This window comes from Microbispora hainanensis (genome assembly GCF_006874475.1).
In the GTDB taxonomy this organism is placed as follows: Bacteria; Actinomycetota; Actinomycetes; order Streptosporangiales; family Streptosporangiaceae; genus Microbispora; species Microbispora hainanensis.
In genome coordinates this window covers 1-227,413 of sequence record NZ_VIRM01000005.1, presented here as the reverse complement: position 1 = coordinate 227,413, position 227,413 = coordinate 1, and the positions used below count along the sequence as shown (strand labels likewise).

210 protein-coding genes, 1 tRNA gene and 1 pseudogene (1 of these 212 cut by a window edge) are annotated in these 227,413 nt (G+C 72.1%); 85 read left to right on the top strand and 127 right to left on the bottom strand.

The genetic code is table 11. The features are described from left to right. Together FLX08_RS06615 and FLX08_RS06610 are read left to right on the top strand one after the other, a co-directional pair. Positions 1 to 1,550, top strand: partial view of an ABC transporter ATP-binding protein gene (locus FLX08_RS06615; RefSeq protein ID WP_142617298.1) — the 3' portion only. Its footprint begins 184 nt before the window's first position; 1,550 of the gene's 1,734 nt are visible here — the last part of the coding sequence; the start codon falls outside the window, past its left edge; it ends in the stop codon at positions 1,548 to 1,550. Next, entirely contained in the window at positions 1,547 to 3,532 is a 1,986-nt protein-coding gene (locus tag FLX08_RS06610) for an ABC transporter ATP-binding protein (protein WP_142617297.1), read from the top strand. Before FLX08_RS06615 ends, FLX08_RS06610 begins: the two co-directional genes overlap by 4 nt. A gap of 91 nt (positions 3,533 to 3,623) precedes the next feature. On the opposite strand, the gene FLX08_RS06605 is transcribed toward FLX08_RS06610, so the two are convergent. The 3 genes from FLX08_RS06605 to FLX08_RS06595 all read right to left on the bottom strand — a co-directional run bounded on the left by FLX08_RS06605 (position 3,624) and on the right by FLX08_RS06595 (position 6,254). After that, a complete protein-coding gene (locus FLX08_RS06605) occupies positions 3,624 to 4,922 on the bottom strand; it encodes an NAD(P)/FAD-dependent oxidoreductase (RefSeq protein WP_142617296.1) in 1,299 nt (432 codons plus the stop codon). Between the two features lie 15 nt (positions 4,923 to 4,937). Further along, a complete protein-coding gene (locus tag FLX08_RS06600; RefSeq protein WP_167530293.1) occupies positions 4,938 to 5,354 on the bottom strand; it encodes an ATP-binding protein in 417 nt (138 codons plus the stop codon). 120 nt (positions 5,355 to 5,474) lie between these two features. Then, positions 5,475 to 6,254 (bottom strand): SigB/SigF/SigG family RNA polymerase sigma factor, encoded by a 780-nt coding sequence (locus FLX08_RS06595; protein ID WP_142617294.1) that lies wholly within the window; start codon positions 6,252 to 6,254, stop codon positions 5,475 to 5,477. Between the two features lie 185 nt (positions 6,255 to 6,439). Between FLX08_RS06595 and FLX08_RS06590 the strand changes: the two genes are divergently transcribed. Beyond that, positions 6,440 to 6,796 carry an STAS domain-containing protein gene (locus tag FLX08_RS06590; RefSeq protein WP_244312455.1) on the top strand — a complete coding sequence of 119 codons (357 nt, stop codon included), beginning with the start codon at positions 6,440 to 6,442 and terminating at the stop codon, positions 6,794 to 6,796. Between the two features lie 51 nt (positions 6,797 to 6,847). On the opposite strand, the gene FLX08_RS06585 is transcribed toward FLX08_RS06590, so the two are convergent. Continuing rightward, positions 6,848 to 7,558: a GAF and ANTAR domain-containing protein gene (locus tag FLX08_RS06585; protein WP_142617292.1), complete on the bottom strand. Its 711-nt coding sequence runs from the start codon at positions 7,556 to 7,558 to the stop codon at positions 6,848 to 6,850. A gap of 96 nt (positions 7,559 to 7,654) precedes the next feature. Between FLX08_RS06585 and FLX08_RS06580 the strand changes: the two genes are divergently transcribed. The 5 genes from FLX08_RS06580 to FLX08_RS06560 all read left to right on the top strand — a co-directional run bounded on the left by FLX08_RS06580 (position 7,655) and on the right by FLX08_RS06560 (position 13,867). Continuing rightward, positions 7,655 to 9,460 (top strand): SpoIIE family protein phosphatase, encoded by a 1,806-nt coding sequence (locus tag FLX08_RS06580; protein ID WP_244312454.1) that lies wholly within the window; start codon positions 7,655 to 7,657, stop codon positions 9,458 to 9,460. A 291-nt stretch (positions 9,461 to 9,751) separates the two neighbouring features. Then, positions 9,752 to 10,804: a glycosyltransferase gene (locus tag FLX08_RS06575; protein WP_142617291.1), complete on the top strand. Its 1,053-nt coding sequence runs from the start codon at positions 9,752 to 9,754 to the stop codon at positions 10,802 to 10,804. Between the two features lie 92 nt (positions 10,805 to 10,896). Further along, positions 10,897 to 12,234, top strand: coding sequence for a glycoside hydrolase family 16 protein (locus FLX08_RS06570; protein WP_142617290.1), 1,338 nt, complete (start codon positions 10,897 to 10,899; stop codon positions 12,232 to 12,234). A gap of 43 nt (positions 12,235 to 12,277) precedes the next feature. Further along, positions 12,278 to 13,336: an RNA polymerase subunit sigma-70 gene (locus tag FLX08_RS06565; RefSeq protein WP_142617289.1), complete on the top strand. Its 1,059-nt coding sequence runs from the start codon at positions 12,278 to 12,280 to the stop codon at positions 13,334 to 13,336. Between the two features lie 90 nt (positions 13,337 to 13,426). Further along, positions 13,427 to 13,867 carry a hypothetical protein gene (locus tag FLX08_RS06560; protein ID WP_142617288.1) on the top strand — a complete coding sequence of 147 codons (441 nt, stop codon included), beginning with the start codon at positions 13,427 to 13,429 and terminating at the stop codon, positions 13,865 to 13,867. A gap of 4 nt (positions 13,868 to 13,871) precedes the next feature. Here FLX08_RS06560 and FLX08_RS06555 read toward each other — a convergent pair whose 3' ends face one another. Then, positions 13,872 to 14,921 carry a PucR family transcriptional regulator gene (locus FLX08_RS06555; protein ID WP_244312453.1) on the bottom strand — a complete coding sequence of 350 codons (1,050 nt, stop codon included), beginning with the start codon at positions 14,919 to 14,921 and terminating at the stop codon, positions 13,872 to 13,874. A gap of 83 nt (positions 14,922 to 15,004) precedes the next feature. Here FLX08_RS06555 and FLX08_RS06550 point away from each other — a divergent pair, with 83 nt between their 5' ends. Beyond that, positions 15,005 to 15,916 (top strand): proline dehydrogenase family protein, encoded by a 912-nt coding sequence (locus tag FLX08_RS06550; RefSeq protein ID WP_142617286.1) that lies wholly within the window; start codon positions 15,005 to 15,007, stop codon positions 15,914 to 15,916. Continuing rightward, a complete protein-coding gene (gene pruA / locus FLX08_RS06545; protein ID WP_142617347.1) occupies positions 15,916 to 17,589 on the top strand; it encodes an L-glutamate gamma-semialdehyde dehydrogenase in 1,674 nt (557 codons plus the stop codon). The genes FLX08_RS06550 and pruA overlap by 1 nt, the downstream gene beginning before the upstream one ends. A gap of 154 nt (positions 17,590 to 17,743) precedes the next feature. On the opposite strand, the gene FLX08_RS06540 is transcribed toward pruA, so the two are convergent. After that, on the bottom strand, positions 17,744 to 18,076 hold the full coding sequence (locus FLX08_RS06540; protein ID WP_142617285.1) for a putative quinol monooxygenase: 333 nt from the start codon (positions 18,074 to 18,076) through the stop codon (positions 17,744 to 17,746). Further along, positions 18,073 to 19,071 (bottom strand): serine hydrolase domain-containing protein, encoded by a 999-nt coding sequence (locus FLX08_RS06535; RefSeq protein ID WP_142617284.1) that lies wholly within the window; start codon positions 19,069 to 19,071, stop codon positions 18,073 to 18,075. The genes FLX08_RS06540 and FLX08_RS06535 overlap by 4 nt, the downstream gene beginning before the upstream one ends. Positions 19,072 to 19,196: 125 nt before the next feature. On the opposite strand from FLX08_RS06535, the gene FLX08_RS06530 reads away from it, so the two are divergent. Continuing rightward, positions 19,197 to 19,781, top strand: a complete 585-nt coding sequence (locus FLX08_RS06530) for a copper chaperone PCu(A)C (RefSeq protein WP_142617283.1) — start codon at positions 19,197 to 19,199, stop codon at positions 19,779 to 19,781. 115 nt (positions 19,782 to 19,896) lie between these two features. On the opposite strand, the gene FLX08_RS06525 is transcribed toward FLX08_RS06530, so the two are convergent. The 3 genes from FLX08_RS06525 to FLX08_RS06515 all read right to left on the bottom strand — a co-directional run bounded on the left by FLX08_RS06525 (position 19,897) and on the right by FLX08_RS06515 (position 22,647). Beyond that, on the bottom strand, positions 19,897 to 20,562 hold the full coding sequence (locus FLX08_RS06525) for an esterase/lipase family protein (protein ID WP_142617282.1): 666 nt from the start codon (positions 20,560 to 20,562) through the stop codon (positions 19,897 to 19,899). Positions 20,563 to 20,724: 162 nt separating this feature from the next. Beyond that, the gene (locus tag FLX08_RS06520; protein ID WP_142617281.1) at positions 20,725 to 21,855 is read right to left on the bottom strand and encodes a PP2C family protein-serine/threonine phosphatase; all 1,131 of its coding nucleotides are present in this window, start codon (positions 21,853 to 21,855) and stop codon (positions 20,725 to 20,727) included. Further along, a complete protein-coding gene (locus FLX08_RS06515) occupies positions 21,856 to 22,647 on the bottom strand; it encodes an alpha/beta fold hydrolase (protein WP_142617280.1) in 792 nt (263 codons plus the stop codon). It lies immediately after the preceding gene. 381 nt (positions 22,648 to 23,028) lie between these two features. Here FLX08_RS06515 and FLX08_RS06505 point away from each other — a divergent pair, with 381 nt between their 5' ends. Both FLX08_RS06505 and FLX08_RS06500 read left to right on the top strand, forming a co-directional pair. Next, on the top strand, positions 23,029 to 23,439 hold the full coding sequence (locus FLX08_RS06505) for a hypothetical protein (protein WP_142617278.1): 411 nt from the start codon (positions 23,029 to 23,031) through the stop codon (positions 23,437 to 23,439). Between the two features lie 20 nt (positions 23,440 to 23,459). Beyond that, positions 23,460 to 23,915, top strand: coding sequence for a DUF6789 family protein (locus FLX08_RS06500; RefSeq protein WP_142617277.1), 456 nt, complete (start codon positions 23,460 to 23,462; stop codon positions 23,913 to 23,915). A 189-nt stretch (positions 23,916 to 24,104) separates the two neighbouring features. On the opposite strand, the gene FLX08_RS06495 is transcribed toward FLX08_RS06500, so the two are convergent. Beyond that, the gene (locus FLX08_RS06495; protein WP_142617276.1) at positions 24,105 to 24,530 is read right to left on the bottom strand and encodes a PPOX class F420-dependent oxidoreductase; all 426 of its coding nucleotides are present in this window, start codon (positions 24,528 to 24,530) and stop codon (positions 24,105 to 24,107) included. A 315-nt stretch (positions 24,531 to 24,845) separates the two neighbouring features. Here FLX08_RS06495 and FLX08_RS06490 point away from each other — a divergent pair, with 315 nt between their 5' ends. Continuing rightward, positions 24,846 to 27,074 (top strand): M4 family metallopeptidase, encoded by a 2,229-nt coding sequence (locus tag FLX08_RS06490; protein WP_142617275.1) that lies wholly within the window; start codon positions 24,846 to 24,848, stop codon positions 27,072 to 27,074. 94 nt (positions 27,075 to 27,168) lie between these two features. Here FLX08_RS06490 and FLX08_RS06485 read toward each other — a convergent pair whose 3' ends face one another. The 8 genes from FLX08_RS06485 to FLX08_RS06450 form a co-directional block, all read right to left on the bottom strand. Further along, the gene (locus FLX08_RS06485) at positions 27,169 to 30,168 is read right to left on the bottom strand and encodes a helix-turn-helix transcriptional regulator (protein WP_142617274.1); all 3,000 of its coding nucleotides are present in this window, start codon (positions 30,166 to 30,168) and stop codon (positions 27,169 to 27,171) included. A gap of 130 nt (positions 30,169 to 30,298) precedes the next feature. After that, positions 30,299 to 31,036: a lysophospholipid acyltransferase family protein gene (locus FLX08_RS06480; protein ID WP_142617273.1), complete on the bottom strand. Its 738-nt coding sequence runs from the start codon at positions 31,034 to 31,036 to the stop codon at positions 30,299 to 30,301. 176 nt (positions 31,037 to 31,212) lie between these two features. Next, complete coding sequence (locus FLX08_RS06475) at positions 31,213 to 32,967, bottom strand: thiamine pyrophosphate-binding protein (protein ID WP_142617272.1); 1,755 nt, start codon at positions 32,965 to 32,967, stop codon at positions 31,213 to 31,215. Beyond that, a complete protein-coding gene (locus FLX08_RS06470) occupies positions 32,964 to 33,737 on the bottom strand; it encodes a cyclase family protein (RefSeq protein WP_142617271.1) in 774 nt (257 codons plus the stop codon). The genes FLX08_RS06475 and FLX08_RS06470 overlap by 4 nt, the downstream gene beginning before the upstream one ends. A gap of 298 nt (positions 33,738 to 34,035) precedes the next feature. Further along, on the bottom strand, positions 34,036 to 34,575 hold the full coding sequence (locus FLX08_RS06465) for a DUF1062 domain-containing protein (protein ID WP_244312452.1): 540 nt from the start codon (positions 34,573 to 34,575) through the stop codon (positions 34,036 to 34,038). 435 nt (positions 34,576 to 35,010) lie between these two features. Next, a complete protein-coding gene (locus FLX08_RS06460; RefSeq protein ID WP_142617269.1) occupies positions 35,011 to 35,394 on the bottom strand; it encodes a DoxX family protein in 384 nt (127 codons plus the stop codon). A 347-nt stretch (positions 35,395 to 35,741) separates the two neighbouring features. Further along, positions 35,742 to 36,668: an RNA polymerase sigma-70 factor gene (locus tag FLX08_RS06455; protein WP_142617268.1), complete on the bottom strand. Its 927-nt coding sequence runs from the start codon at positions 36,666 to 36,668 to the stop codon at positions 35,742 to 35,744. A gap of 6 nt (positions 36,669 to 36,674) precedes the next feature. Continuing rightward, complete coding sequence (locus tag FLX08_RS06450; protein ID WP_142617267.1) at positions 36,675 to 37,619, bottom strand: NAD-dependent epimerase/dehydratase family protein; 945 nt, start codon at positions 37,617 to 37,619, stop codon at positions 36,675 to 36,677. A 217-nt stretch (positions 37,620 to 37,836) separates the two neighbouring features. On the opposite strand from FLX08_RS06450, the gene FLX08_RS06445 reads away from it, so the two are divergent. Genes FLX08_RS06445 through dhaL form a run of 3 tightly spaced genes read left to right on the top strand, consistent with a single transcriptional unit; the run spans position 37,837 to position 40,251 of the window. Beyond that, on the top strand, positions 37,837 to 38,607 hold the full coding sequence (locus FLX08_RS06445; protein ID WP_142617266.1) for an MIP/aquaporin family protein: 771 nt from the start codon (positions 37,837 to 37,839) through the stop codon (positions 38,605 to 38,607). Next, a complete protein-coding gene (dhaK, locus tag FLX08_RS06440; RefSeq protein WP_142617265.1) occupies positions 38,604 to 39,596 on the top strand; it encodes a dihydroxyacetone kinase subunit DhaK in 993 nt (330 codons plus the stop codon). Before FLX08_RS06445 ends, dhaK begins: the two co-directional genes overlap by 4 nt. A 28-nt stretch (positions 39,597 to 39,624) precedes the next feature. Beyond that, entirely contained in the window at positions 39,625 to 40,251 is a 627-nt protein-coding gene (gene dhaL / locus FLX08_RS06435) for a dihydroxyacetone kinase subunit DhaL (RefSeq protein ID WP_142617264.1), read from the top strand. 194 nt (positions 40,252 to 40,445) lie between these two features. Here dhaL and FLX08_RS06430 read toward each other — a convergent pair whose 3' ends face one another. Then, on the bottom strand, positions 40,446 to 41,219 hold the full coding sequence (locus FLX08_RS06430) for an IclR family transcriptional regulator (protein WP_142617263.1): 774 nt from the start codon (positions 41,217 to 41,219) through the stop codon (positions 40,446 to 40,448). Between the two features lie 36 nt (positions 41,220 to 41,255). Between FLX08_RS06430 and dhaM the strand changes: the two genes are divergently transcribed. From dhaM to FLX08_RS06410, 4 genes are all read left to right on the top strand, one after another. Next, on the top strand, positions 41,256 to 41,630 hold the full coding sequence (gene dhaM, locus FLX08_RS06425; RefSeq protein ID WP_142617262.1) for a dihydroxyacetone kinase phosphoryl donor subunit DhaM: 375 nt from the start codon (positions 41,256 to 41,258) through the stop codon (positions 41,628 to 41,630). A gap of 130 nt (positions 41,631 to 41,760) precedes the next feature. Beyond that, positions 41,761 to 42,024 (top strand): HPr family phosphocarrier protein, encoded by a 264-nt coding sequence (locus FLX08_RS40435; protein WP_167530291.1) that lies wholly within the window; start codon positions 41,761 to 41,763, stop codon positions 42,022 to 42,024. A 278-nt stretch (positions 42,025 to 42,302) separates the two neighbouring features. Continuing rightward, positions 42,303 to 42,782 (top strand): cupin domain-containing protein, encoded by a 480-nt coding sequence (locus tag FLX08_RS06415; protein ID WP_142617260.1) that lies wholly within the window; start codon positions 42,303 to 42,305, stop codon positions 42,780 to 42,782. 373 nt (positions 42,783 to 43,155) lie between these two features. After that, a complete protein-coding gene (locus FLX08_RS06410) occupies positions 43,156 to 43,464 on the top strand; it encodes a hypothetical protein (protein ID WP_142617259.1) in 309 nt (102 codons plus the stop codon). 1,254 nt (positions 43,465 to 44,718) lie between these two features. On the opposite strand, the gene FLX08_RS06405 is transcribed toward FLX08_RS06410, so the two are convergent. From FLX08_RS06405 to FLX08_RS06395, 3 genes are all read right to left on the bottom strand, one after another. Continuing rightward, positions 44,719 to 45,111 (bottom strand): hypothetical protein, encoded by a 393-nt coding sequence (locus FLX08_RS06405; protein WP_142617258.1) that lies wholly within the window; start codon positions 45,109 to 45,111, stop codon positions 44,719 to 44,721. Between the two features lie 153 nt (positions 45,112 to 45,264). Next, entirely contained in the window at positions 45,265 to 46,488 is a 1,224-nt protein-coding gene (locus tag FLX08_RS06400; protein WP_142617257.1) for an RNA polymerase sigma factor, read from the bottom strand. Then, positions 46,488 to 46,886 (bottom strand): YciI family protein, encoded by a 399-nt coding sequence (locus tag FLX08_RS06395; RefSeq protein WP_142617256.1) that lies wholly within the window; start codon positions 46,884 to 46,886, stop codon positions 46,488 to 46,490. Before FLX08_RS06395 ends, FLX08_RS06400 begins: the two co-directional genes overlap by 1 nt. Positions 46,887 to 47,298: 412 nt before the next feature. On the opposite strand from FLX08_RS06395, the gene FLX08_RS06390 reads away from it, so the two are divergent. Further along, positions 47,299 to 47,784 carry a nuclear transport factor 2 family protein gene (locus FLX08_RS06390; RefSeq protein ID WP_142617255.1) on the top strand — a complete coding sequence of 162 codons (486 nt, stop codon included), beginning with the start codon at positions 47,299 to 47,301 and terminating at the stop codon, positions 47,782 to 47,784. Positions 47,785 to 47,904: 120 nt separating this feature from the next. Beyond that, complete coding sequence (locus FLX08_RS43335; RefSeq protein ID WP_425280615.1) at positions 47,905 to 48,225, top strand: tyrosine-type recombinase/integrase; 321 nt, start codon at positions 47,905 to 47,907, stop codon at positions 48,223 to 48,225. Positions 48,226 to 48,256: 31 nt separating this feature from the next. Here FLX08_RS43335 and FLX08_RS06380 read toward each other — a convergent pair whose 3' ends face one another. Next, entirely contained in the window at positions 48,257 to 48,511 is a 255-nt protein-coding gene (locus FLX08_RS06380; protein WP_030509549.1) for a Smr/MutS family protein, read from the bottom strand. 138 nt (positions 48,512 to 48,649) lie between these two features. After that, positions 48,650 to 49,078, bottom strand: a complete 429-nt coding sequence (locus tag FLX08_RS06375) for a CBS domain-containing protein (protein ID WP_142617254.1) — start codon at positions 49,076 to 49,078, stop codon at positions 48,650 to 48,652. A 165-nt stretch (positions 49,079 to 49,243) separates the two neighbouring features. On the opposite strand from FLX08_RS06375, the gene FLX08_RS06370 reads away from it, so the two are divergent. Further along, positions 49,244 to 50,638, top strand: a complete 1,395-nt coding sequence (locus tag FLX08_RS06370; protein ID WP_142617253.1) for an aminopeptidase P family protein — start codon at positions 49,244 to 49,246, stop codon at positions 50,636 to 50,638. 79 nt (positions 50,639 to 50,717) lie between these two features. Here FLX08_RS06370 and FLX08_RS06365 read toward each other — a convergent pair whose 3' ends face one another. Next, the gene (locus tag FLX08_RS06365) at positions 50,718 to 53,807 is read right to left on the bottom strand and encodes a M48 family metalloprotease (RefSeq protein WP_142617252.1); all 3,090 of its coding nucleotides are present in this window, start codon (positions 53,805 to 53,807) and stop codon (positions 50,718 to 50,720) included. Continuing rightward, positions 53,804 to 54,316: a hypothetical protein gene (locus tag FLX08_RS06360; RefSeq protein ID WP_208761287.1), complete on the bottom strand. Its 513-nt coding sequence runs from the start codon at positions 54,314 to 54,316 to the stop codon at positions 53,804 to 53,806. Before FLX08_RS06360 ends, FLX08_RS06365 begins: the two co-directional genes overlap by 4 nt. Positions 54,317 to 54,620: 304 nt before the next feature. Here FLX08_RS06360 and FLX08_RS06355 point away from each other — a divergent pair, with 304 nt between their 5' ends. Next, positions 54,621 to 55,268, top strand: a complete 648-nt coding sequence (locus FLX08_RS06355; RefSeq protein WP_142617251.1) for a 4'-phosphopantetheinyl transferase family protein — start codon at positions 54,621 to 54,623, stop codon at positions 55,266 to 55,268. Here FLX08_RS06355 and FLX08_RS06350 read toward each other — a convergent pair. Further along, positions 55,248 to 56,189, bottom strand: a complete 942-nt coding sequence (locus FLX08_RS06350; RefSeq protein WP_142617250.1) for a cation diffusion facilitator family transporter — start codon at positions 56,187 to 56,189, stop codon at positions 55,248 to 55,250. The genes FLX08_RS06355 and FLX08_RS06350 overlap by 21 nt on opposite strands. Before the next feature lie 38 nt (positions 56,190 to 56,227). Between FLX08_RS06350 and FLX08_RS06345 the strand changes: the two genes are divergently transcribed. The 3 genes from FLX08_RS06345 to FLX08_RS06335 all read left to right on the top strand — a co-directional run bounded on the left by FLX08_RS06345 (position 56,228) and on the right by FLX08_RS06335 (position 59,036). Continuing rightward, positions 56,228 to 56,695 (top strand): MarR family winged helix-turn-helix transcriptional regulator, encoded by a 468-nt coding sequence (locus FLX08_RS06345; RefSeq protein ID WP_142617249.1) that lies wholly within the window; start codon positions 56,228 to 56,230, stop codon positions 56,693 to 56,695. A gap of 116 nt (positions 56,696 to 56,811) precedes the next feature. Beyond that, on the top strand, positions 56,812 to 57,459 hold the full coding sequence (locus tag FLX08_RS06340; RefSeq protein WP_142617248.1) for an LppX_LprAFG lipoprotein: 648 nt from the start codon (positions 56,812 to 56,814) through the stop codon (positions 57,457 to 57,459). Next, positions 57,456 to 59,036 carry an MFS transporter gene (locus tag FLX08_RS06335; protein WP_142617247.1) on the top strand — a complete coding sequence of 527 codons (1,581 nt, stop codon included), beginning with the start codon at positions 57,456 to 57,458 and terminating at the stop codon, positions 59,034 to 59,036. Before FLX08_RS06340 ends, FLX08_RS06335 begins: the two co-directional genes overlap by 4 nt. Positions 59,037 to 59,114: 78 nt before the next feature. On the opposite strand, the gene FLX08_RS06330 is transcribed toward FLX08_RS06335, so the two are convergent. Then, positions 59,115 to 59,582 carry a MarR family winged helix-turn-helix transcriptional regulator gene (locus tag FLX08_RS06330; protein ID WP_208761285.1) on the bottom strand — a complete coding sequence of 156 codons (468 nt, stop codon included), beginning with the start codon at positions 59,580 to 59,582 and terminating at the stop codon, positions 59,115 to 59,117. Between the two features lie 61 nt (positions 59,583 to 59,643). On the opposite strand from FLX08_RS06330, the gene FLX08_RS06325 reads away from it, so the two are divergent. Together FLX08_RS06325 and FLX08_RS06320 are read left to right on the top strand one after the other, a co-directional pair. Next, a complete protein-coding gene (locus FLX08_RS06325) occupies positions 59,644 to 60,021 on the top strand; it encodes a cupin domain-containing protein (RefSeq protein ID WP_142617245.1) in 378 nt (125 codons plus the stop codon). Between the two features lie 127 nt (positions 60,022 to 60,148). Then, positions 60,149 to 60,565: a cupin domain-containing protein gene (locus FLX08_RS06320; protein ID WP_142617244.1), complete on the top strand. Its 417-nt coding sequence runs from the start codon at positions 60,149 to 60,151 to the stop codon at positions 60,563 to 60,565. A gap of 121 nt (positions 60,566 to 60,686) precedes the next feature. Here the strand turns inward: FLX08_RS06320 and FLX08_RS06315 are convergent, their stop codons facing one another. The 4 genes from FLX08_RS06315 to FLX08_RS06300 all read right to left on the bottom strand — a co-directional run bounded on the left by FLX08_RS06315 (position 60,687) and on the right by FLX08_RS06300 (position 64,631). Beyond that, on the bottom strand, positions 60,687 to 61,334 hold the full coding sequence (locus tag FLX08_RS06315) for a response regulator (RefSeq protein ID WP_142617243.1): 648 nt from the start codon (positions 61,332 to 61,334) through the stop codon (positions 60,687 to 60,689). Next, complete coding sequence (locus FLX08_RS06310) at positions 61,325 to 62,572, bottom strand: sensor histidine kinase (RefSeq protein ID WP_142617242.1); 1,248 nt, start codon at positions 62,570 to 62,572, stop codon at positions 61,325 to 61,327. Before FLX08_RS06310 ends, FLX08_RS06315 begins: the two co-directional genes overlap by 10 nt. A gap of 71 nt (positions 62,573 to 62,643) precedes the next feature. Next, the gene (locus tag FLX08_RS06305; protein ID WP_142617241.1) at positions 62,644 to 63,321 is read right to left on the bottom strand and encodes an alpha/beta fold hydrolase; all 678 of its coding nucleotides are present in this window, start codon (positions 63,319 to 63,321) and stop codon (positions 62,644 to 62,646) included. 8 nt (positions 63,322 to 63,329) lie between these two features. Beyond that, positions 63,330 to 64,631 carry a YbfB/YjiJ family MFS transporter gene (locus FLX08_RS06300; RefSeq protein ID WP_244312451.1) on the bottom strand — a complete coding sequence of 434 codons (1,302 nt, stop codon included), beginning with the start codon at positions 64,629 to 64,631 and terminating at the stop codon, positions 63,330 to 63,332. Between the two features lie 79 nt (positions 64,632 to 64,710). Between FLX08_RS06300 and FLX08_RS06295 the strand changes: the two genes are divergently transcribed. Continuing rightward, positions 64,711 to 65,436 (top strand): TetR/AcrR family transcriptional regulator, encoded by a 726-nt coding sequence (locus tag FLX08_RS06295; protein WP_142617240.1) that lies wholly within the window; start codon positions 64,711 to 64,713, stop codon positions 65,434 to 65,436. A gap of 101 nt (positions 65,437 to 65,537) precedes the next feature. On the opposite strand, the gene der is transcribed toward FLX08_RS06295, so the two are convergent. Continuing rightward, the gene (der, locus tag FLX08_RS06290; RefSeq protein WP_142617343.1) at positions 65,538 to 66,956 is read right to left on the bottom strand and encodes a ribosome biogenesis GTPase Der; all 1,419 of its coding nucleotides are present in this window, start codon (positions 66,954 to 66,956) and stop codon (positions 65,538 to 65,540) included. 160 nt (positions 66,957 to 67,116) lie between these two features. Further along, positions 67,117 to 67,764, bottom strand: a complete 648-nt coding sequence (gene cmk, locus FLX08_RS06285; RefSeq protein ID WP_142617342.1) for a (d)CMP kinase — start codon at positions 67,762 to 67,764, stop codon at positions 67,117 to 67,119. Between the two features lie 221 nt (positions 67,765 to 67,985). On the opposite strand from cmk, the gene FLX08_RS06280 reads away from it, so the two are divergent. Then, positions 67,986 to 69,125, top strand: a complete 1,140-nt coding sequence (locus tag FLX08_RS06280) for a MerR family transcriptional regulator (protein WP_208761284.1) — start codon at positions 67,986 to 67,988, stop codon at positions 69,123 to 69,125. After that, on the top strand, positions 69,122 to 70,702 hold the full coding sequence (locus FLX08_RS06275; protein ID WP_142617238.1) for an MFS transporter: 1,581 nt from the start codon (positions 69,122 to 69,124) through the stop codon (positions 70,700 to 70,702). Before FLX08_RS06280 ends, FLX08_RS06275 begins: the two co-directional genes overlap by 4 nt. Here FLX08_RS06275 and FLX08_RS06270 read toward each other — a convergent pair. From FLX08_RS06270 to FLX08_RS06230, 9 genes are all read right to left on the bottom strand, one after another. After that, positions 70,659 to 71,753, bottom strand: a complete 1,095-nt coding sequence (locus tag FLX08_RS06270) for a prephenate dehydrogenase (RefSeq protein ID WP_142617237.1) — start codon at positions 71,751 to 71,753, stop codon at positions 70,659 to 70,661. The two genes, FLX08_RS06275 and FLX08_RS06270, sit on opposite strands and share 44 nt — an antisense overlap. Before the next feature lie 160 nt (positions 71,754 to 71,913). Beyond that, positions 71,914 to 72,273, bottom strand: a complete 360-nt coding sequence (gene aroH / locus FLX08_RS06265) for a chorismate mutase (protein ID WP_142617236.1) — start codon at positions 72,271 to 72,273, stop codon at positions 71,914 to 71,916. A 113-nt stretch (positions 72,274 to 72,386) separates the two neighbouring features. Beyond that, entirely contained in the window at positions 72,387 to 74,279 is a 1,893-nt protein-coding gene (locus FLX08_RS06260) for a pseudouridine synthase (RefSeq protein ID WP_142617235.1), read from the bottom strand. Continuing rightward, positions 74,279 to 74,974 carry an SMC-Scp complex subunit ScpB gene (gene scpB / locus FLX08_RS06255; protein WP_142617234.1) on the bottom strand — a complete coding sequence of 232 codons (696 nt, stop codon included), beginning with the start codon at positions 74,972 to 74,974 and terminating at the stop codon, positions 74,279 to 74,281. The genes FLX08_RS06260 and scpB overlap by 1 nt, the downstream gene beginning before the upstream one ends. A gap of 140 nt (positions 74,975 to 75,114) precedes the next feature. Continuing rightward, positions 75,115 to 75,990 (bottom strand): segregation and condensation protein A, encoded by an 876-nt coding sequence (locus FLX08_RS06250; RefSeq protein WP_142617233.1) that lies wholly within the window; start codon positions 75,988 to 75,990, stop codon positions 75,115 to 75,117. 46 nt (positions 75,991 to 76,036) lie between these two features. Further along, a complete protein-coding gene (locus FLX08_RS06245) occupies positions 76,037 to 76,924 on the bottom strand; it encodes a ParA family protein (protein WP_142617232.1) in 888 nt (295 codons plus the stop codon). 98 nt (positions 76,925 to 77,022) lie between these two features. After that, positions 77,023 to 77,961: a site-specific tyrosine recombinase XerD gene (locus FLX08_RS06240; RefSeq protein ID WP_244312448.1), complete on the bottom strand. Its 939-nt coding sequence runs from the start codon at positions 77,959 to 77,961 to the stop codon at positions 77,023 to 77,025. Between the two features lie 34 nt (positions 77,962 to 77,995). Next, complete coding sequence (locus FLX08_RS06235; protein WP_244312447.1) at positions 77,996 to 78,607, bottom strand: NUDIX domain-containing protein; 612 nt, start codon at positions 78,605 to 78,607, stop codon at positions 77,996 to 77,998. Between the two features lie 14 nt (positions 78,608 to 78,621). Beyond that, positions 78,622 to 80,292 carry a CTP synthase gene (locus tag FLX08_RS06230; RefSeq protein ID WP_142617229.1) on the bottom strand — a complete coding sequence of 557 codons (1,671 nt, stop codon included), beginning with the start codon at positions 80,290 to 80,292 and terminating at the stop codon, positions 78,622 to 78,624. 156 nt (positions 80,293 to 80,448) lie between these two features. Between FLX08_RS06230 and FLX08_RS06225 the strand changes: the two genes are divergently transcribed. Then, positions 80,449 to 81,144, top strand: coding sequence for an acyltransferase (locus FLX08_RS06225; RefSeq protein WP_142617228.1), 696 nt, complete (start codon positions 80,449 to 80,451; stop codon positions 81,142 to 81,144). 106 nt (positions 81,145 to 81,250) lie between these two features. Next, positions 81,251 to 81,829 (top strand): Uma2 family endonuclease, encoded by a 579-nt coding sequence (locus FLX08_RS06220; protein ID WP_142617227.1) that lies wholly within the window; start codon positions 81,251 to 81,253, stop codon positions 81,827 to 81,829. Positions 81,830 to 81,876: 47 nt separating this feature from the next. On the opposite strand, the gene FLX08_RS06215 is transcribed toward FLX08_RS06220, so the two are convergent. The 6 genes from FLX08_RS06215 to uvrB form a co-directional block, all read right to left on the bottom strand. Beyond that, positions 81,877 to 82,482, bottom strand: a complete 606-nt coding sequence (locus FLX08_RS06215; RefSeq protein WP_142617226.1) for a DUF4126 domain-containing protein — start codon at positions 82,480 to 82,482, stop codon at positions 81,877 to 81,879. Positions 82,483 to 82,653: 171 nt separating this feature from the next. Beyond that, positions 82,654 to 83,109: a hypothetical protein gene (locus tag FLX08_RS06210; protein ID WP_142617225.1), complete on the bottom strand. Its 456-nt coding sequence runs from the start codon at positions 83,107 to 83,109 to the stop codon at positions 82,654 to 82,656. 57 nt (positions 83,110 to 83,166) lie between these two features. Continuing rightward, entirely contained in the window at positions 83,167 to 84,462 is a 1,296-nt protein-coding gene (locus FLX08_RS06205) for a sensor histidine kinase (RefSeq protein WP_142617224.1), read from the bottom strand. A 51-nt stretch (positions 84,463 to 84,513) separates the two neighbouring features. Next, on the bottom strand, positions 84,514 to 84,996 hold the full coding sequence (locus FLX08_RS06200) for an RrF2 family transcriptional regulator (protein WP_142617223.1): 483 nt from the start codon (positions 84,994 to 84,996) through the stop codon (positions 84,514 to 84,516). Between the two features lie 199 nt (positions 84,997 to 85,195). After that, complete coding sequence (locus FLX08_RS06195; RefSeq protein WP_142617222.1) at positions 85,196 to 85,735, bottom strand: hypothetical protein; 540 nt, start codon at positions 85,733 to 85,735, stop codon at positions 85,196 to 85,198. A 507-nt stretch (positions 85,736 to 86,242) separates the two neighbouring features. Beyond that, on the bottom strand, positions 86,243 to 88,354 hold the full coding sequence (uvrB, locus tag FLX08_RS06190) for an excinuclease ABC subunit UvrB (RefSeq protein WP_142617221.1): 2,112 nt from the start codon (positions 88,352 to 88,354) through the stop codon (positions 86,243 to 86,245). A gap of 239 nt (positions 88,355 to 88,593) precedes the next feature. Between uvrB and FLX08_RS06185 the strand changes: the two genes are divergently transcribed. The 3 genes from FLX08_RS06185 to FLX08_RS06175 are packed head-to-tail and all read left to right on the top strand — an operon-like array spanning position 88,594 to position 91,105. After that, the gene (locus tag FLX08_RS06185; RefSeq protein ID WP_142617220.1) at positions 88,594 to 89,631 is read left to right on the top strand and encodes a hypothetical protein; all 1,038 of its coding nucleotides are present in this window, start codon (positions 88,594 to 88,596) and stop codon (positions 89,629 to 89,631) included. Further along, positions 89,628 to 90,290 (top strand): hypothetical protein, encoded by a 663-nt coding sequence (locus FLX08_RS06180; RefSeq protein ID WP_142617219.1) that lies wholly within the window; start codon positions 89,628 to 89,630, stop codon positions 90,288 to 90,290. Before FLX08_RS06185 ends, FLX08_RS06180 begins: the two co-directional genes overlap by 4 nt. Continuing rightward, on the top strand, positions 90,263 to 91,105 hold the full coding sequence (locus tag FLX08_RS06175; RefSeq protein ID WP_142617218.1) for an inositol monophosphatase family protein: 843 nt from the start codon (positions 90,263 to 90,265) through the stop codon (positions 91,103 to 91,105). Before FLX08_RS06180 ends, FLX08_RS06175 begins: the two co-directional genes overlap by 28 nt. Positions 91,106 to 91,196: 91 nt before the next feature. On the opposite strand, the gene FLX08_RS06170 is transcribed toward FLX08_RS06175, so the two are convergent. From FLX08_RS06170 to FLX08_RS06145, 6 genes are all read right to left on the bottom strand, one after another. After that, positions 91,197 to 91,802: an energy-coupling factor transporter transmembrane component T family protein gene (locus FLX08_RS06170; protein WP_142617217.1), complete on the bottom strand. Its 606-nt coding sequence runs from the start codon at positions 91,800 to 91,802 to the stop codon at positions 91,197 to 91,199. Beyond that, on the bottom strand, positions 91,799 to 92,473 hold the full coding sequence (locus FLX08_RS06165; protein ID WP_142617216.1) for an energy-coupling factor ABC transporter ATP-binding protein: 675 nt from the start codon (positions 92,471 to 92,473) through the stop codon (positions 91,799 to 91,801). The genes FLX08_RS06170 and FLX08_RS06165 overlap by 4 nt, the downstream gene beginning before the upstream one ends. Then, entirely contained in the window at positions 92,474 to 93,619 is a 1,146-nt protein-coding gene (locus tag FLX08_RS06160) for a thiolase family protein (RefSeq protein WP_142617215.1), read from the bottom strand. A gap of 14 nt (positions 93,620 to 93,633) precedes the next feature. Next, positions 93,634 to 95,010 (bottom strand): AMP-binding protein, encoded by a 1,377-nt coding sequence (locus FLX08_RS06155; protein ID WP_142617214.1) that lies wholly within the window; start codon positions 95,008 to 95,010, stop codon positions 93,634 to 93,636. 7 nt (positions 95,011 to 95,017) lie between these two features. Then, a complete protein-coding gene (locus FLX08_RS06150; protein ID WP_244312446.1) occupies positions 95,018 to 95,605 on the bottom strand; it encodes a biotin transporter BioY in 588 nt (195 codons plus the stop codon). A 155-nt stretch (positions 95,606 to 95,760) separates the two neighbouring features. Beyond that, positions 95,761 to 96,606: an NAD(P)H-binding protein gene (locus tag FLX08_RS06145; RefSeq protein ID WP_142617212.1), complete on the bottom strand. Its 846-nt coding sequence runs from the start codon at positions 96,604 to 96,606 to the stop codon at positions 95,761 to 95,763. Between the two features lie 109 nt (positions 96,607 to 96,715). Between FLX08_RS06145 and FLX08_RS06140 the strand changes: the two genes are divergently transcribed. Then, positions 96,716 to 97,120, top strand: a complete 405-nt coding sequence (locus FLX08_RS06140; RefSeq protein ID WP_142617211.1) for a winged helix-turn-helix transcriptional regulator — start codon at positions 96,716 to 96,718, stop codon at positions 97,118 to 97,120. Positions 97,121 to 97,159: 39 nt separating this feature from the next. Here the strand turns inward: FLX08_RS06140 and FLX08_RS06135 are convergent, their stop codons facing one another. After that, positions 97,160 to 98,350, bottom strand: coding sequence for an ArsB/NhaD family transporter (locus FLX08_RS06135; protein ID WP_142617210.1), 1,191 nt, complete (start codon positions 98,348 to 98,350; stop codon positions 97,160 to 97,162). Positions 98,351 to 98,426: 76 nt separating this feature from the next. Here FLX08_RS06135 and FLX08_RS06130 point away from each other — a divergent pair, with 76 nt between their 5' ends. Beyond that, positions 98,427 to 104,225: a WD40 domain-containing protein gene (locus tag FLX08_RS06130; RefSeq protein WP_142617209.1), complete on the top strand. Its 5,799-nt coding sequence runs from the start codon at positions 98,427 to 98,429 to the stop codon at positions 104,223 to 104,225. A gap of 66 nt (positions 104,226 to 104,291) precedes the next feature. On the opposite strand, the gene FLX08_RS06125 is transcribed toward FLX08_RS06130, so the two are convergent. Both FLX08_RS06125 and FLX08_RS06120 read right to left on the bottom strand, forming a co-directional pair. Continuing rightward, on the bottom strand, positions 104,292 to 104,852 hold the full coding sequence (locus FLX08_RS06125; protein WP_142617208.1) for a TetR/AcrR family transcriptional regulator: 561 nt from the start codon (positions 104,850 to 104,852) through the stop codon (positions 104,292 to 104,294). Continuing rightward, a complete protein-coding gene (locus FLX08_RS06120) occupies positions 104,845 to 105,681 on the bottom strand; it encodes an alpha/beta fold hydrolase (protein WP_142617207.1) in 837 nt (278 codons plus the stop codon). The genes FLX08_RS06125 and FLX08_RS06120 overlap by 8 nt, the downstream gene beginning before the upstream one ends. Before the next feature lie 124 nt (positions 105,682 to 105,805). On the opposite strand from FLX08_RS06120, the gene FLX08_RS06115 reads away from it, so the two are divergent. Together FLX08_RS06115 and FLX08_RS06110 are read left to right on the top strand one after the other, a co-directional pair. Next, positions 105,806 to 106,423 carry a TetR/AcrR family transcriptional regulator gene (locus tag FLX08_RS06115; RefSeq protein WP_244312445.1) on the top strand — a complete coding sequence of 206 codons (618 nt, stop codon included), beginning with the start codon at positions 105,806 to 105,808 and terminating at the stop codon, positions 106,421 to 106,423. 54 nt (positions 106,424 to 106,477) lie between these two features. Next, a complete protein-coding gene (locus tag FLX08_RS06110; RefSeq protein ID WP_208761283.1) occupies positions 106,478 to 107,656 on the top strand; it encodes an aromatic ring-hydroxylating oxygenase subunit alpha in 1,179 nt (392 codons plus the stop codon). Between the two features lie 141 nt (positions 107,657 to 107,797). Here the strand turns inward: FLX08_RS06110 and coaE are convergent, their stop codons facing one another. From coaE to FLX08_RS06090, 4 genes are all read right to left on the bottom strand, one after another. Continuing rightward, entirely contained in the window at positions 107,798 to 108,403 is a 606-nt protein-coding gene (gene coaE / locus FLX08_RS06105) for a dephospho-CoA kinase (protein ID WP_142617206.1), read from the bottom strand. Between the two features lie 10 nt (positions 108,404 to 108,413). Continuing rightward, complete coding sequence (locus FLX08_RS06100; RefSeq protein ID WP_142617205.1) at positions 108,414 to 108,887, bottom strand: GNAT family N-acetyltransferase; 474 nt, start codon at positions 108,885 to 108,887, stop codon at positions 108,414 to 108,416. Positions 108,888 to 109,038: 151 nt separating this feature from the next. Then, complete coding sequence (gene rpsA / locus FLX08_RS06095; protein WP_142617204.1) at positions 109,039 to 110,502, bottom strand: 30S ribosomal protein S1; 1,464 nt, start codon at positions 110,500 to 110,502, stop codon at positions 109,039 to 109,041. A gap of 209 nt (positions 110,503 to 110,711) precedes the next feature. Continuing rightward, positions 110,712 to 111,761: a polysaccharide deacetylase family protein gene (locus FLX08_RS06090; protein WP_244312444.1), complete on the bottom strand. Its 1,050-nt coding sequence runs from the start codon at positions 111,759 to 111,761 to the stop codon at positions 110,712 to 110,714. Positions 111,762 to 111,835: 74 nt separating this feature from the next. Here FLX08_RS06090 and FLX08_RS06085 point away from each other — a divergent pair, with 74 nt between their 5' ends. Continuing rightward, positions 111,836 to 112,633 (top strand): DUF2127 domain-containing protein, encoded by a 798-nt coding sequence (locus FLX08_RS06085; RefSeq protein ID WP_142617202.1) that lies wholly within the window; start codon positions 111,836 to 111,838, stop codon positions 112,631 to 112,633. A 115-nt stretch (positions 112,634 to 112,748) separates the two neighbouring features. On the opposite strand, the gene polA is transcribed toward FLX08_RS06085, so the two are convergent. After that, positions 112,749 to 115,430, bottom strand: coding sequence for a DNA polymerase I (gene polA / locus FLX08_RS06080; protein WP_142617201.1), 2,682 nt, complete (start codon positions 115,428 to 115,430; stop codon positions 112,749 to 112,751). A gap of 98 nt (positions 115,431 to 115,528) precedes the next feature. Between polA and FLX08_RS06075 the strand changes: the two genes are divergently transcribed. After that, on the top strand, positions 115,529 to 115,909 hold the full coding sequence (locus FLX08_RS06075) for a PaaI family thioesterase (RefSeq protein ID WP_142617339.1): 381 nt from the start codon (positions 115,529 to 115,531) through the stop codon (positions 115,907 to 115,909). Positions 115,910 to 116,168: 259 nt separating this feature from the next. Here FLX08_RS06075 and FLX08_RS06070 read toward each other — a convergent pair whose 3' ends face one another. From FLX08_RS06070 to FLX08_RS06055, 4 genes are all read right to left on the bottom strand, one after another. After that, positions 116,169 to 116,687 (bottom strand): MauE/DoxX family redox-associated membrane protein, encoded by a 519-nt coding sequence (locus tag FLX08_RS06070; RefSeq protein ID WP_142617200.1) that lies wholly within the window; start codon positions 116,685 to 116,687, stop codon positions 116,169 to 116,171. A 108-nt stretch (positions 116,688 to 116,795) separates the two neighbouring features. Next, positions 116,796 to 116,933, bottom strand: a complete 138-nt coding sequence (locus FLX08_RS43330) for a S26 family signal peptidase (protein WP_425280614.1) — start codon at positions 116,931 to 116,933, stop codon at positions 116,796 to 116,798. Beyond that, complete coding sequence (locus tag FLX08_RS43325) at positions 116,891 to 117,169, bottom strand: S26 family signal peptidase (protein ID WP_142617199.1); 279 nt, start codon at positions 117,167 to 117,169, stop codon at positions 116,891 to 116,893. The genes FLX08_RS43330 and FLX08_RS43325 overlap by 43 nt, the downstream gene beginning before the upstream one ends. Before the next feature lie 50 nt (positions 117,170 to 117,219). Continuing rightward, positions 117,220 to 117,696, bottom strand: a complete 477-nt coding sequence (locus FLX08_RS06055) for a hypothetical protein (RefSeq protein WP_142617198.1) — start codon at positions 117,694 to 117,696, stop codon at positions 117,220 to 117,222. Positions 117,697 to 118,626: 930 nt separating this feature from the next. Here FLX08_RS06055 and FLX08_RS06050 point away from each other — a divergent pair. From FLX08_RS06050 to FLX08_RS06040, 3 genes are all read left to right on the top strand, one after another. Continuing rightward, entirely contained in the window at positions 118,627 to 119,145 is a 519-nt protein-coding gene (locus tag FLX08_RS06050) for a S26 family signal peptidase (protein WP_208761282.1), read from the top strand. Then, a complete protein-coding gene (locus tag FLX08_RS06045) occupies positions 119,145 to 119,684 on the top strand; it encodes a TlpA disulfide reductase family protein (protein ID WP_142617197.1) in 540 nt (179 codons plus the stop codon). The genes FLX08_RS06050 and FLX08_RS06045 overlap by 1 nt, the downstream gene beginning before the upstream one ends. 423 nt (positions 119,685 to 120,107) lie before the next feature. After that, positions 120,108 to 121,919 (top strand): ABC transporter ATP-binding protein, encoded by a 1,812-nt coding sequence (locus tag FLX08_RS06040; RefSeq protein ID WP_244312443.1) that lies wholly within the window; start codon positions 120,108 to 120,110, stop codon positions 121,917 to 121,919. Positions 121,920 to 121,940: 21 nt separating this feature from the next. On the opposite strand, the gene FLX08_RS06035 is transcribed toward FLX08_RS06040, so the two are convergent. From FLX08_RS06035 to FLX08_RS06015, 5 genes are read right to left on the bottom strand one after another with little or no spacing between them, the layout of a single operon-like run. After that, positions 121,941 to 122,795, bottom strand: coding sequence for a hypothetical protein (locus FLX08_RS06035; RefSeq protein ID WP_142617195.1), 855 nt, complete (start codon positions 122,793 to 122,795; stop codon positions 121,941 to 121,943). A 21-nt stretch (positions 122,796 to 122,816) separates the two neighbouring features. Then, positions 122,817 to 123,656: an ABC transporter ATP-binding protein gene (locus FLX08_RS06030; RefSeq protein WP_142617194.1), complete on the bottom strand. Its 840-nt coding sequence runs from the start codon at positions 123,654 to 123,656 to the stop codon at positions 122,817 to 122,819. Further along, on the bottom strand, positions 123,653 to 124,582 hold the full coding sequence (locus FLX08_RS06025) for an ABC transporter ATP-binding protein (protein ID WP_142617193.1): 930 nt from the start codon (positions 124,580 to 124,582) through the stop codon (positions 123,653 to 123,655). The genes FLX08_RS06030 and FLX08_RS06025 overlap by 4 nt, the downstream gene beginning before the upstream one ends. Then, a complete protein-coding gene (locus FLX08_RS06020) occupies positions 124,572 to 125,558 on the bottom strand; it encodes a branched-chain amino acid ABC transporter permease (protein WP_142617192.1) in 987 nt (328 codons plus the stop codon). Before FLX08_RS06020 ends, FLX08_RS06025 begins: the two co-directional genes overlap by 11 nt. A gap of 12 nt (positions 125,559 to 125,570) precedes the next feature. Beyond that, positions 125,571 to 126,875, bottom strand: coding sequence for an ABC transporter permease subunit (locus FLX08_RS06015; RefSeq protein ID WP_244312442.1), 1,305 nt, complete (start codon positions 126,873 to 126,875; stop codon positions 125,571 to 125,573). Positions 126,876 to 127,151: 276 nt separating this feature from the next. On the opposite strand from FLX08_RS06015, the gene FLX08_RS06010 reads away from it, so the two are divergent. Next, a complete protein-coding gene (locus FLX08_RS06010) occupies positions 127,152 to 127,592 on the top strand; it encodes a hypothetical protein (RefSeq protein WP_142617191.1) in 441 nt (146 codons plus the stop codon). Positions 127,593 to 127,692: 100 nt separating this feature from the next. Here FLX08_RS06010 and FLX08_RS06005 read toward each other — a convergent pair whose 3' ends face one another. Together FLX08_RS06005 and FLX08_RS06000 are read right to left on the bottom strand one after the other, a co-directional pair. Continuing rightward, the gene (locus tag FLX08_RS06005) at positions 127,693 to 128,973 is read right to left on the bottom strand and encodes an ABC transporter substrate-binding protein (RefSeq protein WP_142617190.1); all 1,281 of its coding nucleotides are present in this window, start codon (positions 128,971 to 128,973) and stop codon (positions 127,693 to 127,695) included. Positions 128,974 to 129,181: 208 nt separating this feature from the next. Next, positions 129,182 to 129,778: an ANTAR domain-containing response regulator gene (locus tag FLX08_RS06000; RefSeq protein ID WP_244312441.1), complete on the bottom strand. Its 597-nt coding sequence runs from the start codon at positions 129,776 to 129,778 to the stop codon at positions 129,182 to 129,184. 121 nt (positions 129,779 to 129,899) lie between these two features. Here FLX08_RS06000 and FLX08_RS05995 point away from each other — a divergent pair. Beyond that, a tRNA-Leu gene (locus FLX08_RS05995) sits at positions 129,900 to 129,973 on the top strand. A gap of 192 nt (positions 129,974 to 130,165) precedes the next feature. On the opposite strand, the gene FLX08_RS05990 is transcribed toward FLX08_RS05995, so the two are convergent. Both FLX08_RS05990 and FLX08_RS05985 read right to left on the bottom strand, forming a co-directional pair. After that, complete coding sequence (locus FLX08_RS05990; RefSeq protein ID WP_341874312.1) at positions 130,166 to 130,723, bottom strand: DUF3800 domain-containing protein; 558 nt, start codon at positions 130,721 to 130,723, stop codon at positions 130,166 to 130,168. A gap of 52 nt (positions 130,724 to 130,775) precedes the next feature. Beyond that, a complete protein-coding gene (locus FLX08_RS05985; protein WP_142617188.1) occupies positions 130,776 to 131,954 on the bottom strand; it encodes a PucR family transcriptional regulator in 1,179 nt (392 codons plus the stop codon). A 187-nt stretch (positions 131,955 to 132,141) separates the two neighbouring features. On the opposite strand from FLX08_RS05985, the gene FLX08_RS05980 reads away from it, so the two are divergent. The 7 genes from FLX08_RS05980 to FLX08_RS05950 all read left to right on the top strand — a co-directional run bounded on the left by FLX08_RS05980 (position 132,142) and on the right by FLX08_RS05950 (position 139,007). Then, a complete protein-coding gene (locus tag FLX08_RS05980; protein WP_142617187.1) occupies positions 132,142 to 133,062 on the top strand; it encodes an ABC transporter ATP-binding protein in 921 nt (306 codons plus the stop codon). Beyond that, positions 133,050 to 133,946: an ABC transporter ATP-binding protein gene (locus FLX08_RS05975; RefSeq protein WP_244312440.1), complete on the top strand. Its 897-nt coding sequence runs from the start codon at positions 133,050 to 133,052 to the stop codon at positions 133,944 to 133,946. The genes FLX08_RS05980 and FLX08_RS05975 overlap by 13 nt, the downstream gene beginning before the upstream one ends. Further along, a complete protein-coding gene (locus FLX08_RS05970; RefSeq protein ID WP_142617186.1) occupies positions 133,946 to 134,836 on the top strand; it encodes a branched-chain amino acid ABC transporter permease in 891 nt (296 codons plus the stop codon). Before FLX08_RS05975 ends, FLX08_RS05970 begins: the two co-directional genes overlap by 1 nt. A 172-nt stretch (positions 134,837 to 135,008) precedes the next feature. Further along, positions 135,009 to 136,058 carry a branched-chain amino acid ABC transporter permease gene (locus tag FLX08_RS05965; protein WP_244312439.1) on the top strand — a complete coding sequence of 350 codons (1,050 nt, stop codon included), beginning with the start codon at positions 135,009 to 135,011 and terminating at the stop codon, positions 136,056 to 136,058. Continuing rightward, positions 136,019 to 137,305 (top strand): ABC transporter substrate-binding protein, encoded by a 1,287-nt coding sequence (locus FLX08_RS05960; RefSeq protein WP_142617185.1) that lies wholly within the window; start codon positions 136,019 to 136,021, stop codon positions 137,303 to 137,305. The genes FLX08_RS05965 and FLX08_RS05960 overlap by 40 nt, the downstream gene beginning before the upstream one ends. Positions 137,306 to 137,430: 125 nt before the next feature. After that, positions 137,431 to 138,576: an acyl-CoA dehydrogenase family protein gene (locus tag FLX08_RS05955; RefSeq protein ID WP_142617184.1), complete on the top strand. Its 1,146-nt coding sequence runs from the start codon at positions 137,431 to 137,433 to the stop codon at positions 138,574 to 138,576. After that, the gene (locus FLX08_RS05950) at positions 138,573 to 139,007 is read left to right on the top strand and encodes an acyl-CoA thioesterase (RefSeq protein WP_167530290.1); all 435 of its coding nucleotides are present in this window, start codon (positions 138,573 to 138,575) and stop codon (positions 139,005 to 139,007) included. The genes FLX08_RS05955 and FLX08_RS05950 overlap by 4 nt, the downstream gene beginning before the upstream one ends. A gap of 15 nt (positions 139,008 to 139,022) precedes the next feature. Here the strand turns inward: FLX08_RS05950 and FLX08_RS05945 are convergent, their stop codons facing one another. The 6 genes from FLX08_RS05945 to pyk all read right to left on the bottom strand — a co-directional run bounded on the left by FLX08_RS05945 (position 139,023) and on the right by pyk (position 145,920). Continuing rightward, the gene (locus tag FLX08_RS05945; RefSeq protein WP_142617183.1) at positions 139,023 to 139,631 is read right to left on the bottom strand and encodes an NAD(P)-dependent oxidoreductase; all 609 of its coding nucleotides are present in this window, start codon (positions 139,629 to 139,631) and stop codon (positions 139,023 to 139,025) included. Then, positions 139,628 to 140,005 (bottom strand): nuclear transport factor 2 family protein, encoded by a 378-nt coding sequence (locus FLX08_RS05940; protein ID WP_142617182.1) that lies wholly within the window; start codon positions 140,003 to 140,005, stop codon positions 139,628 to 139,630. Before FLX08_RS05940 ends, FLX08_RS05945 begins: the two co-directional genes overlap by 4 nt. Before the next feature lie 80 nt (positions 140,006 to 140,085). After that, positions 140,086 to 140,559: an anthrone oxygenase family protein gene (locus FLX08_RS05935; protein ID WP_142617181.1), complete on the bottom strand. Its 474-nt coding sequence runs from the start codon at positions 140,557 to 140,559 to the stop codon at positions 140,086 to 140,088. Positions 140,560 to 140,686: 127 nt separating this feature from the next. Next, entirely contained in the window at positions 140,687 to 142,531 is a 1,845-nt protein-coding gene (locus FLX08_RS05930) for an ABC transporter ATP-binding protein (RefSeq protein WP_142617180.1), read from the bottom strand. Continuing rightward, entirely contained in the window at positions 142,528 to 144,321 is a 1,794-nt protein-coding gene (locus FLX08_RS05925; RefSeq protein WP_142617179.1) for an ABC transporter ATP-binding protein, read from the bottom strand. Before FLX08_RS05925 ends, FLX08_RS05930 begins: the two co-directional genes overlap by 4 nt. A gap of 165 nt (positions 144,322 to 144,486) precedes the next feature. Then, positions 144,487 to 145,920: a pyruvate kinase gene (pyk, locus tag FLX08_RS05920; RefSeq protein WP_142617178.1), complete on the bottom strand. Its 1,434-nt coding sequence runs from the start codon at positions 145,918 to 145,920 to the stop codon at positions 144,487 to 144,489. Positions 145,921 to 146,129: 209 nt separating this feature from the next. Between pyk and FLX08_RS05915 the strand changes: the two genes are divergently transcribed. Continuing rightward, positions 146,130 to 146,882, top strand: coding sequence for a hypothetical protein (locus FLX08_RS05915; protein WP_142617177.1), 753 nt, complete (start codon positions 146,130 to 146,132; stop codon positions 146,880 to 146,882). Here FLX08_RS05915 and FLX08_RS05910 read toward each other — a convergent pair. The 4 genes from FLX08_RS05910 to gltB form a co-directional block, all read right to left on the bottom strand. Further along, positions 146,803 to 147,219 carry a DUF2784 domain-containing protein gene (locus FLX08_RS05910; RefSeq protein WP_142617176.1) on the bottom strand — a complete coding sequence of 139 codons (417 nt, stop codon included), beginning with the start codon at positions 147,217 to 147,219 and terminating at the stop codon, positions 146,803 to 146,805. The two genes, FLX08_RS05915 and FLX08_RS05910, sit on opposite strands and share 80 nt — an antisense overlap. 108 nt (positions 147,220 to 147,327) lie before the next feature. Then, the gene (locus FLX08_RS05905; RefSeq protein WP_244312438.1) at positions 147,328 to 148,980 is read right to left on the bottom strand and encodes a S8 family peptidase; all 1,653 of its coding nucleotides are present in this window, start codon (positions 148,978 to 148,980) and stop codon (positions 147,328 to 147,330) included. A gap of 179 nt (positions 148,981 to 149,159) precedes the next feature. Beyond that, positions 149,160 to 150,644 (bottom strand): glutamate synthase subunit beta, encoded by a 1,485-nt coding sequence (locus tag FLX08_RS05900; RefSeq protein WP_142617175.1) that lies wholly within the window; start codon positions 150,642 to 150,644, stop codon positions 149,160 to 149,162. 68 nt (positions 150,645 to 150,712) lie between these two features. After that, positions 150,713 to 155,239: a glutamate synthase large subunit gene (gene gltB, locus FLX08_RS05895; protein ID WP_142617174.1), complete on the bottom strand. Its 4,527-nt coding sequence runs from the start codon at positions 155,237 to 155,239 to the stop codon at positions 150,713 to 150,715. A 158-nt stretch (positions 155,240 to 155,397) separates the two neighbouring features. Between gltB and FLX08_RS05890 the strand changes: the two genes are divergently transcribed. Beyond that, a complete protein-coding gene (locus FLX08_RS05890; protein ID WP_142617173.1) occupies positions 155,398 to 156,954 on the top strand; it encodes a bis-aminopropyl spermidine synthase family protein in 1,557 nt (518 codons plus the stop codon). Positions 156,955 to 157,082: 128 nt separating this feature from the next. Here FLX08_RS05890 and FLX08_RS05885 read toward each other — a convergent pair whose 3' ends face one another. The 15 genes from FLX08_RS05885 to FLX08_RS05815 all read right to left on the bottom strand — a co-directional run bounded on the left by FLX08_RS05885 (position 157,083) and on the right by FLX08_RS05815 (position 169,873). Then, positions 157,083 to 158,006, bottom strand: coding sequence for a hypothetical protein (locus tag FLX08_RS05885; protein WP_142617172.1), 924 nt, complete (start codon positions 158,004 to 158,006; stop codon positions 157,083 to 157,085). Then, positions 158,003 to 158,722 carry a VIT1/CCC1 transporter family protein gene (locus FLX08_RS05880; protein ID WP_142617171.1) on the bottom strand — a complete coding sequence of 240 codons (720 nt, stop codon included), beginning with the start codon at positions 158,720 to 158,722 and terminating at the stop codon, positions 158,003 to 158,005. Before FLX08_RS05880 ends, FLX08_RS05885 begins: the two co-directional genes overlap by 4 nt. Further along, entirely contained in the window at positions 158,719 to 159,768 is a 1,050-nt protein-coding gene (lgt, locus tag FLX08_RS05875) for a prolipoprotein diacylglyceryl transferase (protein WP_142617170.1), read from the bottom strand. The genes FLX08_RS05880 and lgt overlap by 4 nt, the downstream gene beginning before the upstream one ends. A 92-nt stretch (positions 159,769 to 159,860) precedes the next feature. Next, positions 159,861 to 160,817, bottom strand: coding sequence for an ADP-ribosylglycohydrolase family protein (locus tag FLX08_RS05870; RefSeq protein ID WP_142617169.1), 957 nt, complete (start codon positions 160,815 to 160,817; stop codon positions 159,861 to 159,863). A 301-nt stretch (positions 160,818 to 161,118) separates the two neighbouring features. Continuing rightward, positions 161,119 to 161,865, bottom strand: coding sequence for a DsbA family protein (locus tag FLX08_RS05865; protein ID WP_142617168.1), 747 nt, complete (start codon positions 161,863 to 161,865; stop codon positions 161,119 to 161,121). A gap of 51 nt (positions 161,866 to 161,916) precedes the next feature. Next, positions 161,917 to 162,483 (bottom strand): DoxX family protein, encoded by a 567-nt coding sequence (locus FLX08_RS05860; RefSeq protein WP_142617167.1) that lies wholly within the window; start codon positions 162,481 to 162,483, stop codon positions 161,917 to 161,919. Between the two features lie 137 nt (positions 162,484 to 162,620). After that, the gene (gene trpA, locus FLX08_RS05855) at positions 162,621 to 163,415 is read right to left on the bottom strand and encodes a tryptophan synthase subunit alpha (RefSeq protein WP_142617166.1); all 795 of its coding nucleotides are present in this window, start codon (positions 163,413 to 163,415) and stop codon (positions 162,621 to 162,623) included. Positions 163,416 to 163,437: 22 nt separating this feature from the next. Next, positions 163,438 to 164,643 (bottom strand): tryptophan synthase subunit beta, encoded by a 1,206-nt coding sequence (gene trpB, locus FLX08_RS05850; protein WP_244312458.1) that lies wholly within the window; start codon positions 164,641 to 164,643, stop codon positions 163,438 to 163,440. Positions 164,644 to 164,708: 65 nt separating this feature from the next. Next, a complete protein-coding gene (trpC, locus tag FLX08_RS05845) occupies positions 164,709 to 165,533 on the bottom strand; it encodes an indole-3-glycerol phosphate synthase TrpC (protein ID WP_142617164.1) in 825 nt (274 codons plus the stop codon). 144 nt (positions 165,534 to 165,677) lie between these two features. Beyond that, complete coding sequence (locus tag FLX08_RS05840; protein WP_142617163.1) at positions 165,678 to 166,103, bottom strand: DUF2752 domain-containing protein; 426 nt, start codon at positions 166,101 to 166,103, stop codon at positions 165,678 to 165,680. A 10-nt stretch (positions 166,104 to 166,113) separates the two neighbouring features. Continuing rightward, the gene (locus tag FLX08_RS05835) at positions 166,114 to 166,833 is read right to left on the bottom strand and encodes an RDD family protein (protein WP_142617162.1); all 720 of its coding nucleotides are present in this window, start codon (positions 166,831 to 166,833) and stop codon (positions 166,114 to 166,116) included. 439 nt (positions 166,834 to 167,272) lie between these two features. Next, positions 167,273 to 167,911 (bottom strand): Trp biosynthesis-associated membrane protein, encoded by a 639-nt coding sequence (locus tag FLX08_RS05830; protein ID WP_167530289.1) that lies wholly within the window; start codon positions 167,909 to 167,911, stop codon positions 167,273 to 167,275. After that, complete coding sequence (hisI, locus tag FLX08_RS05825) at positions 167,908 to 168,258, bottom strand: phosphoribosyl-AMP cyclohydrolase (RefSeq protein WP_030509961.1); 351 nt, start codon at positions 168,256 to 168,258, stop codon at positions 167,908 to 167,910. The genes FLX08_RS05830 and hisI overlap by 4 nt, the downstream gene beginning before the upstream one ends. Positions 168,259 to 168,320: 62 nt before the next feature. After that, positions 168,321 to 169,124, bottom strand: a complete 804-nt coding sequence (locus FLX08_RS05820; protein WP_208761281.1) for a cache domain-containing protein — start codon at positions 169,122 to 169,124, stop codon at positions 168,321 to 168,323. Between the two features lie 5 nt (positions 169,125 to 169,129). After that, positions 169,130 to 169,873 carry a FadR/GntR family transcriptional regulator gene (locus tag FLX08_RS05815; RefSeq protein WP_142617329.1) on the bottom strand — a complete coding sequence of 248 codons (744 nt, stop codon included), beginning with the start codon at positions 169,871 to 169,873 and terminating at the stop codon, positions 169,130 to 169,132. 133 nt (positions 169,874 to 170,006) lie between these two features. Here FLX08_RS05815 and FLX08_RS05810 point away from each other — a divergent pair, with 133 nt between their 5' ends. The 4 genes from FLX08_RS05810 (at position 170,007) to FLX08_RS05795 (ending at position 174,178) form a co-directional block, all read left to right on the top strand. Then, positions 170,007 to 171,059, top strand: coding sequence for an ABC transporter ATP-binding protein (locus tag FLX08_RS05810; RefSeq protein ID WP_142617160.1), 1,053 nt, complete (start codon positions 170,007 to 170,009; stop codon positions 171,057 to 171,059). Between the two features lie 80 nt (positions 171,060 to 171,139). Beyond that, entirely contained in the window at positions 171,140 to 172,372 is a 1,233-nt protein-coding gene (locus FLX08_RS05805) for an ABC transporter substrate-binding protein (RefSeq protein ID WP_142617159.1), read from the top strand. Between the two features lie 71 nt (positions 172,373 to 172,443). Further along, positions 172,444 to 173,313: an ABC transporter permease gene (locus FLX08_RS05800; protein ID WP_142617158.1), complete on the top strand. Its 870-nt coding sequence runs from the start codon at positions 172,444 to 172,446 to the stop codon at positions 173,311 to 173,313. A gap of 64 nt (positions 173,314 to 173,377) precedes the next feature. After that, positions 173,378 to 174,178: an ABC transporter permease gene (locus FLX08_RS05795; RefSeq protein ID WP_142617157.1), complete on the top strand. Its 801-nt coding sequence runs from the start codon at positions 173,378 to 173,380 to the stop codon at positions 174,176 to 174,178. Between the two features lie 12 nt (positions 174,179 to 174,190). Here the strand turns inward: FLX08_RS05795 and FLX08_RS40430 are convergent, their stop codons facing one another. The 3 genes from FLX08_RS40430 to FLX08_RS05785 form a co-directional block, all read right to left on the bottom strand. Beyond that, complete coding sequence (locus tag FLX08_RS40430) at positions 174,191 to 174,349, bottom strand: hypothetical protein (protein WP_167530288.1); 159 nt, start codon at positions 174,347 to 174,349, stop codon at positions 174,191 to 174,193. A 567-nt stretch (positions 174,350 to 174,916) separates the two neighbouring features. Then, entirely contained in the window at positions 174,917 to 176,791 is a 1,875-nt protein-coding gene (locus tag FLX08_RS05790; RefSeq protein WP_142617156.1) for an ABC transporter ATP-binding protein, read from the bottom strand. After that, positions 176,772 to 178,553, bottom strand: a complete 1,782-nt coding sequence (locus FLX08_RS05785; RefSeq protein WP_142617328.1) for an ABC transporter ATP-binding protein — start codon at positions 178,551 to 178,553, stop codon at positions 176,772 to 176,774. The genes FLX08_RS05790 and FLX08_RS05785 overlap by 20 nt, the downstream gene beginning before the upstream one ends. A 264-nt stretch (positions 178,554 to 178,817) precedes the next feature. On the opposite strand from FLX08_RS05785, the gene FLX08_RS05780 reads away from it, so the two are divergent. The 3 genes from FLX08_RS05780 (at position 178,818) to FLX08_RS40420 (ending at position 180,321) form a co-directional block, all read left to right on the top strand. Continuing rightward, a complete protein-coding gene (locus tag FLX08_RS05780) occupies positions 178,818 to 179,453 on the top strand; it encodes a TIGR03085 family metal-binding protein (protein WP_142617155.1) in 636 nt (211 codons plus the stop codon). A gap of 103 nt (positions 179,454 to 179,556) precedes the next feature. Then, complete coding sequence (locus FLX08_RS40425; protein ID WP_167530287.1) at positions 179,557 to 179,721, top strand: hypothetical protein; 165 nt, start codon at positions 179,557 to 179,559, stop codon at positions 179,719 to 179,721. 438 nt (positions 179,722 to 180,159) lie between these two features. Continuing rightward, complete coding sequence (locus FLX08_RS40420) at positions 180,160 to 180,321, top strand: hypothetical protein (protein WP_167530286.1); 162 nt, start codon at positions 180,160 to 180,162, stop codon at positions 180,319 to 180,321. Between the two features lie 198 nt (positions 180,322 to 180,519). Here the strand turns inward: FLX08_RS40420 and FLX08_RS05775 are convergent, their stop codons facing one another. Continuing rightward, complete coding sequence (locus tag FLX08_RS05775; RefSeq protein WP_142617154.1) at positions 180,520 to 180,807, bottom strand: chorismate mutase; 288 nt, start codon at positions 180,805 to 180,807, stop codon at positions 180,520 to 180,522. Between the two features lie 276 nt (positions 180,808 to 181,083). Here FLX08_RS05775 and FLX08_RS05770 point away from each other — a divergent pair, with 276 nt between their 5' ends. Further along, the gene (locus tag FLX08_RS05770; protein ID WP_142617153.1) at positions 181,084 to 181,323 is read left to right on the top strand and encodes a hypothetical protein; all 240 of its coding nucleotides are present in this window, start codon (positions 181,084 to 181,086) and stop codon (positions 181,321 to 181,323) included. Positions 181,324 to 181,366: 43 nt separating this feature from the next. Here FLX08_RS05770 and hisF read toward each other — a convergent pair whose 3' ends face one another. From hisF to hisD, 9 genes are all read right to left on the bottom strand, one after another. Beyond that, positions 181,367 to 182,137 (bottom strand): imidazole glycerol phosphate synthase subunit HisF, encoded by a 771-nt coding sequence (gene hisF, locus FLX08_RS05765; RefSeq protein WP_142617152.1) that lies wholly within the window; start codon positions 182,135 to 182,137, stop codon positions 181,367 to 181,369. A gap of 3 nt (positions 182,138 to 182,140) precedes the next feature. Further along, positions 182,141 to 182,560 (bottom strand): RidA family protein, encoded by a 420-nt coding sequence (locus tag FLX08_RS05760; RefSeq protein WP_142617151.1) that lies wholly within the window; start codon positions 182,558 to 182,560, stop codon positions 182,141 to 182,143. Between the two features lie 52 nt (positions 182,561 to 182,612). Then, a complete protein-coding gene (gene priA, locus FLX08_RS05755; protein ID WP_142617150.1) occupies positions 182,613 to 183,338 on the bottom strand; it encodes a bifunctional 1-(5-phosphoribosyl)-5-((5-phosphoribosylamino)methylideneamino)imidazole-4-carboxamide isomerase/phosphoribosylanthranilate isomerase PriA in 726 nt (241 codons plus the stop codon). 4 nt (positions 183,339 to 183,342) lie between these two features. Next, positions 183,343 to 183,714 carry a hypothetical protein gene (locus FLX08_RS05750; protein ID WP_142617149.1) on the bottom strand — a complete coding sequence of 124 codons (372 nt, stop codon included), beginning with the start codon at positions 183,712 to 183,714 and terminating at the stop codon, positions 183,343 to 183,345. Positions 183,715 to 183,828: 114 nt separating this feature from the next. Continuing rightward, complete coding sequence (gene hisH / locus FLX08_RS05745; protein ID WP_167530298.1) at positions 183,829 to 184,461, bottom strand: imidazole glycerol phosphate synthase subunit HisH; 633 nt, start codon at positions 184,459 to 184,461, stop codon at positions 183,829 to 183,831. After that, entirely contained in the window at positions 184,458 to 184,610 is a 153-nt protein-coding gene (locus FLX08_RS40415) for a hypothetical protein (RefSeq protein WP_167530285.1), read from the bottom strand. The genes hisH and FLX08_RS40415 overlap by 4 nt, the downstream gene beginning before the upstream one ends. Next, complete coding sequence (gene hisB, locus FLX08_RS05740) at positions 184,610 to 185,215, bottom strand: imidazoleglycerol-phosphate dehydratase HisB (RefSeq protein WP_142617147.1); 606 nt, start codon at positions 185,213 to 185,215, stop codon at positions 184,610 to 184,612. Before hisB ends, FLX08_RS40415 begins: the two co-directional genes overlap by 1 nt. Next, positions 185,212 to 186,288, bottom strand: coding sequence for a histidinol-phosphate transaminase (locus FLX08_RS05735; RefSeq protein ID WP_142617146.1), 1,077 nt, complete (start codon positions 186,286 to 186,288; stop codon positions 185,212 to 185,214). Before FLX08_RS05735 ends, hisB begins: the two co-directional genes overlap by 4 nt. Further along, on the bottom strand, positions 186,285 to 187,592 hold the full coding sequence (hisD, locus tag FLX08_RS05730; protein WP_142617145.1) for a histidinol dehydrogenase: 1,308 nt from the start codon (positions 187,590 to 187,592) through the stop codon (positions 186,285 to 186,287). The genes FLX08_RS05735 and hisD overlap by 4 nt, the downstream gene beginning before the upstream one ends. 199 nt (positions 187,593 to 187,791) lie before the next feature. Between hisD and FLX08_RS05725 the strand changes: the two genes are divergently transcribed. From FLX08_RS05725 to FLX08_RS05705, 5 genes are all read left to right on the top strand, one after another. Then, on the top strand, positions 187,792 to 188,556 hold the full coding sequence (locus FLX08_RS05725; RefSeq protein ID WP_142617144.1) for a DeoR/GlpR family DNA-binding transcription regulator: 765 nt from the start codon (positions 187,792 to 187,794) through the stop codon (positions 188,554 to 188,556). A gap of 75 nt (positions 188,557 to 188,631) precedes the next feature. Beyond that, positions 188,632 to 190,140 carry an amino acid permease gene (locus tag FLX08_RS05720; RefSeq protein ID WP_142617143.1) on the top strand — a complete coding sequence of 503 codons (1,509 nt, stop codon included), beginning with the start codon at positions 188,632 to 188,634 and terminating at the stop codon, positions 190,138 to 190,140. Next, the gene (locus FLX08_RS05715; RefSeq protein WP_142617142.1) at positions 190,137 to 191,576 is read left to right on the top strand and encodes an FGGY family carbohydrate kinase; all 1,440 of its coding nucleotides are present in this window, start codon (positions 190,137 to 190,139) and stop codon (positions 191,574 to 191,576) included. Before FLX08_RS05720 ends, FLX08_RS05715 begins: the two co-directional genes overlap by 4 nt. After that, the gene (locus FLX08_RS05710; protein WP_142617141.1) at positions 191,573 to 193,018 is read left to right on the top strand and encodes an NAD(P)/FAD-dependent oxidoreductase; all 1,446 of its coding nucleotides are present in this window, start codon (positions 191,573 to 191,575) and stop codon (positions 193,016 to 193,018) included. The genes FLX08_RS05715 and FLX08_RS05710 overlap by 4 nt, the downstream gene beginning before the upstream one ends. Then, positions 193,015 to 194,250 carry an NAD(P)/FAD-dependent oxidoreductase gene (locus tag FLX08_RS05705; RefSeq protein WP_142617140.1) on the top strand — a complete coding sequence of 412 codons (1,236 nt, stop codon included), beginning with the start codon at positions 193,015 to 193,017 and terminating at the stop codon, positions 194,248 to 194,250. Before FLX08_RS05710 ends, FLX08_RS05705 begins: the two co-directional genes overlap by 4 nt. On the opposite strand, the gene FLX08_RS05700 is transcribed toward FLX08_RS05705, so the two are convergent. Then, entirely contained in the window at positions 194,239 to 194,877 is a 639-nt protein-coding gene (locus tag FLX08_RS05700) for a hypothetical protein (RefSeq protein WP_142617139.1), read from the bottom strand. The genes FLX08_RS05705 and FLX08_RS05700 overlap by 12 nt on opposite strands. Before the next feature lie 131 nt (positions 194,878 to 195,008). Here FLX08_RS05700 and FLX08_RS05695 point away from each other — a divergent pair, with 131 nt between their 5' ends. From FLX08_RS05695 to FLX08_RS05685, 3 genes are all read left to right on the top strand, one after another. Continuing rightward, complete coding sequence (locus FLX08_RS05695) at positions 195,009 to 195,365, top strand: arsenate reductase family protein (protein ID WP_142617138.1); 357 nt, start codon at positions 195,009 to 195,011, stop codon at positions 195,363 to 195,365. Between the two features lie 93 nt (positions 195,366 to 195,458). Beyond that, positions 195,459 to 195,956 carry a Cys-tRNA(Pro) deacylase gene (gene ybaK / locus FLX08_RS05690; RefSeq protein ID WP_030509932.1) on the top strand — a complete coding sequence of 166 codons (498 nt, stop codon included), beginning with the start codon at positions 195,459 to 195,461 and terminating at the stop codon, positions 195,954 to 195,956. Positions 195,957 to 196,033: 77 nt separating this feature from the next. Then, positions 196,034 to 197,434, top strand: a complete 1,401-nt coding sequence (locus FLX08_RS05685; RefSeq protein ID WP_142617137.1) for an amidase — start codon at positions 196,034 to 196,036, stop codon at positions 197,432 to 197,434. Here the strand turns inward: FLX08_RS05685 and FLX08_RS05680 are convergent. After that, positions 197,424 to 197,942 carry a hypothetical protein gene (locus tag FLX08_RS05680; RefSeq protein WP_142617136.1) on the bottom strand — a complete coding sequence of 173 codons (519 nt, stop codon included), beginning with the start codon at positions 197,940 to 197,942 and terminating at the stop codon, positions 197,424 to 197,426. The two genes, FLX08_RS05685 and FLX08_RS05680, sit on opposite strands and share 11 nt — an antisense overlap. A 101-nt stretch (positions 197,943 to 198,043) precedes the next feature. On the opposite strand from FLX08_RS05680, the gene murA reads away from it, so the two are divergent. The 5 genes from murA to FLX08_RS05655 all read left to right on the top strand — a co-directional run bounded on the left by murA (position 198,044) and on the right by FLX08_RS05655 (position 204,218). Beyond that, the gene (murA, locus tag FLX08_RS05675; RefSeq protein WP_142617135.1) at positions 198,044 to 199,348 is read left to right on the top strand and encodes a UDP-N-acetylglucosamine 1-carboxyvinyltransferase; all 1,305 of its coding nucleotides are present in this window, start codon (positions 198,044 to 198,046) and stop codon (positions 199,346 to 199,348) included. A gap of 52 nt (positions 199,349 to 199,400) precedes the next feature. After that, positions 199,401 to 202,256: a transglycosylase domain-containing protein gene (locus FLX08_RS05670; RefSeq protein WP_244312437.1), complete on the top strand. Its 2,856-nt coding sequence runs from the start codon at positions 199,401 to 199,403 to the stop codon at positions 202,254 to 202,256. 217 nt (positions 202,257 to 202,473) lie between these two features. Continuing rightward, a complete protein-coding gene (locus tag FLX08_RS05665) occupies positions 202,474 to 203,151 on the top strand; it encodes a response regulator transcription factor (RefSeq protein ID WP_142617134.1) in 678 nt (225 codons plus the stop codon). Further along, positions 203,132 to 203,806 (top strand): response regulator transcription factor, encoded by a 675-nt coding sequence (locus tag FLX08_RS05660; RefSeq protein ID WP_208761292.1) that lies wholly within the window; start codon positions 203,132 to 203,134, stop codon positions 203,804 to 203,806. The genes FLX08_RS05665 and FLX08_RS05660 overlap by 20 nt, the downstream gene beginning before the upstream one ends. A gap of 52 nt (positions 203,807 to 203,858) precedes the next feature. Next, a complete protein-coding gene (locus FLX08_RS05655) occupies positions 203,859 to 204,218 on the top strand; it encodes a response regulator (protein WP_208761279.1) in 360 nt (119 codons plus the stop codon). On the opposite strand, the gene FLX08_RS05650 is transcribed toward FLX08_RS05655, so the two are convergent. The 6 genes from FLX08_RS05650 to FLX08_RS05625 are packed head-to-tail and all read right to left on the bottom strand — an operon-like array spanning position 204,184 to position 214,360. Further along, positions 204,184 to 205,626, bottom strand: a complete 1,443-nt coding sequence (locus FLX08_RS05650) for a phytoene desaturase family protein (RefSeq protein WP_142617132.1) — start codon at positions 205,624 to 205,626, stop codon at positions 204,184 to 204,186. The two genes, FLX08_RS05655 and FLX08_RS05650, sit on opposite strands and share 35 nt — an antisense overlap. Continuing rightward, positions 205,619 to 207,514, bottom strand: coding sequence for a sensor histidine kinase (locus tag FLX08_RS05645; protein WP_142617131.1), 1,896 nt, complete (start codon positions 207,512 to 207,514; stop codon positions 205,619 to 205,621). The genes FLX08_RS05650 and FLX08_RS05645 overlap by 8 nt, the downstream gene beginning before the upstream one ends. Positions 207,515 to 207,517: 3 nt before the next feature. Further along, positions 207,518 to 209,935: an ABC transporter permease gene (locus FLX08_RS05640; protein ID WP_142617130.1), complete on the bottom strand. Its 2,418-nt coding sequence runs from the start codon at positions 209,933 to 209,935 to the stop codon at positions 207,518 to 207,520. A gap of 6 nt (positions 209,936 to 209,941) precedes the next feature. Then, positions 209,942 to 212,341, bottom strand: a complete 2,400-nt coding sequence (locus FLX08_RS05635; RefSeq protein ID WP_142617129.1) for an ABC transporter permease — start codon at positions 212,339 to 212,341, stop codon at positions 209,942 to 209,944. Beyond that, positions 212,338 to 213,057 carry an ABC transporter ATP-binding protein gene (locus FLX08_RS05630; protein WP_142617128.1) on the bottom strand — a complete coding sequence of 240 codons (720 nt, stop codon included), beginning with the start codon at positions 213,055 to 213,057 and terminating at the stop codon, positions 212,338 to 212,340. The genes FLX08_RS05635 and FLX08_RS05630 overlap by 4 nt, the downstream gene beginning before the upstream one ends. 1 nt (position 213,058) lies before the next feature. Beyond that, on the bottom strand, positions 213,059 to 214,360 hold the full coding sequence (locus FLX08_RS05625; RefSeq protein WP_208761278.1) for an adenylate/guanylate cyclase domain-containing protein: 1,302 nt from the start codon (positions 214,358 to 214,360) through the stop codon (positions 213,059 to 213,061). Positions 214,361 to 214,491: 131 nt separating this feature from the next. Between FLX08_RS05625 and FLX08_RS05620 the strand changes: the two genes are divergently transcribed. Further along, the gene (locus FLX08_RS05620) at positions 214,492 to 215,490 is read left to right on the top strand and encodes a cyclic nucleotide-binding domain-containing protein (protein ID WP_142617127.1); all 999 of its coding nucleotides are present in this window, start codon (positions 214,492 to 214,494) and stop codon (positions 215,488 to 215,490) included. Beyond that, positions 215,487 to 216,260 carry an MBL fold metallo-hydrolase gene (locus FLX08_RS05615; protein WP_142617126.1) on the top strand — a complete coding sequence of 258 codons (774 nt, stop codon included), beginning with the start codon at positions 215,487 to 215,489 and terminating at the stop codon, positions 216,258 to 216,260. The genes FLX08_RS05620 and FLX08_RS05615 overlap by 4 nt, the downstream gene beginning before the upstream one ends. A 46-nt stretch (positions 216,261 to 216,306) precedes the next feature. On the opposite strand, the gene dnaE is transcribed toward FLX08_RS05615, so the two are convergent. Continuing rightward, positions 216,307 to 219,828, bottom strand: coding sequence for a DNA polymerase III subunit alpha (gene dnaE / locus FLX08_RS05610; protein WP_142617125.1), 3,522 nt, complete (start codon positions 219,826 to 219,828; stop codon positions 216,307 to 216,309). Between the two features lie 79 nt (positions 219,829 to 219,907). Then, positions 219,908 to 220,969, bottom strand: a complete 1,062-nt coding sequence (locus FLX08_RS43215) for a chorismate mutase (RefSeq protein ID WP_142617124.1) — start codon at positions 220,967 to 220,969, stop codon at positions 219,908 to 219,910. Between the two features lie 340 nt (positions 220,970 to 221,309). On the opposite strand from FLX08_RS43215, the gene FLX08_RS05600 reads away from it, so the two are divergent. Beyond that, positions 221,310 to 223,946: a serine/threonine-protein kinase gene (locus FLX08_RS05600; protein ID WP_142617123.1), complete on the top strand. Its 2,637-nt coding sequence runs from the start codon at positions 221,310 to 221,312 to the stop codon at positions 223,944 to 223,946. A 477-nt stretch (positions 223,947 to 224,423) separates the two neighbouring features. Here FLX08_RS05600 and FLX08_RS05595 read toward each other — a convergent pair whose 3' ends face one another. Next, entirely contained in the window at positions 224,424 to 225,197 is a 774-nt protein-coding gene (locus FLX08_RS05595; RefSeq protein WP_142617122.1) for a MerR family transcriptional regulator, read from the bottom strand. Positions 225,198 to 225,383: 186 nt separating this feature from the next. On the opposite strand from FLX08_RS05595, the gene FLX08_RS05590 reads away from it, so the two are divergent. Next, on the top strand, positions 225,384 to 226,109 hold the full coding sequence (locus tag FLX08_RS05590) for a GNAT family N-acetyltransferase (protein WP_142617121.1): 726 nt from the start codon (positions 225,384 to 225,386) through the stop codon (positions 226,107 to 226,109). Positions 226,110 to 226,137: 28 nt separating this feature from the next. Here FLX08_RS05590 and rpsD read toward each other — a convergent pair. Then, a pseudogene (gene rpsD / locus FLX08_RS05585) lies at positions 226,138 to 226,596 on the bottom strand (30S ribosomal protein S4); the annotation flags it as partial. A 2-nt stretch (positions 226,597 to 226,598) separates the two neighbouring features. Between rpsD and FLX08_RS05580 the strand changes: the two are divergent. After that, positions 226,599 to 226,883, top strand: coding sequence for a hypothetical protein (locus tag FLX08_RS05580; protein ID WP_142617119.1), 285 nt, complete (start codon positions 226,599 to 226,601; stop codon positions 226,881 to 226,883). Further along, positions 226,847 to 227,338 (top strand): DUF2470 domain-containing protein, encoded by a 492-nt coding sequence (locus FLX08_RS05575; protein ID WP_142617118.1) that lies wholly within the window; start codon positions 226,847 to 226,849, stop codon positions 227,336 to 227,338. The genes FLX08_RS05580 and FLX08_RS05575 overlap by 37 nt, the downstream gene beginning before the upstream one ends. Positions 227,339 to 227,413 lie beyond the last annotated feature (75 nt).

The window sequence follows — 227,413 nt, the reverse complement described above, 5'->3', positions numbered from 1 at the left end:
TGACCGTGTCCCTCGTGCAGATCGCCTGCTCGATCGCGGCGGTCTATTACGGCGCGCGGGTCGCGGCGGGGTTCGGCCGGGATGTCCGGTCGGCGGTCTTCCACCGCGTGAGCGGCTTCTCCCAGCGGGAGGTCACCCAGTTCGGGGCTCCCTCGCTGATCACCCGCAACACCAACGACGTGCAGCAGATCCAGATGCTCGTGGTGATGACCTGCACGATGCTGGTCGCCGCGCCCATCATGGGGGTCGGCGGCATCATCATGGCCCTGCGTCAGGACGTCGGGCTGTCGTGGCTCATGCTGGTCTGCGTCCCTGTGCTGCTGGTCTCGATCGGGCTGATCGTCTTCCGCATGGTCCCGCAGTTCCGCGCCATGCAGAGCCGAATCGACGTGGTGAACCAGGTGCTCCGCGAGCAGCTTTCCGGCATCCGCGTGGTGCGGGCGTTCGTGCGGGAGCGTGAGGAGGCCCGCCGGTTCGCCACGGCCAACGACGAGCTGACCGGCACGGCGCTGCGCGTCGGGCGGCTGACCGCGCTCATCTTCCCCACCGTGATGCTGATCCTGAACGCCTCCAGCGTCGCCGTGCTGTGGTTCGGCGCCGCCCGGGTGGACAGCGGCGAGATGCAGGTGGGCGCCCTCACCGCGTTCCTCATGTATCTGATGCAGATCCTCATGTCGATGATGATGGCCACCTTCATCTCGATCATGATCCCGCGCGCCGCGGTCTGCGCGGAGCGCATCACCGAGGTGCTGGACACCGAGTCGTCGGTGCGCCCGTCCGACGATCCCGTACGCCACGTGGACCGCCGGGGCGAGCTGGAGCTGCGCGACGTCGGTTTCCGCTATCCGGGCGCGGAGGCGCCGGTGTTGTCCGGCATCTCCTTCCGGGTGGCCGCGGGGCAGACCACGGCCGTCATCGGCAGCACCGGGTCGGGGAAGACGACGCTGGTCTCGCTGGTGCCCCGGCTGTTCGACGCGACGTCCGGCGCCGTGCTGATCGACGGCGTCGACGTGCGCGACCTCGATCCCCAGATGCTCTGGACGCGCATCGGCCTGGTGCCGCAGAAGCCCTACCTGTTCTCCGGCACCGTCGCGAGCAACCTGCGCTATGGCAATCCGGACGCCACGGACGAGGAGCTGTGGGAGGCGCTGGAGGTGGCCCAGGCCCGCGACTTCGTCGAGGCGATGCCCGAGGGCCTGCAGGCCCCGATCTCCCAGGGCGGCACGAACGTGTCCGGAGGGCAGCGCCAGCGCCTGTCGATCGCCCGCGCGCTGGTCGCCAAGCCGGAGATCTACCTGTTCGACGACTCGTTCTCGGCGCTCGACCTGGCCACCGACGCCAGGCTGCGCGCCGCGCTGCGCCCGCACACGGCCGGCGCCGCCGTGGTGATCGTCGCCCAGCGGGTCTCCACCATCGCCGACGCCGACCAGATCGTCGTGCTGGACGACGGCGTCATCGCCGGCATCGGCACCCATGACGAACTGCTCGGCACCTGCCCGACGTACGTCGAGATCGTCGAGTCCCAACTGACCGCGGGGAGTGCGGTATGACCAACCGGCCCACGGCACCCGTACGACCCCGGCCCGGGGGTGGCGGCTTCGGGCCCTTCGGCGGCGGGCAGATGCCGGCGGAGAAGTCGATGAACTTCGGCCCCTCCGTCCGGCGGCTACTGCGCCGGCTGAGCCCGGAACGGCCGAGGCTCGTGGCCGTGATCGCCCTCGCCGTGATCAGCGTGGTGTTCTCCGTCATCGGGCCGAAGCTGCTCGGCCGGGCGACCGACGTGATCTTCAGTGGTGTGATCGGCGGACGGCTGCCCGCCGGGACGACCAAGGAGCAGGCCGTGGAGGGCCTGCGCGCCTCGGGTCACGGCGACTTCGCCGACATGCTCGCGGGGATGGACGTCGTCCCCGGTCAGGGCGTCGACTTCGGCGCGCTGGGCACCGTCCTGGCCTGGGTGCTGGTGCTGTACGTCGCGGCGTCGCTGTTCATGTGGCTGCAGGGCCGGCTGCTCAACGACGTGACGCAGCGCACGGTGTTCCGCCTCAGGGCCGACGTCGAGGACAAACTGCACCGGCTGCCGCTGAAGTTCTTCGACGGCCAGCCGCGCGGCGAGCTGCTCAGCCGGGTCACCAACGACATCGACAACGTGTCGCAGACCCTGCAGCAGACGCTCAGCCAGCTGCTGAGCTCGCTGCTCACCGTGATCGGCGTGGTGGTCATGATGTTCGTGATCTCGCCGCTGCTCGCGGTGATCGCGCTGGTGACGATCCCGGTCACGATGATCGTCACCGGGCAGATCGCCAAGCGTTCACAGAAGCAGTTCGTCGCCCAGTGGGCCCACACGGGCACGCTGAACGCCCACATCGAGGAGGCGTTCACCGGTCACGAGCTGGTGAAGGTCTTCGGGCGGGGCCCGGAGGTCGAGCAGGTGTTCCGGGAGCGCAACGAGGCCCTTTACAAGGCGAGCTTCGGCGCCCAGTTCATCTCCGGGATCATCATGCCGGCGATGATGTTCATCGGAAACCTCAACTACGTCGCCATCGCGGTCGTCGGCGCCGTACGGGTGGCCAACGGGTCGATGAGCCTGGGCGACGTGCAGGCGTTCATCCAGTACTCCCGGCAGTTCACCCAGCCGCTGACCCAGGTCGCCTCGATGGCCAACCTGCTGCAGTCGGGGGTGGCCTCCGCCGAGCGGGTCTTCGAGTTGCTGGACGCCGAGGAGCAGGAGCCCGACCCGGCCGGCCCGGTGCTGCCCGCGACCCGGCGGGGGCGCGTCGAATTCGAGCACGTGTCCTTCAGGTACGACCCCGAGCAGCCCCTCATCGAGGACCTATCGCTGGTGGCCGAGCCCGGGCACACGATCGCGATCGTCGGCCCGACCGGCGCGGGAAAGACCACGCTGGTCAATCTGATCATGCGCTTCTACGAGCTGGACGCGGGCCGCATCACCCTCGACGGCGTCGACATCACGGCGATGCGCCGCGAGGACCTGCGCTCCCAGATCGGCATGGTGCTCCAGGACACCTGGCTGTTCGGCGGCACGATCCGCGACAACATCGCCTACGGCAACCCCCGGGCGACCGACGAGGAGATCATGGCGGCGGCACGGGCGACGTACGTCGACCGGTTCGTCCGCACCCTCCCCGAGGGGTACGACACGGTGATCGACGAGGAGGGCGGCAACATCAGCGCCGGCGAGAAGCAGCTGCTGACCATCGCCCGCGCGTTCCTCGCCAACCCGTCGCTGCTCATCCTGGACGAGGCGACCAGCTCGGTCGACACCCGCACCGAGGTCCTGGTGCAGCACGCGATGGCCGCGCTGCGCAGCGACAGGACCAGCTTCGTCATCGCCCACCGGCTGTCCACCATCCGCGACGCCGACCTCATCCTCGTGATGGAGGCCGGGAGCATCGTCGAGCACGGCACCCACGACGAGCTGCTCGCCGCCCGGGGGGCCTATCACCGGCTCTATTCGGCGCAGTTCGCCGGCGCCCTGACCGGTGAGGACGCCCCCGCCGCCGAAGTGGGGTGATCGACGCGATTCCCGCCGGGCCGCCGGTCCGGCCCGGCGGGCCGCCGTGACGCCGCCTTCCCGGAAGGGCAGCCGCCGAAGTGTTCGGCGCTCACGAGCGGGCGGACAGCGTGAACTCCTTGCGCGGCTCCTCGATGGCCCCGAGCGAGACGATCTCGCGGGGGAAGAACAGCCCGAGCGTCCAGTCCATGAGGATCCGGGTCTTCTTGTTGAACGTCGGCATCCGCGTCAGGTGATAGGCGCGGTGCATCAACCAGGCGGGGAAGCCGCGAAGCTCCTGCCCGTAGATCTGCGCGACCCCCTTGTAGAGTCCCAGGCTCGCCACCGACCCCGCGTACTTGTGCCGGTAGGGCCGCTGCACCTCCGCCCGCAGCGCCGCGAGGAGGTTGTCGGCCAGCCTCCTGGCCTGCCGTACGGCGTGCTGGGCGTTGGGCGGGCAGAACTCGCCCGGCCGGGTCAGGTCGGGGACGGCGGCGGAGTCGCCCGCGGCGAAGGCGAAGTCGGTGCCGTGCACGCGCAGGCAGGCATCGACTCTGATCCTGCCCTTCTTTTCCAGGGGCAGGTCGCCCGCGGCGACCAGCGGATTGGGCTTGACGCCGGCCGTCCAGACCAGGGTGTCGGCGTCGAACTCGTCGCCGTCGCTCAGCACGATGTGGCAGTTCTCCGCGGACTTCAGCAGCGTGTTCATGCGGATCTCGATGCCCCGCTCGCGGAGCTGGAGGGCCGTCCACTTGCCCATGTCCGGGCCCACCTCGGGCAGGATGCGGTCGGTGGCCTCCACCAGCACCCAGCGCATGTCCTCGCGGCGCAGCCCGGCGAAGTATTCGATCGCGCCCGACGCCATGTCCTCCAGCTCGGCCAGCGCCTCCACGCCGGCGTAGCCGCCGCCGACGAAGACGAAGGTGAGGGCCCTGCGGCGGACCTCCGGGTCCGGCGTGGACGCGGCGATGTCGAGGCGGCCGAGCACGTGGTTGCGCAGGGCGATGGCCTCTTCGATGGTCTTGAAGCCGATGCCGTGCTCGGCCAGGCCGGGCACCGGCAGAAGCCGGGAGATCGAGCCCGGCGCGATGACGACGTAGTCGTAGTCGATGGTGAGGCCGGGCCCCTCGTGCGGGGTGAACTCCGCCTTGCGGTCGCCCAGCCGCACCTGGGTGATCCGGCCGCTGAGGATCTGGCACCGCTTCAGCACCCGCCTGAGCGGGACGACGACGTGCCGCGCCTCGATGTTCCCCGCGGCCGCCTCCGGCAGGAAGGGCTGGTAGGTCATGTAGGAGTCGAGGTCCGCGACGGTCACGAGCGCCTCGCCACGGCGGAGCCTGCGCTGCAGGCGGAGTGCTGTGTACATGCCGACGTATCCGCCGCCGACGATCAGAATCCGTGGGACAGCCATGGCTGTCCCCTACCCCTAGGCGACGAGGAAACGCATCGTCACCGTGGTTCCGCTGGGACCGGTGGTGACGTGAAGGTCGCTGCTCAGCATGCGCGCGACCCACAGCCCCATGCCGCTGGTCGCGTCCTCCGGAGGCGGGTCGTGGCCCGGCTCGCCCTCCGGACGCCAGTCGCGGCCGTCGTCGTGCACGGCGACCACCACGGCCCTCCCGTCGCTCCGGATGCCCAGCCGGGCCTTCGTCGACCCGTGGGTGACCGCGTTGGTGGCGACCTCGTTGAGCGCGACCAGGAAGTCGCCGATCGCGTCCTCGGGCAGGCCGCGACGCAGCGCCTCGGCGGCGGCGAACTCCCGCAGGTCGGGCAGATCGGCTAAGGAGAAGGCACGCTCTCTTGCCGCTCGGGTGACGTGCGCGGGAACGCCGTCATCTTTCACCCGGTACACGCCTCCCGCCGGAAATCTGGCCGTCTCAGGGTCTTTGGGCTATGGGCAGGACGAAGATACCCCGGGACACCGCCGTGGCACAGACGGTGTCCCGGGCATCGCCGCATCCTCTCATCCCGCGACGAGCTCCGCCCGGAGCTGGTCGAGGGTCTTGCGGAGGATCCGTGAGACGTGCATCTGCGATATGCCGAACTCCGCCGCGATCTCGGCCTGCGTCATGTTGCCGTAGAAGCGCAGCAGGAGGATGTTCTTCTCCCGCTCGGGGAGAAGGTCGATGAGCGGCTTCAGCGCCTCGCTGTCCACCAGGGTGTCGAGCGCGTCGTCCTCTTCGGGGATCACGTCGCCGAGCGCGGCGGCGTCGTCGTCGGCGCCGATCGGCGCGTCGAGGGAGAGCGTGCTGTACGCCGCGGAGGCGTCCATGGTGAGGAGCATGTCCTCCTCGGACAGCCCCATCTTCTTGGCGAGCTCCGCGACGGTGGGAAACCGGCCCAGCTCCTGGGTCATGTCGGCGACGTGCCGGTTGAGCTCGGCCCGGCGCTCCTGGTAGAGGCGGGGCACCCGCACGGCCCAGGTGCGGTCGCGGAAGTGCCGCTTGACCTCGCCCGTCATGGTGACCATGGCGTAGCCGCGGAAGCTGTGCCCGAGGGTGGGGTCGAAGCCGTTGATGGCCTTCATGAGGCCGACGTACGCGGCCTGGAGGAGGTCCTCCATCGGCTCGCCGCGGTTGAGGTACCGCCGGGCGATGTCCCTCGCCATCGGGCGGTGCATTTCGACGATCTTCTCGCGGAGGCGTTCCCGCCGCTCCTCGGACAGTCCGTCCTCGACCAGTTCGGCCAGGAGCTCTTCGGCGGTCGGATTGCTGGCGGTCTCTGCACGGACCTCGGCAGCCATCTGCGCAGTCCCCTCGTATTTTCTCGCGAGGGCGCCTACGCCTGGGGTGACCACGCAGAAGGCACGCCTCGCTACAGTATCGAGACGAGGCCCTCTGCTGGACCTCTGCATCAGTATATTGCCGCAAAATCGGGAGTATCACCACCCCCTCGGCACCAGTAATGTTGCCGCAGAGGAGGCGCGAGGTGTCTGACAACGGACTGCTGTCCCTGACGTCCAGCATGGCGGGGGACATCGTGGTGATCCATGTGAACGGCGTCCTCGACGCCACGACTCGTGAGCAGTTCTCGGACTACCTGGACGCGGCGGCCGACGACCACGGCCCCGACATGGTGCTCGACCTGGGCGGCGTGACGTTCATGGACTCCCGCGCGCTGGGCCTGATCGTGCACCACTGGCAGCGCTCGACCGCGGCCGGCGGCAACTTCGCGCTGATTTCGGTGCAGTATCCGAACTCCAAGGTGATGTGGGTGACCGGACTGTCGGAGCGGCTGCCCCTGTTCGACACCCTCGACGAGGCCCTCACCGCGTTCGCCGCCTGAGCCCGCCCCGCCCTCTGGCCGGCGCAGCCCCGCCGGCGCGTACGGCTCCGCTCAGGCCGGGGCGGCTCCGCCGTGCTTCTGCTGGTGCTCGGTCACCAGGAGCCTGGCCAGGTCGGCCACCTTGACCTGGTGGTGCTGCGACACCCGCCTGAGCTCATCGAACGCCTCCTCGGCCGAGCAGCCGCTCTTCGACATGATGATGCCCTTGGCCTGGTCGATCACCGACCGGCCCGCCAGCGCCTCCTGCATCTGCGCCGCGCCGGTCAGGACGTCGTCGAACTCCCAGATGTTGGCCAGCGCCACGGTGACCTGCTCGCGCAGCAGGGCCATGAGCGGGCCGCCGGAGCTGAACACGCCGGGGCGCACGCCGTACAGACCGATGATCACGACGGCGCCCTCCACGGCGATCGGCACGACGAGCACCGAGCGCACCCCGTGCCGTACGGCGGTGGCGGCGTAGCGGGACCAGCGGGTCTCGCGCATCACGTCGGGGATCGCCATCGGGCGCCCGGTGGACAGCGCCTCCCTCGACGGGCCCTCGCGCAGGTCGCGTTCGCGGTCGATGAGCAGGGTGAGCTCGCTGTGGGAGGCGGCCAGCAGCACCCGCTCCTCCATCCACAGCTCGGCGGTGCCGCCGGCGCAGCCGGGGACGCCGCGCGCGACCGCCTCGGTGATGCCCCGCAGAACGCTCTCCGCCGACGTGCCCTCCGTCACACGGCCCAAAGCCGCGAGGTCACGGGCGAGAATGGATGTCGTCTCCATGGTAGAAAGACCATTCCCATAGTTTTCGGGTTAATCCAGCTGGATCGATTAGACCCGGGGTTTGGCGTAGCGTCTACGTCGAGAGAGGGGGGCAGCTTGCCCGACACCGCCGAGCTCGAGCGCGCGTTGAGTGGGCTCGCCGACCGCATCGCCACCCTACGGGAAGATCCTGATCCGGGTGCGATGCTACGGGAGCTGGACTCCGCCGAAGAACTCGTCCGCAAGGCCCTGAGCGAGCTGGCGCGCAGCCGCAGGCGCAGGGACGGCGGCAGTCAGCGCGAGCAGAAGCTGCTGCGCCAGGTGTTCCGGGCGCTGCCCATCCCCGTGGTCATCATGGACACGGGCGGCACGGTGCGCCGCATCAACAACGAGACCACGCGCCTGCTCGGCAGCCCCGCCGGCTATCTCATCGGCCGCGCCTTCCCCCTGCTCGTCGACGTGACCGCCCGCGCGGCGTTCCGGCAGCGCTTCGCCGCCGTCCTCCACGGAGAGGACAGCGCCTCGTTCCTGACCCGGCTGGCCCACCAGGGCCGCGCCCACACCGTACGGCTGGTGCTGAGCCGCCTGCACATGCCGGGCGAGCCGCAGGAGATGATCGCCGGGGTCGTGCTGCCCACCGAGGTCCAGCTGCCCGAGCCCGCCGTACAGGGGGGCGTGCCCGACGACGCGGCGGTCCTTGCGGCGGCCAGGCGGCACGAGCTGCTGTCGCGGCTGACCGCGCTGCTGCTGGACGAGGAGAGCCTGCGCGAGCCCGTCGCCCTGCTGCGGGCGGCCCGCCTGCTGGCCGCCGAGACGGCCGACTGGGTGATCGCGGACGTCGCCAGGGACGGCGGCCTGGTGCGCACGGTCGTCATCGGGCCGAGCGACCAGCCGGTCGGGCGGCTGCAGCGGGCGGTCGAGGAGGCCCCGCCTGCGCTCGCGCCGGTCGTGGAGCAGGTGATGACCACACAGAGCGGCGTCGTCCACGAGATGCTGACCGACGACTCCCTGCTCGGCGGCGACGTGCTCCAGGCGATGCGCGCGGGCTCGCTGCTCAGCGTGCCGATCCGCGCCGACGGCGAGGCGCGCGGCGTGCTCACGCTGGTGCGGCTGCGCGACCGCCCGCCGTTCGGCCTGGCCGACCTGGGCCTGCTGGAGGAGATCGGCCTGCACCTCGGCCTGGCGATGCGGGCCCAGCAGGGGTTCCAGCGCCGGGCCCACGCCGCCGACACCCTGCAGACCGGCGTGCTCCCCCGGACGCTCCCCGAGATCCCCGGCTTCGAGATCGCCGCCGCCTATCACCCCGGCTCCGGCATGCGCGCCATCGGCGGCGAGTTCTACGACGTGTTTCCCGTCAAGAACGGGTGGGGCTTCGTGATCGGCAGCGCGGCCGGGCGCGGCGAGGAGGCGGCCGCCGTCACCGCCATGGTCCGCAACGGCCTGCGCGTGCTGAGCGTGTGGGAGGACGACCCGGGGCAGGCCCTGCGCAAGGTCAGCGACGCCCTCGTCGTGCAGAACACGGGGATGTTCGTGATGGCCGCCGCGGGCTTCGTACGGGGCCGCAAGGTGCGGCTCGCCTCGGCGGGGCACCATCCCGCGGCGCTGATCCAGCCGGGCGGCGGCGTCCGGTTCTCCGAGGGAGGCGGCGTCCCGCTGGGCTTCGAGGAGGGCTCGGTGCCCGCGACGGAGGAGCTCACGCTGTCGGCCGGGGAGACGCTCGTCCTCTACAGCGACGGCGTGGTGGGCTCCCAGAGCCCGGCCGGGGACAACTACGGCGAGCAGCGGCTCACGGAGGCGCTCGCCCGCTGCTCCGGGCAGCCCCCCGGCGCGGTCGTCAAGGCCATCGAGGAGGACCACCAGGCCTTCTGCGGCAGCCACGCGGTCGACGAGATCACCGTCCTCACGCTGCGCCGATCCCGCTGACGGGATGTTCCCCCGCCCGCCTCGCCGGGATGGGCGGGCCGAGGCGGATGCGATGCATGGCGGCGAGCGGCCCGGGGTGGTTTGTAGGGTCGGATCGGCGGCTACCTGGGCATATGTCAGGAAGAGGGCGGCTGCCGTCAGGGGGCCGGCCGCCGCGCCGGGCCTGCGGACGTGCGCATGATTTTTCCCGATTAGGCGTTTAGCGCGAATCAGAGTAAGGTAAACATCATCTACATCGTGCCTAGGACGCAGGCACACCCTTTCAGACGCCTTCCTGTCTTGAGGTGTGCCATGGATATCGCCATCGTCTCCGCGCACGAACTGACTCCCGACACTCCCGCCATCGCCCGTGAGCTGGGCCGGGGCCACCGCGTCACCGTCTACACCCGCTCGAAGGTGCAGGGGGACGGCGTCGAGCACGTGCCCGCCGGGCCCGACATGGAGCTGTCGGAAAACGACCTCCTCCCCTACATCCCGGACTTCAGCGACGGCCTGCGGCGCCGGTGGCGGGAGCACCGCCCCGACATCATCCACGCCTACTCGTGGTCCAGCGGCCTGGCCGCCATCGCCGGTTCCGAGGGCCTGGGCGTGCCGGTCACCCAGACCTTCCACAGCCACTACGACGACAGCCTGAGCGCCGCGCCGGTGCGGCGGCTGGAGTGCGCGATCGGCCGCCGGGCCAGGGCGGTTATCGCCGCCTGCGCCGACGAGGAGTCCGAGCTGATCCGGATGGGCGTGCCGCGCCGCAACATCTCGGTCGTCCCGCACGGCGTGGACATCGAACGCTTCCGCCGCCAGGGCCCCGCCTTCCCGAGGGGTGAGCGGCCCCGCCTCCTCCACGTGGGACACGTGGGCGCCGGCTGGGCCGTGCAGGCCCTGCGTGCCGTGCCGGAGGCCGAGCTCGTGATCGCCGGGGGCGACGACCTGAGCGTCGAGCGGCTGCGCGCCCTCGCCGGGGAGCACGGCGTGACCGACCGCGTGGAGATGCTCGGCATGGTGCCGCACACCGCGATGCCCAAGCTCATGCGCAGCGCCGACCTGGTGCTGTCGCTGCCGCCGACCGTCCCCACGGGCACGGCCGCACTGGAGGCCATGGCCTGCGGCATCCCGGTCATCGCCTCGGCCGCCGGGGCGCACCTCGACTCCGTGGTGGACGGCGTGACCGGCTTCCTGACCCGGCCCGACCGGCCGCTGGAGATCGCCCACCGGATCCGCCGCCTGCTCGGCGACGCCACCCTGCGTACGGCCATCGGCTACGCGGCCGCCGACCGCGCCCGTTCCCGCTATTCGGTCGAGCGAATCAGCATGGAACTGCTCCGCGTTTACGAGAAGACGTGCGCGTAAAAAGGCAAGAGATATTACCGGATTAAGGCAGTTATCTGAGTGAAATGATGTGATTAACTCGGCTCATGTCACGTCATGGGCCTGGTTTAGCGGTGGCGGCGGCGATGCTCATCGCCGCCGCCACCGCCTGTTCGAACGCGGACTCGGTGAAGGTGTTCACCGCCGGAGACGAGTCCGCCGCACAGGGATCGGCGTCCTCCCCCGACTCGTCCGGCGCGCGGCCGGGCAACGCGAACGCGGCGGGGCTGAGCGCGACGCAGACCGCCACCGCGGCCGCCGCACCCGCCGGCGAGGACGCCGGGCAGGAGGCCGAGAAGGCCGCGGACACGACCGGCGACACCACGATCGCGGAGAAGATCGGCGACATCCCCGCGGCCTCGCGTCCCTCCCCCAGCCTGTCCCCCCTTCCGTCTCCCGGCCTTTCGCCCGGACCGCGGGCGACGGCCGGAACCGAGACCGAGCCGCCGATGCGGCTCGCGGAGCCCGTTCGTCCCGCGGACGGGCCGGTCGTGGTGAACGCCGTCGAACCTGAGGACGTGCCCCGGGCCGCCGCCCAGGCGACCCCCGGGGCCGCGCGGGCGTCCTCCCCGCCGCCGAGCAAAGCGCCGAGTAAAGCGCCGAGCGCGCCGGCGAGCACGCCGTCCCGTACGCCGGCGCCCCACTCCTCCGGCGCCGCCGCGACCGGCTGGGGCGCGCCGGCCCTGGCCGAGGACTTCGGCGGGCAGGCGCTGCGCATCACCGGGAACGGCGGCGCGGACCTGTCCGGGACGTCGCTCCAGCGGTACGGCCGATGGGAGGTCCGCCTGCGGGCCGACGCGGGGGCGCTTCCCGCCGTGCTGCTGCAGTCCCCCCGGTCGGGCACCGCCGAGTATGGCAACGCGCGGCGGGGCGGCTCCCGATTCGGCCGGTCCCCCTCTGAGGAATCCCGATACGACGAGCCCGCGTACGACTCCCCCTACGACATGCAGTACGGCTCGCAGTACGACGACTCGTACGGTTCCCAGTCCGGGGAGCAGTACGGGGAGCAGTACGGCGGCTCGTGGCGCGGCGGCCCGCGGGACGACGTTCCGGGATCCGCGCGGTTCCCGGGGACGGACGACACAGGGACGGACGGCACGGGGACGGACGGAACGGGGAGCGAGGACGCGGCGATCGGCGTGGCGGCGACCGCGGGCGGGCGCGCGGAGCTCTCCGTCCGGCAGGGCCGCGAACTGGCCCGGGCCGAGCTGGCGGCCGGCTTCACCCAGGGGCATACGGTGACCGTCGACTGGCTGCCCGGCCGGGTGACCTTCTGGCTGGACGGCAGGCAGGTGTGGAACTACACCGGCCCGTACGTCCCCCGGTCTCCACTGGGCCTGGTGCTGCGCAACGACGCCTCCGGCGGCACGGTGTACGTCGAGTGGGTGCGGGTCTACCGGGCCCCGCAGTAGGCTCCGGCTGATCACGTACGTGTGACGGAGACGCGGGGCGGGCGTGGGCGAAGAGCACGGCACGGCCGGGGACTTCCCGGCAGATGCCACGGCGGAGGCCGTCCGGTCGGGCGACCAGGCCGTCTTCGGCGAGCTCGCCGCGCGTCACCGGCACGAGCTGCGGGTGCACTGCTACCGGATGCTCGGGTCGTTCACCGACGCCGAGGACATGGTGCAGGAGACGCTGCTGCGGGCCTGGCGGGCGCGGGAGAGCTTCGAGGGACGCTCGACGTTCCGGGCGTGGCTCTACCGGATCGCCACAAACGCCTGCCTCGACGCGCTGTCCGGCCAGGCCCGCGCCCGCGAGGTGGTCGCGGACGTCGCGGAGCGCCCGGGGCGTCCGGCCGCGGCCGACGTGGCCTGGCTCCAGCCCTATCCGGACGACCTGCTCGACCTGGCCGCGCCGGACGAGGGCGCGCCCGACGCGGCGGCCATCGCCAGGGAGACCGTCGAGCTGGCGTTCCTGGCGGCGATCCAGCACCTCCCGCCGCGGCAGCGGGCCGTTTTGATCCTGCGCGACGTCGGCGGCTGGCCGGTGACCGAGACCGCCGAGGCGCTGGAGATGAGCGTCGCCTCGGTCAAGAGCGCGTTGCAGCGCGCCCGCGCGACGCTGCGCGAGCGGCTGCCCAGGCGGCGGGCGGAGTGGGCCGCGGCCACCCGGCCCAGCCGCGACGAGCTCGACCTGCTGGAGCGTTACGTCACCGCCTCCAGGAACGCCGATCTGCCGGCGCTGGCGGCGCTGCTGCGCGAGGACGTCCTGCAGGCCATGCCGCCCGCCGCCCTGGTGTACGTGGGGCGGGCGGCCGTGCTCGACATGTGGCGTCCGGTGCTGGAGGGCGAGGAGCGCTGGGGCGAGTGGCACTGCGTCCCGCTCGCGGTCAACCGGCAGCCCGCGGTGGCGAACTACGTGCGGCGGCCCGGTGAGACCTCCTACACCGCCGTCAACATCGACGTGCTGTGCGCCGAGGACGGCCTCATCACGGAGATCACCACGTTCGGCCCCGAGCTGCTGCCGCTGTTCGGCCTGCCACTCTCGATCCGGCCCGCCGTTATCGAATCGTGATCCAAGTCGCCCGTCCGGACCGATTCCCTTTCCCCGCCCGCGCCGTCGTACGAGCGTCATCACGGATCACCGGCGGAGAAGGGGAACACCATGGCGGACATCGTCGAGACGACGCAGCCGGACGAGCAGCTCAGGGCGCTCGACCGGCTGGCCGGCATCTGGCGCGTGACCGGCGGCTCGGAGGGCACGGTCACCTACCGCTGGATGGAGGGGGGCTTCTTCCTCATCCAGGACATCCGGCTGGAGCAGGACGGACAGCCGATCACCGGCCTGGAGGTCATCGGCCGGGAGCGGTCCTACGGGGCCGACGGGCCGGGCGAGGACATCAGGTCCCGCTATTACGGCAGCTCAGGCGACACCCTCGACTACGTCTACGAGCTCGACGGCGACACACTCACCATCTGGTTCGGCGCGAAGGGATCTCCGGCCTACTTCCGGGGCACCTTCACCCCGGACGGCGACGCCATGACCGGCCGATGGAACTACCCGGGCGGCGGGGGCTACGAGTCGAACATGACCAGGATCGGATAGCCCGTCACGAGTGGAGCAGGGCCGCCGCCTTCAGCGACAGGTGGAGCAGCAGGCGGTCCTCCCCGTCGGCGAGGTCGAGCCCGGTGAGCCGCCCGGCCTTGCCCAGGCGGTAGTACAGCGTCTGCCGGTGCACGCCCAGCACCGCCGCCGTCTCCTGGACCTGCCCGGCGTGGTCGAGGTAGGTCTCCACGCTCGCCGCGATCCCGGGCGTGAGGGCGGCCGACTCGGCGGCGAGATCGGCCAGGTCGCGCGGGGACAGCCGGGCCAGCAGCCGATAGACGCCGAGCGTGCTCCAGTCGGCCACCGGGGCGTGCCGCTCGACGTGCTCGGCCACCCGCAGCGCCAGCAGCGCCTCCCGCCAGCTCTGCCACGCCTCGCCCGGGTCGTCGCGCGGGCCCCCGACCCCGGCGGCCATGCCGTACAGCTTGCCCAGGAGGCGCGCGACGTGCGCGGCCTGCCCGGCGGGCGCCAGCACCGCGAGCAGCGGCGCGTCCACGGCCGTGTCGATCACGTCCGGGTCGGCCAGCACGCCGCGCGGCAGCGTGCGCGGCGGCCCGGACACCGCCGTGGGCGTCCGCACGGCCACCGCCGTCACCGGTCCCTCGACGTCCACCCGGGCGGTGGCGCGCACCGCGGGGTCGGCCGAGAAGAACTGGCGCAGCGGGGCGTGCCGGCCGCGGGCCTGCCTGGCCAGGAGCGCGGCCGCCTGGGCGACCAGCGGCGCGACGGCGTCCAGCCGCTCGTCGGTGAGCTCCCCGGATTCGAGCGCCCACAGGTAGCCGTAGGTCACCCTGTCGTGCCGCAGCGGCACGCACACACGGCCGAGCAGGCCGAGCAGCCCGGGGATGCGCACCGGGCCCGTCGCGGTGGCGATGCCGTACGCCTCGAAGTGGGCCCTCACCTCGTCGGACGCGTGCCGGCGCAGGATCGACTCCTGCCGCACGCGGTCGATGTCCCCGCTCTGCGCGCCGTACGCGAGCAGGTTGAAGGAGCGGTCCTCCAGTGTCACGGAGGCGTCCAGCAGGCGGGAGATCTCATCGACGATGTCTTGCATGCTGACATTCTCGTACATTTGTCGAAAAATGCTGTGGCGGATGTCCGTGGAACTTCCGTGACGTGCGGATTTAGCCTGAGGTCATGCTCGGTTCCCTGCTTCTCGCGGGCTCACGCAGCCCGCTCGCCCGCCGGGCCGTGTCGGGGCTCCCGCTCACGCGCAAGGTCGTCGACCGCTTCGTGGCCGGAGAGTCCACCGCGGACGCCGTCGCCGCGACGCGCCGCCTGACCGGCTCGGGGCTGTCCGTCACCATCGACCATCTGGGCGAGGAGGTCCGGGACCCCGGCGCCGCCGTCGCCACCGCCAAGGCGTACGTCTCCCTGCTCGAGGAGCTGCGGCCGCTCGGCCTCGGCGACCGGGCCGAGGTGTCGGTCAAGCTGTCGGCCGTCGGCCAGGCCCTCGACCCGGGCATGGCGCTGGAGAACGCACGGCAGATCTGCGCGGCGGCGCGGGAGTGCGGCTCCACCGTCACCCTGGACATGGAGGACCACACCACCGTCGACGCGACCCTCGGCGTGCTGCGCGCGCTGCGCGAGGACTTCCCGGAGACGGGCGTGGCGATCCAGGCCTACCTGTTCCGCAGCGAGGCCGACTGCCGCGACCTCGCGGGGTCGCGGGTGCGGCTGGTCAAGGGCGCCTACGCCGAGCCCGTCTCGGTGGCCTGGCAGAGCAAGGCCGAGGTCGACCGCGCGTACGTGCGGTGCCTGCGGACGCTCATGTCGGGCACGGGCTATCCCATGGTGGCCACGCACGACGACCGGCTGATCGCGATCGCCGAGTCGCTCGCGGTGAGCGCCGGGCGCGGCCCGGACGACTACGAGTTCCAGATGCTCTACGGCATCCGGGCCGACAGGCAGGCGGCGCTGGCCGCGGCCGGGTCCCGGGTGCGGGTCTACGTCCCCTACGGCGACGACTGGTACGGCTACTTCATGCGCCGCCTCGCCGAGCGCCCGGCCAACGTCGCCTTCTTCCTTCGCGCTTTGAGGGGTAAATGATGGATGCGATCACCGAGGTCCCGGTGCCGGCGAACGAGCCGGTGCACGCGTACGGGCCGGGCAGCGCCGAGCGCGCGGCCCTGGAGACCCGGATCAAGGAGCTGTCGGGGACGTCCCTCGACCTGACGATGACGATCGGCGGCGAGCGGCGCATGGCCGGCGGCACCCCGATCGACGTCGTGCAGCCGCACAACCACGCCGCCGTGCTCGGCCGTACGGCCGACGCCACCGCGGCCGACGTGCGGGCGGCGGTCGACGCGGCGCTCGAGGCCGCGCCGCGCTGGCGGGCCCTGCCGTTCGAGGAGCGCGCCGCGGTGTTCCTGCGCGCCGCCGAGCTGCTCAGCGGCCCGTGGCGGAACACGCTCAACGCGGCCACCATGCTCGGCCAGTCGAAGTCGGCGCAGCAGGCCGAGATCGACGCCGCGTGCGAGCTGATCGACTTCTTCCGGTTCAACGTCGCCTACGCGCGGCGGCTGCTCGCCGAGCAGCCGGTGTCGTCGCCGGGCGTGTGGAACCGCATGGAGTATCGCCCGCTGGAGGGCTTCGTCCTGGCGATCACGCCGTTCAACTTCACCTCCATCGCGGCCAACCTGCCGGCCGCGGCGGCGCTGATGGGCAACGTCGTGGTGTGGAAGCCGTCGCCGACCCAGCAGTTCGCGGCGCACTTCACCATGCGGCTGCTGGAGGCGGCCGGGCTGCCGCCCGGTGTGATCAACATGGTCACCGGCAACGGCGCCGCCGTCTCCGAGGTCGCCCTGCCCCACCCCGAGCTGGCCGGGATCCACTTCACCGGCTCGACGGCCACGTTCCAGCACCTGTGGCGCGCCGTCGGGGAGAACATCTCCGGCTACCGGGGCTACCCGCGGCTCGTCGGCGAGACCGGCGGCAAGGACTTCATCCTGGCGCATCCGTCCGCGGAGGCCGGGGCGCTGTCCACCGCGCTGCTGCGGGGCGCGTTCGAATACCAGGGCCAGAAGTGCTCGGCGGCCTCCCGGGCGTACGTGCCGCGCTCGCTGTGGACCCGGATACGTGACGACTTCGTGTCGGCGGCCGAGTCACTCACCGTGGGCGACGTGTCGGCCGACCTGTCCACGTTCATGGGCGCGGTGATCGACGCGCGGGCCTTCGCCAAGCACAAGGAGGCGATCGACCGGGCGCGGTCGGTCGACTCGATCTCGGTGCTCACGGGCTCCTACGACGACTCGACCGGCTACTTCGTGCGGCCGACGGTGCTGGAGTGCGCCGACCCCGCGGACGAGGTCTTCGTGAAGGAGTACTTCGGCCCGATCCTCGCCGTCCACGTCTACGACGACGCCGCGTACGACAGCGTGCTCGACCAGATGGAGAGCATCGCGCCGTACGCGCTGACCGGGTCGATCATCGCGCAGGACCGGTATGTGATCGACGACGCCACCGAGCGGCTGCGCTTCGCGGCGGGCAACTTCTACGTCAACGACAAGCCGACCGGCGCGGTCGTCGGGCAGCAGCCGTTCGGCGGGGCCCGCGCCTCGGGCACCAACGACAAGGCCGGCTCGATCTTCAACCTGATCCGCTGGGTCAACGCCCGCACGATCAAGGAGACCTTCGTGCCCCCGGTCGTGAGCGGGCCGTACAGGGGCGACGTGCCGCAGGGCGGCTGGCAGCAGCCCGACCTCGGCGACCTCGGCTACTGACACACCCCGATGCCCTCGGACCCCCCTTGGCGGGGCTCCGAGGGCATCGTCGTCTCACATGGGACCCCACCGATGGAGTCCGCGATCGCCTCCGGCACGGGCAGCAGCGTCGGACGAGCCCGCTGCCGCAGGACGCGCCGCTCTCCTGGGCGCGTCAGTCCTTGGCGGGGACGGCCATCTCGCCGAGGAGGGACCAGTCGTCCTGCGAGACCTTGACGTTGACGATTCTCGGGGTCTCGGCGAGGTGGGGCGGCAGCGTCCGCTGGGCCGTACGGAAGTGCTCCGACCCGACGTGCGCCGCTCCGGCCTCGTCGTCGCGGAACGCCTCGACGAGGACGTACTCGGCCGGGTCGTCGAGGCTGCGCGACCAGTCGAACCACAGGCAGCCCGGCTCGGCGCGGGTCGCCTCGGTGAACTCCCGGGTGATCTCCGGCCACTGGTCGGCGTACTGCGGCAGCACCCGGAACTTCGCGGTGATGAAAATCATCTGGCGTCTCCTCTGATCGCGGCCAGCACCACGTCCTCCAGGACCGCTCTCGGCGCCGTGTCCTGTCCGGCCTCATCGTAGGCGCCTGCCGTGACGACGACCACGAGATCGAGATCGGGCAGCAGGAACAGCCGCTGGCCGCCGTTGCCCATGGCCGTCGCCCGCCCGTCCCGGCCCACATACCACAGGTATCCGTAGGAGACGCCCTCCCAGGCCGGCACGCGCGGGCGCAGCATCTCCCCGATCCAGCCGGGGGCGATCTCCCGGTTCAGGATGGCCTGCCCGATCCGGGCGAGGCCGCGCGGCGTCAGCCGCAGGCCCGAGGCCGCCAGCGCGCTGCCGTCGGACCCGGCCGACCACTCGAAGGGCCCGGCGCCGAGCGGCTCGAAGAGCGCGGTGCGGGCGAACTCCTGAAGGCGCAGGCCCGTGCCCTTCTCCACGATCGCGCCGGCGAGGGCCGCGGCGCCGCCGCTGTAGCGCCACTGCTCGCCCGGCTCCTCCACGAACGGGCGCTCCAGCACGTAGCGGCAGCGGTCCGGCGCCAGCTCCATGGCGATCTCGCTGTTCTCCGGGCTGGTGTAGGGCGCGCTCTCGTCCCACTCCAGGCCCATCGTCATCGTCAGCGCGTGCCCGATCGTCAGCCCGGCCCGGCGAGGATCGGCCGCCAGGCCGGCGTACTCGGGGAAGAGCGACAGGAGCGGCTCACCGGGCTCCGGCACCAGGCCGGACTCCAGCGCCAGGCCGTACAGCAGCGCCACCAGGCTCTTGGTGACCGAGCGCAGGTCGTGCAGCGTGTCCGGCCCGAAGTGCACGTGGCCGAGCGGGGTGTTCAGCATGTGGTCCTCGCCGCCGCCGTACCACTCGAGGACGATGCGGCCGCGCCGGGCCACCACGACGCCGTGCAGGGCCGGGGCGCCGCCCCGCCGTACGAGGGCGTCCAGCCGGTGGGGCAGGTCCGCCGGGAGCCCTGCCTTCTCCGGGGCGATCAGCCGCATGCGTTTCCTCCGCTTTCTCGGGGATTCCTCCTCGTCCCGACGCTTGCATAATTTCCCGGCGGTAAACAACCGGATTAGGGGGGTACCCAGCCTCGAAAGACGCCTACGAGCGAGCCGAGGTCGACATGCGCGCAATCCTGGCGGCTCTCTGCGTCGCGGCCGCGGCCGTCACCGCCGCCTGCGGCGACATGAAGCAGGACTTCTACACCCAGACGATCCCCCAGAACGACGGGGCGAACGCGGACCTGCCCGGCATGCTGATCCGCAACGCCTTCATCATCGGCCCGCTGCAGCCCGCCCCGCCGGGGACCGACATGCCGATGTACATGGTGCTGCTCAACCAGAGCGGCCGCACCGACCGCCTGGTGTCGGTGGACACCGGGGGCGTGTTCCGGGAGGCCCGCCTGCCCACCCCGGGCGGCCTGGAGATCCCCGCCGGGAAGTACGTCGGCGGGACGCCCTTTCCTCAGGTGCTGCTCGCCGGCCTCACCCGCCCGCTGCGCAGCGGCGGCACGATCCCCGTGACGTTCCGGTTCCAGAACGCGGGGACGGTCCGGGTGCAGGTCCCGGTCCTGCCGCCGGGAACATGGCGAAGCACCTACTCCCCCTGGCCGGGCATGTCGCCGTTCGCCTCACCCAGTCCGTCGCCTGCCCTTTCACCCGGCTCGTCGCCCGCTGTCTCGCCGAGCCCGTCACCCGCCGGGAGCTGACCCGTCCCGGATCCCCGGATTCGCGGCGATGACCTCCTCGGCGACGTCGGCGGAGAAGGGGAACGGCGTCGCGCGGCCGGACGGCCGTGGGCCGCCCGGCCGGGAACGGAGGCGATCAGCTGTTGAGCAGATCGCGGACGCCGGACATCGCCTGGATGTTGCCGAGGATCGACAGGTGGTCGACGCAGGCGAGGGTGTGGTTGTCCGCCCCGGACAGCCGGGTGCTGGTGTAGGGGATGATGATGCCGTCACAGGGCGACACCCAGGTGCCGTACTTCGCCGACCCGGGCGTCTCGTCGCCGCTCAGCGAGGTGATGTACGCCGAGCCGGGCAGCATCTCGATGCACGAGACATAGATGGTGCAGGCGGCGGCGTACGTCGTGCCGTGGTTGGCGCCGGCCAGGGAGGCGACGTGGCCGACGTTGCCGGCGCCGCCGAGCTTCTGCAGGTAATACCGCGTCACGAGGCCGCCCATGGAGTGGTTGACGATGTCGACCTGGGAAGCGCCCGTGGCGGCCTTGATCTGGTTGACGAGGGCGGCCAGGCCCTGGGCGCTGACCACGTTCGAGCCTGCCCAGTTGTAGTTGTAGCCGTACAGCCGGCCGGCGGACCAGCCGTTGGCCACCAGGTACGCCTGCAGGGTGGCGAAGTTGGTGCTGTTTCCGGTGTAGCCGTGGACGAAGACGACGGGGTTGTGCGTGGCCGCCTGCGCGGGGGCAGTGGGGGCGAGGAAGCCGAGCAGGGCCAGGATGCCGAGGAGAGGGCCGACGATCCTACGCATGAGATCTCCTTGCCGTGGGGGATGACAGGAGTCTCGTGATCGGAACCGGTCACGGCATCGGGGAAATCACCAGTCGCCGTCCCCCGTTTCCGCGCGGACGGCGCGGGCGGGCAGACGGCATGGACGGGCGGCGCGGGCAGACGGCGCGGGCGGGCGGCGCGATCAGGCGGGGATCTTGAGCACGACGACGGCGATGTCGTCGCGGGGCAGCCCGGACTGGAAGGCGACCGCCTCGTCCACGACCGCCTCGGCGATTCCCGCCGCGTCCATGGCGCGGGAGGCGCCGAGCAGGCGCCGCAGCCGGTCCTCGCCGTACAGGTCCTCGCCCCTGCGTGCCTCGACGACGCCGTCGGTGTAGAAGAGGACCACGTCGCCGGGGGCGAGGTCGACGTCGACGTCGGTCAGCCTGACCGTGGGCAGCAGGCCGAGGACGTTGCCCGGGCGCCCGATCTCGCCGACCGCGTCACCCGCGGCCCGCAGCGGGTGCGGGTGACCGGCCAGGGAGACCGTGAGCCGGAAGTGCCGGCCGGCGGGCACGAGCCGGCCGTACACGGCCGTCACGAACCGGCCCGCCCGCTCGCGCAGCAGGGTCCGGTTGAGCTCGGACAGCACCGCCGACGGGCTGGGCTCCCGGATCGGCGCGGCCCGCAGGGTGTAGCGGGCCAGGCTGGTGACGACGGCGGCGTCCACGCCCTTGCCGCACACGTCGCCGAGGGCGAGCGCCCAGCCGCCCGCGGTCTCATGCATGTCGTAGAAGTCGCCGCCCACCACGTCGCCGCGCCCGGCCGGCCGGAACGCCCCGGCGACCTGGAGTCCCGGGATTTCCGGCAGGGTCGGGGGGATGAAGCTGCGCTGCAGGGTGCGGGCCAGCTCGCGCGCCTCCGCCTCCGACCGTTCGGCGCGCTGGCGGGCGCGCAGCAGCTCGCGCTCGTACTCCCGCCGGTCCGTCGCCGCGAAGAGGCAGAAGCGGATCACCCTCGGGTCGTCGCGCATGACCGCGTTGAGCAGCACCGGCAGCCGGGTGCCGTCCGCGCGGCGCACGTCGACCGCGATCTCGCGAACGACCGACTGCATCGCGAGCAGCGGGGCGAAGTGGGTCTCGTAGAAGATGCGGTCGCCGACGGCCAGCAGGTTCTGGATCCGCATGCCGCCGGTCAGCTCGCCGGGGCCGTAGCCGGTGAGCTCCAGCAGAGTCCGGTTGACCCGGATGATCGTCCCGTCGGGCAGCGTGGACAGAAATCCGCAGGGCGCGTGTTCGTAGAGCTCCTCGAAGTCGTCCTCGATGCCGTCCACCTACAGGAACGCCTTGATCGCGGCGACGGTCTCCTCCGGCGCGCTCAGGTTGGGGCAGTGCCCCGTCGCCCGCATCAGCACCAGCTCGCTGCGGGGGATGTTCTCGTGCACGTACTTGCCGACCTCGACCGGGGCGATCACGTCCGCGGAGCACTGCAGGATCAGGCAGGGCACCGGCACCCGCGCCAGGTCGGCCCGGTTGTCCGACATGAACGTCACCGTCGCGAACCGCTTGGCGATGTCCGGGTCGGTGCGGCAGAAGCTGTTGGTGAGCTCGGCCCCCAGCTCGGGGCGCTCCGGGTTGCCCATGATCACCGGCGCCATGGCGCTGGACCAGCCGAGGTAGTTGCTGTCGAGCGACTCCAGCAGTTCCTCGATGTCGGCCGCGCTGAAGCCGCCGGCGTAGCCCTCGTCGTCGATGTAGCGGGGCGAGGGCCCGACCATCACCAGTGCCCCGAAGCGCTCCGGCTCCCTGATGGCCGCCAGCGCGCCGATCATCGCGCTCACCGAATGGCCCACGAAGACGGCGTCGGTCAGGTCGAGCTCGGCGCAGACGTCCAGGACGTCCTGCGCGTACCCCTGGAGGGAGGAGTATCGCTCGGGCGAGTAGGCCGACAGGTCGGAGTGGCCGGAGCCCACGTAGTCGAACAGCACGACCCGGTGGTCGTCCTCGAAGGCGGGGGCGACCAGCCGCCACATGTTCTGGTCGCAGCCGAACCCGTGGGCGAAGACCATGGGACGGCCGTCCGCCCGGCCGGTGACTCGCACGTTGTTGCGCACCTTCACGCTCATGACGCGCAAGCGTACAAAGCAAACGGCTGCCCGTGTACGCCCAGTCGGCGAGGGTAGGCGGCGTAGACCCTGGCCCCTCGCGCGGCCGGGGCTTCGCGGCGCGAAGGCCCTGTTTGATCTGGACCGAGGGGGTATGGCGGCATGTGCGCGCTCCGTCCTGGCGGGACCCGCCCGGACACAGAGCCGGACACAGAGCCGGACACGAAGCCGCCGGGCACTGAGCCGGACACGGAGCCGCCGGGCACAGAGCCGGACACGGATCCGCCGGGCACTGAGCCGCCGGGCACGGAGCCTGCCGCGACCGGGAGCGAGGCGCGCAACCCGCGCGCCGAGGCCCGCCGGCCGTACCGATCGACGACCGAGGCGCCGGAAGGGGTAGCGATGACCGACGACACCACGGCGGGCACGCGGGAACGCTTCGCGTTCGACTTCGACTCCCGGTTCGCCGCCCTGCTGTCCGTGCTGGGCATCCGCGAGGACACCGCCGGGGTCCTGGTCGGCCCCGGCACGCTGCGGGTCCGCTTCGGGCCGTGGGTGATCGAGACCCCGCTGGCCAACGTCTCCGGCGTCGAGACGAGCGGCCCCTACTCCCCCTGGCGGGCGATCGGGGTGCACGTCTCGCTCGCCGACCGCGGACTGACGTTCGCCACCAACGCCCGCAAGGGGCTGTGCCTACGGTTCCACGAGGCCATCCGGGGCGGCGAGCCGCTCGGGCTGCTGCGCCATCCCGGCCTGACCATGACGGTCGCCGACCCCGCCGGACTCGCCGACAAGCTGTCCCGGCGTCTGTAGAAGCTCCTGGAGGAAGAACCTTGATCCGCCGACTCGTAAGCGGCGCCGCCGCCGGAGCACTGTCCACCCTCGCGATGAGCGCGGTGATGCTCGCCGGACAGAAGATCGGCCTGATGCCGAGCCAGCCGCCCAAGCACATCGTGAGGGCCGCCCTGCCGGGCCACCCGCACCGGCCCAAACCCGGCGAACGCGCCCTCGGCGCCGCCGCGCACCTGGGATTCGGCGCCGCCTGCGGCGCGGCGTTCGCGCTGCTCACCCGCGGGCGCGGGGCCGGGGTTCCCCTCGGGGTGGGCTACGCCCTGATGATCTGGCTCGGCGCCTACGAGGGCTGGGTGCCCGCGCTGAACATCCTGCCGCCCGCCTCGCGCGACCCCGCGCGCGGGCGCCCGGTCGTCATGGCCGCGGCCCACGTGGCGTACGGCGCCACGCTGGCGCTCGCGGTGCGCGCCATGGCGGACGGGCGACACGCCGGATAGGCACACCTCTCCCGTCCTGTTCGCGCGCCACGGCGCGAGAGGGCTCAGGAGGTGACGGCCTTCGCGGAGTTCCACAGGACCCCGCGGTTGATCCGCGGCACGCGGCCACCGGGCGGTCAGTGATCCACATGTCGGCCGTCGCTGTCGCGCATGGGCCGTGGCCGCGATCCCGAGTGCCGAGCGGCGTCCTCAGCCGGCGACGTCCTTGAACGCGACGACCTTGCCGACGCGAAGCCGCACGAGGAGCTCCCCCGGCACGCCGTTGCGCCTGCCGTACTCCTCGGCCCGCTCCTCCCCCATATAACGGCCGCCGAGCACCGTCGCCCAGTGGCGCACCTCGGCGAGGTCGTCCGACAGGGTCGTCTCCCCCTCGATCAGCACGTACGAGTACGGCGGGGCCTGGTCGTCGACGCACAGGGCCGCCCGGGGATCGCGGCGCAGCGCGTTGGCCTTCACTCCGCTCTCGTGGGTGGTGAACACCACGTCGTCCCCGTCGAGGGCGAACCAGATCGGCGTCACGTGGGGCCGCCCGTCCGCCCTGGTGACGGCGACTTTCCCGGTCTTGGTGCCGATCATCACGAACTCGCGCCACTCCGCCTCGGTCATCCTCTCCATGGCGTCGAAGCTATCGCGCGGCACCTTTCGGCCTTGCCGCCTCTTCCCCACGTGGCGGCCGTTTTCTTACGCCCTACGCACAAAGCCCGTCGCATTTCCGTAGATGTACGGATATCGCTACGGATGTTCGTATCCGGACCGGGGTTCTAACGTCGCGCACGGGCCGGTTTCCCCGGCCGCAAGCACCATCCATTTCTCTCATCACCCCCCGACTCCCACCGTGTCCGCCGCCCGGGCTCGTCTCCCGGAGGCACGGCCGCCGGTGCCCGCCCACAAGGCGCACGCCCCGTGGGAGGCAGAGAAAGGAAGACGCCCATGAGGCGCACAGCACTGCTCGCGGCCGCCGCCGCGCTGGCCGTGACCGGTGTGGTGGCACCCGCCACCGCCGCTGCCGCCAAGCCCCCGCCCGGCAGCGAGGCCGCGGTCAGGTCCCTCGCCGACGATCCCGCTCAGCGGGCCGCGGCCGCCGCGGACCAGGCCGTCGCGAGCGGCCTCGACGACCTGCGCGTGTCCCCCGGCGAGACCTACCGGCGCACCGCCGTCACGCCGGGCGGCGGCATGTACTACGTCACCTATGAGCGCGCGTACAAGGGCCTGCCCATCGTGGGAGGCGACGCGGTCGTCGTCACCGACGCGGGCGGGCGGGTGCGCGACACCGAGGCGGCGTCCGGCGCACTCCTCCTGGGCGTGCCGACCTCGCCGGCGGTCAGCGCCGAGACCGCCACCGAGACGGCGAAGACCGTGCTGTCCCGCGTCGACGACACCGCGGCCCCGCGCCTGGTGGTCCTCGCCTGGGGCGCCAAGCCGCGCCTGGCCTGGGAGGCGTTGGTCTCGGGCGTCGCGGACGGCAGGCCGAGCATCCAGCACGTGTTCGTGGACGCGGCCACCGGCGAGATCGCCGACTCCTACGACCAGGTGAAGGCGGGCACCGGCAACGGCTACTACTACGGCACGGTCACCATCAACACGAGCGGCTCCGGCTCCTCGTACTCGATGACCGACTCCACCCGCAGCGGGCTCAGGTGCGGCGGGCAGAACGGCTCGGCCTACACCGGCTCGGACGACTCCTGGGGCAACGGCGGCGGGACCAACCTGGAGACCGCCTGCGTCGACGCGCTCTACAGCGTCCAGCGCGAGTGGGACATGCTGCGCGACTGGCTGGGCCGCAACGGCATCAACGGCAGCGGCGGCGGCTTCCCCACCCGCGTGGGCCTGGCCGACGTCAACGCGTACTGGAACGGCAGCTACACCAACTTCGGCCACTCGCAGGACAACGCCCGCCAGGCCACGCCGATCGACGTCGTGGCGCACGAGTTCGGTCACGCCATCTTCCAGACCACCCCCGGCGCCGCCGGCTCCGGCAACGAGAACGGCGGCATCAACGAGGGCACCGGCGACATCTTCGGCGCGCTCACCGAGGCGTACGCCAACAACCCGAACGACCCGCCGGACTACCAGGTGGGCGAGGAGGTCGACCTCGTCGGTGACGGGCCCATCCGCTACATGTACAACCCGTCCCTCGCGGGCGACCCGAACTGCTATTCCTCCTCGATCCCGAGCACCGAGGTCCACTCCGCGGCCGGTCCGCTGAACCACTGGTTCTACCTGCTCGCCGAGGGCTCCTCGCCGGGCGGCGGCAAGCCGAGCAGCCCGATCTGCTCGGGCGGCCCCTCCTCCGTCAGCGGCATCGGCATCCAGAAGGCCGGCAAGATCTACCTGGGCGCGCTGCAGCGCAAGACCTCGACCTGGAAGTACGTCAACGTCAGGACCGCGTCGCTGGCGGCGGCGGTCGAGCTGTACGGCGCGAGCAGCCCCGAGTGCGCGGCCACCAAGGCGGCGTGGAGCGCGGCCGGAGTGCCGGCGCAGTCGAACGAAGCGAGCTGCTCCTCCTCGGGCAACGACTTCTCGCTGTCGCTCAGCCCCACGTCGGGCACGGTGACACCCGGCCAGTCGGTGACCTCCACGGTCGCGACGTCGACCAGCTCGGGTAGCGCGCAGACGGTGAGCCTCAGCGCCTCCGGGCTTCCCTCCGGCGCCACCGCGAGCTTCAGCCCGTCGTCGGTGAGCTCCGGCGGCTCCTCCACCCTGACGATCGCCACCAGCGCGTCCACCCCCTCCGGGACGTACACGGTCACCGTCACCGGAAGCGGATCGTCCGGCTCGCACACCGCCTCCTACACGCTGACGGTGTCGGGCACCTCCGGCGGGCGTACGTTCACCAACGGCACCAACTACACGATCAACGACCTGACCACGATCAACAGCCCGATCACCTCGACCGCCACGGGAACGGCGGTCTCCCCGGTGCAGCTGAGCATCACGATCTCGCACACCTGCGCCGAGGACCTGCGGATCAGGCTCCGGGGCCCGAGCGGCACCTACTACACGGTCAAGTCCAGCGGCGGATCGAGCTGCACCTCCTTCGGCACCAGGACCTACTCCGTCCCGGTCACCCAGACGGCGGCGGGCACCTGGACGCTTGAGGTCCGCGACCAGTACTACCTCGACACCGGCTACCTCGACTCGTGGAGCATCACGCTCTGAGTGACGCGGCACGGCCCCCGGGATCGCATGGTCCCGGGGGTTTCCGCCTGTCAGGCGTTTCCGCACGTCCGCATTGCCGCGTGTGCGAGGCCGGTCAGGCGGGCGGCGCGATCTGGGTCCGCGACCGCACGCCGAGCTTGCGCAGCACGGTCGCGACATGGGTCTCGACCGTGCGCGTGGACAGGAAGAGCACGTCCGCGATCTCGCGGTTGGTCCGGCCGAGCGCGACGAGCCGGGCCACCTCCCGCTCCCGCTGCGACAGCGCGCCGGCGCCCCGCCGCCCGCCGCGCGGGAGCGGGACGTCCACCCCGATGTCGCGCAGCACCCGCCTGCACCTCGCGGCGTCGTGGGTGGCGCCGAGCCTGCCGTACGACTCCGCGGCCTCCCGGAAGCCCGTCGCCGCGGCGTCGTCCCCGATCGCGAGCCGGGCTCTCGCCTCCCCCTCGGCCGCCCGCGCCGCCGCGTACGGCTGGGGCAGGGCGGCGTACGCCTCCCGGGCCCGGGCGAAGAACGCGGCAGCGTCGGCGTGCCGCAGTTGCGCGGCGGCGAGCGCGCCACTGGCGGCGTCGAGCGCGGCGTGCGCGGCGGGTGCCACCCGGCCCGCGATCCCGGCGGCGTACTCGTCCACGAGTTCCGCCGCCGTCTCCATGCGCCCCACCCGGGCGAGCGCGGCGACGGCCGGCGGGACGAGGCCCGCGCCCCACACCCACACGCCCTTGCGGCGCAGCCGGGCGACCGCCGCCTCGGCCTCCGCGGCCGCCTCGTTCAACGCCCCCCGGGCGAGGTGCAGATCGACGAGCCCACCGGCGGCGGCCGTCACGACGGGGACGTTGCGGGCCTCCGGCGCGTCCAGCCCCGCGCGGTGAAACTGCCTGACCGCCTCCTCCCATTCGCCCGTCGCGAGGGCGAGCAGTCCGAGCACCAGCCACAGGTCCACCGCGACCAGCGGCGTCTCCGTGGCCGACTCCCCCAGGGACGCCGCCCGGTCGCGCAGCCCGTCCCATCGCCCGGTGAACCACTCCCGGCGGATCACGGAGGCGTCGAGGAGGAAGGCGGGATACTGCGCGCCGGTCTCCAGGGCGAGCCGCCGCCCCTCCCTGCCGAACCGCTCGGCCGCCGCGTAGAGGCCCACGGTCGTCGCCGAGTCGTGGAGGTTGCAGTAGGCGCGGGCGACCTCCCGCCGGACCCCCGTACGCGGATCGTCCGCCGGCAGCCGGGCGGCGACGTCGAACGCGCCGGGAGAGCCGGTCGTCATCTCGAACGAGGCCCGGTTGGCCAGGACCGCGGCCGACAGCTCCGGGTTGTCGGCGGTGGCGACGAGCGCCTCGGCCCGGGCCATCCACTCCGCGTGCTCCGCCAGCGACTCGGCGCCCCACTCGGGCATCGCCATGCTGGCCCAGCCGCGGGCGGCGAGCGTCGGCCGGTCGGTCAGCTCGGCGAGGGCGGCCATGATCTCCGGCCGTCCCGCGGCGGCGTCGCCCGCCTGGTTGGACAGGACCACGCCGAGGTTGAGCCGCACCTCGCCGCGCACGTCGCGGGACAGGAAGTCGCCCCGCAGCACCTGACGCAGCAGCCGCACCACCCGTTGATGCGACAGGCCCGTCGCGGCGAAGCGGCTGAGCATCAGCACCAGCGGGCCCCGGTCGCGCACCGGCAGGCCGGGGTCGTCGAGCATGCCCTCGACCACTTCGACGGCGAGGGCGGTGTCGCCCAGCGCGGCGGCCTGCTGGGCGGCGGCGGTCCCGTGGCGCACCCAGGCGTCGGTGTCCCCGGCCTGCCGGGCGTGGAAGGCCAGCTGCACCAGCGGCGGCGCGTCCGTCGCGGCGAGCGCGGCCATCGCCCGGACGTGCGCCGACCGGCGTTCCGGGCCGGGGATGGCGTCATACACGGCCTGCTGGGCCAGCGCGTGGCGGAAGCCGTACCGGCCGCCGGGGTGCTCGTGCAGGACCCCGGCGCGCAGCGCCTCGGCCAGTCCGGCCGAGCCCGATCCCACAGGGACCGATCCCACAGCGCCCGATCGCACAGGGCCCGATCCCACAGGGCCCGATCCCACAGGGCCCGATCCCACAGGGCCCGATGCGGTGGAGTCCGGCCCGGCGGGGCCCTGCCCGGCAGGGTTCGATGCGACCGGGCTCGGCGCGGCGGGGTCGGCGCCGACCGCGGTGATGAGCCGCTCATCCGCGGGAAGCCGCAGCACCGCCGCCGCCCGGACCGCTCCGGCCGCCGCCGGGGACAGACCGGCCATCCGTTCGGCCATCGCCTCGCGCAGCAGCAGCGGGACGCCGGCCCGGTCGACGGCACGGTCGAGCGCGTCCGGGCCGTCCGTGCCGGGCAGTGAGACGGGCAGGGACCGGACCAGCTCCTCCACCACGAACGGGATGCCCGCCGTGCGCTCGTGCAGCCGCGTGACGAACCCGGGTGACAGGTCGGACCGCTCCAGCAGCGCACCGGCCAGGCCGGCCACGCCGGACGCGTCCAGGGGCGTGAGCCGTACGACCACGCTGGTCGTGTCGGGCTGGTGCCGGTAGGCCCGGCCGAGCGGCGGGCCGGTGACGCCGTCCCTGCGGCACGTCGCGACCACCGCCAGTGCCTGCGGCGGCTGCCCGGCCAGGAAACGCAGCAGGTCGAGCGTGCCGTCGTCGGCCCAGTGCAGGTCCTCCACGACGAGCACGGCCGGTCCCACGGACGCCAGCAGGGCGCGTATCGCGCGGAACACCCGGTGGCGTTCGGCCCGCGGGTCGTCCAGGGGCTGCGGCGACGGCGGCAGCGCACCGTCCAGTTCGGGGAGGTGGTCGCGGAGCGCGCCGGTGACCGGGTTGAGCCGGTGCGCCGCCGGGAGCCGTCCCCTGATGTCCCGCAGCGCCTCGAAGACCGGCCCGTACGGGAAGGGCTCGCGGATCTGGTGGCAGTAGCCGAGGAGGACGGCCCGGTCGCCGGACGGCAGGCGGTCGAGCGCGGCGCGGACGAGCCGGGTCTTGCCGATGCCCGCCTCGCCCTCCACGAGCACGACCGCCGGGGGGCGGGTCACCGCGTCGATGAGAGTCCGCAGCTCAGTGGCGCGTCCGACCAGCTGGGGCGGGGGCACGATGCTCATCCACGGCTCCAAGGTCAGGGTTGCGAGTCCCCCCAGGCTCGGCTACGGCTCAGTTATCCCCGCCTCTTGACCACCGGTCAACCCTCCGGCGTAACGGCCGTGTTGCGAAACCGGACAGATCTCCGGAGCCCTACGCGCGGCGGGGCCGGGTGGCGGCGTCGAGTGCGGCGGCCTCCTCCGGCGTGGGCGCCGTGCCGCCGAGGTGAGCCGGCTGCCACCACACGCCTTGCCGCTGGTCGGGGTAGGTCCGCTGGGCCACGTCGAGCAGGTCCGCCATCCGCCGCCGCAGGTCGCCGGTGAGCGCGGCGATGTCGTCGCCGGCGCCGGGAAGCATGGGCTCGCCGACCAGGATCGTGATGGGAACATGCCGCTGCAGCAGCCTTCGGGGGCGGCCCTTGGTCCACAGCCGCTGGCCGCCCCACAGGGCGACCGGGATCACGGGCACCCCGGCCTCGGTCGCCATCCGGATCGGGCCGCTCTTGATCTCCTTGATGGTGAACGACCGGCTGATCGTCGCCTCGGCGAAGTTGCCGACGATCTCGCCGTCCTTGAGTGCCCGTACGGCGGCGTCGTAGGCGCCGGCTCCGGCCGACCGGTCCACCGGGATGTGGTGCATGCCGCGCATCAGCGGGCCCGACACGGGGTGGTCGAAGACCTCCTTCTTCGCCATGAACCGGACCAGCCGCCCGGCCGGGTGGGCGGCGAAGCCGGCGAAGATGAAGTCGAGATAGCTGACGTGGTTGCTCACCAGGACCGCGCCGCCGCTCCGCGGAATCCGCTCCGTGCCCTCCATCCGGAACCTCAGGTCGAGCAGCTTGAAGGCGGTCAGCGCGGTGCGCAGGACCGGCGGGTACACGATCTCAGCCATGCCTGAAACCGTAACCTACTCACCCGTAACTTTTTGCGGGCCGAAAGTCCTCTTTCTCGCGGCTCCGCGCCGGTTCCGTCTGAGCCCCGCTTTCGGCCCCGCTCCGCCTCCGTTCCGGCCCCGCTGCGGTGTGCGGCTTCGACCCCGCTTCGGCCCCGCTACGGCGCCGTGCCCGGTCAGTGACCGCGGAAGGCCTCCTCCAGCCACCACGACGGGCGGTCGGCGGTGACCTTCGCGTGGACGAGCAGGGGTTTGTCGCGCGGCCCCTTCAGCCACGCGGCGACCCCCGAGAGGTCCTCCTCCCGCCGTACGGTCACCGCCTCGAAGCCGAAGCCCCGCGCGATCGCCGCGATGTCGGCGGGCGGGAACGTGACCGCGCCGAGCGGGAACCCGTGCGGGCCGAAATGGTGGACCTCCGCGCCGTATCCCTCGTCGTCGTAGACCACGACCACCATCGGCAGGCCGAGCCGCACGACCGTCTCCAGCTCGGCGACGCCCATCAGCGCCCCGCCGTCCCCGAGGGCGGCGACCGCGAGCCGGTCGGGCCGCGCGACGGCCGCGCCGACGGCGGTCGCCAGGCCGAGGCCGATGGACTGGTACGCCTGGGTGAAGCAGAACGCGCTGCCGTCCGGGACCGTGAGGAACATCGACGGATATCCCATGAAGTTCCCCGAGTCGACGGCCACCAGCCGTTCCTGCGGGAGCAGGTCGTCGAGCCCGATGGTCAGCGTGCGGGGGTCGATGCGCCCCCCGGTGCTCAGGTCCTCGTAGGGCACGTCGCGCCAGCGGCCCTCCCGGGCGATGCGCTCGGCGATCTCCGGGGAGCGGTAGCCGCGCGTCCCCGTCCCGCCCTCCGCCGCGGGCTCGGCCTCGCCGAGCAGGGCGGTGACCGCCCGTGCGGTCTCGCGTACGTCGCCGACCACGCCGAGGTCGATCTCGCGGTGCACGCCGAGCGCGTCGGGGTCGAGGTCAACCTGGACGATCTTCGTGTCCGGCCCGATCAGCGCGCCGTGCCGGGTGGTCCACATGGTGAACGAGCAGCCCCAGCCGACGACGAGGTCGGCGCCGCGGATCAGCTCGGCCGCGAGCGGGGTGGCGAAACCGCCGCTCACGTCGAGGTCCCACGGGCTGCCGTGGAAGTGGCCCTTGGCGACCGCCGAGGTGGAGAACAGCGCCCCCACCCGCTCGCCGAGCGCCTCCAGCTCCCGCCGCGAGCCGCGGGCTCCCCGGCCGGCCACGAAGACCGGCCGCTCTGCCTCCGCCAGCATCCGCGCGAGCCGCGTCAGCGCGTCGGACGGCTCCGCGGGGAGGCCCTGCGTCTCCTCGTCGTCCCCGGCCTCGATGGGGAACGTCAGCCCCCACGCCGGCGGCACGCGGCTCGCCACGTCGCGGTGCGCGCCGCCCCGGCCGGACAGCAGTTCGCGTACGGCCTCGGCGGCCTCGTCGGGCAGCTCCTCGGCCTGCACGTCGAGGGGCAGGTTGAGCACCACGGTCCGGCGTCCGAGCAGGGCGGCGAGGAAGGCCATCACGGTGTCGTCCACGACCGTGGCCGCCGAGCCGACCCTGGCGCAGTGCGCGCCCACGGCCTCGGCGAGCGCGGTCTGGTCGATGCGGAAGTTGGAGGTGGGCGAGGTCACCTCCGGGGCGAGCACGAGCAGCGGGGTGCGGCTCTTGGCCGCCTCGGTGACGCCGGTCAGCGCGTTGGTCAGGCCGGGCCCCTGGTGGACGGTGAGCACGGCGACCGTGCCGCTCATCCGGGCGTAGGCGTCGGCCATCGTGGCGGCCCCGCCCTCGTGCCGCGCCGCGACGTAGCGCACGCCGTGCTCGACAAGAGCGTTGGTGACGTGGAAGTTGCCGCTGCCGACGACGCCGAAGGCCGCCCGTACGCCGAGGGCGGCGAGGGCCGCGCCGACGGCCTCCGCGACGTTCACCGCTCCACCAGGGCGAGCACGCGGACCGGGCTGCCCGAGCCGCCGACGATCGGCAGCGGGCCCGCGACCACCACCGCGCCGGTGGGCGGCAACCGGTCGAGATTGCGCAACTGCGTCAGGCCGTACTTCCCGGCGCCGAGCAGGAACGAGTGGCAGGGGAAGGCGGGGTCGAAGGAGTGGGCGGCGCCCGCGTCGGTGCCGACGGTCTCCACGCCGATCCCCGTGATCGGGGTCTCCTCCGCGAGGTAGCGGGCGCAGTCGACGGACATGCCCGGCGTGTGCGGCCCCGTCTCGTTGGCGTTCAGGAACTCCGCCTGGTCGTGGGCGCGGGCGTCCCAGCCGGTGCGGTAGAGCAGCCAGCCGCCGTCGGGCAGCGGCCCGTGCTCGGCCTCCCACGCCTTGACGTGGTCGACCTCCAGCAGGAAGTCGGGGTCGGCGGCCGACTGCGCGCTGAAGTCGAGCACCACGGCGGGCGCGATCAGCTTGGCGGGGGCCACCTGCGACACGTCCTCGCCGTCGCGCCCGGTCACCCAGTGGACCGGCGCGTCGAAGTGCGTGCCGGTGTGCTCGCCGGTGGTGAAGTTGTTCCAGTACCAGGCCGGGCCGCGGTCGTCGTAGCGGCTGATCTCCTGCATCGAGAACGGCACCGTCTGCCCGAAGGGCTCCGGCAGCAACAGGATCGGCGTCTCGTCGCTCAGCGGCGCGGTGAGGTCGAGCACCTCGATCCCCCCGCTCCGGATGCCGTCCACCAAATCCCGCAACACCGACATCAACGCCTCCCCATGATTCAGGCCCCTGCGATACTCCTACACCCGCCCCCCGGAACGCCATATCAGACGCGGGTGAACGTACGGGACGATGATCGTCCAAACCATGCGGGCGGCGCCAGACGCGGCGAGCACTCCGCGCCCTGGAACCGCTGCCCTGGAACCGCTGCCCTGGAACCGCCGCGCGGCTCGGGCGCCCCGGGGACCCGGCCCGCTGCGGACGTGTCCAGGGGCGGCTCCGAGCCTCCGGAGCCGCCCCTGGCCGACGCGTGAGGGAATCACGCGCCGCGGCTACATCCCGTCAGTCCCCGGCCAGCACGGTGAAGGTGAACCCCGTGCTCGTCGTACGGCGCAGCGGGATGTCGCACTTGACCCGGCGCAGCACCTCGCTCCTGCTGAGGCCGAGCCCCTGCGCGATGAGCCGCTCCGGGCGCACCGGCACCGGATCGTCGAAGACGACCTCCACCCGGACGGGCCACCCCGCGTCGAGCCATGCCGACGGGGTGTCCAGCCGCCAGGCCCCCTGCCAGTCGAGAGCCACGCGGTTGCGCCGGGCGAACAGCGGATCGAGCAGCGTGGACGCCACCAGCTCCGCATCGTTGGCGTGGTAGCGCTCCAGTTCGGCCGGGTCGAACGAGGCGACCGGCGCTCGCTCGTGCACGTTGAGCTTGCTCGTGCGGTCGCAGGACACGCAGCGGACCAGCAGCCACACGTCCAGCAGCTTGCCGTTGGCGTTGACGCGGAACCTGCCCTCACCGGTGGTGGCCGACTCCGACCGGCAGTCCACGCACCGCGACGACAGCAGAGGCAGCCTGGTCCGGCGGACGACCCAGGGCAGCACGATATGAGGTTGTGAAGACATGATCTCTCTAGACCTGACACGAGGCCGATTGCGCGCGGCCTCAAACGCTGCATGACCGGGCGCACGCGGGCAGCCCGGCAGAGCCGACGGAACGGTCGGCGTGAAGGTGAGCGGAAGAAGGTGTCAGGTCTAAAGAGCAGGCGGGGTCACGCGTTTGTGTCCTCTGTCCTCACAGCGATGGGCCGCAGGCACCCTACGAGAACGCATACGGCAGGCTCAAACGGTTTTTCCGCCGGCGACGGCGCAACCGCGGCGCGGCGGCGGGACCGGACGCCGCGCGGGGCACACGCCCAGGAATCGCGGGGGCCCGCGGTCCGGCCGCCGTTCGACCGCCGTTCGGCCGCCGTTCGGCCGCGTCGCGCCGGGGGCCGAGCCCGCGGCCCGGCCCCCGGCACCGCCCTGGGAAGCAGGCGGTCAGCCGGTGAAGGCGCCGGGACCGAAGCGGCCCCAGGCGACGAACACGGCGAGCGCGAGGTAGGCCAGGTTCAGCGCCGCGAACCGGAGTTCGCCGCGACGGCCGTGCGTGATCATCGCTCCGGCCATCAGCGCGGTCCAGCAGAGGGCGGTCACCGGCACCAGCACCGGTGCGATGCCGGTCGCGGCGGGCAGTGTGAAGCCGGCCGCGGCGAGGATCTCCAGGACGCCGAGGGTCTTGACTCCCCCGGCGCTGACGCTTCGCGTCCATGCTCCGCCTGGGGTCGCGGCGAGCTTCTCCTTCGGTGTGAATGCCTTGATGGCACCGCCGGTCAGGGCTACCACGGCCAGCAGTCCGGCAACGAGCCACAGTGCGAGGTTCATCGAGTCGTCCAATCGTGATCAGGCGTACGAACGTCGTGGGCGCGCCCAGGGGCGCGGATGGAGTGGAGGCCGCCGGGCGTCCGGCCCGCCGGTGGTCGAGCCGGTGGTTGTTCCGGCGGTTGTTCCGGCGGTTGTTCCGGCGGCTGCCGGACGATGCCGGGCCCGGGGACGGCACCGCTCGCTCGCATCAGCGATGCAGGCACCTGGCTCGGCCAGTCCGGGGACGGCACCGGTCGATCGCATCAGCGATGCGAAGCGCATGCTCGGCCGGCTCCGAGGGCGGGCCGCTCGTCGCGGGGGATCGGCCGGGATCGCCGAGGGTGTCGTGACCCGTCTGCCCGGCGGGTTCAGCCCTTTCCGGTGTCCCCGTGGTCCGTGCGGACCAGGGCGCCGAGGTCGCCGACCCGGTCGAAATGCTGGAGCTTGTCGGGGTTGACGATGGAGTGGATGGTCTGGATCCGGCCGTCGGCGATGTCCAGTCCCATCACGCCGACCAGCAGGTCGCGGGCGTCGTAGACCAGGGCCCCCGGCTGGCCGTTGACCTGCGTGAGGTGGAAGCGCACGCCGCCGGCACGGGCCAGCAGGGGCGCCATCGCCGCCAGGACGCGCGCCACCCGCCGGCGTCCGTTGAGCGGCCGTCCCAGCGCCGGCACCTTGCCGCCGCCGTCGCCGTGCATCGCCACGTCCTGCGCCAGCAGCTCTTCCAGCGCGCGCAGGTCGCCGTGCTCGACGGCGGCGAAGAAGGTCCCGGCGAGCTGCTGCCGCTGCTGCCAGGAGGCGTGGTAGCGCGGGCGGCGCTGCCGGAGGTGGCCGCGGGCGCGGGCGACCAGGTGCCTTGTCGTGTCCACGTCGGTGCCGACGATCTCGGCGACCTCCGCGTACGGATAGTCGAACACCTCGCGGAGCAGGAACGCGGCCCGCTGCTGCGGCGTCAGGCTTTCCAGCAGCACCAGGACGGCCAGCGACAGCGAGTCGGCGGTCTCGGCGTGCTCGCCGGGCGAGGGCTCGGTGGCGAGCGGTTCCGGGAGCCATTCGCCGATGTAGCGCTCCCGCCGTACGCGTGCCGAGCGCAACTGGTCGATGGCCAGCCGGGTGACCAGGGTGGCGATGTAGGCCCGTGGTGAGGCGATCGTCTCGCCTCCGCTCTGGGTCTGGTGCAGCCGCAGGAACGCTTCCTGCACCACGTCTTCGGCTTCGCCGACGCTGCCGAGCATCTGGTAGGCGATGGCGAAGGCGCGCGGCCGCAGCTCACCGTACAGATCCGAGGTGGACATGCCTGGTCAGCTCAATCCGTCGACGAATCCGGTGCGCCAGCTCGGGTGCTGCGGCGTCCACCCCAGGTCGCGCTTGGTCTTCTCGCTTGAGATCCCGCGGGCCCGCGTCATCATGTCGACCACGCCCTCGCCGGCCAGCGGACGGGCGAGCCAGGCCGGCACCCGGCGCGGCGGTCCGGCGCCGAGCGTACGCGCGAGGTAGGGCAGCCAGACGCGCACCGGAGCCGGGTCGTCGTCGGCGACGTGGTAGATCCCGGTCTCGCCTTGCTCGACCGCCGCGACGGTGGCCGCTGCGGCATCGGCGATGTGCACCAGCGACCACACGCCGTCGCCGCTGCCGATGATGGGAAACCTCCGCTTGCGGATCTGCTCGGTCATGACCGCGTCCGGCGCGGCGCTGATGCCCGTCCCGGGGCCGTAGAAGGAACCGTAACGGAGCACGATGCCATCGGCCCAGGTGATGCCGGTCACAGCGTCCTCCACGTGGCGCAGCGCGGCCACGGCCTCCGCGGCGTCGCCGGGCGGGTTCGGCTCGATCCGGCCGTTCTCGTCGGCGACCGGCCCGCCGGTGCGTTCCATCCACAAGGCGTTGCCCTGCGCCACGAACCTGCCGGCGCCGACCGCGCGCGCCGCCGCCAGCAGGTGGTCGGTGCCCTCCGTCCGCAGCCGGTTGGTGGCGGCCGCCATCCGCTTGACCTGCCGCATGCCGGACGGCCCGCCCAGCGCGGTGAGCTGGTGGACGATCACCTCGGGCGCGGCCTTGGCCACCGCGTCGGCCACCGAGTCGGGATCGAGCGCGTCGACGACGACCGGTTCGGCGCCCAGCGCCCGCAGCGGCCCGGTCTTGGCCTGCGAGCGGGTCGTGCCGACCACCTGGTGGCCGCGGGCCACCAACCGGGTGACGAGGTGGGCGCCGATCGCCCCGGACGCCCCGGCGATGAAGATTCTCATGTCGTCTCCGTTCGTTGCGCTGATGAAGTCGCGCTCGGCACTAGAGACGAGGCACCCCGTCCGCCCATGAACGGCAGTGACGCACCTCACACAGATGCCCGAGGCGGCTCCCGCGCGGGAAGCGCCGGCGACCCCTTGACGTGGGCGGCTCCCAGATTTAACTTCTATGAAATCGCGTTCGGCATTATCGAACGACGTTCACACTCTGGACGGTCTCATGAACGACTCACCCCCCTCCACGTTCCAGAAGCTCCTGTCAGAACTGCTCGGCACCGCCTTCCTCGTGTACGTCGGCGCCGGCTCGGCCGCGGCGACCGGGGTCATCGCGGCCGGATCCCATGCGCCCTTCTCCATGGCCCAGCTCGGCATGATCGGCTTCGCGTTCATGCTGGTCATCGTGGGCACGGTCTATGCCGTCGGGCACATCTCCGGCGCCCACATCAATCCGGCGGTCACGGTCGCCCTCGCCGCCACCGGCCGCTTCCCCTGGCGCGAGGTGCCCGGCTACGTCGCGGCACAGGCCGCCGGGGCGGTCGCGGGCGCGCTCGGGATCTTCGCGACGCTCGGCGCGGACGCCGCCAGGGCCGCCGGCGGAGGCGTGACCGCGTACGCCCCCGAGGTCGGCTTCGCCCGCGGCACGCTGGTCGAGGCGATCGGCACGTTCATCCTGGTCTTCGTCGTCTTCGGGGTGCTCGACCGGCGGGCCGCGCCCGGATGGGCGCCGATGGCGATCGGCTCGATCGTCTTCGCGATCATCGTCATCGTCGGCCCGGTGACCGGGGCCGCGATCAACCCGGCCCGCTACCTGGGCCCGTTCCTCGTGGACGCCGCCTGGGGCGGCGCGGTGGGCTGGGCCCAGGTGCCGGCGTACTTCATCGGGGAGTTCGCGGGCGGCCTGATCGGGGCACTCGCCTACACGGCGCTTGCGGCCTCGCGAGGAAGGACGAAGCTGGAGAGCACGACCACGGCAGTAGGGACCGCATCATGAAGAAGCTCATCAACAGCGTCGACTCCGTCGTCACCGACGCGCTGCGCGGCATCGCCGCGGCGCACCCGTCGCTCCGCGTCGACATCGAGAACAAGGTGGTCTTCCGCGCCGACGCCCCCCGGCCGGGCAAGGTGGGTCTGGTCTCCGGCGGCGGTTCCGGTCACGAGCCGCTGCACGGCGGGTTCGTCGGCTACGGCATGCTCGACGCGGCCTGTCCCGGCGAGATCTTCACCTCCCCCGTCCCCGACCAGCTCATCGAGGCGACCAAGGGCGTGGACGGCGGCGCGGGCGTGCTGCACATCGTGAAGAACTACACGGGCGACGTGCTGAACTTCGAGATGGCCGCCGAGCTCAGCGGCGACGAGGGCGTCGAGGTGGCGACGGTGCTCGTAAACGACGACGTGGCGGTGCAGGACTCCCTCTACACGGCGGGCCGCCGGGGCACCGGGGCCACGCTGTTCGTGGAGAAGATCGCCGGGGCGCTGGCCGAGACCGGCGCGCCCCTGGCCGAGGTGGCACGGGTCGCCCGGGAGGTCAACGAGCGCAGCCGCTCGTTCGGGGTGGCGCTGACGCCCTGCACGGTCCCGGCCGCGGGCAAGCCCACGTTCGAGCTGGGCGACACGGAGATCGAGCTCGGCATCGGCATCCACGGGGAGCCCGGCCGCACCCGGGCCCCGATGCGCGAGGCCCGGGAGATCGTCCGTACGGCGATGGACGCGATCGACGCCGACCTGCCGCTGTCCGGCGAGACGCTCGTCATGGTCAACGGCATGGGCGGGACCCCGCTCATCGAGCTGTACATCGTCTTCGCCGAGGTGGAGGCCTACCTGCGGGAGAAGGGCGCCACGGCCGTACGCAGCCTGGTCGGCAACTACGTGACCAGCCTCGACATGCAAGGCTTCTCGGTGACGACGTGCTCGCTGACCGGCGAGCTCACCCGGCTCTGGGACGCGCCGGTGGAGACACCGGCATTGCGCTGGGGCCGCTGACCGCCATCCGAACCTCTGGAGTCCGCTCGTGAACACGCAGTTCTTCGCCGCCTGGATCGAGGAGATCGCCGCCGCCGTACGGGCACAGCGCGACCACCTCACCCAACTGGACGCCGCGATCGGCGACGCCGACCACGGCGCCAACCTCGACCGCGGGTTCACCGCCGCGCAGGAGGCGCTGGCCGGCGCCTCCCCGCAGACCCCGGGCGCGCTCCTCGTCCTCGTCGGCTCCACGCTCATCCGCAAGGTGGGCGGGGCCTCGGGCCCTCTGTACGGCACCGCCTTCCGGGAGATGGGCAAGGCGTTCGGCGAGGCCGCGGAGATCTCGCCGGCCGAGCTGAGCACGGGCCTGAACGCGGCCCTGTCCGGCGTGCAGCGCCTCGGCGCGGCGGCCGAGGGCGACAAGACCATGGTCGACGCCCTCGCCCCGGCCGCCAAGGCGCTGGCCCAGGCCGTACGGGACGGACTGAAGCCGGAGGAGGCGCTGGAGGCGGCCGCCGCCGCGGCCGAGCAGGGCGCCCGGGCGACGGTCCCGTTGCAGGCGCGCAAGGGACGGGCCAGCTACCTGGGACCGCGCAGCGTCGGGCACGAGGATCCCGGCGCCGCCTCGACGGCTCTGCTGTTCGGTGCGCTGAAGGCGGCCGCCTCCCGATGATCGCGAGCCGCGGCCGGGCCGCGACGAGCCGGGTCCCGGCGCCGGCCGGCCCGTCCGGCGCCCGGAACCGGGCGCACGTGGACCGAGTGCACGTGGACCGGGCGCACGTGGACCCGGTGGACGCGGACCAGTCGGCCTGCCGGGTCGTGAGGCGCCCAGGCCGGGTGGACGCAGGCCGGGTGGACGCGGACCACTCAGACGAGCGGGCCGCCGGGCACGGCGGAGCGGGGCGCGCCGAGGTCGCGCGAGAGCGCCCGTGCGGTCTCGCGCACGGCCAGCGCGATCTCCTCCCGCCGCGCCGGGTCCAGCACCCGCTCGACCGGCCCGACAACGGCGACGGCGCCGGCCACCGAGCCGTCCCGGGAGAAGACGGGCGCGGCGACGCCCGCGTCTCCCAGCGCCGCCTCCTGGTCCTCGACCGCGTACCCCCGGCGGCGCACCTCCGCGAGCACCCGCTCAAGGTCGTCGCGGACGGTCCTGGTGAGCCCGGTCAGCGGGGCGAGGTCGCCCGACAGCAGCTCGTCCCGGCGCGGGTCGTGGGCGGCGATGGCGTGGCCGAGCGCGCACGCGTGCCAGGGAATCGCCGCGCCGACCTCCAGGATCTGCACGACGTCGTCGGGCCGGAACACGTGGTGGAGCACGATCACCCGGCTCCCCGACAGTGTGCCGACCCAGACCGCCTCGTTGACGCGCTGGGCCAGGGAGTCGGCCCACAGCAGGCTCCTGGCCCGCAGTTCCGACCCCTCCAGATAAGCGTTGCCGAGTTGCAGCACGGCGGGCCCGAGCGCGTACTTGCCGGTGTCGGGGTCCTGCACGACCAGCTCGCAGGCGGCGAGCGTGCGCAGCAGCCCGTGCACGGTCGGCTTGGCCAGGCCCACCCGCTCGGCGATCTCGGTGACCCCGAGCCGGGGGGTGCCTGACCCGAGGACCTTCAGGATGAGCGCGGCGCGCTCCACCGACTGGATCACTTTTCGATTATGCCGAACGATCTTCAGGAATAACGAATGGTTGGCATCGTACTTATTTCACACAGCAACGGCCTGGCCACGGAAGTGGCCGCGCTGGCAAGGCAGATCGGCGGCGCGCACGTGCCGCTGGCGGCGGCGGGAGGCACCGAGGACGGCGGCCTCGGCACCAGCCCCGATCTCGTGACCGCCGCAATAAAGGAGGTGGACCGGGGGGACGGGGTCGTGCTCATCCCCGACCTCGGCAGCTCGGTGCTCACCGCCAAGTTGCTGCAGACCCCGGATGACGTCGTGATCGCCGACGTGCCGTTCGTGGAGGGCGCCATCTCCGCGGTCGTCGCGGCGGGCGGCGGCGCCTCGCTGGACGGTGTGCTGGCGGCGGCCGAGGAGGCGTGGCATGTCCGTAAGCTCTGACCCCACGGCAAACCCCGCGGGAGCGGCCCCCGCTGAGGCGAGCCCTCCGCTCGCGACGCCCCCTGCTGTGGCGAAACCCGCCGGAGCGACTGCTGTTGGGGCGCCCCCTGCTGGGGCGGCTCCTGCGGCCGTGCCTTCCGAGGTGGGCGCGGACGAGCGCACGATCGTCCTGAGCGAGGACCTGCACGCCCGCCCCGCGAGCGCGCTCGCCCAGACCGCCGCCGCCTTCACCTCGGCCCTCACCCTCTCGTACGGCTCCCGCACGGTCGACGTGCGCAGCGTGCTGTCGCTGATGGGCCTGGGCGCCACGAGCGGGCAGAGCGTGACCCTGCGCGCCACCGGCGACGACGCCGCCGAGGCGCTGACTGCTCTCGCCTCGGTGCTCGGCGCCTGACGAAAGGCGCGGCGAGTGCGTCAACGGCCCCGCGTACGGCGGGCGCGGGCACAGCGGCGGCGAGTTGGTCGCTCCGGATCTCATCCAGCTCCTGCGGCAATGCGGGCATCACCTACACCTCGGCGGGCGGTGGGCGTACTGTCGGCTTCGACCGGCGAGTGCTGCTGTGCGCTCCCGGCGACTCCGGGTAGGAACCTGCGAGCGACGACGATCGGCCTTCGGCGGCGCACTCCGCAATCCGGAGGCCGAACGGCTCGCACCCGAGGAAAGGACGACCAGTGACCTATCCCCCACCGGCCTACCACGGTGACACGGGCGAGCCGACGGCGACGTACCGGCGCCCGGACGCCACGCCCGAGCTCGACTACCCGAGCGGAACGACGGTGCACTATCTGGCGACCGGTGCGACGACCAATGGACAGTTCGGGCTCTACCGCTGGGATATGGGACCGAAGCCCAGCGGCCCGGCGGCGCATTTCCACCGGTCGATCTCCGAGTCGTTCTACATCCTCACCGGCACGGTGCGGATCTACGACGGCCGGCGCTGGATCGACACCGGCCCTGGCGACTTCGTACACGTTCCGGAGGGCGGCACCCACGCGTTCCGGAACGAGTCGGGCGAGCCGGCGTCGATGCTGCTGCACTTCGCACCCGGCGCACCCCGGGAGGGCTACTTCGAGGGGCTGCTCACGCTCGCGGACATGAGCGAAGAGGAGAAGGCGGAGTTCTACCTCCGCCACGACACCTTCTGGCTCTGAAACCCGGGGACCTGGCTCACGTCTCCCGGCCCTCATGTAGCGACGTATTCATGCCGACGAGCCTGCAAATGACGCATTGCTCACCATGCAACGAGGCACCTGTGGCAGTCTTGCTCACACAAAGCTGTGCCCCGGCTGCGTACGTAGCAGAGGCAACACCGGGGCTTATGCACGTGTCGGGTATTCGTACCGCTGTACTCCCGGCGCTACTTTCGTAGCACGCACTGTGATGCGGAGTGGAGGGAAGCCACCCGGCGGATTTTCCCACGTCAGGCCAGCCGTAGTGAAGGCGGGGTCATCATCCCTATCTTCTGGGTGCCCGTGCCGGACGTCGAAATTCCACAGACTCACCACTCGATTCCCGCCCACGACCTTGGCCGTCTACGCGGCCGGCATCCTCTACGCTGGCCTGCACTCCCGGATCACATGGATCGCCCGACAGGCCGCCGAACCGGGCATATTCTGCCTGCGCTGGTTCCTCCGGTCTCAATTCCGCAGCCGTATGCTGATCACCGCTCTCCTTCTGTGGGCAGGACTGGATACCGCTGCAGACACCGGCTTGGGCGCAGCGATCGTTGTAGTGCTCACCGGCGTCGCTGGTCTCGAGCTCCTGGCAAAGGTGCTGCGCGTCCGTTTCGGTATTCGTCTCCCTAATGAGTCCGACCGCGATTCACCCGAGTAGCACTCTCACCGGAGACCGACCCTCACCCCTCGGAGTTCCCAACCAACCGTGCAGAAACGTCGTTGAAGTCGCACAAACGGCATTCCTCACCGACCAGAGACAGCTCGACCGGAGTGCCAAGCCGCTCTCCCGTTTTGATCAGGTACTTGTCGCGGCCCGAATGCCCGACTCACCGTTGCCAGGAATCCGGTGCCAACCAGGAGGTGACCAGCTCCGTCTCAGGACCCGTGAGCAGAGCGACTTCGACGGGGCGGCGACCCTTGCGAGCTCGTGTGACAGCAGCCCGGCCAGCCCCGTGACGGCCGCGCGGTCGGTGAAACCTCGGGCTTCGGGCCTGTCCGCCTCTGCCGTCAGCGTGTCCAGGTCCGACAGCAGGTGCATGACCGTCATCGACGCCCTGCTCATGGCTCGGTTCAGCCGCGTCAGCGCGTCGGCGTACTCAACCAAACCGGGCGCACCCCGCAGTGCCCGCCACCGCTCGCCCATCACCCCCAGCCAGGAGCGGCGAGGCGCCAGGCCGTGCGCGCTCAGTGCGGCGCAGGCGAACGAACACGCCCATGTGGACAGCATCGCCGCAGTGAGCGACTTGTCACCGGCCGCGCCAGCCGATTTCCGACAAGACCGCCAGGGGCCAACGAGCCCGGGTTCAGGACTGGAGGTCGACGGCCAGTGCGATGTTCCGTGCCGGAGTGCCTGCAGGCGGGTTCTCTGAACGGTCCGCCGTTCGCCGGTCGTGCGGGTAGGCCGGTCGCTGCTCCGGGTCGCGGGGCCGCCACCGGCCAGGATGTGACCCAGAGTGTGAGCCGGCGTACGGAGGCCGGTGATTCGCGCGGGGAACCGAGGACGCGGGCACGCAGTCGTACTGCGGGCACGGCGTGGTGAAGCACTGCTTGGGAGAGGGCACGCAGACGCGGCCCGGACCACAGTTGACCGCCGCACACGGCGATCCGGGGCTGCACGCACCGGCCGCCTGCCCTTCCGACGGAGTGGCGATGACCGTCCGGGCTGGTGGAACCGCAGGCCCCTGGCCTGCCCAGGCGTCGGCCGCCGGCGACACCGCTACGGCCACGCCCACCATCACGATCAGTTTTCGAAGCATGCTTCCCCCGAGCCGCGTTGATCGCTTCTGCCTTCCGCGATGCTCGCACCGGCCACCCCCGCTGACGGCAAAACGGCTCTCAGCCAATCGCACGGCTTGCCGAAAGCCGGGCCACGCAGGGGGTGACCGGATCGTGTGTCCACTGCGCGTTCCGGTCAGTCCCCGTAGCAGTGCAACAGCAGATCGGGCTCTGCCTGCCAGCACGTCAGCAGCTTCCGTATGGCCGCCACCAGCTCGCGTTGCGCGTCGGTGCCGACGGCAGCCTCCAGACGGTCGACGTCCGCCTCAAGCTGCGGAAGGTCGCGTCGATCGAGAACCGTGTCCGACCACGGGTCGAGCCCTCCCAGAACGAGCAGGCCGCTGCTTCCGGCGCTGTCCACCAGCGACAGGAGCTCGTCTACCTCCACGTCCAGCACCCAGCCCCGCCGTTCTGCCGTCATCCACTCTTCGGCCTCCGCACGGCGACGCTCACGCCGCTGTGCCCGGGTGGCGCGACGCAGGCTCTTCGGACGCGGCTGCGGAGGACGCAATGCCAACAGCAGTCCCATGCCGCCGACCGTAGCGATCGCCACGGCCTGCCGGTAGCGCGCCCAGCCGGCGGAACGGGCATCCGGGCCGCGTTCGGATCCCGGCCGGTCGGGCCGGAGAAGTCGGCCCGGCGCAGAAGTCAGCCCAGCCCAGAAATCAGCTCAGCCCAGAAATCAGCCCAGCGCGGCCGCCTTGCGCAGCAGCACCGAGCGTTCGCGCTGGTTGGCGCACAGCCGGGCCGCCAGCTCCAGCTCGGTGCGCGCCTCCGGTCGCCGGCCGAGGCGGGCCAGCAGTTCCCCGCGTACGGTCGGAACCAGATGCGACCCGGAGAGCCGGCCTGAGGCGACCAGCTCGTCCACGATGGCCAGGGCCTGCGCCGGGCCCGAGGCCATGGCGACGGCGACGGCCCGGTTGAGCTCGACCACCGGCGAGGGCGCGACCCGGCCGAGCGCCTCGTAGAGCACCACGATCCGGTCCCAGTCGGTCTCCTCGGTGGAGAGCGCCGACGCGTGGGTGGCGGCGATCGCGGCTTGCAGGCCGTAGGGGCCGAGGCCCCGGGCCGACGCCTTGGCCAGCGCGGCCAGCCCCCGGTGGATCGCCGAATAGTCCCACCGCCGCCGGTCCTGGTCCTCCAGCAGGATCGGCGAACCGTCCGGACCGGTCCGGGCCGGGAAGCGCGCCGCCGTCAGCTCGCACAGCGCCAGCAGGCCGTGCACCTCCGGCTCGTCCGGCTGCAGCGCGGCCAGGGTGCGGGCCAGCCGGATCGCCTCGTACGCGAGGTCGGGCCGCATCAGCCGGTCGCCGGACGTGGCCGTCGACCCCTCCGTGAAGATCACGTAGAGGACGCTGAGCACGCCGCCCAGCCGCTCCCGGCGCTCGTCGGCCGGCGGCAGCTCGAACGGCACTCCGGCCGCCGCGATCGTCTTCTTGCCCCGGGTGATGCGGGCCTGCACGGTGGGGACAGGCACGAGGAACGCGCGGGCGATCTCCTCGCTGGACAGGCCGGCGACCACGCGCAGGGTCAGCGCCACCCGGGCCTCGGGCGAGAGCACCGGATGGCAGCTGACGAACATCAGCGCCAAGATGTCGTCGTCGATCCTGTCGGGGTCGGCCTCTTCGCCGACCGCCGGATCGGCCGGGTCGGCCGCCAGCAGGGCATACCGGTCCTGGAGGGCGGTCCGGCGGCGGATCGCGTCGATAGCCCGCCGCCGCGCCGTGGCCATGAGCCAGCCGGCCGGATTGACCGGAGGGTCGAGCGGCCACGACACCAGCGCCTCGGCCACCGCCTCCTGGGCCGCGTCCTCGGCCAGCCCGAAATCGCCGGTGAACCGGGTCAGCGCGGCGACGATCCGCGCCGACTCGATCCGCCAGACGGCCTCGACGTCGGCCGCACCCATCAGATCCGGGCCCGTCCCTCGGCGGCCCCCGCGGTGTCCTGCGGCATCTCGTCTTCGCCGGCCACCCGCCGGACCTCGATCTTGGAACCGGTGACCGCCGGTACCCGCTTGGCCCACTCGACCGCCTCCTGCTTCGAGGCGACGTCGAGCAGGAAGTAGCCCCCGAACAGTTCCTTCGTCTCTCCGTACGGCCCGTCCGTGACCACCGGGACCTCGCCGCTGAAGTCGACCACGACACCCTGGCGCGGATCGTCGAGCCCTTCCGCCGCGAGGAGAACGCCGGCCTTGACCATCTCCTCGATGAACTGACGGGTCCTGGCCATCATCTCCTCGATGTCGGCCATCATGGCCGCGTTCGACTCGTCGGTGCCCCGCATGATCAGCATGTAGCTCGGCATCCTGTTCTCCTTCTCCGGCGGGGCCGCGTCTCGTCCCTCGCACCCCTACGTCGAACGAGCGGCCCCCGGATCGACACGGCCCGGGAAAATCTTCCGCCGAGCCCCGGCCGGCCCCTCCGGCCCGCGTTCTGAGGGACGCCGTCTGCTGCGGGTGCGTCCCCGGCCGGATCGCCAGGTGGTTCACATGACGTAAGACACCTCTACTTCGGGTGACAGTGATTGAGCGCCGCTCTGACCTGCGGCAACCCTAAGAACCATTTTGATGACCTGCAACGGTCGTCCCGGTGGTTCTCGTCGTTTCGCCGCTGATCATGATGCCGTGTGCCCTCATTGTGCTTGCCCCAGTCCAGCAGCGGCGGGCGGCGTGCCGGTGTGGGTAGCTGTCAAGGTGGAAATCGATAAGGTGAGGCCCATGGATTCCCGAGTTGATCCAGACGGCGGCGATGGCCGCAGTAGCCCGCGTGACGTGTTTCTCCGCCTGGTGAATGGGGTCTGCGAAGGGCCGTACGAAAATCTGGCCGACCTCTATGCCGAACAGACCCATGTCACCCACCCGTTTCACCCGCTCAACGCGCCGCCGCTGCTGAGCCGCAGCGAACTGCACGAGCACTTCACCGCGCCGCCGCCGTTTGCCCGGACACTGAATCGTAAGCCGGTCAACATCATCATCCACGACACCGCTGATCCGGAGGTGATCGTCGCCGAATTCGCTTACCAGGGGCACGTGGAGGAGACAGGAGAGGCGTTCACCGTGCCCTGTGTCTTCGTTCTCCGTATTCGCGACGGGCTCATCGTCGAGTCCCGCGATTACATCGATCACATTGCCAGCGCGCGGGCATGGGGCCAGCTCGAAAGCCTCCTGACCGCGCTGCGCCCATCGAGCGAGGTCGACCACTGAAATGCGGTTGCCGGTGATCGCGGGATCGCGCGCCTGATCTCCGGTCGAACCAGACGCCGGCCGAGGTCGTGCCTCGGCGCAGCCGTTCATCGCGACCTTGGTAGGCGTTCACGCCGCACCTTGCCCGTCCATCCCGTCTGCCATCGACCCGATCGCGAAGCGGCAGCGGGCCGGCAAAAGGGAGAGCGCCGAAAGTCTCACCGCGACCACGTGTGCCATGTGTTGCGGCGCACTGCGGCGTCGGCGTGGCTCGGTGCCGGGGTCGACATTCGCACGGTCGCTGAGTACCTCGGTCACTCTGACCCTGGGTTCACGCTCCGGACGTACACCTGCCTGACGCCGAACGCAGCCGACCGGGCGCGCAAGGCTATGGACGCGTTCTTCACGCAAGAGCAGACCGGGCCGAGTGCCCTGGTTGTGCCCTCGGGAAGATCGAGATGACGTTCACCCTGCTAGACGACGCCCGGTGCCGCTACTTCCACTGGAAGTAGACGAACAGGCGGCCGTGGTTCTTGGAATCCTTGTCGATCCGGTGGTAGAGCGCCTTGATCTCCTTCTGCTCCAGGAAGCGCAGCACCTTCTTCTTGAGCTGGCCGGACCCCTTGCCCGGGATGATCTCCACCTGGGTCGCCTTCTTGCGTACGGCCTCCTGGATGATGCCGTGCAGCGCCTTGTCGATCTCGCTGCCCTTGTTGTAGATGTCGTGGAGGTCAAGCTTCAGCTTCACGCAAGCGAGTCTAAGTCGCCGCCCGCCGCGGAATGCGGGTGCGGGACGCGGAAAGCGGACGCCGAATGGGGAACGCGGGGCGCGCGACAGGGACGCGGGGCGAGGCGGGTCACCGCGCCCCACACCGGCGGGGGCGGGTCAGCCGTTGATGTAGCCGACCAGGGCCTCCTTCTCGCTCTCCAGCTCCTGGATCGAGGTCTTGACGACGTCGCCGATGCTGACGATGCCGGCCAGACGGCCGTCGCGGACGACGGGCACGTGCCTGATCCGGTGGTTGGTCATGGTGCGGCGCAGCTCGTCGACGTTGGTGTCCGGGCCGCAGGTGCGCACCTCCGCCGTCATGATCGACGAGACGGGCATGGTGAGCAGCGCGGCGCCGTGCTCGTTTAGCCGCCGTACGACGTCGCGCTCCGACACGATGCCCGCGATGGTCAGACCGTCCTCGGAAACCACGACCGCGCCGATGTTGAGCTCGGCCAGCCGGGCGAGAAGCTCCGACACCGTGGCGTGCGGCGGAACGGTCGCCACACCTGTTCCCTTGCTCTGCAAGATCGTCCCGATGAGCATCGACACCACCTCTCAGGGGCACCTGGGGGACTGTCCCCGCTTCCGCTCCCGCCGGCCGGCCGGAGCGGCGAAATCCTGTTTCCCCAGGCAACAGCGGTCGTCGTACCTCGTCAAGGGCCTCCACCCCTACGATGGCGAAATATCACCGCACCCTGGGGGCAGAGGATGGCCGAGAAACTCAACACCGGGAGCCATGATCTCCCGATCTCAGAAGCGCTCGCGGAGTTCATGCGCGACGGCTGGGCCGACACGCACGAGGACGTGGCGCCGCTGCCGGGCGCCGCGTACGCGGCCAAGCGGCGGGCACGGCTCACCGAACGGCTGCCGGGCGAGCGGCTCGTCATCCCCTCGGGCACGCTGCGGGCCCGCAGCAACGACGACGACCACCGGTTCCGCACGCACAGCGCGTTCGCCTACCTGACCGGCGGCCAGCAGCCGGACGACGTCCTGGTGATCGAGCCCTCCGGTGAGGCGCGGCTGTTCCTGCATCCCCGCCCGTCCCGTGCCGAGTCGCAGGAGTTCTACCGCGACCGGCGGTACGGCGAGTTCTGGGTGGGCCGCCGATTCGACCTCGCGGAGGCCGAGGCGGCGTACCAGATCGAGTGCGCGCACATCGGCACGCTGCCGGCCGCGCTGAATGGACCCGCGCGCGTGCTGCGCGGGGTGGACGCCTCCGTAGACGCGCTCGTCTCCCCCTCCGGCGACGACCGCGACGCCGAGCTGGCCGCGGTCCTGTCGGAGCTGCGGCTGGTCAAGGACGAATGGGAGATCGCGGAGCTGCAGCAGGCGGTGGACGCGACCGCGCGCGGGTTCGAGGACGTCGTGCGCGCGCTGCCCGCGGCCCTCGCGCACCCGCGCGGCGAGCGGTACGTCGAGGGCGTCTTCGGCCTGCGCTCGCGGCTGGAGGGCAACGCGGTGGGCTACCAGTCGATCGTGGCCTCCGGAGCGCACGCCTGCGTGCTGCACTGGATCCGCAACGACGGGCGGCTCGACCCCGCCGAGATGCTGCTGCTGGACGCCGGCGTCGAGGGCGACAACCTCTACACGGCCGACGTCACCCGCACGCTGCCGCTGTCGGGCCGGTTCAGCCCTGTGCAGCGGCAGGTCTACGACCTGGTCTACGAGGCGCAGACGGCCGCCATCGCGGTGCTGCGGCCGGGGGCGCGCTTCCGCGAGTTCCATGAGACCGCCATGCGGGTGATCTCCGACGGGCTGCGCGAGTGGGGCCTGCTGACGAAATCGCAGGCCGACGCGGGCCTGCACCGGCGCTACACCCTGTGCAGCAGCGGCCACATGCTGGGCCTCGACGTGCACGACTGCGCCCGGGCGCGGGCGGAGACCTACCTGGACGGCGTGCTGGAGGAGGGTCAGGTGCTGACCGTGGAGCCGGGGCTCTACCTCCAGCCCGACGACCTGACGCTGCCGCCGGAGCTGCGCGGGATCGGCGTCCGCATCGAGGACGACCTCGTGATCACGGCCGACGGCGCCCGCCTGATGTCGGCCGCGCTGCCCCGCCGCGCCGACGAGATCGAGGCGTGGATGGCCGCCCTGGCCGGGTGAGCGACCCCGATCCGGGCTTCCGGTCCGGGCCCGCCGCCCGGACCGGAAGCCGGTCGGAGGCGTGTCGCCGATCCGTACCTCATAGACGCGGCTGAGGCGGCTCCGCCGGCTCGCCCTTGTAAACGGGGTCGGCGGAATCGCCGATGATCAAATCGATCATGGCCGAGGTGGACATCGCACTGATGGACCCGGCCATGAGGCCGATCACGGACACCCGGAACGCGTCGACGTCCGCGCGGTCGACGGCCCGGACGCACGCGGGCCCCGCCTTCCTGATGTCCTCCCCGAACCGGTGCCAGGACTTCTGTGCCATCGGGTCGGGGACCTGGAAGTAGACCGGTTCCCGCGACGCCAGGTTGATCATGGCCTGGCACAGCGGTCGCATTCTGACCATGACATCGGCCGTGTCCTCCGGGAGATCGTCACGCTCGGCCGAGTCGAGCACTGCCGTCACGGACTTGCCGATGCGGAGGGCGTGATCGAGGAGATATCGGCCGCCGAGCCGATACCAGGCGATGACCTGCCGCCTGCGCATGTCCTGCGAGGCCGGCAGGACCGGCAGGCCCGCCGTCCGTTGAAAGGTGGCCTGCGCACCGACCGTGGTGAGCTGCGCCTGCGTCGAGAACTGCGCCTCGGCGTCGCCCGCCATCAGAACGGCGGCGGTCGCGAGAGCCGCACACGGCAGACCGGCCGCCGGCAGCGCTGTGGCGTAGCGTCTTCCCGGCCTGGCGCGGGCGGTGGCCGCGACCGGCTGGGACGCCGGGACGCGGGCGTTCGGGATCGCCGACCAGGCGAGGCGGCACAGGGCCGCCAGTGCCGTGGCCGCCACCGCGACGACCGGCGCCAGCAGTAGCGCACTGTGCGCGACGAGGCCGAAGGTGTTACCGGCCTCCAGCTGCCGCCAGGCGGGACGCCAGGCGCAGCTGTTGTTGAGGACGCTCAGCGGCTGGACGCATCCGTCGACGGAGATGAGCGCGGTCGCGGCGGCCAGGCCCAGGATCGCGGCGGCCCCCGCGGCGACGAGCGCGGCCGGCAGCCGGAAACGGGCCGAGGCCGCCGCGATCAGGGCGGCGACCAGTGTGCCGGCGGCGATCGCCCACAGTGACCAGATCGCATAGCTGAAGGCGTACATGCCGCCGCGTTGTCCCGGTGCGGCGTGCAGGGTGTGCAGCCATGCCTGGATTCCGGCGACACCGGCGGCCGCGATCACCGCTCCCACCAGTGCGGGCGCGACGGCCTGTCGCAGCGCGGGCACCGGCCGTGTCACGGGAGCGACGGTGTCCGTCGCCTCGCGGCTTCCGAGGGCGGCGTACGGCGAGCGGAGCCGGCCGGGTCCGTGTCGGACGGTGCCCGCGGCCCACAGGGCGAAAGGCGTGACCCAGGCCACGACCGCGGCGGCAGGGGTCAGCGGCCGGTACGCCGCGTATCGCAGCACCGCGATCATCGGAGCCATGACGGCGGTCGTGTCCGGGCGCGCGGTGCCCGCGCCGGGAAACCAGTTCGCGGTGCTCCATCGCAGGCCCTCCGGGTCGTACCAGAATCCGCCGGCGTACATCGCGCCGTAGAAGTTCCACCAGCAGAACCACGCCGAGAGGATCAGCCAGCCTGAGATCAGGCACAGCGCCAGCGGCCATCGCAGCGACCGGCCCGGCCAGGATGTGGCCGCGAGGCGCGCGCACTGGGAGGTCCAGCACGTCACGGCGACCGCGGCGGCCACGACCAGCGTCAGCACCCACACCCTGCCGGGCAGCCACGTCCCTCCGGTGGTCTGGCCGTTGACCAGCGATCCGCAGATCAGCCCCAGGCCCAGCCACAGCCCGGCCCGCACTCCGCTGGGAGCCGGCCGGCCCAGCACGGCGGCACGGACCACCGCCCGCCACAGCACCGCCGTGACGGCCGCCGCGACCACGGCCGCCGGAACGGTGGCGAGGCCCTGCCCGAGCCAGTCACTCAGGTCGGCGACGCGCGGCTCGACGTGCCCCAGCAGGTGGAAGTTCATCAGTGTGGCGCCGGCGCCGATCAGGAACATCAACGGTGAACTCACCGTGAAGAGCGGTGCCGGATCGTCGAGGGCGGCGCGGCGGATCTCCCGCCTCGGGTGGGTCCGCACCTGGTCCAGCAGGACGCTCGCCAGCCGGTGCAGACGCCCGCGCTCAGCCGGCGCGGGAGGCACGTGCGGCGCACCTGGCTCGACCGGCGCGGCCGATGTGAGCGGCGTGAGCGGCGTGGGCGGCGCGGGCGACGCACTTGGCCCAACCGGCGCGGCCGGCGCGGCCCAGACGTGCTCAAGCGGCGCACCCCAGCGGCCGGCCGTCAGGTCGGCGTACAGCTCCCTGCTGCGCAGCACGTCCGCACGGACGAAGTGGACCACGACGGCGATGATCACGGGAACGGCCAGATAATGCGTGACCGAGGCGGCGACCGTCGATCCGACGCCGGTCGCGATGCCGATCGCCCACAGTCCCGACCACCACAGCAGGTAGGGGATGACGATCAGCACGATGAACGTCCGCCACAGGGCGACGGTGGCGTAGGTGATCGTGAGATCCCGGTTGGCCACGTGGGCGAGCTCGTGCAGGACGACGGCGTCGAACGTCCGCGGGTCGGCGGTGCGGCAGGCGACCAGTCCGCCGTTCAGGAGCAGCCGGGGGCGGCCGTCGGTGCCGAACACCGAGGCGCTCCTGCTGGTCGTTGCCGGCGCCATGAACAGTTCCGGCACCCGCGCGACGCGGCCCGCGGCCAGTTCCTCGACCCGCGCGGCGATCTCGGTGCCGCCGGGAACACGATCCAGACGGATGCAGCGGCCGCGACGCTGCTTCCACAGCGGCAGCAGGAGTGTGGCCGCCGCCGTGGTGGCGACGACCACCGCGGGCCCGGCCAGGATCTGCCACACCGGTGGGGGTGGTGCATGCCGGGCCGCGCAGGGGAAAAACGCCAGTGCCTGCCCCGTCAGGCGGGTCGCCGCCGTCAGCGTGTACGCGGAGTAGTCGATGCCGGCCGCCAGCACGCAGTCCGCGTAGCCGCCGAGGCGGAGCGCGGACAGCACCGACATCGGCATGTAACCGCCGGCGGTGACGATCAGCAGCAGCAGAAGCGCGAAGCGGGAGTTCGTGCCGGCGCCGAGTATCCGTTCGTCGAGCCTGGCCCGGCCAGGCTCGACGGCGGTCACCGCGTCTCCCTCACATCGGCATCACCGTGGAACTCCCCGGGCTCGGCCAGCGCCAGGCCGGCGACGACGCCGTCGGCGATCCGCTTGGCCCGGCTTTCCGACAGCCCGGCCTCTGCGGCCGCGTCGAGGACCATCCGCTTCACCAGCGCCTGCTGCTCGCGGGTGAGCGGAGGGATGGTCGCGGGCTCCGCCTTCCGGCGCCGGATGCGCCGCCACAGTGACACCGACCCGCGCGCCGCCTGGTCCACGGCCGCGTCGGTCAGCTTCTGCCGGGCGCTTTCCAGCGTCAGCCACAGCAGTGGCGTCACCAGCGGAACGACGTCGTCGAGTCCGAAGCCGAGCGGGTCACGCCCGTGCCTGCGCCGGCGCAGCCGGGCCGGCACCTCGGCGTCGCTGTAGCGCAGCAGCCCCTCGACCACGACCGTTTCCTCCGGCGCGCAGTCGGCCACGACCTTCCGTACGACATCGCGGAGCAGAACCTCGGTGGAGCAATCGGACTGTGTGTTCAACGTCACGTCCCCGGGTGGAAGTGGTGGAAGTTTCGATGACTTCGGAGTCGGCCCCTGAGCGTGATGCTACAAGCACTGATCGTCACGCATGCCGCTATCCGGACACGGGGCGGCGCCCAGGAGATCGGGCGGCAGCGGACACCGCGTCCCTGCGCCGGGTCCTCCGGATGGGCGGGTCACTCCCGCACGAGCCGCTAGCAGAGCCGCGCGCGTCCGGCCGCGGCCCGTCCCGGCCAGGTCGGCGCACCCGGGATGGTGGGGCCCAGTTCACGTGATCGTCACATCGCTCCCCTACAGTGGCCTCGTGCGCCCCCCACTGGCCGTGGCCGGCCACACCGCCGACGTGCTGGACATGGTCGCCGGCACTCTCACCGAGGCCGAGCGCGAGCGCGCCGAGCGCTTCACCCGCAAGCGGGACCGCCTCGACTTCGTCGCCGCCCACCTGCTCGTACGGCACTGCGCCGCGGAGCTGCTCGGCACCCGCGCCTGCATGCTGACCGTGGCGCAGCGCTGCGAGACCTGCGGGCAGGCCCACGGACGGCCCTGGCTGGCCGAGGCCCCCGAGGTGTCGATCAGCCTGGCGCACACGTCGGGCTATGTCTGCGCGGTCGCCGGGCTCGGGCGGGTGGGCGTGGACGCCGAGCACGCCACGTACGGCCCGGCCGACGAGAGGCTGGTGGAGCTCGCGCTGACCCCCGCGGAGGCGAAGCTGGTCGGCGACGACAACCGCGGGCTGATCCGGCAGTGGGTGCGCAAGGAGGCGCTGGTCAAGCGGGGAGAGCTCACGCTCGACCGGCTGCGCGAGGCTGACCTGTCGGCCCTGCCGCTCGATGACGGGCTGACGGGCCCGCTGGAATGGCAGGGCCGTCACTTCATCGAGTGGACGGCCGGCACGGTGATCGCCTCGGCGGTCACCGACGAGCCCGCCAAGCTACGCCTCCTTGGCGGCTGACCGTCCCGGGGTGGGGTCGAGGAAGACCTGCCGGATCTCCGGGAACCGCTCGGTGAGCCGGCGCTCCACCTGGTCGGAGGCGAGCTCCAGCCGCTGCCCGGACGTCTCGTCGCGGAAGTCGACCTTCGCCGCGACCATGACCTGGCCGGGCCCCATCATGACGGTGACCAGCTCGACGACGGCCTCGACCTCCGGCTGGGCGGCCAGCTCGCCGCGGATCTCCTCCTGCAGCCCGCGCGGCGCGGCCTGGCCGATGAGCAGCGAGGCGTTGGTCCTGATCAGGGTCAGCGCCACGCCGAGCAGCAGCAACCCGATGACGATCGACGCGGCGCCGTCCCACACGGCCGATCCGGTGAGCTGCGACAGCAGCAGGCCGACGCCGGCCGTGGCGATGCCGATCAGCGCGGCGGAGTCCTCCAGCACGACGGCCTTGAGCACGGTGTCGGAGGTGCGCCGCAACAGCCGCCCGGGGCTCACCCGCCAGCGGCGCGCCTCGCCGCGAAGCTGCCGCAGCGCCTTCCAGAGGGAGACCGACTCGATCGCGAAGGACGCCCCGAGCACGACGTACGACACGCCGACGTCGCCCAGGCTCTCCCCGGCGGTGATGGTGTGCCAGCCGTGCGTGAGCGAGAACCCGGCCCCCACGACCAGCGTGAAGCAGGCCGCCACGATCGCCCACAGGTAGGCGGCCCGGCCGTGGCCGAACGGATGGCGGGAGTCGGCGGGGCGCTCGCCGTGCCGGATCGCGGCGAACAGCACCACCTCGGTGGCCGTGTCTGCCGCGGAGTGCGCCGCCTCCGACAGCATCGCCGAGGAGGAGCTCATCAGGCCGGCGACCAGCTTGGCCAGCGCGATGGCGAGGTTGGCCGCGCCCGCGACCACGACTGTGCCGAGGCTCTCACCGTTCTCGCTGTCGGCCATTCCGCTCCATTCGTGCAAGTGATCTTATGCTGGTCGTCATGGAAGCCCCTCATTGGCTCACCCCGCAGGAGCAGCGCGCCTGGCGGGCCCATCTGGCCGCCCACCGCCTGCTCTTCCACCAGCTCGACCGGGAGCTGCAGGGCACCGGGCTGTCGCTGAACGACTACGAGATCCTCGTGAACCTCTCGGAGAGTCCCGGCCGCCGCATGCGCATGAGCGAGCTGGCCGACGCGACGATCCAGTCCCGCAGCAGGCTGTCCCACCAGATCTCGCGGATGGAGGCCGCCGGCCTGGTGGTCCGGCAGAACTGCGAGGACGACCGGCGCGGCACGTTCGCCGTGCTGACCGACCACGGCTGGGAGACGATCCAGCGGGTGGCTCCGGACCACGTGGCGAGCGTCCGGCGGCACTTCATCGATCGGATGACCCCCGAGCAGGTGTCCACGCTCGACCAGATCTACACACCGATCGTCGACCATCTCCAGGCGGTCCGCGGCACCCGGTGAGGAGACCGTGGGACGGCACGGGGTTTAGCACCGGCCCCGACTTCCCCCGACAGGCCGGGCCAAACGGTTTCCCGCGGGAGCGCGTGCCGGCCCCGGCTGGTCGCTACGATCCGGCTGTGCGAACAATCCTCGGGCTCGTCGTGGCCGGCCTGCTGCTCGTGACCGCCTGCAGCGCGAAGAGCGAGACTGCCCTGCCTGACGGTCCCGCGCTGCTGAAGCGCTCGGCCGACTCCATGCGCACGGTCAAGACGGTCGCCTTCATGATCGAGACCAAGGACAAGCCCGCCATACCGGTCCGGCATGCCGAGGGCAGCCTCACCCGGGAGGGCGACGCCAAGGGCACCCTGCAGATCGAGATCGCCGGACTGCAGGAGATCGAGTTCGTGCTCGTCGGCGACAAGGTCTACTTCAAGGGCCCGACCGGCGGCTTCCAGACGATGACGCGGCAGCAGCTCGTCGCGCTGTACGACCCCTCCGCCGTGCTGACGGGCGTACCCGACCTGCTGTCCACCGCGCAGGACGTCCGGACGCAGGCGGAGGAGAAGATCGGCGACGCCGCCGCCTATCGCGTGACGGCCGCGCTGTCGCAGCAGGTGCTGGCCAAGCTGGTCCCCGGCGTGCAGCAGGGGGTCAACGGCACACTCTGGCTCGACAAGGCCACCAGCCGCCTGCTCAAGCTCGACCTGCCGCTCACCGGCGGCTCGGTGGCCGTGACCATGGGGGACTACGACGCCCCCGTGACCATCGCCCCGCCCGCATCGTGACCGGCGCCACCGACGCCACCGGCACCGGCAGCACCGGCAGCGCGACCGGGGCGGCCGGGGCTGCCGGGCCCGTCGCGCGGCGACGTCGGCTCGCGCTGGGCGTCGGCGGGGCCGCCGTGCTGCTCGCCGCGCTCGACGCGTACGTCGTCGTCACCGTGCTCGTGGACGTCGCCGCCGACGTCGGCGTGCCGCTGAACCACCTGGAGCGGGCGACTCCGGTCGTGACCGGGTTCCTGCTCGGCTACGTCGCGGCGATGCCGCTGCTCGGCCGCCTGTCCGACCGGTTTGGCAGGCGCGTGCTGATCCACGCCTGCCTGGCCGGGTTCGCCGCCGGTTCCCTGGTCACCGCTCTGGCGGCGGGCGTCCCGGCGCTGGTCGCGGGCCGTACGCTGCAGGGCGTCGCGGGCGGCGCGCTGCTGCCGATCACCATGGCCCTCATCGGCGACCTGTGGGACGAGCGCACCCGGGCGGTGGCGCTCGGCGCGGTCGGCGCGGCGCAGGAGCTCGGGAGCGTGCTCGGCCCGCTGTACGGCGCGGGTCTGGCCGCGCTCGCCGGATGGCGCGGCATCTTCTGGGTCAACATCCCGCTCGCGCTGCTGGCCGCCGTTGCCGTTCAGGTGGCCGTCCCCGGCGGGCGCGAGCCGTACGGCCCGTCCTCCGGCAAGGCAGGCGCGGGAACGGGCGAGACGGGCTCGGGGAAGGTGGACGCGGGCGGCGGTGTCCTGCTCGCGCTGGCTCTCGGCCTGCTGGTCGCAGGGCTCTACAACCCCTCCCCCGACACGGCCGTGCTGCCGCCGTGGGGACTGCCGTGCGTGGCCGCCGGAGCGGTCGCGGCCGTGCTGTTCGTGCTGTGGGAGATCCGCTCGCCGGTCCGCCTGCTCGACCTGACGGGCGTCCCCAGGAGGCCGCTGCTCGCCACGCTGGCGGCGAGCCTGCTGGCCGGGGCGGCGCTGCTGGTCACGCTGGTCGACGTGCAACTCGCCGCGCAGACGCTGCTCGGCAGGGACGCGGTGGGCGGCGCACTGGTGCTCACCCGGTTCCTCGCCGCGCTGGCGGTCGCGGCGTTCCTCGGCGGGATCCTGGTGCGGCGGTTCGGCGAGCGCCCGGTGGCCGTGGCGGGGATGGCGGTGGCCGCCGTGGGCTACTGGATGATCTCCCGGTGGCCGCTCGACCTGGCCTCGGCCGGCGCGCGGATGGACGTCGACCTCGTGGTGGCCGGCCTCGGCCTCGGCGTGGTGATCGCCCCGGTCTCGTCGGCGGTGCTGCGCCTGGTGCCCGCGGCGCAGCACGGGGTGGCGTCGGCGGCGGTCGTGGTGGCCAGGATGATGGGCATGCTGCTGGGCGTGGCCGCGCTGTCGGCCTGGGGCTTCCACCGGTTCCAGTCGCTCACCGCCCACCTGGACACGCCGCTGCCGTTCGGGGTGGAGGCGGCCGAGTACGCCCGCAGGCTCGCGGACTACACGGCGAAGGTCCAGGCGGCGCTGCACGCGGAGTACACCGAGATCTTCCTGATCACATGCGGGTTGTGCGTGCTCGGCGCGGCCGTCTCCCTGGCCCTGCCACGCCGCCGCACCTGACCCCCAACCTCATCCCGAGCCTGTTCCCGGGCCTCGTCTCGCGCCTGATCCCACACCTCTTCCGGCGCGGGGACCGGGTCAGGGGCCGAACCAGCCGGGGACGTCGAGACGGAAGACGTCGTGCGGCGTCACCTTGCGCAGGTCGGCCTCCAGCTCCCTCAGCCGTTCCTCGCCGATGACGGCGGCCCAGCGCGCCCGCAGCTCGTCGAAGATGCGGGCCGAGCGCACCAGCACGTCCACCCCGGACTCCGTCAGCCGTACGATCTTGCGGCGCGTGTCGCGGGGGTCGCGGGCACGCTCCACGTAGCCGATGCGCTCCAGCGTCTCGATCGTCTTGCCCGCCGCCTGTTTGCTGACGCCCAGCGTGCGGCCCAGCTCCACCGCAGTCGTGCCCTCCGGGCCGATCGCCTGCATGACGAAGCCGTGCATGGGCCGGGCGTGCGGATGCCCCTGCCGGGCCAGCTCGGCGTGCAGCTCGTCGATGAGAACGCGAAACCCCAGGAAGAGCCGCAGGGGCAGCTCGAAGCCGGGCGGGTCGATTGACACAGATAGACAACCTGGTTCACTATTACCGACAACGACATTGTCTATCTTAGGAGACGCCCGGATGTCTGTCATCCGCCATGCCCAAAGCCGCAGATCCGAGACCCCGGCCGGGGTCATGACCACCTTCGCCTCGCCCACCCTGGGCGGCGCCACCAGGGCCTTGTGGCGCGTCGAGGCCACCCCCGCGACCAGCGGGCCCCTGCACGACTTCGACGCCGAGCAGGTGTGGACGTTCCTCGGCGGCACCGCAACCATCGAACTCGGCGGCGAGACGTTCACGGTCGCGCCCGGCGACACCGTGGTCATGCCGCCCTCGACCCCGCGGCGCGTCACAGCGGGCGCCGGCGAGGGCTTCACCGCCGTCGTCACCGCCCCCGCCGGGGCCCGGGCCATCCTCCCTGACGGCACCGTGCACGGCGTGCCGCCCTGGGTCGCCTGACCTCCGGCCATCCCCCTGTCTCGCCCCTCTCCCCCGCGGACCGCCCGGCGATCCGTCCGGCACCCCGCCCGCTCTCACCAACCGGCCCGCTCTCACCAACCCGCCCGCTCTCACCAAGGAGTCACGCATGCCCCTCATCCGTTCCGCCGACAGCCGCAGGAGCACCACTCCCAACGGCGTCATGACCACCCTCGCCTCGCCCACCCAGGGAGGCGCCACCCAGGCCGTCTGGCGGGTGGACATGCCGGCCGGAAACACCGGTCCCCACCACGCCAGTGACGGCGAGCAGGTGTGGACCTTCCTCACCGGCGGCGCGACCGTCGAGATCGACGGCCAGACCATCGCCGTGGAGGCCGGAGACACTGTCGTCATGCCCGCCGACGTGAGCCGCCGGGTGCACGCGGACGCGGAGTCAGGCTTCAGCGCGATCGTGGCCGCACCGGCCGGCTTCGAGGTATACAACCCCGGCGGGACGACCGCCGCGGACGCCTGCGACCTCGCGCCCAAGGGGACCGACCGGATGGTGCCGCCCTGGGTCCTCTGACCGGCCCGTACGCTGCGGGCACGCCGGGTCGTACGGCGAACCCACGGGCCGCCTCCGGGCGGAAACCCGGACGGCTCCGTGGGACGAGATCGGCGGCGGCCGGCGGGCCCGGCGCGCGTGGTCAGGAGCGGAGGTAGGCCAGCACCGCGAGGACGCGGCGGTGCTGGTCGCCGTCCTCGGCGTGCAGGCCGAGCTTGGTGAAGATGCCGCGGATGTGCTTTTCCACCGCGCCCTCGGTGACGACGAGGCGGCGGGCGATCGCGGGGTTCGACCTGCCCTCGGCCATCAGCGACAGGACCTCGCGCTCGCGCGGTGTCAGCGAGGCCAGCGGGTCGTCGCGGCGCCGCCGCACCATCAGCTGGGCGACGACCTGGGGATCGAAGACCGTCCCCCCGGCGGCGACCCGGCGCAGGCCGTCCATGAACTCCTCGACGTCGACCACGCGGTCCTTCAGCAGGTAGCCGACCGCACCCCGGGCGTCGGCCAGCAGGTCGTCGGCGTACGACACCTCGACGTACTGCGACAGGATCAGCACGGGCGCGCCGGGCACCTTCTCCCGCACCTCGACGGCGGCGCGCAGGCCCTCGTCGGTGAACGTCGGCGGCATCCGCACGTCGACCACCGACACGTCGGGCCGATGGGCCACGACGGCCTCGACCAGGGCGTCTCCCGTGCCCACGGTCGCGACGACCGCGCAGCCGAACTCCTCCAGCAGGCGGACGAGCCCCTCCCGGATGAGGACGGCGTCGTCGGCCACCACTACGCGCACGGAACCTCCGCCGTGATCAGTGTCGGCCCGCCCACCGGCGACCGCACCGACAGCTCGCCGTCGACGGCCCGCAGCCGGTCGGCCAGGCCGGACAGGCCGTGCCCCTTGGCGACATGTGCGCCGCCGACCCCATCATCCCCGATCGTGAGGATGAGCGCGTCGCCGATCCTGGTCAGCCCGACCGTGCAGGACGTCGCCCTGCTGTGCTTGGCCACGTTCGTGAGCGCCTCTGCGGTCACGAAATAGATGGTGTTCTCGATGAGCGCCGTATAGCGCTCGGCCGTCTGGACGTCCAGCTCCACGGGCACCGTGCAGCGGCCGGCGAGGGCGGCGAGCGCCGGGGCGAGGCCGCGGTCGGCCAGGATCGGCGGGGCGATGCCGCGCGACAGCGCCCGCAGCTCGTCCAAGGTCTCCCGGGTGGCGCTGATCGCCTTGCCGATCGTCTCGTGCGCGGCCGTGGTGTCCCTGCGCAGCTCCCGCTGGGCCCGCGACAGCTCCATGGCCAGGTGGACCAGGCGCTGCTGGGGTCCGTCGTGGATGTCGCGCTCCAGCCGGCGCAGCGCGTCCGCCTCCGCGTGGGCGGCGGCGTGGCGGCCCTCGGTGAGGTCGTCGATGCGCTCCTGCAGCTCGGCCACGCCGGTCAGCAGCGCCCGGCCCAGGGACGCCTTGATCAGCGCGCACGAACGGACGACGGGATAGAGCGTGAGCGCGAAGACCAGTCCCAGGAGCAGGTAGAAGACGCTGTCCACCACGTAGCCCCGGCCGAGCCCGAGCAGCTCGGGAAGCCCGTGGTTGTCCGGGATGTTCGACAGGATCCATCCGTACAGCGGGTAGGTCAGCCCGGTGAGCGTCACGGACCACCACACGACGGTCACGCAGAACGCCACGATCGCGACCGGGAAGGCCAGCAGCGCGTGCAGCACGTCGAGCCAGGGCTGGCCCCCGGCGAGCGGGGTGATCGTCTTCCGGAGCACCCCCGCTCCCGGCGGCGACGACGGATAGCGCGGCCGGGGCACGTCCCTGCCCAGCACCGCGCGCATGCGGAGCCGTTCGACGTCGCCCATGCCCCGGGCGATGAGGAGGGTGAGGGCGAGGACGGGCACGCCCAGCCAGATCACCAGCAGGCCGGCTCCGGCCGAAAGGCCGGTGACCGTGAGGCAGAACGTGATGATCGCGAGGGGGAGCCCGACGAGGATATAGACCGTGTCGCCGCCGAGGCGGGAGAGAAGTCGGCGCATGTCCCCCACGCTATTGACTCGCCCGCCGCTGATCGATCCGGCGGACGGCAGTCCCGGGGGTAGGGCTTTCCCTACCCCCGGGCCCCGGCCGCCCCGACAAGGATCTCCAGCAGGTCCTCCGGGGCGTCGCGCATGAGGTTGTGCCCGCCGTCCAGCGCGTACGTCGTCCACGCGGGATCCTCGCGCAGCCGCTCGTACGTGGGCGTGAAGGGGGACGCGCCCTCCCAGCCCGCCGCGTACACGTAGACCCGGCGGCCGACGCGCGCCGGGTCGCCGGTCAGCCGGAGCGGCTGGAGCAGCGAGGCGATCGGGTGAGGGGTGGCCCGGGGGTCGAAGAACGGCAGCGGCCGCGTCGCGAAGCCCGTCTCCACCACATCGGCGTACCACTGCCGTTCCCGGCCGGAGACCAGGCTCCAGCAGGAGTCGCCGTCCGCCGGCACGACCGCGTCCAGATAGACCAGACCGGCGACGCGGCCGGGCAGGCGGTCGGCGACCCCGGTGATCACCATGCCTCCGTAGCTGTGACCGACCAGCACGGCGTCACGGACGTCCTCGGCTTCCAGCACGCCGGTGACGTCCCGGATGTGCGTGTCGAGGTTGACCGCGCCGTCCAGCAGGTGGGCGCGTTCGGCGAGCCCGGTCAACGTCAGCGGCAAGGCCCGGTGCCCGAGGCGGCGCAGCCCCTCGCACAACTCTTGGAAGCACCAGCCGCCGTGGCACATGCCGGGGATCAGGACGAACGTGGTCATGGTGAACCTCACTGTCTCGTGGACGCTTCGGCGTCGCGGGTCTTCTCGGCCGGATCCGCTCCGGCCCGGCGGGAGGGGGCCGCGAACGCCGCGACCACGGCCGCGGCGGCGCACAGGATCGCGGTCCACGCCAGGGTGGCGGCGGTCGAGGTGTGGTCGGCGACGAGCCCGGCGAGCCACGGCCCCGCGGTCTGCCCGGCCGCGAAGATCGTGGTGAACGCCGCCAGGGTGGCCGTCCAGTCGGCGGACGGCGTGTTCGCCTTGATGAGCGCGGTGACGGCGGCGGGCACGCCCATGAACGTCGCCCCGTAGACGATCGCCGAGGCGAGGACGACCGGTGGCGCGGGCGCCGCCATCGCCAGCGCCGCGCCACTGCTCAGGAGGCCGAGCAGCACGGCCAGGGCCCGGGTGCCGGGCCACGCGGCGGTCGGACGGCTCCACAGCGCGGGCGCCGCTATTACGGCCAGGCCGAGCGCCGTCCAGGTGAGCACCACCTGCCCGAGCGGCGCGTGCCGGTCGGCCAGGTAGGCGGACAGGAAGGTGATGTAGGTGATGTAACCGGTGGCGAACAGCAGGTAGGCCAGCGCGATCCCCCACAGCGGCCGCACGTGGACCTGCCCGGCGGTGGCGGCCCGCGGCTCCCGCGCCTGCGCCTTCTGGCCGGCCCGCGCCTTCTGATCGGCCCGCGCCTCCTTGCCCGCCCGCGCCTTCCGGTCCGTCTCCGGCTCGTCCCCCGCACGGGCGGGGCCCCAGCTCAGCAGCGCCGCCAGCCCGGCGGCCACGCCCAGGCCGGCCCAGGCCAGGTGAAGACGGTCGCCCAGCGGCGGGATGCCGAGGCCGCCGAGCACGATGCCCAGCCCGGTGCCCGCGAAATACACGGTGATGGGCGTGCCGGAGCCCGCGCGGGCGGCGAGGCGCGACGCGATGACGCCTCCGGTGATGAACACGGCCGCGCCCGCCGCCCCGGCCCCGGCTCGCGCCGCCAGCAGCACCGGATAGGCGTCGCTCGTCGCGGTGACCGCCAGCGACAGCGCGGTGAGGACCATGCCCCACCGGAAGGTGGCCGCCGTGCCCAGACGGCGTACGACGACCGCGGTCACCAGCGCGCCGAGCAGATAGCCGAGCCCGTTGCCGGTGCTCATCGCCCCGGCTTCGGCCAGGGACCAGTGCAGCTCGTCCCGCATGGCCGGAAGGAGCAGCCCGTACGCGAAGCGCGCCAGCCCGAGGGCCGACGCCGTGCCGAGAGCCAGCAGCACCGCCTGCCGCGTCTGCCGGCGCGCCGGCGGGCCCATGACGAGGAGGTCGGGCATGAGGGCTCCCAGAGATCGAACCGATCGGTACGATCTCGGAGCGTAGCAGTGGATCGAACCGGTCGGTACCATCTGGGGTATGCCGGTTCCCAAGGGCTCCACGATCGACCCGGAGCGCACTCGTGCCGCCATCCTCAAGGCGGCCACCCCCGTGCTGTACGAACGCGGGCTCGACGGCATCGGCGTCGCCGAGCTGTGCGCCCTCATCGGGGTGTCGAAGGAGACGCTCTATCGGCACTTCGGCACGAAGGACGGGCTCGTGGAGGCCATGCTCCGGGCCCGCAGCGACCGGGTGAGCCGCTGGCTGGCCGAGGCCGTCGCGGCGGCCGGGGACGACCCGCGCGCGCAGCTCGCCGCGGTGTTCGACACGCTGGGCGAATGGTTCGAGGACCCGGTCTTCCGCGGCTGCGCCATGGTGAACGCGGCGGCCCAGCATCACGACGAGACCGTGCGCGCCGTCACCACGCGCCACCTCGGCCGCTACATCGATCTGCTGACCGGCATCGCCGAGCGCGCCGGGGCCGCCGACCCGCCCCTCCTGGGACGTCAGCTCCTCATGCTGGTCGAGGGCGCCACCGTCGTCGCCGCGCACCACGGCGCGGCCGGCACGGGCGAGCAGGCCCGCCAGGCGGCGCTCGCCCTGCTGTCGGCCGCCACACAGAGCGCCAGCGGAGAGAACCCGGGCGCCAGCGGAGAGAACCCAGGTGCCAGCCGGGACAACCCAGGCGACGACGACAGCTCAGGCGACGACGACAGCGGCGACTCAGGCAGCGACCGAGGCCGCAGCGACTCAAGCGGCGACTGAGGCTGCGGCCACGGCGACGGCCGAGGCCGCGGACCAGCCGAAGGCGTGCCGAGGCCGCAGACCGGCCGGAGGCGTGCCGAAGCCGCAGACCAGCCTGGGGGTTACTTCTTCTTGCGCTTCTCGCGGATCTTCATCGTCACTTCGATCGGCGAGCCCGCGAAGCCGAACTCCTCGCGGATGCGACGCTCCAGGAACCGGCGGTAGGTCTCCTCCAGGAACGCCGAGGTGAACAGCACGAACTTCGGCGGTTCCGTGGACGCCTGGGTGGCGAACAGGATCTTCGGCTGCCGGCCGCCGCGCACCGGCGGCGGGGTGGCCTGCAGCAGCTCGGTGAGGAACTGGTTGAGCCGGGCCGTCGGCACCCGCGTGCCCCACGACTCCAGGGCCCGCTCGATGGCGGGGGCCAGCTTCTCGACATGGCGGCCCGTCTTCGCCGAGATGTTCACCCGCAGCGCCCAGGGCGTGCGGACGAGCTGCCGGTCGATCTCCTTCTCCAGGTAGTAACGCCGGTCCTCGTCGACCAGGTCCCACTTGTTGAACGCGACCACCATCGCCCGGCCCGACTCGATGACGAGGCCGATGATCCGCAGGTCCTGCTCGGTCAGCACCTCGGAGGCGTCGATCAGCACGACCGCGACCTCCGCCCGCTCCAGCGCGGCCCGCGTGCGCATCGCCGCGTAGAAGTCGGCGCCCTTCAGCTCGCGGTCGCGCCGCCGGATGCCGGCCGTGTCGATGAACCGGTACGTCGTGCCGCCCAGCTCGACCAGCTCGTCGACGGGGTCGCGGGTGGTGCCGGCCATCGGGTCGACCAGCACCCGCTCCTCCCCGGCCAGCTTGTTGAGCAGCGACGACTTGCCCACGTTGGGCTTGCCCAGCAGCGCGACCCGGCGCGGGCCGCGCCGCTCGCCGAACGTCTGCGGCGGCGTCTCGGGCAGCGCGTCGAGCACCACGTCGAGCAGGTCTCCGCTGGCGCGCCCGTGCAAAGCGGAGACGGGGTGCGGCTCACCCAGGCCGAGCGACCACAGCCCGCTCGCCTCCAGCTCCATCTGCTGGTTGTCGACCTTGTTGGCGGCCAGCACGACCGGCTTGCCCGAGCGGCGCAGCACCGCGCCCACGGCCTCGTCGGAGTCGGTGACGCCGACGCTCGCGTCCACCACGAACAGGATCACGTCGGCCAGCTCGGCCGCGATCTGCGCCTGCTCGGCGATGCGCAGCGCCATGCCGGTCGCGTCGGGATCCCAGCCGCCGGTGTCGACCAGCGTGAACCTGCGGCCCCGCCAGGTCGCCTCGTAGGTGACCCGGTCGCGGGTCACGCCCGGCACGTCCTCCACGACCGCCTCACGGCGGCCGATGATGCGGTTGACCAGCGTCGACTTGCCGACGTTGGGACGCCCCACCACGGCGACGACCGGCAGCGGGCCCGCGTCGGGCTCCCGCTCCGTCTCCTCACCGGAAAGCTCCGCGAGCTCGGCCTCGATCCAGCCGCCCTCGTCCTCGTCGTACTCCCCCGTCACGTCCATACCCTGCCTCACCGCTGCTCTTCCCGTTCTCCACGGCCTCTCGTGAGGCCTCCCGGCGGACCGCTTCCGGGGCCGGGCTCCGTTCGTGCGCCGCACCGCGTGGCCCACCCCCCGGCGCGGCGGACGCGGCGCGGGAGGGGTCAGGCGGGGCGGGCGGGCGTCAGACCCGCTCCTTGACGAGCCGGAGCACCTCGGCGATCACCTCGTCCAGGTCCAGCGCCGTCGTGTCCAGTTCCACCGCGTCCGCGGCCTTCGCCAGCGGATCGGCCTTGCGCGTCGAGTCGAGCGCGTCGCGCCGGGCCATCGCGGCCTTCTGCGCCTCCACCGTCGTGCCGTCCAGCTCCGCCGTACGGCGCAGGGCGCGGGCCTCGGGGTCCGCGGTGAGGTAGATCTTGACGGGCGCGTCCGGCGCGACCACGGTGCCAATGTCGCGGCCCTCGACCACGATCCCGCCACCAGGCAGGGAATCGGCGATGATCTCCCGCTGCAGGGCCACCAGCCGGCGCCGCACCTCGGGGACCGCGCTGACGGCCGACACCGCGCCGGTCACCTCGGGGCCGCGGATCGGCCCGTTGACGTCGACGCCGTCCACGGTGACACCCGGCGCGTCGGGGTCGGTGCTCATCACCAGCGTGGGCTCGGCGGCCCTCGCGGCGATCTCGGCGGCGTCCTCCAGGTTCACGCCCTGCTGGAGCATCCACCAGGTGACCGCGCGATACATGGCCCCGGTGTCGAGGTATCGCAGGCCCAGCGCCCGCGCGACGCCCCGCGAGGCGCTCGACTTGCCCGACCCCGAGGGACCGTCCATGGCGACGACCAGACCGGACACCGGTTCTCCTTCTCCCCATCGAGTTGTCGCCCACGAGGCTACCGGGATACCGCCGGAAAGCGTGCATCGGCGGCGGGACAGGGCCTCCCCGCGCCGGTTGGCGCAGTGCCCGTGTAGCTTCCTCCGCGGATTGACCTTGCCCCTGGGTGAAGCCGCAGCATCGTCGGCACCGGCCACGACGGCCGGGACGAGGAGGAGTGGTGCGTGAGCTGCTGACCATCGGGACGTTCGCACGGGCCGCCCGGCTGACGCCCAAGGCGTTGCGGCTCTACGACGAGGCCGGGCTGCTGCGGCCCGCCGCGGTGGACGGCGAGTCGGGTTACCGCTACTACGACCCGGCCCAGCTGGAGCGGGCCCGCCTGATCGCCCGCTTGCGGCGGCTCGGCATGCCGCTGGCGCGCATCCGGCAGGTGTGCGACCTGCCCGCGCAGGACGCGGCCGAGGAGGTGGCCGCCTATTGGCGGCAGGTCACGGCCGAGACCCGGTCCCGGGGCCGGCTCGCCGCCTTCCTCGTCGACCACCTGTCGGGAAGGGGCAGTGCCGTGAAGGACGCCACAACCACGCTGGAGATCCGTTACGCCGCCCGGTCGGAGCCGGGGCCGGTGCGGACGAGCAACGAGGACATCGCGTACGCCGACGAGCGACTGCTGGCGGTGGCCGACGGGATGCGCGGCCAGGGCGGCGACCGCGCGAGCGCGGCGGCCGTCGACGCGCTCAGGCGCCTGCTGACCCTGCCGGTGCCCGCCGAGGACCTGCTCGGCGCGCTCGCCGACGCCGTCGGCGATGCCGAGCGGGCAATCCGGGACATCGCCGGCTCGGTGCCCTCGGGAGAGGCGGTCACCACGCTGACCGCGCTCGTATGGTCCGGGTCGCGACCGGCGCTGGTGCACATCGGCGACAGCCGGGCATACCTGTTCCGCGGCGGAGGGCTGTTCCAGATCACCCGCGACCACTCGTACGTGCAGTTGTTGATCGACGAGGGCCGGCTCACCCCGGAGGAGGCCGTCTCCCACCCGAGGCGCTCGCTTCTCGTCCGCGCGCTGACCGGCGCCGGGTCCTCCCTGCCCGACCTGTCGATGTGCGAGGCCGCCCCGGGCGACCGTTATCTGCTCTGCACGGACGGCCTGCCGGGTGTCGTGCCGGCCCGCGTGCTGCGCGAGACGCTCGGCGGCGCCGGCGGTCCGCAGCAGGTCGTCGACGAGCTGATCGACCGCGCGTACGCCGCCGGAGCCCCCGACAACGTGGCCTGCGTGGTAGCGGACGTGATGGCCGGCACCCCGGCCGGCCCGACGGCGGTGGAGGACTCCACGGCCACCGGCCAGGCCGGCGCCGCGCGATGAGCGCCACGACGGTGCGGCAGCGCCGTTCTGTCACCCGATCCTCCAGGCCGGCCTCCGTCCGAGCGTTCAGCCTCGACTGGCGGCCGCTGGCGATCCCGGCGTTCCGCCGGATGTGGGCCGCCTCGGTGATCTGTGCCGTGGGCGGATCCTTCAGCGTGGTCGCGGTGCCGACGCAACTGTTCACGGTCACCGGCTCGTCGTCGGCCGTGGGAGCCGCCGCTGGGGTGTCGTTCGCCGCGCTGGTCGTGGCGGCGGTGTGGAGCGGCGCCCGCGCCGACGTGATGGACCGGCGGACGATCCTGCTGGCCGCCCACCTCGGCCTGGCGCTGACGTACACGGCGCTGTGGCTCCACGCGGTCCTGGGCGGCCGCTCCGTCCCCGTCCTGCTGGTGGCGGTGGCCTTCCAGGGGCTGACGTACGGGACGGTGATGACGACGACGGGGGCCGTCGTGCCCCGTCTCGTCCCGGCCGAGCTGCTGCCCGCGGCCAACAGCCTCAGCTCGCTGGTCCGCTACGGCGGGTCGGTCGTGGGGCCGATGCTCGCCGGTGTGCTGGTCCCGGTCGTGGGGCTCGGCACGCTGTACCTGTTCGACGCCGTCGCGCTGCTCGCCGTGGTGTGGGCCGTCGTCATGCTGCCGCCGCTGCCGCCGCCTCCCGCGACGGGCATGGCGGGCAAGGGGGCCGTGGCGGGCAAGGGGAGCATGGCGGGCGCGGCAGGCAACGGGGACAGGGCGGGCAAGGCGGGCGCGGTGAGCGGCGGGCGGGGCACCTCCGCGGCCGCCCGGATGCTTGCCGGGTTCCGCCACCTGGCGGCCGACCGGCTGCTCGTGGCGGTGCTGGCAGTGGACCTCGCGGCCATGGTCTTCGGCATGCCGTCGGCGCTGTTCCCCGAGCTGGCCCGTGACGTCTTCGGCGGTGCGGCCGGGGGCGGCCCGGAGACGGGACTGCTCTACGCGGCCTACCCCGCCGGGGTCGTCGTGGCCGGGCTGCTGTCGGGCACGTTCACCCGTGCCCGGCGCCATGGCGCCCTCGTGGCGGGCGCCGCCGTCGCCTGGGGGATCACCGTCGTGCTCGTCGGCCTGGCCGCCGAGCTGTGGATCGCGCTGGCGGCGCTCGCGCTCGGCGGCGCTGTCAACTGCGTGCTGAGCGCCTTCCGCACCACGATCACACAGGCGCGCACCGACGACGCCGTACGCGGGCGCGTGCAGGGCGCGCTCACCATCGTGCTGAACGGGGGACCGCAGATCGCGAACCTGCTGCACGGTTTCGCCAGCGTGCACCTGCACGACTCCACCAGCGTGCCCCTGCACGACGCCGCCGCCGGCATGCTGGACGGCCCACGCCTCGTGATCTGCGTGGGCGGGCTGCTCACCGTGATCACCGTGGCGGCGATCACCTGGGCGATCCCCGAGCTGCGCCGCTACACCGCTCCCGCTCCCCCTACGGCCCCCGCTCCCGCCCCTGGGCCGGAACCCGCGCCGAGGCCGGAGACGGTGGCCGCCCGGACGTCACCGGCCCGACCGGACGACCGGGTCAGCTCGGCAGCTGCCAGCCGCGCTCGCGCAGGCCGTCGGTAAGCGTCTGCGCCGCCTCCGGCTGGACGTACAGCTCGGCCGCGCCGAGCTCCAGCCCGGTGGCGTGCTCCAGGCGGATGTCCTCGATGTTGACGCCCGTCTCCCCCGCGGCCTGCACCAGGCGGGCCAGTTCGCCGGGACGGTCGCCGATGAGCACCTGGACCACCGCGTACGTGCGCGCCGGGCCGCCGTGCTTGCCGGGGATCCTGCCGGTCCCCCGCACGCCGCGCGACAGAAGATCGGTGACCTGTCCCATGGCCACGCCGTCGCCCGCCAGCGCGCGAAGCGAACGGGCGGCGGCGCTCAGGTCGTCCACGAGCGCCTCCAGCACCTCGGCGACGGGCAGCGCGTTGCCCGCGAGGATGCCGGTCCACAGGGCGGGGTCGCTGGCGGCGATGCGGGTCACGTCGCGCACCCCCTGCCCCGACAGCCCCAGGGCCGTCTCCGACGCCTCCGCCAGCCGGGCCGCCACCGCGGCGGCCGTCACGTGCGGGGCATGCGAGACGACCGCGACGGCGCGGTCGTGCTCGGTCGCGTCCACCCGCACCGCGTTGCCGCCGCAGAGCGAGATCAGCCGCTCCACCGCGCCCACCGCCTGCGGGGACGCCTCGTCCGTCGGGCAGTACGCCCAGGGACGGCCGAGGAACAGGTCGGCGCGGGCCGCCGCCGGGCCGGACCGCTCGCGGCCCGCCAGCGGATGCCCCGCGACGTACGTCGTCAGGTCGCAGCCCAGCTGGGCGGCCTGGGTCAGCGGGAGAACCTTCACGCTCGCCACGTCGGTGTAGAAGCGGGCGCTGTCGCGCTTTTGCAGGTCGAGCAGTTGCTGCGCGACGAACTGGGGCGGCACGGCGACGACCGCGAGATCCACCCGCTGCTCGCCGGCCCAGTCCTCCCCCGCGCCCAGCTCACGCGCCAGCCGTACGGCTCCCGCGTCCCGGTCGGCCAGGAAGACCCGCACGTCCCGCTGCCGCAGCGCCAGTGCGATCGACGTGCCGATGAGGCCCGTCCCGACAACGACCACACTGCCGATCTCGGCGTCCTCGATGGGAGTCATCGTGCTCTTCCTGCCATCGCCGTCCCGGATGCGCTGTCCCGGCGACGGATGTCTCGTGGGTGGATTGTGGCGGTTCACCGGCCCCCGCCGTCCCGGCGTGGTCCCGTCGGGGCGACGTCTACCGGGCGACGCCCGATGGGCGAGGCCTAGAGGGGGACGCTCACTGCGCGATGTCCACGCGCAGCGCCACGGCACCGCGCAGGTACACGTGCTGGATCTCCTGCCGGGGCCGGTCGGTCTGCACGTGGGCCATCAGGCGCACGACACGCGGCAGCGCACCGGGCACGTTGATCTCCGTCGCGCAGATGAGGGGCACGTCGTGGAACCCGAGCTTGCGCGCGGCCAGCGCGGGGAACTCGGCGGTGAGGTCGGGGGTGCACGTGAAGATCACGCTGATGACGTCGTCGGTCGTGAGGTTGTTGCGCCCCATCACCTCGGTCACCAACTCGGTCGTCCCGGCGAGGATCGCGTCACGATCGTTGCCGTCGACCTGGATGGCTCCGCGAATCGCCCGCACCATGTCGTTCCCCTCTCGCTGGGCCGGGCCGGTCTCCTGCGGAGACGAGCCCAGCCCATCTACGTGCTTCAGCCAATTCTGCCCGGCTTGTGGCTTTCGCCCGCCGCGCGGAAAGGCTACAGGCCGACCGCCGCGTACAGCTCACCGATCTCCTGCACGGTGAGCTGGCGCACGGTCCCCGGCTTGAGCCTGCCGAGCTTCACCGGGCCGAACTCGATGCGGGCCAGGTCGATCACCCGGTGGCCGACCGCCTCCAGCATGCGCCGGACGATGTGCTTGCGGCCCTCGTGCAGCACGATCTCGACCAGCGCCTGCTGGCCGTGCTCCTGCACCACCCGGAACTCGTCGGCCTTCGCCAGGCCGTCCTCCAGGTCCACGCCCTTGCGCAGCACCCTGTGCAGGTCGCGCGGGATGGGGCCGGGCACCTTCGCCCAGTATTTCTTCTGCACGCCGTAGCTCGGGTGGGTCAGCCGATGGGCGAGCTCGCCGTCGTTGGTCAGCAGCAGCAGTCCCTCGGTCTCGGTGTCGAGACGCCCCACGTGGAACAGCCGCGGCCCGAGGTCCTGCACGTAGTCGTTCAGGCACGGCCGGCCCTCCGGGTCGTCCATCGTGCTCACCACGCCGATCGGCTTGTTGAGCGCGTAGTAGACGGTCTCCGAGGACGTCGGGATGCGCTTGCCGTCGACCCGGATGACCTGCTTGGCGGGATCGACACGGGCGCCGAAGCGGCGCACGGTCTGGCCGTCCACCGTCACCCGGCCGTCGCCGATCATCTCCTCGCAGGCCCGCCTGCTGGCCACCCCGGCCTGGGCGAGGACCTTCTGCAGCCGCTCGCCGCCCGGCACCTCCGTGGTGTCGCGCTCGTCGGTGTAGTTCTCGTCGTAGAAGTCCGGGTCGCGCAGCGGCTGCCGGGACGTCTTGAACGGGTTGGCCACCGGGCCCGTCACGCCGGGCCGGCCGGCGCCCGAGGGGCGGCCGGCGCGGGAGGGTGCCCCGCGCTCCGCGCCCCGCGAGCCGGACCGCCCGCGCGGGCCGCCCAGGCGGCCGATCGTCTGCACCTCGTCGCTTCGCGCCCGGCCGCCGCCGCGCGCCGCACGCAGCCCGCCGCCGCTGCGCCCACCGCGGTCGTCCCGTCGGGCGTCACGTCGGTCACCGTGGTCCCGGCGGTCACGGTCGTCGCGACGGTCGTCCCTGTCGTTCCGGCTCCAGCCGCGATCACCGCGGGCGTCGAACCGGTCGCCACGGCTCTCATAACGGTCACCGCGGCCCTCATAACGGTCGCCACGAGCCTCGTGCCGGTCGCCGCGGCCGCCGTTCCTGTCTCCTCGCTCGGCGAAGGACGGGCGGCCGGCGCCCCTGACGGCCTCGCGGTCGCGGCCGCCCTCGGACTTGCCGTACCGGCCGCGCGAACCCGTGCCCTCGCTGCGGAACGCGGGCCGCTCGCTGGGCGAACCGCCCCGGGAGCCGCGCTCACGGTCGTCGCGGCCGAAGCCCCGGCCGTCGCGGTCGCCGCGGCCGAAACCACGCTCACGGTCGAACCCGCGCTCACGATTGAACCCGCGGCCGCGGCCGGAGGCGTCGTCGCGGGTGAAGCCGCGCTCGCGTCCGCCGTCACGGTCACGCCCGCCGTCACGGTCGCGGTCGCCGAAGCGGCCGCCCTCGGGCTTGCCGTACCGGCCGCGCGAGCCGCCCCGCTCCGCCCGGAATGTGCCCCGGTCGTCGTCGCGGCGGCCCGTGCCACGGGGCCGGTCGTCGTATCGGTCGCCGCGGGCGTCCGGCCGGCGCTCGCCGTACCGGTCGCCACGCGCGTCGTCGTCCCGGGAACGCCTGGAGTCGAACCCATACCCGGACCGGGAACCAGGAACGCGGGAGCCTCCGCGCCGGTCGCCCTGGGGACGGAAGCCGCCGCCGGACCCGCTGCGGGATCCACGCGGGCTCGCGCCCTGCCGACCGGTGTTCCGGCTCCGACCGCGTCCCTCACCGGACGGGGTGCCACGCCTGTTGTCCACTACTTCTGCTCCTCAAGAATTTCCACGTCGTCCGGGAGGAACGGGGCGAGCTCGGGAAGCTCCTCGAGGCTTCGCAGCCCCAGTCTCTCCAGGAAGTAACTCGTCGTCCGGTAGAGCACTGCCTGGCTCTCCGGGTCGGTTCCGGCCTCTTCCACGAGGCCGCGTGCGACCAGCGTCCGCATGACGCCGTCGCTGCTCACGCCGCGCACCGCCGCCACCTTGGCCCGGCTTACGGGCTGCCGATAGGCGACCACGGCGAGGGTCTCCAGCGCGGCCTGCGTCAGCCGCGCCTGCTGGCCGTCCCTGACGAACCTCTCCACCAGGGCGGCACACTCCGCCCGCGTGTAGAAGCGCCAGCCTCCGGCCACCTCTCGAAGGTCGAAACCCCGTCCGGCGGCCGTGTATTCCTTCGACAGGGCGCGCAGGGCGGCCGTGATCTCGGCGGTGGGCCGTTCCAGCACCTGCGCGAGGGTGACCTCGGCGACCGGCTCGTCCACGACCATCAAGATCGCCTCCAGCGCCGCGGTGAGCGCGGGCCCCTCCGCCGGCGGCTCCGCATCCGGCTCCCGGGCTGCGGAGGCCGGATCAGGCGATCCCGGCCCGGAGGACGCGAGCCCGCCGTCGTCCCGCGCGGTCACGTCGCCGGCGGAGCCGGAGAGATCGTCGCCGGAGCCGGGGGTGTCGCTCGCTTCCATCGCTCCTCGCTCGTCGTGCGGGTCACATCTCCGCCGCGCCGTCCGTCGGCGCCCGCAGTCCGGGCCCCTCAGTCCGGGCCCTGGGCCCGGAGTCCGCCGGTCCGGCGTTCTCGGTCAGGTGCGGCCCGGGTGGGCCGGCCTCACTCGTCCTGCGCGTCCGCCGTCTCGACGGGCCGTTCCTCACGCCTGCTGTCGTCGTAGTCGTCGCCGACCGTGACGTCGCCCTCCGCGCTTCCCGTCCAGGTGACGTACAGGTCGCCGAGCGGTTCGACCTGCTCGAAGGAGACCGCGGCCTCCCTGAACAGCTCAAGGACGGCCAGGAAGCGGGCGACGACCTCGAACGTCCCCGAGCAGTCGGCGGTCAGCGCCCGGAAGGTCGCCCGGTTGAGCCGCCTCAGCCGCTCGACAAGGATAGCGGCTTGCTCCCGTACGCTGGCGAGCGGTTGGTAGATGTGCGCGACCGACACCGACGGCGGCGCCTTCGGCGTGAAGGCCCTCGCCGCGATCTTCGCGAGCTGCTCGGGCCCGATGCCGAGCACGAGCTCCGGCAGCAGGTCGGCGAACCGCTTCTCCATCGGCACCGCGCGCGGGAAGCGCAGCGCCTCCTCGGCCATCCGCCCGGCGAAGATCTTCGCGACCTCCTTGTACGCCCGATACTGCAGCAGCCGGGCGAACAACAGGTCGCGGGCCTCCAGCAGGGCGAGGTCCTCCTCGTCTTCGACCTCGCCGGTGGGCAGCAGCCGGGCCGCCTTGAGGTCGAGCAGGGTCGCCGCGACGAGCAGGAAATGGCTTGTCTGGTCGAGGTCCCACTCCGGGCCCCGCGACCGGATGTACGCGATGAACTCGTCGGTGACCTTGTGCAGGGACACCTCGGTGATGTCCAGCTTGTGCTTGGAGATCAGCCCGAGCAGCAGGTCGAACGGACCCTCGAAGACGTCCAGGTGCACCTGGAAGCCGCTCGGGGCGCTCTCCTCGCTGCCCTGGTCGGTCTCCGGGCCGGTGGTCACACCTGCCATTGTCCCCTACCGGCCCGTTGTCCCCTACCGGCGCGGCCCGGCGGGATCACACGCGGGCGGGCCACCTGGCCAGCAGCTCGCGGGCCAGCTCCCGATAGGCGGTGGCGCCCATCGAGCCGGGGTCGAACTGGGTGATCGGCTCCCCCGCCAGCGTGGCGTCGGGGAAGCGCACCGTGCGGTTGATGACCGTGTGGAACACCTTGTCGCCGAAGCCCTGCATGATCGTCTGCAGCACCTCGCGGGCGTGCAGCGTCCTCGGGTCGTACATCGTGGCGAGCAGGCCGTCGATCTCCAGGCTCTTGTTGAGCCGCTCCTGGACCTTGCCGATCGACTCCATCAGCAGCGCCACGCCGCGTAGCGCGAAGAACTCGCACTCCAGCGGGATCATCACGCTGTGCGCGCAGGTCAGCGCGTTGACCGTCAGCAGACCGAGGGACGGCTGGCAGTCGATCAGGCAGATGTCGTAGTGCGGCAGCAGGGGCTCGAGCGCCCGCTGGAGCGCGTACTCCCTGGCCACCTCGTTGACGAGCCGGATCTCCGCGCCGGACAGGAAGATGTTGCTCGGCAGGAGCTGCATGCCGTCGACGGTGGTGTCGAGCAGCACGTCCTCGACCGTGACGTCGGGCTCCTCCATGATGAGGTCGTAGACCGTCGCCTCAAGCGGCCGGGGGTCTATTCCCAGGCCGACCGACAGCGCGCCCTGCGGATCGAAGTCGACGAGCAGCACCCGCTGACCGACCTCGGCGAGCGCGGCGCCCAGGTTGATCGTGGTCGTCGTCTTGCCGACGCCGCCCTTCTGGTTCACCATCGCGACGATGCGTGCGGGCCCGTGCGACTCCGGCGGGGTCGGCTCGGGGAACACCGGACGGGGACGGCCGGTAGGCCCGATCGCGCCGGGAGCCCCCACCCACGTCCCCTCTGTGGTCGCAGTCACCTGTTGGTCCTCCCTAACGGCCCTCGAACCTGATCGAATCTAAAGGGTAGGCACGTGGTCGGCAAGGCGGCGCGCCATAGGCCACCGAGATGGGTTTTCTAGTGCAACGCACGGGGATGCGCCGCCGCGTAGACCTCCCGGAGCTTGTCGACCGTCACCAGGGTGTACACCTGCGTGGTGGTCACCGAGGCGTGACCGAGCAACTCCTGCACAACCCTAACGTCGGCGCCACCGTCCAGGAGGTGGGTTGCGAACGAATGGCGCAACATGTGCGGCGATACGCCGGAAAGTCCGGCTCGTTCCGCCGCCGCCTGCAGCACCTCCCAGGCGCCCTGCCGCGTGAGCCGCCCGCCCCGCGCGTTGAGGAACAGCGCGGGCGTCCCCCGGCCGTGCGCCGCCAGCCGGGGCCTGGCCCTGACCAGGTACGCGTCGAGCGCCTTGCGGGCGAAGCGGCCGAGCGGCACGATCCTGGTGCGCCCGCCCTTGCCGCGCAGCCGCACCTGGTCCTGATCCCCGTCCTGGCCGGGCTCCTCGTCGCGGGCCGGCCCCGTGGGCACGTCGTCCACCGCCAGCCCGACGGCCTCGGAGATTCGGGCGCCCGTGCCGTACAGGACCTCCAGCAGCGCGCGGTTGCGCAGGGCCAGCGGCGAGTCCTCCGGGCCGCAGGCGGCGATGAGGCGCTCGACCTCCGCGACGGTGATCGCCTTCGGGAGCCGCCGGAGCTGCCGCGGCGGGCGCACCTCGTGGGCGGGGTCGTGGCCGGCCACGCCCTCGCGCAGGGCGAAGCGGTGCAGCCCGCGTACGGCCGACACGGCGCGGGCCGCCGAGCTGGCGACCAGCGCCGGGTGGTCCTCGTCGCCCTCCCGCAGCGCGGCGAGGAAGGCGACCACGTCCGACTCGGCGACCTGCGCGAACGTCTCGAGCCCGCGCGACCGGAGATGTTCGACATATCGGCGCAGGTCGCGCCGATAGGAGGCGAGCGTGTTGGCAGACAGCCCCCGCTCCACCGCCAGGTGGGCGAGGTAGCTGGACAGCACCGCCTCGGGCTCGCTCAGGACGTCTCCTACGGGATCATGCCTCCGGCGCGTCGGCGGGGCGAAGGCCCTTGAATCCGTCGGCGGAAGCAGCGTACGCGGCGAGGATACCGGCGACCGCAGGAGAATTGTGGATCATTCCGCTCAGGGCCTTGTCGACCGCCGCGCCCAGCGGAATCCAGACCGCCGGCATGTCGGTCTCCTCGTGGTGACGTACGTACGTGTTCTCCTCGTCGGGGATCGGCTCCACGTCGCGGGCCAGGAAGACCCGGATCCGCTCGTCCGTCATGCCCGGCGAGGTGCGCAGGTCGACCAGGGTGTGCCACGTACGCGCCCGGTAGGCGGCCTCCTCGGCGAGCTCGCGCGCCGCGCACTCGACCAGCGGCTCGCCGGGCACGTCGCGGATGCCGGCCGGCAGTTCCCACAGCAGGCGCCGCACCGGATGCCGATATTGGCGGATCAGCAGCACGCGGTCCTCGGCGTCGAGGGCGAGCACCGCGACCGAGCCGGGGTGGACGACGTAGTCGCGGTCGGCGGTCACCCCGCCCGGCATCTCCACCGTGTCGGTGCGCACGCTGATGATCCGCCCGGTGAAGTGCTCGACGGAGGCGACGACGTTCCAGGACTCCTCGACGTCTTCGACGTTCACCGTGTTGTCCGCCGTCACTTGGCCCGCCCCGCCTTCGCGACGTTCTCGCGCCGGCCCGCGTACTCCAGGGCGGCCCCGACGAGCCCCTTGAACAGGGGGTGCGACCGGGTCGGGCGGGAGCGGAACTCCGGGTGGGCCTGCGTGCCGATGAAGAACGGGTGCTGGTCGGTGGCGAGCTCGGCGTACTCGACGAGGCGGCCGTCGGGCGACAGGCCGGAGAACACCATGCCGACCTTCTCCAGCCGCTCCCGGTAGGAGTTGTTCACCTCGTAGCGGTGCCGGTGGCGCTCCTCCACCTTGGCCTTGCCGTACAGGCGGCGGGCCAGCGAGCCGTCCACGAGCTTGGCCGGGTAGAGGCCGAGCCGCATGGTGCCGCCCATGTCGCGATCACCGGCGACGACGTCCTTCTGGTCGGCCATGGTCGAGATGACCGGGTTGATCGTCTCCGGGTCGAACTCGGTGCTGTCGGCGTCCTCGATCCCGGCCAGGTTGCGGGCCGCGTCGATGACCATGCACTGCATGCCGAGGCAGATGCCGAGCAGGGGGACGCGCTGCTCGCGGGCATGCCGTACGGCGCCGACCTTGCCCTCGATGCCGCGCACGCCGAAGCCGCCGGGGACCAGCACGCCGTCGACGCCGTCCAGCTCGCGGGCCGCGCCCTCGGGGGTCTCGCAGTCGTCGCTCTTGACCCAGCGGATGTTGACGCGCGCGTCGTTGGCGAAGCCGCCCGCGCGCAGCGCCTCGGTGACCGACAGGTACGCGTCGGGCAGGTCGATGTACTTGCCGACCAGCGCGATCGTGACCTCCTTGGCGGGCCGGTGGACCCGCCGCAGGAGCTGGTCCCACTCGGTCCACTCCACGTCGCGGAACGGCAGGCCGAGCCGGCGCACCACGTATGCGTCGAGTCCCTCGGCGTGCAGGACCTTCGGGATGTCGTAGATCGAGGCGGCGTCGACGGCGGAGACCACGGCGTCCTCGTCCACGTCGCACATCAGGCTGATCTTGCGCTTGAGCGAGGTGGTGATCGGCCGGTCCGAGCGGCAGACGATCGCGTCGGGCTGGATGCCGATGCTGCGCAGCGCGGCGACCGAGTGCTGCGTGGGCTTGGTCTTCAGCTCCCCGCTCGGGCCGATGTACGGCAGCAGGGAGACGTGCAGGAAGAAGACGTTGTCGCGGCCGACCTCGTGGCGGACCTGCCGGACGGCCTCCAGGAACGGCAGCGACTCGATGTCGCCGACCGTGCCGCCGACCTCGGTGATGACCACGTCGACGTCCGGGCCCGCCATGCTGCGGATGCGGTCCTTGATCTCGTTGGTGATGTGCGGGATGACCTGGACGGTGTCGCCCAGATACTCGCCGCGGCGCTCCTTCGCGATGACGTTCGAGTAGACCTGGCCGGTGGTGACGTTGGCCGAGCCGTGCAGCTCGGTGTCGAGGAAGCGCTCGTAGTGGCCGATGTCGAGATCCGTCTCGGCCCCGTCGTCGGTGACGAACACCTCGCCGTGCTGGAAGGGGTTCATCGTGCCGGGGTCGACGTTCAGGTAGGGGTCGAGCTTCTGCATGGTGACGCGGAGGCCGCGAAGCTTGAGGAGACGACCGAGGCTGGAGGCCGTGAGTCCCTTGCCGAGACTGGAGGCGACGCCGCCGGTGACGAACAGATGCTTGGTTTGTGCGGCGCTGCGCAAGAAGAGCTCCCGTGGTCGATGTCGATCCGGCCGTCCGGATTGGACGCCGCGATGCCCACGGGCTCTCAGAATATCAAACGTCGGGCAAGATTGGGCTTGCCACGTGCACTAACCCTCCATAGCGGACAGGCCGACCCCACGGTAACTTGTCGCGTTATGTCGTTCGTGAAGCGCGCCGTCGGCCGTCTGGTCCATCGGGGATGGACCTACGTGCGGGAGGCCGCGGCGATCAGCCCGGCCGCCCCGGGCGGCTACCGGTTCCGCAGCATGGGCGAGGGAGTGTGCCTGTCCTTCCCCCAGGGCGCGATCTTCGGCGAGCAGTGGATCGAGATCGGCCCGCACACGCTCGTCGGAGAGCGGGTGTCGATCTCGGCGGGCATGGGCCCGGGCGTGGATCTCGGGCCCGGCTCGATCGTGCGGATCGGCCGGGGCTGCTCGATCGGCAGGGGCAGCCACATCGTGGGCCACCAATCGATCGACATCGGCGACGACGTCTTCACCGGCCCCTACGTCTACATCACCGACCAGAACCACGTGTACGACGACCCCGAGACGCCCATCGGACGGCAGTGGCCGCGCAACAAGCCCGTCTCCATCGGCTCGGGATCGTGGATCGGGACCGGGGCGATCATCCTGCCGGGAACACGCATCGGCCGCCAGTCGGTGGTCGCGGGCGGCGCCGTGGTGCGCGGGGAGTTCCCCGACCACTCGGTCATCGCCGGCGTCCCCGCGAAGATCGTACGGCGGCACTCCCCCGACCTCGGCTGGCACAGCCCCTCGGCCGCCCGCCTCACCTCTCCCCTGCCCGCCGATCCCCGCACCCGGTCCGAGCACGAGTCGCGTACGGCGTAGCCGAACGCCGGCGCTCGCCCGCCTCCCTAGAACGAGTCGCCCACGACTACTGATCGTGGCAGGATTGTCATGTCGAGTAATCGATGAAGGGATAGGAGGACACGGGATGACCACGGCTCTCCCCGACTGGTTCTATCCCGGTCCGCCGGGCGGCTGGACGGCCGACATGCTCGACCATCTTCCCCCTGACGCCCCCGCACACATCGAGCTGATCGATGGGTCCCTCGTCATGAGGTCTCCCCAGACGGCGTTCCATATGTTCGTCCTGAGGCTCTTGGAGAGAGAGCTCTCGCCTCCTCCGGGCCTGTGCGTCGTGCGCGAGATGAGCGTCACCCTGGGTCTGCGGCAGCGGCCGGAACCCGACCTCATGATCGTCGATCGCAGCGCGCTGCCCGACCTTAAGACGACGTCTTTCAAGCCGCAGAACGTCCATCTCGTCGTCGAGGTGGTGTCGCCCGAATCGGCGGACAGGGACAGAGTGACGAAGCCGATCCAGTATTCCAATGCCGGCATCAAGTACCTCTGGCGGATCGAGCCTGAGGACGAGCAGGCGGTCGCGTACACGTTCGAGCTGGAGCCGAGCGTCAAGGCGTACGTGCCGACCGGGATCCACCGCAAGCGCCTCGCGACCTACGCCGGCTTCGACGTGGACATCGACCTCGACCTGAGCCCGTTCATCGGCTGACGTGAGCTGAACAGCGCCGTCCGCGAGAGAGGGCCGTCATCCCCCGGTCAGCCGGGCGGCGCGGCGGCGCGGGCGCGGCGGGCGGTCCGATAGCGCCGCACCCTGCGGACGAGCCGCCAGGCCACGAACGCCAGCACGGCCAGCGCCGCCACCACCAGGACCGGCAGGAAGATCGCGATCAGGCTCATGCCGAGCGAGCCCACGTCCTCGGCCGCGCTGACGACCGGCGCGCCCACGCCTACCGTGGTGGCGTTCACCACCGGCCGCGTCGAAGCCTTGATCAGGTGCACCACCAATGCGACGGCGATGCCCAGCAGCCAGCCGACCGCCGGGTGCTCCGCCATCCACGCCGAATCGTCGATCTCCGCCGCGGCCGCCGTGGCGCTGAAGACCACCCCGCCCGACGCGGGCCGCACCGCCGTCTGGATCATGTCGTTGACGTGGTCGACCACGGGCACCTTGTCGAGGACGAACTCGGCGACCAGGAGCACGGCGATGATCGCGAGAACCCAGGTGTCGGACAGCCAGGCGTACTCGGCCGGCAGCCGCACGGCGTCGGTGACCCGCGCGAGCACGCCGACGAGCAGCAACGGGATGTACGCGTTGAGCCCGGCCGCGGTCGACAGTCCGAGCCCGGTGAGCGCCGCGAACATCAGCCACCTCCTCCGGCCGGCGGGACGATCCCGCCTTCCCCGTCAACGGACGGCCCCGGCGCCGTGTCCCCGATTGCTCCCGCGAATCGGGCCTGCGACACCGGCGCGTGTGAGCGGGCACGGCCGCGCGCCGGTGTGGCCGCCTCGCCCCCCTGACGCCGGGAGACGCCGTCAGCCTGGCGCCGCGGCGAGTTCGTCGATCGCCATGGCGACGTCCTCCGCGCGGGCGCCGCGCTTCACCAGCGCGCCCAGGCGCTGGGCCTGCTCAGTCATGGGAAGGAAACCGGCCAGCATGGCGGGCAGGAGCAGGCGCCTGCCGAGCATCTTGGGGGCGGGGATGCCCTCGGGACGCCGCACCACCGAGACGTTCACCCGGATCGCGTGCTCGTTCCCCGGTGGCACCCCGGGACGGTCGGTCTCCCTGGCGACATAGCGCATGCCGTGTGCCACGTCGCAGCGCGGGCACCCCGCCCGGCGGCCCAGCGGGCCGCTGCACTGGTCGCAGATGAGACGGTCGAACACGGCATCGACCAGCCCCGCACATCGCGGGCAATCGGGGGCACCGCCGTACTCCCAGCAGCCGCAGGACGGGCACCGCCGCAGCGGGTCGCCCACCGCAGCTCGCATGATCACCTTCCTCGGGGGACGCTCCCGCATGTCCACGGCACGACCGGTCCGCTTCGCTCATGGGCGGGTTCCGGTGGACGGCGGGCGCTCGAACCAGGTGTTCCTCCGAGGCTTGGCGGCGGTCTGCCCGGGCTCGGCGGCCGGGTCCGCCGAGGCTCCCGCCGTCCCCGCCAATGGCAGCGTCAGCACGAAACGGGCGCCTACCGGCGAGTCCTCGATCTGCAATGTGCCGTTGTGGGCGCGGGCGATGTCACGGGAGATGGCGAGGCCGAGACCGCTGCCTCCGGAGTCCAGGCGACGCCCCTCGTCCAGGCGAACGAAAAGTTCGAAGACACGCTCGCGATCCGCCGGGGGGACGCCCGCCCCGTCGTCGGTGATCGCCACGACAGCCTGGTCGCCGACGGAGTCGACCGTCACCGTGACAGCGCTGACCGCATGCCGCTGCGCGTTGCTCAGGAGGTTGCCGATCACGCGGGCCAGCCGGATCCGCGAGCCGCAGACGCGCACATCGCCGTCCGCCAGAACGCACACCGGCATCGTGGGGGCCAGGGCCGACACCTCCTCCGTCACCAGCGTGCCGAGCTCTATCAACTCCGGCTCCGCCGCGGCCGCGCCGTGCAGCCGGGTCAGCAGCAACAGATCGTCGACGATCGCCTCAAGCCGGCCGGTGGCCCGCAAGGCTCCCTGGATGGTGTCGCGCGGGTCGACGTCGTCGGGATAAAGGAGAGCCTCCTCCAAATGCGCCCGCAGACCGGCGATCGGCGTCCTGAGCTCATGGGAGGTCGTGGAGGCGAACTGGCGTTCCCGCTCGACCGAGCGCAGGGTCCGCCCCATCGCCCACCATGTCATCGAGGCCACCGCAACCAGGATCAGGACGCCGCCCGCGGCGATGGCGTACTCCAGATTGTGCGTGGCCAGAAGGGACGGCTGGGCCGTGCCGGCGTAGACGACCGGCGAGTCCGGCGCGGGGGTGACCCGATTGGCCATGAGCATGATGCACCGGCCCTGCGCGGAACACTCCGTGCGCTTCTGGAGACGATCGTCCGCTGGAGGCCGCAGCGTGCTGAGCGGCCGCATGCCCGCGGCCTGCATGCTGGAGTCGACGACTTCTCCGCGGGCGTTCACGAACTGGACGAGGGTGATGTCGCTGGTGGTGGGGATCGGACGCGGCACGGCGCCGTTGCGCGCCGCCGCGCTCCATCGCGCGGCGACCTGCTCGGCCGAGAAGAAGACTTCGCTCTGCACTCTGTAGCGGATCGCCAGGTCGAGGCCGACGCCTCCCACGACCAGAGCGAGCAGCAGGAGCCCTGCCGCGGCGATCGTGGAGCGGGCTTTTATGGAATGCGGGTTCACATCCGGTTACCCCCCTCCCTGGTTCCGGCGATGGTCATCGTCGCGGGACGATCAGTTCTGCTCATACCAGCGCCGGATCACCTCGCCCGCCTGCGGCGCACGCCGGTTCGCCGCGGCCTGCACGTCGGCCAGGGTCTGCGCGGCCAGCATCCGCCGCCACGCCATCTCGGCCTTGCGCATCGCGGTCGAGACCGCGCACGGGACGCGGAACTGCGCCTCCGGCCTCGCCGCGCCGGCCCCGCGGCGCCGGATCTCCGTGCACTGGAACGCCTCGGCAGGCCCTTCGATCGCCGTCACGACGTCCATGACCGAGATCTCCTCCAGGGGCCGCGCCAGCCGGAACCCGCCCCTCGCCCCCGGAGTGGACGTCATGATCCCCGCCTTGGCCAGCGCCTGAAGCTGCTTGTTGAGATATGCGGGTGGCAGCTCGAACCCCGCGGCGAGCTTCGCCGTCGAAACCGGCACCTCGTTGCCGAGCCATGCCAGCGTCAGGCAACAGTGCATCGCCCACTCGACGCCTTCGCTCATCCGCATACCTGGATACTACACATCCAGGATTCTGATCGGCATACATTTTGCCTGGTCAGAAGTGGTGCAGCCACCCGTTCGCGGGACCGTGCGCGGGCCGATCGGGCTCGTGGAGCGGGCCCTCGCAAGGCGTCCCGGCCGACGATGCGGCCAGAAATCCCGGTTCCGGCCGGCCCTTGGAGCCGGGGTGTGGGTGCCGGTCGTCCTACCGGCTGGCGGGCTCCAGAACCAGCACGGCGGTGTCACCCGCCACCTGCGCGAGCCGCAGGGCGACGTCGCCGATGCGGCCCGGCCTGCTCGTGGTGATCGTCACCGCTCCCCTGACCCTGCAGTTGTCGTTGTCGCAGGTCCGGCTGATGGTGATGTCCAGGCCGTCGACGACCGTGGAGGTGCCGGTGAAGGAGACCCTGGCGGCGTTTCCCCGCAGGCCCACGACGGTGATCTGGTCCACGCCCAGGCTCGGGTCGATCGGAATGCGGTCTCCCTCGCGCACCCGCACCTCGCAGTCGCCGTCCCGGCACCCGGCGAGGTCGCTCGGCGTCGCCGACGGGCTGGGCGCCGTCGACGGTGCGGGCGTCGCGGAGGCGCTTGGCGACAGCGGAGCGAACGCGACCGGCCGATGCATCGGCACCGCGGCGTACGATCGCGCCGGAAATTCGCCGCAACCGGCGAGGAGAGCGGTCACCGACCCGGCGGTGAGCACGAGGCAGGCGTAGGAGCTGAACGCGAAAGTCGTCGAACGCATTTGTTTTCCCCGATATGCCACAAACGGATTCGCCCGGCGGGAGCCGCTCGAACAAGCCGCCCCCACGACGCGTGAACGTTCATCCACGCGCCGACGAATGCCTTCCCGGCATCAGACCAGGTCAATCGCGTCCGGCGTTGCACCCGCTCATTTCCACATCCACGGCGACGTTTCCCCGGAGTAAGAACACCAGAAACGCGGCCCGGTTTCCATACTTCGCCCATCAGTGGTTTTAGCGCATCATTTGTCAGAATTCGCCGAATTGGAAAAATTCGGCCGCATGGCCGGGCACCGGGTGATGCCGCCTCGCCCGGGCCGGCGGGCCCAGGCGGTGACGGCACGGTGGCGTCCGGTTGCCTTATCACCAGCGCCGGCCGCGGGCCCGGCGGTTACATGCTGAACCCCGCGGCTCGCCTCGGGCCGACGTGCCCGGGCGAGTACGGCGCGGTCATGCGCCCCCGCTGCGGTGAGGGGCGCTGGGCGGATGATCGCGCGGTCGCCGGGCCGTTACTTCACGCCGGCCTCGCGCATGTCGCGGACCTCCCGCTTGAGCTCCTTGATCTCGTCGCGCAGCCGGGCCGCCACCTCGAACTGCAGGTCGGCGGCGGCGGTGTGCATCTGCTCGGTCAGCGACTCGATCAGCGACTCCAGCTGGGCGCGCGGCATCTCCCCCGCGATCGCCTTCGCGTGCTGGCCCGCGCCGCGGGAGGCGAGGCCCGGCACCGGCGCCTTGCCGCGCGACTGCTGCCGCCCGGCGCCGCCGAGAAGCTGCGCGGTGTCGGCGTCCTCGCGGACGAGGCTGTCCAGAATGTCGGCGATCTTCTTGCGCAGCGGCTGCGGGTCGATGCCGTGCGCCTCGTTGTAGGCGATCTGCTTGGCCCGGCGCCGGTTGGTCTCCTCGATCGCCCGTTCCATGCTCGGCGTGATCTTGTCGGCGTACATGTGGACCTGGCCGGACACGTTGCGGGCCGCGCGGCCGATCGTCTGGATGAGCGAGGTCTCCGAGCGCAGGAAGCCCTCCTTGTCGGCGTCGAGGATCGACACCAGCGACACCTCGGGCAGGTCGAGGCCCTCACGCAGCAGGTTGATGCCGACCAGGACGTCGAACTCGCCCATGCGCAGCTCGCGCAGCAGTTCGATGCGGCGCAGCGTGTCGACCTCGCTGTGCAGGTAGCGGACCCGGATGCCGTTGTCGAGCAGGTAGTCGGTGAGGTCCTCGGCCATCTTCTTGGTGAGGGTCGTGACCAGGACCCGCTCGTCCCGCTCCGCGCGGGCCCGGATCTCCTCCATGAGGTCGTCGATCTGGCCCTTGGTCGGCTTGATGATCACCTCGGGGTCGACCAGGCCGGTGGGGCGGATGACCTGCTCCACCACATCGCCCTTGCTCCGGCCCAGCTCGTACGGCCCCGGAGTGGCGGAGAGGTAGACGGTCTGGCCGATGCGCTCCAGGAACTCCTCCCACTTGAGCGGGCGGTTGTCCATGGCCGACGGCAGGCGGAACCCGTGGTCGACCAGCGTCCGCTTGCGCGAGGCGTCACCCTCGTACATCGCGCCGATCTGGGGGACGGTCTGGTGCGACTCGTCCAGCACGAGCAGGAAGTCGTCGGGGAAGAAGTCGAGCAGCGTGTGCGGCGGGGTGCCGGCCTCGCGGCCGTCGATGTGCCGCGAGTAGTTCTCGATCCCGGCGCAGGTGCCGACCTGGCGCATCATCTCGATGTCATAGGTGGTGCGCATGCGCAGCCGCTGGGCCTCCAGCAGCTTGCCCTGCCGCTCCAGGTCGGCGAGCCGCTCGACCAGCTCGGCCTCGATGCCGGCGATGGCCCGCTCCATCCGCTCGGGACCGGCCACATAGTGGGAGGCGGGGAAGATGTGCAGCTCGTCGTCCTCGCCGACGACCTCGCCGGTGAGCGGGTGCAGCGTCGCCAGCTTCTCGATCTCGTCGCCGAACATCTCGATGCGGACGGCCAGCTCCTGGTAGACCGGGATGACCTCGACGGTGTCGCCGCGCACCCGGAAGGTGCCCCGGGTGAAGGACAGGTCGTTGCGCGTGTACTGCATGTCGACCAGCCGCCGCAGCAGCTGGTCGCGCTCGATCTGCTGGCCGACCTTGAGCCCGACCATCCGGTCGACGTACTCCTGCGGCGTGCCCAGGCCGTAGATGCAGGAGACGGAGGCGACCACCACCACGTCGCGGCGCGACACCAGCGACCAGGTCGCCGAGTGGCGCAGCCGCTCGACCTCCTCGTTGATCGAGGAGTCCTTCTCGATGTAGGTGTCGCTCTGCGGGACGTACGCCTCGGGCTGGTAGTAGTCGTAGTAGGACACGAAGTATTCGACCGCGTTGTTCGGCAGCATCTCGCGCAGCTCGTTGGCGAACTGGGCGGCCAGCGTCTTGTTCGGCTGCATGACCAGCGTCGGCCGTTGCACCCGCTCGATGAGCCACGCCACCGTCGCGGTCTTGCCGGTGCCGGTCGCGCCGAGCAGGACCGTGTCCTTCTCACCCGCCCTGACGCGGCGCTCCAGCTCCGCGATCGCCGTGGGCTGGTCGCCGGACGGCGTCATGTCGGTGACGACCTGGAAGGGCGCGACCTTCCGGTTCAGGTCCATCATGGATGTCATCGCCGTTCAGCTCCTCACTCGCCCCGTCCACCGGCGCGGGCGGCCGCACAGAGCACTCGGGCCCGCTCCGGTTCACCTCCATAACCTACGCGTGCCGACTGACAATTCCGGTCCCGTCGCCCGCTCCGCCCCTCGCTTCCGCGCCGCCGCGCCCGGGCAGACCGACCCTTTGCCGGACCATGACCCTGTCGTTACGATTCGAGTCGGGGCCGACACTGACGGGATGGCGGGGCTGACCTATGGCGGGGTTACGGAGTGCCGTCGGCCGGTCACTCACCTGGGCGGCCAAGAACGTCGACGGGGCCATCGCCCTCGTGCTGGCCGTGGCGGTGGGTGTGCTCGGCGTGCTGCCCGACCGCCTGATTTCCGACGAGGTGAAGACGCAGCTCGTCAGCGGCACCACTCTGGTCGTCCTGGCCCTCGTCGCGACCGCGCTGCTGCGCGACCGCGTCAGGCAGGAGCCCGTCGAGGAGGCCATGCACGCGACCTCCGGCGTCCTCGCGCGGCTGCCCGAGCGCCTCGACCGCCTCGACGAGCTGGAGGACCTGGTCGCGGGCACCCGCAGGGCGCTGCAGGACATGTCGGTCATCCGCGTCCTGGTCAGTCAGCGCGAGATCGCGCAGGCGCACGCGGACGCCCGCCGGGGCACCGACCGCTGGACGTTCAAGGGCGGCACCGGCACCTATATGCGCGCGGTCACGCTGCCCGAGTTCGTGGCCGCCGCGCGGCGCGAGAAGCGGCACCTCACGGTGCGCCTGGAGATCATCGACCCGACGGACGAGGCGGTGTGCGAGAGCTACGCGCACTACCGCAGGTCGCTGTCGGACCGCCCCGACGGCACCGGTGAGGTGTGGACGACCGACCGGGCCAGGAAGGAGTCGTACGCGAGCGTCCTGGCCGCGTTCTGGTATCGCCAGCGCTACGGCCTGCTCGACATCGCGGTGGGGCTCTCGCCGGTCATGACGACCTTCCGCTGGGACATGTCGGGCCGCGCCCTGATCATGACGTCCGAGGACCCCAACCGGGCCATCATCGCCTTCAGCGGCTCGTTCTTCTACGAGAGCTGCGGCACCGAGCTGCGCACGAGCTTCGAGCAGGCCCGGCGCGTGGCGATCGACCGCTACCGGTCGGTGCCGCTGAGCGACGAGCCGACCGTCGAGGAGGTCCGCAGGCTGTTCGAGCGCGTCGACCTCGCCCTGCCCAAGTCGTTCACCGACCGCGACGTGGTCGAGGTCACCCGCAAGGCGCTGCGCGCCAAGGATCCGTACGCGCCATGAGATACGGGGACGTGTTCGACGTGCTCGCCGGCGGGAGCGCCCGCGAGTGGGCCCTCGGCGTGCTCGGCGAGATCGCAGAGGGTGGCTCGCGCGGCTCGGGGATGCGCGGGGTGCGGCATCCGCTGGGATTCCTCTGCCTGCCGCTGGTCCGCGAGGGAGAGCTCGGGGCGTGCGTGCACGTGTGGACCGCCGCCGCCCGGCGCGCCCGCAGCACCACCTCTCAGGTCCACAGCCACAGCTGGGACCTGCTCAGTTACGTCCTGTACGGCCAGGTGCGCAACGTCCACGCCGTGGTGACCGACACCGACCGGTCCCCCACCCACCGCGTCTTCGAGGTCGTCAGCACCCCGTCGGGCGACGTCATCCGCCCCACCCCGAGGACCGTGGCGTACGCCCCGGGACGCGCCGAGCTGTTCGGCGCCGGGGACACCTACACGCTCGTCGCGGGCGCCTTCCACAGCAGTGTCATCCCCGAGGACGGCGAGGCCGCCACCGTGGCGCTCGGTCGTGGCCGGCCGGGCCTGAACGACCTGTCGCTCGGGCCGCTCGCCACGCCGCTCCACCACGTCGGCCGGGAACGCCTCGACGACGCCGAGACCGCACGTGCCGCCGAGCTGGCCAGGAGGAGCCTGTGGACCTCGAACACGCCAGGCGGGTAGCCGTCGAGGCCGCCCTGGCCGCCGGGTCCGTGCTGCGCGAGAGCGCGCCGGGAGCGGTCGCCGTCCACGACAAGGGCGGGTCGGGCGACGTCGTGACCGACCTCGACGTGGCTGCCGAGAAGCTGATCCTCGACCGCATCCGGGCGGAGTTCCCCTCCCACCGGATCGTGGCCGAGGAGTCGGGCGTCCACGGCGGTGACCGTCCGGAGGGCGGATGGACCTGGCTGGTGGATCCGCTCGACGGCACGAACAACGTGGCGATCGGCCTTCCCGCGTACGTCGTGGGCCTGGCGTTGTGCGCGGACGGCCGCCCGGTGCTCGGGGTGGTCCACGAGCCGCTCTCCGGCCGCACCTGGTCGGCGGTCAGCGGCGCGGGGGCCCACGGGCCGGCGGGGCCGCTGACCGGGCCGCCGCGGCGCGACCTCCGGCACGGGCCGGTGCTGGCCTGGACGCAGGGCCACGGGGTCTCCCGGCTGGACCCGGCGGCGCGGTCGCTGAAGATGACGATGGACGCCCGCGCCCGGCGGGTGCTCCAGCTCTGGGCGCCGCTGCTGTGCTGGGCCATGCTCGCGCGGGGCGACATCGACGGCATGATCGGCTACCGCGCGGAGGGGCTCGACCTGCCCGCCGGGGCTCTCATCGCGCGGGAGGCGGGTGTGGAGATCGTTGGGCTCGACGGCGGGCCTTTCGAGGCGTCCGCCGAGGGCCCGGCCGAGGACCGCAGCTTCGTGGCCGCGCCGCCACGCCTCGTCGGGGACCTGCTCGACCTGGTCGCCGAGGCCCGCCGCCTGGCGCCCGCCCTGCCGCCGCTCTGACCTGCCGCAGCGGTCTGGCCCGCCGCCCTGCTCTGACCGGCCACCACCCCGCTCCGGCCCGCCACCGACGCAGGAAAGCCGTCGAGGCTCTTCAGTCGTCGAGACCGCGTGCGGCGAGCGCCTCGCCCAGCGCGTCGGCGTGCCGCAGGGCGCCCACCACCAGCGGGACGGCGAAGGCGCGCGGGCTCCGCTCGACCCCTCTGGCGCGCTGGGCCTCCCGCACCCGGGTGACCAGATCCGCGATCACCGGCACGCTCCGCAGCGTGAGCGACAGCAGCAGCGACAGGCGGAACGGATCGAGACCGGCGAACCTGGCGGGAGCGAGACAGCGCTCCAGAGCGGCCATGACGGCGCCGGTGCGCGTGGTGAGCGTGACCAGCCCGGCCAGGGCGACGGCGAGCACGACCCGCAGCGTCGAGGACGCCGCCGTGGGCAGGTCCGCGAACACCAGCTGCACGCCGAACAGGGCCACGGCGAACCAGCGGACGGGCCGCACCTGCGCCCAGGCGGCGGCGAGCCCGACCCCGGAGACGGCGTACAGCAGCACGACGACGGCCGCGGCCCCCGCGAGCGCCGCGGGCCCGCGCAGCAGCAGGAGCGCGGTGCAGGACACGGCGAGCCCGGCGAGCTTGACCCCGGCGGGCAGCCGGTGCAGGAGCGAATCGCCGGGCACGTAGGCGCCGGTGAGCCCGCTCACGCCATCATCTTCCTGTAGTGGGCGATCGCGGCGGCGGGCTCGGCGTCGGCGACGATCCGCCCCTCGTCGATCACGAGCACGCGGTCGAAGTCCTCCAGCAGCGGAAGATCGTGGGTCACCACGACCACCTGCTGCGGAAGCGTCCGCAGCAGCGCGGCGACCTGCCTGGAGTGGCGCAGGTCGAGCAGCGTGGTCGGCTCGTCCATGACCAGGATCTCCGGTTCGAGCACCAGCACCGAGCAGAGGGCGAGCAGCTGCTTCTGGCCGCCGGACAGGTGATGCGCGGGGTGGTCGGCGTGCTCCCCCAGGCCGTACCTCTCCAGGACCTCCCGCACCCGGCGCTCGACCTCCTCGCGCCGCAGTCCCTTGCGGCGCAGCGAGAAGGCCACGTCCTCGGCAACCGTGGGCATCACGATCTGGGCGTCCGGGTCGGTGAACAGGAACCCCACGCCGCGCCTGATCCGGGCCGCGTGACGGCGGGTGTCGAGCCCGGACACCGTGACCGTGCCCGAGGTCGGCAGGACCAGGCCGTTGACGAGGCGGGCGAGCGTGCTCTTGCCCGAGCCGTTGGCCCCGACCACGCCCACGCGGCGCTCGGTCAGCGAGGCCGTGACGCCGCGCAACACCTCGCGCTGCCCGAGCCGCACATGGACGTCCTCCAGCCGGATCACTCACACCACCTCGAACAGGGCGGCGATCCCGAGACCGCCGCCGACCGCGACCGCCGCGAGGCCCAGGGTCCCCGGCGGCGCTCCCAGAAGCCTGCTGAACAACCGGGTCACCACCACCGCTCCGCTCGCGCCCCAGGGGTGGCCGAGGGCGAGCGCGCCGCCGTCGGCGCACACCCGCCCGGAGTCGGCGCCCAGGGGATCGAGGCCGAGCGCGTCGGTGACCGCGAGCACCTGCGCCGCGAACGCCTCCACGATCTCCACCGCCGCCACCTTCTCCAGGTCCGTTCCGGTTCGCCGCAGCACCCGCCGTACGGCGGGCACGGGTCCCCACCCGGGCAGCGCGGGGTCGCAGCCGGCGACGGCGCCCGCCAGCAGCCGCAGGCCGGGCAGGCCCGCCGCGGCGCGCAGCCGCTCGGGCACGACCGCGACGGCCGCCGCACCGTCGCTCACGGGGGAGGAGTTGCCGGCCGTCACCGTACCGCCCGGCACGAACGCGGCGGGCAGCCGGGCCAGCGACTCCGGCCGCAGCACGCGCGGGCGCTGGTCGTCCGCGCGCCCGCCGATCGGGACGATCTCGCGGGCGAAGCGGCCGGCCTCCCGCGCGGCCAGCGCCCGCGCGTGGCTGCGGCAGGCGTACGCGTCCTGGCGTTCCCTGGTGACGCCGCGCGCGGCGGCGAGCGCCTCGGCGGCCGGGCCCATGTCCGGGTCGGGGTGCCCCTCCGGGGCGAACGGCGCCCGCTCGTACGGCACGTCCGGCTCGCCCTCCCGCCGGCGAACCCGCAGCGGCGCGGTGGAGGCGCTCTCGACGCCACCGGCGACGACGAGGTCCGCGTCGCCGCAGCGCACCGCCTGGGCGGCCAGCAGGATCGCGGCGAGCCCGCTGCCGCACTGCCGGTCGACGGTGACGCCGGGCACCTCGTGCCCCGTCCCCGCGGCCAGCGCGCAGACCCGGGCGAGGTTGCCTCCGGGCCCGGTGCAGTTGCCCAGCACCACGTCGTCCACCGGGACGCCGAGATGCGCCACGTCGCGGGCGACCGCCTCGATGACCGGCGCGGCGAGCCGCTCGGCCGTCAGGCTCCGGAACGCGTGCCCGGCGGTGCCGATGGGAGTGCGGCGGGCCGCCACGACGACCGCGTGCTCATCCATGTCACTCGTCCATGTCAGGTGAGCCGCCTCAGGCCGGGGTCGTCGCCGGCCGCCAGACGGGTGGCGAGGAGACCGCGGGCCGGCTTGCCCGCAGGGGTCCGGGGCAGGGACGCCGCGGCATACCAGCGCCGGGGCCGCTGCGCCGGGTCGAGCTCGGCCCGCGCCGCCGCCTCCAGCGCGTCCCTCGCCACGTCGGCGGCCCCCTCCACGACTGCGGTGACCACGGCGCCGAGGTAGGGGTGCGGCGTGCCGACCACGACCACGTCGTCCACTCCCGGCACCTTCCTCAGCACCTCCTCGACGTCCTCAGGCACCACCGTGGCGCCGCCGGTCTGGATCGCGCCGTCGCCCCGGCCGCGCAGCCGCAGGACCTCACCGGGCCGGTGCGGCTCCGCCAGGTCGCCGACGGTCATCCAGCCGCCGTCGTCGCTGCGCAGCGGGCCGGTCGCACCGGCCAGGTAACCCTCGCAGAGCCACGGGGAGCGCACCCACACCTCGCCCAGAGCCTGTCCGGGCGGCACCCTGACGTCGATCTCCACGCCGGGGAACGGCCGCAGCCCGGCGCCGTCGGCGTCCACGGCGACGAACGACAGCTCGGTCGCGCCGTAATAGGACACCACACGCACTCCGGCCGCCGCCGCCCGGGTCCTGGCGGCCACGTCGAGGGCGGCCCCGCCGACCACGGCGGTACGCAGCGGCCCTCCGGCCGCCTCCAGGGCGTCCAGTACGGCAGGCAGGCGGTGGGGCACCACGTGAATCGCGGTGGCCCGCCGCACCTGCTCCGCCAGCCCGCCGGGTGACCATCGGCCGGGCACCACGGCCGTCGCCCCCGCGGCAAGCGTGTGCACGGCGGCGAAGCCGTACAGGGAGGAGACCAGCGGGCCGGGGATCAGCACGACGTCGTCCGGGCCGATCCCGGTCAGCGCGTCCAGGTGGGCGAACGACGCGGTCCACGAGGCCCGGCCGCGCACCACGGCGCGGGGCCTGCCGGTGCTGCCGGAGCTGAAGCAGGCCCAGGTGAGGTCGTCCGGCGCGGGGCGGTGCTCCGCGGGCGGGCCGTCCGCCTCCGGCAGCGGGTCGTCGAAGCGGGCGGCGACCGGCACCGCGGCCATGACCTGCGCCCGCCGTTCCTCGCTCCAGGCGGGGTCGCACAGCAGCGGCGTGGCTCCCGCCAGGTCGGCGGCGAGCACGGCGACGAGCAGGGCCACCGGGTCGGCCTGGGCGACCGCGACGAGCGCGCCGCGCCCGATGCCCTGGTCGGCCAGGGCGCGGGCGGCACGACCGGCCCGGGCGGCGAGTTCGGCGTAGCCGAGGTCGCCTCGGGGGCCGGACACCGCGATCCGGCCGGGGTCGGCGGAGGCGTGCCGCAGGACCTGGGCGGCTACCGGCACGGGCGCGTCACCGCCCGCCCGCTCGCAGCCGCTCGCGGTGCACCGCGGGGACCGCGTCGGGATAGGCCCGCTGGGTGCCCCGCGCCACGATCGAGGCGAGCACCGCCTTGGCCAGGTCACCGGGCAGGAAGGCGGCGCTGAGCAGCGCCGTCTTGCCCAGGGACAGCCCGGTGACCAGGGCCTGCACGGGGATGCCGAACAGGTAGACCACGCCGACGCCGCCGGCCAGGCAGGCGGCCACCAGCCGCACCGTGGACGGCGTGCGCCCGCCGCGTTCGACGATCCAACCGGTCACGGCCGCGCCGGGAAGCCAGCCGATCAGGAAGCCGGCCGAGGGCCCGGTGAAGACGCCGAGCCCGCCGCGTCCGCCCGCCAGCAGGGGCAGCCCCGCGGCGACCAGCACGAGCAGGACCACGACGGCGAGGGCGGACCGCCACGTGCCGAGGATCGCCCCGGCGAGCATGACGCCGAGCGTCTGCAACGTGATCGGCACCGCGTCGCCGAAGATGTTCAGCGCGCCCGGCATGCCGAGCACGGCGATCAACGCGGCGAAGACGCTCACCCTGGCGATGTCGGCCGCGGGAAAGCGCCGCACATGCGGACTCTGTTCATCTGTCACGGATCGATCCCATACCAAGACCCTCCGTGCGGCGAATGAGGATTCCGACAAGTTTTCGCCGTGTCGTTCTCAGCACCGCCCATAGCCGCCGGCCGCCCGTGCCCGGAGCACCGGGGCGACCGTGTCACGGTTCACCGGAAGGCATCGACGTTGCGGTGGGCCCACTCGGCGAACGAGCGGGGCGCCCGGCCCAGCACGTGCTCGACGTCCGGGCTGAGCCGTAGTTCGGCCGCGTTGGGCTCGCCGAGGACGGCCAGCGAGGTCTGCACGGCCGGTTCCGGTATGAACGCGGCCATCACCGCGTGCGCCTCGGCCCGGGTCAGCTCCACGAAACGCACGGGCTCCCCGAGGGCCGCGCCGATCGCCTCGGCCTGCTGCCGGGGCGTGACGGCCGCCGGCCCGTTCAACACATAGGCGTGACCCACGTGTTCGTCCCCGCGCAGGGCCACGGCCGCGACCTCCGCGATGTCCGCCGGGTCGATCACCGGGATCCCGACGTCGCCGAACGGCGCGGCGACCGTCCGCTCGGCGCGCACCGACTCCGCCCAGGCATAGGCGTTGGACGCGAAGACGCCGGGCCGCAGGATCGTCCAGGCCAGGCCCGACTCGCGCACCGCTTCCTCGGCCGCCCGCATGACACCGCCGTGCGACTGCGACTCCGGCCTGGTCACCACGCCTTGCGAGGAGAGCAGCACCACCCGCCGGACCCCGGCGGCTCCGGCCACGTCCAGGATGGCTCTCGGGTCGAGCCCGACGCCGCCCGTGCCGCCGTCGTGCAGGAACAGGGCCTCGGCACCGTCGAGGGCGGGCCGCAGGGTCTCCGGCGCGGCCAGGTCGGCCCGCACGTGCCTGATCCCCCTCGGCAGGTCCAGCGGGGCCGTCCCCCTCGACACCGCCGTCAGCCGCTCCCCGGCCTCCGCCAAGGCGCGCACCAGCGAACGACCGACATTCCCGGTCGCACCCGTAACCACGATCATGGTGACTCCTGCGTCCTTCTCTGTGGTTTCTCGCGATGACGGCCGACGCTAACACCGTCGGTATAGTAGGTACCTAGAGGAAAGTAACTACCTCAGAGGGGTGCGAGCCATGACGACCGAGACGAGCCGGCCCGCGACCGATGCCAGCGCCGATGCCGCGGCCGACCCCGAACTCGCCTGCCCGATCTCCCCGGTCGTCGACATCGTGTTCAGCCGGTGGACCTCGCCCATCCTCTGGTCGCTCCATGCCTTCGGACGCCAGCGGTTCGTCGAGCTGGAGCGGCGCATCGAGAACATCACCCCCAAGGTGCTCACCCAGCGCCTGCGCCAGCTGGAGCGCGACGGCCTGGTCGTCCGCACCTACCATCCCGAGGTGCCGCCACGCGTCGAATACGAGATCAGCGAGCTCGGCCGCACGCTCTCGCCCCTCTTCGCACAGATCGCCGAGTGGGGCGCGGCCAACCTCGAGCACGTCGAACGGGCACGGCGACAGTACGACGGCCCGAGGGCGTGATCCGCGAGCGCCGGGACCCGCCCCGGCCGCAGTGACGCCTCAGGCGGTGAGGATCAGGACGGTCACCGTCGCGGCGAGGCCGATCACGGCGAGTCCCGCGCCGGTGGCGACGAACTTGGCCAGCGGCACCCGCACGTCTCCGCGCCGGCACCATTCGAACCACAGCAGCGTCGCGAGCGAGCCCCAGGGCGTGATCACCGGGCCCAGGTTGGTGCCGGCGAGCAGCGACAGCAGCTGCGTGTGGTTGGCCGCGGGGATCACCTGCTCGCCCGCGACGTACGCCGGGAGGTTGTTGAGCACGTTGGACAGCGCGGCCCCGGCGGCGGCCGCGCGGTAGGCGCCGTCCCCGTCGCCGCCCAGGCCGACGATCGCGCGCATCACGTCGGCCAGGCCGAGGCGGCTGAGCGTCGGGACCACGAGGAACAGCCCGGTGACGAAGACGAGCAGCCGCCAGGGGATCAGCGCCCACACGAGCTTGGCCCGGTCGCGCCAGGCGAAGGCGGCGACCACCCCGACCGCCGCGACGAGGGCCGCCACGCCGATCTCCACGCCGGCCAGGATCGCGGCGATGAACAGCAGGCACGCCACCCCCGCGACGCCGAACAGCACCCGGTCGGCCACCGGCACCGGAGGCGGCGGCACGTAGCGGTCCTCGCCCCGCTCGCCGCGCCGCCAGTAGAACGCCCACAGGAACGCCATCGTCACCGCGATCGACGCGGCCTGGGGCAGCCACATGCGCGCGGCGAACTCCTGCGTGGTCAGCGCGACCCGGTTCATGGCGAGGAGGTTCGTGAGATTGGAGACCGGCAGCAGCAGGCTCGCGGTGTTGGCCAGCCAGACCGTGGTCATCACCAGCGGCAGCGGCGCGATCTTCGCGCGCGGCGCCAGGGCCAGCATGACCGGCGTCAGCAGGACGGCCGTCGTGTCCAGGTTCAAGACGATCGTGACCAGCGAGGCGAAGGCCGTGCAGAGGAAGAAGAGAGCGGCGTAGCTCCCCCGGCCGACGATCGCGAGGCGGGTCGCGATGACGTCGAAGACCTGCGCCTCCTTGGTCAGCTCCGCCAGCACGATCACCGCGCCGAGGAACAGCAGCAGAGGGGCGATGCGTTCGACGCTGGCCCTGGCCTCCTCGGCCGGCAGCAGGCCGGTGGCCACGAAGACCAGGCCCGCCGCGAGCAGCCCGAACCTGATCCAGTCGAGAACGCTCAATCGCCGCAGCCCGGTCGCCACGCGCACACCTTATATCGGCGGCCCCAGGATGATCGAACCCCTCCAAACCGACGGTGGCAGCGGGGATACTGGGCCCATGACGCACACGGGGCGGGGGGACGCGCGGACCGAGATCTTCGTCAGCTACTCCCCCGCCGACGAGCGGTGGGCGACGTGGATCGCCTGGCAGCTCGAGGCCGCCGGTTATCGCACGATGCTGCAGGCGTGGGACTTCGTGCCGGGCACCAACTTCATCGACTTCATGGACCGCGGGGTCAGCGAGGCCGACCTGGTCGTCGCCGTGCTCACCCGCAACTACCTGGGTTCCCGTTACGGCAGGCTCGAATGGCAGGCGGCGCTGCGCGCCGATCCCGGCAACCCGTCCAACAAGCTCGTGACGGTGCGGCTGGAGGACGTCTCGCTCGACGGCCTGCTGTCCACGATCACGTGGGTGGACCTCCTCGGCGTGACCGACCCCGGCGAGGCGCGGCGGCTGCTGCTGACCCGGATCGGGCAGGCGCTGGCCGGCCGGGCCAAGCCGGCCGAGCCGCCCCGGTTCCCCGCGGGGCCGGGCACGCATGCCCTCCATCCGGCCGCCGAGCCCGAGCCCCCCGCCGTACGGGTGCCCCGGCCCCGGCGCGCCCCGGCGGCCGAGCCGGCCTTCCCCACCGCCGAGCGCGCGGGCGGCGCCTCCTCGGTGACCGTGCTGCACGTCGCCGGGCCCCGGTTCGGGCGCGGCCTGGCCGAGGCCGACGAGCCGCTCGACGCGGGCGAGCTGCAGGCGAGCGTCTGGGCCGACCTGACCCGCCTCGCCGACGCCGGAGTGCCCAAACCCGACCTGCTGATGGTCACCGGCGACCTCACCGAGTCGGGCAGCATCCGGGAGTGCGAGCAGGCCCTCGCGTTCCTCACCGGGCTCCGCGTGCTGCTGGGGCTCGAACCCGGGCGGCTGGTGGTCGTCCCCGGGCCGCGCGACGTCACCAAGGCGGCCTGCCGGGCCTACTTCGCCACCTGCGAGGCCGACGACGTGCGCCCGCAGCCGCCCTACTGGCCCAAGTGGCGGCACTTCTCCACGCTCTTCGGCGAGCTCTACCAGGGCCTCGACGGCCCGGCCTTCGACAGCGCCCAGCCGTGGACGCTGTTCGAACTGCCCGAGCTGCGCACGGTCGTCGCCGGGATCAACTCCACTATCGCGATGAGCCACCGCGAGGAGGACGACCACGGCTTCGTCGGCGAGGCCCAGGCGGCGTGGTTCGCCGAGCGGCTGCGGCCGTTCGAGGGCTGGCTGCGGATCGGCGTCGTCGCCCATCCCCCGCGCCCCGGGCTGCGCGACGCCGCCACCCTGGAACGGCTGCTCGGCTCCCGGCTCGACCTGCTCGTCCACGGGCGCGACGCCCGGCGCGGCGGGCCCGAGGAGGTCTGGGAGCTGGAGGGGCTGCCGTGCGTGCCCGCGCTCGCCCCGGGCCGTCACCAGATGCTCCAGATCACGCCACAGGGGCTGCGCCGGTGGACCAGGGACAGGCCGGACCTGGGCGACCCCGAGGCCCTGCCGTACGGCTGGCGCGGCTGGCGGCCGCAGACCCCCGCCGCGGCGGCCCCGGAGCCGCCGGCACGGGAGCCGGAGGAGCCCGCCGGTCCGGCCGACCTGCTGCTCGACCGGATCGCCGAGGTCTGCGAGACCCGTTTCGAGCGGGCCAAGATCCGCCGCGTCGCAGGCGAACCGCCGCGCCTGCTCGTCACCCACCCCGAGGACGGGTTCGTCCGCCAGGTCCTGATCGGCGCGCACGCCGGGGAGCTGAGCCAGGATCGGGTCGAGGCGTTCCTCGGTCACGTCCACGCGGCGGGGCTGGAGCACGCCGCCGAGCTGGTCTACCAGGGGCCGCAGCCCTCGCGGGCCTTACGTGACGACGCATTGCGGCGCGGCCTGCGGCTGCGCAGCTTCACCGAGTTTCAGGGCCTGCTCGACCTGTCGTCCTACGTGGCCGGGCAGACGGCCAGGCTGCGCGGCGACCGCCGCTATCCGCCCGAGCTGTACGTGCCGCAGCGGTTCAGGGAGCTCGACCGCGCCGGCGGCGAGGTGCGCGACGACCTGACCGACGAGCTGATGCGGCTGCTCGCGGCCGACCACGGGCGGTTCGTGCTCGTGCTCGGCGACTTCGGCCGGGGCAAGACGTTCTCGCTGCGCGAGGTGGCCAGGCGCATCCCCGCCGAGCTGCCGCACCTCACGCCGATCCTGATCGAGCTGCGCGCCCTCGACAAGGCGCACTCGGTCGCCGGGCTGGTCGCGGCGCACCTGGCCGACCACGGCGAGGAGCTGATCGACCTCAAGGCGTTCCACTACATGCTGCGCCAGGGCCGCATCGTGCTGCTGTTCGACGGCTTCGACGAGCTGGTCACCCGGGTGACGTACGAGCGGGCCGCCGACCATCTCGACACCCTGCTGCGCGCGGCGGAGGACAAGGCGAAGATCCTCGTGGCCGGGCGCACCCAGCACTTCAAGTCGCGCAGCCAGGTGATGACCGCCCTCGGGGAGAAGGTCGGCCTGCTGCCCAACCGGCGGGTGCTCAGCATCGAGGAGTTCACCGAGGAGCAGATCCGCGCCTACCTGGTCAACCGATACGGCTCGCAGCAGGCGGCCGACGAGCGCATGGCCCTGCTCACCGGCATCGGCGACCTGCTCGGCCTCGCGCACAACCCCCGCATGCTCAGCTTCATCGCCGACCTGCCCGCGGAACGGCTGCGCGCCGTCGCCCAGGCCGGGGAGGCGATCAGCGCCGCCGGTCTCTACCAGGAGATCCTCGACACGTGGCTGGCCTTCGAGGAGGAGCGCGTGCGCGGCGTCGCCGGGGCCCCCGGCGGGCTGACCCGCGAGGAGCTGTGGCGGGCCGCGACCACGCTCGCGCTGCGGCTGTGGGAGACCGGCGAGACCTACCTGCGCCCGGCGGAGCTGGCCGAGGTCGCCGACACGCTCACCGATCTGGCCACCGACGCGCAGGGCCGCGTGCCGTACGGACCGGCAGTGGCACCGGCCGTCGCGGACGGCGGCGCGGCCGCGGCAGGGCAGGGGATCTCGCGGCTGACGCCCGAGCAGGCCGTGCACGCCGTCGGAGCCGGCAGCCTGCTGGTCCGTACGGACGAGGGGTTGTTCGGCTTCATCCACGCCTCGGTGGTGGAGTGGCTGGTGGCCCGGCACCTGGCGGAGTCGCTCGACGGCGGCCACGCGCCGGGTCTCGGCCTGCGGCCGTTGTCGGCGCTCGCCGTCGACTTCCTGTGCGACCTGGCCGACGCCTCGCGGCTGCAGGCCTGGGCCGCCCGCACGCTCGCCTCCTCCGGTGCCGACGACGTCGCGCGGGCCAACGCCATCAAGGTGACCACCCGGCTGCGCACCTCCGCCGCCACCGACCTGCGCGGAGCCCGGCTCAGCGGCGAGGACCTGTCCTATCGCGAGCTGCAGGGCGTGGACCTCACCGGCGCCGACCTCACCGACACCCGGCTCGTCGGGGCCGACCTGTCCCACGCGGTGCTCAGGAACGCCCGGCTCGCGGGGGCGCGCCTGGACGAGGCCGTGCTGGTGGGCGCCGACCTGCGCGGCGCCGATCTCACCCGGGCCCGGTTCGCCCGCGCCGACCTGCGGGACGTCGCCGTCGAGGGCAGCCGCTGGGACCGTGCGGCGCTCATCGACGTCACCGGCGTCCCCCGGGGAGCGCCCGAGCTGCGCGGCGCGGCCGTCGCGCCCGCCGTCCCCGGCACGGACGGCGGCACGGACGGCGGCACGGACGGCGGCACGGACGGCGGCACGGACGGCGGCACGGTCGGCGCCGAGCTGGCCCCCGCCGTCGTCGGCGTGCCGTACGGCTATCACTTCAACAGCAGCCGCCTGCCCGAACCGGTCGCCTACGACCCGGGCGGGGGCGTGGTCGCCCTGGGCGGGGAGGACGGCGGCGTCCTGGTCTGCGACAGCGTCACCGGGTCCGCCCTGCGCACGCTGCAGGGCCACCGGGGCCGCGTCTACAAGGTCGCCTACGGCGAGGCCGGGCTGGTGACCGGCGCGAGCGACGGCACCGTGCGGGTGTGGGACCCGGCCACCGGCGAGCAGGCGCACGTCCTGCGCGGCCATCCCGAGGGCGTGTGGCCCGTGGTCACCTCGGGCGACCTGATCGCGGCCGGCGGCGCGGACGGGGTCATGCGGGTCTGGGCGTCCGGCGAGCTCGTGTGGGAGCTGCCGGGTCACACCGCCCCGATCTACACCGCCGTGTTCCTGCCGGGACTTCTGGCGACCGGAGACAGCGCGGGGGCGATCCGCGTGTGGGACCTCGCAACCGGGCGGGTGCGCCACCACCTGCACGGCCACAGCGGAGCCGTCTACCGCCTGGCCCTCAGCCCCGACGGCACCCGGCTGGCCGCCGGTGACGGCCAGGGCGTGCTGCGCGTCTGGGACCCCCGCACCGGCGCCGCGGTGCACCACCTGACCGGTCACCCCGGCCGGATCTACTCCCTCGCCTTCCACCCGGAGGGCCGGCTGCTCGCCTCCGGCGACACGGAGGGAGCCGTACGGCTGTGGGACCCGGCCACGGGCGAGTCCGCCGGCAGCCTCCCCGGCCACCGCGGTGCCGTCTACCAGGTCCTGTTCGACCCCACTGGCGAGCTGCTGGCGACCGGCGACAGCAACGGGGTTGTACGAATATGGGACCACCGCACGGGCCAGGTGCGGGCCGAGCTGACCGGGCACCGGGGCTCGGTGTGGCCGTTCGCGTTCCGCCCCGACGGGCGGCAGCTCGCGACCTCCAGCAACGACGGCACCGCCCGCCTGTGGGACCCGCACACCGGGCAGGCCGTCCAGACGATGCGCGGCCACGGCCGCCGCATCACCTCGGTCGGCTTCTCCGCCGACGGCGGCATGCTCGCCGCCTGCGGCAACGACGGTTACGTACGCCTGTGGGACCCGGTCACGGGCCGCCGCCTGCGTTCGCTCACGGGGACGGCCGACCGGCTGGTGTCGGCCGTCTTCAGCCCGGCCGGTCCGCTGCTGGCGACCGCGAGCAACGACGGCGGCGTCTACCTGTGGAACCCGGTGGCGGGCACGTACGAGCGGGAGCTCAACGTGGAGACCGACCACGTGTGGGCCGAGGCGTTCAGCCCCGACGGGCAGCTGCTGGCCACCGCGAACGACGACGACAGCGTGCGGCTGTGGTATCGCCCCTCCGGTCGGCAGGTCGCCAACCTCGCCGGGCACCGGGGCCGGGTCAGGTCGATCGGCTTCAGTCCCGACGGCAGGCTCGTGGCCACGGGCTGCGACGACCGCAACGTGCGGCTGTGGGACGCGCCGACCGGCCAGTGGGCGGCGACGCTGAGCGGCCACGACGACCGGGTGTACGCGGTGGCCTTCTCCCCCTCGGGTGAACTGCTGGCGAGCGCGAGCAACGACGGCACCGCCCGCCTGTGGGACGTCGCCTCCGGCGAGTGCCTGCACGTGCTCGCCGGCGGCGGGCGGCTGTGGACGGCCGCCTTCAGCCCGTCGGGCGATCTGCTGGCCACCGCCGGGGACGACCTCGCCGTCCACCTGTGGGACCCGGCCTCCGGCGCACGGGTCGGCACCCTCTCCGGCCACGGCCGCCGGATCTGGTCGGTCGCGTTCCACCCCTCCGGGGACCTGCTCGCCAGCGCCGGCGACGACGGCGTGGTGATCCTGTGGGACGTCCCCCGGCGCGAACGCCGCGCCACCCTGCTCGGCCTGCCCGAGGGATGGGCCGCGTTCTCCCCCGGCGGGCTGTACAAGCTGGAGGGCGACGTGACGGGCCAGTTCTGGTACGTGATCGGCATGTGCCGGTTCGAGCCCGGCGAGCTGGACGAATACCTGCCCGAGGTCAGGCGGCTGGCCCTCGACGAGCCGTTCTGACGGCGGAGGGCCGAGGCGAGGGGCTCAGCTCTCGCGGGCGGTCCGCAGCCCGGATGCACGGAGGGCTCAGCTCTCGCGGGCGGTCCGCAGGCCCGCCATGACCATGTGGGTCAGCAGGGCGTGGCTCTCGTCGAGGTCCTCGGCGAGCTGGAACGCGCCCGCGGCCTCCAGGACGGCGAAGCCGTGCATCGCGGCGCGCAGGCAGCGGACCGCGTGGATCGCGGCCGAGCCCTCCAGCCCGTACGCCCGAAGCGCGGCGAGCATGATGCCGACCAGCCGGTCTCCCGTCTCGGCCGTCTCGGGCCGGGGCGCCTGGATCAGCGCGGAGTAGCGGTGCGGATGCCGGGCGGCGTAGGAGCGCCAGCCGTCCATCAGGGCGCGCAGCGCCTCGTCGCCGGACCGGCCGAGCACCGCCTCGCTCGCGACCTCCACCAGCTCGCCCATCACCCGCCCGGACACCAGGACGCGCAGCTCGGCGAGGTTGCGTACGTGCTTGTAGAGGGAGGGCGTGGCGACGCCCGCCCGGCCGGCGACCGCGGACAGGGTGAGCGCCTCGGGGCCCTCCTCGTCCACGATCCGCAGCGCGTGGTCGACGACGGCGTCCGGGGACAGGGCGGCCCTAGCCACGCACGCGCTCCTTGAGGAACGCGAGCATCGCGGCCGCGACCTGGTCGGGGTGCTGCGCGTGCGGGTAGTGCCCGGCGCCCTCGATCATCACCACCTCGCCGAGCCCCTGCGGCATCCCGGCGACGATTCCGTCCGCCTCCGCCCGGGGGTCGGCCCAGTCGGGGTCGTGGGTGCCCATGACGACCAGGGCGGGGCAGCGGATGTCACCGAGGTGGGCGCCGGCGTCCGTGGGGGCGGACGTGCCCATCGCGCTCACGACGGCCATCCGGCCCGGCCTGCGCAGGTCGCCGTCCAGGGCGGCCAGGTAGTCCGCCCAGTCGGCGGGCTTGACGCCGGGGTAGGCGTGGTCGAGGTAGCTCTTCCACAGCCCGATGCTGCGGAAGATCGCCACGCCCATGAGCCGCGTCATGCCCTTGCGGTAGTGACCGTTGCTCAGCAGCCCGCCCAGGTCGGGCTTCTGGGCGCGGGTGAAGGGGCCGACCTCCACGATCGCGCCGACCAGCTCCGGCCGCCGCGCCGCCGCGATGGTGGCCGCTCCCCCGGCGAACGAGTGCCCGGCGACGACGGCCGGCCCGCCCAGGTGCTCGATCAGGGCGACGATGTCGTTCGCGGTGTCGGTGCGGGTGTAGGAGTCCCAGCCGAGGCTCGACTCGCCGTGCCCGCGCAGGTCCACGGTCGCCACCCGATATCCGGCGGCGGTCAGCGCCGGGGCGAGGAAACGGTAGGCGCGACGGCTGTCGCCCATGCCGGGGACCATCACGATCAGCGGCCCCTCCCCGGTCACGTCGTACGCGATCTCACCCTCGCCGATCTTCAGGAACTCGGTCATCTTCGCCCTCCAGGCTCATTGTTATAGCCGAGAGGCTAATGACGTTAGCCACTGTCGTCAAGGCGGGCCAGCCCTGGGGAACGGCCACTGACGCGGCCCTCCCGCCGTCGCTAAGGTTGTGGAGATGAGCCCGAGGCCCGTGCGCGCGATGGACGCCGACGAGAAGGTCGACCGGCAGGCGCGGATCCTCGAGGCGGCACTCCGGCTGCTGTCCCTGCAGGGCATCTCCGGGGTCAGCATGCGCGCCGTCGCACGCGAGGCCGGGGTCTCGCTGGGGCTGGTGAACTACCACTACGAGGACAAGACGAGCCTGATCCGGGCGGCCCTGCGCCGCATCGAGGAGCTGGACATCGCCCTGGTCGAGCCGGACCCCGCCCTGGAACCGGAAGAGCGGCTGCGTGCCGCGCTGAAGCGGGTGGCCGATCCGGAGTTCCTGACGACGGAGTATCTGTCCCTGCGGCTTCAGCTCTGGGCGCTCGCCCAGGCCCACGAGGACTTCGAGCGCATCAACACCGAGGCCCAGAAGCGCTACCGCGCCGGGCTCGCCGCCCTGATCCAGGCGGCCCGCCCCGAGTTGCCGGCGGACGAGTGCGGCAGGCGGGCCGCCGACATCGACGTGATCCAGAACGGCCTGTGGCTCACCGCCCTGCTGGGGCTCGATCACGCCTCGATCAGCAGGAACGTCGCCCGCTGCGAGGAGATCGCGCTCGCCGGCCCACCGGCGGCGCAGCGACAGGACTGAACGAACGTCCAGGAATATATTGAACGATCGTTCAGACGCTCGTATGCTCCGGCCATGGCTTCAGTCACGATCGACGACGTACGCCGCGTCGGCACCGGATATCACGAGGACCCCGCACGATCGATGTCGTTGCGCGCCGAGACGTACACCGACCCGCGGTGGCTCGACGTCGACCTCCGGGCGATCTTCGCCCGCACCTGGCAGTGGATCTGCCACGTGGAGAAGCTCGCGTCCCCCGGCAGCTACGTGTCGGCCACCGTGGCCGGCATGCCGATCGCGGTCGTGCGTGATCGAGACGGAGCGCTGCGCGCGTTCTACAACGTCTGCAAGCACCGCGCCCACGAGCTGCTCACGGGGTCCGGCACCACGCGCAACATCGTCTGCCCCTACCACGCGTGGACCTACAGCCTGGACGGACGGCTGAAGGCGGCCCGCCGGGCCGACGCGATGGAGACCTTCGACAAGAACGAGATCTGCCTCGACCAGGTGCAGGTGGAGGAATTCGGCGGCTTCGTCTACGTGAATCTGGACCCGGCCGCCGTCCCCTTGGCCGAGCAGGCCGGAGATCTGGCGGCCGGCATCGCGAAGTGGGCTCCCGACGTGGCCGGGCTGACCCACGCGAAGCGGCTGACCTACGACATCGCGTCCAACTGGAAGAACGTCATCGACAACTTCCTGGAGTGCTACCACTGCCACGTCGCCCACAAGGAGTTCGTCGACCTCGTCGACATGGACACCTACGAGGTGAAGACCCACGGCATCTGGTCGAGCCACTTCGCCGAGGCCGGCACGCACGACAACGCCGCGTACGACGTCGCGGGCGCGTCGGTCACGCAGCACGCGGTGTGGTGGCTGTGGCCCAACACCTGCCTGCTGCGCTACCCCGGGCGGGGCAACTTCATGGTCCTGCAGGTCATCCCGGCCGGTCCCGGCCGCACGCTGGAGACCTGGGACTTCTACTTCGAGACGGCCGAGCTCCTGGACGCCGAGGTGGAGGCGGTGCGCTACATCGACGAGGTGCTGCAGCAGCAGGACATCACGATCGTGGAGAGCGTCCAGCGCGGCATGAACACCCCGGCCTTCGACCAGGGCCGCATCGTCTACGACCCGTCCGGCTCGGGGCTGTCCGAGCACGGCGTGCACCACTTCCACGGCCTCGTCCTCGACGCCTACCGGTCGTGGGTGGAAGGCGCCGCCGCCGGGCGCACCCGCGAGGAGCGGCTCCAGCGGTAAGCGCTTCGAGCGCGGTGGCGATGACGACGCGGGAGGGGCAGCGAGCCGCCGCCTCACTGCCGGCCTCCGGCCCGCAGACGGCTTTACGTTGTAGATTCGCGGCGGCGGGCGTCCGTGCGGCTTCCCGGCAGGGCGGTCATGTCAGGCGTCGTGGGCGACCCGGCTGCTCAGGTCCTGCCAGACCTTGTCGACCTGGGCCTCCAGGTCGTCCAGGGACCCTTCGTTGCGGATCACGATGTCGGCGATCCTCAGCCGGTCCTCGCGGGAGGCCTGGGCGGCGATCCGGGCGCGGGCGTCCTCCTCCCGCATGCCGCGGAACCGCTGCAGACGCTCCAGCCGCACGTCGTCCGGTGTGTCCACCACGATCACCACGTCGTACAGGGGGGCCAGGTTGTTCTCGGCCAGCAGCGGCACGTCGTAGACGACGACCGCGTCGTCCGGGGCCTCCCGCTGCAGTTGCTTGCTGCGCTCACCCACCTTCGGGTGGACGATGCCGTTGAGGATCTTCAGCTTCTCGGCGTCCGCGAAGACGATCGCGCCGAGCCGTTCCCGGTCGAGCGTGCCGTCGGGACGGAGCACGTCCTCGCCGAACGCCTCGACGATCTCCGTGAGCCCGGGGGTGCCCGGCTCCACGACCTCCCTGGCGATCTTGTCCGCGTCGACGACGACGGCGCCGCGTGCCGCGAGCAGGCGCGACACCTCGCTCTTGCCCGAACCTATGCCGCCTGTGAGCCCAACTTTCAGCACGTGCCGCAGCCTATCGGGCCGGCTGATGCTGCGGCTCCCGGCGCAGGTGGACCAGGGTCAGGTGGTCCTGCACCCGTTCGCGCTGGGTCTCCCGGTAGCCGAGGCGACGGTAGAGCCGCAGGTTCCCATCCGACAGATGGCCGGTGAACAGGTCGAACGCCGCCGCCATAGGCACGGCCTCGTGCATCGCGGCCAGCAGCGCGCTGCCGATCCCCTGCCCCTGCCGGTCGGGCGCGACCACGAGCCGGCCCACCAGGCAGGTCGAGCCGGACATCTGGCCCCGGACCGCGCCGACCACCCGCCCGCCGTCCGTCGCCTTGAGCACGACCGCCGTCTCGATCAGCGTACGGACCTGGTCGAGCGACTCGACGAGCGGCGCGATGAACGGGTCGCCGTAGAGCTGCGCCTCGGTGACGTACGCGGCCCGCTGCAGGGTGAGGATCTCCCCCGCGTCCGCGGGCAGGGCCCTCGCGATCTCCACCACGAGGGCCACCCTATCGGCACACCAGCCTCCGCAGGGCGGGTGTCCCCCCACGGGAAAGGCCGGCCAAGATGGCGAAAGGCCCCGCCGAAGCGGGGCCTTTCGTAATGCTGTGGAGGACTGGCCGTGACCTCCGGTCAGAAGAGACCGGGTGTCAGCTCTGGCCGCCCGCCAGCTTCTCACGCAGGGCCGCGAGGGCCTCGTCGGAGGCGAGGGCGCCGCCACTGCTGGACTGCGTGCTGGTCTCGCCGCTGTAGGTCGACGGAGCGGCCTCGCTGGCCGCCGCCTCCTCCTGGCGGGCCTTCTCGATCTGCGAGCGGTGCGCCTCGAAGCGGGCCTGGGCCTCGGCGTACTGCCGCTCCCACTCCTCACGCTGCTTGTCGAAGCCCTCGAGCCACTCGCCGGTCTCGGCGTCGAAGCCCTCGGGGTAGATGTAGTTGCCCTGGTCGTCGTAGGTCGCCGCCATGCCGTACAGCGTGGGGTCGAACTCGACCTCGGCGCCGACACCCTCGTTGGCCTGCTTGAGGGACAGCGAGATGCGGCGGCGGTCCAGGTCGATGTCGATGATCTTCACGAAGATCTCGTCGCCGACCTGCACGACCTGCTCCGGGATCTCCACGTGGCGCTCGGCCAGCTCGGAGATGTGGACCAGGCCCTCGATGCCCTCCTCGACCCGGACGAAGGCACCGAACGGCACCAGCTTGGTGACGCGGCCGGGCACGACCTGACCGATCTGGTGGGTCCGGGCGAACTGCTGCCACGGGTCCTCCTGCGTCGCCTTGAGCGACAGCGAGACCCGCTCGCGCTCCATGTCGACGTCGAGAACCTCGACCGTGACCTCCTGGCCCACCTCGACGACCTCGGACGGGTGGTCGATGTGCTTCCAGGACAGCTCGGACACGTGCACCAGGCCGTCGACGCCGCCGAGGTCCACGAACGCACCGAAGTTGACGATCGAGGAAACGACGCCCTTGCGGACCTGGCCCTTCTGCAGGGTGTTGAGGAACGTCTGGCGAACCTCGGACTGCGTCTGCTCCAGCCAGGCGCGGCGGGACAGGACCACGTTGTTGCGGTTCTTGTCCAGCTCGATGATCTTGGCCTCGAGCTCGCGCCCGACGTACGGCTGCAGGTCGCGGACGCGGCGCATCTCCACCAGGGAGGCGGGGAGGAAGCCGCGCAGACCGATGTCGAGGATCAGGCCACCCTTGACGACCTCGATGACCGTGCCGGTGACGATGCCGTCCTCGTCCTTGATCTTCTCGATCGTGCCCCAGGCGCGCTCGTACTGGGCGCGCTTCTTGGACAGGATGAGGCGGCCTTCCTTGTCCTCCTTCTGGAGAACCAGGGCCTCGACGTGCTCTCCGACCTCGACGACCTCGGCCGGGTCGACATCGTGCTTGATCGAGAGCTCGCGCGACGGGATAACGCCCTCGGTCTTGTAGCCAATGTCGAGCAAGACCTCGTCTCGATCGACCTTGACAACGGTGCCTTCAACGATGTCCCCATCGTTGAAGTACTTGATGGTCTCGTCGATCGCGGCGAGGAAGGCCTCCTCGGAACCGATGTCGTTGACCGCTACCTGCGGGGTGCTCGAGGTGGCCTCAGTGCTGCTCGTCATGTGTGGAATTGCTCCGAACCGGACAGATGTCGTTGTGACAGAAGCGCGGCGGGCCGTTTTTCGTTCACTGGATGATGCTGCTTTTCCTGGTAGCCACCAGATGACCGAGCGCGAGCCCGCTCCGTCCGTGACGCGCGCGAGCCCACAGCGCAGCGATCAGCATATGAGACGGAGCGAGCTGGGTCAATCCGAGGCAACCAGACGAACGCCTAGTAGGTGATCACCGACTTCGCCCGGGCCGGCGAGAGCGTTGCCCGGAGTTTACGCGGCACGGACACTCGGGCCGGATCCCCATCCGACGTATAACGCTCTCCTGGGTGTCTGTCGAGCCAATCGAGCCAGTAGGTCGTGCACCAGCGCCGGCATTCCCCGTGTTTTCCGTTGGACTGGATCCTCGGGATCGCGTAGCGCGGGAAACTTTTCGCGTATGGCGAAACCGTCGGCTGCGCCCCGGCCAGGAAGACGGCGTCGAAGTTGTAGCGGGTGCCGTCCCAGGCGCCGTCGTGCGCCCGGCTCCGCTTCCTCGGCAGCGACCCGTATGGCAGCGCGAAGGTCGTCGAGGCGGGCACGCCGATCTTTTTCAGCAGCCGCTCCTGCCGGACGATCTGCTCGCCGACCTTCTTGTTGGAGAGCCGGCGGAGATCGGGGTGGGAATAGGTGTGGTTGGCCACCTCGAAGCCGTGGTCGAGCAGCCACTTCACCGCCTGCTTCTGCTGCGTGCGATCCCGCAGCCCGAAGGGGTCGCGGTTGACCCAGAAAGTGGCGGTGGGCCGGAAGCTCGGATACTTCGCCGCGACCTCGTAGATGATGCCGACGGCCGTGTCGTTCTTCGGCATGCCGTTCCCGTCCACCGCGAAGTGGCTGGGGTGGCCGTCGTCGAAGGTCAGGACGACGGGATGGGCCCCGGCCGGGATGTCGATCTTCCTTGCCACCAGTTCGGCCGCGGTGATCGGCACGTAGCCGTCCTTGGCCAGGCGTTCCAGTTCCTTGCGCAGCTGGGCGGGGGTCCGGTCGATGGACGCCAGCCGTTTGGGCAGGATGCGGTGATACATGATCACCGGCACCAGGCCGGCCTCGTTCGCCTTGACCTTCCTGGCCGACGCGGCGGTCGCCTTCGGCGGGGCCGCACTGGGCTTGGGCGACGGCGACCGCGGCTGCGCCGGCCGCGCCTGCGACCGTTCCTCGCCCGTGGATCGGGGCAGCAGCACGAGCACGGCAAGACCGATCACGACAACGACGACATTCGCGATCGCCGTCATTCGGGCAAGGTTGCGCACAGTCATTTGACCTTACTGCCCGACGTGTCCACATTCGCGTGTGTTGCAATTTTCCTGTGGACTGGAGCCTGCGTGCCTGCGGACGGCACGGGCACGTCACCTACGCGCCGGACGAGGAGGCGCTGCGAAGCCGCCTGCGCGCCGACACCGCGCTGGGCGAGGCGTGGCGCTGCCTGCGCTGCGGCGACTTCACCCTGGGCCCGCCGCGCGGGGCCGGACCGGCGGGGGACGCGCCCGTCGTGCTGCGGGGCCGGGCGCTGCGGGACGCCGCCGTCTTACGGCTGATCGCCGTCTTCCGCTGGGCCAAGGCGCTGCTCGTGATCGCGGGAGCGTACGGCGTGTGGCGGTTCCGGGCCCACCACGACGCCGTACGGCGGGCGTTCGACCAGGACCTCCCGCTGGTCCAGCCGCTGGCCCACAAGCTCGGATGGAACCTCGACCACTCGGGCGTGGTGCACACGCTGCGGACCGCGCTGGGCGCGCGGACCACGACCCTCACCTGGGTCTTCCTCGCCCTGCTCGTCCTCGCGGCCCTGCTGCTGACCGAGGGCGTCGGCCTGTGGCTGCTGAAGCGATGGGGCGAGTACTTCTCGGTGGTCGTCACCTCGGCGTTCATTCCGGTGGAGATCTACGAGATCGCCGAGAAGGTGAGCCCGCTCCGGATCGTGCTCCTCCTGATCAACATCGCGGCCGTGCTGTACATCGCGTTGAGCAAGCGCCTGTTCGGGCTGCGCGGCGGGCGGGCGGCGTACGAGACCGAGCGGCACGAGACGAGCCTGCTGGAGGTCGAGCAGGCGAGCCTGGCCCTGGCCGGGCGGGACCGCGGGCACAGCGGCCCCACCGGCCACCCCTGACCCGTCGCCCGCCGGACCGGCCCGCTTCGATCAGCGCACGGCGAACCCCGGCGCAGCCGACCGGTCCGGCCCGGTTCGCCGGGTGCGGAGCGGCGGGCGCGTGCTCAGGCGGGACTCAGTGGCCGGCGTCCTCCCAGGTGGTGCCGACGCCCACGCTGACCTCCAGCGGGACGCTCAGGTCGTAGGCCCGGCCCATCTGGGTGCGCACGACCTCGGTCAGCTCGTCCAGCTCGCCCGGCGCGACCTCGAACACCAGCTCGTCGTGGACCTGGAGCAGCATGCGGGAGCGCATGCCCTCGATCGCCTTCTGCACGTTGAGCATGGCGACCTTGATGATGTCGGCGGCAGAGCCCTGGATGGGGGCGTTGAGCGCCATCCGCTCGGCCATCTCCCGGCGCTGCCGGTTGTCGCTGGTCAGGTCGGGCAGGTAGCGGCGGCGGCCGAGGATGGTCTCGGTGTAGCCGTCCCTGCGGGCCTGGGCGACGATCGACTCCAGGTAGTCGCGGACGCCGCCGAACTCCTCGAAGTATTCCTCCTTGAGCGCCCTGGCCTCGGCGACGGGGATGTTGAGCTGCCCCGACAGGCCGAAGTCGGACAGGCCGTAGGCAAGGCCGTAGTTCATGGCCTTGATCCGGGCGCGCAGCTCGGCGTCGACCTGCTCCGGGGGCAGGTCGAAGACGCGCGACGCGGTGGCCTGGTGGAAGTCGTGGCCCGACTCGAAGGCCTCGATCAGCGACTCGTCCCCGGACAGGTGGGCCATGATCCGCAGCTCGATCTGGCTGTAGTCGGCCGTCAGCAGCGTCTCGTAGCCCTCCCCGACCACGAAACCCTTGCGGATGCGCCGGCCCTCGACCGTGCGGATCGGGATGTTCTGCAGGTTGGGCTTCTCGCTCGACAGCCGCCCGGTGGCCGCCACGATCTGGTTGAACGTGGTGTGGATCCGCCCGTCGTCGGAGATCTCCTTGATCAGGCCCTCGACCGTGGTGCGCAGCTTGGTCTGGTCGCGGTGGCGCAGCAGGATCACCGGCAGCTCGTTGTCGGTCTGCTGGGCCAGCCAGGCGAGCGCGTCGGCGTCGGTCGTGTAGCCCGTCTTGATCTTCTTGGTCTTGGGCAGGCCGAGCTTGCCGAACAGGATCTCCTGCAGTTGCTTGGGCGAGCCGAGGTTGAACTGCTCGCCCACCACCTGGTGGGCGGCCTCGACCGCCTGCTTGACGGCCGCGCCGAACTCGGCCTCCAGCGCCGCGAAGTATTGCCGGTCGGCGGCGATGCCGGCCCGCTCCATCTGGGCCAGCACCCGCACCAGCGGGAGCTCGACCTCGGTCACCAGCCGGGTGCCGCCGCGCTGGGACAGGTGCGCCTCCAGCGCGTCGGCCAGGTCGCGCACGGCCTGGGCCCGCAGCGCCAGGTCGCGGGCCGCGCCCTCGTCGGCGTCGTCGAACAGGGAGGTCTGCCCGCCGGGCGCGGACTCCGCCCGCAGCTCGCGGTGGAGGTAGCGCAGGACCAGGTCGTCGAGCGGGAACGACCTCTGCCCCGGCATCGCCAGGTATGCGGCGAGCGCCGTGTCGCAGGTGAGGCCGCGCAGATCGTGTCCGTGGGCCCACAGCCCGAGCAGCGGCCCCTTGGCGTCGTGCACGGCCTTCGGCCTGTTCTCGTCGGCGAGCCAGGCGCGCAGCGCCGCCTCGTCCTCCTCGGTGAGGCGTGTGGGGTCGAGGTAGGCGGCGCCGCCCGGCGAGGCGATCGCCAGACCGTCGATCCGCCCGGTGCCGCTGCCGTACGTGCCCTGGAAGGCCAGGCCGGCGCGGTCTTCGGGGAGGGCGGCCAGCCAGCCGGCCACCTGGCCCGGCTCGAGCACGGTCACCTCGATCTCGAAGCCCTCGCCCGCCTCCGGGTCGGTGGTGCCGAGGGTCTTGAACAGGCGCTCGCGCAGCTCGCCGCGGATCTGCAGCGCGTCGAGGAGCTTGTTGACCTCCTCGCGATCCCACGGGCCGATGGTGAGCGCGGACGGCTCGGCGTCGACCGGGGCGTCGCGCCTCAGCTCGGTCAGCATCCGGTTGTGGATCACCTGGCCGAGGTGCTCGCGGAGCTTCTCGCCGACCTTGCCCTTCACCTCGTCGGCCCGCCGGACCAGCTCGTCGAGCGAGCCGTACTCCGAGATCCACTTGGTGGCGGTCTTCTCCCCCACGCCCGGGATGCTCGGCAGGTTGTCGCTCGGGTCGCCGCGCAGGGCCGCGAAGTCCGGATACTGCGCCGGGGTGAGGCCGTACTTCTCCTTGACGGCCTCGGGGGTGAAACGGGTCATGTCGCTGATGCCCCGCCGCGTCATGAGCACCGTGACCTTGTCGTTCACGAGCTGGAGCGCGTCGCGGTCGCCGGTCACGATGAGCACGTCCATGCCCTCGGCCGAGGCCCGGGTCGCCAGCGTCGCGATCAGGTCGTCCGCCTCGAAGCCGGCCACGGACAGGCGCGGGATGCGCAGCGCGTCGAGCAGCTCGAAGATGAGCTGCATCTGGCCGCGGAAGTCCTCGGGGGTCTCCGCCCTGTTGGCCTTGTAGCCGTCGTACGCCTCGTGCCTGAAGGTCGGCTCGCTCCGGTCGAAGCACACCGCGACGTGACTCGGCTGCTCGTCACGGAGGATGTTGGCCAGCATCGACGTGAAGCCGTACACCGCCTCGGTGTGCTGACCGTCGGTGGTCATGAGGTTCGCGTCTTTCAACGCGTAGAACGCGCGATAAGCAAGAGAATGCCCGTCCAGGAGCAGCAGACACGGACGGGTGGGGGTCGCTTCACTCTTCGGCACATCCGCAGCCTAGTCTCCCTGTACGACAGAAAACCCATGCTCTTCCCACAGGAGGCGTCCCCTTGACCTTGACGAATCCCGAGGAGTTCGTGGCGTTCATGAACGCGCCCGGGGACCACCTGCACCGGCGGATGGGGCTGGAGATCCTGGAGGCCAGCGCCGAGCGGGTGGTCGGCCGGATGCCCGTCAAGGGCAACACGCAGCCGTACGGGCTGCTGCACGGCGGCGCGTCCTGTGTGCTTGCCGAGACCCTCGGTTCGACCGGCGCCGCCCTGCACGCCGGCCCGGGCAGGATCGCCGTCGGCATCGAGATCAACGCCACCCACCACCGCTCCGCCACCTCGGGACACGTCACCGCCGTCGCCACCCGGGTGCACGGCGGGCGCACGCTCGCGACGTACGTCATCGAGATCACCGACGACGAGGGCCGGGCGGTCTGCACGGCCCGTCTGACCTGCATGCTCAGGGACGCCGCCTGAGCCCGCCCGGCTCGCGGGGCACGCCCGCCCACGGGCGGGCCGGGCAAGCACCATGAAAACCCCTTACGACGCATTGGGCCTCATAACGGAACGGCTTGCGACTCTCTTTGCACGGGAGTCGCTCCGGTCGCTACCGTTGTGGCTCCAGAGCCCGTGGGAAGACCGAGTAGACAACGTGCGGAGCCGGGGAAGCTGTGTACGGTCCCAAAGGTCCTTCCCACGGGCTTGTCCCACTCTCCCGGCCTCCGGTTCCGGAGCCTCAGGCGAACAGGTCTACCACGTCGTCCATGACGACCACGAGGAGCGACAGGACCAGGCCCGCCGTGATCGCGACGGCGGTTCCCGCGGTCCAGGCCCCGAGATCTTCCCGGGCACCGACGACTCCCGCCAAGGCCGCGACGAGCAGTACGGCGTTGCGCACCAGGTGCCGCCCGGAGAACTCCGACGACCGACGCCCGAAACAGGCGCAGCCTCCGGATCCACCTCTGCGAAGCGTAATCACGATCACCGCGGTGAAGCCCGCGAGCATCAGAGCGGCGAGGACGAAGGCGTACGCGCGAAGGGCAGGCTCGACCATCATGCCCGCGGCGAGGGTCGACGCGATGCCGAGTTCCGCGGCGATCACCAGGGCCGCGGCGCGCGGGACGGCGCTGACCGGCAGCACCCGCAGTTCACGAATCGACGCCACGAAGGTGGCGTAGCCGAACCACTTGCCCACGCCCGAAACCAAGAAGACGACGATGAGCAGAGTCCCGCTGAAGACCACCGAATAACCCATTGAGTATGGCTCCACAACATACGAGGACCGGCGTGAAGGCGGGCCGGGCCGTTCTTCCAGGACCAGGTCAGATCCTTTTGATCTTCTACCTGGCGCGGGGGGCACTCCCTAGAGCGCCAGCCGGCGGATCACGCGTCCCACCACGCGCTCCACCGGCACAAACCCGAAGTGCCGCGAGTCCACGCTCGCCTCGAGATTGTCCCCTAGGACGAAGACATGGCCTGGGGCACCACTCCCGCATCGCACGGGAACCGGTCGCCTCCGACGGCGGCTATCCGCTTGATGACTTGGCCTGGCCAGCCGGGAGACACGATGAGGACGACGTCTCCGCGACCGCAGCGGTCAGGGCGACGCTCGATGATCACCCTGTCCCCCGCGTTCAGGTACGGATACATGCTCAGTCCGAAAACGCTCACGACATGGAACCTGCTCCGCAGCAGAAGTATCGAGACGACGCAGACAGCCGGCAGTGCGACGAACACCGTCAAGACGATGGGCGCACCTGCGGACGACGCGAGCAACGGACGCCGCCCTACGCCCGCACGTCGAGCCGCGACTCCGGGCGGATCCTCGTGTCGGTCGCGGCCACGTCACCTACGCCGACCGTCACGAAGACGGGCACTCCAACCACCCCGAACGCTCTGGCCGTGGGTCCGTTGGGCTCTTCCAGGATCACCGGCCCCGCGGCCTCTAGGGCCGCGATCACTTCCGCCTCATGCTCACCGCTCAGGACCGACACGACTTTTCCCGTGTTCGCGCTCGCGTAGGAGAGGTAGTCGGGCAGGACCTCATGGCAGGGCTCGCAGCCAGCCGAGAGGAAGGCGACGACGGTGCCGAATTCGAGAGCGTCGCGCGTGACCCTCTCCCCCCGGGTACCGGTCGCCTCGAACCGACCGATGGCGGTTCCCGGAGATGAGCTGAGCTGCGGTCCGCCCGGAAGAGTCGGCGCCAGCCCACCTCCCCGCCCGATCCTGCGAGCGAGGCCCAGGGTCACGACGATGTTGAGCATTGTCAGGAACAATGTCAACAGTAGTAGTACCAGCTGTAATGCGACCACGAGTCAACTCCAGGAAAAGAATGGCGGAATTGTATGTCTACGGTGGCCGGCATCGCAGCCCCAAACAGATGCCACGATACCGGCCTCTCTCCTCGCGAAGCGTTCGTTCCCGTCCGGAGCGCGGTCGTACCATTCACGACCGAGACGGCGTCGAAACGACGTCAGCAGGTACCGCAGCCGTAGTAGTGCTCTACGTACTGGCTGATACCCCCGACCGGGCAGTCATAAGTCTCCACCAGCTCGGAGTATGTCGACGAGCAGTGGCGGCACGAACGGCCAGCCAGCGAACAGGCGGCCGCGGCCTCCGAAGACGGCAGCACCGCCGACAACAACTCGTCCTTGAGGCGAGCTAAATAGTTCAGCATGAGGCAGCCCTTTCTGGTCGCGACGAACGAATCAACACCTACAGTTGAACAGCGACCAGTTGGCAAGTCAAGGTCCAGATCTCGTCGAGAAGCTTCAAGAGGTGACGGCGAGGACATACTTCCCGCAATCAACTGACTACGCGTTGACATAAGCCGAAGACACCCGACACGTGTCCGAGCACTGCCACAATTCGCATGATGACAGCAGGCGCTCGCTGTCATCGAAATCTGACCAAAGCAAGGGTTTTGACTATCGCCTAACCTCGTGTTAACCACGCAGTCATCGTCACCACGACCCTGAAGTAACTGACACTTGACAAGATCTCCAGGATCGGTCGAATATCGAAGCAGCCAAGGCGAGAGCAACCCGGAACTCGATCCGCTCAGACAGAGTCGCCATTGTGGCCGACCCGCCTGAATAAGAAGGGGACGGAGCACCGGCAGCCTCCCAGCCAACATTGAGCGCCAATGACATCTATTCTTCGAATAGAAACCACAGGGAGCAACGCTGCATACGTTGGCAATCATCATAGCGTTTTCGCTTATAGCGACGACAATAGTCGCCCTAGCCATCCGACGCCGATATCTTCTAGTGGATATCCACGGTTCGAGCATGTACCCAGCACTGCTTCCCGGCGACCGCGTGGTGTTCGACCGGACTCGCCGCGAGCGTCTCAGGATCGGCGACGTGGTCCTTCTCCGTGTGCCGGAACACGCACTGCCCTCCACCGACGGATTCGAAGATCTGCGCGGCAACGACCATGCCTACCGCTTCGTCAAACGGGTCGTGGCCCTGGGTGGGCAGAATTTCCCGCCCGGAATACCGGGCGGCGGACGGGACCGTCTCGTGCCCGAGGGCACTGTGGTGGTCCTGGGCGAGTCCATGAACAGTCTCGATTCCCGCCAGTGGGGAGCCGTCCCCCACAGGTGGGTGTACGCCGTGGCCCGCTTTTCGCCTGCGGAATCACCCGGCCGGCGGCGTGAAATACAGATGACGGCACGACGTTTTATACCCTCCCAGAAGGACCATCGGTAATGGAGATCCTCGCAGCGGCAGTCACGCTCCTTGGCGCACTCTGCGGCGTCAACCTGCTCCTGACCTACGGCCTGATACGCAAAATGCAGCGGCTTTCTCTCCCTGCGGACGCGGGGCCCGGACTGGAGGCGCTTCCCAAACCGGGCACCCAAGCCCCTGATTTCGTCGCCGAAGGACTGGCGGGCGAAGAGATCAGTGCCGAGCGACTGGACGGCTCGTATCTCATTGGGTTCTTCTCGGTCACATGCGCACCCTGCCGGGAGCGGCTCCCGGAGTTCACCGAATTCCTCAGCGAACTCCCTGCCGACACTAATGCCGTGATAGCGATAGTCGGGGACGGGCCGGACCGGGAGAACATGATCGGCATGGCCAGGAGAACGACGGCACATGTAATTCACGAGGACAATCCCTCGAAACTGGTGGAGTCCTTCGGCGTCAACCGGTTCCCCACATTGCTGCGCGTGATGGACGGGTACGTCGCTTCGAACGCGACGCTCGTCTCGCAGCTGGTAACGGCGAGCTACGGCCTGCGGATATAGAAGATCTTCCTGTTCCGCGTCGCAGGAACGGGATGCCATAAGAAGCAGTACAGATTCCAGTTGGAGGTGAACAAACATGGTCGGAATTCTCAACCGAATGGCGGACGTGTCGCTCGCGAGAGTGGCGGGATGGATGGCGCCGCGGACCAGTGCCGCCGCCGCCTGCACGCCGAGCAGCTCCACTGTGTGCGCAGGAACCTGCCCGGGCGTCCCGTTCGGGCAGGCACAGTACAACTGCACATTGACATCGCAGTGCACCGAGCACTGCAACCAGTTCGGCTGCTGCTTGTAATCGAAAAGGACCCTGAGCCGACTTCCGGCTCAGGGTCCTTTTTACCTCGATACCGCACTGCGATGTAAAAGGCGAAAACGAGTGGGCCGAGGAGCCGGGCATTGATGAAGTCGGCGAAGGACAACGTCCGTATGACCGCAAAGACGATTTCCCTGGCCTGGCGGACGCGGCCACGCCTGGTCGTCTTGGCGGTGCTGATCGCGGCCGCCCTGGCCGCGGTGCCCGTCGCCGTCGCATGGTCGACCAAGCTGATACTTGACTCCATCGTGGCGAGCCACTCCACGGCCGCGGTGCTCGGCCTGTCCCTGTTCCTCGCGGCACTGGGGTTGCTGTCCAAGGGCCTGGAGCAGGGCTCCCGTTACTGCCAGTCCGAACTCGACAGGTCGATCGCGCTGGCCGCTCAGAGCCGCCTGTACACCGCGGTCAACCGGCTGCCGGGACTCGCCCGCTTCGAGAATCCCGCCTTCCTCGACCGGCTGCGGCTCGCACAGACCATGGGGGGCCGCACCCCCAGCCAGATCCTCACGGGGGCACTGTCCATCGGCGCGGCCGTCGTCGGGATCCTCGGTTTCACCGGCAGCCTGCTCGCCCTGAACCCGGTCCTGGCCGCCGTCCTCTTGATCGGCGCGATTCCGGCGCTCCTGGCGGAGCTCTCCGTCTCCCGGTGCCGAGTGGCCACGTATCTCAAGCTGGGCCCGGTCGAACGGCGCGAGCTGTTCTACAGCCAGTTGATGGCCGACCCCCAGGCGGCGAAGGAGATCCGGCTGTTCGGCATAGGCGCCTTCCTGCACGGGCGCATGATCGACGACCGGGAGACGGCGAACGCCGCGAACCGGAAACTGGACGTGCGGGAGTTACGCGTTCAGTCGGCGCTCGGCGTGCTGGCGGCGCTGATCGCGGGAGGCGGCCTCGTCTGGACCATCCTCCGGGCGAGCCAGGGCACCCTGATGGTCGGCGACATCTCGATGTTCGTTGCTGCGGTGGGCGGAGTACAGAATCAGCTCGCCGGACTCGTCGGCCAGGTCGCCCGCACGCACCAGCAGCTCCTGCTGTTCAGGAGCTACCTCGAGGTGGAGAACGCGGAATCCGATCTCGTGATCGCCGCCAGTCCCCGGCCCGTTCCCCCCCTAACGCACGGCATCAAGCTGGAGGACGTCTGGTTCCGCTACAACGACGAACACCCGTGGGTTCTCCGGGGCGCCACGCTCGAGATCAGGGCCGACGCCTGCACCGGGCTCGTCGGGTTGAACGGCGCGGGGAAGAGCACGATCGTCAAGCTGCTGTGCCGAATGTACGACCCGACCAGAGGCCGCATCACCTGGGACGGCATCGACCTGCGCGACTTCGACCCGGCGGAGCTAAGATGCAGAATCGGTGCCACGTTCCAGGACTTCATGCAATACGACCTGTCCGCGCGCGAGAACATCGGCATCGGTGCCCTGGAGCTCCTCGCGGACGACTCTGCGGTCGAGGCGGCGGCTCGGAACGCGGGAATCCACAAGGCGATCGAGTCACTACCGAAGGGCTATGACACCCTCCTGACCAGGATCTTCGTCGATTCCGGCCGTAACGGTGATGAGAGCATTGGCGTCTTCCTCTCCGGCGGCCAGTGGCAGCGCATCGCCTTGGCCCGCGCCCTGCTGCGGGGCGACAGAGACTTCCTGATCCTGGACGAGCCGAGCTCCGGCCTGGACGCCGAGGCCGAGCACGAGGTGCACACGCGCATCTCGGACCTGCGCCTCGGCCGGACGAGCCTGCTCATCTCGCACCGGCTCGGCGCCATCAGACACGCCGACACGCTGGCCGTCCTCGACGACGGCGTGTTCGCGGAGACGGGCGGCCATGACGAGCTGATCAGGGCAGGCGGCATCTACGCGCGGCTGTTCCGGCTGCAGGCGTCGGGCTACCGCGACGAGACGAACGTGTCCGCGGCCGGCGTGTGAGGCCGGGCGACAGTGGCCCGGTCAGCGGCGTTCGGCGCAGACCTCCATGGCGTAGGACTCGAAGAGCCGCTGGGTCCGCTGATCCGGCACCACGATCAACCGATAGGTCTGCGTTCCGCCCGCCGACGCCCACAGGGAGAACAGGTACGCCTGCTTGGCCTCCCCCATGGCGTGCCGGTCACACCGGCTCGGTGTCACGACGACGGGAAGGTCCCGTGTGCCGGTGAGGACGGCCACGGGCTTAGGCTCTCCCGACGCGGGCCGCAGGTCGTAGTGCGTCGTGCCCGCGATGTCCTCGATGGTCACCTGCCCGGCGCCCGCTTTGAGGTCCACCCGCAGGGCTCCCCGCAGCTGCCGCCCGGACCGCGTCCAGGCGGGGCCGAAGGTCACGTCGATGGACCGCCTCAGCAGGAACTCCCCGCACTCGATGTTCACCAGTTGCCGCAGCAGCGGGTCGGGGTGGGGAATCCGCCACCTGACCTCGTGCAGCGGGCCCTTGCCCACGGCGATGTGCGCTACCACGGTCGCCGGTTCGGCGTCGGGAATGCGCGTGGGCGCACAACGGGCGGCGCCGTAGGAGATGGGAAAGTCCGTACGCGGAGTCCTTCCCAGGACCGTGTCCACCGGCTGGGGCGGCGTCTCTTGGAAGGAGTCCGTGAGCAGCCGCACGTCCTTGAAATACACCGGAGTAGCGGTGTCGTTGCGTACGGCCACCTGCATCTTGTGCGCCGGAACGTCCGAGCGATTCTGCTGCAGGCTGACGCTGACGCCGGGCGGGGGCTCGGCCGATGGTCCGGCGTCGGCGCCGCAGCCGACCGCCGTGGCCGCGGCGACGACCGTCGCGGCAAGCAGGGAAAACCGCCGCCACTCCCCCACCCGGATGCTCCTCGTCTCGCGTCAGGCCCTCGCCAGCGTGCCCAGGTAGAGCTCGATCACCTTGGGATCGTTGATGAGATCGCGTCCGCTCGCCATGTACGCGTTGCGGCCCTGATCGAGCACGTAGCCGCGGTGGCAGATCTGCAGGCACCGCCGAGCGTTCTGCTCCACCATGATGACGGTTACGCCCGCCTTGTTGATCTGCTGAGCCTGGATGAAGACCAGGTCCTGCAGCTTGGGCGACAGGCCCGCGGACGGCTCGTCCAGGAGCAGGACCGACGGCTCGGTCATGAGCGCGCGGCCCATGGCGACCATCTGCCGCTCACCGCCGGACAGCGATCCGGCGCGCTGCTTGCGGCGCTCGCGCAGGGCGGGGAAGATCTCGCAGACGAACTCGAACCGCTCCTTGAACTTGCGGGGCACCTGGAAGGCGCCCATCTCCAGGTTCTCCTCGATCGTGAGGCTGGGGAAGACGTTGTTCGTCTGCGGGACGTAACCGACCCCCCGGGCCACCAGCGAGTGAGCCTTGAGGTTGGTGATGTCCTCGCCGTCCAGGGTGACCGAGCCGCTGCGCACCGGCACGAGCCCGAACAGGGTCTTGAGCAGGGTCGACTTGCCGGCGCCGTTGGGGCCGATGATGCCGATCAGCTCGCCCTTCTTCACGTACAGGTCGGCGCCGTTGAGGATGTTGACGCCGGAGACGTATCCCGCATACAACTCGTCGGCCCGCAGCAGCGCGTCCTCGGCGCCGGCGAGATGGGCGGAGCGGTCGGTGACTGCGGCGCCGGACTCGGCCTTCTCCTCGCTCGGGATGTCCCGAGGCCGGCCGTCCTCGGGCTCGACGGCTTCGGGGGCGCTCATGCCTTCTCCTCGATCTCGGACTCCAGCTCGGCCTCGGCGTCCTGCAACTGTTCCTCGGTCTCCTCGGCCGACAACGGCGCGTCGTGGTGGGCGCCCAGGTAGGCGTCGACCACCCGCGGGTCCGACATGATGGTGTCCGGCGGGCCTTCCGCGATCACGGCGCCCTGTGCCATCACGACGACCCAGTCGCTGATGTCGCGGACCATGTCCATGTCGTGCTCGACGAACAGCACCGTCATGCCCTCCTCGCGCAGGTCCTTGACGTGACCGAGCAGCGACTGGGTGAGGGCGGGGTTCACGCCCGCCATGGGCTCGTCCAGCATGACCAGTTCGGGGCCGACCATCAGCGCGCGGGCCATTTCCAGGAGCTTGCGCTGGCCGCCGGAGAGGGACCCGGCGAAGTCGTCGCGCTTCGCGGCGAGCTTGAAGCGCTCGAGGAGCTCCTCCGCTCTCTCGGTGATCTCGTTCTCCTGGCCGCGCCAGATGCCCGGGATCAGCGCGCGGAAGAAGTTCTCCCCACGCTGGCTCTGCGCCCCGAGCCGCATGTTCTCCATCACGGTCAGCCGGGACAGGGCCTTGGTGAGCTGGAACGTGCGCACCATGCCCTGCCGCGCGACGCGGTGAGCGGGCACGCCCTTCAACTGCTTGCCGTTGAAGGTCCACGACCCTTCGTCCGCCGAGTCGAAGCCGGTCAGCTGGTTGAAGAACGTCGTCTTGCCCGCGCCGTTCGGGCCGATCAGGGCGGTGATCGCGCCGCGCTGGATCTCCAGGTGTTCGACGTCGACCGCGGTGAGGCCGCCGAACCTGCGTACGACCTTGTCGATGACCAGGATCGGGTCGGGTTTGGGGGTCCCGGGCTCGGTGGGCAGGCCCTCGAAGGCGGCCAGCGCGGCCGCCTTTCTGGTGGTGACGGCATCAGCGTGCATCGAGCGCGATCTCCCTCTTGTCGCCGAAGATGCCCTGGGGCCGGTAGATCAGCAGGAGTATCAGGCCGACACCGACGAGCATGTAGTTGATGGAGCCCACCTGGTTCACGTTGATGAAGGTGATCACGTGGTTGTTGACCGCCTCCTCCATGCCGGTCTTCACCAGGATCAGCAGCAGCCAGAAGATGGCCGCGCCCACCACGGGCCCGAGCACCCGCGCCGCGCCTCCGAGGATGAGGACGGTGTACGCGAAGAAGGTGATCTCGGTGCTGAACAGGTCGGGCTGGGTGGCGGCCCGGCTGAGCGCGAACAGGAAGCCGCCCAGCGCGCCCACGACTCCGCCGAAGACGAGCGCCTGCATCTTGTAGGCGAACACGTTCTTGCCCAGGCTCCGCACCGCGTCCTCGTCTTCGCGGATCGCCTTGAGCACCCGGCCCCAGGGGCTGTTCATCACGAGGTACACCAGGACGCACGCCAGGGCCACGAGCACCCAACCGACCGTGAGCACCCACATGGTGCGGTGATCGAACCCGATGGGCCCGATGCCGTACTCACCCGGAGAGTAGGGATTCATGGCGTAGAAGTCGTCGGAGAACGCCTCCAAGCCGTCCGTGCCGCCGAAGGTGTCCCGGAGGGCGACGGATCGCACGACCAGGCGCACGATCTCCGCGGCGGCGATGGTGACGATCGCCAGGTAGTCCGCCCTCAGCCGGAGAGTGGGGATGCCGAGGAGAAGGGCGAACACTACGGCGCCGAGGAGACCGGTGGCGATGCCCACCCAGAACGGCATGCCGAAGGTCGCGATCATTGTGGCCAGGCCGTACGCCCCCACCGCAAGGAATCCGGCCTGCCCGAAGTTCAGCAGGCCCGTGTACCCGAAGTGGATGTTCAGGCCGATCGCCGCGAGCGCGTAGATGACCGCTTCGGTGCCGATCCCCGCCTCAATCGCCCGCGTGAAGATGAGGTTCCAGTCCATGAGGCTGCCTTCCTAGCCGATGCGCTCACGGCGCCCGAGGATGCCTTGCGGCCGGAGGAGGAGAACGATGATGAGCACGGCCAGCGCTCCCACGGTCTTCAGCTCCGGCGGAATCCACAGCGTCGAGACCTGGACGAACACCCCTACGACGAGGGAGCCGACCAGGGCCCCGAAGGCGGTGCCGAGTCCGCCGAGGGTGACGCCCGCGAACATCAGCAGCAGCACCTGCTGCCCCATCTGATAGTTGAGGATCTGCGTGGTGCCCAGTAGTACTCCGGCGAGACCCGCGACCGCGGCGCCCATCGTCCAGACGATCCGGACGATGCGGTCCACGTTGATACCGGAGGAGGCGGCGAGCGCGGGGTTGTCCGAAACCGCGCGGGTTGCCTTGCCCAGTCGTGTGAACAGCAGAGCCGACCCCACCAGGATGAGGACCAGGATCTCGATTCCCATGGCCACCAGGCTCTTCGGGGTGGTGGAGATGGGCCCGATCTGGAAGCCGTCCTGGGCGACGTACTGCCGGTAGGGCACGTTCTCCCCGCCGAACAGGAACAGGAGCAGATAACGCAGGAAGATCGCCACACCGATGGAGATGATCATCATGGCGATCAGCCCGCTCTTCCGCCGACGCAACGGCCCCCAGAAGAAGCGTTCCTGCCCGTACCCGAAGATCCCGGCCACGATCACCGCCAGCGGCGCGGCGAGGAGCAGGTGCAGTCCGAACGTCGTGTTGAAGACGTAGGCGATGAAGGCGCCCACGGTGAGCAGCTCACCGTGCGCGAAGTTCGTGAGCCCGGTCGTCCCGAAGATAAGCGAGATGCCCATGGCTCCCAGAGCGATCACCAGGCCGAGGTTGAGCCCTTCGAACGCCAGCTGGGCGAACTCGTCCCAGAAGGTGCTCTCGTCGGCTGAGGACGCCGCACCTCCCTGGTCGGCGCCCCCCTGCGCGGCGCCGGCCGGCACCAAGGGGAACAGGACGTTGCGCTTGCTGCCCTCGAACACCTGAAGGGTGAGCGAGGTGCGGTCCTTGAACTTCAGCGCGACGCCCGCGGGGAGAGTCGCCTGGTCCAGCGTCACCTTGTACGTGGCCGCCTTGGGAACGGGGATCTCCCACTTCCCCTCGGCGTCGCTTTTCGCCTCGCCTATTGGCGCGTCAGCCTCCGTCACCACGGTGATCTTCACGCCCTGCACTGGCTGGCCCTGGCTCTGGAGTGTGCCCCGCAAGCCCTCGCCCTCCGCCCACGCAGTGGCGGAAGAAGTGAGCAGGATGACGAGACCGCCCAGGAAGGCCGTGAACGCAATCACGGCTCTGCGCAATGGTGCTCCCTCAAATGATCTTGTCGGGCTTCGTCCCGACGCAGGTGGCGGGATCTTGCCGCCGCTTTCGTCGGAGCTTAGTTCCCAACGTCCTATTACAGATGCTTTGTCACTGACTGGTGACAAGTGTGTTTCCCAGGTGTGAGCATTGCCGAGGACAGAGGCCGGGCGTGCGTCGTCCGCGCCGGATTCGACCGCGTCGACGCGCATGCCGCTCGTCGAAGGGAAGGCTTCGAAGAGGCCCTTACTCACGACGAGGATGCTTCCATGGGATTCATGAACAGGCACCCCCTGACCTTGCCTACGCAGGCGGCACTGGCGCTCCTCACCCTCGCCGCATGTGGCTCGCCCGCTCCGGAGAAGGCGCCGCCGCCATCCCCGGTCGCGCGTTACCTCGTGGGCGCGGATCCCTCCGACGATCCCTGCGTGCGGATCGTCTCCGCGATCGGATACGCGGAGCCTCTGCTGGTGCCGGCGGGCGAGGAGGACACGCAGGAGTTCAGCGAGGGCGTGCGCGGCAGGCTCGCGTACGTGCACGGTGTCGTGCTGGAGTACGGCCCGCGTCTGCCGCGCGAACTGCTCCCCTATGAATCGGTCCTGACGACCACGACGGATCGGCTCTCGCCAGCCGCCACGCCCTTCGACCGGCAGGTCCGCGCACTCAAGGAGTACCGGGCCGCGTCCGCCGCCGTGAAGAAGGGATGTCCCGCTTCCTGAAGCACGCCGGCGGAACGCGCGGCAGAGGCTCGGCCGCGGCCATGGCGAGGGCCCCGGCCGAACGCCAGGGCCCTCCATGCGCCGTTTCCCGGGGTTCTCGTCAGCTGATCTTGCCCGCCTGGTAACCGACGTTCTTGTACTTGTTGTCGTCGCCGTACTGGTAGACGCCGATCGTAGCCTCGGTCGGGTCACCGGCGTCGCTGAACTCGACCGGCCCGCTGATCCCGTCGTAGTCGATGTCCTTGCCGGCCTTGAGCAGGTCGAGGCAGGACTTGAAGTCCTTGCACTTCTCGCCGCCCTTGCTGATCTCTACCAGCTTGGACGCGATGCCCTTGCCCGAGTCGTCCTGGGCTGCCTCGGCGGCCAGCGCGATCAGGTTCGTCGCGTCGTAGGACTCCGGCCCGTAGGTGAAGTCCTTCAGACCCGGGTCGACCTCGAGGATCTTCTTGCGGAACTCGTCGGGGGCGGCCGCACCGGGGATCGTCCCCTTGATGCCCGTCAGGGTGCCCTTCGGGAAGTCCTCGCTGTAGTCGGCCGTGTTGCCGTCGACGAAGTAGATCTTCACCTTGTCCGGGCCCAGGCCCTGCTTCTTCAGCTCAGGGATGATCTTCGTGGTCTCGTTGAACGCGATGAGCGCGATGGCCTTCGGCTTGGCGGCCTTGATCTTCGAGACGTCGGCGGAGAAGTCCGCGGCCGCAGGGTCGTAGGCCGTCTTCGCCACGACCTCACCACCACCACTGGTGACCGACTTCTCCACCTCGTCGGCCAGCCCCGTGCCGTACGAGTCCTGACGGTTGAGGATGGCGACACTGTCACTGCCGTCCTGGATGATCAGGTCGCCCAGCACTCGGCCCTGCAGCACGTCGGAGGGAGCGGTACGGAAGTACAGGCCCTTGTCGTTGTAAGTGGTGAACTCCGGCGAGGTATTGGCCGGCGAGAAATGCACGACGCCGGCGTTGGTGATCTTGTCGATCACGGTCTTCGACACACCGGACGAGGCGGCCCCGATGATGGCATCCGCCTTCTGCTGCAGCAACTTGTCAACAGACTGGGAGGCGATGTCCGTCTTCGTGTCACCCGAGTCCGTGTCGATCTCGGTCACGGGCTTGCCCAGAACACCGCCGGCATCGTTGATCTCCTGAACGGCCAGCTTGACTCCGGCGAACTCTGGCGGGCCGAGGAAGGCCAGGTCTCCCGTCTGCGGCAACAGCGCGCCGAGGGTGAGAACGCCGTCACCCTGCGCGGCCGGTGCCGAGGACTCGGCCGCCGGCGCCGAGGAAGCCGGCGCGGCGCTGTCCTCGCCACCGCCACAGGCCGTCAGCGCGAGGCTGGCGGCCGCGGCGACGGCCAGCGCCCGCCCGAGGGGGGCAATGCGGATCATGAAGCATCTCCTTCATCCAGGCCCGGGAAATCGTCAGCGCAGCCGACTGGTCCCGATCGAATGGCTGAAACGTACATAGCCGGGGCAAGCCCCGACCAGGGATGCATCAGAACTGTCCGCACTTGGATGCGGAGTCGTAATAACTCCTCAACTTAGCGGGACGGGCCCCTGACCAGGAGTCTTCTCATCCGCGTTTCGCAGGGCGGGATCAGGCGGGCGGCTGGGCCTCGCCGACGTTCCCGTTGACCACGATCTGGGCCACCTGGCGCATGCTCAGGCGCCGGTCCATGGACGCCTTCTGGATCCACCGGAAGGCCTGCGGCTCCGTCCAGCCGTGCTGGGCCATGAGCAGGCCCTTCGCCCGCTCCACGAGCTTCCTGGTCTCCAGCCGCTCCGACAGCGTGGAGACCTCCTTCTCCAGCGCGGCGATCTCCTCGTGCCGGCTCACCGCCATCTCGATGGCCGGAACCAGGTCGCCCTTGGTGAACGGCTTGACCAGGTAGGCCATCGCACCCGCGTCCCTGGCCCGCTCGACCAGGTCGCGCTGCGAGAACGCGGTGAGGATGAGGCACGGCGCGATGCGTTCCGAGACGATGCGCTCGGCCGCGGAGATCCCGTCGAGCACGGGCATCTTCACGTCGAGGATCACCAGATCCGGGCGGAGTTCCACGGCCAGTTTCACCGCCGTCTCGCCGTCGCCGGCCTCGCCGACCACGGCGTAACCGTCCTCTTCGAGCATCTCCTTCAGGTCGAGGCGGATCAGTGCCTCGTCTTCCGCGATCACCACTCGCCGCTGCGTACTCACGCACAAGAGGTTACCGACGTCCGCTACATTAGGACCACGGCAGGGGATGCCCTGAGCGATCTCCAAGCAAGATCGACTGCTGTGTCGTATCCATTGCCAAAACCGGACAAGTCCGGAAATAGCCCCGATAGACCAATCGGCAGAGTCGATGGCCTCAAAATCCATTCAGTGTGGGTTCGAATCCCACTCGGGGCACTTGGACGAATAGTGCCCCCTCGCTCAGAAGCCGCCAGGGCGACGACGGGGCCATGGTTGCACTCCAATGGCCAGCGGTGACATACTGTGACCGCCGAGCCCCGCTGGGGCTGCGGAAGTGAGGCCGGGACCTCCCGATGGAATCGGGCGCCCGGCCTTCGCGGTTTCAGCGCCGGATGCCACGAGGAACGGTCACAGGAACTCGATCCTCTGCCGGATGATGTCGAAGCTCTCGCCTTCGCCGCCGAGCCACCACACGACGCTGCCGACGAGTACGTCTGCGAGCCAGAGCAGCGGCTCGTCCGCCGATCTCCTCCATTCCGCGCGCAGGTTTCGCTCGATTCGACCCGCCCCGCGGAGCGCGTCCACCAACGCGCGGTCTCGTCTGTCGTGCCACTGGTCCCGCGTCTCGATGCAGACCGTCTCCACCTTCTGCTGCGACAGCTCGCAGAGGAGCCTGTCCAGGCAGAGGCGCCTCGCTCGTTCCGCTTTGCCGTTCTCCGGATAGATGTCGACGACGACAATCGCCCGCAAGGGCATCCTCGCCACCGCCTCGGCGATGAGCAGGTGACGAGCGGGAGGTTCGTCCCGCCAATGGATCGTCCGGCTCCGGCCGGCCCTGAGGCCCAGCAGCCGCTCTCGCAGTTCCGCGCAGACGTGCTCCTCCAGCAGGACGGCCGCCAAGGCGTACACATAGGCGTCACCACTCCTGCGCCGCATGCTTTCGTCGATGAACGCCAAGGGAGCCACAGCGGGCCGATGATACGCGCTGTGACCGACACGTCACCCTGGATGCGGGAAATCAGGTGCCTGGGAGGAGGCGGACGGCGTCGAGGGCGAGGGAGAGCTCGACGACGTCCAGGGGGCGGGCCAGCGACCGTCCGGTGAGCTGCTCGATGCGGCGCACGCGGTTGAAGACGGTGTTGCGGTGGCAGTAGAGCTCGGCCGCCGCCCGGACGGCCGAACCCTCGCAGCGCAGCCACGCCTCCAGCGTCGCGAGCAGCACGCCGCCGTCGGATGAGGCGATGATCGGGCCGAGGACGCCGCCCGCGAGGTGACCGGCCAGCTCCGGCTGGCACACGACCAGGGCGGCGGGCAGCCGCCGGTCGAGCCGCGCGATCTCCGGCCCGGTCCCCGAGCAGGTGCGCATGGCCACCTCCGCCAGGCGGCGGGCCGTGCCGAGGTCGGCGAGGCTCTCCACCACCGGGCTGACGCCGGCGCTCGCGCAGACGACCGGGGTGATCGCGGCCACCAGGTCGTCCAGCTCCCGGTCGCCGAGGTGCACCACCGCCATCTCCAGGTCAGGGCGCATGCGCCACAGGAACCGCAGGCCGCCGATCTCGTCGGGGCGGTGCACGCGGTCGGGCTGCGCGGGCAGCCGCGTTGTGACGACCGCATAGCGGCCGTGCTCCGGCAGGCCGAGGGCGCCGGCCGCCACGCCCGCCACGGCCGGGTCGGCGCGGCACTCCAGGAGGGCGTCGAGCATCGCGTTGACGCGCTGGTTGGTCCGGCCGAGCAGCTCGTTCTCCCGGCGGCGGTAGGCGTCGGCCGCCGCCACGGCCTGGCGGTCGATGGCGTGCCAGACGTGGGTCGCGCTGCGCAGCAGGGCGGGCAGCCGTTCCTGACCCTGGTCGCCGATGATGTCGATGACGCCGTTCCAGGTGACCTGTGCGGCCAGGCGGTAGCTGCGCATGAGCGAGTCGAGCGGGAGCCCGAACTCGGCCCGCCTGCGCCCCACCGTCTGGGCGTACGCGACGTCGCGCCGCTCGTGCCGGGGCTGCAGGATCGCGGTGATGCCGATGCGCAGCCCCTCGTGGGTGCTCTTCCAGTGGTCCTCGAAGGGGACCGTCATTCGGTAGGCCTCGTCGCTTTCCCTGCCGCGCTTCACCAGCTCGTCGGCGAGCTCGGGCAGCCGTTCCAGCAGGCCTGCGGCGGAGGTCCGCAGCAGTTCCCGGACCTCGGCGTCCGTCCTGGACCTCATGCCCCGAATGTGCCAGCACACAGCGTCCGGAACAAGGTTCGGTTTTCGTTTCGTGATGCGGGATTGTGCTGGAGCACAGGGCACGACGGGCGGGCATGGGCTGGGGTCCCGACTTGACCTCCGGTGCTGGACGGCCCTCGACCACGGTGGGTTGGGTGTGCCTTCATCGAAGTCACAGGAGGCGCGGATGTCTGGTGAGGCGGGCCCGGAGACCGGCGGCCCAAGGATCGAGGGCCCGCGGATCGCGGACCCCGAGGAGACCGGTGGCCTCGACATCAGGGGCCTGGAGGTGCGGTACGGCCCCGTACGCGCCTTGCGGGGCGTCCACCTGTCCGTGCCCGGGGGCGCGGTGGCCGCGGTGCTCGGCGCGAACGGCGCGGGCAAGACGACGCTGCTGCGGGCCGTGTCGGGGACGCTGCGGTTCCACCGGGGCGCGATCACGTCGGGGACGGTCGCCTTCGGCGGGTCCCGGCTCGACGGAGTGCCGGCCGCGGCCGTCGTGCGGCGCGGCGTGGTCCAGGTGCCGGAGGGGCGACGGGTGTTCGCCCGGATGACGGTGGCCGAGAACCTCCGCGCCGGAGCGCTGGGCGTGCCGGGCAGGCGCGCGGCGGCGGCCCGCGAGCGGGTGTTCGAGCTCTTCCCGGTGCTGGCGGAGCGGGCCCACCAGCGGGCGGGCCTGCTGTCGGGCGGCGAGCAGCAGATGCTGGCGATCGGCCGGGCGCTCATGGCCGGGCCGTCGCTGCTGCTGCTCGACGAGCCCACGCTCGGGCTGGCGCCGCTGATGGCGGCCCGGATCGCCGACACCGTACGGCAGATCAACGCCCAGGGGACGTCGGTGCTGCTGGTGGAGCAGAACGCCGCCATGGCGCTCGCGCTGGCCGAGCGGGCGTACGTGCTGGAGGTCGGCGAGGTGGCGCTGTCGGGACCGGCGGCGGACCTCGCGGCCAGCGACGAGGTGCGCCGCCGCTATCTCGGCGTCGGCGCGCCCGAGACAGACCGACCGGTCGGTACCGGCCCCGGCCCTGCCCCCGGACCGGCCCCCGACCCTGCGACCGACCCTGCCGCCGAGAAGCACGAGAGGACGAGGCTGGCGAGATGGACGGCATGACCCACCGCCGCGGCGAGCCGCGCGCGCATCCGGCGAGGCGGCGACGCATACCCTTCAGAAACCAACCGGTCGGTACGGTCGGCGGCGACGGCCCGGCGGAGCTCCTGGTCAGCGAGGTGACGGTGCGCTTCGCCGGGCTCACCGCCCTCGACGCGGTGAGCTTCACCGTGGCCCCCGGCAGCGTGCACGCGCTGATCGGCCCGAACGGCGCGGGCAAGTCCACCTGCTTCAACGTGCTGTCGGGCGTCTACCGCGCCACCTCGGGCAGCGTGCGCTTCGGCGGCGCCGAGCTGACCGCGCTGCGCCCGCACCAGGTGGCCGCGCTGGGCGTGGCGCGGACGTTCCAGAACATCGCCCTGTCGCCCCACCTGACGGTCCGCGACAACCTCATGCTCGGCCGGCACCGCCTGACCCGTGCCGGCTTCGTCTCGGCCGGCCTGCGGCTGCCCGCGGCCAGGCGCGAGGCCCTACGGCACGGCGCGCGGGTGGCGGAGATCGCGGAGTTCGCGGGCGTCGGCGACGCGCTGTCCATTCCGGTGGGGCTGCTGCCGTACGGCGTGCAGAAGCGGGTGGAGCTGGCCCGGGCACTGTGCATGGAGCCGCGGCTGCTCCTGCTGGACGAGCCGGTGGCGGGGATGAACGGCGGCGAGCGGCGCGAGATGGCCGGCCTCATCGAGTCGGTGCGCGAGAGCCTCGGCATCTCGATCCTGCTGGTCGAGCACGACATGGGCATGGTCATGCGGATCGCGGACGCGGTGACCGTGCTCGACTTCGGCAGGCGGATCGCCGACGGGCCGCCCGAAGAGGTCCAGCGCGACCCCGAGGTGGTCCGCGCCTATCTCGGCGACTTCGGCCGCCCGTCCGATGAGCTGGGGGAGGCGTGATGGCGGTCTTCCTGGAGCTGCTCGTCAACGGGATCTCGGTCGGGGCCGTGTACGCGCTGATCGCGCTCGGCTTCGTGGTGATCTTCAAGGCGACCGAGGTGGTCAACTTCACGCACGCGTCGCTGCTGCTGGCCGGCGGCTACGTGATCGCCCGGCTGCACCCGCTGATCGGGTTCTGGGCGGCACTGGCGGCCGGGATCGCGGCGGCGGCGCTGGTCGGCGCGCTGGTGGAGTTCCTGATCCTCCGCCGGGCGCACGTCGGCTCCCGCGGCGTGCTGGCCATCGTCACGATCGGCGTGGACATCCTGCTCACGACCGAGCTCACCCGGCAGATCGGCACCGAGGTGCTCGCCCTCGGCGACCCCTGGGGCGACCGGGTGCTGCACCTCGGGCCGGTCACGATCGCCGAGACCCGCGTCGTGGCCCTCGCGGTCGCCGCCGCGCTGATCGTGGCGTTCCTGCTCGCCTTCAAGTTCACCGGCTGGGGCGTGGCGATGCGCGCCACCGCCGAGGACGCGGAGACCGCCGCGCTGATGGGCGTGCGGCTCGGCCGGGTCTCGCTCAGCGCGTGGGCCGTCGCCGGGGCGCTGGCCGCGGTCGCGGCGCTGTTCCTGTGCGTGTTCCCGACGCCGGGCCTCGACAGGGGCACGGCCGCGGCGGCGATGAAGGCGTTCCCCGCCGCCATCCTCGGCGGGCTCGACTCGACCACGGGCGCGCTGGCCGGCGGGCTGATCGTGGGCGTCACCGAGACGCTGATGAGCGGCTACCAGAGCGAGCTGGCCTTCCTGGGCCGCGGCATCGGCGACGCCGCGCCGTTCCTCGTGATGATCGTGATCCTGCTGCTGCGGCCCTCGGGGCTGTTCGGCACGAAGGAGCCGGCCCGTGTCTGAGCCCGTGTCTGAGCCCGTGTCTGAGCCCACGTCCGAAGCCGCGACGCCCGTACGCGACACGCCCACGACAGCGACGTCCACGACAGCGACGCCGACGGCAGGGACGCCCGCACCCGGCGCGTCCCGGCCCCTCCTGGCCGTGCCCGGGATCACGGCACGGACCCTCCGGCTAGTGCTGTGGCTCGCGGTGGTCGCGGTGGCCGTCGCGGTGCCCTTCTACCTGGAGGGGTTCTGGCTGCAGGCGGGGCTGTTCGCGATGTCCGCGGCGATCGGCGCGATCGGGATCAACCTGCTGACCGGGGCGACCGGGCAGCTCTCCTTGGGGCACGCCTTCTTCCTCGCGGTCGGGGCGTACTCCTACGTCTACCTGTCGACCGACCTGGGGCTCCCGACGCCGCTCGCGGCCGTGGCCGCGGTGATCGTCGCGGGCCTGTGCGGCGGCGTGTTCAGCCCGATCGCGGGCCGCCTCAAGGGCGCCTACCTGGGCATCGCCACACTCGCCCTGATCTTCGTCGGCCAGCACATCCTGTTCAACGCCGAACCGGTGACCGGCGGCTTCAACGGACGGCCGGTGCCGCCGATGGAGCTGTTCGGTCTCGTCTTCGCCGACACCCCGGAGCTGGTGGTGCTGAACGTGCCGTTCGGTTCGCTCGAACGGCTGTGGTTCCTCGGGATCGCGCTGCTCGCGGGCGTGGCCGTGTTCGCCAGGGGCGTGCTGCGCGGCCGTCCCGGGCTGGCGATGAACACGATCAGGGACCACGAGATCGCCGCGGGGGTCATGGGCGTCCCCGTCGCCCGCTACCGCGCGGGCGTGTTCGTCCTGTCGTCCATGTACGGCGGGCTCGCCGGGGTGCTGGTCGCCCTGGTCTTCCAGCAGGTCGTGCCGGACTACTTCGGCATGCTGCTGTCCCTCGACTACCTCGCGATGATCGTGATCGGCGGCCTGGGATCGGTCGCGGGGGCGGTCGCCGGGGCCGCGTTCGTCTCCCTGCTCCCCCAGCTGCTCACGCGCTACAGCGACGCCCTGCCGCTGGTGGCCGAGCCGGGGTCCGGCGGGGTCTCCCCCGCCGAGGCCGCGCGGATCCTCTACGGCGCCGCCGTCGTCGCGGTGGTGCTGTTCCTGCCCGGCGGTCTGGCCGGGCTCGCCACGCGGCTCGGCCGCGTTCGACTCAAGGAGCTCAGATGGGCAAAATCGGCACCCGCGCCGGCGTCGCGGCGTTAGCCCTGCTGTCCCTGGCCGTCGCGGCCTCGGCGGCAGGGTGCGCGAGCGGCAAGGCCACGGGCGGAGGCGACGGCGCCGGGGCGACGGCCGGCGGCGACGGGGTCAAGACCGGCCCCGGCGTCTCGGCCACCACGATCACCGTGAGCGCGCTCACCGACCTGACCGGTCCGTACGCGTCGTTCGGCAAGAGCCTGACGCAGGCGCAGCAGCTGTACTTCGACCAGGTCAACGCCGCCGGCGGGGTCTGCGGCCGCAAGTACGAGCTGGTCGTCCGCGACCACGGCTACGACACGCAGAAGGCCGTGGCCGCCTACACCGAGGTCGCGCCCAAGTCGGCGGCGATCGCGCAGTTCATCGGCTCCCCGATGATCACGGCGCTGAAGCAGCGCGTCGACGGCGACAAGCTGCTCACGATCCCGATGGCATGGGCGACCACGCTGCTCGGCAGCCGGGCCATCCAGGTGACCGGCACGACGTACGACGTGGACATGATCAACGCCGTCGAGTTCCTCGTGAAGGAGAAGGGGATCACGTCCGGCGACAAGATCGGGCACCTCTACTTCGAGGGCGACTACGGCGAGAGCTCGCTCAACGGCTCGAAGTACGCCGCGGACAAGCTCGGCCTGCAGATCGTCGAGCAGAAGATCAAGGCGACCGACCAGGACATGAGCGCTCAGGTGGCGGCGTTCAAGGCGGCCGGGGTCAAGGCCGTGCTCGTCTCGGTGGGGCCCCGGCAGACGGCCTCGCTGGTCGGCGTGTCCCTGGCGAAGGGCATGGACGTGCCGTTCGTCGGCAGCAACTCGGCCTACTCTCCGCAGCTCCTTCCGACCCCGGCCGGGCCGGCCCTGCTGAAGGACTTCTACTACGTGTCGGCGGGGACGCCGGTCAGCGTTCAGAACGCGGCGATGCAGCGGCTGGTGGCCGACTACCAGGCGAAGTATCCCGGCGAGACCCTCGACAGCGGCGTGCCGACCGGCTGGAGCGCGGCGATGATCGTGGACGAGGCGATGAAGAAGGCGTGCGAGGCCAAGGATCTCACCCGTGAGGGCGTCCTGACCGCGCACCGCTCGCAGTCGGGCTTCGGCGGCGACTTCGGCACGCCGATGGACTTCACGTTCTTCGACAAGCCCGCCTCCCGGTCGTCCTACCTGCTCAAGCCCGACAAGGCGGCGCTCGGCGGCGCGGTGGTCTTCAGGGAGGCGGAGGTCTCGGAGCTGGCGAAGGATTATCCGGTGCCGGTGGGCTGACGGGCGACGGCCGCCGCGTCCGCGCCGGAGGTTACTCGCAGGTGCCGCTCTGGGCGACGCGACGGGGCAAAGATCGGAAAGAGGGACACTAGTATCCCCCTACCGAACAATCGTCTGGAGAATCGATGCGACGCACCATCTATGGCGAGGACCACGAGGCATTCCGCGACTCCGTGCGGCAGTTCGTGATCCGCTCGGTCGCCCCGCGCGCCGAGGAGTTCATCGAGCGCCGGCTGATCGACCGCGAGGTGTGGCGGGAGGCCGGCCGGCAGGGGTTCCTCGGCCTGGAGGTCCCCGAGGAGTACGACGGCGCGGCGGCCGGCGACTACCGCTTCAACGCCGTGCTCATCGAGGAGCTTGCCGGGGTGGGCATGGCTTTGGCGTCCAGTTTCGGCATCCACTTCGACGTGGTCGCGCCCTACCTGGTGGAGCTGACGACGGACGAGCAGAAGAAGCGCTGGCTGCCGCCGTTCTGCTCGGGAGAGCTGATCACCGCGATCGGCATGACCGAGCCGAGCGGCGGGTCGGACCTGGCGGCGCTGCGCACGACCGCCGTCAGAGACGGCTCCGACTGGATCATCGACGGTTCCAAGACGTTCATCACGAACGGCTACCAGGCCGACCTCGTCGTGGTGGCGGCGCGCACCAGCCCGGAGAAGCGGGCCAAGGGCATCACGCTGTTCGCGGTCGAGGAGGGCATGCCCGGCTTCCATCGCGGGCGCAAGCTGGACAAGGTCGGCCAGCCGGAGGCCGACACGGCCGAGCTGTTCTTCGAGGGCGTGCGGGTGCCGGCCGCCAACGTGATCGGCGAGGTGGACCGGGGGTTCGTCGCGATGATGGAGCGCCTCCCCCAGGAACGGCTCGGCAGCGCCGTCACCAACATCTCCCACGCCGCCGCCGTGCTCGCCGAGACCCTGTCGTACGTGAAGGAGCGCAAGGCGTTCGGCCAGGCGATCGGCAGTTTCCAGTACAACAAGTTCACCCTCGCCGACCTGGTGACGAAGGTGGAGGTGACCCGGGCGTACGTCGACCAGTGCGTGGCCGCCCACACCGCCCGGGAGCTGACGGCGGTCGACGCCGCCAAGGCCAAGATGTGGACCGCCGAGGTGCAGAACCAGGTGATCGACGCCTGCGTGCAGCTCTACGGCGGCTACGGCTACATGAAGGAGTATCGCGTGGCGCGGGCCTGGGCGGACGCCAGGGTGACCCGGATCTGGGCGGGGTCCAACGAGATCATGCGCGAGATCATCGGCCGGGACCTCGGACTGTGAACGAGCCCGTGATCGACCGGACGGCCTATCCCCACTGGCGGGACGTGCCCACCCGCTGGAAGGACAACGACGTCTACGGGCACGTCAACAACGTCGTGCACTACTCGCTGATGGACACCGTGATCAACACCTGGCTGATCGAGGAGGCCGGGCTGGACATCCACGAGGGCCCGGCCATCGGGGTGTGCGTGGAGTCGCGCTGCTCCTACCACGCCTCGGTGTCCTTCCCGCAGGTGATCGGCGTGGGCCTGCGGATCGGGCGCCTCGGCCGCTCCAGCGTCCGCTACGAGCTCGCGCTGGTCGCCGGGGACACGCTGGTCGCCGAGGGCGACTTCACGCACGTCTTCGTGGACCGGCGCACCCGCCGCCCCGTGGAGATCGGCCCGCCGCTGCGCCCCGCCATGGAACGCCTGCTCCTTCCCCACTCGTGACCTCGGATGACCGGCTCAGCGGCCGTTGACGTTGACCGCCACGCGGCTCAGGTGACCCTCCTGTGCGATGTCCAGCAGGGTGGTCGCCACGTCCGCCCTGGTCAGAGCGTGCGGCATGCCCAGAAGTTCGCGGCGGATCACGACCGCCCCGGTGGCGGGCCGGTCGGTGAGCCGGGTCAGCCTGACGATGGTCCAGTCCAGGTCGGCGGCGCTCACGGCCCGTTCCAGGTCGCGGGCGTCGGCATACTGGGTGGCCAGCAGGCGGCGCAGCAGCCACAGGACCAGGACCGGCCTGCGGGCGACGATCGGATAGGGAGTGGTGACGATCAGCCGCCGGGCCCCGGTCTCGGTCATCGCCCGCATGACGGTGCGGGTGGCCTCGGCCGCGCGATGCGGGTCGCGGCTGTCGCCGCCGTTGATGATGGAGATCACCACGTCCGCGTCCGCCACGGCCGTGCGCATCTTCTCCAGGTCGCGGCCGTCGCCTTCGACGACGGCGTGCGGCCGCGCTTCCAGGGCGGCGGCGTTGCGGGTGAACGCGGTGACCCGGTGGCCGCGGCGCAGTGCCTCGGCCAGGACGTATCGGCCGGTGTGGCCGGTGGAGCCGACGAGAGTGAGGTTCACGGCTGCACCGTCCGGGTGATCGAGTCGACGCGCCGAACCCGTCCGTCCGAGGCGAAGCGGGCGAACAGCTGAACCTCGATCCGCAGGGTCGTGCCCTTCCTGGTCAGGACGGTCATGGTGTAGCGGGCGGCGGCCCGGTCGTCGTCGATCAGCGTGTCGTGGACCTGGATCTCCAGCTCGCGGGCGTTCTTGCGGGCCGGGCCCGCGTGGTCGATCAGCCGCTGCCGGTCGAGGACGATGCCGTCGTTGTGGTATTCGAGGTCGGGCGTGTAGTAGCGGTCCACGATCGCGGCCGGGTCCTCCTGGCCGAAGGCCAGCTCGTACGGCAGGCGCGTCAGAAAGGCGTCGAAGCCGGGCATCAGGCCACCTCGCATGAGTTCATCGTGAGCGTGTCCTCGGGCTGGGATGCCCGGCGGCACGGTGACCAGGACGGTACGGAACATGGTTTTTCTCCTCAGCGGCTGGCGGGCCGGTTGACGACGGCGATGACGACGATCAGGACGAAGGCGGCCAGCGCGGTCAGGGTGCGCAGGTCGTGGAACAGCTCCCACCGCCGGAAGGTCTCGGCGTAGCCGGCCGGCACCGGACCTGCGGCCCATTCCCGGAAGCGCGCGTGCAGCGGGACGTTGCCGAACACGGTGACGAGCAGCGAGGTCAGCGCCAGCGCGCCCGCGCCGAGCGCGAGAAGGCGCACCCGGCCGCGTCCGGCGATCGCCAGGCCGAAGGTGGAGAGGATGGCCAGCGCCATCGCGCTCTGCATGATCGGCTCGTTGACCTTCATCATCGTGGTGTGGAAGGTCAGGCGCACGTCCAGCGGAACGGCTCCGAACGTGGGGATCACGTTGGCCGCGCCGTACGCGAACGCGCCCGCGAGCAGGCCGGTGGCCAGCAACGCCGCTCCGTGGACATACCTCTGTGGGGTTTCCATGACCGCCAATCCTCGTCCGGCCGCGGTCCGGCGGCGTCCCACCCACGGAGTCATCCGCCGCTACCCCACCGGGATCAGCCCAGCCGGACGGGCTAAGCCGCCCGGAGTAGCCCGCGATGGGCAGGCCTCAGGCGAGGCTGTCGAGCCAGGCGCGATGGAGGCGGGCGAACCGGCCGGCGCCGGCGATCAGGCGCTCCGGCGGGCCGTCCTCCACGATCCGGCCGTGCTCCATGACGAGCACCCGGTCGGCGATCTCCACGGTCGACAGGCGGTGGGCGATGATCAGCGCGGTCCGGTCGGCGAGGATCGTCCGCAGCGCCCGCTGGACGAGGCGCTCGCTGGGCACGTCGAGGCTGGAGGTGGCCTCGTCCAGGATCAGCACGGCCGGGTCGGCGAGGAACGCCCGGGCGAACGCCACGAGCTGCCGCTGGCCGGCCGACATGCGCCCGCCGCGCTTGCCGACCTGCGTCTCGTATCCGTCCGGCAGCGCGGAGACGAACGTGTGGGCGCCGATGGCCTCGGCCGCCCGCTCGATCTCCGAATCCGGCGCGCCGGGCCGCCCGAACCGCACGTTGTCGGCGACGGTCCCGCTGAACAGGTAGTTCTCCTGGGTGACCATCACCACGTGGCGGCGCAGCGTGGCCTCGTCCAGGTCGCGCAGGTCCACGCCGTCGAGCAGCACCCGCCCGGCGACCGGGTCGTGGAACCGGGCGATGAGCTTGGCCAGCGTGGTCTTGCCCGCGCCCGTGGTGCCGACGACGGCGACGGTCTGCCCGGCGGGGATCTCCAGGTCGAGCAGCGGAAGCACCGTCGGGCCGCTGGGATAGGCGAACCGGACGGCCTCGAACCGCAGCGCCCCCGCGGCGCGCGGCAGCGGCACCGGGCGGCGGGGCGGGGCCACCGAGGGCCGCTCCTCCAGCACGCCCGACAGCTTCTCCAGCGCCGCCCCTGCCGACTGCAGCGCGTTGTAGAACTGCGAGATCTCCTGCATCGGCTCGTAGAACTGGCGCAGATAGAGCAGGAACGCCGCGAGCACGCCGACCGTGACCGTGCCGTGCAGCGCCAGCAGGCCGCCGTACAGCAGGACGGCGGCGACGGTGATGTTGCCGATCAGCTTGATGCCGGGCATGAACACGGCGACCAGGCGCATGCCCCGCGTGTTGGCGGCGCGGTAGTCGACGTTGAGCCGCTCGAAGATCTCCTGGTTGCGCGGCTCCCGCCGGAACGCCTGCACCGCCCGTATCCCGGTCATCGACTCCACGAAGTGCACGATGACCAGCGCCACCGCCTCCCGGGTGCGGCGGTAGGCGACGCTCGACTGGCGGCGGAACCACCGGGTGAACAGCAGCAGGACCGGCAGCGGCAGCAACGCCACCAGGCCGAGGCGCACGTCGAGCACGAGCAGCATGACCGCGGTGCCGCACAGCGTGAGCACGGCCGTGACCAGGCCGTCGAACCCGGAGTCGAGCAGCTCCGCGATCGCGTCCACGTCGGAGGTGAGCCGGGAGATGACCCGCCCCGAGGTGTACTTCTCGTGGAACGACAGCGACAGGCGCTGGAAGTGGTCGAAGACCCGGCGGCGCAGCTCCAGCAGGATGTCCTGGCCGATCCGGCCCGACATCTGCAGGAACGCCTGCCGGGTGAGCGCCTGGGTGAGCGTCGCGGCCAGCAGCGCGCCGACGATCGCGAGCAGGGTGCCCGCGCCCTGCCCGCGAAGCATGGGCGGGATCCCGTCGTCGATGCCCGCCTTCACGAGGTACGGCAAAGCCAGCCCGGCGGCGTTGGACACCACGATGACCGCGGTGAGCACGGCGATCGCCCGGCGGTGCGGGCGCAGCAGGTCGCCGAGCAGGCGGCGCGACCGGGTGCGCAGCAGCAGGGAGACCCGCTCGGAGATCTCGTCCCGCTCCTCCGCGGCGACCCCGCGCCACCCATCCGTCTCTGTCGCGTCGTCGGCGGGCTGCTGGGTCATCGCATCGATCCCTCGGGGTCGAGGTCGGCGTCCTGGGCGAGCAGTTCGCGATACTCCGGCACGGCCGACAGCAGGTCGCCGTGGCGGCCGACGTGGGTGACGGTGCCGTCGCGCAGCAGCGCGACCCGGTCGGCGAGCAGCACGGTCGAGGCGCGGTGGGCCACGACGATGCCGGTCGCGTCGGCGAGCACCCGCCGCAGCGCCTCCTCGACCAGCGCCTCGGTCTCCACGTCGAGCGCCGACAGGGTGTCGTCGAGGACGAGCACCCGCGGCCTGCCGAGGACGGCCCTGGCCAGCGCGAGCCGCTGCCGCTGACCGCCCGACAGCGACATGCCCTGCTCGCCGATGCGGGTGTCGAGCCCCCACGGCAGGTCGTACGCGAACGTCGCCTGCGCGATCTCCAGGGCCTGCCTGATCTCGTCCTCGGTGGCGTGCCCGTGGCCGAGCGTCACGTTCTCGCGGACGCTCATCGAGAACAGCGTCGGCTCCTCGAACGCCGTGGCGACCACCGAGCGCAGCGAGGTCAGCGTCAGGTCCCGCACGTCGTGCCCGTCCACGGTGACGCGGCCGGAGGTGACGTCGAGCAGGCGGGGCACGAGCGCGGTGAGCGTCGTCTTGCCCGACCCGGTGGCCCCCACGAGGGCGACGGTCTCCCCCGGCCGCACCTCCAGCCACACGTCGCGCAGCACCGGCCGGTCGGCGCCGGGGAAGCGGAACCCGACGCCTTCGAAGCGCACGTGGCCGCGCGGGCGCTCGATGACGGCCGGGCCGCCGCTGATCGCGGGCACCGTGTCGAGCACCTCGATCACCCGGTCGGCGGAGGTCATGGCCTCCTGGCCCATCGTGAGGATGTAGCCGAGCGAGGCGACCGGCCAGACGAGCTGGAGCACCAGCGTGGCGAACGCGACCAGGGTGCCGAGCGTCAGCGCGCCGGCGCCGACCGCGATCGCGCCGAGCAGCAGGACGAGGGCGAGCGTGACGTTCGGCACGACTTCGAGGAAGGTGAAGAACCGGGAGGCCAGCCGCACCTTCGCCAGCGAGGTGCGGCGGATCTCGCGGGCGGCGGCGGCGAAGGTCTCGAAGACGTGCTCGCGCCGCCCGAACGCCTTGATCGTGCGGATGCCCACGGCCGACTCCTCGACCAGCGTGGCGAGGTCGCCCTGCTGGTCCTGCACCTGCCGGGAGACGACTCTGTAGCGCCGCTCGAACCGCAGCGACAAGGCCACGATCGGGACGGCGGAGACGGCGACGAGCAGGCCGAGCGGCCAGTGCATCCGCAGCAGCACCGCGGTGACCGCGGTGAGCTGCAGGATGTTCATGATCAGGAACAGCATGCCGAAGCCGAGGAACCGGCGGATCGTCGACAGATCGCTCGTCGCCCTCGACAGCAGCTGGCCCGACTGCCAGCCGTCGTGGAAGCTCATCGGCAGCCGCTGGAGGTGCCGGTAGAGGTCGTCGCGGATCGCGGTCTCGAGGCCGAGGACCGGCCCGGCCTGCGACCAGCGGCGGACGAACGTGAGAACGGCCTCGGCGACGCCGAGGCCGAGGGCCAGCAGCCCGAGCGGGACCAGCCCGCCGAGGTCCCCGTGGGCCACCGGGCCGTCGATGATCTCCTTGCTCACCAGCGGGATCACCGTGGCCGCGGCGATCCCGAGCAGCGCGGCGGTCCAGCTCACCACGAGGCTGGGCACGTACGGACGCAGGTAGGACCGCAGCCGCCACAGCGAGTGCCATGGCCTATGACCAGTGCCGCCGCTCGCGCCGGGCCCGGGGTCCTGAGGGGAGTCCATCAACGGGCGCAGCGCTCCTCCGGTATCCGGCACGACGGCATCTGACAGGAAAGGTCGACTCGCTCCTGCCATGCTCCGTCGAAGGCGCCGCGCCTTCAAGGGGTTTACTCCCGCCGCCGGGTGCCCCAGGCCGTGCCGCCCGGGCACCCGGCCGTGCGCCGGGGATCAGCTCGACGGGTGGGCGACCGCCGAACCGATGGTGTGAACGCGCAGGGCGTTGGTGGAGCCGTGGTTGCCGGGGGGCGAGCCCGCGACGACGACGACCTTGTCGCCCTTCTCGCAGACGCCGAGCGACAGCAGCGAGGCCTCCACCTGGCGGACCATGTCGTCGGTGTGGTGCACGAACGGCACCTCGAACGTCTCCACGCCCCACGTCAGCGCGAGCTGGCCGCGCACCTGAGGGTTGGAGGTGAACGCCAGCAGCGGGATCGGCGAGCGATAACGGGCCAGCCGCCGGGCGGTCTCGCCGGACATCGTGAACGCCACCAGGGCCTTGGCCCCGACGATCGCGCCGACCTCGGCCGCGGCGCGGGCGATGGCCCCGCCGGTCGTCTCGGGCAGGCGGTCCAGCGTGTGGGTGGCCTGCAGCGTGGTGCCCTCGGCGGCGACCGCGATGCGGGCCATCGTGGAGACCGACTCGATCGGGTAGTTGCCCACCGAGGTCTCACCGGACAGCATGACCGCGTCCGCGCCGTCCATCACGGCGTACGCGACGTCGGACGCCTCGGCGCGGGTGGGCCGGGGGGCGCTCATCATCGAGTCGAGCATCTGGGTGGCCACGATGACCGGGTGGGCCTTCTCCCGGCACAGCTCGATGATGCGGCGCTGGACGATCGGCACCTGCTCAAGCGGCAACTCGACGCCGAGGTCGCCGCGGGCGACCATGACACCGTCGAAGGCGTCCACGATCTCTTCGAGGCGGTCGACGGCCTGCGGCTTCTCGATCTTGGCGAGGAGCGGGAGCCTGACGCCCTCCTCCTCCATGATCCCGTGGACGAGCGCGGCGTCGTCCGGCGACCGGACGAACGACAGGGCGATCATGTCGAAGCCGGTGCGCAGGGCCCAGCGCAGGTCCTCCTCGTCCTTCTCCGTGAGCGCCGGGGCGCTGACGGCGACGCCGGGGAGGTTGAGGCCCTTGTTGTCGGAGATCATGCCGCCGATGACCACGCGGGTGACGACGCGCGGCCCCTCGACCGCGGTCACCTCGAGGTTCAGCCGGCCGTCGTCCACGAGGATCGTGTCGCCGGGCTTGACGTCGCCCGGCAGGCCCGCGTACGTCGTGGAGACGATGTCACGGTCGCCGGGGACGTCCTCGGTCGTGATCGTGAAGACGTCGCCGAAGCCGAGCCGTACGGGACCGGAGGCGAAACGTCCGACGCGGATCTTGGGACCCTGGAGGTCGGCGAGGACGCCCACGGCGCAGCCGAGCTCGTCGGCGGCGGCTCTGACCCGGTCGAACACCTCCTTGTGCAACTCGTGGCTGCCGTGCGAGAGGTTGAAGCGGGCGACGTTCATGCCCGCCTGGATGAGCTCGCGTAGGCGCTCCGGTGAGGAGGTGGCGGGCCCGAGGGTACAGACGATCTTTGCTCGACGACTCACAGCACTACCCTAATTGGTACAGACCACTTGCAGTGACGGCGCACACAGCTGTCGCCAAATGTTCAGACACTTCACGCGATCACCCGCGTGCCCTAGCCTTGGCAGCCATGGGACGTACCCGGACCTGGGGGGCAATAACGGCGCTGTTCACCCTGGCCGCGTGCGCAGGACAGGCTACCGAATCGGCAGCGCCGCCGACGGGTGTTTCGGTGTCGCTCAACCAGTGGCGCAGCGACGAGACATCCCACGAGCTGGAGGTGTCCGTGCGCAACGACACCGCCACGCGGGTGCGCTTCCAGGACGTCCAGCTCGTCACGGACTCGTTCGCGACGCTCCCGCCGGCCCGCGTGGACACCACCCTCGGCAAGACGCCGCGTACGGACCTACGGATCCCGTACGGCGAGGCGCGCTGCGACCCGGAGACGATCCCGCCGGTGCGCCCGGCCACCGTGGTGGCGCACATCCAGGTGGGCGACGGCACCTCACGCAAGGTGGAGTTCCCGGTCCGGCACCCCGATCCGACCCTGGACGGGCTGGTGAAGGCCGAGTGCGGGGCCTACATCCTGCGCCAGTCGGTGGACGTCACGTTCGGGGACACCTGGACCCGCGCGGGCCGGACCCTCCAGGGGAACCTCGTCGTCACCAGGAAGGGCGGCTCCGAGCCGGTCACCATCGACGAGCTCGGCGCCACCACGCACTACACGATGCTGCCCCGCTCCGGCAAGCGCCGGCCGGTGGCGGTGCTCGCGGCGGACGCCAAGCGGCTGGAGATCCCGGTGGAGGTCACCCCAATGCGCTGCGACTGGCACGCCTTCGCCGAGGCCAAGAAGGCCTACCTGTTCCCGGTCTACGGCACCGTGGGCGGCGGCGAGAAGCGTTACCTCATCGCGACGCCTCCGGCTCCGGTGCAGCAGACGTTCCTGTCGTACGCGCAGGACGTGTGCGGCGTCGGCGGGTCCTGATCGCGAGGCCCGCCCAGGAGGCGAGCACGACGGCGATCACCGCCAGCCGCACGTGCCACACGTATGCCTCCGGATAGACGACGCCCTCGATGTAGGTGTCGATGAAGCCGCCGGGCAGCAGCCCGCGCTCCCCCGCCCTGGCCCGCGCCCAGTTCTCCAGCGCGGTCAGCGGGCACTCCACGAGCCCGGCGAGCTGCACCAGCCCCCAGGCGCACAGCGCGAGGTGCGGCCAGATCAGCCGGGGCCGCCACCAGGCGAGGAAGCCGCCCAGGGCGATGTAGGCGATGACGACGAGATGCACCACCATCGTGGCCTGCCAGACGAGCCCGTAGATCATGGTCTGCCCTCCTCCGCGAAGGAGGGTAGGCCCGCCTCGGCCCGCCGGTCATCCGGCGGGCTACTCAGGCGCGTACTCAGCCGGCCCTGGAAGAGCCCAGGAGGCCGCTCAGGACGTGACGGTGGCGGCCCGGGCGGCATTGACCACGCCGTGCCCGAAGAAGCCGTTCTTCGCCGTGGGCCCCTCGCAGACCTGGCTCTCGCCCGTGCTGTAGCGGTAGGTGCGGGGCGTCGGGCAGCCCTTCGGCGTCGCCGTCGCGTACAGCAGGCGCTCCACCTGCGCGGGGTCCATCTGGAGCCCGCCCTTGCCCGGCTTGCCGAACCGGCCGATGATCAGCGCCGCCACCCCGGTGACGTGCGGCGCGGCCATGGAGGTGCCCTCCAGGTATTGGTAGTAGGCGCACGTGCCGCCCTGGCAGTCGCGGACCACCGACGACGTCTTCGGCTTGCCGTCGGCGAACAGCAGGCCCCTGGCGCGCAGGACGTGCTCGGGGGCGGCGGCCAGGATCTCCCGGCTCACGCCCTTCAGATCGCTGCCGGCGTCGAACAGGTCGCCGCCCGGCGCGGCGATGTCGGTCTGCTCGACGCCGTAGTCGGAATACGGCGCCTTGCGCCCGCTGGGGCCGACGGAGGACACCGAGATGACGCCGTCGAGCTCGGCCGGGACGTTGAGGCAGGTGTTGTCGATGATCCGCTTCTTCTCCGAGCCCTTGGGATAATCGGGGCTGGAGGTGTCGGTCTTCACCTTGCCGAGGTCGAGGCTCTCGTTCCCGATCGCGCTGATGAGCGTGACCCCGCGCGTGTGGGCGTACTTGACGGCGCGGCGCATGCCCTCCAGGATCGCCCGCTGCTCAAGGCTCTCTCTGGTCGTGTCGCTCGGGTTGCTCGCGCAGTTGAACGTCCAGGGGTCGACGTAGAAGCTCATGTTGACCACGTCGACGCCGACGTCGGCGGCGTACTCCAGGGCGTCCATCGTGGGCTTGAGGAAGAAGAAGCCCGAGTCGGTGCCGGCGCGGAGGTTGACCAGCGACACGTCGGGGGCGACCCCGGCGACGCCGATGCCGTTGATCGGCGAGCCGATCGTGCTCGCGACGTGGGTGCCGTGACCGTCGTCGTCGACGTCGGCCGGGTCCTTGCAGCCCGCGTGCTCGCAGGGCCCGTCGAGCGGCTTGCCGTTCTCGTCGACGGGCTGGTCGATGACGAAGTTGCGGCTGAGCTCCCGGTTGAAGTTGGGCGCGATGTCGGGGTGGTTGCCGTCGATGCCGGTGTCGATGACGCCCACCAGCACCTTGTGGCTGCCCCGGGCCTTGGCGTACGACCCGGTGGGGGTGGCGCCGATCATCTTCATGTCCCACTGGCGGTCCGAGAGCGGGTCGCCCCCCTGTGTTGCTTGTATCGGGGCCGCTCGGACATGCTTCGGGGCCGGCCGGGCCTGCTTCGCGCGCGGGGCGACGGGCGCGTCGGCGGTCTTGCCGATGGGACGGTCGAGCGTGACGCCGACCACGGAGGGATCGGCGCCGATCCGCTCGGGGTCGGACGTGCGCACGACCAGATAGCCGAGCTTGTCGTCCCGCGCCTGGATCGTCGCTCCGGCGGCCCCGACCGCGCGCTGTGCGGCGGCGAGGCCGCCGTCCTTGTAGAAGACCAGGTAGTTCTGCGCGGGCTCGGACGCGGTCGCCGCCCCCGGCAGTCCCGCGGCCCCCAGCCCGCCGAGCAGCGTGATGGACATGATGGCCCCGGCGAGCCGCCCCCGTGCGTGCAACGATCCTCCTCGATTGCGGGCACCCGGTGCCGGGGCCCCTCGATACGGGCTCAGCATCCTCCCGGCAGCCGTACACGCTCGCAACCCGGCCACCGAATTGGGATATGCCCGTTTTATCCCCCAAACGCCCACACCGGCCGTGGTCCGGTCCCCTGGGACCACGGCCGGCGGATCACATCTCAGACGAGAGGGCGCGCCGTCGGCGGGATGGGAACGGGCAGCACGGTCCGCCCGCTCAGGTAGGCGTCCACCGCCGCCGCGGCCGAACGGCCCTCGGCGATCGCCCAGACGATCAGCGACTGGCCGCGGCCCATGTCACCGGCCGCGAACACGCCCTCGACCGACGTCGCGTACGACGCGTTCCTGGCCACGTTGCCCCGGGCGTCGAAGAACGACTCCGGGTCGCCGGACAGCGCCGCGAGGTCGTTCAGCAGCGGGCCCTTCTCAGGGCCGAGGAAGCCCATGGCGAGCGTCACCAGCTCGGCCGGGATCTCCCGCTCGGTGCCGGGGATCGGCTTGAAGCCCGCCGCCGGGCCCTCGACCTCGACCAGGCGCAGCGCCCGCACGTTGCCCTCGTCGTCGCCGGCGAACTCGGTGGTGGACACCGCGTAGACGCGGTCGCCCGCCCCGGCCTCCAGCTCCTCGTGCGCGCTCTCCATCTTGAACAGCATCGGGTAGGTCGGCCACGGCTGGCTGCCCGGACGGGTCGCCGGCGGCCTCGGCATGATCTCCAGCTGGGTGACCGACAGGGCCCCCTGGCGGATCGCCGTGCCGATGCAGTCGGCGCCGGTGTCGCCACCGCCGATCACGACGACGTGCTTGCCCTTGGCGGAGATCGGCGACTCGGGGAAGTCGCCGTGCTGCACCTTGTTGGCCGGCGGGAGATACTCCATCGCCTGGTAGACGCCCTTGAGGTCGCGGCCGGGCACCGGCAGGTCGCGCCACGCCGTGGCGCCGCCCGCCAGCACGACCGCGTCGAACTCCTCGCGGAGCCGGGCCACCGTGACGTCCACACCGACGTTGACCCCGGTGCGGAACTCGGTGCCCTCGGCCTCCATCTGGGCGACGCGGCGGTCGACGTGCCGCTTCTCCATCTTGAACTCGGGGATGCCGTAGCGGAGCAGCCCGCCGATCCGGTCGGCCCGCTCGAACACGACCACGTCGTGCCCGGCGCGGGTGAGCTGCTGCGCGGCGGCGAGGCCGGCCGGGCCCGAGCCGACCACGGCGACCTTCCTGCCCGTCCTGGCCGCGGGCGGCTGCGGCGTGACCCAGCCCTCGGCGAAGGCGCGGTCGACGATCTCGACCTCGACCCGCTTGATCGCGACCGGGTCGGAGTTGATGCCGAGGACGCACGCCGACTCGCACGGCGCGGGGCACAGGCGGCCGGTGAACTCCGGGAAGTTGTTGGTCGCGTGCAGCCGCTCGATCGCCTCGCGCCAGTCGTCGCGATAGACGAGGTCGTTCCACTCGGGGATGAGGTTCCCCAGGGGGCAGCCGTTGTGGCAGAACGGGATGCCGCAGTCCATGCAGCGCGCGGCCTGCTTGGTGAGCGCGGGCCGGGGGAAGTCCTCGTAGACCTCGCGCCAGTCGCGAATGCGAACGTCGACCGGGCGGCGCGCCGGCAGCTCGCGCCCGTGTGTCAGGAACCCCTTCGGGTCAGCCAACGGTGTTACCCCCCTCTATCCCTGTGCGGAAACGGTCGTGGAAACGGACGCGGTGATTCGCATCGGCGTCACCCGTGGGCGGCGGTCATGACCGCCTCGTCGATGTCGCGGCCCTCGGCCTCGGCGGCGGCCCGCGCCAGCAGGACCCGCTTGTAGTCCGACGGCATGACCTTGGAGAAGCGGCCGAGCGCGGTGTCCCACTCGGCGAGCAGGCCCTTGGCCACCGTGGACCCGGTCTCCGCGAAGTGCTTCTCGACGATCTCCCGCAGGAATTCGGCGTCGTCGTCGTCCAGCGCCTCCAGCTCGACCATCTCGCGGTTGACCCGCTCGGACCGCAGGTCGAGCACGTAGGCGACGCCGCCCGACATGCCGGCGGCGAAGTTGCGGCCGGTGGGGCCGAGGACGACGGCCCGGCCGCCGGTCATGTACTCGCAGCCGTGGTCGCCCACGCCCTCGACGATGGCGGTCGCGCCGGAGTTGCGCACGCAGAACCGCTCGCCCACGATGCCGCGGACGAAGACCTCGCCGGACGTCGCGCCGTAGAGGCCGACGTTGCCGGAGATGACCTGCGTCTCGGCCTCGAACGGCGCGTCGGGGTGCGGGCGGACGACGATGCGGCCGCCCGACAGGCCCTTGCCGAGGTAGTCGTTGGCGTCGCCGGTGAGCCGCAGCGTGATGCCGCGCGGCACGAACGCGCCGAACGAGTTGCCCGCCGAGCCGGTGAACGACACGTCGATCGTGTTGTCCGGCAGGCCGGCCCCGCCGTACCGCTTGGTCACCTCGTGGCCGAGCATCGTGCCGACCGTGCGGTTGACGTTGCGGATGGGCAGCTCCAGCGTCACCGGCTGCCCGAGGTTCAGCGCGCCCTCGGCGAGCTGGATCAGCGTGTTGTCCAGCGCCTTGTCGAGCCCGTGGTCCTGGTCGGCGACCTTGCGGCGCGGGGTGCCCTCGGGCAGCTCCGGCTGGTGCAGGATCGGCGACAGGTCGAGGCCGGAGGCCTTCCAGTGCTCGACGGCCTGGGTGGTGTCGAGCAGGTCGGCCCGCCCGATGACCTCGTCGAGCGACCGGTAGCCGAGCTCGGCGAGATACTCGCGCACCTCCTGGGCGATGAACTCGAAGAAGTTCACCACGAACTCGGGCTTGCCGGTGAACCGCTTGCGCAGCTCGGGGTTCTGGGTGGCCACGCCCACGGGGCAGGTGTCGAGGTGGCAGACCCGCATCATGACGCAGCCGGAGACGACCAGCGGAGCGGTGGCGAAGCCGTACTCCTCGGCGCCGAGCAGCGCCGCGATGATCACGTCGCGGCCGGTCTTGAGCTGGCCGTCGGCCTGGACGACGATGCGGTCGCGCAGCCCGTTGAGCAGCAGCGTCTGCTGGGTCTCGGCGAGGCCGAGCTCCCAGGGGGCGCCGGCGTGCTTGATCGAGGTCAGCGGGGAGGCGCCGGTGCCGCCGTCGTGGCCGGAGATCAGCACGACGTCGGCGTGGGCCTTGCTGACGCCCGCCGCCACGGTCCCGACCCCGACCTCGGCCACCAGCTTCACGTGGACGCGGGCACGCGGGTTGGAGTTCTTCAGGTCGTGGATGAGCTGGGCCAGGTCCTCGATCGAGTAGATGTCGTGGTGCGGCGGCGGCGAGATGAGGCCGACGCCGGGCGTGGAGTGCCGGGTCCTCGCGATCCACGGATACACCTTGTGGCCGGGCAGCTGGCCGCCCTCGCCGGGCTTGGCGCCCTGCGCCATCTTGATCTGCAGGTCGTCGGCGTTGACCAGATATTCGCTGGTCACGCCGAAGCGGCCGGAGGCCACCTGCTTGATCGCGCTGCGCCGCTCGGGGTCGTACAGCCGCTCGGGGTCCTCGCCGCCCTCACCGGTGTTCGACTTGGCGCCGAGCCGGTTCATCGCGATGGCCAGCGTCTCGTGCGCCTCCATCGAGATGGAGCCGTACGACATGGCGCCGGTGGAGAACCGCCTGACGATCGACTCGACCGGCTCGACCTCCTCGATCGGCACGGGCGCGCCGGCGCGACGCAGCTTGAACAGGCCGCGCAGCGTCATGAGCTTCTCGGACTGCCCGTCCACGAGGGACGTGTACTCCTTGAAGATCTCGTAACGCCGGGTGCGGGTGGAGTGCTGCAGCTTGAAGACGGTGGTCGGGTTGAACAGGTGCGGCTCACCCTCGCGGCGCCACTGGTACTCGCCGCCGACCTCCAGCCGCCGGTGCGCGTTCTCCGCACGCGGGTAGGCCCGCGCGTGCCGCTCCAGCGCCTCCGTGGCGAGCACGTCGAAGCCGACGCCGCCGAGGCGGGAGGTGGTGCCGGTGAAGCACTGGTCGATGACCTCGGCGCCGAGGCCGAGGGCCTCGAAGATCTGCGCGCCGGTGTAGGAGGCGACCGTGGACACGCCCATCTTGGACATGACCTTCAGCACGCCCTTGCCGTACGCCTTGATCAGGTTGCGCACGGCCTTGCGCGGGTCGAGGTCGAGCTCGCCGGTGGCGATCATGTCCTCGACCGTCTCGAGCGCGAGGTAGGGGTTGATCGCGCTCGCGCCGTAGCCGATGAGCAGCGCCATGTGGTGGCACTCGCGGGCCTCGCCGGTCTCGACCACGAGCCCGACCCGGGTGCGGGACTTCTCCCGGATGAGGTGGTGGTGCACCGCGCCGGTGAGCAGCAGCGACGGGATCGGCGCCCGCTCGCGGGAGGACCCGCGGTCGGACAGCACGATGATCCGCGCGCCGTCCTCGATGGCCCGGGAGACCTCCTGGCGGATCTCCTCCAGCCGCCGCACCAGCGCCTCGCCGCCGCCGGCCGCGTCGAACAGGCCGGACACGACGTGCGGCTGGAAGCCGGGCAGCGCGCCCTCGTCGTTGATGTGGATGATCTTGGCGAGCTCGTCGTTGTCGATCACCGGGTAGGGCAGCACGAGCCGGCGGCACGAGGCCGGGCCGGGGTCGAGCAGGTTGCCCTCGGGACCGATCGTCGACTGCAGCGAGGTGACGAGCTCCTCGCGGATGGCGTCCAGCGGCGGGTTGGTGACCTGCGCGAACAGCTGGCTGAAGTAGTCGAACAGCAGCCTCGGCTTCTCGCTCAGCACCGCCACCGGGGTGTCGGTGCCCATCGAGCCGATCGGCTCCGCGCCGTTCTTGGCCATCGGCGCGAGGATGACCCGCAGCTCCTCCTGCGTGTAGCCGAAGGTCTGCTGCCGCTTGACCAGCGCCTCGTGGGTCGGGTGCTCGTGCTCGCGCTCGGGCAGCTCCTCGAAGCGGACCAGGCCCGCGTGCAGCCACTCGCCGTACGGCTCGGCGGCCGCGAGCTCGGCCTTGATCTCGTCGTCCTCGATGATCCGGCCGCGCGCGGTGTCGACCAGGAACATGCGGCCCGGCTGCAGGCGGCCCTTGCGGACGACCTTCTCCTGCGGGATGTCGGACAGCACCCCCGCCTCGGAGGCGAGCACGACCAGGCCGTCGTCGGTGACCCAGAACCGGCCGGGGCGCAGGCCGTTGCGGTCGAGGACCGCGCCGACCAGGGTGCCGTCGGAGAAGGTGATCGACGCGGGGCCGTCCCACGCCTCCATGAGCGTGGAGTGGAACTCGTAGAAGGCCCGGCGGGCCGGGTCCATCTCGGTGTGGTTCTCCCACGCCTCCGGGATCATCATCAGCACGGCGTGCGGCAGCGACCGGCCGCCGAGGTGCAGCAGCTCCAGCGTCTCGTCGAACGAGGCGGTGTCGGAGCCGTCGGGGTCGCAGATCGGGAACAGCCGCCGCAGGTCGCCCGGGATCAGACCGGTGGCGAGCATGGCCTCGCGGGCCCGCATCCAGTTGCGGTTGCCGCGCACGGTGTTGATCTCACCGTTGTGCGCGATGTACCGGTAGGGGTGCGCCAGCGGCCAGGAGGGGAAGGTGTTGGTCGAGAAGCGCGAGTGCACCAGCGCGATGGCGCTGACGTAGCGCTCGTCGGACAGGTCGGCGAAGAACGGCTCGACCTGCAGCGAGGTCAGCATGCCCTTGTAGACGATCGTCCGCGAGGACAGCGAGGCGAAGTAGACGTCCGCCTCGTGCTCGGCCCGCTTGCGGAAGGCGAACACGACCCGGTCGAGGTCGACGCCGGTCTCGCCGCCGGGCGAGGTCACGAACAGCTGCGCGAAGTGCGGCATGACCGCCCGGGCGGTGGCGCCGGGCAGGTCGCGGTCCACCGGCAGGTCGCGCCAGCCGAGAACGGTGACGCCCTCCTCGGCGGCGATCTGCTCGATGAGGCCGATCGCGGTCCGCCTGGCCTGCTCGTCCAGCGGCAGGAACGCGGTGCCCGCGGCGTACGCGCCCTCCGCGGGAAGCTCGAAGTCCACGACGCCGCGGAAGAACGCGTCGGGGATCTGGGTGAGGATGCCCGCGCCGTCGCCGGTGTCCGGCTCGCTGCCGCTCGCACCCCGGTGGTCGAGGTTGCGGAGCGCGGTCAGTGCCTTGGCGACGATGTCGTAGCTGCGGCGGCCCGCGACATCGGCCACCATGGCTACGCCACAGGCGTCATGCTCGAAACCGGGGTCGTAGAGTCCCTGAGGCTCGGGGAGACCTCCGGAAAGGCCAAGGCGGGCAGCAGGCATGTAGTCACTCCCGTCGTCAACGTCTGCGTGGAACAGAGGGACGACGCTGGCCCTGCTGCGGTTGTGGTGCTTAGAGATTACAACACGCTGCCGGAATAGTGCCCCCCAGGTCCGCTTCGCGAACCTTCACAGGTCAGCGCCGTGGATAGGGTTTGCGCATGGGTGGTCATGAGGCGATCGACGAACTGCTGGCGAAGACCGGAGTGGACGGCCTGCGCCTGCGCGGAGCGCTTGCGCTCCTGTCCGGCGGCCGCTGGTGGACCCTGGCCGATCTGGTCCGGGAGACGGCGACGTCGCGGCGGACGATCGAGTCGCTGCTGCGGGTGCTCCCCCTTGAGCACAGCGGCGACCGTGTCCGTATTCCCAGTGATCAGGCCAACCGCTACAACGCTTGGACGGATACGGATATTTCCGGCCTTGGGAATCCGGTCGCCGGAATGGTCGCGGAGCACGCCGAGACGCTCGGCCGCCTGGAGACCCTGATCGCCAAGGCGCCCCGGGGACGGCACGCGCTCGACCACGTCTCAGCGACCGCCGAGACCGTGCTGCGCCGCGCCCTCCTGCTGGGACGGCGGTTCTGGCTCCCCGGCGCCCGCCTGCTGTGCGTCGGCGACCACGACCTGACCTCGCTGGCCGTGCGGATGGTCCATCCCGAGGTCGAGGTCGCCGTGGCCGACATCGACGACCGCATCCTGGAGTACATCGACGCCCAGGACCTCGGGGTGCGCACCCGCTGGGCCGACCTGCGCCTCGGCCTGCCGCCGTCGCTGCGCGGCTGGGCCGACCTCGCGATCACCGACCCGCCGTACACGCCGGAGGGGATCGGGCTGTTCGCCGCCCGGGCCGCCGAGGGCCTGCGCGACCGCGACCAGGGACGGATCCTCGTGGCGTACGGCGCCTCCGAGCGCACGCCGATGCTCGCGCTGAAGGTGCAGAAGGCCCTGTTCGACCTCAACCTGCTGCACGAGGCCATATTTCCGCACTTCAATCGGTATCACGGGGCGGAGGCAGTCGGCAGCGCGGCGGACCTGTACGTGCTGCGGCCCACCACGAAGACGTGGCCGGCGATCGCCTCCCGGCTCGACCGCCTCGCCACGGCCATTTACACGCAGGGCCCGCAGGCCGTCGAGTCCGCCCCGGCGGCTCCGCCGGACGAGGCGGCCGTCACCGCGTTCGGGCCGGGCCTGCTCGCCGGCGACTGGCCGCGTGGCCTGCTGCCGCAGGTGCCGCGCACCCGGCTCGCCACCCTGCTGGCCAAGCCGTACGCCGCCGACCCCGAGCGGGTGGCGATCGCCGTGCCGGCCGGGCTGGAGGCGGCGCTGCCCCGCCTGCTGCTCGCGACGCGCGCCCGGCACGTCCGCGTGCTCACCGCGGGTCCTGTGGCGGACACGGTCGCGGACCTGCCCGCGCTCGCCCGCCTGCTCTCCCCCGTCTATCGCCTCGCCGCCGAGGGCCACGTCCTCGACGCCGTACGGCTCCCGCCCCCGGACGGCGGGCAGGACCGGGTGGTGCGCAGGATCATGGACAGCGCGCACGGGAAGGCCGGCAACGCCTGGCGCGAGGCGTTGACCGAGACGGCCGGGCTCACCAAGCGGCAGGCCAGGGCCGCCGTCGAGGAGACCGCGCCGTGGGCCCTCGACGCCACCCCGCTCGAACTCCCCCTCCACCGCCTCGCCGGGCTCGCGGCACAGGTGACGGACGGCTCCACGGCCTGATGAAAGGCGCGGATCGCCGCGCCCTGGCCCCGGCCCTGGCCCTGGCCCTGACCCTGGCCGGAACGTAGGCGCCCGGCGACCGGCGCCTTCGCCGGGAGCGCCGCGCCCCGGCCCCGGCGCGGATGGACCTAGGGTTCGAGGGTCGACTGCGCCGAGGTGGTCGTGGCGGACGGGGACACCGCGGGAGAGGAGCCGGGTTCGGAGGGAGGCTCCTCGGACGGCTGCGCGGTGTCGGCCGGGCCCGGCGGCTGCGCGGGGTCCGACGGCACGCCGGTCACCTTGACCACGCGCCGGAAGACCGCCTTCTCGGCCTCGCGCACGGCCAGCCCGAGCATGATGAAGTCGTCCTTCTCCCCCGGTTCGGCGCCGTCGGACCGGCCGATCCAGGTCACCCCGAGATAGTGCCCCAGGACGTAGGCGTTGCCCTCGCTGTAGGTGCCGAACTTCGCGCGCGCCGACTCCAGCGGCTGCACCCACGCGCCCCGGTAGAGCGACGCCAGCGACTTCGCCAGCGAATCCGCCGCGGTGACGTCCGCGAGGTTGAACATGGTGTACTGCGCGACGTACACCCCGTCGGCGGTGCCGTACAGGCCGCGTACGGCCTGGCTGCATCCGGCCTCGGCCAGGGCGTCGGCGAGGTCGACTCCCCACACGGCGCCCGCGCACGACTGGTCCAGGCGGCTGGCCAGCCTGCGCAGGGTGACCTTCCCGGCGGTGAGGGTCCGCGCGCCGAACACCTCCTGGGCGGTCAGCGGCGCGGTGTCGGCCTTCCTGTCGGCGATCGGGGCGAGTTCCTTCAGGGACGGCCAGGACTGGAAGGTCGCGGGCAGGCCCTCCCCCGACACGTCGCCCGACTCCCCGGCCGGTTGCGACTGCCCCCCGCCGATCGCGTTGACCACCAGCGTCAGCACCAGGGCGATCGCCAGCACTCCCACGGCGCTGACCGACCACACGACGACACGCTGCTGCCGGTCGTCCAGCCCCAGATCGGAGAGCGCGGCCCCGGTCCGCCCCTCGGCCGGCGCCGACGACCGGCGCTTGCGCTTGGTCATAGACCGCCGGTTCCAATCAGCGAGCCCAGGGCCCAGGTCAGCGAGGCCGCCACGGCCCCCACCACGAGCTGGCGCAGGCCGCTGAACCACCAGCTGCGGGCCGTCACCCGGGAGACCACGGCGCCCGCGGCGAACAGCGCCGCCATCGACACCACGGCGGAGATCCACAAGCCCCGCACGCCCAGCAGGTAGGGCAGGAGCGGCACCAGCGCGCCGAGGCTGAACGACAGGAACGACGACACGGCGGCCAGCACGGGCGAGGGCAGGTCGTCGGGGTCCACGCCCAGCTCGGCCCGTGTATGGACCGCCAGGGCCTCCTCCGGGTTCCGGGAGATCTGCCGGGCGACCTCCCTGGCGGTCTCCGGGTCCACGCCCCGCTGCTCGTACATCCGGGCGAGCTCGGACTCCTCGGCCTCGGGGTGCCGCTCCAGCTCCCGCCGTTCGACGTCGATCTCCGCCTGGGCGAGCTCACGCTGGCTGGCGACCGACACGTACTCTCCGCCCGCCATGGAGAACGCTCCGGCGGCCAGGCCCGCGATGCCGGCGAGGGCGACGATCCTGGTCTCCGCGGTGCCGCCGGCGACGCCCGCGATCAACGCGAAGTTGGAGACCAGCCCGTCCATCGCGCCGAAGACCGCCGGGCGTAACCAGCCGCCGTTGACGTCCCGGTGCTCGTGGTGGATCTCGGCCCGCGCCCCCGTCGTGGCCTTCGTCATCGTGGGCCGGCCTCCGGTTCCGCCGCCGGGCCGTCACCCGCGGCGCCCGCTCCCGCGGTCGCCGTCTGCTTGCCGGAGCCGGTGGCGCCGTCCGGCGGCAGGTCGTCGCCGGCGCCGTCTCGCGCCTCCGCGTCCTCCCGCTCCTCGCCGGAGACGAGTTCCGGCTCGTCGGCCTGGTCCCGACCGTGGGCGGGATCGGCGGGATCGTCGCCGGCGTCGCCGCTCTGCACGCCCAGCGGCTCCTCACCCGTACGGTTGCGGGCCAGCCACAGGTAGGCCAGCGCGCACAGGAAGATGACGATCGAGGTCCACTGGTTCAGCCGCAGGCCGAGGATCTGGTGGGCGGGGTCCACCCGCAGCCCCTCGATCCAGAACCGGCCGAGCGTGTAGCCCGCGACATACATCGCGAACACCCGGCCGTGCCGCAAGCTGAACCTGCGGGCGGCGAGGATCAGCACACCGGCGAGCGCGAGGTCCCACAGCGACTCGTAGAGGAACGTCGGGTGGTAGAGGGTCTCGCCGGGGACCGTGCCCGGACGGCCCGGCTCGATCTCCAGGCCCCACGGCAGGTCGGTCGGGCCGCCGAACAGCTCCTGGTTGAAGTAGTTGCCCCACCGGCCGATGGCCTGCGCCACGGCGACGCCGGGGGCGAGGGTGTCGGCGATCGCGGTGAAGGAGATGCCGCGCCGGCGGCAGCCGATCCAGACGCCGAGCGCGCCGAGGGCGATCGCGCCCCAGATGCCGAGGCCGCCCTCCCAGATGAACAGCGCGTCGATCGGCCGTTTGGGCGCGTCCGAGCCGAAGTAGATCTGCCAGTCGGTGATGACGTGATAGAGGCGTCCGCCGACGAGTCCGAAGGGCACGGCCCAGACCGCGAGGTCGGTGATCGTTCCGGGGGCGCCGCCACGGGCGCGCCAGCGGCGTTCGCCGATCCAGACGGCGACGATGACGCCGAGCACGATGCACAGCGCGTACGCACGGATCGGGATCGGTCCGAGATTCCAGACCCCCTGTGACGGGCTGGGAATCGAGGCGAGGAGGGGCATGTAACGTGACGTTACCGCAAGAGAGGGCGGGTCCGGAGCGAGGTCGCGGGCAACCGTTCCGCGACCTGCGCCGACCGATCGTCACACCGCGTTCAGGGCCCGGCGGCGGGCGTCCGGCGGAGGCCGGCCAGGCGTGCGGCGAGGTCCTCCAGCCCCGGATATTCGCCGAGATCCACCAGCCCCAGCCAGCCCAGCCCGGTGATCCCTTCGGCGTCGCGGGCGCCGAGGACACCGCCCGTCAGCGCCGCGACCGTGTCGGTGTCCCCGCCCAGCGACACGGCGTACGCGAGCGCCGCGGCCAGGCCGGGGGCCTCGCGGATCACGTGGACCACGGCGGCCGCCGTCTCCACGGCGTCCAGGCCGACGCCCTCGGGCGGGGGCGACCAGCGGCCGCGGGCGGCGTCCGTCACGGGATCCATCGGCCCGTGCTGCCCGGCCGCCCAGCGGGCCTCCGCCGCGGCCACGTCCAGCAGGTCGTCCGCGCCCGCGCCCTCGACGGCGTACGACGCCATGGCCGCGATCACGCAGGCGGCCGCCACGGCCGCGGGCGCGCGATGCGTCGCGTTCGACAGCGCCGCGCACAGCCCGCGGCGGCGCCCGGGGAGGTGGGGTGGCACGGCCCAGCCGACGGGGGCGATGCGCATGGCCGCGCCGTTGGTGGGCAGGTCGCCCGCCGAGGGCGCCGGGAGCCGCCCCGTGGCGTGGAAGTGCGCGAGGGCCCGCCGCGTCGTCGGCCCGAGGCCGCGCACCCCGGGCGCCGCGGCGGCCAGGCGCGTCAGGAAGTCCATCGAGGCGGGCCGCCCGTCCGTGTCGGCCAGGCACCGGGCGACCAGCACCATCTGCGCCGTGTCGTCCGAGGTCGAACCGCGGGGCCACCCTCGATCCGTGGCCGGCAGCCGGACGATCTGGGCCGCGTCGATGCTCCCCGGCGGTCGGCCCTCCCAGGGCACGCCGAGCGCGTCGCCCGCCGCGAAGGCGATCATCGCCGCGTGGATCCTCCTCGCGTCGCCCTCAGGTCCGGTGCGGGGAGATCCCTCGTCGTACGGCATGCGGGCATGGTAACCAACGCCGCGGAGCCGAAACCCGGCGCGCGCCCGTGCGCGTCCTCCAGCTCGAAGGCCAGGGCGGCGTAGCAGGCGGCGACCGCGAGCACCAGCCCGACGACGCCCGCCGCGGTCCGCCATCCCGGGGACGCGGTGAGCCCGTGGGCGCCGGTGAGCGCGAACCCGGTGGCCAGACCGCGTTCTCGGCGAGGACCCGTTCTGGGCGAGGACCGCGTTCTTGACAAGGACCTGTCCTCGGCGGGGACGGGCCCGGGACGGCCCGTGTGGGGGCCGTCCCGGCGGGAGGTCACTTGCCGGCGCTCTCCACCGCGTCACGCAGCGAGCTCGGCACGAAGGCGACGTTGGTGTCGATCTCCTTGCCGTCGATCTTGATGGTCGGCGTTCCCTGCAGCTTCTGCGCGGTCATGGTCTGCGACGAGAACTGCTGGTGCGCGGCCACGTTGCGCTGCTGCCGCACGCAGTCCTCGAAGTCGGGGGCGGTGACGCCGGCCTGCTTGCCCCACTTGATCAGCTCGTCGGCGGAGAAGCCGCTCACGGTCTCGCTGGGCTGGTTCTTGTAGAGCAGGTCGTGGAACGCCAGCCACTGCCGCCCGTCGGTGATGCAGCGGGCCGCGGAGGCCGCGCGCAGCGAATTGCTCTTGGTCGGCTCCTCCGTGAAGATCGTGATCGGGTGATACACGACCTTGGCCTTGCCCTCGGCGGCGAGGTTCTTCAGCGTCGAGCCGCTGGTCTCCTCGAACTGCTTGCAGGCCGGGCACTGGAAGTCCTCGAACACGTCGACCACGGGCTTGGTCACGCCGGCCTTGGCCATCACGACCGTGCCGTCCTTCTCCACGGTGACAGGGGCGACACTCCCGGTCGCCTCCTCCGAGGCCCCCTGCCGCACCGACCACACCGTGAAGGCGGCGGCGATCACGACGATCACCGCGATGGTGACGATCATCGTGATGCGCTTGCGCTGCTCCTGCTTGCGCAGGGCCTCGCGTTGGGCCGCGATCCGGGCCCTGGCCGCCTCACTCGTCCGCTTGCTCACGAAGCTTCCCCCCTGGCTGTCTTTACGGCCGCGTGCCGCCGTCGTACGCGGTCACGCGGCGTCGTCCTCGCCGTCCGAGCCGTCCTTGTCCGCTGTTTCCCGCTCCCCCGTGAAGCCCAGCGCGGAGTCCAGCGACAGGCGGCCGGCCGGCCTGGCCACGATCCACGCCGCGCAGATCAGCAGCCCGAGGTCGCGCATCAACTCCCAGAAGTAGTTGGGGTCCTGTCCGGCGGCGAGCGTGCCGTCCCCGCCGAAACAGCCGCAGTCGATGCGCAGCCCCCGGGCCCAGGCCGACGCGATGCCGATGACGAACGCCACCATCAGCACCCCGCCGACGACCGCCACCGCGCGCGTGAAAAGGCCGACGAGCAGCAGCAGGCCCGTGATGATCTCCAAGACGGGCAGGCCGTATCCCACGACCTGCGCGACGGAATCGGGCAGAAGTTGATAGGCCCGCACCGCCTGGACCGACAACGCGGGCGCTCCGATCTTGAGCGCCCCGGCGACGATCAGTACGCCGGCGAGCACGACCCGTGCGGCGGTCGTGACCCAGGAGAGCACGGGTTTCGCGGGCTGTAACCGTTCGGACACCGAGGCGCCGGATGCCAACTGAACCATGAGTCTCCTCGCCCGGTAGGCAACACCGACTGAACAGTACCGGGACCCAACCTCACCATGTGCTGGATAAGAGCATGGTAAGCCGCCTTATCTTGGCTGCTCGCGGCGCATGTACGGGAAGGAAACCCCAGGGCGGCTCAGCGCCGGACACCCCTGGCAAGTTCGGACGCGAGCTCGCGTACCGCCGCAAGACCGGACTTCTCGTCCGGCGCGTCGAGCAGACGCCGGATGAAGGCGGACCCGACGATGACGCCGTCGGCGTACGCCGCGACCTCGGCGGCCTGGGCGCCGTTGCCGACGCCGAGCCCGACGCAGACCGGCAGCGCTGTGTTCGCCCTGGTGCGCTTGACCAGGCCCTCCGCCGCCGAGCTTACGCTCTCCCTGGCGCCGGTCACGCCCATCAGCGAGGCCGCGTACACGAAGCCCGTGCAGCAGCCGGCGACCCGGGCGATGCGCTCGTCCGGCGAGCTGGGCGCGACGAGGAAGACCGTGTCGATGCCGGCGTCCTTGCTCGCGGCGAGCCAGGGCTCGGACTCCTCGGGCGTCAGGTCCGGCGTGATGGTCCCGACGCCGCCCGCCGAGGCGAGGTCGCGCGCGAAGCGCTCGGCGCCGTAGCGGTCGATCGGGTTCCAGTAGGTCATGACCAGCGTCGCGGCCCCCGACTTCGCCACGCCCTCGACGGTGCGCAGCACGTCGGCGATGCGGGTGCCGTTGGTCAGCGACCGGTGGACCGCGTCCTGGATGGTCGGGCCGTCCATGAGCGGATCGGAGTACGGCAGGCCGATCTCGATCACGTCGCAGCCGGCCTCGACCATCGCGGTCGCCGCGGCGACCGCGCCGTCCTTGGTCGGGAAGCCCGCCGGCAGGTAGCCGACCAGTGCGGCCCTGTCCTCGGCGCGGGCCTTGTCGAACACCGCGTGGAGTGTCGTCATCGGGATGCCCTATCGATGCTGATCAGAGGTTGAAGTACTTCATGGCGGTGCCCATGTCCTTGTCACCGCGGCCCGACAGGTTCACCAGGATGAGAGCGTCCGGGCCGAGCTCGCGGCCCAGCCGCAGCGCGCCCGCGAGCGCGTGCGAGGACTCGATGGCCGGGATGATGCCCTCGGTGCGGGCGAGCAGGGCGAAGGCCTCCATGGCCTCCGCGTCGGTCACGCCCTCGTAGGTGGCACGGCCGGTGTCCTTGAGCCACGCGTGCTCCGGGCCCACGCCCGGGTAGTCGAGGCCGGCCGAGATCGAGTGGGACTCGATCGTCTGGCCCTCCTCGTCCTGGAGGACGTAGGTGCGGGCGCCGTGCAGCACGCCGACACTGCCCTCGGTCAGGGTCAGCGCGTGCTCGCCGGTCTCCGCGCCACGGCCGCCGGCCTCGTAGCCGTACAGCCGGACGTTCTCGTCCTCGACGAAGGCGTGGAAGACGCCGATCGCGTTGGAGCCGCCGCCGACGGCGGCGCAGACGGCGTCGGGCAGCCTGCCGGTGAGCTCCTGGACCTGGCGGCGGGCCTCCACGCCGATGATCCTGGCGAAGTCGCGCACGATCTCCGGGAACGGGTGCGGACCGGCGACGGTGCCGAACAGGTAGTGGGTGTGGTCGACGTTGGTGACCCAGTCGCGGAACGCCTCGTTGATGGCGTCCTTGAGGGTCTGGCTGCCGTTGGTGACCGGCACGACCGTCGCGCCGAGGAGCTTCATCCTGGCGACGTTGAGCGCCTGGCGCTCGCAGTCGACGGCGCCCATGTAGATGACGCACTCCAGGCCCATGAGCGCCGCGGCGGTGGCGGTGGCGACGCCGTGCTGGCCCGCCCCGGTCTCCGCGATGACGCGCCGCTTGCCCAGCCGCTTGGTCAGCAGCGCCTGGCCGAGCACATTGTTGATCTTGTGTGCGCCCGTGTGGGTCAGGTCCTCGCGCTTGAGCAGGATCCGCGCGCCGCCCGCGTGCTCGGCGAAGCGCGGCACCTCGGTCAGCGTCGTGGGACGACCGGCGTACGTGCGCAGCAGGTGGTCGAACTCGCGCAGGAAGGCCAGGTCGGTCTTGGCCTTCTCATACTCCGCGGCGACCTCGTCGAGGGCCGGGATGAGCGCCTCGGGCACGTACCTGCCGCCGAATATGCCGAACTTGCCGTGGATGTCCGGGTCGTTTCCGTGGACGCCGTTGCCGGCCAGGTCCGCGGGGGTGAGGATGCTCCCCTCCGTCGCGGTCACGTGGCCTCCTTCCGATGCGCTGTCGTTCACGAGTGCCTCTCGGAGCCGGTGTCCTGCCGGGAGGCCGGGTGGGCGCCCGCGGTCACGAGGTCGTTGACCGCGGCCTTAGGGTCCCTGCCGGTGACCAGGCTCTCGCCCACCAGCACGGCGTCCGCCCCCGCCCGCGCGTACGCGAGCAGGTCGTGCGGGCCGCGCACCCCGGACTCGGCGACCTTGATGACGCCGTCCGGCACCTTGGGCGCGAGCTTGGCGAACACCTCGCGGTCCACCTCAAGGGTCTTGAGGTCGCGGGCGTTCACCCCGATGATCTTGGCGCCGGCGTCGGCCGCCCGGGCCAGCTCCTCCTCGGTGTGCACCTCGACGAGCGGGGCGAGCCCGATCGACTCGGCCCGCTCGATCAGCGAGACGAGCGCCTGCTGGTCGAGGGCCGCCACGATGAGCAGGGCGAGGTCGGCGCCGTGCGCCCTGGCCTCCCACAGCTGGTAGGAGGTGACGATGAAGTCCTTGCGCAGGATGGGGATGTCCACGGCCGCGCGCACGGCCGCGAGGTCGGCGAGTGTGCCGCCGAACCTGCGCCGCTCCGTGAGCACGCTGATGACGTGGGCGCCGCCCTCCTCGTAGTCCGCCGCGAGGGCGGCGGGGTCGGCGATGGCGGCGAGCGCGCCCTTCGAGGGGCTCGACCGCTTCACCTCCGCGATGACCGACACCCGGTCGCCACCGAGCGCGGCGTAGGCGTCCCGGGGCTCGGGTGCGCGGGCGGCCAGCCGCTTGAGCTCCTCGATCGGCACGTCGCGCTGCCGCTCCTCAAGGTCCTCCCGGACGCCCGAGATGATGTCCTCAAGAACACTCACGCGTCCTCCTCGCCTTCGGCTCGGAGCTCACGCGATCTGCCTGTCCGCTCGCTCACGCGTAAGGGTCCCTCCGGTCGGCTGCTCTGCGTGTCCTGCCCTGCGATGGTATCGGCCCATCTCGCGTCGGGCCGCCACCGGGTCGATTCACGGTGCGAGGAATTGCCCGAAAGGCGCATTACGCACCACCGCGAAGACGGCCGCGACGGCGAGGAGTCCCCACAGGTATGCGGGGCGCGCGCCGTCCGGGCGCGTGGGCCGTCCCTGCCATGATCGTAACGCCCATCGGGCCCACAAGGTGATTACGACAGGAACGCAGAAGACAAAGAGCAGGTTCATCCGCGCCGCCCCGGCGATGTCGGCGTGGGCGAGGTCGTGCACGGCGCGCAGCGCGCCGCACCCGGGGCAGTAGAGGCCGGTCAGGTAGTAGAGGGGGCAGACGGGGTAGTGACCCGGTTCGTGCGGGTCGACCACCGCCAGGCATGTCACCGCCGCGGCCAGAACGGCCGCGGCGCCGAACGGCGCGCACAGCGACCGCACCCGGTCGCGCGCGCGCCGTCCGGTGACTTCCATGGAGGTCAGCCTAACGCGGGGCGCGCACGACCACGGTGCCGACGATCTTGTCGGCGAAGGTCTGCCGCTTGGCGTCCCAGAGCGGCCACAGGTAGCCGATGTAGCAGGGCAGGCCGTCCACGATGTGGCAGATGCCCCGGACGACGGCCATGCCGAAGCCGATGTACTCGCCGGTCTGCTCCTTGACCGTCTGGATGCCGACGACCTTCTTGCCGACGGTCTGGCCGGTGGTGCCCTCCTTGTGCTTCAGCCACAGGGTCAGGCCGAGGGCGACGACGATCGCCACGAGGGAGAGCACCAGCCCGATCCCGAAGCCGGAGCCGACCTCGCCGGTCTCCGGGTCCACCGAGCCGGCGCTCATGGCGCTGCCGATGATGCTCAGGATCCAGGTGGGGACGCCGACGATGAGGCCGTCGATCAGCGTCGCGCCGACGCGCAGGCCCCAGTGCGCGAGCTCGGGAGCCGGGTAGCCCCCGGGCTGGCCGTAGGCGCCGCCGTACTGGGCGCCGTACTGACCGCCGTACTGACCGCCGTACTGACCGCCGTACTGGTCACCGGCGGGCGCGGACGGGTACGAGCCCTGCGGGGGCGGGTAGCCGCCGCCCTGGGGGTAGCCGCCCTGAGGAGGCGGGTAACCACCCTGCGGGGGCGGGTAACCGCCGCCCTGCGGGCCGGGCTGGTTCTGCGGGTAACCACCCGGGTTGTAGCCCGGGTCGTTGCCGTACGTCATGGAATGCTCCTGCGTGAGTGGGGGAAAAGGGGTCTCGGATCTGCTCAGCGCGACAAGACCGGAGACGGCCCCGAGAATCCGCGGAGCGCCGCATGGAGACGGGCCGGGGATGCCGGAGAGGAGTGACGCGACGACCACGCCGTTGCCGCCCGCGCCGGAAGGTGGCCGGCGCCGGTGCGGACCGGACGGAGGGGATGGCGACGGACGCCGGACACCGGCGGCCGGTCACCCCGGCTGGGCCGGCGGCCGTGGCCGCCTGTGCCACCCAGCCCGCTCCCGTGGCTCATTCGGTCTCCCGTGCGACGATCAGAGGTCGGCGGGAAGCCTATCGGCAGCAGCGTGGCCCGTCGGGCCGCTGATCGGCTTTGTGGACAATTTGTAATCGAGGTGTGAACGCTCCAGCACACACGGAGAGGGGTCTCCCCGGCCGGCGGACGGGCTACGCGGTGGGGTCCTCGCCCTCGTCGATGGCGTCCCACATGGCCCTGTCGGCGTCCTTGACCCGGGCGGTGCCGCCCGTGCCGGCGCTCCCGGCCCCCCGCTCGTACCTGCTCGACATGCCGGGCCAGCGCACGCTCAGGATCGCCGCCACCACGCCCGCCCCGGCGAGGACGAGGCCGCCCGCGGCGGTCAGCAGCGGCCAGACCCAGGCGCGCGACTCCACGGAGATGTGACCGGAGGACGTCACCGCGGTCGTCATGTGCCGCGCGGCCACGGACAGGATCGTCGCCTCGCGCGTGCCGTCCCAGGCCCCGGCCGCGGCCGCGACGCCGAGGAGGGCGACCACCACGCTCGTCACGCGCCGCGCGACCCCCCGGGTCGCCAGCACGGCCAGAACGGCGGCGAGCGCGGCCAGCACGGCGGGGGTGAGCCAGGCGACCAGGTCGTTGCCCGTGAGGGAGCCGCTGCCCGCCCCCGCGGGGCCTCCCGCCGTGTTGCCCGAGGTGCCGAGCGTGACCCACACGCGGCCCGCGGCCAGCAGCGCGAGCCCGCCGCCCACGGCGCTGGCGGCCAGCCACACCAGCAGCGAGCGCCGCGCCGTACGCGCCTGATCGCGGGCGGGGGCGGGGGCGGTCACGGCGCGCCGCTCACGTCGAGGACGTCGGCGTCGAAGCAGGTGCGGTCGCCGGTGTGGCAGGCCGCCCCCACCTGGTCGACCTTGAGCAGGATCGTGTCGCCGTCGCAGTCGAGCGCCACGTGCTTGACCCACTGCACGTGGCCGGAGGTGTCGCCCTTCACCCAGTACTCCCCCCGGCTGCGGGACCAGTAGGTCGCCCGGCCGGTGGTGAGCGTGCGGTGCAGCGCCTCGTCGTCCATCCAGGCGAGCATGAGCACCTCTCCGGTGTCGTGCTGCTGGACGATCGCGGGCACCAGGCCGTCCGGCGTGCGCTTCAGCCGGTCGGCGATCTTGGGGTCGAGGGCCATGGGGCCAATTCTGCCGCAGGCCCCGGCCGCCCCCGCCGCCGCTATGGCGGTCCGCCGCCGCGCTATGCGGGCGCCGTGGTCACCAGCGACAGCGGAAGATCGCCCACCCGGCGTACGGCGTGCTCCCCGTCGTGCGAGCCGCCCCGGTAGACCGATCCCGTGACCCGGCTCGCGGTGTTGGACGCGACGACCCGGCCCTCGTCGTTGACGAGGAACGCCGGGCCCGGGATCGCGCGCAGCGCCGGGAGCACCGCGGCCTCGAACCGCCGGACGAACACGTCGGCCGCGGCCACCCCGGCGAAGGTCCCGCCGGCCAGCACGGGCACCGACAGCGTGAGGCTGTACTCGTCGGTGCACAGGTAGTCGACGTACGGTCCGCAGATCGTGCGCTCCGCGCCGGACGACGGGCCGGCGTACCAGTCCCAGTGGGTGTAGTCGTAGAAGGCGCTGCTCGCCGGGTCCATGTCCCGCAGGAGCCGCACGGGATCTCCGGAGGGGTTCTCCTGCCACCACTCCAGGTACCACGGCGCATCAGCCAGGAGGCCGGGCGCGGCGATGAAGCCGATCCCCGCGATCAGCGCCGGCAAATGGGCCGGCAGATGGGCCGGAAGATGGGCCGGCAAATGGGCGGGCATACGGGCGGGCAGCGCGCCGCCGCGCAGCCGGGCCCACAGCAGCGGGCGCAGCGCCGCGAGGTCGGCCGCCACCGGGCGGCGCGTGCCCCCCGCGGGCAGGACGCAGGCGACGGCGGCGTCGCGGACCTCGCGCAGCGCCTCGAAGACGCCCTCGGCGGCCTCGCGCACGCGCGTCACGGCCGCGGCGGCACGGTCGTGCCCGGCCTGCGCAAGAGACGCCATTGTGCTCATGCCTGTCACTCCCGCAGACGCAGCCGAAGCTCGATGAGGTGTCGTGTCGCGTCGAGCACGTGCCGCTCGGCGACGGCCCTGGCCTGCTCGCCGTCGCCGCGCTCGACGGCCCCGGCGATGGCGCGATGCTGTGCCGCCGTCTCATGGTGCCCGCCCAGGCCCTCGTGCGGAAGCCAGAGCAACGCTCCGATGTCAGCCTGTAACCGGATCTCCTCCTGAGTGAGGCGAGCCGACTGCGAGGCCGCCGCGACCTCGATGTGGAACCGGCCGTCGAGCCGGCGCAGCCGGGCGCACGCCTCCGCGGACCCGGCCGCCCCCGGCGCGGCGGCGACGGCGTCCATCTCGTCCAGCGTGCGCCGCAGGGGCGCGACGTCCGAGGGCAGCGAGCGCTCGGCGGCGAGCCGGGCCGCCGCCCCCGCGACGGCCGCGTAGTGGTCGCCGAAGTCGCGCAGCTCATCGGGGGCGAACGCGCGCAGCCGCGCCAGAGGGTCGAACCCGGCGGGGCGCCGCACGAAGCTGCCGCCGCCCCGGCCGCGCCGCGTCTCGACCATCCCCTGCTGGCGCAGCGCCATGAGCGCCTCCCGCAGGGTCACGGTGGAGACGCCGAGCCGGCCCGCGAGCTCGGCCTCGCTGGGCAGCTGCTCCCCGTCGGCGAGCAGGCCGACCGCGATCGCGTCGGCGAGCCGCCGGACCACGGCGTCCACCCGGGCGGTGCTGTCCACGGGTGAGAAGACGGCCAGGCGGGCCATGTTCACGGTCGCACTCCTGTTCGCCCGCTGTTCGCCCGCGCCGTCGCGAAAAATCGGGCATCCGCGGAAGTTCGCAACAGTGATACCGGATCGGGTCTTTACGCGAAACATTTAACTCCATATGTTTTACGTCATGCCAGACCAAGCAGTCAGTCTTCGCGGCCTGCGCAAGAACTTCGGGCCGGTCGAGGCGGTGGCCGGGATCGACCTCGACGTCGCCGACGGGGAGTTCTTCGCGATGCTCGGGCCGTCAGGGTCGGGGAAGACCACCGTGCTGCGCATGATCGCCGGGTTCGAGTCGCCCACGGCGGGCACCGTCGAGCTGGGCGGGCGTGACGTCACGCGGCTCGCGCCCTTCGAGCGGGACGTGAACACGGTCTTCCAGGACTACGCGCTGTTCCCCCACATGAGCGTGCTGGACAACGTCGAGTACGGCCTGCGGGTCAAGAAGGTGCCGCGAGCGGAGCGGCGCGAGCGGGCGCTCGCCGCGCTGCGCTCGGTGCGGCTTGAGGGCTTCGAGAAGCGGCGCCCGGCCCAGCTGTCCGGCGGCCAGCGCCAGCGGGTCGCGCTGGCCCGCGCGCTGGTCAACCGGCCGCGCGTGCTGCTGCTCGACGAGCCGCTCGGCGCGCTCGACCTCAAGCTCCGCGAGGAGATGCAGGTCGAGCTGAAGGCGATCCAGCGGGAGGTCGGCATCACGTTCCTGTTCGTGACCCACGACCAGGAGGAGGCGCTGACGATGAGCGACCGGATCGCGGTGTTCAACCAGGGCAGGATCGAGCAGATCGGCACCCCCGCCGAGGTGTACGAGCGCCCGGCCACCGCCTTCGTCGCCTCGTTCGTGGGCACCTCCAACCTCGTCTCCGGCGAGGCCGCGCGGGCCGTGCTGGGCAGGGAGGGCACCTTCAGCGTCCGGCCCGAGAAGCTGCGCGTCGTGCTCGGCGAGGAGCCGCCGGCACCGGACGAGCACGAGGCCGCCGGTGTGATCCGCGAGGTCGTGTACGCCGGCCCGGCGACCCGGTTCGTCGTGGACCTCGACGCGGGCGGGCGCCTGATCGCCCTCCAGCAGAACCTGCAGGCGTCCTCCATGGACGTGACGGGCCTGCGCGGCGCCCGCGTCCGCCTCGTGTGGAACCGGCGGCACGAGTTCCCCGTCGACACCCCCGCCGAGCCGGTCGCCGCCGGCTGACTCCGCCACCGCGCCCCCACACCACCCGGCGCCCCACACCACCCGGCGCCCCGGCACCGTTCACAGCAAGGAGAACCACGATGCGGTCCCCCCGTCCGCGTTTCGCCAGGCCGTCTCTCGTCCTCACCGCCGCGCTCGCCCTCGCGGCCGTCGCGGGCTGCGGCGGCGGGTCGTCCACCGACGGCGGCGGCTCGGCCGCCGCCCCCGGCGGCGGCGCCTTCACCCCGCCGAAGATCGAGGCCCTGAAGTCCCTCGGCCCCGGCGAGGGACAGGTCAACCTCGTCGCCTGGGCCGGCTACGCGGAAGACGGCTCCAACGACCCCAAGGTCGACTGGGTCCACCCGTTCGAGAAGGCCACCGGCTGCACGGTCAACACCAAGACCGCAGGCACGTCCGACGAGATGGTCAACCTGATGAAGACCGGCGAGTACGACGCGGTGTCGGCCTCCGGCGACGCCTCACTGCGCCTGATCGCCTCGGGCACGGTCGCGCCGGTCAACACCGACCTCGTGCCCAACTACAAGGACGTGTTCGACGGGCTGAAGCTCAAGCCGTGGAACTCGGTCAACGGGGTCGCGTACGGCATCCCGCACGGCCGTGGCGCGAACCTGCTCATGTGGCGCACGGACACGGTGAATCCGGCCCCCGACTCCTGGGGCGTCGTCTTCGACCCCGCCTCGCCCTACAAGGGCAAGGTGACGGCCTACGACTCCCCCATCTACATCGCCGACGCGGCGCTCTACCTCATGTCGGCGAAGCCCAAGCTGGGGATCAAGGACCCGTACGCGCTGGACGACACGCAGCTCAAGGCCGCGGTCGACCTGCTCAAGCAGCAGAAGCAGAACATCGGCGAATACTGGTCCGACTACACCAAGGCGGTGCAGTCGTTCAAGTCCGGCGACACGGTCGTGGGCACGACCTGGCAGGTGATCGCCAACCTGGTGGAGGCCGACAAGGCGCCGGTGAAGACGACGCTGCCCAAGGAGGGCTCCACCGGCTGGTCGGACACGTGGATGGTCGCCGCGCAGGCCAAGCACCCCAACTGCGCCTACAAGTGGCTCGACTGGATCATCTCCCCCACGGCCAACGCGCAGGTGGCCGAGTGGTTCGGCGAGGCGCCGGCCAACGCCAAGGCGTGCGAGCAGACCTCCGACAGGTCCTTCTGCGACATCTACCACGCGACCGACGAGGAGTACTTCTCCAAGGTCCACTACTGGACCACGCCGATCACGCAGTGCCTCGACGGGCGCACCGACGTCAAGTGCACCGACTACTCCGAGTGGACCCGGGCCTGGACCGAGATCAAGGGCTGAGCGCTCCCCCGGGGGGACGGCCGCCCGGCCGTCCCCCTCGGCCGCATGAGCAGCCCTACGGAGAGAAGACGATGACGACCCTCACGACGACGGCCGCCTCCCCCGGGATGCGGAGGCGGGCCGCCTCATTCCTGCACCGGCACGCCGGGGTGCGGCTGTCGCTGCTGCTGTCGGCGCCCCTGGCCTGGCTGGGGCTCGCCTACCTGGGCGCGCTCGCCGCCCTTCTCGTCACCGCGTTCTGGTCGACGGACGTGTTCACCGGCGACGTGGTCAAGGTGTTCACCTGGGCGAACTTCACCGATCTGGTCACCGGCGAGGTCTATCGCACGGTCGCCCTGCGCTCGCTCGGCGTGGCCGCGGCGGTCACGCTGATCGACCTGGTGGTGGCCTTCCCCATGGCGTTCGCGATGGCCAAGCTGGCCTCGCCGCGGGCCCAGCGCTGGCTGGTGATCGCCGTGCTCACCCCGCTGTGGGCGTCCTACCTGGTCAAGGCGTACGCGTGGCGGGTGATGCTGTCGTCGGACGGCGTGCTCGGCTGGGGTTACGGCCTGACCGCCACCGTGGTGACCCTGTCGTACCTGTGGCTGCCGTACATGATCCTGCCGATCTACGCGGGACTCGAACGGCTGCCCGACTCGCTGCTCGACGCGGCCGGCGATCTCGGCGCGCGCGGGTGGCGGACCTTCCGCACGGTGGTCTGGCCGCTGACCTTCCCCGCCGCCGTGGCGGGGTCGATCTTCACCTTCTCGCTCTCCCTGGGCGACTACATCACCGTGAAGATCGTCGGCGGCAAGACCCAGCTCATCGGCAACGTGGTCTACGACAACATCGGCGCGGCCAACAACCTGCCCTTCGCCGCCGCCGTCGCCACCGTCCCCGTTGTGATCATGCTGGTCTACCTCGCGGCCGTACGCCGCACCGGCGCGCTGGAGAACCTGTGAGAGAGCGAAGCGAACGAACCGGCAAGCACGGCGACCTGATGCACCGGCCGGCGAAGGAGGCCCGGTGAACCTGTCTCGTACGGCCCGGACGCTGCTGCGGGCGGCGCTGGTGGCCGGCCTTGCCGTGATCTACGTGCCGCTGGCCGTGGTGCTGCTCAACTCGTTCAACTCCGACCGGACCTTCTCCTGGCCGCCGGCCGGCTTCACGCTGCGCTGGTGGGGCGCCGCCTGGGACTCGGCCGGGCTGCGCGACGCGCTGTGGACCTCGGTCCAGGCGGGTCTCGGCGCGACCGCGATCGCGCTCGTGCTCGGCACGATGGCCGCCTTCGCGGTGCAGCGCTACCGGTTCTTCGGCCGGGAGACGGTCTCGCTGGTGATCGTGCTGCCCATCGCCCTGCCCGGCATCGTGACCGGCATCGCGCTGAGCAACACCTTCCACACGGTGCTCGGCCTGCCTCTCGGGCTGCTGACCGTGATCGTCGGCCACGCGACGTTCTGCGTGGTCACCGTCTACAACAACGTGCTGGCCCGGCTGCGCCGCATGGGCCTGAACCTGGAGGAGGCGTCGGCCGACCTCGGGGCGGACACGTTCACCACGTTCCGCCTGGTGACGTTCCCGATGATGCGCTCGGCGCTGCTCGCGGGCGGGCTGCTCGCCTTCGCGCTGTCGTTCGACGAGATCATCGTCACGACGTTCACCGCCGGGGCCGGCGTCCGCACGCTGCCGATCTGGATCTTCGAGAACCTGTTCCGGCCCAACCAGGCGCCGGTGGTCAACGTGGTCGCCGCCGCGCTGATCCTGCTGTCGGTGATCCCGATCTACCTGGCCCAGCGCCTGTCCGGCGGTGACCCCCAGACCCGCTGAGGAGCGCGCTGATCAGGGCCGGAAGATGTCGGCCGCGGTGATCTGCAGCACGCCCTCGCGTACGTGCGTGACCTCCTCGCGGGCGCACACCGCGTAGGTGAGCGCGTCCACGTCGCCGGTGAGGTCCGCCGCCTTGCGCGACAGCCGCGCCCGCAGCCGTTCCGCGTCCACGGTGCGGCGCCCGCCGCGGCGCGCCGCCGCAGGTGGTCGCGGAACGCCTCCTCGTAGACCTGCCCGAGATGCTCGCTCATCGCCTCGTACAGAGCCTGGACGACGTCCGGCCCGGCGCCCGGCTCGATGTCGGCGCGATAACGCGAGAGCGGGCCCAGGTAGAAGGCGAGGAAGGGGTCGGCGAAGCGGTTGCCGTTCGCCACGGCCTGCAGGACGGCCGCCGGATATTCGCCGGCCTCCGCCTCCGTGGCCAGCACGAGCTCGCCTTCGGTGAGCAGCGGCGCCCCGGCCGGCCCGCCAGGCGGAGCAGGTTCTGCTCGATCGTCAGCTCCTGCCTCCACCAACTCAGGTAAAGAGGCGTTCCGCCGACGACGCCGTACACCACCGCGCGGTCGGCCGGGGCCAGATCCGGCAGCATCATGGCCGCCTCATGTGGCCGGAACGGATGCACCTGCAGGGCCAGGTCGAACCGCCCGTAGAGAGGCTCCCGATATTCCTGCATCTCCCACACGTCGAGGATCAGCAGGAGCGGGCTGTCCGTGACGTCCTTCGTAAGTGACGTGGCCTTCAGCGGACGGTGGTGGCGGTGGTCCAGGAGGCGTAGAGGTCGGCGTACACGCCGGGCTGCTCGACCAGGACGGCGTGGGGGCCGCGCTGGACGATCCGGCCGTGCTCGAACACCAGGACCTCGTCGGCCGCCTGGGCGGTGGACAGGCGGTGGGCGATCGAGACGGCCGTACGACCACGGGTGATGCCGTCGAGGGCGCGGGCGAGGCGCACCTCGGTGGCCGGGTCCACGGCGGAGGTGGCCTCGTCGAGCAGCAGCAGGTCGGGGTCGGCGAGGTAGGCGCGGGCCAGCGCGACGAGCTGGCGCTCGCCGGCCGACAGCGACTCGCCCCGCTGGCCGACCGGGCTGTCCAGCCCGGCGGGCAGGCCGTCGAGCCAGTCGGCCAGGCCGAGCTCGGTCAGGGCCCTGGTGATCTCCTCCCGGGTCGCCGAGGGCCGTCCGAAGCGGATGTTCTCCTCAAGCGTCGAGTCGAACAGGAACCCGTCCTGCGGGACCATGACGATCCGCTCCCTGAGCGAGGAGAAGCTCACCGTGCTCAGGTCGGTGCCGTCCACGAGGATCCGGCCGGAGGTCGGGTCCATGAGCCGGGTGAGCAGCTTGGCGAAGGTCGTCTTGCCCGACCCGGTCTCCCCCACGACGGCGACCCGCGTGCGCGGCGGGATCTCGACCGACACGTCGTGGAGCACCGGCGGCCCGCCCGGGTAGGCGAAGCCCACGCCGTCGAAGCGGACCGAGATCGGGCCGCGCGGCAGCGTCGCGCCGTTCTCGGGGTCGGCCACGTCGGCCGGGGTGTCGAGCACGCCCAGGATGCGCCGCCACCCGGCGATCGCGTTCTGCGCCTCGTTCAGCACCTCGGTCGCGGTCTGCAGCGGGCTGATGAACAGCGTGATCAGGAACAGGAACGCGATGAGCCGCCCGGCCGTGATCGAGTCGGCGATGCCCAGCCAGACCCCGGCCACGACCACCAGCGCGACCGTGATCGAGGCGACCAGCTCGGTGACCGGGAACGTGAAGCCGACGATCTTCTGGGCCCGGGTCTGCGCCGCGCGCATCCCGTCCACCGCCGTGTCGATCCGCTCGGCCGTGCGGTCCTCCGAGCCGTACGCCCGGATCACCGCGCTGCCGACGACCGACTCGCTGACGGCGGCGAGGACGTCGCCGGCGCGCTCGCGCACCTTGGTGTACGCCCTGGCCACCAGGCGCTGGAAGCGGGGCAGGGCCAGCACCAGCGGCAGGAAGCAGGCCCACACGATCAGCGTGAGCTGCCAGGAGTAGACGGCCATGAGCACGGTCGCCACCACGAGCTGGCCGGCGGACACGATGACCATCAGCCCGCCCCACTGCATGAACGTGCTGATCTGGTCGACGTCGCCGGTCACGCGGGACACCAGGCCGCCGCGCCGCTCGGTGTTCTGCGTCAGCACCGACAGGTCGTGCACGTGGCGGAAGCCCTTGCCGCGCAGGGCCGCCAGGCCCGACTCGGTGGAGCGGTAGAGCCGGACGTTCATCAGGTAGCCGCACAGCGCGGTCAGCACGACGGCGAGCGCGCACAGGACGACCGCGTTCCGGATGAACGGCAGGTCGGGCGTGCCCGATCCCAGGCCGCGGTCGATCACCTGCTGCACGGCGATCGGCACGACGACCTTGCCCAGCGTCGCCAGCACGGCCAGCACGAGCGTGCCGGCGAGCCCGCGGCGGAACTCCGGCGACAGCCGCAGGCCCTGCCTGAGCGTCTCCAGGGCGCTCCGGTCGGCCGACCGCAGGGACGAGGTCTCTCCTGTGGCCGTGTCGGTCGCAGGGTCGGTCACGGCGGTCACCGCGTCACGCTCCTCGTCAGGGTCTTCGGGCCGGACGTCATGCCACGACCTCCTCATCGGTGTCTTCGAGCGCGGCGCGTTCGGCCTCCTCGCGCTCGTAGGCGGTGACGAGGTCGCGATAGCCCGCGCAGCGGGCCAGGAGCTGCTCGTGGGTGCCGTGGTCGGCGACCACGCCCTGCTCCAGGTAAACGACCTCGTCGGCCAGCGCGATCGTCGCCATCCGGTAGGCGACCACGATCACCGTGGCCTCCGCGGCGCTGTCGCGCAGGCCGTACAGGATGCGCTTTTCGACCTGCGGGTCGACGCTGGAGGTGGCGTCGTCGAGGATGAGCAGCCGGGGCTCGCGCACGAGCGCGCGGGCGAGGGCGAGCCGCTGGCGCTGGCCGCCCGACAGCGTCGCGCCGCGCTCGCCGATCCGGGTGTCCAGGCCGGACGGCAGCGCGCTGACGAAGCCGTCGGCCTGCGCGAGCCGCAGCGCGGCCCAGACCCGCTCGTCCGGCACCTGGCCGCCGAGGTCGATGTTGCCGCGCACGGTGTCGTCGAACAGGAACGTCTGCTGCGGCACGAGCGCCACCGACGCGCTCACCTCGCCCCTGGCCACCTCGCGCAGGTCGACGCCGTCGACGCGGACGACGCCCTCGCCGGGGTCGATCAGGCGCGCGAGCAGCTGGGTGAGCGTCGACTTGCCCGCCCCCGTCGGCCCGACGAGCGCGATCGTACGGCCCGGCGCCACGGCGAAGCTCACGTCCTTCAGCACCGGGCTCCCCGGCACGTACGCGTAGGACACGCCCCCGGCCTCCACCCGGGCCGGGCCGGAGTCGTCCAGGCGGGCGGTGCCGTACTCCATCGAGCCGGTGGCGTCGAGGACGTCCCTGACCCGCGTCCAGCCGACGACGCTGCGCGGCAGCTCGGCCAGCACCCAGCCGAGCGCCCGGATCGGGAAGGCGAGGAGGGTGAACAGGTAGGCCACCTGGATCAGGTCGCCCGCCGCGACGCCGCCCGACTCCAGCCGCAGCGACCCGACGAGCAGCACGGCGAGCACGCCGAGCGTGGGCAGCGCCTCCAGCATGGGGTCGAACAGCCCGCGGACCCGGCCGACGGCGACGTTGGCGTCCCGCAGCGCGTCGGCCTTCGCCTGGAAGCGCGCGGTCTCCGCGTCCTCGCGGCCGAGGGTCTTGACGACGAGCGCGCCGTCGAAGCTCTCATGGGCGACCTCGCTCACCTCGGCCCGCAGCTGCTGGGCCCGCATCGCGAGCGGGGAGAGCCTGCGCTGGTAGACCAGGTTGAGCACGGCCACGGCCGGGAAGATCAGGAAGCCGACGACGGCGAGCACCGGGTCGACCAGCACGATCGCCACGGCGGCCGTCACCAGCATCACGACCACGCCCACCGCCATCGGCAGCGGGGCGAGCGGCGCCCAGGCCGCCTCGACGTCGGAGTTGGCGTTGGACAGCAGCTGCCCGGTCGGGTGGCGGTGGTGCCAGGCGAGGGGCAGCCGCAGGTACTGCCGGGTGACGGCGCGGCGGGAGTGGGCCTGCATGCGGTATTGGTGGATCCCGGCCATGATGCGCCGGCCCATGATCCCCGCGGCCTTGAGCACCGCCACGCCCACGATCAGCAGGGCCGCCACGACCAGCGTGCCCGTGCTCGCCGCGCCGTCCCGGAACGCGGGCAGCACCGCGTTGTCGGTCGCCCAGCCGAGCGCCCAGGACGCGGCGACGGTCATCGCGCCGTAGACGGCGCTGGCGACGACCGCGCCGGTGAAGATCTTCGGCTCGGTTCTGATCGCCACGCCGATGACCTTGAGACCCTGGAGCATGACTGAGCTGCCGGGCCGCGCGGGTGACTCCTTCGTCGGCACGCGGTGCGTTCCTTCCGATCGGGGGACCTGCCGGGGCCGCTCCCTGCGAGCGCCCCGAAGGGGGACGTTACTCACTCGGGGACGCCACCGGATCGGTCACCGGACCGACGCCGCCCGAGCCCTTGGTCCTAGTTACTCCCTATCATCCTGATCAACCGGTTTATTCCTCGGACACGCGCGGCGGCCGGTCCGGGCGGGACGGGGGACGCATAGGCTGATCGCGTGACACACGCCCAGACAGAGCGCGCGGCGCTCTGCGACCTGCTCGACCGCCTCGGCCCCGAGGCGCCCACGCTGTGCGAGGGATGGGCGACGGCGGACCTCACGGCCCACCTCGTCCTGCGCGAGCGCCGGCTCGACGCCGCGCCCGGCATCGCGCTGCCGTTCATGGCGGGCTACACCGCCGCCGTGCAGGAGCGCGTCAAGCGCCGCCACCCCTATCCCGAGCTGGTCGGGCTCGTCCGTCAGGGCCCGCCGCGCTGGACGCCGTACGGGCTGGTCCCCGGCCTGGACGAGATCGTCAACACGGCGGAGTTCTTCGTCCACCACGAGGACGTACGGCGGGCGCAGGACGGCTGGGAGCCCCGCGTCATCCCGCGCGACCTCCAGGAGACGTTCTGGAAGCGGCTGCGCGGCGGCGCCCGGCTCTTCCTGCGCAAGGCTCCGGTGGGGGTCGTGCTCCGCCGTCCCGACGGCGCGAAGACCGCCGGGCGGATGGCCGAGCCCGCCGTGGTGGTCACCGGCGAGCCGTCGGAGCTGCTGCTGTTCGCGTTCGGCAGGCAGGCGCACGCCCGGGTCACGTACGACGGGGACGGCGCGGCGGTCGCCCGGCTCCAGGAAGCCCGTTTGGGGCCATGAGGATGAATCACGGGAGTTGTCCGGAATTCTCTACGTAAACCTCGTGCAATGGGGCAGCATGTGAGACCAGCGCACGACGTGTGGGAGCGTTTGGGAGCCCCGGATGAACCTCAAAAAGGTCCTGACCTATCTGGCCATCGCGTTCGTGGTCTTCTATTTGTTCACGCAGCCGGCGAACGCGGCGGGCGCGGTCAAGAACCTGTTCGGGGGGATCGGCACGGGAGCCGAACGCCTGTCCGCGTTCTTCACCTCGCTCCTCTCGGGCTGAGCCGCGCCCATTCGGAGCAGCGCCGCTGCTCATGCGGAGCGGAGCGCCCTGCTCATTCGGAGCAGCGCCGCTGCTCATTGGGGGGCGGAGCGCCCTGCTCATCAGGGGCGTAGCCCCCTGGCTCGTTTCGGGCGGAGCCCCGCTCGGCGCGGGTTCGAACCCCCTTCGGCGCGGGTCCGGACCCCGCCGGCCGCGGGCCTGAACCGCGCTCGTTCCAAGGCCGATCCCGCATGTTTCAGGGGCCGGGCCCCGCTCTTTCCAGGGCGGGCCGGCGGAGTTCGGACAGGCCCGCAGGTGGCCGGTATCGCGCCGCGACGAGCCGGTGCATCCCGCCGTCTCACTATGAGGGCGGAACGGCCTCATGTCCTCTCGGCTAGTTATGATCATTACTGCCGCCGGGTACAAACGACCGGGATACCGACTGCAGGAGGCCCCCCGATGAAGGCGAAGAAGGTTCTTACGTACGCGGCCATCGCGTTCGTGGTCTTCTACCTCTACAGCCAGCCGCAAGCGGCGGCAGGAGCCGTGCGAGGCGTGTTCGACACGGTCAACACCGGAGCCAGCAGATTGGCGACCTTCTTCACCTCGGTGCTGAGTTGAGACCGCGGGCCGCCCGCCCCCGCTCCCCCTCAGGTACCCCCGATCACCACCACAGGCAGCGACGAACCACTAACGAACCACACTGACAGCCAGAGCCCCGAGGCTCTCCGCGCACAGGCCGGCAGGGCATCCGCCTTGCTCCGCCGGCCTCTCCTTTCGCATCCCCGCGTGACCGGCCGCGACCCCACGTTGCCCGGGCTACCCGCGCCGCCGGTGCTCCGTGAGCTCATACTCCACGAACGCCCCGATCATCGCCCGCCAGACGGCCTCGGCGACCTCCGGGGACAGCCCCTCGCGCTCCGCGCGCTCGCGTGCCGCCGCCACGACCCGCTCCACCCGGCCAGGAGCCCGTACGGCCTGCTCGTCCGTCTTGAAGGCGGCCGCGGCGCGCACGAGACGCTGCCGCTCGGCCAGCAGTGCCGTCAGACGGGCGTCGAGCTCGTCGATCCGGCGGCGGACGTCGTCGAGCGAGGCGGGGTCGGACACGTGCTCCTCCGGGCGGCGAGTCGATGATCACCCGCAACTCTAGGGCACGGAACCGCACATCCACTCCGGCGCTCGAGCCCGCGCCCCGTGCGTTCCCCGATCGCTCCCATCCGGCCGAAGTCCCGATAAAGAACACACAATCATGTATGCCGGTTTTCGCCCACTATCGTCCTATTTGCGGTGATTGGGATGGACGGTTGTGCGGTGTCCGGCTGACCATTTGAGGAGGGCGGACTCCGGAGCGCCGCGTGATCCTTTGACGGACAGGAGACAGCTATGCGTGCCAAGCGTTTCCCGAGCCTGCTGGGCCTGGCGTTCCTCGCCGCCTTCGGTCTCGCGGCGGCCCAGCCCGCTCACGAGGCGTCCGCCGCCACGACGTGCTGGGGGGACGACTGGTGCGGCCACGGCGGCCACGGCGGCGCCTTCCAGGGACAGTGGCAATACCAGTCGATGGCGTCGTCGTCGCTCGGGACGGGCCCGGACGCCTACCCCACGGCGATCATCGACATCGACTGAGAACCCACCTGCCGGGGGCCGGAGTCCGGCCCCCGGCAGGCGGTCAGCGGACCGGGTGCCCGGCCGCGCGCAGCGTGTCCTTGACCTCGTGGATCTTGAGCTGGCCGAAGTGGAAGACCGAGGCGGCCAGCACGGCGTCCGCACCGGCCTCCACGGCGGGCGGGAAGTCCTCCAGCCGCCCGGCGCCGCCGGAGGCGATCAGCGGGACGCTCACCGCCGCCCGTACGGCCCGCAGCATCTCCAGGTCGTATCCCGACTTGGTGCCGTCGCCGTCCATGGAGTTGAGCAGGATCTCGCCGACGCCGAGCTCCTCCCCGCGGCGCGCCCACTCCACCGCGTCGATGCCGGTCCCCCGGCGCCCGCCGTGGGTCGTCACCTCGAAGCCGGAGGGCGTGGGCGGCCCGTCGACCACCCGGCGCGCGTCCACCGACAGCACGATGCACTGCGACCCGAACCGGCGCGAGGTCTCGGTCAGCAGTTCCGGCCGTGCGATGGCCGCGGTGTTGATGCCGACCTTGTCGGCGCCCGCGCGCAGCAGCCGGTCGACGTCGTCGGCCGACCGCACGCCGCCGCCCACCGTCAGCGGGATGAACACCTGCTCGGCCGTACGGCGCACCACGTCGAGCATGGTCTCGCGCTCGCCGGATGAGGCGGTGATGTCGAGGAAGGTCAGCTCGTCGGCCCCCTCGGCGTCGTAGCGCGCGGCCAGCTCGACCGGATCGCCGGCGTCCCTGAGGTTCTCGAAGTTGACCCCCTTGACCACCCGGCCCGCGTCCACGTCCAGGCAGGGGATCACCCGCACCGCCACGGTCATCGCTCAGCCTCCGCCGTTGCCGTGTTCCACCGGCCGATAGGCCTCGACCTCGACCTCGACCAGCATGCGCTCGTCGACCAGCCCGGCGACCTGCACGCTCGTGCAGGCGGGCCGCACGTCGCCGAAGATCTCGCCGTGGGCCTTGCCGACGGCGTCGAAGTCGCCGGCGTTCACCACGTACAGGCGGGTCCGCACCACGTCGGCCCGGGTGATGCCGGCCTTCTCCACGGCGTCCAGCGCGATGGAGAAGGCGGTGAGCGTCTGCTGGTAGGCGTCGCCCAGGTGCTGGACCTCACCGCCCACGGTGGCGGTGCAGCCGGACACGAGCACGTGCGGCCCGGCCACGACCGCGCGGGCGTAGCCGTAACGGTCCTCCCACGGGCCGCCGGAGGAGATCCGCCCTTCGGGCATCTGCGTGCTCATGCCGCCTCCTCTCCTTCGGCCCCGAACGGCATGCGCCAGGTGTCGCGCTCGCTCATGCGGACTTCACCGCCGCGAGCGCCTCTTCCAGGGTGAACGCCTGGGCGTACAGCGCCTTGCCCACGATGGCGCCCTCGACGCCGTCCGGCACGAGCGTCGCGATCGCGCGCAGGTCGTCGAGCGAGGACACCCCCCCGCTGGCGATCACCGGGCGGTCGGTCCGCGCGCACACCTCACGGAGCAGGTCGAGGTTGGGACCGCGCAGCGTGCCGTCCTTGGTCACGTCGGTGACGACATAACGCGGGCAGCCCTCCGACTCCAGCCGGTCGAGCACGTCCCACAGGTCGCCGCCCTCCTGGGTCCAGCCGCGGGCGGCCAGCGTGGTGCCGCGCACGTCGAGCCCCACGGCGATGCGGTCGCCGTGCTCGGCGATCGCCCTGGCACACCACTCCGGGTTCTCCAGCGCCGCCGTGCCGATGTTGACCCGGCGGCAGCCGGTGCTCAGCGCGGCCTCAAGCGAGGCGTCGTCACGGATCCCGCCGGACAACTCGACGTCCACGTCCAGCGCGCCGACGACGGAGGCGAGCAGCTCGCGGTTGTTCCCCCGGCCGAACGCCGCGTCGAGATCGACCAGATGGATCCACTCCGCGCCGGCCTTCTGCCAGGCGAGGGCGGCGGCGAGCGGATCCCCGTACGAGGTCTCCGTCCCCGCCTCGCCCTGCACGAGGCGGACGGCTTGGCCGTCGGCGACGTCGACGGCTGGGAGCAATACGAGCGACATTTGGTCATGACCTCCGGTCGAAAACGATGGTGACGAACACCGGGAGCAGCAGGATCGAGCCGAGGAACACGCCCAGGCGGGCCATCCACGAGTCGAGCAGGATCCAGGCGAGCACCTGGACGAGGAACCACAGCACGACGACGACGCCGTTCTCCGTGCGGCGGCGGCGGGCGAGATAGCCGCGCTGCCGGGCCACCCGCACCGGCCTCGCCGGTCGCGGCAGCACCGCTGTCACGGCTCCGGCGAGGGGCCCCACGAGCCGCTCGCGCATCTCGCGCCGCCTGGCGGCCCTCGCCTCGCGCTCGGCCCGGGCCGCCGCGAGGCGTTCGCGCTCGGCTTCCCGCTCTGCCCTCCGACGGGCCCGTTCCTTGCTCATCGGGCCTCCCGCTCAGGTCCGGTCACGGCCTCGGCCTGGCCGGCCGTACGCGCCGCGGCCCCGCCGGTTCCCAGTGTCGCACCGCTGCCTCGAGATTTCGCCTGCCGGACACGCTCACAACGTGCTCAGCCAGTTGGACAGCAGCACGGCCCCCGCGTCCCCGGACTTCTCCGGGTGGAACTGGGTGGCCATGAGGGGGCCGTTCTCGGCGGCGGCCACGAACGGCACGCCGTGCTCGGCCCAGGCGACCAGCGGCTGCTGAAAGCCGTCGCCGGCCTGCAGCCGCCATTCGCGCACCCCGTAGGAGTGGACGAAGTAGAAGCGCGTGCCCTCCTCCATACCGCGGAACAGCACGCTGCCCTCGGGCGCGGTCACGGTGTTCCACCCCATGTGGGGCAGCACGGGCGCGTCGAGCCGCTCGACCGTGCCGGGCCACTCGCCGCAGCCCTCGGTGTGGACGCCGTGCTCGACGCCCTCCTCGAACAGGATCTGCATGCCGACGCAGATCCCGAGCACCGGGCGCCCGCCGGCCAGGCGGCGGCCGACGATCTGGTCGCCGCGCACGCCCTTGAGCCCTTCCATGCACGCCGCGAACGCGCCGACACCGGGCACGACGAGCCCGTCCGCCTCAAGGGCCGCGTCGAAGTCGGCGGTGACGGTGACGTCCGCCCCGACGCGGGCCAGCGCCCGCTCGGCCGAGCGGAGGTTGCCCGAGCCGTAGTCGAGGACGACGACCCGCCTGCTCACTGCCACCACATCACCCCCGCTGTGATCGCCATGACGGCCCCGACGCCGGCGAGCGCCGCCAGCAGCTTGAGGCCCTGCCGGATGCCCGAGATGACCCCGCCGATCAGGAAGAGACCGATGAAGATCATCCCCCCGGACGCGAAGGTCATCAGAGCACGCCCTTCGTGCTGGGCACGCCGGTCGCCCGGGGGTCGCGCTCCGACGCCTCGCGCAGCGCCCGCGCGAGCGCCTTGAACTGCGCCTCCACGATGTGGTGGGCGTTGCGCCCGTACGGCACGTGCACGTGGAGGCAGACCGCCGCCTGCGCGACGAACGACTCCAGGATGTGCCGGGTCATGGTGGTGTCGTAGTCGGGCCCGATCATCGGGGCCATGCTCTCGGGCTCGGTGTGGACGAGGTAGGGCCGGCCGGACAGGTCCACCGTGACCTGCGCGAGCGCCTCGTCCAGGGGGCAGGAGGCGCTGCCGAACCGCCGGATGCCCGACTTGTCGCCCAGGGCCTCGCGGAAGGCCGCGCCGAGCGCGATCGAGGTGTCCTCGATCGTGTGGTGGGCGTCGATGTGCAGGTCGCCCTCGGTCTTCACCGTCAGGTCGAACAGGCCGTGCTTGCCGAGCTGGGCGAGCATGTGGTCGTAGAAGCCGACACCGGTGGACACGTCGACGATCCCGGTGCCGTCGAGGCAGACCTCGACCAGCACCGACGTCTCCTTCGTGGTGCGCTCGACGCGGCCGCGGCGCTCGTTGAGCTCGGTCATGCGAGGACCCCCTCCAGCGCGGCGCGGAACGCCGCCATCTCTTCCGGCGTGCCGATCGACACGCGCAGCCAGCCCGCGGGACCTGTCTCCCGGATCAGCACCCCGCGGTCGAGCAGTCCCTCCCATACGGACCGCCGATCCGCAAAGGTACCGAACAACACGAAATTGGCGTCGGAGTCGGCGACCTTCAGGCCGCGCCCGCGCAGCCAGCCGACGGTGGCGTCCCGCTCGGCGCGCAGCGCGTCGACCGTGCCCAGCAGGTCCTCGCGGTGCGCCAGCGCCACCCGGGCCGCCGCCTGGGTCAGCGTGGACAGGTGGTAGGGCAGGCGGACCAGCAGCAGGGCGTCGACCACCGCCGGGTCGGCGGCGAGGTAGCCGAGCCGGGTGCCGGCCATCGCGAACGCCTTCGACATGGTGCGCGTCACGATCAGCCGGGGGTTGCCGGGCAGCAGGGTCAGCGCCGACGGCGTGCCCGTGCGGGCGAACTCGGCGTACGCCTCGTCCACCACGACCATGCCGGGCGCGGCGGCGAGGATCCGCTCGATGACCTCCAGCGGCAGGGCCGTGCCGGTCGGGTTGTTGGGCGAGGTCAGGAACACCACGTCGGGGCGGTGCTCCTCGATCGCGGCCACGGCGGCGTCCGGGTCGATCGCGAAGTCCTCGTCGCGCAGGCCCTCGATCCAGCGGGTGTTCGTGCCGCCCGCGATGATCGGGTGCATCGAGTAGGACGGCTCGAACCCGATGGCGGAGCGGCCGGGGCCGCCGAACGCCTGGAGGATCTGCTGGATGATCTCGTTGGAACCGTTGGCGGCCCACAGCCGGCGGGCCGTCAGCCCGTGGCCGAGATAGTCGGCGAGGTCCTTGCGCAGCTCGACGGCGTCCCTGTCGGGATAGCGGTTGAGCGTCGCCGCGCCCTGCCGTACGGCACGGGCGAGGTCGTCGATCAGCGCGGCCGACGGCGGGTAGGGGTTCTCGTTGGTGTTGAGCTGGACGGGCACGTCGAGCTGCGGCGCGCCGTAGGGCTGCTTGCCCCGCAGGTCGTCGCGGATCGGCAGGTCGTCGAGGGTCGTCATGCGGGCACTTCCCAGTCGAAGCGGGCGCGGACGGCGGCGCCGTGGGCGGGCAGGTCCTCCGCGTCGGCGAGGGCGCACACGTACGGCGCGGCCCCGGCCAGCGCCTCGCGGCTGTAGTCCACCACGTGGATGCCGCGCAGGAACGTCTGCACCGACAGCCCCGAGGAGTGGCAGGCGCAGCCGCCGGTCGGCAGCACGTGGTTGGAGCCCGCCATGTAGTCGCCGAGCGACACCGGCGCGTACGGGCCGACGAAGATCGCTCCGGCGTTGCGCACCCGGGCGGCGACCGCGCGGGCGTCGGCGGTCTGGATCTCCAGGTGCTCGGCGGCGTAGGCGTCGACGACCTTGAGGCCGTCGTCGAGGTTCGAGACGAGCACGATGCCCGACTGGCGGCCGGCGAGCGCCTCGGTGATGCGCTCGCTGTGCCGGGTGGCCGTGACCTGGCCGGGCAGCTCCTTCTCCACGGCGTCGGCCAGCTCCACGCTGGTGGTGACCAGCACGGAGGCGGCGATCACGTCGTGCTCGGCCTGGCTGATCAGGTCGGCCGCGACGTGCACGGGGTCGGCGGTCTCGTCGGCGAGGATCGCGATCTCGGTGGGCCCGGCCTCGGAGTCGATGCCGATGCGGCCCTTGAGCAGGCGCTTGGCCGCGGCAACCCAGATGTTGCCGGGACCGGTCACCATCGTGGCCGGGCCGCACTCCTCGGTGCCGTAGGCGAACATCGCGACGGCCTGGGCGCCGCCCACGGCGTACACCTCGTCGACGCCGAGCAGCGCGCACGCGGCGAGGATCGTGGGGTGCGGGAGCCCGCCGAACTCCTTCTGCGGGGGCGAGGCGACGGCCAGCGAGGGCACGCCCGCCTCCTGGGCGGGGACGACGTTCATGACCACGCTGGAGGGATAGACGGCCCGGCCGCCGGGGACGTAGAGCCCCACGCGGTCGACCGGCACCCAGCGCTCGGTGACCGTGCCGCCCGGCACGACCTGCGTCGTGGTGTCGGTGCGCCGCTGGTCGCGGTGCACCAGGCGGGCCCGGCGGATCGACTCCTCCAGCGCCGCGCGCACGGCCGGGTCGAGCTCCTCCAGGGCGCGTGCGAGCGCCTCGGCGGGCACCCGGGCCGACTCCAGCTCGACGCCGTCGAACCGCGCGGTCAGCTCCCGTACGGCTGCCGCGCCGCGATGGCGTACGTCCTCACATATGGGCCGCACCTTCTCCAGAGCGGCCTCGACGTCGAGGTCGGCGCGGGGCAGCACGTCGCGCAGGTCGGCAGGAAGGGACCCGCGCAGGTCGATACGGGAAATCACCGTCCCAGTCTACGGATGACCAGGGACGGATCCGCGTGTGTCCAGCATTCGGGACGGGCGTTTCACCGGCGGCCGCACCCCTCGGGAGCTGGGGAATCTGCTCCCCCGCACGTTTCGCCGGCCCGGCTCTTGACAGGTTTCCGGGCACTAATCCACACTCTCGGGCAATACCAGTCACATTCGGTCAAAGGCGGATCTCTTGCTTCCGGCACAGCGCCACCAGCGGATCATCGAAGCCCTCGGGCGGAAGGGGACCGTGCGCACCGAGGACCTGGCCGCGCTGCTCGGCGTCTCCCACGAGACCGTCCGGCGCGACCTGGCGATCCTGGAGCGCCGGGCGCTGCTCGTCCGCGTCCACGGCGGGGCGACCTCGGCGCCGTCCGGCACCGGCGAGGAGCTGTCCTACCTTGAGCGCTCGACCAGCCAGTCGGAGGCGAAGGCCGTGATCGGCGAGCTCGCGGCGCAGCTCCTGCGGCCGGGCCAGACCGTGGTCATCGACGTCGGCACCACGGCCGTCCACGTCGCCAGGGCCGTCCCCCCGTCCTTCCGGGGGGTGGTCGCCACCTGCTCGCTGCTGGTGGCGGCCGAGCTCGCGGGCCGCCCCGGCGTCGAGGTGCTCGTGGCGGGCGGGCGGGTCCGGCAGGGCGACCTCGCCGTCTCCAACGCCTGCACGCTGGGGTTCTTCCAGGACCTGCGGGCCGACGTGGCGTTCCTCGGCTCGGGCGGGGTGGACGCCGAAGCCGGGCTCACCGACTACTTCCTGGACGAGGTCGCGACCAAGCGCGTGATCCTCGCCAACACCGCCAGGACGTACGTGCTCGCCGACACATCGAAGCACGGCAGGGTCGCCGCCTACCGGGTGTGCCCCCTGGACGGCCTGTCCGGTCTCATCACCGACGCGGAACCCCCGCAACCACTGGCGTCCGCCCTGGTCAGGGCGGGTGCCGAGGTGATCAACCCGTAGGGTGGCCCGGCGGCGCGGCCACGCCGCCGGGCCCGGACCGTTGCACTCTCCCCAGTTCCAGCCAGGAGACGATCCATGACCCATCCTTCCACGCGCCCGCCATCGCATGATCGAAACAGCATTCATGACAACGGCGCAGATCAGGCCGACGCGGCCATCTCCCACGCCGGGTACGCCCAGCAGTTCTCGCGCACGCTGAAGTCGTTCGAGTCCTTCGCCGTCGCGTTCTCCTTCATCTCGATCACCACCGGCCTGTTCACCACGTACGGCACCGTGCTCAACTCGGGCGGGCCCGCGGGCATCTGGACCTGGCCGATCGTCGGCGCGGGCACGGTCGCGGTCGCCCTCCTGTACGGCGCGCTGGCCAGCCGCATCCCGCTGTCGGGCTACAGCTACCAGTGGGCGAGCAGGCTCGCCTCGCCGGTGCTGGGCTGGTGGTTCGGCTGGGTGTCGTTCGCGTTCCTCGCGATCGTCGCGGTGGCGGTCGACTACGGCCTCGCCCAGGTGGCGCTGTTCCCGCTGTTCGGCTGGGAGTACACGCCCATGGCCGGCGCGCTCACCACGCTCGTCGTGCTGGTCGTCCAGATGGTCCTGATCATCTGGTCCACCCCGATCACCACGAAGATCAACAACCTCGCGGTGAGCGCCGAGGTGATCGCGATGATCGGGCTGACCCTGCTGATCGCCGGGTTCGCGATCTTCGGCGGCCACGCCGAGTGGTCCAACCTCACCTCCACCGGCGCCGTCTCCGGCGACGGCTACTTCGGCTGGCTCGGGCCGTTCATGCTGTCGGCCCTGCTCGGCGCGTTCACGCTGGTCGGCTGGGAGTCGGCGGCCAACCTCGCCGAGGAGACGATCAACCCCAAGCAGGTGGTGCCCCGGGCCATGGTCCGCGCGATCCTGCTCAGCGTCGCCCTCGGCATGCTGTTCCTCGTCGTGGTCACCGCCGCCCTCGGGAACGACGTGGCGTCGATCACCGCCTCCTCCGCGCCCGTCGCCCAGGTGGTCGAGAACGTCCTCGGCGCCGGGGTGGCGCGGGCCTTCCTCGTCGTCGTGAGCCTCGCGATCTTCGCCTGCGGCCTGGTCATCATGGTGAGCTGCAGCCGCCTGGTCCACTCGATGGCCCGCGACGGCCGGCTGCCGTTCTCCGCGGCGCTGAGCCGGGTGCCGCGCGCCACCGGCGGCCCGACCTGGGCCACCGTGCTCGCGGCCGGCGCGTCGATCGCCATCGTGCTCGCCTTCTCCGGCAACGCCGACGCCCTGTCACAGCTCCTCGGGGCGGGCACGCTCATGCCGGCCCTGCTGTACGCCGGCACGGTCGCGCTCTACCTCGGCACCCGTCGCCGGCACCGGCCGCGGCCCGACGACTTCCGCCTCGGGAAGTGGGAGCCGCTGGTCGTGGCGGGCGCGGTGATCTGGCTGGTGATCGAACTGGCCATCTTCCTCATCCCGTCCGACTTCCGCACCGCGCAGGTGTACGCCCTGGGCTCGCTCGTGCTCGGCGCCGTCGTGTTCGCCGTCGTGTGGGTGCGCGGCCGGGACCGCCTGACCCGCGAGACCGGCGACTCCGCGGAGCTCCTGTGAGCGCGCCGGCCGTACTGGCGATCGACCAGGGCACCTCGGGCACCAAGGCGCTCGTGGTGGACGGCGACGGCGCGGTCCTCGCGACGGCCGAGGCGCCGGTCCGTCCGGCGTACCTCCCGGGCGGGCGGGTGGAGCAGGACCCGCGGGAACTGCTCGACTCGGTGCTGGCCGCCGGGCGGGAGGCCGTCGCGGCGGCGGAGGTGCCCGTCGGCGCGGTCACGCTGGCCAACCAGGGCGAGACCGTGCTGGCCTGGGACCCGGCGACCGGCGAGCCGCTGACCACCGCGCTGGTGTGGCAGGACCGGCGGGCCGAGGAGGTGTGCGCCGATCTCTCCGGGCACGCCGAGAGGGTCGCCGAGCTGACCGGGCTCGTGCTCGACCCGTACTTCTCCGCGCCCAAGATGGCCTGGATCCGCCGCAACCTCACCCGTGAGGGGGTGGTGACGACCAGCGACACCTGGCTCGTCCACCGCCTGACCGGCGAGTTCGTCACCGACGCGGCGACCGCGAGCAGGTCGGCGCTGCTCGACCTCGACGCGGTCGAGTGGAGCGGGGAACTGCTCGGCCTGTTCGGCCTGGACGGCGAGCGCCTGCCCGCCATCGTCGCCTGCGACGAGGTCGTCGGGACGACCCGGGCCTTCGGCGGGGAGATCCCGGTCGGCGGCCTGGTCGTCGACCAGCAGGCCGCGCTGCTGGCGGAGGGCTGCCTGTCGGCCGGCGAGGCCAAGTGCACGTACGGCACCGGAGCGTTCCTGCTCGCCAACACCGGCGAGCGGCCGGTGCGCTCGGCCTCCGGCCTGACCACGTCGGTGGCGTGGCGGGCCAGGGGGGCCACGCCCTACTGCGTGGACGGGCAGGTCTACACGGCGGCCTCCGCGGTGCGGTGGCTGAACGGCCTCGGCCTCGTCGGCGACGCCTCCGACCTGGACGCACTGGCCGCGCCGGACGCGGAGGGCGCGCTGTTCGTCCCCGGGCTGGCCGGGCTGGCCGCGCCCTGGTGGCGGCCGGACGCGACCGGCGCGTTCCTCGGCATGACGCTGTCCACCCGGCCCGGGCACCTGATCCGGGCCGTCCTGGAGGGCATCGCCGCCCAGGTGGCCGACCTGGCCGCGGTCGTCGCGGCCGACCTCGGCCGCCCGCTGGCCCGCCTGCGGGTGGACGGCGGGCTCACCCGGTCGGCCGCTCTCATGCAGGCCCAGGCGGACCTGCTGCAGGCGCCGGTGGACGTCTACCCGTCGCCGCACGCGACCGCACTCGGCGCCGCCGCGCTGGCCCGCCTCGCGGTGACCCCCTCGCTCGCGGTGGCTGACGCCGTACCCGCGTGGGCCCCGGCGACGACGTACGAGCCGCGCTGGCCGGCGGAGCGGTCGGAGGAGTTCATGACGCGCTGGCGGCGGGGTGTCCGCGCGGCGATCGATACGGGGAGGGACGCATGACCGGGGGAGTCAGCAGGTCCGGGCCGCTGCCGGACGGGACGGTCGACGTGGCGGTGGTCGGCGGCGGCGTGGTGGGCGCCGCCGTGGCCCGCGAGCTGGCCGGACGTGAGCACGACGGCCGCGCCCTGTCGGTCGCGCTGGTCGAGGCGCGTCCGGACGTCGGCGACGGCACCAGCAAGGCCAACACCGCGATCCTGCACACCGGCTTCGACGCGACGCCGGGGACGCTGGAGTCGCGCCTGGTGCGGCGGGGATACGAACTGCTCGGCGGGTACGCCGAGCGCGCCGGCATCCCGGTCGAGCGCACCGGCGCCCTGCTGGTCGCCTGGACCGGCGAGGAGCTGGCCGCGCTCCCCGCTCTGGCGGACAAGGCGGTGAAGAACGGCTACCGGCAGTGCGAGATCGTCGGTGCGGACGAGGTCTACGGGCTGGTCCCGGCCCTCGGCCCCGGCGCGCTCGGCGGGCTGACCGTGCCCGGGGAGTCGATCATCTGCCCGTGGACCACCACGCTCGCGTTCGCCACCGAGGCGCTGGCGCGGGGCGCCGGCGTGCTGCTGAACACGCGGGTCGAGGGCGTCCAGCGCGACGGCGGCGAGGAGACCGTGCTGCTGACGAACAGGGGCCCGCTGCGGGCCCGCTGGGTCGTCAACGCCGCGGGGCTGGGCTCCGACGCCGTCGACCGCCTGTTCGGGCACGAGCGGTTCACGGTCACGCCGCGCCGGGGCGAGCTGCTGGTCTTCGACAAGATGGCCAGGCCGCTGGCGAACCGCATCGTGCTGCCCGTGCCCAGCTCGCGCGGCAAGGGCGTGCTGATCAGCCCGACGATCTACGGCAACGTGATGCTCGGCCCGACCGCCGAGGACCTGCGCGACCGCGCCGACACCTCCACCTCGGAGGAGGGGTTCGCGTTCCTGGTGGACAAGGGCCTCGCGCTCATGCCCGAGCTGCTGAAGGAGGAGGTCACGGCCTCCTACGCCGGACTGCGGGCCGCCACCGAGCACGGCGACTACCAGGTCCACCTCGACGGCGCGGAGCGCTACCTCGTGCTCGGCGGCATCCGGTCCACCGGGCTGACCTCGTCCATGGCGCTCGCCGAGCACGCCGCCGGGCTGCTGGCCGAGGCGGGCCTGGTCACCTCCGTACGCGACGAGCTGCCTGAGCCGCCCCGGATGCCCAACATCGGCGAGGCCTTCCCCCGGCCGTACATGTGCGACGACCTCATCGCCGGGGACCCGGCGTACGGGACCGTCGTCTGCTTCTGCGAGCGGGTCACCGCCGGGGAGATCAGGGACGCCCTGGCCTCCCCGCTCCCCCCGGCCGACATCGACGGCCTGCGCCGTCGCACCCGCGCCATGATGGGCCGCTGCCAGGGCTTCTTCTGCGGAGCCGAGGTCGGCCGTCGCCTCGCTCCCGTGCCGGATTCTGTGGAGGAGTCACGATGAACCTCACCACCGACGTCGCCGTCGTGGGCGGCGGCCCCTCCGGGCTGACCGCCGCCGCCGGTCTCGCGGCGGCCGGCCTGCGTGTCCTGGTGCTCGACCGCGAGCGCGAGGCGGGGGGCATCCCCCGGCACAGCGACCACACCGGCTACGGCCTGCGCGACCTGCGTACGGTGATGACCGGCCCGGCGTACGCCCGCCTGCTGGCCAACCGCGCGCTGGAGGCCGGGGCGCTGGTGCGCACCTCGGCCATGGTCACCGGATGGGCCGGGGAGCACGCCCTCGACGTCACCACCCCGGAGGGCCGCCTGCGGGTGGACGCCCGCGCCGTCGTCCTGGCGACCGGCGCCAGGGAGCGTCCCCGTACGGCCCGGATGGTGCCGGGCGACCGCCCGGCGGGCGTGCTGACGACAGGGCAGCTCCAGAACGTGGTCCACCTGCACCACGGCAAGGTCGGGACGCGGGCCGTCATCGTCGGCGCCGAGCTGGTGAGCTGGTCGGCCGCGCTCACCCTGCGCACGGCGGGCTGCCGCACCGTGCTGATGACCAGCGAGCACGATCGCGCCGAGTCGTACGCGGCGTTCAGCGTGCCGGGGCGGGCCGTGCTGCGCGTGCCCGTCGCCACCGCCACCCGGGTCGTACGGATCAACGGGCGCGACACCGTGGAGTCGGTCGAGATCGAGGACCTGCGCACGGGCGAGCGCCGCACGGTGCCCTGCGACACGGTGGTGTTCACCGGCGGCTGGATCCCGGACCACGAGCTGGCCCGGGCCGCCGGGCTGGCGATGGACCCGGGCAGCAGGAGCCCGGTCGTGGACAACGCCCTGGCCACCAGCCGCCCCGGCGTGTTCGCCGTCGGCAACCTGGTCCACCCCGTGGACACCGCCGACGTGGCGGCCCTCGACGGCCGTCACGTGGTGCGGCACGTCCTGGCCTACCTCGGCGGCACGCCCACCGGCGCGGAGGCGATCCCGCTGCGGGCCGGGGCACCGTTCCGATGGGTCTCCCCCGGCCTGGTCAGGCCGGGTGCGGGCGCGCCGCCCCGGCGCCGGATCCTGCTGTGGCCGGACGAGCACCGCGCCGTCGCCAGGGTGATGGTGACGCAGGACGGCCGCGAGATCGCCCGCCGCACGCTGCCGTGGCCGGTCTCCCCCGGCCGGGTGTTCCGGGTGCCGTCGTCGCTGCTGTCCGGCGCGGACCCGCACGGCGGGCCGATCACCGTCTCACTGGCATGAGACCGTCGCCGGGGAGCCGGGCGCGGCGGCGGGCGCGCCGCCCGAGGCCGGGGACGCCGTGGCGACCGGAGGCGCGAGCAGCGGGAGCGTCCTGGCCAGCACCAGGGCGAATCCGAGCTGGAACGTCGCCTCGCCGTGGATGAGCAGCCCCTCGGTCTGGAGCACGTACACCGCGGCGAGGACGCCCCCGCCGAGCTGGACGAGGAAGAACGCGACGCCGACCGCGTCACCGCGGGCCCACGCGACGAGCCGCACGGCCAGCAGGAGCTGGAGCACGAACAGGGCCGCGCCCAGCCCCCGGTGCGCCCAGTCGACCGCCCCGCCCAGCGTGTAGGGCGTCAGCACGATCCCGGCCAGCAGCACGGCGAACGAGCCGGCCATCCGCCGCAGGTGGGCGGGGTGCGGCGTGCGGGCCGCCGCGTCGCGCAGCGCCCGGCTGGTGAACAGCGCGGCGCCCGCGAGACCCGCGGCGTACGGCAGCAGGGTCTGCCAGTGGACCCCGAAGTAACTCATGCCGTGGTTGACCGCCAAACCCTCCGGCCGGAGCGTGACGCACACCCCGAGCCCGCCGAACAGGCACGCCTGTCCTTTCGCGACGTCACCCGCGACACCACTGACCGTTCCCATCGACTGCCCTTCCCCCCGGCCGCTCCCGTCGATAAAGGCCACGTGAAGAAATTGTCCCCTTTAGATCGTTTTGCCATTCGCCGGGTGGGCATGAAGGCCTGTTTGCGCTCCGCCGGCGGGACAATGGCCGCATGGAGATCTGGATCAACCCGGCCTGCTCGAAGTGCCGGTCGGCCCTGTCGCTGCTCGACGCCGAGGGCGCCGGATACACCGTGCGGCACTACCTGGAGGACCCGCCGAGCGCGGAGGAGCTGACCGAGGTGCTCGGCCGCCTCGGCCTGGAGCCCTGGGACGTCGCCCGCCTCGGCGAGCCCGTCGCGGCCGAGCTGGGCCTCGAGTCGTGGCCACGCGACGAGGCGGCCCGCGGACGGTGGATCGACGCCATGGCCGCCCACCCGATCCTGATCCAGCGGCCGATCATCACCGCCGACGACGGCACCGCCGTGGTGGCCCGCTCCCCCGAGGCCGTACGCTCCGTCCTCCCCTGACGCGGTCGCCCGCCGGGAGCGGAGCGACCTCAAGCTTGCCGGAGCGGAGCGACCTCAAGCTTGCCGGAGCGGAGCGACCCTAAGCTTGCCGTCGTGAGCAAGACCAAGAGCAAGGGCGGCCAGAGCACTCCGGCGACGGTCGCCCTCACGCAGGCGAAGGCGGAGTTCACCCTTCACCCCTACGACCACGATCCGAACGCCCAGGCGTACGGCGAGGAGGCGGCCGACGCGCTCGGGCTGCCGTACGAGCGGATCTTCAAGACGCTGGTGGCGGAGACCGAGGCGGGTCTCGCGGTCGCGGTCGTGCCGGTGGCGGGCAAGCTCGACCTCAAGGCGTTCGCGGCGGCGCTGAAGGGCAAGCGGGCGGCGATGGCCGAGGCGGCCAAGGTGGAGCGGGTCACCGGCTACGTCGTCGGCGGCATCAGCCCGCTCGGCCAGCGCAAGCGGCTGCCGACCGTGGTGGACGAGTCCGCGCTCGGCTTCGAGACGATCTACTTCTCCGCCGGGCGGCGCGGCCTGCAGATCGAGACCGCGCCGGGCAACCTCGTCCGGCTCGCCCAGGCGGTGACCGCCCCCATCGCGAAGCTCTGAGCCTGTCTACTGTTGCCATCGCCCGTACGGCTCACCGGCCGTAAGACTGGCCGGAAGCCACACCGAACGGGGGAGCTGTGAACGAGCTGGCCGATCTCACCGCGACGGAGATGGCCGCGCTGCTGCGAGCGCGCGAGGTGAGCGCGGCCGAGCTGACCGAGGCGTGCCTGCGCCGCGTGGAGGAGACGAACCCGCGGGTCAACGCCGTCGTGACGCTGACCGCCGAGCGTGCGCTCGACCAGGCCGCGCGCGCCGACGAGGACCTGCGGCGCGGCCTGCTGCGCGGCCCGCTGCACGGCATCCCGGTCGCGCACAAGGACCTCGCCGACACCGCGGGCGTCCGCACCACGTACGGCTCGCGGGCGTTCGCCGACCACGTGCCGACGGAGGACGACCCGCTCGTGCGGCGCATCCGCGAGGCGGGCGGGATCGCGCTGGGCAAGACGAACACCCCGGAGTTCGGCACCGGCTCGCACACGGTCAACGAGGTGTTCGGGGCGACCCGCAACCCGTACGACCTGTCGAAGAGCGCGGGCGGCAGCAGCGGCGGCGCGGCGGCGGCGCTGGCCTGCCGGATGGTGCCGCTGGCCGACGGCTCCGACATGGGCGGCTCGCTGCGCAACCCCGCGTCGTTCTGCAACGTGGCCGGTCTGCGCCCCACCCCCGGGCGGGTGCCGGCGAAGTCGGCGACGGCGGCCTGGTACACGCTCAGCGTGCCGGGGCCGATGGCCCGCACCGCGGGCGACCTGGCGCTGTTCATGTCGGCCATCGCCGGGTTCGACCCGGTCTCGCCGTTCTCGATCCGCGAGGACGGCTCGGCGTTCGCGGGGTCGCTCGACATGGAGCTCGCCGGGGTCCGGGTCGCCTTCAGCCCCGACCTCGGCGGCCTGCCGGTCGACCCCCGCACGGCCGCCGCGACGGCGCGGGCGGCCGAGACGCTGGCCGCGCTGGGGGCCAAGGTCGAGCGGGTGGACCTGGACCTGTCCGGCGCCGAGGAGGCGTTCCGCGTCTACCGGTCGTGGTATTACGCGCTCAACTTCGGCGACCTCCCCGATGTGGGCCCCAACGTGGCCTGGAACATCGAACAGGGCCGGAAGGTCACCGGGGCCGACCTCGCCAGGGCCGAGCGGCTGCGCACCGGCCTGTTCCACCGCATGCGGGACTTCTTCGGCCGCTACGACTTCCTGGTCGCGCCCGTCAGCCAGGTGCCGCCGTTCCCGGTCGAGCAGCCGTACGTCACGGAGGTGGCCGGGGTGGAGATGCCCGACTACCTGGCGTGGATGCGGTCGTGCTACTGGATCAGCGTGCTGCACGCGCCCGCGATGTCGGTGCCGTGCGGGTTCACGCCCGACGGCCTCCCGGTCGGCCTGCAGATCGTGGGCAGGCCGTGGGCCGACATGGACGTCCTGCGCCTCGGGCACGCCTTCGAACAGGCGACCGGCTTCTGGCGGACCGAGCCGGGCCTCGTCAGAGCTTAGGCCCCGGCGGCAGGGCCTGGGTTGCGCTGCCCCGCTGGTTGTAGGTCACGGCGAACTCGATGACCCAGAAGACCGCGGTGGCCATGAGCGGCCAGGCGAACAGCACGCCGTGCGCGGTCAGGTCCAGCGAGGTCGTGGTGGTGTAGCCGTCCGGTCCCGCCGCCTGGACCCCGCCCTTGGCCGTACTGCCGACCAGCATGGCGACATATCCGGCGAGCAGCCCGCCGGCGGCGAGCCCCACGAGGACCTCGACCGGCCGTTTGCGCGACAGCACGTACCCCGCGATCCCGCAGGCCAGGCCGGACGCGCCGGTGACCACGGCGAACCAGCCGTCGGCCTCGATGAGCGACTGCGACTCGGGATCGGCCAGATGCGGCGTCCCGTCGATCAGCACGTATCGCGCGGCGGGGGCGAGCGCCGACCAGACGTAGCCCGCGACCACCCCGAGGACGGCGAGTACGAGGACGGTTACCCCGATCGCCGCCAGATTGCCCCTCAGATGCCGCACCGTCCCGATAGTACCCACGTGGTGATCGGGTCCGGTCCCGTTACGCTTGCCTGAGCCGCGTGCAGGGGACACACGGCATCGGTGTGGGCCAAGGAGGCCGAGTGAGCGAAGAGGTATGGCAGATCGACCCGTCCGGCCCCCTGCGGGGGGACGTGGAGGTCCGTGGATCGAAGAACGCGGTCTCGAAACACATGGTGGCGGCGATGCTCGGCACGGGTCCGAGCACGCTGCACAACGCCCCCGAGGTCGGCGAGGTGGGGCTCACCGCCGCCATGCTCGAAGCCCTCGGCATCCACGTGGAGATCACCCCGGGTGAGATCACCATCGAGCGGGGCACCGAGATACGGCCGCGGGTGCCGGAGGAGTACACCGGGCTCAACCGCATCCCGATCCTGATGCTCGGCCCGCTGCTGCACCTGGCGGGCGAGGCGTTCGTCCCCCTCGTCGGCGGCGACCCGATCGGCAGGAGGCCGGTCAACTTCCACGTCGAGGCGCTGCGGTCCATGGGCGCGGAGATCGAGGTGGGCGACAACGGCATCACCGCCAAGGCGGCCCGGCTGCGCGGCAGCCGCATCACGCTCCCCTACCCCAGCGTGGGCGCCACCGAGACGATCCTCATGACCGCGGTGCTGGCGGAGGGCAAGACCGTCATCAAGGGCGCGGCGATGGAGCCCGAGGTGGTGGAGCTGGCGCTGTTCCTCCAGCGCATGGGCGCGATGATCGAGCTGAGCCCCGACCGGCGCATCGTGATCGAGGGTGTCGAACGGCTGCACGGCGCCTCCACCTGGCTGGCCGGCGACCGCATCGAGGCGTTCTCCTACCTCGTGGCGGGCCTCGTGACCGGCGGCGAGGTGCGCGTGCACGGCTGCCCCCAGGACCGGCTCGTCACCGCCATCACCACACTGGCGAGGATGGGCGCGCGGTTCGAGATCACCGACGAGTGGCTGTGCGCCTCCGCCCCGGAGGGCCTGCGTGCCGCGGCGGTGCAGACCGACACCCACCCCGGTTTCATGACGGACTGGCAGACGCCGCTGATGGTGCTGTTCACCCGCGCCGAGGGCATGTCGGTGCTGCACGAGACGGTGTTCGAGAACCGGCTCGTGTACGTTCCCGCCCTGCAGAAGATGGGATGCGAGATCGAGGTGTTCGCCCAGTGCCTGGGCGGACCGGCGTGCCGCTACCACGACACCAACGCCAAGCACTCGGCGGTGGTCCGCGGGGTCTCCAACCTGCGCGGGGCCGACGTCACGCTCCCCGACATCCGCGCCGGGTTCTCCGCGGTGCTGGCAGCCGCCGTGGCCGAGGGCACCTCGACCCTGCGCGGCGTCAACCACATCGAACGCGGTTACCACAGGCCGTTCGAACAGTTCACCTCCCTCGGGTTGAAGATCAACAGGCTTACGTAAAGCTTTGCGGCCCCTGGGTTTGGAGAAACGCCAGAGGTCGCACTGATATCCCGTGACCTCTCGTCTTCTCGGCGTCAGTCTCGGGCGCGTCAGTCTCGGGCGCGCCGTCCTCGCCCTGGGCATGTGCGGCGCGGCCGGGGGCACCCTGGTCGCCGGGCTGGTGATGCCCTTCGTGGGCGGGGCCGGCCTGGCGGCCAGGAGCGCCGCGTCCACCCTCACCTACCTGCCCGCGCCCCTGCGCGAGGAGCCGCTGCCCGAGGTGACGCGGCTGCTCGACCGCAACGGACGCCAGATCGCCCAGTTCTACTACCAGAACCGGCAGTCGGTGCCGCTGAGCGCGGTCGCCCCGGTCATGCGGCAGGCCATCGTGGCCATCGAGGACGCCCGGTTCTACGAGCACGGCGGCCTGGACATCAAGGGCACGCTGCGCGCCTTCGTCACCAACACGCGGGCCGGCGGGATCCGGCAGGGCGGCTCGTCCATCACCCAGCAGCTCGTCAAGAACATCATGGTGAGCCAGGCCGAGTCGGAGCAGGAGCGGGCGCAGGCCCTCGTCCGCTCGTTCCGCCGCAAGTTCGACGAGCTGCGGTATGCCCTGGCGCTGGAGCGTAAATACACCAAGGACCAGATCCTCGAGCGTTACCTCAACATCGCCTACTTCGGGGCCGGGGCCTTCGGCGTCCAGGCGGCGGCCAAGCGGTTCTTCGGCGTCGACGCCGCCGACCTCACGCTCACGCAGGCCGCGACGCTCGCCGGCGCCGTGCGCACGCCGTACGACACCGATCCCTCGCTGGGCGACGAGCACCGCGACCGGCTGCGCACCCGGCGCGACCTGATCCTCGGCCGGATGGCGGAGCTCGGCAAGATCGGCAACGACGCGGCGCGCACCGCCGCGGCCGCGCCGCTGGGGTTGCGCCTGAGTCCCGAGCCCGGCGGCTGCGCGGGCAGCGCCCACCCCTTCTTCTGTGTGTACGTGGAGCGCGAGGTGCTCACCAATCCCGCCTTCGGCTACAGCAGGGCCGATCGGGAGCGGCGCCTGCAGCGGGGCGGGCTGACCATCTGGACGACCATCGACCCGGTCGCGCAGCGGGCCGCCGAGCGTGCCATCTCCGCGCGGGTCAAGCCGCGCGACAACCAGGTGGCGTCGGAGACGATGATCGAGCCGGGCACCGGGCACATCCGCGCGATGGCCGTGAGCAAGCGCTACGGGCGCAACCCGCACGACCGCGACCTCGGGCCCGGCACCACCTACAACCTGGCGGCCGACACCGCCCACGGTGGCGGGCTCGGCCTGCAGGCGGGATCCACCTTCAAGGTGTTCACGCTGGCCACCGCGCTGAAGCAGGGCATGCGGTTCGGCGACGGCTTCACGATCCCCGGCGCGTACGTCCCGTCGTACGGCTACCGCGACTGCTCGGGCAGGGCCGTCAACGACCCGCACACGGTCATCCACAACGCGGGCGGCGAGGGCGGCGGCGGGCCGTACAGCCTGGAGATGGGCACCTGGCAGTCGGTGAACATCTTCTACATGCGGCTGGAGCGCGAGGTCGGCCTGTGCGACGTCGTGCAGACGGCCAAGTCGCTGGGCATCAGGCGGGCGGACGGCACGCCGCTCCACGAGGTGCCGACGTTCACGCTGGGCGCCAACGAGATGGACCCGACGACCGTGGCGGCGGCGTACGCGGCGCTCGCCGCCCGCGGCCGCTACTGCCGGCCGATGGCCATCACCGCCGTCGTGGAGCGCGACGGCACCCGCACCGACATACCGCCCGCCTGCGGGACCGCGATCGAACCCGCGGTCGCCGACGCGGTGAGCCACGTGCTCACGGGAGTCTTCACCAAGGGCACGATGCGCGGTCAGTCCATCGGCAGGCCCGCCGCGGGCAAGACCGGCACGAACAACGGCTACACCTCGGCCTGGTTCGCCGGATACACCCCCGGCCTCGCCGCCGCCGTCAGCGTGGGCGACATCCGCGGCTCCTACCGCTATCCGCTCACCGGCGTCACCATCGGCGGCCGTTATTACGGCTCGGTGCAGGGCGCCTCGCTGCCCGGCCCGATCTGGGTGGACTCGATGCGCGCGGCCCTGCGGGACATCCCGGCGTACGGCTTCGTCCCGCCGGACATGGCCCGGTTCGGCGGCGGGTTCACCCCGGGCCTGAAGGAGGCGCTGGAGAAGCAGCGCAAGAAGGAGAAGAAGAAGCGGGAGGCCGAGCGCAAAAAGCACGACGACGACGCCTCGGCCACCGCGCAGGACGTGTCGAACGGCGCGGCGAGCGGCGTTGCGGGGGCTTCCGGCGGCGCCGCGACCAGCCCCCTGGCCGCGGGCCGCATGACCACTCCCACCGGCGCCGGGGCCGCACCCGCTCTCCCTGTGATCCGCCCTCCCGTGACCGGCGGCGTCTCCGCCCGGCACTCGTCCGCCGTTTCGGGCGCGCGGACACCCAGCCGTCCGCTCTTCTCCGCAACTCGCCCGGCGGTCCGCGGCTCCTCTCCCCGTGCGCCGCGTACGGGCTCGGCCGGTGTGCCGCCGGCGGCGCGACCGGTGGACTGGGCCAGTCTCACCCGCCCCCGCGCCGCCGCTCCTCCGGCATCGGCTCCCGCCGCCCAGCGCTCCTCCGCCCGAGGCGGCCCACCCCAGCACGCCAAGGCCCGGAAGGCCACCACCCAGCACGCCAAGGCCCGGCAGAACAAGGCACCCAAGAGCAAGGCGCAGAAGAGCCAGGCCCGGAAGAACGAGGCCCGGAAGAACGAGGCGCGGCGGACACGCCAGGGCACCGCGCAAGACGGGCACCGCGGCCGGGCGGCCCGCCAGACCGGGCGCGGGGCGGGCGAGCACCGCGAGAAGAAGCACCACGACCGGAGCCGCCATCCGCGCCACCGGGCCAACAGCCACCCCCAGCGCTGACAAAGCGCCCGGAGCCGCCATCCCCGCCACCGGGCGAACACCCGTCCCGCGCTGACACCGCGATGCCGCGACGCTTCACGACTCGCCCTGGCGCACACCGGCCGCTCTCGCCGTTCCCCGGCGGGGGCATCCGGCACCTGCCGTCCACGGCCACCGGCCGTCAGGGCCGCCCGCTGCCGGTCTCGGTGGGTGTGCGAGCCGTGTCACACTGACATGCATGCGGGTGGTGATCTGTGACGACTCGGCCCTGTTCCGTAAGGGACTGGCTCTGCTGCTCGACCGCGTCGGCGTGACCGTCGTGGCGCAGGCCGCCGACACCTCCGAACTCACCGCCCTGCTGGAGACGCGGCCCGCCGACGCCGTCATCCTCGACGTGCGGATGCCTCCCACCTTCACCGACGAGGGGCTGGTGGCGGCGACGGAGCTGAAGAAACGCTTTCCCGCACTCGGCGTGCTGGTCCTGTCCACGTACGCCGAGGGCGCGTTGGCCGCGCGGCTGCTCGAATCGAGCCCGCGCGGCGTCGGCTATCTGCTGAAGGACCGGGTCGACGACGCGTCCGCACTCCGGGACGCGCTGGAGCGGGTCGCCGCCGGCGGCGTCGCGGTGGACCCCGAGGTCGTCAGCATGCTGTTCCGGCTGCGGCAGGAGGAGTCGCTCGCCGACCGGCTCACCGCGCGCGAGCGGGATGTGCTGCGCCTGATGGCCGAGGGCAGGTCGAACGCGGCGATCGCCAGGGCGCTGTTCCTCGGCACGAAGACGGTCGAGGCGCACATCGCGGCCGTGCTCACCAAGCTCGGCCTGAGCCAGACCCCGGACGACAACCGCCGTGTCCTCGCGGTGCTCACGTGGCTGCGTATGGAGGGGACAGGTGCCCATCAGAATCGTGATCGCTGAGGACTCGCTGCTCGTGCGCGAGGGCGTGCGGCGGGTCCTGGATCTCCAGCCCGATCTGGAGGTGGTCGCCACCTGCGGCGATCTCCCCGGGCTGATGGCGGCGGTGGGCGAGCACGATCCCGACGTCGTGGTGACCGACATCAGGATGCCCCCCACGGCGTCCGACGAGGGGGTCCAGGCCGCCGTCAGGCTGCGCGAGTCCCACCCGCGGGTGGGGGTCGTGGTGCTCTCCCAGTACGCCGAGCCCGCGTACGCGACGCCGCTGCTGGCGGGGGGCAGCAGCGGCCGGGCCTACCTCCTCAAGGAGCGGGTGAGCGACGCGCACGACCTGATCGAGGCGGTCCGCACGGTGGCCCGGGGCGGCTCGGTGATCGACCCGGCGGTGGTGGAGGCGCTCGTGGCCGACACCGTGCACGCGCGGTCGTCGCCGCTGGCCCAGCTCACCTCGCGCGAGCGGGACGTGCTGGCCCAGATCGCGCAGGGCAAGAGCAACGCCGCGGTCGGGGCCGCGTTGTTCCTCACCGAGCGGGCGGTGGAAAAGCACATCAACGCGCTGTTCGCCAAGCTCGGGCTGGGCGCCGAGCCCGACATGAACCGCCGGGTGATGGCCGTGCTGATGTACCTGTCCGAGCACGGGGGTGCTAGCACCCGCTGATCGTGGTGGTCACGCCCTTGGACGCGGCGCCGGCTTCCGGGATCCTGGGGACATGCGAGTGGTCGACGTGATCATCGTGGACGACCAGGCTCCGTTCCGGTCGGTCGCCCGGGCGTTGATCCGGCTGCTGCCGGGATGGCGGGTGGTGGGCGAGGCGGCGACGGGCGAGGACGCCCTCGACCTGGTGATCGGCGGCCGGCCCACCATGATCCTGATGGACATCAACCTGCCGGGGATCAACGGCATCGAGGCGACCCGCCGCATCCTGGCCGAGTCGCCCGACGTGAAGGTCGTGCTGGTGTCGACGTACGCCGCCGACGATCTGCCGCCCGACGCCGGCGCGTGCGGGGCGCTCGCCTACATCCGCAAGGACGACCTCACTCCCGCCCTGCTGCGCGCGCTTCCCGTCTGAGCGCCAGGCGGGCGGCCTGCAGGCCGCCCATGCCGTGCACTCCGGGCCCGGGCGGAGTGGCGGCGGAACAGATGTAGAGGCCGGGCACGGGGGTCGCCCAGGGGTGCGGGGAGTAGACCGGACGCCCGGCGAACTGGCCCAGGTCGCCCGCCCCTCCGCCGATGTCGCCGCCCACGTTGTTGGGGTTGTGCGCCTCCAAGGCCCGCGTGTCCATGGTGGCGCGGGCCAGCACGAGGTCCCGGAACCCGGGGGCGAACCGCTCGATCTGCGCTTCGACCGCATCGGTCATGTCCACCCGTGAGCCGTTCGGCACGTGGCAGTAGGCCCACAAAACGTGCCCGCCCTCGGGAGCCCGGGTGGGGTCGGCCACGCCGGGCTGGACGAGCAGCACGTAGGGCCGGTCCGGATGCCGCCCCCGGCTCACCTCCGCCTCCGCGTGCGCGATCTCCTCCATGGCGCCGCCGAGGTGCACGGTCGCGGCCATGCCCACGGCGGGGTCGGCCCACGGCACCGGTCCCGACAGCGCCCAGTCGAGCTTGAACACGCCGGGGCCGTAGCGGAACCGGCCCAGCCGCGCCCGGTAGGCCGGGGGCAGCCGGCGGCCCGCCACGGCCAGCACCTGGCGTGGCGTGAGGTCCAGGAGGATCGACGCGGCCGCGGGCACCTCGTCGAGGCTCCGCACCCGGTGTCCGGTGTGCGCCTCGCCGCCGAGGTCCCTGATGCGGCGGACGAGCGCGTCGGCGAGCCGCTGGGAGCCGCCGCGCACCAGGGGCCACCCCACATGGTGCGCGAGCCCGGCCAGCATCAGCCCATATCCGCCGGTGATCGGCGCGCGCAGGTCGAGCATCGAGTGCGCGGCCATCCCGGCGAGCGCCGCCCGCGCCCCGGCCGTACGGAACACGGCGCGGGCGAGCGCGGTCGCGGGCAGCGCGGCCACCGCACCGAACCCGGCGGCCCGCAGGGGCGCGCGCGGCACCGACAGAGGGGCGAGCAGCGTGTCGACGAGCCGGTCGCCCCCGCGCGTGATCATCCCCACCGTGGCCCGCCAGGCCGGGCCGTCGCGGCCGAGCCCCCGCGCGGTCTCGCCGAGCGAGCGGTGGACGAGCACCGCCGGGCGTTTGTCCAGCGGATGCGCGGCCGGTATGGCGGGATGCGCCCACTCGACTCCCAGGTCCTGCCAGAAGCGGTCCCGGCGGAAGGCGGGTGAGGCCAGCGCCAGCGGCAGCACGGTCGCGCACAGGTCGTGCCGGAACCCGGGCAGTGTCACCTCCGCGGTGCGCAGCCCGCCGCCGAACGCGTCCGCCGCCTCCAGCAGCAGGACCCGCCTGCCCGCCTCGGCCATGGTGACCGCCGCCACCAGCCCGTTCGGGCCCGAACCGACCACCACGGCGTCGAAGCCGTCAGCCATGCACCGGCACCTCTCCCCTGATCGTCGTCCCGGCCCCGGGCGCGGACTCGACGTGCAGCCGCCCGCCGATCGCGCCGAGCCGGTCGGTCATGTTGACGAAACCATGCCCCTGGACGCCGCCCGGCGTGAAGCCCGCGCCGTCGTCGCGCACGCTGAAGTGCAGCACGCCGTCCTCGGCGTGGATGCGCACCTCCACGGACGCGCCGGGGCCCGCGTACTTGCCCGCGTTCTGGATCGCCTCCAGGCAGCAGAAGTACACCGCGGCCTCGACCTGCTCCGGATAGCGTTCCGCCAGGTCCACCTCCACCCGGTACGGCAGCGCCACCCGGCGGCCGGCCGAGCGCAGGGCCTCGCCGAGCCCGTGGTCGCGCAGCAGGGGCGGATAGATGCCGTGGGCGAGCTCGCGGAACGCGGCGTTGGCCTGCTGCACGTCGCCACGCAGTTCGTCGAGGAGCCCGGCGGCCATGGCCACATCATCCTTGATGATCTCGCGGACGAGGCCGAGCTTGACCGCGAGCGCGACGAGATGCTGCTGTGCGCCGTCGTGCAGGTCGCGCTCGATGGCCCGCCGGGAGGCGTCCGCGGCCGTGACGATGCGCAGCCGGGACGCCTGCAGCTCCTCGTTGCGCTGCCGCAGCTCCTCCAGCGACGCCTGCAGCGCGGTGTCCAGGCGCATGTTGTGCAGGGCCAGCCCCACCTGGCGGGCGAGCTGGATGAGCACGCTGTCGTCCTCCTCGGAGAACTCGACGCCCTCGCGTGGCCGCCGCACGACGAGCAGGCCCAGCAGGTCGCCCAGGTGGGCGGCGGGCGCCACCCGGATCGGCGCCTCGCGGTCGTCGAGCAGCGCGGGCAGCCAGACCGACGTCCAGGCGGTGCCGCCGATGCGGGTGCCCCCGATGACGAGCCGTTCCTTGTCGGTGAGGGCGATCACGTCGGCCGGGCGTTCCGGCACGCTGACCTGGCGGTGGAGCGTGCCGTCCGCGCCCACCCACACCTCGGCGCCGGCCTGGCCGAGCGCGGCCCGCAGCGATTCCACGAGCTGGAGCAGCAGCTCGTCGAACGGCACCGCTCGGCTCATCCGGGCGCCGAACGACGCGAGCGCCTCCTCCGGCGTCTGCCCGCGCCGTCCCAGCAACGACATCCCCACCGAGACCAGGCGGAACCGTACGGGCAGGGCGAGCAGCACCGCCGCGAGGGAGGCTGCGACGCTGGCGACCAGCACGTCGCGCTCGGCGGCGACGGGACGGCGGGCCAGCCCGATGACCACGACCAGGTAGACCGCGACCACGAGCATGGTCAGGCCCGCGATCACCACCGCCTCGACCAGGGCCCGCTCCGCCAGGCGCGCGGTCGCCTTCACCTGGCCGAGCAGCAGGCCCACGGGCATGACCGCCATCGCGCCGAGCATCCAGGGCAGCAGGTCGTGCGGGGTGTCGAGCAGGGCGTTGACCGCCACCAGCACGGCGTCGACAGCGGCCGTCACCACCGTGGCCGCGGCGATCCACTGCAGGGTGCGGCGGCGCGCGGCGGGCGCCCTGGGACAGCGGACGGCCACACCTCCGAGCGCCACGGCCGCGGCGGCGGCCGCGGCGGCGAGGACGGATCCCGTGGTGACCGGCAGCGCCGCCGTCCACACGAGCGCGCCCGCCGCCGCTCCGGCCGCGAGCAGCCGCCGGGCCGGGGATCCGAGCGGGCCGTCCGGCAGGCCGAGTCCGCAGATCAGCCAGGCCGCCACGACCAGCGGCGCGGCCCGGGGCACCACGACGGCCACCGCCTGTGTCACGGCGACGAGCCCGGCCACGCGGGCCAGCGCCGGGCGGCCGGCGAAGAAGGCGGCCACCGTGGCGGCGAGCCAGGCGGCGGCGACGAGCGCACAGGCGGCGATCATGGGCTACTCCGCCCGCAGGACGTGGCCGATGCGCAGCCGGGCGGCGTGCCGCCCCGGCCGGACGGCCAGCAGGTTGGCGACGGCGACGGTCAGCGGCCCGGCCAGGAGCAGCGCCGTCACCGCCAGGGGGGCCACGTACATCAGCGGCATCGTGTCCGCCACCACCCTCCACAGCGTGCGCCCGAGCGCGACCCCGAGCGGCACCCCGAAGCAGAGCCCGAACACCGCCAGCAGCGTGGCCTGCACGACCACCGTCCATCGGGCCTGCCCGCGCGTCATGCCGAGCGCCCGCAGCACCGCCACGTCGTGCCGCCGTCGCCGGACCGCCGTCGCGAGGGCGTGCCCGACGGCGCCGACCGCCAGGAGCGCCATGAAGACCGACAGGAGGGCGGGCAGCCGGGCCACGCCGCGGATCTGGACCATCGCCTCGGGCAGCGGCCAGGGGTCTCCGAACTCCAGGTTCTCGGCGCCCTCGACCGCGGCGACGACGGCCTGCAGCCTCTCCCGCACGGCGGCGACGTCGCTGCCGGGGCGCAGGGCGATCTCGGCCGCGTGGAACTTGAATGCCTGCGCCCCGGAGAAGATCCGGTCGTATCCGCCGGAGGTGACCCAGCCTCCGTCGCCGAAGTCGTTGTGCGGGCTCGCGGGCACGAACGCGATCCCCGTGACGGTCATGGTCACCGGCGTGGCGCCGCCCCGCAGCGGGATCCGGTCGCCCACGCCGGCGCCGAGCATGCCGGCGCTCTTGGGCGCGAGCGTGACCTCGCCCGCCGTCCGCGGCATCCGGCCGGCGAGAAGCGCCACCGGCAGCGGGCGGCCCACCGGGGCGTACGTGCCCATCGTGACGGAGACGTCTCCGGACTCGGCGACCGCGATCCGGCTGTCGTTGATCCCCTGGACGTCCGGCTCCCGCGCCAGGATGCGGAGCACCTCGCCGGCCGGCCCGAAGTCCGTCCCGTTCATGCCGAAGAACGCCGACAGCTGGTAGGTCAGCCCGAACCGCTCCGGATGCGCGGAGGCGTCCTGCACTCCGGCGGAGAACGTGAAGGCCGCCAGCACGCCGAGCACTCCGGAGACCGCGCCGGCCAGCGCCGGCCTGACCGGGACCGCGGCTGCGCCCCTGCCCGGCTCCAGGGCGAACCGCGCACCGACCACGAGCGGCACGGGAAGACCGGCGCGGGCCGCCGCGAGGGCCACCAGGGACCGGCGTCCCGCCGGGTCGTGCCGGGCGATGGCCAGGGTGACGACCGCCGCGCCCCCGGCCGCGGCGAGGACGAGCGCGGGGATCAGGATCAGCCCGCCGGCCAGGACGGGCCAGTCCAGGTCGACGCCGGGGGCGGGCTCGACCAGAGCGGCGGCGCCGATCGGCATCCAGGCGGACGCCACCGCCGCGGCGACGGCCCCCGCGGTCGCGCCGGCGAGCGCCGCGAGGAACGGACCTGCCGAGGCCGCCCACACCGTCTGGCGCGGTGTCAGGCCGACGGCCCGCAGCACCTGCAGGTCGGCGACCGTCGCCGCCGTGTAGCGCACCACCGACTGCCCGATCAGCACGATCGCCGCGGCCAGCGCGGCGAGCCCGAAGGCGAGCAGGCAGGCGGCCTCGAAGCCGGCCATCCGGCGGATGGGCTCGGCGAACTTCGTCTCGTTGTCCCACACGTCGATGTCGTTGCGGTGGGAGACCCGGGCGAGTCCCTCCCGGAACGCGGGGATGTCCCGCGTGCCGTGCTTCAGGCGGACGATGGCGTTGACGAAGCCGTCCTCCCCGATCAGGTTCTCCCGATATTTCGCGAACAGTCCGTACGACGGGATGAGGGCGCCCTTCTCCCCGGCGCGATCGGCGAACCACGGCGCGCGGACCACGCCGACGATCGTGACCGGAACCGACGGTCCCCGCGGCGGCTCGCCGTTCGACGGGTCGTAGTCCGGGTCCGATGCCTGATCGGGGGACATCAGCCGCAGGACCAGCCGGTCGCCCACACGGCGGTGGTACGACCAGGTGAACATCGGAGTGACCACGACCTCGGCGACCCGTCCCGGATCCGGTAGCCGTCCGTCGAGAATGACCGGCCGCTCGACGGTGTGCAGAAACTCCCCGTCGGTAGGCGGAAACACGGAGATGTTGTCGGACACGGGGATGCCGTCAACCCAGAAGCCGCCCGACACCGCGAACATCGTCAGCGCCGCGACCTCGGGAAGCGCGCGTACCGCGTCCCAGTCGAAGCCCGGCTGGTTGGGCAGCACCGAGATCGTGGCGGGCATCGTCTCCCGCGTCAGCCGGTCCACCGCCGTGCCGCCTCGCCGTGCGCCGGCCACCGAGGCCAGGACGGTGGCCGAGGCGAAGGCCACGAGCAGGGTCAGCACCGCCAGTGACCGCCGGCGGCGGCGTGACTCCAGCCGCAGCCAGGTAGCCGTCATGGTCATCGCCGCTCACTCCGTCCGGAGGATGTGGCCGATGCGGAGCCGGGCGGCGTGCCGCCCCGGCCACAACGCGAGGAGGTTGGCGACCAGGACCGCCGCCGGCCCGATCGCCAGCAGCGCCCAGAGGGCGACCGGCGGCTCGTAGAACAGCGGGGTGCGCTCCGCGACGACGCGCCACAGCGTGCGGCCCAGCGCCACGCCGAGCGGCACGCCGAACGCCAGCCCGGCCACCGCCAGCAGCGACGCCTGGGTGAACACGACGAGCCGTGACTGCGCCCGGGTCATGCCGAGGGCCCGCATGACGGCGACCTCGTGCCTGCGCCGCCGTACGGCGGTGGCGAGCGCGTGGCCCACCGCGCCCACGGCGAGCAGCGCCAGGAAGCCGCCGAGGAAGAGCGGAAGGATCTGCACGTCCTGCACCTCGGCGAGCTGCTCGGGCGGTTGCCCCGGCTCGACGGAGATCCGGTCGCCCCCCTCGATCCCGGCCATGGCCTTCGTGAGGCGGTCCAGGACGGCCTGCGGATCCGCGCCCGGGCGCAGGGCGACGAGCGCCAGGTGATACTTGAAGTCCGCGCCGAACATCGCCTCGAATCCGGCGGCGGTGGCCCACGCGCCCGCGTCGTAGTCGTTGTGCGACCCCTGCGGGACGAAGCCGATCCCCCGCACCGTCATCTCCCGCGGCCCGGTCGTGCCCGCGAGCCGTACGGACGAGCCGACCTCGGCGCCCAGGGTGCGCGCGGTCGTGGGGGCCAGGACGACCTCGCCGGGGCCTTCGGGCATCCGCCCCGACAGGAGCACGACGTCGGCCGATCCGGCGAACGGACGGTGCCGGTAGACCGTGACGGAGGCGTCGTCCGCCTCCGCGACCGCCACCCGGGCGTCGTTCACCCCCGCGACGTCGGGGTCCCGGGCGACCTCCGTCATGATCTGCTCCGGCGCGGCCCAGTCCTGGCCGCCCTCACCGAGGAAGGCGGTGAGCTGGAAGGTCTGCCCGAACCGTGTGGGATTGCCGGCCGCGTCGGCGACCCCCGCGGCGAACGTGAAGGAGGCGAGCACGCCGAGCACGCCCGCGACCGCCGCCACCAGCGCGGGGCGCACCGGGACCGCGCCGGCGCCCTGACCGCGTTCCAGGGCGAACCGGGCGCCGGCCACCAGGGGCACGGGCAGCCCGAGGCGGTCCGCCGCCCGCGCCACCACGGAGCGGAGCGGTGCCGCCGCGGACCGGGCCGACACGACGGCGAGCCAGGCCGCGGCGAGCGCCCCGGCCAGGACCAGCAGCGGGGCGGCGGCCCAGCCGCAGCCGAGCACGAGCGGGTCGGCGTCGAAGCCGGGGGCGGGCTCGACCAGGGAGGCCGCGCCGATCGGCGTCCACCTGGAGGCCGCCGCCGCGCCGGCGGTCCCCAGCGTCGAGCCGGCGACCGAGGCGAGGAACGGCCCGGCGCAGGCGGCGGCCAGGCACTGCCGCGTCGTCAGCCCCGACGCCCGCAGGGCCTGCAGCTCTCCGACGCCGGCCGCGACGTAGCGGGCCACGGACTGGCCGACGAGGACGATCGCGGCGGCCAGGGCCGCCAGGGCGAAGAAGGCGAGACACAGGCTCTCGTAGGCGTTGACCTGCTGACGGTGCCGGGCGACGTCGGCGGCGTTCCAGATCTCGATGTCCGTACGCCCGGTGATCTTCGCCAGCCCGGCGCGGAAGGCGGGCAGACCGCGCTCCCCCTGGTCGAGCCGCACCAGGGCGTTGACGAAGCCCGACGAGGAGGCGCCGAGGAAGTTCTTCGGATGCGCGGCGAAGAGGGCGGGCGAGGGGTAGACGGAGAACCAGGCGCCCTTGTCGGCGAGCTTGTCGGAGTACCACGGGGAGCGGATGACCCCGACGACGCGCACCCGCACGCGGGGACCGCCCGGCTCGTCGCTGAAATCGAAGTCGCCGGCCTGCCGCTCGGACGGCAGGCGCAGGGTGAGGGTGTCGCCGACGCGCAGTGCGTACGCGCCGGGGAAGTAGCCGGAGACCATGACCTCGTCCGGGCGGGCGGGGTCGGCGAGCCGCCCCTCCAGCACCACGGGCCGTTCGACGGTCCGGTACGCGTCACGGTCCACCGGAGGGAGATAGCCGAAGTAGCCGGGCAGCTGCTCGACGAAGAAGGGGGCCACGGCGAAGCCGGACACCGCCGCCACGCCCGGCAGCGCGCGCACCGCGTCCCAGTCGAATCCCGGCTGGTTGGGCAGGACGACGGCGTCGGCGGGCAGGGTGACGGCGCTCAGGCGGGCCATCGCGCCGTCGCCCCGCCGCGCGCCGGCCAGGGCCGCCAGCACCGTGGTGGTCGCCACGGCCACGAGCAGCGCGAGCACGGCCAGCGACCGCGCCCGCCGGCGCGCCTCCAGCCGGAGCCAGAAGCTGACGAGGCTCACGGCGTCTCCACCCGGCCGTCGCGCATCCGCACGGTGCGGCCCGCGCCCGCGGCCACCTCCGGCGAGTGCGTCACCATGATGATCGTCTGACCGGCGCCGTGGAGCCTGCGGAACAGTTCAAGGATCTCCAGGCCGCCCTCGCTGTCGAGCGCGCCGGTCGGCTCGTCGGCGAGCAGCAGCGTCGGCTCGTTCACGAGCGCGCGGGCGATCGCCGGGCGCTGGCGCTGGCCTCCGGACAGCACCGCGGGCACCTGCTCCGCGCGGTCGCTCAGCCCGAGCAGGTCGAGCACGTCGCGGGCCCGCGACTCGGCGGCCCGCCGCTTCATGCCGGCGAGCACGCCGGGCATGATCAGGTTGTCCAGTGCGGACACGCCGTCGAGCAGGTTGAAGAACTGGAACACGAACCCGATGTGGCCGCGCCGGAAGCGGGCCAGCCAGTCCTCGTCCCTGCCGTCCACCCGCTCGCCCGCGACCTCGATCGTCCCCTCGTCGACCGCGTCGAGGCCCGCGATGACGTTGAGCAGTGTCGACTTGCCGCAGCCGGAGGGGCCGGTGACCGCGAGGAACTCTCCTTGGCGTACGTCGAGGTCGACCCCGCGCAGCGCGCGCACCGGGGCGAGGTCGGCGGTGAAGGTGCGCCGGGCGCCGCGGACCCGCACCGCCGCGGGTTCCGTGGTGGCGCCGTCGATCGCGGCGGCCGGCTGGGGGGCGGACATCTCAGTTCACCTCTAGGTGATAGGCGTTGACGGGGGTGGAGCGGCCCTTGACGAGCCGCGGGCCGAGGGGTTTCCAGGGCCAGCGCTCGCCGGCCGCGCGCACGGTCGTCTCCGCCGCGACCGTGCCGGCGGGGCGTGCCAGGTCCTGCATGCGCTGGGCGAGGTTCACCGTGTCTCCCACGAGGGTGTACTCCACCCGTTCATCGCTTCCGAGGAGGGCCGCCGCTACTTCGCCCGTGGAAAGGCCGATGCCGAGGCCGAAGGGGACGAGCCCCTGCCCTGCCCATTCGGCGTCGAGCCCGCGCTGCCGGACGTGCATCTCACAGGCCGCGCGTACGGCTCTCGCGGCGTGGTCGGGCGCGGGGTCGGGGGCGCCGAAGACGGCCATCACGGCGTCGCCCACATACTGCATGACCGTGCCGCCCGCGCTGAGGATCGCCGCGTTCATGGCCCGCCGGTGGGCGTTGAGCTGGCCCGCGAGCACCGCCGGGTCGGTGGCCTCCGCGATGGCCGAATAGCCGCGCACGTCGGACATCAGCACGGTCACGACGAGCCGTTCCGTGCGGCCGGCGGCGTCGCGGTCGCGCAGCAGCTTGTCGGCGAGGCCGCCGGGGAGCAGGCGCGACAGCGTCTCGCCCTGCTCGTCGCGGCGCAGGATCGCGGTGTGCAGCATCCGCAGCCGGCGCAGCGCCCCCTGCAGTCCCGCGCTCGCGCCCCTGGCGAGGACGAGGAAGAGCCGCTCGATCTCGGCGTTGACCGCCTCGGGCGGCTCCCCCCGCGACGCGGCGATCGCCTTAACGGTGCGGCCCTGGGCGACCTGGCGGAGCAGGTCCTCCTCGGCGGGCGACAGCCGTCCCTCGTCGCGGGCGGGCGTCACCAGCTCGCGCACGATCGCCGGGTCGATGAGCGAGCCGCCGGCGGCGACCTCCCGGATGGCCCTGCCGAGCAGGCCGGCGTCGGCGACCCGGTCCTTGAGAAGGTAGGCGTATCCGGCCGCGCCCTCGTCGAGCAGCCGGATCGCGTAGTCGGGGTCGTCATACTGGCTCAGCACCACGACGCCCGTGCCGGGTAAGCGCTTGCGCACCTCGCGCGCCGCCTCGATCCCCTCGTCCTGGTAGGTCGGCGGCATCCGGATGTCGGTGACGACGACCTGCGGGCGCAGGCGGACCGCGGCGGCCACCACCTCGGCGTAGTCGGCGGCCAGCCCCACGATCTCCAGTGCGGCGTCGCGGCCGAGCAGCGCGCGCACACCCTCGCGGACGATCAGGTTGTCGTCCGCGAGAACCACGGTGATGCGTTCCACAAGCGAAATTACATATCCGGCAGGAGCGGGCGGAAAGGGTGCCAGGACGACGGTCCGGGGGTGCTGGCACCCCCACGCGTTCGCAGGCTGACGCCCTCGAAGCCGGCCCGCGCGGTTCCTACGGTCAGAGCATGCGAGTCGAATCGAAGATCACTTCCATCTCCTGGATCCCGTCCGAGGCGGTCAAGGGCTACACCAAGCCCGCGTTCACGATGGGACTCACGCACTACGACGATCCGCCGCCCGACGTGATCACCGACGTCGACGGCCTGCGCGACCGCGACGCGTTCCGGTTCGCCAACCGCCTGCGCGTCTGGGCCGAGTTCGACGGCGACCGGGTGGTCGCGCACGGCGCGGACGGCGGCCTCGTCATGGGCGCCACGACCGTCCGCCTGGGCCCGCTGGGCGTGCGGTTCGCCGCGTACGGCCTGCCCGACCTGAGGCCCGCGCCCCAGACCGGCGACGGGTGGATCACCTTCAGGCAGACCGCGGGCGGGCGCACGGCGCTGCCGTTCCCCCGGCGGGTCTCGCGGCCGCCGTACCTGCGGATGCAGTCGCCGCTGGTGTGGACCACGCTCGCGGTGACGCTGCACGCCGACGGGCGGGCCGAGGGGACGCTGGAGGGCGCGAGCCCGTTCCCCCGCCACTGGGTCTACGGGCCCGACGACCGGCTCACGCTCAAGGCCGGCCTCACCGACTTCACGGCGTGGGCGGCCCAGGAGGGGCCCGGCCGCACGCCGTGGGGCGACGAGGACTCCCCGGTGCTGGTCACCGCGGCCGAGACGGCGCTGGAGCGCCAGCTGTCCCTGCTGATCATGCGGGGCGCCCGCAGGCCGGTCATCCGCTCGCTGCCCGCCGGCGCGCGGCTGGTGCGGCAGGGCGAGCCGGGTTCCTCCCTGTTCCTGCTTCTCGACGGCGTGCTCGGGGTGGACGTGGACGGCACGCCGCTGCCCGAGCTCGGCCCCGGCGCGATCCTCGGCGAGCGCGCGGTGCTCGAAGGCGGCCTGCGCACGGCGACCCTGACGGCGCTGACGCCGGTCAGGGTGGCCGAGGCGGCCGCGGACGCGGTGGACAGGAAGGCACTGGCGGCGCTGGCCGAGGGGCACCGGCGAGAGGAACAGCTCACGTGAGGCTCGCGATGCTCGGCGTCCGCGGCTCGACCCCGGCGCCGGGCCCCGAGTTCGTGCGGTGGGGCGGTCACACGAGTTGCGTCGCCGTGCTGCCCGACGACTCCACCGTCCCGGCCCTGGTGCTGGACGCGGGAACCGGCCTGCGCGGGCTGGGCGCCCTGCTGGGCGGGGCGCCGTTCCGCGGCTCCGTCCTGGTCACCCACCTTCACTGGGACCACGTGCAGGGGCTGCCGTTCTGCCCGCCGCTCGACCACCCCGGCGCGCGGGTCGATCTCTACCTGCCCTCGCCGCGGCCGCTCGAGACGCTGACCCGGGTCATGTCCCCGCCGCACTTCCCCATCACCCCGGGCGGCCTCGCGGGCGCCTGGCGGTTCCTCCCCTCCGCCTGCGGCGTGATCGAGGGGTACGCCGTCACCGTGGCCGAGATCTCCCACAAGGGCGGCACCACCCACGGCATCCGGGTGGAGGGTGACGGAGTCGCCATCGCCTACCTGCCCGACCACGCGCCGCAGGCGGGGTGCGCGGCCGCCGCCGAGCTGGCGGCCGGCGTCGACCTGCTGCTGCACGACGGCCAGTTCCTGCCCGGGGAGCAGGCGACGGCCGACGCCTACGGCCACTCCACGGTCGCCGACGCCGTCGCCTTCGCCGCCCGCTGCGGCGCCCGCCGCCTCGTGCTCACCCACCACGCCCCGGCCCGTACGGACGACGCGCTGGACGTGCTGGCCAAGGAGGTGGAGGTGGCACGCCAGGGGGACGTGCTCATCCCCTGACCCTCATGCCCTGCGCTTCATCCCCTGGCCCTGGCCGGGCGCCCGGTCAACCGGCCAGGCAGGCCGGGCCGAGCAGTTGCTTGAGGTCGCCCATCAGGGCGGGCGAGGGGGTCACCCGGAGCCGGTCGTCCAGCCGCATGACCGTCGTACGCGGCCCGTTGTGCACCTGGAGGTGGACCTCCGTGGTCCCGGGGTGGGTGGTCAGCACCTCCTTGAGCCGGCCGACGACGGGCGGCGTGCAGCGGTTGATCGGCATGCTCACCACCAGCGGCCCGCCGTTCTCGGCGCTGAGGTCCGGCGCGGTCACCTCCATCGCGATGATCTTCGCGACGTCCTCCCGCTTGTCGATCCTGCCCTTGACGAAGACGATCGCGTCCTCGGCGAGCACGGTCGCGCAGAGCTGGTAGGCCGACGGGAAGATCATGACCTCGATCGAGCCCTCCAGGTCCTCCAGCATCGTGAGGACCCAGGTGTCGCCCTTCTTGGTCACCTTGCGCTGCAGGCCCGACAGGATGCCGCCGACCGTGACGACCTGCCCGTCGGGACGGCTGTCGTCCTGGAGGGCCGCGATCGAGCAGTCGGCGCCCGCCGACAGGATGTGCTCGACGCCGAACAGCGGGTGGTCGGAGACGTACAGGCCGAGCATCTCGCGCTCGAACTGCAGCAGCGTCGTCTTGTCCCACTCCCCCGGCGGGATCTGCACGTCGAAGGTCTGGTCTTCGGCGCCGTCGATCGCGCCGAACAGCGAGTCCTGGCCGATCGCCTCGTTCTTCTTGATGTCGATGATCGCGTCGACGGCCTGCTCGTGCACCATCAGCAGGCCCTTGCGCACGTGCCCGAACGAGTCGAACGCACCCGACTTGATCAGCGACTCGATGACCCGCTTGTTGCAGACGATCGCGGGGACCTTGCGCAGGAAGTCCTTGAAGTCGGTGAACCTGCCCTTCTCCTTGCGCGCCGCGATGACCCCGTCGACGACGTTCGCGCCGACGTTGCGGATGGCCGACAGGCCGAACCGGATGTCGGTGCCGCGCGGGGTGAAGTCGAAGTCGGAGTCGTTGACGTCCGGCGGGAGCACCTTGATGCCCATGCGGCGGCACTCGTTGAGATAGAGGGCCGACTTGTCCTTGTCGTCCTTGACGCTGGTGAGCAGGGCCGCCATGTATTCGGCCGGGTAGTTGGCCTTGAGATAGGCGGTCCAGTAGGACACCAGGCCGTATCCGGCGGTGTGGGCCTTGTTGAAGGCGTAGTCGGAGAACGGCAGGAGGATGTCCCACAGGGCCTTGATGGCCGCGGCGGAGAACCCGTTCTCCTTCATGCCCTTCTCGAAGAACTCGAACTGCTTGTCCAGCTCGGACTTCTTCTTCTTGCCCATCGCGCGGCGGAGCAGGTCGGCGCCGCCGAGCGTGTAGTTGGCCACCTTCTGGGCGATGGCCATGACCTGCTCCTGATAGACGATCAGGCCGTAGGTCGTGCTGAGGATGTCCTTGAGCGGCTCCTCCAGCTCCGGGTGGATCGGGCTGATCTCCTGCTGGCCGTTCTTGCGCAGCGCGTAGTTGGTGTGCGAGTTGGCGCCCATCGGGCCGGGCCGATAGAGCGCGAGGGCCGCGGAGATGTCCTCGAAGTTGTCGGGCTTCATCAGCCGCAGCAGCGTGCGCATGCCGCCGCCGTCCAGCTGGAAGATGCCGAGCGTGTCGCCCTTGGCCAGCAGCTCGTACGTCCTGCTGTCGTCGAGCGGGAGCTCTAGCAGCTCGATCCTGTTCCCGGTGTTCGTCTCGATCATCTTCAGGCAGTCGTCGATGATCGTGAGGTTGCGCAGGCCCAGGAAGTCCATCTTCAGCAGGCCGAGCGTCTCGCAGGTCGGGTAGTCGAACTGCGTGATGATCGCGCCGTCGGAGTCGCGGCGCATGATCGGGATGTGGTCGGTCAGCGGCTCCGCCGACATGATGACGCCCGCGGCGTGCACGCCGGTCTGCCGGATCAGGCCCTCCAGGCCGCGCCCGAGGTCGATCGTCGCCTTGACGTCGACGTCCTCCTCGTACAGCTTGCGCAGCTCGCCCGCCTCGTTGTAACGCGGGTGGTCGGAGTCGAAGATGCCCGACAGCGGGATGTCCTTGCCCATCACCGCCGGGGGGAACGCCTTGGAGATGCGGTCGCCCAGCGCGTACGGGTAGCCGAGGACGCGGCCGGCGTCCTTCACGGCCGCCTTCGCCTTGATGGTGCCGAACGTGGCGATCATGGCCACCTTGTCGGCGCCCCACTTCTCGGTCACGTAGCGGATCACGTCGGCGCGCCGGCGCTCGTCGAAGTCGATGTCGATGTCGGGCATCGAGACGCGCTCGGGGTTGAGGAACCGCTCGAAGATCAGGCCGTGCGGGATCGGGTCGAGGTCGGTGATGCCCAGCGCGTACGCGACCAGCGAGCCGGCGGCCGAACCACGGCCGGGGCCCACCCGGATGCCGTTGTTCTTGGCCCACATGATGAAGTCGGCGACCACGAGGAAGTAGCTCGGGAAGCCCATCTGGAGGATGACGCCGATCTCGTTCTCGACCCAGGCGCGGTGCTCCTCGTCCACGCCACCGGGGAAGCGGCGCTTCATGCCCTCCCAGACCTGCTGCCGGAAGTACTCCTCCTCCGTCTGCCCCTCCGGGATCGGGTAGGTCGGCATCAGGTTGTGGTAGGGGAAGAAGCCCTCGGGGTCGACCTTCTCGGCCACCAGCAGCGTGTTGCGGCAGCCCTCCTGCCAGATGTCGGAGGAGTCGACCGCCCGCATCTCGTCGGCCGTCTTGATGTAGTAGCCGCTGCCGTCGAACCGGAACCGGTCGGGGTCGCTGAGCTGCTTGCCCGTCTGGATGCACAGGAGGGCGTCGTGACCGGCGGCGTCCGACTCGTACGTGTAGTGGGAGTCGTTGGTGACCACCGGGGGGATGTCCAGCTCGCGGCTGATCCGGATCAGGCCGTCGCGGACCCGGCGCTCGATGTCGAGCCCGTGGTCCATGATCTCCAGGAAGTAGTTGTCCTTCCCGAAGATGTCCTGGAACTTCGCGGCCGCCTTGAGCGCCTCGTCGTACTGGCCGAGCCGCAGCCGGGTCTGCACCTCCCCGGACGGGCATCCGGTCGTGGCCATCAGGCCCTCGGCGTGCTCGGCGAGGATGTCGGCGTCCATCCGGGCCCACTTGCGGACGAAGCCCTCGGTGTAGGCACGCGAGCTGAGCTTCATCAGGTTCTTCAGGCCGGTCTTGTTCCGCGCCCAGATGGTCATGTGGGTGTAGTAGCCACCCGCAGAGACGTCGTCGCTCTTCTGGTGCGGCTCGCCCCACAGCACCGGCTTCTTGTGCATGCGCGACTCGGGCGCGACGTACGCCTCGATGCCGAGGATGGGCTTCACCCCGGCGCCGGTCGCCTGCTTGTAGAAGTCGTAGGCGCCGTGCATGTTGCCGTGGTCGGTGATCGCGATCGCGGGCATCTCCAGCTCGCCCACGAGTTTGAACATCTGCTTCAGCCGCGCCGCTCCGTCGAGCATCGAATACTCGGTGTGGACGTGCAGATGAACAAACGAATCACCCATGAGACCCCCATCGTCACCGGACCGCGGGTCAGAGCCTACGCCGTGATCGCCAACCAGTGGGACTCAGGTGAAACAGAGTTCATCTCCGTTCCTCGCCGTCGCGCGTCTCCTCCGACAGGCGCAGCCCGGCTTCGATCACGGCGTTCATGATGGGGGCGAGCCGCCCCGCGCCGAGGCTGGGGGCGCGCCGGGCCATGGCCTCCACGAGGCGCCGCTCGCGCTCCATGTCGCGCCCCCGGAACCCGCCGACGGGCTTGAGCCGCTGGATGCGCCCGGCCAGCGCGGCCCGGCGTTCGAGCAGCGTGGCGAGGGCGGCGTCCACCCGGTCGATCGCGGCCCGGGCCGCGCCGAGGGTCTCGGGGTCGTCGCGCCGCACGAGCGCCGCCATGACGGTCGCCGCCTCGTGCGCCGCCGCGAGGGTCGGCGCGGGCGCGCCAGGGCCGACCAGCAGGCCGTCCGCCCCCGCCACCACCGCCGCGCCCGCGAGCCCGCCGTCGGCGCCCAGCCCGGCGAGCACGGGGCGGCCGGCCCGGGCCCGCGCGGCGCGCATGAGCCCGAGATCGGGCGCCGCGTCCTCCGGCTCGCCGCGGCCGCCGCTCTCGCAGAGCACGACCGCCTCGTTGCCCTCGGCTGCGCAGTCGTCCACCGCGGCCAGCCACTCCTCCAGCGTCACCGCGCGCCCGTGCCGGCCGATTCCCCGCTGGAGGACGACGGGAAGCCCGAGCCGGGCCGCGGCGCGGACGAGATCGGGGTCGGCCGCCCAGGCCGCCCCGACCACCACTCCGTCGGCGTGCCGGGCCACGACGGGCAGATCGGCGACCGTGGCGGGCTCCATCAGCAGCGGGCCCGCCTCGGCGGTCCTCCCGTTCCGAGAGGAACCGTCCCCGGAAGAGCCGAGCGCCGGAGCGTCCCCCGGCGTGCCCGGCACGGGCCCCGCGCCGTCCCCGGGAGCGCCACCGGGAGTACCGCCGGGGGTGCCGGGAGTTCCTGGAGTGCCGGGGGTGCCGGGGGTGCCGCCGTCGCCGTGCAGGCGCACCCAGCGGGCGTCCCGGCCCCCGATGACCACAACGGGGCGCCCGTCGCCGATCACGAGGTCGCCGATCCGTACGGCATCGCGGTCGAGTTGGGCTGCCTTCGTCATGTGGGCTCCTCCATGAGCGCCCCCGCGGAACCGGCTGTCCGCCACGGGGACTCGCTGAGATCGGGACTGGCTGAGGAAACGAACGTCCGGAAAACGAAAAAGGCAGAGACGCTGGCGTCCCTGCCTCAAGCCGGCTCCGGATGGTCGCTAGCTCACGTCACGCGACCGGCCCTCCGGAGCCGGCCTCGTAAACGAGCTGTACCTACCCATAACAAGGACCTTAGCAGCGGCGGGCCACGACTCGAACCGATTTGTCTCGGATTCCGGGATCGCCTGTCATGTACGCGGTTGATCCCTTTGCCATCCGTGGGACGATTCATGGGTCCAGGAAGGGGTTCGAGTGTCGCGTGCGGAAGGCCGGCTCGTCGGAGGCCGGTACCAGTTGGTGGAGCCGATCGGCCGGGGTGGCATGGGCGTGGTATGGCGAGCCCACGACCAGTTGCTGGACCGCGAGGTCGCGGTCAAGGAGGTCCGCTACGACAGCGCCATGGGCGACGAGCTCAGCGACCTCAATCGCCGGACCATGCGCGAGGCCCGGGCCGCGGGCCGCCTCACCCACCCCAACGTGGTGGTCGTCCACGACGTGATCGAGGAGGACGACCGCCCCTGGATCATCATGCAGCTCGTGCCGTCCCGGTCGCTCGGGCAGGTGATCAGGGAGGACGGCCCGCTGTCCCCCGAGCGCACCGTCGAGATCGGCCTGCAGATCCTCGACGCGCTGCGCGCCGCCCACCGTCAGGGCGTGCTGCACCGCGACGTCAAGCCCGAGAACGTGCTGCTCACCGATGACGGCCGGGTGGTCCTGACCGACTTCGGCATCGCCAGGCTCGAAGCCGACTCCACCATGACCCGCACCGGCCTCGTCGGCACCCCCGCCTTCATCGCGCCCGAACGGCTCCGCGGCGAGGCCGCCCAGCGCGAATCGGACCTGTGGTCGCTCGGCGCCACGCTCTACACGGCGGTGGAGGGCAAGCCCCCGCACGACCGGGGCATGGCGATGGCCACCATGCACGCCGTGCTGAACGACGACCCGGCCCCGCCGCGGCGCGCGGGCGCGCTGGGTTCCGTCCTCCACCGGATGCTCGCCAAGGAGCCCGCCGACCGGCCCGGCTACGAGGAGCTCATCCGGCTGCTCAAGCGGGCGTCGCGGGAGCAGGCCCCGCCGCCGTCCCGGCCCGCCGCCGAACCCGTTTCCCCTCAGGCCGCGCCGGACTCCGCGAAGCCCGGAACGCCCGCCTCCCGGCAGGGCAAGGCGTCCCGGGGCGCGGCGCCCTACCCGCCCGCGTCTCCCTCGCCCGCGTCTTCTCCGCCCGGATCCTCCGCGTCCGGGTCCTCCGCGTCCGGGTCCGGGCGGCGGGACGAGGCGGCGGAGCGCACCCCCGCCGCCGGCGAGGGAGGAACGGCAGGGCGCGGCGGGGCCGTGAGCGATGCCGCGGGCCCCGGCGAGATCACCTCGCCCCTCCCGGTCATACGCGACGACGGGGCACCCGGGCAGGCGGACGGCACGGCCCAGGAGCGGGCCGGGAAGGCGCAGGCGGCCATGCCGGAGACCGGCGCGCAGGCCGCCCCGCCCGCCCGTACGACGCCTTCGACCGGCGCTTCCGCAAAGGGGAGGCCCGAGAAGGAGGGCGGCCGGGCGGCGGAGGCGGACGCCGGCGACGGCACCACCAGGATCGCTCCCGCCGCCTCCGCGGGCTCCGTGGCCTCCGCCGCCTCTGCGGCTTCCGGCGGGGAGGGCCGTAAGGGACCGGAGGGCTCGTCCGCCGCCGGGAAGGCGAAGGATTCCGGCGCCTCCTCCGGCGAGCGTCCCGCCACTACGGCCTCCGGGGCGAGCGCGACGCCGAAGAGCACCGCGGACGGCAGCACCGCAGAGGGGAGCGCCGCGCCGAAGGGCGCGGCGGGTTCGGCCTCGTCCGCGTCGTCCGGCTCGTCGGGCTCGTCCGGCTCGTTCGCCTCCTCCGGTTCCACCGGCTCCGGGGGCTCCGCGGGCTCTGGGGGTTCCGCGGGCTCTGGGGGCTCCGGAGGCGACAGCCGTACGTCCCGGCCCTACGCGAGCGACAGGCCGACACCGGGCGCGGGCGACGAGCGGCCCGCCGCCACGGCCGACCGCACGCAGGAGTCCTCGGCCGCGGGCGGGATCGCCGGCGCCGGGAGCCCGATCGCCGGGCTGCGGCAGGCGTCCCCGGCGATGTCCCCGCAGGGCGGGGCGGCATGGCAGGGGTCGCCGACCAGCCTGGTCGTGCCGCGGTCGTCGAACAGCATGCTGAAGGTCGCGTTGATCCTCATTCCCGCGCTGCTGGTCATCGCGGGCGTGGCGGGCTACCTCGGCCTGCGGGCGGGTGAGGGCGGCTCGGGAAGCGACCCCGCCGCCGGGTCTGACGCGGGCACGGCCGCGACGGGCAAGGGCGGCGACACGCCCTCCGCCTCGGAGCCCTCCTCGGACGCGCCGTACTCCCCCGAGCCCACCGCGTCCGCCTCCGAAGAGGAGACGAAGTCCCCCGAGCCCTCCCCGAGCCCCGAGACCTCCGAGCCCGCCGGCGTCCCCGACGGCTGGCACAAGTACAAGCACTCGAGCGGGTTCTCCATCGCGCTGCCGAAGGGATGGCACGTCGACGGCAGGGGCAACGGCGAGGTCCGCTTCCGCGGCGACTCGCACACCTATCTGGAGGTCCACCACACCACGAGTCCCGAGTCGGACGCGCTGAAGGTCTGGCGGCGCGACGTGCCGGGCATGAGCCGGAACTTCCCCGGCTACAAACTCGTGGACATCCGCGAGGTCAAGGGGTTCTGGAAGACCGCGGCCGACTGGGAGTTCACCTTCGGCGACAGCCGCTATCGGTCACGCGTGATCGACCGCGGCTTCGTCACCGACAAGCACAACGGCTACGCGCTGCTCTACAAGACCCAGGACAAGGACTGGAAGAAGAAGAAGGAGCTCTTCGAGACCATCGCCTCCACCTTCAAGCCGGCGAAGTAGTGACCGGCGGGCGTGTCACGCCCGTGACCGCGGGCACTCATACGCGGGTGCCCGCGGTCCCGGCACGGCGTCGACGCGATGCCGTCAGGGCTGGCCGACGTAGTCGGCCACGACGGTCGCCTGGCGGGCGGTCCACCTGTCGGCCACGGGCGTGAACGTCACCTTCCCGGAGCCGTAGCACGGCAGTGTCGCGGTCGCCGGATCTGGGCCTTGACCCCGTAGTAGCGCAGCACGAGGGCCCTCACGGCGGCGGCCAGGGGGACGAGGCGCGCCGCGGCGGTGCTGAACACGGAACCCCCGGCTGACGACAGGGGCGCGGACGGCCGACCCGCACGGTAGGCCGGCCCTTCCCGCCGGTCAACGTCCGCCGTCCCCCGCTCGACCCGGCGCTCGCTGGACGCGGCGGAACGGGTGAAAGGTTCACCATGTCGGCTCCGCCTCGGCGACCGGCCCCCTGCCCAGGGTGCCGGAACGGGCTCAGCCGGCCTGCCGGGCCTGCTCCAGGTAGGCCACCAGGCCGGCGATCCGCTCGGCCGGCCAGGGCAGGCTCCGGCCGATCTCCGCGCTGTTGTCCTGCCACATCCTGTGGGCCGCCGCCCTGGTCCGCTCGCCCTCCGGCCCGTCGGGGTGGAACCTGCCCGCGAGGGCGTCCCAGCGGCGTACGAGGTCGCGGGCGCGCTCGTCCTCCGCGGGCACGCCGGTCTCCACGAGCCGCAGGCCCTCCTCGACCAGCCCCTTCCACTCGTGCTTGGCCGCTTCGACGCCCTCGCTGCCCAGCGCGGCCCTGCGCTCGGCCAGCCGCTCGCGCTGCTCTTCGGTGAGGTAGGTCTCGAACACCGACATCAACTCCAATGTGGTCATCAACTGGTCCGGATCGGGGCCGGACGAGTCGCCGGCCTGCCGGAGCAGGCCGCGGATCCGCTGACGCAGCATCCCGATCAGCTCGGCGTGCTCGTCGAGCCTGCGCAACTGCGTCGTCAGCAGATCGAGCATCGGCTCGGGATCGTCCGCCGCGCCGTCGAGAACGCCCGCGATCTCCTCCAGCGACAGGCCGAGAGTCCGCAGGGTGCGGACGCGGTACAGCCGCCGCAGGTCCCGCTCGGTGTAGCGGCGGTGCCCGGCGGGCGTACGCTCGCTCGCGCTCAGCAGCCCGATCTCGTCGTAGTGGTAGAGCGCGCGCACCGTCATCCCGGTCGCCCGCGCCAGCTCGCCGATCGACCATCGCCGTCCGGCGTCGTCTGTCCCGATCACGTTCGGAACGCTACGACCTCCCGCCACGTAGGGTTCAAGCCCCGCGAGCGGGCCGTCACCGGCGGGCGACGCCCCTCCGCTGACGAGGACGTGAACCCGCCTGACTACACTGCGGCTGCGGAACCTCCGGTCACGCCCCTGTCGAAGGCTGGGGGCTCTCACGCCCGGATACGAAAGGCACGACAGATGGTCGACCGCGACGCCGTCACACTCGACGATCCCGTCGGCGAGTCGCTTCGCGGCCACCACGCCCACCTGGCCCGCCGGCTCGGCCGGGCGGCCGCTTATCCGCCGGAGGTCGCGACCTTCTCCACGGTGTCCGCCGACCCCGGCCCGGCCGAGTGGGACGACCTCGCACGGCTGCTCGGCCGCGGCGGGTTCGCCGATCTGTTCAGCTCCCCGGCGATTCCACCCGCGGACTGGGAGCCGATGTTCGCCCTCGACGGCTTCCAGATGGTCTGGCCCGCGGGTGCCCAGCCCGGTCTCATGGAGGCCGAACCCGGTCATGCAGAGGCCGAGCCCGGCACGCGGATCGTCGAGCTGGGCGCAGGCGACGTGCCCGAGATGCTCGACCTCACCGCCCGGACCCGGCCGGAGCCGTTCTGGCCCCGCACCCACGAGCTCGGCACCTATCTGGGCGTCCGCGAGAACGGGGCCCTGGTCGCCATGGCGGGCGAACGGCTCCGCCCGCCCGGGTGGACCGAGATCAGCGCCGTCTGCGCCGCCCCCGAAGCCCGCGGGCGAGGTCACGCCTCCCGCCTGGTGCGCGCCCTGGTCGCGCACATCACGGCGCGCGGCGAGCGCCCGTTCCTCCACGTGGCCGAGGCCAACGTCGCCGCGATCGCGCTCTACGAGCGGCTCGGCTTCAAGGTACGCAGGCGCGTGACGTTCCGCGGGTTCCGCACCCCGTGACGCACCATCACGACCGCCCCGCCTGACGGGCCGTCGCGCCCTCGGCGGCGGCCACGAACGGCTGCATCCTGACCGACCGGTCCCGTACGGCCACCGACTGGCCCGGCTTGACCAGGTAGCTCGGGATGTCCACCTTGCGGTCGTCGACCGTGATGTGCCCGTGGTTCACGTACTGCCGGGCGGCGTAGATGGACGGCGCCAGGCCGGCCCGCAGGACGAGCGAGTCGAGCCGGGTCTCCAGCAGCGTCAGCAGTTCCTCCCCGGAGCGACCGGGGCTGCGGACGGCGAGGTCCCAGTAGCGGCGGAGCTGACGTTCCGACACGTCGTAATACCAGCGGAGCTTCTGCTTCTCCAGCAGCCGCACTCCGAAGTCACCGATGTTGCGCCGGCTGGTCTTGCGGCCGTGCTGCCCCGGCGGGTAGGGCCTAGCCTCGAAATACTTCACCGCCTTCCGGGTGAGCGGGACGCCCGCCCGCCGCCCGGGGCGGCGTGGACGGCACGGGCCGGCCGGTCCTGCTGGTGAAGCCCGGCGAGGCCCTGCACGGCGCGCCCGCGGAGACCCTGGTGACGGTCGACCTAACGGCGAGCAGGGAGCTCGGTGGGGTCGAGCGGCAGCGCGCCCTGCTGAAGGTGCGCGGGTGGACGCAGCCCGTGCCGGAGGCGGAGACGCGCGCCACCGCCGTCGCCATCGCGGAGGCGTGCCTCGACGAGGACCTGTTCGCGGCCGTCGAGGGCGGTTGTCCCGCGCTGCTGCGCGTCGACGTCTGCCACTGATCTACCTGATCGGTAAGGAGTCGGGCGTCCTCGACGCCAAGAGCTACCCCGCCTCGGCTCCCGACCCGCCGCTCCCCCTGGCCGAACGCATGGTGCGCCACGTCAACGAGTCACACGCGCGGCAGTTGAAGGAGGCGGTGGAGAGGCTGACGGGGGAACCTGCCCAGGAGGACGTGTGGCTGTGGGAGCTCGACCGCTACGGCGCCACGTTGCGGCCGGGGCCCGGCCACCTGGTCAGGGTCTCCTGGCCCGCGCCCGTCACGACGCCCGCGGCACTTGAACACCGGGACCGAGAGACCTGTTACGTCCGTGGCCTTCCAGGCCGAATCGTGGACCACAAACTCCCCGTCGCCGAAGGCGGCTCCTGGGACATGTCCAACCTCGCCTGCATCTGGCAGGCATGTCACGACCGCAAGACGCGCCAAGAGGCGGCGAGGGGGAGGTCCAGGAACTGATGAGCAGCGAGGATCCTGCGAAGGTTTGCAGCCCTGGCGGTTACTGCCGGGCTTGTCCCGTCCCTTGCTTCCTTG

Excerpts from the sequence above, each read along its gene's own strand:
- FLX08_RS06110 (WP_208761283.1), top strand. The coding sequence starts at position 106,478 with ATGGCTTCAGTCACGATCGACGACGTACGCCGCGTCGGCACCGGATAT.
- FLX08_RS06145 (WP_142617212.1), bottom strand. The coding sequence starts at position 96,606 with ATGATCGTGGTTACGGGTGCGACCGGGAATGTCGGTCGTTCGCTGGTG.
- hisI (WP_030509961.1), bottom strand. The coding sequence starts at position 168,258 with ATGGCCCTCGACCCCAAGATCGCCGACCGGCTGAAGCGCACGCCGGAC.
- FLX08_RS06225 (WP_142617228.1), top strand. The coding sequence starts at position 80,449 with ATGTCGTTCGTGAAGCGCGCCGTCGGCCGTCTGGTCCATCGGGGATGG.
- FLX08_RS06185 (WP_142617220.1), top strand. The coding sequence starts at position 88,594 with ATGGCGGGGTTACGGAGTGCCGTCGGCCGGTCACTCACCTGGGCGGCC.
- FLX08_RS05985 (WP_142617188.1), bottom strand. The coding sequence starts at position 131,954 with ATGAGGTCCAGGACGGACGCCGAGGTCCGGGAACTGCTGCGGACCTCC.
- FLX08_RS06525 (WP_142617282.1), bottom strand. The coding sequence starts at position 20,562 with ATGCGTAGGATCGTCGGCCCTCTCCTCGGCATCCTGGCCCTGCTCGGC.
- FLX08_RS05960 (WP_142617185.1), top strand. The coding sequence starts at position 136,019 with ATGGGCAAAATCGGCACCCGCGCCGGCGTCGCGGCGTTAGCCCTGCTG.
- FLX08_RS05840 (WP_142617163.1), bottom strand. The coding sequence starts at position 166,103 with ATGGAAGTCACCGGACGGCGCGCGCGCGACCGGGTGCGGTCGCTGTGC.
- aroH (WP_142617236.1), bottom strand. The coding sequence starts at position 72,273 with ATGGTGCGGGCGATTCGCGGAGCCATCCAGGTCGACGGCAACGATCGT.
- FLX08_RS06320 (WP_142617244.1), top strand. The coding sequence starts at position 60,149 with ATGCCCCTCATCCGTTCCGCCGACAGCCGCAGGAGCACCACTCCCAAC.
- FLX08_RS06405 (WP_142617258.1), bottom strand. The coding sequence starts at position 45,111 with ATGGGACTGCTGTTGGCATTGCGTCCTCCGCAGCCGCGTCCGAAGAGC.
- FLX08_RS06010 (WP_142617191.1), top strand. The coding sequence starts at position 127,152 with ATGAACAGGCACCCCCTGACCTTGCCTACGCAGGCGGCACTGGCGCTC.
- FLX08_RS06325 (WP_142617245.1), top strand. The coding sequence starts at position 59,644 with ATGTCTGTCATCCGCCATGCCCAAAGCCGCAGATCCGAGACCCCGGCC.
- FLX08_RS06115 (WP_244312445.1), top strand. The coding sequence starts at position 105,806 with ATGAGCCCGAGGCCCGTGCGCGCGATGGACGCCGACGAGAAGGTCGAC.
- FLX08_RS06305 (WP_142617241.1), bottom strand. The coding sequence starts at position 63,321 with ATGACCACGTTCGTCCTGATCCCCGGCATGTGCCACGGCGGCTGGTGC.
- FLX08_RS05650 (WP_142617132.1), bottom strand. The coding sequence starts at position 205,626 with ATGGCTGACGGCTTCGACGCCGTGGTGGTCGGTTCGGGCCCGAACGGG.
- cmk (WP_142617342.1), bottom strand. The coding sequence starts at position 67,764 with ATGGACGGTCCCTCGGGGTCGGGCAAGTCGAGCGCCTCGCGGGGCGTC.
- FLX08_RS06445 (WP_142617266.1), top strand. The coding sequence starts at position 37,837 with ATGAACGACTCACCCCCCTCCACGTTCCAGAAGCTCCTGTCAGAACTG.
- FLX08_RS05760 (WP_142617151.1), bottom strand. The coding sequence starts at position 182,560 with ATGAGCACGCAGATGCCCGAAGGGCGGATCTCCTCCGGCGGCCCGTGG.
- FLX08_RS06490 (WP_142617275.1), top strand. The coding sequence starts at position 24,846 with ATGAGGCGCACAGCACTGCTCGCGGCCGCCGCCGCGCTGGCCGTGACC.
- gltB (WP_142617174.1), bottom strand. The coding sequence starts at position 155,239 with ATGCCTGCTGCCCGCCTTGGCCTTTCCGGAGGTCTCCCCGAGCCTCAG.
- FLX08_RS06480 (WP_142617273.1), bottom strand. The coding sequence starts at position 31,036 with ATGGCTGAGATCGTGTACCCGCCGGTCCTGCGCACCGCGCTGACCGCC.
- FLX08_RS05880 (WP_142617171.1), bottom strand. The coding sequence starts at position 158,722 with ATGACGAAGGCCACGACGGGGGCGCGGGCCGAGATCCACCACGAGCAC.
- FLX08_RS05665 (WP_142617134.1), top strand. The coding sequence starts at position 202,474 with ATGCGGGTGGTGATCTGTGACGACTCGGCCCTGTTCCGTAAGGGACTG.
- FLX08_RS05860 (WP_142617167.1), bottom strand. The coding sequence starts at position 162,483 with ATGGTTCAGTTGGCATCCGGCGCCTCGGTGTCCGAACGGTTACAGCCC.
- FLX08_RS06515 (WP_142617280.1), bottom strand. The coding sequence starts at position 22,647 with ATGAGCGTGAAGGTGCGCAACAACGTGCGAGTCACCGGCCGGGCGGAC.
- priA (WP_142617150.1), bottom strand. The coding sequence starts at position 183,338 with ATGTCGCTCGTATTGCTCCCAGCCGTCGACGTCGCCGACGGCCAAGCC.
- FLX08_RS05935 (WP_142617181.1), bottom strand. The coding sequence starts at position 140,559 with ATGGAAACCCCACAGAGGTATGTCCACGGAGCGGCGTTGCTGGCCACC.
- FLX08_RS05870 (WP_142617169.1), bottom strand. The coding sequence starts at position 160,817 with ATGCCGTACGACGAGGGATCTCCCCGCACCGGACCTGAGGGCGACGCG.
- FLX08_RS05930 (WP_142617180.1), bottom strand. The coding sequence starts at position 142,531 with ATGACCCAGCAGCCCGCCGACGACGCGACAGAGACGGATGGGTGGCGC.
- der (WP_142617343.1), bottom strand. The coding sequence starts at position 66,956 with ATGGACGTGACGGGGGAGTACGACGAGGACGAGGGCGGCTGGATCGAG.
- FLX08_RS06180 (WP_142617219.1), top strand. The coding sequence starts at position 89,628 with ATGAGATACGGGGACGTGTTCGACGTGCTCGCCGGCGGGAGCGCCCGC.
- FLX08_RS05940 (WP_142617182.1), bottom strand. The coding sequence starts at position 140,005 with ATGCGAGGTGGCCTGATGCCCGGCTTCGACGCCTTTCTGACGCGCCTG.
- FLX08_RS06530 (WP_142617283.1), top strand. The coding sequence starts at position 19,197 with ATGCGCGCAATCCTGGCGGCTCTCTGCGTCGCGGCCGCGGCCGTCACC.
- lgt (WP_142617170.1), bottom strand. The coding sequence starts at position 159,768 with ATGCCCCTCCTCGCCTCGATTCCCAGCCCGTCACAGGGGGTCTGGAAT.
- FLX08_RS06310 (WP_142617242.1), bottom strand. The coding sequence starts at position 62,572 with ATGCGCCGACTTCTCTCCCGCCTCGGCGGCGACACGGTCTATATCCTC.
- FLX08_RS06215 (WP_142617226.1), bottom strand. The coding sequence starts at position 82,482 with ATGTTCGCGGCGCTCACCGGGCTCGGACTGTCGACCGCGGCCGGGCTC.
- FLX08_RS06395 (WP_142617256.1), bottom strand. The coding sequence starts at position 46,886 with ATGCCGAGCTACATGCTGATCATGCGGGGCACCGACGAGTCGAACGCG.
- FLX08_RS40420 (WP_167530286.1), top strand. The coding sequence starts at position 180,160 with ATGAAGGCGAAGAAGGTTCTTACGTACGCGGCCATCGCGTTCGTGGTC.
- FLX08_RS06560 (WP_142617288.1), top strand. The coding sequence starts at position 13,427 with ATGGCGGACATCGTCGAGACGACGCAGCCGGACGAGCAGCTCAGGGCG.
- FLX08_RS06275 (WP_142617238.1), top strand. The coding sequence starts at position 69,122 with ATGAGCGCCACGACGGTGCGGCAGCGCCGTTCTGTCACCCGATCCTCC.
- FLX08_RS05590 (WP_142617121.1), top strand. The coding sequence starts at position 225,384 with ATGGTCGACCGCGACGCCGTCACACTCGACGATCCCGTCGGCGAGTCG.
- hisB (WP_142617147.1), bottom strand. The coding sequence starts at position 185,215 with ATGACCGAGCTCAACGAGCGCCGCGGCCGCGTCGAGCGCACCACGAAG.
- FLX08_RS06270 (WP_142617237.1), bottom strand. The coding sequence starts at position 71,753 with ATGACTCCCATCGAGGACGCCGAGATCGGCAGTGTGGTCGTTGTCGGG.
- FLX08_RS06450 (WP_142617267.1), bottom strand. The coding sequence starts at position 37,619 with ATGAGAATCTTCATCGCCGGGGCGTCCGGGGCGATCGGCGCCCACCTC.
- FLX08_RS06585 (WP_142617292.1), bottom strand. The coding sequence starts at position 7,558 with ATGGAGACGACATCCATTCTCGCCCGTGACCTCGCGGCTTTGGGCCGT.
- FLX08_RS05620 (WP_142617127.1), top strand. The coding sequence starts at position 214,492 with ATGCGAGTCGAATCGAAGATCACTTCCATCTCCTGGATCCCGTCCGAG.
- FLX08_RS05770 (WP_142617153.1), top strand. The coding sequence starts at position 181,084 with ATGCGTGCCAAGCGTTTCCCGAGCCTGCTGGGCCTGGCGTTCCTCGCC.
- dhaK (WP_142617265.1), top strand. The coding sequence starts at position 38,604 with ATGAAGAAGCTCATCAACAGCGTCGACTCCGTCGTCACCGACGCGCTG.
- FLX08_RS06495 (WP_142617276.1), bottom strand. The coding sequence starts at position 24,530 with ATGGAGAGGATGACCGAGGCGGAGTGGCGCGAGTTCGTGATGATCGGC.
- FLX08_RS06390 (WP_142617255.1), top strand. The coding sequence starts at position 47,299 with ATGGATTCCCGAGTTGATCCAGACGGCGGCGATGGCCGCAGTAGCCCG.
- FLX08_RS05805 (WP_142617159.1), top strand. The coding sequence starts at position 171,140 with ATGCGGTCCCCCCGTCCGCGTTTCGCCAGGCCGTCTCTCGTCCTCACC.
- FLX08_RS06345 (WP_142617249.1), top strand. The coding sequence starts at position 56,228 with ATGGAAGCCCCTCATTGGCTCACCCCGCAGGAGCAGCGCGCCTGGCGG.
- FLX08_RS06090 (WP_244312444.1), bottom strand. The coding sequence starts at position 111,761 with ATGACGGCGATCGCGAATGTCGTCGTTGTCGTGATCGGTCTTGCCGTG.
- scpB (WP_142617234.1), bottom strand. The coding sequence starts at position 74,974 with ATGGAAGCGAGCGACACCCCCGGCTCCGGCGACGATCTCTCCGGCTCC.
- FLX08_RS06535 (WP_142617284.1), bottom strand. The coding sequence starts at position 19,071 with ATGCGGCTGATCGCCCCGGAGAAGGCAGGGCTCCCGGCGGACCTGCCC.
- FLX08_RS06045 (WP_142617197.1), top strand. The coding sequence starts at position 119,145 with ATGGAGATCCTCGCAGCGGCAGTCACGCTCCTTGGCGCACTCTGCGGC.
- FLX08_RS06485 (WP_142617274.1), bottom strand. The coding sequence starts at position 30,168 with ATGAGCATCGTGCCCCCGCCCCAGCTGGTCGGACGCGCCACTGAGCTG.
- FLX08_RS06195 (WP_142617222.1), bottom strand. The coding sequence starts at position 85,735 with ATGCGTTCGACGACTTTCGCGTTCAGCTCCTACGCCTGCCTCGTGCTC.
- FLX08_RS05630 (WP_142617128.1), bottom strand. The coding sequence starts at position 213,057 with ATGTCCGCCCCCCAGCCGGCCGCCGCGATCGACGGCGCCACCACGGAA.
- FLX08_RS05955 (WP_142617184.1), top strand. The coding sequence starts at position 137,431 with ATGCGACGCACCATCTATGGCGAGGACCACGAGGCATTCCGCGACTCC.
- FLX08_RS05800 (WP_142617158.1), top strand. The coding sequence starts at position 172,444 with ATGACGACCCTCACGACGACGGCCGCCTCCCCCGGGATGCGGAGGCGG.
- FLX08_RS06160 (WP_142617215.1), bottom strand. The coding sequence starts at position 93,619 with ATGGATGAGCACGCGGTCGTCGTGGCGGCCCGCCGCACTCCCATCGGC.
- FLX08_RS05750 (WP_142617149.1), bottom strand. The coding sequence starts at position 183,714 with ATGAGCAAGGAACGGGCCCGTCGGAGGGCAGAGCGGGAAGCCGAGCGC.
- FLX08_RS06120 (WP_142617207.1), bottom strand. The coding sequence starts at position 105,681 with ATGACCGAGTTCCTGAAGATCGGCGAGGGTGAGATCGCGTACGACGTG.
- FLX08_RS05735 (WP_142617146.1), bottom strand. The coding sequence starts at position 186,288 with ATGACGACCCTCGACGACCTGCCGATCCGCGACGACCTGCGGGGCAAG.
- FLX08_RS05705 (WP_142617140.1), top strand. The coding sequence starts at position 193,015 with ATGAACCTCACCACCGACGTCGCCGTCGTGGGCGGCGGCCCCTCCGGG.
- FLX08_RS05695 (WP_142617138.1), top strand. The coding sequence starts at position 195,009 with ATGGAGATCTGGATCAACCCGGCCTGCTCGAAGTGCCGGTCGGCCCTG.
- FLX08_RS06460 (WP_142617269.1), bottom strand. The coding sequence starts at position 35,394 with ATGAACCTCGCACTGTGGCTCGTTGCCGGACTGCTGGCCGTGGTAGCC.
- FLX08_RS06055 (WP_142617198.1), bottom strand. The coding sequence starts at position 117,696 with ATGCTCAACATCGTCGTGACCCTGGGCCTCGCTCGCAGGATCGGGCGG.
- FLX08_RS05820 (WP_208761281.1), bottom strand. The coding sequence starts at position 169,124 with ATGAGCACAATGGCGTCTCTTGCGCAGGCCGGGCACGACCGTGCCGCC.
- FLX08_RS06300 (WP_244312451.1), bottom strand. The coding sequence starts at position 64,631 with ATGCCCGACCTCCTCGTCATGGGCCCGCCGGCGCGCCGGCAGACGCGG.
- FLX08_RS06350 (WP_142617250.1), bottom strand. The coding sequence starts at position 56,189 with ATGGCCGACAGCGAGAACGGTGAGAGCCTCGGCACAGTCGTGGTCGCG.
- FLX08_RS06005 (WP_142617190.1), bottom strand. The coding sequence starts at position 128,973 with ATGATCCGCATTGCCCCCCTCGGGCGGGCGCTGGCCGTCGCCGCGGCC.
- FLX08_RS05975 (WP_244312440.1), top strand. The coding sequence starts at position 133,050 with ATGGACGGCATGACCCACCGCCGCGGCGAGCCGCGCGCGCATCCGGCG.
- FLX08_RS06025 (WP_142617193.1), bottom strand. The coding sequence starts at position 124,582 with ATGCACGCTGATGCCGTCACCACCAGAAAGGCGGCCGCGCTGGCCGCC.
- FLX08_RS40425 (WP_167530287.1), top strand. The coding sequence starts at position 179,557 with ATGAACCTCAAAAAGGTCCTGACCTATCTGGCCATCGCGTTCGTGGTC.
- dnaE (WP_142617125.1), bottom strand. The coding sequence starts at position 219,828 with ATGGGTGATTCGTTTGTTCATCTGCACGTCCACACCGAGTATTCGATG.
- FLX08_RS40415 (WP_167530285.1), bottom strand. The coding sequence starts at position 184,610 with ATGACCTTCGCGTCCGGGGGGATGATCTTCATCGGTCTCTTCCTGATC.
- FLX08_RS06220 (WP_142617227.1), top strand. The coding sequence starts at position 81,251 with ATGACCACGGCTCTCCCCGACTGGTTCTATCCCGGTCCGCCGGGCGGC.
- hisF (WP_142617152.1), bottom strand. The coding sequence starts at position 182,137 with ATGACCGTGGCGGTGCGGGTGATCCCCTGCCTGGACGTGGACGCGGGC.
- FLX08_RS06595 (WP_142617294.1), bottom strand. The coding sequence starts at position 6,254 with ATGGCTGCCGAGGTCCGTGCAGAGACCGCCAGCAATCCGACCGCCGAA.
- rpsA (WP_142617204.1), bottom strand. The coding sequence starts at position 110,502 with ATGACGAGCAGCACTGAGGCCACCTCGAGCACCCCGCAGGTAGCGGTC.
- FLX08_RS06020 (WP_142617192.1), bottom strand. The coding sequence starts at position 125,558 with ATGGACTGGAACCTCATCTTCACGCGGGCGATTGAGGCGGGGATCGGC.
- FLX08_RS05700 (WP_142617139.1), bottom strand. The coding sequence starts at position 194,877 with ATGGGAACGGTCAGTGGTGTCGCGGGTGACGTCGCGAAAGGACAGGCG.
- FLX08_RS06250 (WP_142617233.1), bottom strand. The coding sequence starts at position 75,990 with ATGGCAGGTGTGACCACCGGCCCGGAGACCGACCAGGGCAGCGAGGAG.
- FLX08_RS05910 (WP_142617176.1), bottom strand. The coding sequence starts at position 147,219 with ATGATCTACGGGCTCGTCTGGCAGGCCACGATGGTGGTGCATCTCGTC.
- FLX08_RS06540 (WP_142617285.1), bottom strand. The coding sequence starts at position 18,076 with ATGATTTTCATCACCGCGAAGTTCCGGGTGCTGCCGCAGTACGCCGAC.
- FLX08_RS06470 (WP_142617271.1), bottom strand. The coding sequence starts at position 33,737 with ATGTCGGTGTTGCGGGATTTGGTGGACGGCATCCGGAGCGGGGGGATC.
- FLX08_RS05655 (WP_208761279.1), top strand. The coding sequence starts at position 203,859 with ATGCGAGTGGTCGACGTGATCATCGTGGACGACCAGGCTCCGTTCCGG.
- FLX08_RS06555 (WP_244312453.1), bottom strand. The coding sequence starts at position 14,921 with ATGCAAGACATCGTCGATGAGATCTCCCGCCTGCTGGACGCCTCCGTG.
- FLX08_RS06295 (WP_142617240.1), top strand. The coding sequence starts at position 64,711 with ATGCCGGTTCCCAAGGGCTCCACGATCGACCCGGAGCGCACTCGTGCC.
- FLX08_RS06575 (WP_142617291.1), top strand. The coding sequence starts at position 9,752 with ATGGATATCGCCATCGTCTCCGCGCACGAACTGACTCCCGACACTCCC.
- FLX08_RS06130 (WP_142617209.1), top strand. The coding sequence starts at position 98,427 with ATGACGCACACGGGGCGGGGGGACGCGCGGACCGAGATCTTCGTCAGC.
- FLX08_RS05645 (WP_142617131.1), bottom strand. The coding sequence starts at position 207,514 with ATGATCGCCGCCTGTGCGCTCGTCGCCGCCGCCTGGCTCGCCGCCACG.
- FLX08_RS06140 (WP_142617211.1), top strand. The coding sequence starts at position 96,716 with ATGACGACCGAGACGAGCCGGCCCGCGACCGATGCCAGCGCCGATGCC.
- FLX08_RS05980 (WP_142617187.1), top strand. The coding sequence starts at position 132,142 with ATGTCTGGTGAGGCGGGCCCGGAGACCGGCGGCCCAAGGATCGAGGGC.
- FLX08_RS05925 (WP_142617179.1), bottom strand. The coding sequence starts at position 144,321 with ATGGACTCCCCTCAGGACCCCGGGCCCGGCGCGAGCGGCGGCACTGGT.
- FLX08_RS06030 (WP_142617194.1), bottom strand. The coding sequence starts at position 123,656 with ATGAGCGCCCCCGAAGCCGTCGAGCCCGAGGACGGCCGGCCTCGGGAC.
- trpA (WP_142617166.1), bottom strand. The coding sequence starts at position 163,415 with ATGACGACACTCCACGCGGTGTTCGACAAGGCCCGCGCCGAGGACAGG.
- FLX08_RS06550 (WP_142617286.1), top strand. The coding sequence starts at position 15,005 with ATGCTCGGTTCCCTGCTTCTCGCGGGCTCACGCAGCCCGCTCGCCCGC.
- FLX08_RS05810 (WP_142617160.1), top strand. The coding sequence starts at position 170,007 with ATGCCAGACCAAGCAGTCAGTCTTCGCGGCCTGCGCAAGAACTTCGGG.
- FLX08_RS05835 (WP_142617162.1), bottom strand. The coding sequence starts at position 166,833 with ATGACGTACGGCAACGACCCGGGCTACAACCCGGGTGGTTACCCGCAG.
- FLX08_RS06610 (WP_142617297.1), top strand. The coding sequence starts at position 1,547 with ATGACCAACCGGCCCACGGCACCCGTACGACCCCGGCCCGGGGGTGGC.
- FLX08_RS06605 (WP_142617296.1), bottom strand. The coding sequence starts at position 4,922 with ATGGCTGTCCCACGGATTCTGATCGTCGGCGGCGGATACGTCGGCATG.
- uvrB (WP_142617221.1), bottom strand. The coding sequence starts at position 88,354 with ATGACATCCATGATGGACCTGAACCGGAAGGTCGCGCCCTTCCAGGTC.
- FLX08_RS06200 (WP_142617223.1), bottom strand. The coding sequence starts at position 84,996 with ATGCGGATGAGCGAAGGCGTCGAGTGGGCGATGCACTGTTGCCTGACG.
- FLX08_RS06075 (WP_142617339.1), top strand. The coding sequence starts at position 115,529 with ATGAACGCGCCCGGGGACCACCTGCACCGGCGGATGGGGCTGGAGATC.
- FLX08_RS05890 (WP_142617173.1), top strand. The coding sequence starts at position 155,398 with ATGGGTGGTCATGAGGCGATCGACGAACTGCTGGCGAAGACCGGAGTG.
- dhaM (WP_142617262.1), top strand. The coding sequence starts at position 41,256 with ATGGTTGGCATCGTACTTATTTCACACAGCAACGGCCTGGCCACGGAA.
- FLX08_RS05710 (WP_142617141.1), top strand. The coding sequence starts at position 191,573 with ATGACCGGGGGAGTCAGCAGGTCCGGGCCGCTGCCGGACGGGACGGTC.
- FLX08_RS05785 (WP_142617328.1), bottom strand. The coding sequence starts at position 178,553 with ATGCTCCAGGGTCTCAAGGTCATCGGCGTGGCGATCAGAACCGAGCCG.
- FLX08_RS05815 (WP_142617329.1), bottom strand. The coding sequence starts at position 169,873 with ATGGCCCGCCTGGCCGTCTTCTCACCCGTGGACAGCACCGCCCGGGTG.
- FLX08_RS06400 (WP_142617257.1), bottom strand. The coding sequence starts at position 46,488 with ATGGGTGCGGCCGACGTCGAGGCCGTCTGGCGGATCGAGTCGGCGCGG.
- FLX08_RS05885 (WP_142617172.1), bottom strand. The coding sequence starts at position 158,006 with ATGACCAAGCGCAAGCGCCGGTCGTCGGCGCCGGCCGAGGGGCGGACC.
- FLX08_RS06505 (WP_142617278.1), top strand. The coding sequence starts at position 23,029 with ATGACCGACGACACCACGGCGGGCACGCGGGAACGCTTCGCGTTCGAC.
- FLX08_RS05720 (WP_142617143.1), top strand. The coding sequence starts at position 188,632 with ATGACCCATCCTTCCACGCGCCCGCCATCGCATGATCGAAACAGCATT.
- pruA (WP_142617347.1), top strand. The coding sequence starts at position 15,916 with ATGGATGCGATCACCGAGGTCCCGGTGCCGGCGAACGAGCCGGTGCAC.
- FLX08_RS05790 (WP_142617156.1), bottom strand. The coding sequence starts at position 176,791 with ATGAGGAGGTCGTGGCATGACGTCCGGCCCGAAGACCCTGACGAGGAG.
- FLX08_RS06210 (WP_142617225.1), bottom strand. The coding sequence starts at position 83,109 with ATGCGAGCTGCGGTGGGCGACCCGCTGCGGCGGTGCCCGTCCTGCGGC.
- FLX08_RS06455 (WP_142617268.1), bottom strand. The coding sequence starts at position 36,668 with ATGTCCACCTCGGATCTGTACGGTGAGCTGCGGCCGCGCGCCTTCGCC.
- FLX08_RS05640 (WP_142617130.1), bottom strand. The coding sequence starts at position 209,935 with ATGACCATGACGGCTACCTGGCTGCGGCTGGAGTCACGCCGCCGCCGG.
- FLX08_RS43215 (WP_142617124.1), bottom strand. The coding sequence starts at position 220,969 with ATGACGAAGGCAGCCCAACTCGACCGCGATGCCGTACGGATCGGCGAC.
- FLX08_RS06370 (WP_142617253.1), top strand. The coding sequence starts at position 49,244 with ATGGCCGAGAAACTCAACACCGGGAGCCATGATCTCCCGATCTCAGAA.
- FLX08_RS06070 (WP_142617200.1), bottom strand. The coding sequence starts at position 116,687 with ATGGGTTATTCGGTGGTCTTCAGCGGGACTCTGCTCATCGTCGTCTTC.
- FLX08_RS06375 (WP_142617254.1), bottom strand. The coding sequence starts at position 49,078 with ATGCTCATCGGGACGATCTTGCAGAGCAAGGGAACAGGTGTGGCGACC.
- FLX08_RS06040 (WP_244312443.1), top strand. The coding sequence starts at position 120,108 with ATGACCGCAAAGACGATTTCCCTGGCCTGGCGGACGCGGCCACGCCTG.
- FLX08_RS05970 (WP_142617186.1), top strand. The coding sequence starts at position 133,946 with ATGGCGGTCTTCCTGGAGCTGCTCGTCAACGGGATCTCGGTCGGGGCC.